Origin of the sequence: Photobacterium galatheae, assembly GCF_000695255.1 — a bacterium.
Classification (GTDB): Bacteria; Pseudomonadota; Gammaproteobacteria; order Enterobacterales; family Vibrionaceae; genus Photobacterium; species Photobacterium galatheae.
Genome location: NZ_JMIB01000006.1, coordinates 1 through 230,686, shown reverse-complemented (window position 1 = coordinate 230,686; position 230,686 = coordinate 1). Strand labels below are relative to the sequence as shown.

Annotated in this window: 207 protein-coding genes, 19 tRNA genes, 2 other RNA genes and 1 other annotated feature (1 of these 229 cut by a window edge); of the genes, 135 read left to right on the top strand and 93 right to left on the bottom strand. The window is 52.2% G+C overall.

What is annotated here, in order from left to right; all coding sequences use genetic code 11:
- Positions 1 to 83 carry the end of a carbon-nitrogen hydrolase family protein gene (locus EA58_RS05040; RefSeq protein WP_036749853.1) on the top strand. Its footprint begins 748 nt before the window's first position, so only the last 83 of its 831 coding nucleotides appear in the window; its start codon lies off the left edge, out of view; its stop codon occupies positions 81 to 83.
- Positions 84 to 88: 5 nt separating this feature from the next.
- Positions 89 to 1,534: a metalloprotease TldD gene (tldD, locus tag EA58_RS05035; protein ID WP_036749730.1), complete on the top strand. Its 1,446-nt coding sequence runs from the start codon at positions 89 to 91 to the stop codon at positions 1,532 to 1,534.
- 100 nt (positions 1,535 to 1,634) lie between these two features.
- On the opposite strand, the gene yjgA is transcribed toward tldD, so the two are convergent.
- A complete protein-coding gene (yjgA, locus tag EA58_RS05030) occupies positions 1,635 to 2,159 on the bottom strand; it encodes a ribosome biogenesis factor YjgA (protein WP_036749726.1) in 525 nt (174 codons plus the stop codon).
- A gap of 117 nt (positions 2,160 to 2,276) precedes the next feature.
- On the opposite strand from yjgA, the gene pmbA reads away from it, so the two are divergent.
- Complete coding sequence (gene pmbA / locus EA58_RS05025; protein ID WP_036749723.1) at positions 2,277 to 3,620, top strand: metalloprotease PmbA; 1,344 nt, start codon at positions 2,277 to 2,279, stop codon at positions 3,618 to 3,620.
- 67 nt (positions 3,621 to 3,687) lie between these two features.
- Here pmbA and mgtE read toward each other — a convergent pair whose 3' ends face one another.
- From mgtE to EA58_RS04965, 12 genes are all read right to left on the bottom strand, one after another.
- Positions 3,688 to 5,046: a magnesium transporter gene (mgtE, locus tag EA58_RS05020; RefSeq protein WP_036749721.1), complete on the bottom strand. Its 1,359-nt coding sequence runs from the start codon at positions 5,044 to 5,046 to the stop codon at positions 3,688 to 3,690.
- 264 nt (positions 5,047 to 5,310) lie between these two features.
- Positions 5,311 to 5,586 (bottom strand): HPr family phosphocarrier protein, encoded by a 276-nt coding sequence (locus tag EA58_RS05015; RefSeq protein ID WP_036749718.1) that lies wholly within the window; start codon positions 5,584 to 5,586, stop codon positions 5,311 to 5,313.
- Positions 5,587 to 5,588: 2 nt separating this feature from the next.
- Positions 5,589 to 6,452, bottom strand: coding sequence for an RNase adapter RapZ (gene rapZ, locus EA58_RS05010; RefSeq protein WP_036749715.1), 864 nt, complete (start codon positions 6,450 to 6,452; stop codon positions 5,589 to 5,591).
- Between the two features lie 21 nt (positions 6,453 to 6,473).
- Positions 6,474 to 6,926, bottom strand: a complete 453-nt coding sequence (ptsN, locus tag EA58_RS05005) for a PTS IIA-like nitrogen regulatory protein PtsN (protein ID WP_036749712.1) — start codon at positions 6,924 to 6,926, stop codon at positions 6,474 to 6,476.
- A gap of 1 nt (position 6,927) precedes the next feature.
- Entirely contained in the window at positions 6,928 to 7,215 is a 288-nt protein-coding gene (gene hpf, locus EA58_RS05000; RefSeq protein WP_036749710.1) for a ribosome hibernation promoting factor, read from the bottom strand.
- A 32-nt stretch (positions 7,216 to 7,247) separates the two neighbouring features.
- Positions 7,248 to 8,738 carry an RNA polymerase factor sigma-54 gene (locus EA58_RS04995; RefSeq protein WP_036749708.1) on the bottom strand — a complete coding sequence of 497 codons (1,491 nt, stop codon included), beginning with the start codon at positions 8,736 to 8,738 and terminating at the stop codon, positions 7,248 to 7,250.
- Between the two features lie 78 nt (positions 8,739 to 8,816).
- Positions 8,817 to 9,542: an LPS export ABC transporter ATP-binding protein gene (lptB, locus tag EA58_RS04990; protein WP_036749704.1), complete on the bottom strand. Its 726-nt coding sequence runs from the start codon at positions 9,540 to 9,542 to the stop codon at positions 8,817 to 8,819.
- A gap of 13 nt (positions 9,543 to 9,555) precedes the next feature.
- Positions 9,556 to 10,056: a lipopolysaccharide transport periplasmic protein LptA gene (gene lptA, locus EA58_RS04985; protein WP_036749701.1), complete on the bottom strand. Its 501-nt coding sequence runs from the start codon at positions 10,054 to 10,056 to the stop codon at positions 9,556 to 9,558.
- Positions 10,037 to 10,600, bottom strand: coding sequence for an LPS export ABC transporter periplasmic protein LptC (gene lptC / locus EA58_RS04980; protein ID WP_036749699.1), 564 nt, complete (start codon positions 10,598 to 10,600; stop codon positions 10,037 to 10,039). The genes lptA and lptC overlap by 20 nt, the downstream gene beginning before the upstream one ends.
- Positions 10,597 to 11,157 carry a 3-deoxy-manno-octulosonate-8-phosphatase KdsC gene (gene kdsC, locus EA58_RS04975; protein WP_036749697.1) on the bottom strand — a complete coding sequence of 187 codons (561 nt, stop codon included), beginning with the start codon at positions 11,155 to 11,157 and terminating at the stop codon, positions 10,597 to 10,599. Before kdsC ends, lptC begins: the two co-directional genes overlap by 4 nt.
- Positions 11,157 to 12,128, bottom strand: a complete 972-nt coding sequence (locus EA58_RS04970) for a KpsF/GutQ family sugar-phosphate isomerase (RefSeq protein ID WP_036749695.1) — start codon at positions 12,126 to 12,128, stop codon at positions 11,157 to 11,159. The genes kdsC and EA58_RS04970 overlap by 1 nt, the downstream gene beginning before the upstream one ends.
- 14 nt (positions 12,129 to 12,142) lie before the next feature.
- Complete coding sequence (locus EA58_RS04965) at positions 12,143 to 13,123, bottom strand: calcium/sodium antiporter (protein ID WP_036749692.1); 981 nt, start codon at positions 13,121 to 13,123, stop codon at positions 12,143 to 12,145.
- A 420-nt stretch (positions 13,124 to 13,543) separates the two neighbouring features.
- Here EA58_RS04965 and mlaF point away from each other — a divergent pair, with 420 nt between their 5' ends.
- From mlaF to murA, 7 genes are read left to right on the top strand one after another with little or no spacing between them, the layout of a single operon-like run.
- A complete protein-coding gene (gene mlaF, locus EA58_RS04960) occupies positions 13,544 to 14,356 on the top strand; it encodes a phospholipid ABC transporter ATP-binding protein MlaF (RefSeq protein ID WP_036749689.1) in 813 nt (270 codons plus the stop codon).
- A gap of 44 nt (positions 14,357 to 14,400) precedes the next feature.
- Positions 14,401 to 15,183: a lipid asymmetry maintenance ABC transporter permease subunit MlaE gene (gene mlaE / locus EA58_RS04955; RefSeq protein ID WP_036749686.1), complete on the top strand. Its 783-nt coding sequence runs from the start codon at positions 14,401 to 14,403 to the stop codon at positions 15,181 to 15,183.
- A gap of 2 nt (positions 15,184 to 15,185) precedes the next feature.
- Positions 15,186 to 15,665: an outer membrane lipid asymmetry maintenance protein MlaD gene (gene mlaD / locus EA58_RS04950; protein WP_036749683.1), complete on the top strand. Its 480-nt coding sequence runs from the start codon at positions 15,186 to 15,188 to the stop codon at positions 15,663 to 15,665.
- Between the two features lie 10 nt (positions 15,666 to 15,675).
- Entirely contained in the window at positions 15,676 to 16,314 is a 639-nt protein-coding gene (mlaC, locus tag EA58_RS04945) for a phospholipid-binding protein MlaC (protein ID WP_036749680.1), read from the top strand.
- Between the two features lie 2 nt (positions 16,315 to 16,316).
- Entirely contained in the window at positions 16,317 to 16,631 is a 315-nt protein-coding gene (locus EA58_RS04940; protein WP_036749677.1) for an STAS domain-containing protein, read from the top strand.
- A 13-nt stretch (positions 16,632 to 16,644) separates the two neighbouring features.
- Positions 16,645 to 16,899, top strand: a complete 255-nt coding sequence (gene ibaG, locus EA58_RS04935) for a BolA family iron metabolism protein IbaG (protein WP_036749674.1) — start codon at positions 16,645 to 16,647, stop codon at positions 16,897 to 16,899.
- A gap of 10 nt (positions 16,900 to 16,909) precedes the next feature.
- On the top strand, positions 16,910 to 18,166 hold the full coding sequence (murA, locus tag EA58_RS04930; RefSeq protein ID WP_036749672.1) for a UDP-N-acetylglucosamine 1-carboxyvinyltransferase: 1,257 nt from the start codon (positions 16,910 to 16,912) through the stop codon (positions 18,164 to 18,166).
- 136 nt (positions 18,167 to 18,302) lie between these two features.
- On the opposite strand, the gene degS is transcribed toward murA, so the two are convergent.
- From degS to zapG, 3 genes are all read right to left on the bottom strand, one after another.
- Positions 18,303 to 19,367: an outer membrane-stress sensor serine endopeptidase DegS gene (gene degS / locus EA58_RS04925; protein WP_036749669.1), complete on the bottom strand. Its 1,065-nt coding sequence runs from the start codon at positions 19,365 to 19,367 to the stop codon at positions 18,303 to 18,305.
- A gap of 196 nt (positions 19,368 to 19,563) precedes the next feature.
- A complete protein-coding gene (locus EA58_RS04920) occupies positions 19,564 to 20,931 on the bottom strand; it encodes a Do family serine endopeptidase (RefSeq protein WP_036749666.1) in 1,368 nt (455 codons plus the stop codon).
- Between the two features lie 153 nt (positions 20,932 to 21,084).
- Positions 21,085 to 21,525, bottom strand: coding sequence for a Z-ring associated protein ZapG (zapG, locus tag EA58_RS04915; protein ID WP_036749664.1), 441 nt, complete (start codon positions 21,523 to 21,525; stop codon positions 21,085 to 21,087).
- Between the two features lie 198 nt (positions 21,526 to 21,723).
- On the opposite strand from zapG, the gene zapE reads away from it, so the two are divergent.
- From zapE to sspB, 8 genes are all read left to right on the top strand, one after another.
- Positions 21,724 to 22,827, top strand: a complete 1,104-nt coding sequence (gene zapE, locus EA58_RS04910) for a cell division protein ZapE (protein ID WP_036749661.1) — start codon at positions 21,724 to 21,726, stop codon at positions 22,825 to 22,827.
- A gap of 233 nt (positions 22,828 to 23,060) precedes the next feature.
- Complete coding sequence (gene rplM, locus EA58_RS04905; protein ID WP_036749658.1) at positions 23,061 to 23,489, top strand: 50S ribosomal protein L13; 429 nt, start codon at positions 23,061 to 23,063, stop codon at positions 23,487 to 23,489.
- A gap of 15 nt (positions 23,490 to 23,504) precedes the next feature.
- Positions 23,505 to 23,897: a 30S ribosomal protein S9 gene (rpsI, locus tag EA58_RS04900; protein WP_036749656.1), complete on the top strand. Its 393-nt coding sequence runs from the start codon at positions 23,505 to 23,507 to the stop codon at positions 23,895 to 23,897.
- 337 nt (positions 23,898 to 24,234) lie between these two features.
- A complete protein-coding gene (gene petA / locus EA58_RS04895) occupies positions 24,235 to 24,825 on the top strand; it encodes a ubiquinol-cytochrome c reductase iron-sulfur subunit (protein WP_036749851.1) in 591 nt (196 codons plus the stop codon).
- Positions 24,825 to 26,090 (top strand): cytochrome b, encoded by a 1,266-nt coding sequence (locus EA58_RS04890; protein ID WP_036749653.1) that lies wholly within the window; start codon positions 24,825 to 24,827, stop codon positions 26,088 to 26,090. Before petA ends, EA58_RS04890 begins: the two co-directional genes overlap by 1 nt.
- On the top strand, positions 26,087 to 26,827 hold the full coding sequence (locus tag EA58_RS04885; protein WP_036749650.1) for a cytochrome c1: 741 nt from the start codon (positions 26,087 to 26,089) through the stop codon (positions 26,825 to 26,827). The genes EA58_RS04890 and EA58_RS04885 overlap by 4 nt, the downstream gene beginning before the upstream one ends.
- An 86-nt stretch (positions 26,828 to 26,913) precedes the next feature.
- Entirely contained in the window at positions 26,914 to 27,552 is a 639-nt protein-coding gene (sspA, locus tag EA58_RS04880) for a stringent starvation protein SspA (RefSeq protein WP_036749648.1), read from the top strand.
- A complete protein-coding gene (sspB, locus tag EA58_RS04875; RefSeq protein ID WP_036749644.1) occupies positions 27,552 to 28,031 on the top strand; it encodes a ClpXP protease specificity-enhancing factor in 480 nt (159 codons plus the stop codon). The genes sspA and sspB overlap by 1 nt, the downstream gene beginning before the upstream one ends.
- A 138-nt stretch (positions 28,032 to 28,169) precedes the next feature.
- On the opposite strand, the gene EA58_RS04870 is transcribed toward sspB, so the two are convergent.
- Genes EA58_RS04870 through EA58_RS04855 form a run of 4 tightly spaced genes read right to left on the bottom strand, consistent with a single transcriptional unit; the run spans position 28,170 to position 31,488 of the window.
- Entirely contained in the window at positions 28,170 to 28,706 is a 537-nt protein-coding gene (locus EA58_RS04870) for a BON domain-containing protein (RefSeq protein ID WP_036749641.1), read from the bottom strand.
- Positions 28,707 to 28,709: 3 nt separating this feature from the next.
- Complete coding sequence (locus tag EA58_RS04865; RefSeq protein WP_036749638.1) at positions 28,710 to 29,300, bottom strand: phosphoheptose isomerase; 591 nt, start codon at positions 29,298 to 29,300, stop codon at positions 28,710 to 28,712.
- A gap of 3 nt (positions 29,301 to 29,303) precedes the next feature.
- Entirely contained in the window at positions 29,304 to 29,678 is a 375-nt protein-coding gene (locus EA58_RS04860; RefSeq protein WP_036749635.1) for a YraN family protein, read from the bottom strand.
- Positions 29,656 to 31,488 carry a penicillin-binding protein activator gene (locus tag EA58_RS04855; protein ID WP_036749633.1) on the bottom strand — a complete coding sequence of 611 codons (1,833 nt, stop codon included), beginning with the start codon at positions 31,486 to 31,488 and terminating at the stop codon, positions 29,656 to 29,658. The genes EA58_RS04860 and EA58_RS04855 overlap by 23 nt, the downstream gene beginning before the upstream one ends.
- Before the next feature lie 61 nt (positions 31,489 to 31,549).
- Here EA58_RS04855 and rsmI point away from each other — a divergent pair, with 61 nt between their 5' ends.
- The 17 genes from rsmI to EA58_RS04775 all read left to right on the top strand — a co-directional run bounded on the left by rsmI (position 31,550) and on the right by EA58_RS04775 (position 50,909).
- Positions 31,550 to 32,410, top strand: coding sequence for a 16S rRNA (cytidine(1402)-2'-O)-methyltransferase (gene rsmI, locus EA58_RS04850; protein ID WP_036749631.1), 861 nt, complete (start codon positions 31,550 to 31,552; stop codon positions 32,408 to 32,410).
- 98 nt (positions 32,411 to 32,508) lie between these two features.
- Positions 32,509 to 32,890, top strand: an RNA gene (gene rnpB / locus EA58_RS20815) — RNase P RNA component class A.
- 457 nt (positions 32,891 to 33,347) lie between these two features.
- Complete coding sequence (rsmH, locus tag EA58_RS04845) at positions 33,348 to 34,295, top strand: 16S rRNA (cytosine(1402)-N(4))-methyltransferase RsmH (protein ID WP_036749630.1); 948 nt, start codon at positions 33,348 to 33,350, stop codon at positions 34,293 to 34,295.
- A complete protein-coding gene (gene ftsL / locus EA58_RS04840; protein WP_036749628.1) occupies positions 34,292 to 34,612 on the top strand; it encodes a cell division protein FtsL in 321 nt (106 codons plus the stop codon). The genes rsmH and ftsL overlap by 4 nt, the downstream gene beginning before the upstream one ends.
- Positions 34,612 to 36,384 carry a penicillin-binding transpeptidase domain-containing protein gene (locus EA58_RS04835; protein WP_051641900.1) on the top strand — a complete coding sequence of 591 codons (1,773 nt, stop codon included), beginning with the start codon at positions 34,612 to 34,614 and terminating at the stop codon, positions 36,382 to 36,384. The genes ftsL and EA58_RS04835 overlap by 1 nt, the downstream gene beginning before the upstream one ends.
- On the top strand, positions 36,371 to 37,888 hold the full coding sequence (gene murE, locus EA58_RS04830; RefSeq protein WP_036749625.1) for a UDP-N-acetylmuramoyl-L-alanyl-D-glutamate--2,6-diaminopimelate ligase: 1,518 nt from the start codon (positions 36,371 to 36,373) through the stop codon (positions 37,886 to 37,888). Before EA58_RS04835 ends, murE begins: the two co-directional genes overlap by 14 nt.
- The gene (murF, locus tag EA58_RS04825; protein WP_036749622.1) at positions 37,885 to 39,330 is read left to right on the top strand and encodes a UDP-N-acetylmuramoyl-tripeptide--D-alanyl-D-alanine ligase; all 1,446 of its coding nucleotides are present in this window, start codon (positions 37,885 to 37,887) and stop codon (positions 39,328 to 39,330) included. Before murE ends, murF begins: the two co-directional genes overlap by 4 nt.
- 2 nt (positions 39,331 to 39,332) lie before the next feature.
- The gene (gene mraY, locus EA58_RS04820; protein WP_036749620.1) at positions 39,333 to 40,415 is read left to right on the top strand and encodes a phospho-N-acetylmuramoyl-pentapeptide-transferase; all 1,083 of its coding nucleotides are present in this window, start codon (positions 39,333 to 39,335) and stop codon (positions 40,413 to 40,415) included.
- A gap of 1 nt (position 40,416) precedes the next feature.
- Positions 40,417 to 41,760, top strand: coding sequence for a UDP-N-acetylmuramoyl-L-alanine--D-glutamate ligase (gene murD / locus EA58_RS04815; protein ID WP_036749617.1), 1,344 nt, complete (start codon positions 40,417 to 40,419; stop codon positions 41,758 to 41,760).
- A complete protein-coding gene (ftsW, locus tag EA58_RS04810) occupies positions 41,754 to 42,962 on the top strand; it encodes a cell division protein FtsW (RefSeq protein ID WP_036749615.1) in 1,209 nt (402 codons plus the stop codon). Before murD ends, ftsW begins: the two co-directional genes overlap by 7 nt.
- A complete protein-coding gene (gene murG / locus EA58_RS04805) occupies positions 42,949 to 44,010 on the top strand; it encodes an undecaprenyldiphospho-muramoylpentapeptide beta-N-acetylglucosaminyltransferase (RefSeq protein ID WP_036749612.1) in 1,062 nt (353 codons plus the stop codon). The genes ftsW and murG overlap by 14 nt, the downstream gene beginning before the upstream one ends.
- Positions 44,011 to 44,029: 19 nt before the next feature.
- Positions 44,030 to 45,487, top strand: a complete 1,458-nt coding sequence (murC, locus tag EA58_RS04800; RefSeq protein WP_036749609.1) for a UDP-N-acetylmuramate--L-alanine ligase — start codon at positions 44,030 to 44,032, stop codon at positions 45,485 to 45,487.
- Positions 45,488 to 45,789: 302 nt separating this feature from the next.
- Positions 45,790 to 46,557 carry a cell division protein FtsQ/DivIB gene (locus EA58_RS04795; protein ID WP_036749606.1) on the top strand — a complete coding sequence of 256 codons (768 nt, stop codon included), beginning with the start codon at positions 45,790 to 45,792 and terminating at the stop codon, positions 46,555 to 46,557.
- 11 nt (positions 46,558 to 46,568) lie between these two features.
- A complete protein-coding gene (gene ftsA, locus EA58_RS04790) occupies positions 46,569 to 47,825 on the top strand; it encodes a cell division protein FtsA (RefSeq protein ID WP_036749603.1) in 1,257 nt (418 codons plus the stop codon).
- A gap of 33 nt (positions 47,826 to 47,858) precedes the next feature.
- Positions 47,859 to 49,043: a cell division protein FtsZ gene (gene ftsZ / locus EA58_RS04785; protein WP_036749600.1), complete on the top strand. Its 1,185-nt coding sequence runs from the start codon at positions 47,859 to 47,861 to the stop codon at positions 49,041 to 49,043.
- A 115-nt stretch (positions 49,044 to 49,158) separates the two neighbouring features.
- Positions 49,159 to 50,076, top strand: coding sequence for a UDP-3-O-acyl-N-acetylglucosamine deacetylase (gene lpxC / locus EA58_RS04780; RefSeq protein ID WP_036749598.1), 918 nt, complete (start codon positions 49,159 to 49,161; stop codon positions 50,074 to 50,076).
- Positions 50,077 to 50,183: 107 nt separating this feature from the next.
- A complete protein-coding gene (locus EA58_RS04775) occupies positions 50,184 to 50,909 on the top strand; it encodes a hypothetical protein (RefSeq protein WP_152547935.1) in 726 nt (241 codons plus the stop codon).
- A 72-nt stretch (positions 50,910 to 50,981) separates the two neighbouring features.
- Here EA58_RS04775 and EA58_RS04770 read toward each other — a convergent pair whose 3' ends face one another.
- Positions 50,982 to 51,437, bottom strand: a complete 456-nt coding sequence (locus EA58_RS04770) for a DUF721 domain-containing protein (protein ID WP_036749593.1) — start codon at positions 51,435 to 51,437, stop codon at positions 50,982 to 50,984.
- Positions 51,438 to 51,831: 394 nt separating this feature from the next.
- On the opposite strand from EA58_RS04770, the gene secA reads away from it, so the two are divergent.
- Together secA and mutT are read left to right on the top strand one after the other, a co-directional pair.
- Positions 51,832 to 54,552 carry a preprotein translocase subunit SecA gene (gene secA, locus EA58_RS04765; protein WP_036749591.1) on the top strand — a complete coding sequence of 907 codons (2,721 nt, stop codon included), beginning with the start codon at positions 51,832 to 51,834 and terminating at the stop codon, positions 54,550 to 54,552.
- 129 nt (positions 54,553 to 54,681) lie between these two features.
- Positions 54,682 to 55,083, top strand: a complete 402-nt coding sequence (gene mutT / locus EA58_RS04760) for an 8-oxo-dGTP diphosphatase MutT (RefSeq protein ID WP_036749589.1) — start codon at positions 54,682 to 54,684, stop codon at positions 55,081 to 55,083.
- Between the two features lie 53 nt (positions 55,084 to 55,136).
- Here mutT and yacG read toward each other — a convergent pair whose 3' ends face one another.
- The 7 genes from yacG to EA58_RS22155 form a co-directional block, all read right to left on the bottom strand.
- The gene (yacG, locus tag EA58_RS04755) at positions 55,137 to 55,337 is read right to left on the bottom strand and encodes a DNA gyrase inhibitor YacG (RefSeq protein ID WP_036749585.1); all 201 of its coding nucleotides are present in this window, start codon (positions 55,335 to 55,337) and stop codon (positions 55,137 to 55,139) included.
- A 7-nt stretch (positions 55,338 to 55,344) separates the two neighbouring features.
- A complete protein-coding gene (gene zapD / locus EA58_RS04750) occupies positions 55,345 to 56,097 on the bottom strand; it encodes a cell division protein ZapD (protein ID WP_036749581.1) in 753 nt (250 codons plus the stop codon).
- Positions 56,098 to 56,136: 39 nt separating this feature from the next.
- On the bottom strand, positions 56,137 to 56,748 hold the full coding sequence (gene coaE, locus EA58_RS04745) for a dephospho-CoA kinase (RefSeq protein WP_036749578.1): 612 nt from the start codon (positions 56,746 to 56,748) through the stop codon (positions 56,137 to 56,139).
- Positions 56,745 to 57,632: a prepilin peptidase gene (locus tag EA58_RS04740; RefSeq protein WP_036749575.1), complete on the bottom strand. Its 888-nt coding sequence runs from the start codon at positions 57,630 to 57,632 to the stop codon at positions 56,745 to 56,747. The genes coaE and EA58_RS04740 overlap by 4 nt, the downstream gene beginning before the upstream one ends.
- A gap of 72 nt (positions 57,633 to 57,704) precedes the next feature.
- Positions 57,705 to 58,925, bottom strand: coding sequence for a type II secretion system F family protein (locus EA58_RS04735; RefSeq protein ID WP_036749572.1), 1,221 nt, complete (start codon positions 58,923 to 58,925; stop codon positions 57,705 to 57,707).
- On the bottom strand, positions 58,922 to 60,619 hold the full coding sequence (locus tag EA58_RS04730; protein WP_051641899.1) for a GspE/PulE family protein: 1,698 nt from the start codon (positions 60,617 to 60,619) through the stop codon (positions 58,922 to 58,924). The genes EA58_RS04735 and EA58_RS04730 overlap by 4 nt, the downstream gene beginning before the upstream one ends.
- A gap of 3 nt (positions 60,620 to 60,622) precedes the next feature.
- Positions 60,623 to 61,114, bottom strand: coding sequence for a pilin (locus EA58_RS22155; protein ID WP_036749569.1), 492 nt, complete (start codon positions 61,112 to 61,114; stop codon positions 60,623 to 60,625).
- A gap of 784 nt (positions 61,115 to 61,898) precedes the next feature.
- Here EA58_RS22155 and glpQ point away from each other — a divergent pair.
- Positions 61,899 to 62,957, top strand: a complete 1,059-nt coding sequence (glpQ, locus tag EA58_RS04715; RefSeq protein WP_327078518.1) for a glycerophosphodiester phosphodiesterase — start codon at positions 61,899 to 61,901, stop codon at positions 62,955 to 62,957.
- Between the two features lie 122 nt (positions 62,958 to 63,079).
- Here glpQ and nadC read toward each other — a convergent pair whose 3' ends face one another.
- Complete coding sequence (gene nadC / locus EA58_RS04710) at positions 63,080 to 63,976, bottom strand: carboxylating nicotinate-nucleotide diphosphorylase (RefSeq protein ID WP_036749562.1); 897 nt, start codon at positions 63,974 to 63,976, stop codon at positions 63,080 to 63,082.
- A 151-nt stretch (positions 63,977 to 64,127) separates the two neighbouring features.
- Here nadC and ampD point away from each other — a divergent pair, with 151 nt between their 5' ends.
- From ampD to lpdA, 5 genes are all read left to right on the top strand, one after another.
- The gene (gene ampD / locus EA58_RS04705) at positions 64,128 to 64,682 is read left to right on the top strand and encodes a 1,6-anhydro-N-acetylmuramyl-L-alanine amidase AmpD (protein ID WP_036749559.1); all 555 of its coding nucleotides are present in this window, start codon (positions 64,128 to 64,130) and stop codon (positions 64,680 to 64,682) included.
- Positions 64,683 to 65,005: 323 nt separating this feature from the next.
- Entirely contained in the window at positions 65,006 to 65,779 is a 774-nt protein-coding gene (pdhR, locus tag EA58_RS04700) for a pyruvate dehydrogenase complex transcriptional repressor PdhR (protein WP_036749556.1), read from the top strand.
- A gap of 104 nt (positions 65,780 to 65,883) precedes the next feature.
- The gene (gene aceE / locus EA58_RS04695; RefSeq protein ID WP_036749553.1) at positions 65,884 to 68,547 is read left to right on the top strand and encodes a pyruvate dehydrogenase (acetyl-transferring), homodimeric type; all 2,664 of its coding nucleotides are present in this window, start codon (positions 65,884 to 65,886) and stop codon (positions 68,545 to 68,547) included.
- 13 nt (positions 68,548 to 68,560) lie between these two features.
- Positions 68,561 to 70,438, top strand: a complete 1,878-nt coding sequence (gene aceF / locus EA58_RS04690; RefSeq protein WP_036749549.1) for a pyruvate dehydrogenase complex dihydrolipoyllysine-residue acetyltransferase — start codon at positions 68,561 to 68,563, stop codon at positions 70,436 to 70,438.
- A gap of 187 nt (positions 70,439 to 70,625) precedes the next feature.
- A complete protein-coding gene (gene lpdA, locus EA58_RS04685) occupies positions 70,626 to 72,050 on the top strand; it encodes a dihydrolipoyl dehydrogenase (protein ID WP_036749545.1) in 1,425 nt (474 codons plus the stop codon).
- Between the two features lie 396 nt (positions 72,051 to 72,446).
- Here lpdA and EA58_RS04680 read toward each other — a convergent pair whose 3' ends face one another.
- Positions 72,447 to 74,360 carry a methyl-accepting chemotaxis protein gene (locus EA58_RS04680; protein WP_036749542.1) on the bottom strand — a complete coding sequence of 638 codons (1,914 nt, stop codon included), beginning with the start codon at positions 74,358 to 74,360 and terminating at the stop codon, positions 72,447 to 72,449.
- 154 nt (positions 74,361 to 74,514) lie between these two features.
- Between EA58_RS04680 and EA58_RS04675 the strand changes: the two genes are divergently transcribed.
- Together EA58_RS04675 and acnB are read left to right on the top strand one after the other, a co-directional pair.
- Positions 74,515 to 76,734, top strand: a complete 2,220-nt coding sequence (locus tag EA58_RS04675; RefSeq protein WP_081819558.1) for a patatin-like phospholipase family protein — start codon at positions 74,515 to 74,517, stop codon at positions 76,732 to 76,734.
- A 215-nt stretch (positions 76,735 to 76,949) separates the two neighbouring features.
- Positions 76,950 to 79,547 (top strand): bifunctional aconitate hydratase 2/2-methylisocitrate dehydratase, encoded by a 2,598-nt coding sequence (gene acnB, locus EA58_RS04670; protein WP_036749843.1) that lies wholly within the window; start codon positions 76,950 to 76,952, stop codon positions 79,545 to 79,547.
- Between the two features lie 88 nt (positions 79,548 to 79,635).
- Here acnB and EA58_RS04665 read toward each other — a convergent pair whose 3' ends face one another.
- A complete protein-coding gene (locus EA58_RS04665) occupies positions 79,636 to 80,796 on the bottom strand; it encodes a glycerate kinase (protein WP_036749535.1) in 1,161 nt (386 codons plus the stop codon).
- A 197-nt stretch (positions 80,797 to 80,993) separates the two neighbouring features.
- Here EA58_RS04665 and EA58_RS04660 point away from each other — a divergent pair, with 197 nt between their 5' ends.
- From EA58_RS04660 to EA58_RS04635, 6 genes are all read left to right on the top strand, one after another.
- Complete coding sequence (locus EA58_RS04660) at positions 80,994 to 81,362, top strand: YacL family protein (protein WP_036749533.1); 369 nt, start codon at positions 80,994 to 80,996, stop codon at positions 81,360 to 81,362.
- 195 nt (positions 81,363 to 81,557) lie between these two features.
- The gene (locus EA58_RS04655; RefSeq protein WP_036749531.1) at positions 81,558 to 81,896 is read left to right on the top strand and encodes a P-II family nitrogen regulator; all 339 of its coding nucleotides are present in this window, start codon (positions 81,558 to 81,560) and stop codon (positions 81,894 to 81,896) included.
- A 29-nt stretch (positions 81,897 to 81,925) separates the two neighbouring features.
- Entirely contained in the window at positions 81,926 to 83,155 is a 1,230-nt protein-coding gene (locus tag EA58_RS04650) for an ammonium transporter (protein WP_036749839.1), read from the top strand.
- Positions 83,156 to 83,320: 165 nt separating this feature from the next.
- Positions 83,321 to 84,334, top strand: a complete 1,014-nt coding sequence (locus EA58_RS04645) for a Fe(3+) ABC transporter substrate-binding protein (protein ID WP_036749528.1) — start codon at positions 83,321 to 83,323, stop codon at positions 84,332 to 84,334.
- Between the two features lie 150 nt (positions 84,335 to 84,484).
- Positions 84,485 to 86,113: an ABC transporter permease gene (locus tag EA58_RS04640; protein ID WP_036749525.1), complete on the top strand. Its 1,629-nt coding sequence runs from the start codon at positions 84,485 to 84,487 to the stop codon at positions 86,111 to 86,113.
- Positions 86,113 to 87,150, top strand: a complete 1,038-nt coding sequence (locus EA58_RS04635) for an ABC transporter ATP-binding protein (protein ID WP_036749522.1) — start codon at positions 86,113 to 86,115, stop codon at positions 87,148 to 87,150. Before EA58_RS04640 ends, EA58_RS04635 begins: the two co-directional genes overlap by 1 nt.
- Positions 87,151 to 87,165: 15 nt before the next feature.
- Here EA58_RS04635 and EA58_RS04630 read toward each other — a convergent pair whose 3' ends face one another.
- A complete protein-coding gene (locus tag EA58_RS04630) occupies positions 87,166 to 87,768 on the bottom strand; it encodes a TetR/AcrR family transcriptional regulator (protein ID WP_036749519.1) in 603 nt (200 codons plus the stop codon).
- A 209-nt stretch (positions 87,769 to 87,977) separates the two neighbouring features.
- Between EA58_RS04630 and hpt the strand changes: the two genes are divergently transcribed.
- Positions 87,978 to 88,511, top strand: coding sequence for a hypoxanthine phosphoribosyltransferase (gene hpt / locus EA58_RS04625; protein ID WP_036749515.1), 534 nt, complete (start codon positions 87,978 to 87,980; stop codon positions 88,509 to 88,511).
- 88 nt (positions 88,512 to 88,599) lie between these two features.
- Here the strand turns inward: hpt and can are convergent, their stop codons facing one another.
- A complete protein-coding gene (gene can, locus EA58_RS04620) occupies positions 88,600 to 89,256 on the bottom strand; it encodes a carbonate dehydratase (protein WP_036749512.1) in 657 nt (218 codons plus the stop codon).
- Positions 89,257 to 89,415: 159 nt separating this feature from the next.
- Here can and EA58_RS04615 point away from each other — a divergent pair, with 159 nt between their 5' ends.
- Together EA58_RS04615 and EA58_RS04610 are read left to right on the top strand one after the other, a co-directional pair.
- Positions 89,416 to 90,339, top strand: a complete 924-nt coding sequence (locus EA58_RS04615; RefSeq protein ID WP_036749510.1) for an ABC transporter ATP-binding protein — start codon at positions 89,416 to 89,418, stop codon at positions 90,337 to 90,339.
- The gene (locus EA58_RS04610) at positions 90,336 to 91,106 is read left to right on the top strand and encodes an ABC transporter permease (RefSeq protein WP_036749508.1); all 771 of its coding nucleotides are present in this window, start codon (positions 90,336 to 90,338) and stop codon (positions 91,104 to 91,106) included. Before EA58_RS04615 ends, EA58_RS04610 begins: the two co-directional genes overlap by 4 nt.
- An 82-nt stretch (positions 91,107 to 91,188) precedes the next feature.
- Here EA58_RS04610 and panC read toward each other — a convergent pair whose 3' ends face one another.
- From panC to thpR, 8 genes are all read right to left on the bottom strand, one after another.
- Complete coding sequence (gene panC / locus EA58_RS04605) at positions 91,189 to 92,067, bottom strand: pantoate--beta-alanine ligase (RefSeq protein ID WP_036749505.1); 879 nt, start codon at positions 92,065 to 92,067, stop codon at positions 91,189 to 91,191.
- A gap of 12 nt (positions 92,068 to 92,079) precedes the next feature.
- Positions 92,080 to 92,874, bottom strand: a complete 795-nt coding sequence (gene panB, locus EA58_RS04600) for a 3-methyl-2-oxobutanoate hydroxymethyltransferase (RefSeq protein ID WP_036749501.1) — start codon at positions 92,872 to 92,874, stop codon at positions 92,080 to 92,082.
- A 25-nt stretch (positions 92,875 to 92,899) separates the two neighbouring features.
- Complete coding sequence (gene folK / locus EA58_RS04595; RefSeq protein WP_036749497.1) at positions 92,900 to 93,385, bottom strand: 2-amino-4-hydroxy-6-hydroxymethyldihydropteridine diphosphokinase; 486 nt, start codon at positions 93,383 to 93,385, stop codon at positions 92,900 to 92,902.
- The gene (pcnB, locus tag EA58_RS04590; RefSeq protein ID WP_235199556.1) at positions 93,382 to 94,752 is read right to left on the bottom strand and encodes a polynucleotide adenylyltransferase PcnB; all 1,371 of its coding nucleotides are present in this window, start codon (positions 94,750 to 94,752) and stop codon (positions 93,382 to 93,384) included. Before pcnB ends, folK begins: the two co-directional genes overlap by 4 nt.
- 99 nt (positions 94,753 to 94,851) lie before the next feature.
- Positions 94,852 to 95,742 (bottom strand): tRNA glutamyl-Q(34) synthetase GluQRS, encoded by an 891-nt coding sequence (gluQRS, locus tag EA58_RS04585; RefSeq protein WP_036749490.1) that lies wholly within the window; start codon positions 95,740 to 95,742, stop codon positions 94,852 to 94,854.
- 78 nt (positions 95,743 to 95,820) lie between these two features.
- Positions 95,821 to 96,270, bottom strand: coding sequence for an RNA polymerase-binding protein DksA (gene dksA / locus EA58_RS04580; RefSeq protein WP_036749487.1), 450 nt, complete (start codon positions 96,268 to 96,270; stop codon positions 95,821 to 95,823).
- 137 nt (positions 96,271 to 96,407) lie between these two features.
- Complete coding sequence (gene sfsA / locus EA58_RS04575; RefSeq protein ID WP_036749484.1) at positions 96,408 to 97,115, bottom strand: DNA/RNA nuclease SfsA; 708 nt, start codon at positions 97,113 to 97,115, stop codon at positions 96,408 to 96,410.
- Complete coding sequence (gene thpR, locus EA58_RS04570; protein ID WP_051641898.1) at positions 97,112 to 97,717, bottom strand: RNA 2',3'-cyclic phosphodiesterase; 606 nt, start codon at positions 97,715 to 97,717, stop codon at positions 97,112 to 97,114. Before thpR ends, sfsA begins: the two co-directional genes overlap by 4 nt.
- Before the next feature lie 119 nt (positions 97,718 to 97,836).
- On the opposite strand from thpR, the gene hrpB reads away from it, so the two are divergent.
- Positions 97,837 to 100,326, top strand: coding sequence for an ATP-dependent helicase HrpB (hrpB, locus tag EA58_RS04565; protein ID WP_036749482.1), 2,490 nt, complete (start codon positions 97,837 to 97,839; stop codon positions 100,324 to 100,326).
- Positions 100,327 to 100,367: 41 nt separating this feature from the next.
- Positions 100,368 to 102,833: a penicillin-binding protein 1B gene (mrcB, locus tag EA58_RS04560; RefSeq protein WP_081819552.1), complete on the top strand. Its 2,466-nt coding sequence runs from the start codon at positions 100,368 to 100,370 to the stop codon at positions 102,831 to 102,833.
- 30 nt (positions 102,834 to 102,863) lie between these two features.
- On the opposite strand, the gene EA58_RS04555 is transcribed toward mrcB, so the two are convergent.
- From EA58_RS04555 to EA58_RS04540, 4 genes are all read right to left on the bottom strand, one after another.
- Entirely contained in the window at positions 102,864 to 104,129 is a 1,266-nt protein-coding gene (locus tag EA58_RS04555) for an HD-GYP domain-containing protein (protein ID WP_036749479.1), read from the bottom strand.
- A 243-nt stretch (positions 104,130 to 104,372) separates the two neighbouring features.
- Positions 104,373 to 104,448, bottom strand: a tRNA-Thr gene (locus EA58_RS04550).
- Positions 104,449 to 104,587: 139 nt separating this feature from the next.
- Positions 104,588 to 104,663 (bottom strand) — tRNA-Asn (locus EA58_RS04545).
- Positions 104,664 to 104,708: 45 nt separating this feature from the next.
- Positions 104,709 to 104,784 (bottom strand) — tRNA-Phe (locus EA58_RS04540).
- Between the two features lie 456 nt (positions 104,785 to 105,240).
- Between EA58_RS04540 and EA58_RS04535 the strand changes: the two genes are divergently transcribed.
- From EA58_RS04535 to EA58_RS04515, 5 genes are all read left to right on the top strand, one after another.
- The gene (locus tag EA58_RS04535; RefSeq protein ID WP_161781016.1) at positions 105,241 to 107,277 is read left to right on the top strand and encodes a prolyl oligopeptidase family serine peptidase; all 2,037 of its coding nucleotides are present in this window, start codon (positions 105,241 to 105,243) and stop codon (positions 107,275 to 107,277) included.
- 164 nt (positions 107,278 to 107,441) lie between these two features.
- Entirely contained in the window at positions 107,442 to 109,544 is a 2,103-nt protein-coding gene (locus EA58_RS04530; RefSeq protein ID WP_412177936.1) for a TonB-dependent hemoglobin/transferrin/lactoferrin family receptor, read from the top strand.
- Between the two features lie 12 nt (positions 109,545 to 109,556).
- On the top strand, positions 109,557 to 111,830 hold the full coding sequence (locus EA58_RS04525; protein WP_036749474.1) for a proprotein convertase P-domain-containing protein: 2,274 nt from the start codon (positions 109,557 to 109,559) through the stop codon (positions 111,828 to 111,830).
- Positions 111,831 to 111,851: 21 nt separating this feature from the next.
- A complete protein-coding gene (locus EA58_RS04520; RefSeq protein ID WP_036749473.1) occupies positions 111,852 to 113,291 on the top strand; it encodes an Lcl domain-containing protein in 1,440 nt (479 codons plus the stop codon).
- An 11-nt stretch (positions 113,292 to 113,302) separates the two neighbouring features.
- Complete coding sequence (locus EA58_RS04515; protein WP_051641896.1) at positions 113,303 to 113,869, top strand: Lcl C-terminal domain-containing protein; 567 nt, start codon at positions 113,303 to 113,305, stop codon at positions 113,867 to 113,869.
- 74 nt (positions 113,870 to 113,943) lie between these two features.
- Here EA58_RS04515 and EA58_RS04510 read toward each other — a convergent pair whose 3' ends face one another.
- From EA58_RS04510 to mutY, 12 genes are all read right to left on the bottom strand, one after another.
- Entirely contained in the window at positions 113,944 to 115,569 is a 1,626-nt protein-coding gene (locus EA58_RS04510; RefSeq protein WP_036749471.1) for a methyl-accepting chemotaxis protein, read from the bottom strand.
- Positions 115,570 to 115,828: 259 nt separating this feature from the next.
- Positions 115,829 to 116,995 (bottom strand): lytic polysaccharide monooxygenase, encoded by a 1,167-nt coding sequence (locus EA58_RS04505; protein WP_051641895.1) that lies wholly within the window; start codon positions 116,993 to 116,995, stop codon positions 115,829 to 115,831.
- A 268-nt stretch (positions 116,996 to 117,263) separates the two neighbouring features.
- Positions 117,264 to 117,339: transfer RNA gene (locus EA58_RS04500), tRNA-Asn, on the bottom strand.
- 6 nt (positions 117,340 to 117,345) lie between these two features.
- Positions 117,346 to 117,421, bottom strand: a tRNA-Phe gene (locus EA58_RS04495).
- 138 nt (positions 117,422 to 117,559) lie between these two features.
- Positions 117,560 to 117,635, bottom strand: a tRNA-Asn gene (locus tag EA58_RS04490).
- 43 nt (positions 117,636 to 117,678) lie between these two features.
- Positions 117,679 to 117,754 (bottom strand) — tRNA-Phe (locus EA58_RS04485).
- A 33-nt stretch (positions 117,755 to 117,787) separates the two neighbouring features.
- Positions 117,788 to 117,863 (bottom strand) — tRNA-Thr (locus EA58_RS04480).
- 9 nt (positions 117,864 to 117,872) lie between these two features.
- Positions 117,873 to 117,948, bottom strand: a tRNA-Asn gene (locus EA58_RS04475).
- A 45-nt stretch (positions 117,949 to 117,993) separates the two neighbouring features.
- Positions 117,994 to 118,069 (bottom strand) — tRNA-Phe (locus tag EA58_RS04470).
- A gap of 152 nt (positions 118,070 to 118,221) precedes the next feature.
- A complete protein-coding gene (gene mltC / locus EA58_RS04465; protein WP_036749822.1) occupies positions 118,222 to 119,358 on the bottom strand; it encodes a membrane-bound lytic murein transglycosylase MltC in 1,137 nt (378 codons plus the stop codon).
- A gap of 126 nt (positions 119,359 to 119,484) precedes the next feature.
- The gene (locus EA58_RS04460; RefSeq protein ID WP_036749819.1) at positions 119,485 to 119,757 is read right to left on the bottom strand and encodes an oxidative damage protection protein; all 273 of its coding nucleotides are present in this window, start codon (positions 119,755 to 119,757) and stop codon (positions 119,485 to 119,487) included.
- A gap of 167 nt (positions 119,758 to 119,924) precedes the next feature.
- Entirely contained in the window at positions 119,925 to 120,944 is a 1,020-nt protein-coding gene (mutY, locus tag EA58_RS04455) for an A/G-specific adenine glycosylase (RefSeq protein ID WP_036749469.1), read from the bottom strand.
- 347 nt (positions 120,945 to 121,291) lie between these two features.
- Here mutY and trmB point away from each other — a divergent pair, with 347 nt between their 5' ends.
- Together trmB and glsB are read left to right on the top strand one after the other, a co-directional pair.
- Complete coding sequence (gene trmB, locus EA58_RS04450) at positions 121,292 to 122,029, top strand: tRNA (guanosine(46)-N7)-methyltransferase TrmB (RefSeq protein ID WP_036749466.1); 738 nt, start codon at positions 121,292 to 121,294, stop codon at positions 122,027 to 122,029.
- Between the two features lie 117 nt (positions 122,030 to 122,146).
- A complete protein-coding gene (gene glsB / locus EA58_RS04445) occupies positions 122,147 to 123,067 on the top strand; it encodes a glutaminase B (protein ID WP_036749463.1) in 921 nt (306 codons plus the stop codon).
- Between the two features lie 57 nt (positions 123,068 to 123,124).
- On the opposite strand, the gene hemW is transcribed toward glsB, so the two are convergent.
- The 7 genes from hemW to EA58_RS04410 form a co-directional block, all read right to left on the bottom strand.
- Positions 123,125 to 124,297, bottom strand: coding sequence for a radical SAM family heme chaperone HemW (hemW, locus tag EA58_RS04440; RefSeq protein ID WP_036749459.1), 1,173 nt, complete (start codon positions 124,295 to 124,297; stop codon positions 123,125 to 123,127).
- Positions 124,297 to 124,890 carry an XTP/dITP diphosphatase gene (locus tag EA58_RS04435; protein ID WP_036749457.1) on the bottom strand — a complete coding sequence of 198 codons (594 nt, stop codon included), beginning with the start codon at positions 124,888 to 124,890 and terminating at the stop codon, positions 124,297 to 124,299. The genes hemW and EA58_RS04435 overlap by 1 nt, the downstream gene beginning before the upstream one ends.
- Positions 124,891 to 125,060: 170 nt before the next feature.
- Entirely contained in the window at positions 125,061 to 125,489 is a 429-nt protein-coding gene (locus EA58_RS04430) for a DUF4426 domain-containing protein (RefSeq protein WP_036749455.1), read from the bottom strand.
- Between the two features lie 124 nt (positions 125,490 to 125,613).
- The gene (gene yggU, locus EA58_RS04425) at positions 125,614 to 125,907 is read right to left on the bottom strand and encodes a DUF167 family protein YggU (RefSeq protein WP_036749453.1); all 294 of its coding nucleotides are present in this window, start codon (positions 125,905 to 125,907) and stop codon (positions 125,614 to 125,616) included.
- On the bottom strand, positions 125,904 to 126,458 hold the full coding sequence (locus tag EA58_RS04420; RefSeq protein WP_036749452.1) for a YggT family protein: 555 nt from the start codon (positions 126,456 to 126,458) through the stop codon (positions 125,904 to 125,906). The genes yggU and EA58_RS04420 overlap by 4 nt, the downstream gene beginning before the upstream one ends.
- A gap of 9 nt (positions 126,459 to 126,467) precedes the next feature.
- The gene (proC, locus tag EA58_RS04415) at positions 126,468 to 127,286 is read right to left on the bottom strand and encodes a pyrroline-5-carboxylate reductase (protein ID WP_036749450.1); all 819 of its coding nucleotides are present in this window, start codon (positions 127,284 to 127,286) and stop codon (positions 126,468 to 126,470) included.
- A 48-nt stretch (positions 127,287 to 127,334) separates the two neighbouring features.
- The gene (locus tag EA58_RS04410) at positions 127,335 to 128,042 is read right to left on the bottom strand and encodes a YggS family pyridoxal phosphate-dependent enzyme (protein WP_036749448.1); all 708 of its coding nucleotides are present in this window, start codon (positions 128,040 to 128,042) and stop codon (positions 127,335 to 127,337) included.
- A gap of 23 nt (positions 128,043 to 128,065) precedes the next feature.
- Between EA58_RS04410 and EA58_RS04405 the strand changes: the two genes are divergently transcribed.
- The 3 genes from EA58_RS04405 (at position 128,066) to EA58_RS04395 (ending at position 131,756) form a co-directional block, all read left to right on the top strand.
- A complete protein-coding gene (locus EA58_RS04405; protein WP_036749446.1) occupies positions 128,066 to 129,100 on the top strand; it encodes a type IV pilus twitching motility protein PilT in 1,035 nt (344 codons plus the stop codon).
- Positions 129,101 to 129,115: 15 nt separating this feature from the next.
- Positions 129,116 to 130,225: a PilT/PilU family type 4a pilus ATPase gene (locus tag EA58_RS04400; RefSeq protein ID WP_036749444.1), complete on the top strand. Its 1,110-nt coding sequence runs from the start codon at positions 129,116 to 129,118 to the stop codon at positions 130,223 to 130,225.
- A gap of 220 nt (positions 130,226 to 130,445) precedes the next feature.
- A complete protein-coding gene (locus tag EA58_RS04395; RefSeq protein ID WP_051641894.1) occupies positions 130,446 to 131,756 on the top strand; it encodes a YjiH family protein in 1,311 nt (436 codons plus the stop codon).
- A gap of 213 nt (positions 131,757 to 131,969) precedes the next feature.
- Here EA58_RS04395 and ruvX read toward each other — a convergent pair whose 3' ends face one another.
- From ruvX to rsmE, 4 genes are all read right to left on the bottom strand, one after another.
- Entirely contained in the window at positions 131,970 to 132,398 is a 429-nt protein-coding gene (ruvX, locus tag EA58_RS04390; protein WP_036749441.1) for a Holliday junction resolvase RuvX, read from the bottom strand.
- Positions 132,395 to 132,958, bottom strand: coding sequence for a YqgE/AlgH family protein (locus tag EA58_RS04385; RefSeq protein ID WP_036749438.1), 564 nt, complete (start codon positions 132,956 to 132,958; stop codon positions 132,395 to 132,397). Before EA58_RS04385 ends, ruvX begins: the two co-directional genes overlap by 4 nt.
- A 143-nt stretch (positions 132,959 to 133,101) precedes the next feature.
- Positions 133,102 to 134,052, bottom strand: coding sequence for a glutathione synthase (gene gshB / locus EA58_RS04380; protein WP_036749435.1), 951 nt, complete (start codon positions 134,050 to 134,052; stop codon positions 133,102 to 133,104).
- A gap of 15 nt (positions 134,053 to 134,067) precedes the next feature.
- Positions 134,068 to 134,799 carry a 16S rRNA (uracil(1498)-N(3))-methyltransferase gene (gene rsmE, locus EA58_RS04375; RefSeq protein WP_036749432.1) on the bottom strand — a complete coding sequence of 244 codons (732 nt, stop codon included), beginning with the start codon at positions 134,797 to 134,799 and terminating at the stop codon, positions 134,068 to 134,070.
- Between the two features lie 251 nt (positions 134,800 to 135,050).
- Between rsmE and EA58_RS04365 the strand changes: the two genes are divergently transcribed.
- Complete coding sequence (locus EA58_RS04365) at positions 135,051 to 136,367, top strand: hypothetical protein (protein WP_036749427.1); 1,317 nt, start codon at positions 135,051 to 135,053, stop codon at positions 136,365 to 136,367.
- A 59-nt stretch (positions 136,368 to 136,426) separates the two neighbouring features.
- Here the strand turns inward: EA58_RS04365 and EA58_RS04360 are convergent, their stop codons facing one another.
- From EA58_RS04360 to metK, 5 genes are all read right to left on the bottom strand, one after another.
- A complete protein-coding gene (locus tag EA58_RS04360) occupies positions 136,427 to 137,146 on the bottom strand; it encodes an endonuclease (RefSeq protein WP_051641893.1) in 720 nt (239 codons plus the stop codon).
- Between the two features lie 117 nt (positions 137,147 to 137,263).
- Positions 137,264 to 138,412 carry an FAD-dependent monooxygenase gene (locus tag EA58_RS04355; RefSeq protein ID WP_036749425.1) on the bottom strand — a complete coding sequence of 383 codons (1,149 nt, stop codon included), beginning with the start codon at positions 138,410 to 138,412 and terminating at the stop codon, positions 137,264 to 137,266.
- A gap of 54 nt (positions 138,413 to 138,466) precedes the next feature.
- Positions 138,467 to 141,613: a LodA/GoxA family CTQ-dependent oxidase gene (locus tag EA58_RS04350; protein WP_036749422.1), complete on the bottom strand. Its 3,147-nt coding sequence runs from the start codon at positions 141,611 to 141,613 to the stop codon at positions 138,467 to 138,469.
- Between the two features lie 248 nt (positions 141,614 to 141,861).
- A complete protein-coding gene (locus EA58_RS04345) occupies positions 141,862 to 142,344 on the bottom strand; it encodes a SprT family zinc-dependent metalloprotease (RefSeq protein ID WP_036749420.1) in 483 nt (160 codons plus the stop codon).
- A gap of 347 nt (positions 142,345 to 142,691) precedes the next feature.
- Positions 142,692 to 143,846, bottom strand: coding sequence for a methionine adenosyltransferase (metK, locus tag EA58_RS04340; RefSeq protein ID WP_036749417.1), 1,155 nt, complete (start codon positions 143,844 to 143,846; stop codon positions 142,692 to 142,694).
- Positions 143,847 to 144,467: 621 nt separating this feature from the next.
- On the opposite strand from metK, the gene epd reads away from it, so the two are divergent.
- From epd to mscS, 4 genes are all read left to right on the top strand, one after another.
- Entirely contained in the window at positions 144,468 to 145,544 is a 1,077-nt protein-coding gene (gene epd / locus EA58_RS04335) for an erythrose-4-phosphate dehydrogenase (protein ID WP_051641892.1), read from the top strand.
- A gap of 44 nt (positions 145,545 to 145,588) precedes the next feature.
- Entirely contained in the window at positions 145,589 to 146,752 is a 1,164-nt protein-coding gene (locus tag EA58_RS04330; protein ID WP_036749414.1) for a phosphoglycerate kinase, read from the top strand.
- Between the two features lie 138 nt (positions 146,753 to 146,890).
- Positions 146,891 to 147,967 (top strand): class II fructose-bisphosphate aldolase, encoded by a 1,077-nt coding sequence (fbaA, locus tag EA58_RS04325; protein WP_036749411.1) that lies wholly within the window; start codon positions 146,891 to 146,893, stop codon positions 147,965 to 147,967.
- 256 nt (positions 147,968 to 148,223) lie between these two features.
- Complete coding sequence (gene mscS / locus EA58_RS04320; protein WP_036749409.1) at positions 148,224 to 149,108, top strand: small-conductance mechanosensitive channel MscS; 885 nt, start codon at positions 148,224 to 148,226, stop codon at positions 149,106 to 149,108.
- Positions 149,109 to 149,168: 60 nt separating this feature from the next.
- Here the strand turns inward: mscS and EA58_RS04315 are convergent, their stop codons facing one another.
- A complete protein-coding gene (locus tag EA58_RS04315; protein WP_036749406.1) occupies positions 149,169 to 149,789 on the bottom strand; it encodes a LysE/ArgO family amino acid transporter in 621 nt (206 codons plus the stop codon).
- Between the two features lie 139 nt (positions 149,790 to 149,928).
- Between EA58_RS04315 and EA58_RS04310 the strand changes: the two genes are divergently transcribed.
- Both EA58_RS04310 and EA58_RS04305 read left to right on the top strand, forming a co-directional pair.
- Entirely contained in the window at positions 149,929 to 150,825 is an 897-nt protein-coding gene (locus EA58_RS04310; RefSeq protein ID WP_036749403.1) for a LysR family transcriptional regulator ArgP, read from the top strand.
- Between the two features lie 176 nt (positions 150,826 to 151,001).
- On the top strand, positions 151,002 to 151,697 hold the full coding sequence (locus tag EA58_RS04305; RefSeq protein ID WP_036749400.1) for an oxidative stress defense protein: 696 nt from the start codon (positions 151,002 to 151,004) through the stop codon (positions 151,695 to 151,697).
- A gap of 82 nt (positions 151,698 to 151,779) precedes the next feature.
- On the opposite strand, the gene serA is transcribed toward EA58_RS04305, so the two are convergent.
- The 5 genes from serA to zapA form a co-directional block, all read right to left on the bottom strand.
- Positions 151,780 to 153,009 (bottom strand): phosphoglycerate dehydrogenase, encoded by a 1,230-nt coding sequence (gene serA / locus EA58_RS04300; protein WP_036749397.1) that lies wholly within the window; start codon positions 153,007 to 153,009, stop codon positions 151,780 to 151,782.
- 251 nt (positions 153,010 to 153,260) lie between these two features.
- Positions 153,261 to 153,920, bottom strand: coding sequence for a ribose-5-phosphate isomerase RpiA (gene rpiA / locus EA58_RS04295; RefSeq protein ID WP_036749395.1), 660 nt, complete (start codon positions 153,918 to 153,920; stop codon positions 153,261 to 153,263).
- A gap of 118 nt (positions 153,921 to 154,038) precedes the next feature.
- Positions 154,039 to 154,662 carry a 5-formyltetrahydrofolate cyclo-ligase gene (locus tag EA58_RS04290; protein WP_036749393.1) on the bottom strand — a complete coding sequence of 208 codons (624 nt, stop codon included), beginning with the start codon at positions 154,660 to 154,662 and terminating at the stop codon, positions 154,039 to 154,041.
- A gap of 67 nt (positions 154,663 to 154,729) precedes the next feature.
- A non-coding RNA gene (gene ssrS, locus EA58_RS21275) (6S RNA) lies at positions 154,730 to 154,911 on the bottom strand.
- A 7-nt stretch (positions 154,912 to 154,918) separates the two neighbouring features.
- On the bottom strand, positions 154,919 to 155,221 hold the full coding sequence (gene zapA / locus EA58_RS04285; protein WP_036749389.1) for a cell division protein ZapA: 303 nt from the start codon (positions 155,219 to 155,221) through the stop codon (positions 154,919 to 154,921).
- A gap of 367 nt (positions 155,222 to 155,588) precedes the next feature.
- Here zapA and EA58_RS04280 point away from each other — a divergent pair, with 367 nt between their 5' ends.
- From EA58_RS04280 to gcvH, 4 genes are all read left to right on the top strand, one after another.
- The gene (locus EA58_RS04280; protein WP_036749387.1) at positions 155,589 to 156,164 is read left to right on the top strand and encodes a YecA/YgfB family protein; all 576 of its coding nucleotides are present in this window, start codon (positions 155,589 to 155,591) and stop codon (positions 156,162 to 156,164) included.
- Between the two features lie 29 nt (positions 156,165 to 156,193).
- Positions 156,194 to 157,381, top strand: a complete 1,188-nt coding sequence (gene ubiH, locus EA58_RS04275; protein WP_036749385.1) for a 2-octaprenyl-6-methoxyphenyl hydroxylase — start codon at positions 156,194 to 156,196, stop codon at positions 157,379 to 157,381.
- Positions 157,382 to 157,383: 2 nt separating this feature from the next.
- Positions 157,384 to 158,592: an FAD-dependent 2-octaprenylphenol hydroxylase gene (locus EA58_RS04270; protein WP_036749383.1), complete on the top strand. Its 1,209-nt coding sequence runs from the start codon at positions 157,384 to 157,386 to the stop codon at positions 158,590 to 158,592.
- 219 nt (positions 158,593 to 158,811) lie between these two features.
- On the top strand, positions 158,812 to 159,204 hold the full coding sequence (gcvH, locus tag EA58_RS04265) for a glycine cleavage system protein GcvH (protein WP_036749381.1): 393 nt from the start codon (positions 158,812 to 158,814) through the stop codon (positions 159,202 to 159,204).
- Positions 159,205 to 159,262: 58 nt separating this feature from the next.
- On the opposite strand, the gene EA58_RS04260 is transcribed toward gcvH, so the two are convergent.
- The 3 genes from EA58_RS04260 to ygfZ form a co-directional block, all read right to left on the bottom strand.
- A complete protein-coding gene (locus EA58_RS04260) occupies positions 159,263 to 159,466 on the bottom strand; it encodes a DUF1107 domain-containing protein (protein WP_036749379.1) in 204 nt (67 codons plus the stop codon).
- Positions 159,467 to 159,936: 470 nt separating this feature from the next.
- Positions 159,937 to 160,401 (bottom strand): aminoacyl-tRNA deacylase, encoded by a 465-nt coding sequence (locus EA58_RS04255; RefSeq protein WP_036749378.1) that lies wholly within the window; start codon positions 160,399 to 160,401, stop codon positions 159,937 to 159,939.
- On the bottom strand, positions 160,401 to 161,384 hold the full coding sequence (gene ygfZ / locus EA58_RS04250; RefSeq protein WP_036749376.1) for a tRNA-modifying protein YgfZ: 984 nt from the start codon (positions 161,382 to 161,384) through the stop codon (positions 160,401 to 160,403). The genes EA58_RS04255 and ygfZ overlap by 1 nt, the downstream gene beginning before the upstream one ends.
- Before the next feature lie 239 nt (positions 161,385 to 161,623).
- On the opposite strand from ygfZ, the gene EA58_RS04245 reads away from it, so the two are divergent.
- The 3 genes from EA58_RS04245 (at position 161,624) to EA58_RS04235 (ending at position 164,309) form a co-directional block, all read left to right on the top strand.
- Positions 161,624 to 161,884 (top strand): FAD assembly factor SdhE, encoded by a 261-nt coding sequence (locus tag EA58_RS04245; RefSeq protein ID WP_036749374.1) that lies wholly within the window; start codon positions 161,624 to 161,626, stop codon positions 161,882 to 161,884.
- Positions 161,853 to 162,266, top strand: a complete 414-nt coding sequence (locus EA58_RS04240) for a protein YgfX (protein ID WP_161781015.1) — start codon at positions 161,853 to 161,855, stop codon at positions 162,264 to 162,266. Before EA58_RS04245 ends, EA58_RS04240 begins: the two co-directional genes overlap by 32 nt.
- A 216-nt stretch (positions 162,267 to 162,482) precedes the next feature.
- The gene (locus tag EA58_RS04235) at positions 162,483 to 164,309 is read left to right on the top strand and encodes a methyl-accepting chemotaxis protein (RefSeq protein WP_036749370.1); all 1,827 of its coding nucleotides are present in this window, start codon (positions 162,483 to 162,485) and stop codon (positions 164,307 to 164,309) included.
- Positions 164,310 to 164,412: 103 nt separating this feature from the next.
- Here EA58_RS04235 and nadB read toward each other — a convergent pair whose 3' ends face one another.
- Positions 164,413 to 166,032, bottom strand: coding sequence for an L-aspartate oxidase (nadB, locus tag EA58_RS04230; protein ID WP_036749368.1), 1,620 nt, complete (start codon positions 166,030 to 166,032; stop codon positions 164,413 to 164,415).
- A 325-nt stretch (positions 166,033 to 166,357) separates the two neighbouring features.
- On the opposite strand from nadB, the gene rpoE reads away from it, so the two are divergent.
- From rpoE to acpS, 11 genes are all read left to right on the top strand, one after another.
- Complete coding sequence (rpoE, locus tag EA58_RS04225) at positions 166,358 to 166,936, top strand: RNA polymerase sigma factor RpoE (RefSeq protein ID WP_036749367.1); 579 nt, start codon at positions 166,358 to 166,360, stop codon at positions 166,934 to 166,936.
- Between the two features lie 24 nt (positions 166,937 to 166,960).
- Positions 166,961 to 167,605 (top strand): RseA family anti-sigma factor, encoded by a 645-nt coding sequence (locus tag EA58_RS04220; RefSeq protein ID WP_036749365.1) that lies wholly within the window; start codon positions 166,961 to 166,963, stop codon positions 167,603 to 167,605.
- Positions 167,606 to 167,619: 14 nt separating this feature from the next.
- A complete protein-coding gene (gene rseB / locus EA58_RS04215; RefSeq protein WP_036749362.1) occupies positions 167,620 to 168,591 on the top strand; it encodes a sigma-E factor regulatory protein RseB in 972 nt (323 codons plus the stop codon).
- On the top strand, positions 168,588 to 169,100 hold the full coding sequence (locus EA58_RS04210; protein WP_036749359.1) for a SoxR reducing system RseC family protein: 513 nt from the start codon (positions 168,588 to 168,590) through the stop codon (positions 169,098 to 169,100). Before rseB ends, EA58_RS04210 begins: the two co-directional genes overlap by 4 nt.
- 73 nt (positions 169,101 to 169,173) lie before the next feature.
- Positions 169,174 to 170,970 (top strand): translation elongation factor 4, encoded by a 1,797-nt coding sequence (lepA, locus tag EA58_RS04205; RefSeq protein WP_036749356.1) that lies wholly within the window; start codon positions 169,174 to 169,176, stop codon positions 170,968 to 170,970.
- Between the two features lie 83 nt (positions 170,971 to 171,053).
- Complete coding sequence (gene lepB, locus EA58_RS04200; RefSeq protein ID WP_036749353.1) at positions 171,054 to 171,959, top strand: signal peptidase I; 906 nt, start codon at positions 171,054 to 171,056, stop codon at positions 171,957 to 171,959.
- A 9-nt stretch (positions 171,960 to 171,968) separates the two neighbouring features.
- The gene (rnc, locus tag EA58_RS04195) at positions 171,969 to 172,643 is read left to right on the top strand and encodes a ribonuclease III (protein WP_036749350.1); all 675 of its coding nucleotides are present in this window, start codon (positions 171,969 to 171,971) and stop codon (positions 172,641 to 172,643) included.
- Positions 172,640 to 173,545 carry a GTPase Era gene (gene era, locus EA58_RS04190; protein WP_036749347.1) on the top strand — a complete coding sequence of 302 codons (906 nt, stop codon included), beginning with the start codon at positions 172,640 to 172,642 and terminating at the stop codon, positions 173,543 to 173,545. Before rnc ends, era begins: the two co-directional genes overlap by 4 nt.
- A gap of 8 nt (positions 173,546 to 173,553) precedes the next feature.
- The gene (recO, locus tag EA58_RS04185; RefSeq protein ID WP_036749344.1) at positions 173,554 to 174,264 is read left to right on the top strand and encodes a DNA repair protein RecO; all 711 of its coding nucleotides are present in this window, start codon (positions 173,554 to 173,556) and stop codon (positions 174,262 to 174,264) included.
- Positions 174,261 to 174,992, top strand: coding sequence for a pyridoxine 5'-phosphate synthase (gene pdxJ, locus EA58_RS04180; RefSeq protein ID WP_036749341.1), 732 nt, complete (start codon positions 174,261 to 174,263; stop codon positions 174,990 to 174,992). Before recO ends, pdxJ begins: the two co-directional genes overlap by 4 nt.
- Positions 174,992 to 175,375: a holo-ACP synthase gene (acpS, locus tag EA58_RS04175; RefSeq protein WP_036749338.1), complete on the top strand. Its 384-nt coding sequence runs from the start codon at positions 174,992 to 174,994 to the stop codon at positions 175,373 to 175,375. The genes pdxJ and acpS overlap by 1 nt, the downstream gene beginning before the upstream one ends.
- A gap of 87 nt (positions 175,376 to 175,462) precedes the next feature.
- On the opposite strand, the gene barA is transcribed toward acpS, so the two are convergent.
- Positions 175,463 to 178,225, bottom strand: a complete 2,763-nt coding sequence (gene barA / locus EA58_RS04170; RefSeq protein ID WP_036749336.1) for a two-component sensor histidine kinase BarA — start codon at positions 178,223 to 178,225, stop codon at positions 175,463 to 175,465.
- 156 nt (positions 178,226 to 178,381) lie between these two features.
- On the opposite strand from barA, the gene rlmD reads away from it, so the two are divergent.
- The 13 genes from rlmD to rpoS all read left to right on the top strand — a co-directional run bounded on the left by rlmD (position 178,382) and on the right by rpoS (position 192,394).
- A complete protein-coding gene (gene rlmD / locus EA58_RS04165; protein WP_036749334.1) occupies positions 178,382 to 179,719 on the top strand; it encodes a 23S rRNA (uracil(1939)-C(5))-methyltransferase RlmD in 1,338 nt (445 codons plus the stop codon).
- 64 nt (positions 179,720 to 179,783) lie between these two features.
- Positions 179,784 to 182,009, top strand: a complete 2,226-nt coding sequence (gene relA, locus EA58_RS04160) for a GTP diphosphokinase (RefSeq protein WP_036749331.1) — start codon at positions 179,784 to 179,786, stop codon at positions 182,007 to 182,009.
- 85 nt (positions 182,010 to 182,094) lie between these two features.
- Complete coding sequence (gene mazG, locus EA58_RS04155; protein ID WP_036749328.1) at positions 182,095 to 182,910, top strand: nucleoside triphosphate pyrophosphohydrolase; 816 nt, start codon at positions 182,095 to 182,097, stop codon at positions 182,908 to 182,910.
- Positions 182,911 to 183,080: 170 nt separating this feature from the next.
- On the top strand, positions 183,081 to 184,724 hold the full coding sequence (locus EA58_RS04150) for a CTP synthase (protein WP_036749326.1): 1,644 nt from the start codon (positions 183,081 to 183,083) through the stop codon (positions 184,722 to 184,724).
- Positions 184,725 to 184,804: 80 nt separating this feature from the next.
- Entirely contained in the window at positions 184,805 to 186,106 is a 1,302-nt protein-coding gene (eno, locus tag EA58_RS04145; RefSeq protein ID WP_036749323.1) for a phosphopyruvate hydratase, read from the top strand.
- A gap of 188 nt (positions 186,107 to 186,294) precedes the next feature.
- The gene (ftsB, locus tag EA58_RS04140; protein WP_036749320.1) at positions 186,295 to 186,576 is read left to right on the top strand and encodes a cell division protein FtsB; all 282 of its coding nucleotides are present in this window, start codon (positions 186,295 to 186,297) and stop codon (positions 186,574 to 186,576) included.
- 38 nt (positions 186,577 to 186,614) lie between these two features.
- The gene (ispD, locus tag EA58_RS04135) at positions 186,615 to 187,310 is read left to right on the top strand and encodes a 2-C-methyl-D-erythritol 4-phosphate cytidylyltransferase (protein WP_036749318.1); all 696 of its coding nucleotides are present in this window, start codon (positions 186,615 to 186,617) and stop codon (positions 187,308 to 187,310) included.
- Positions 187,310 to 187,783 (top strand): 2-C-methyl-D-erythritol 2,4-cyclodiphosphate synthase, encoded by a 474-nt coding sequence (ispF, locus tag EA58_RS04130; RefSeq protein ID WP_036749315.1) that lies wholly within the window; start codon positions 187,310 to 187,312, stop codon positions 187,781 to 187,783. Before ispD ends, ispF begins: the two co-directional genes overlap by 1 nt.
- Positions 187,784 to 187,813: 30 nt before the next feature.
- Positions 187,814 to 188,878 (top strand): tRNA pseudouridine(13) synthase TruD, encoded by a 1,065-nt coding sequence (gene truD, locus EA58_RS04125; protein ID WP_036749312.1) that lies wholly within the window; start codon positions 187,814 to 187,816, stop codon positions 188,876 to 188,878.
- Positions 188,859 to 189,611: a 5'/3'-nucleotidase SurE gene (gene surE / locus EA58_RS04120; RefSeq protein ID WP_036749309.1), complete on the top strand. Its 753-nt coding sequence runs from the start codon at positions 188,859 to 188,861 to the stop codon at positions 189,609 to 189,611. The genes truD and surE overlap by 20 nt, the downstream gene beginning before the upstream one ends.
- Positions 189,611 to 190,240, top strand: a complete 630-nt coding sequence (locus tag EA58_RS04115; protein ID WP_036749306.1) for a protein-L-isoaspartate(D-aspartate) O-methyltransferase — start codon at positions 189,611 to 189,613, stop codon at positions 190,238 to 190,240. Before surE ends, EA58_RS04115 begins: the two co-directional genes overlap by 1 nt.
- Before the next feature lie 12 nt (positions 190,241 to 190,252).
- A complete protein-coding gene (locus tag EA58_RS04110) occupies positions 190,253 to 191,338 on the top strand; it encodes a peptidoglycan DD-metalloendopeptidase family protein (RefSeq protein ID WP_412177934.1) in 1,086 nt (361 codons plus the stop codon).
- Between the two features lie 54 nt (positions 191,339 to 191,392).
- Entirely contained in the window at positions 191,393 to 192,394 is a 1,002-nt protein-coding gene (gene rpoS, locus EA58_RS04105) for an RNA polymerase sigma factor RpoS (RefSeq protein WP_036749300.1), read from the top strand.
- 106 nt (positions 192,395 to 192,500) lie between these two features.
- On the opposite strand, the gene mutS is transcribed toward rpoS, so the two are convergent.
- Positions 192,501 to 195,038 (bottom strand): DNA mismatch repair protein MutS, encoded by a 2,538-nt coding sequence (gene mutS / locus EA58_RS04100; RefSeq protein ID WP_284694932.1) that lies wholly within the window; start codon positions 195,036 to 195,038, stop codon positions 192,501 to 192,503.
- A gap of 186 nt (positions 195,039 to 195,224) precedes the next feature.
- Between mutS and pncC the strand changes: the two genes are divergently transcribed.
- The 20 genes from pncC to luxS all read left to right on the top strand — a co-directional run bounded on the left by pncC (position 195,225) and on the right by luxS (position 209,612).
- Positions 195,225 to 195,713 carry a nicotinamide-nucleotide amidase gene (gene pncC / locus EA58_RS04095; protein ID WP_036749294.1) on the top strand — a complete coding sequence of 163 codons (489 nt, stop codon included), beginning with the start codon at positions 195,225 to 195,227 and terminating at the stop codon, positions 195,711 to 195,713.
- Between the two features lie 129 nt (positions 195,714 to 195,842).
- Positions 195,843 to 196,910: a recombinase RecA gene (gene recA / locus EA58_RS04090; RefSeq protein ID WP_036749291.1), complete on the top strand. Its 1,068-nt coding sequence runs from the start codon at positions 195,843 to 195,845 to the stop codon at positions 196,908 to 196,910.
- Between the two features lie 155 nt (positions 196,911 to 197,065).
- A complete protein-coding gene (gene recX, locus EA58_RS04085; protein WP_036749289.1) occupies positions 197,066 to 197,527 on the top strand; it encodes a recombination regulator RecX in 462 nt (153 codons plus the stop codon).
- 186 nt (positions 197,528 to 197,713) lie between these two features.
- Positions 197,714 to 200,338, top strand: a complete 2,625-nt coding sequence (gene alaS / locus EA58_RS04080) for an alanine--tRNA ligase (protein WP_036749287.1) — start codon at positions 197,714 to 197,716, stop codon at positions 200,336 to 200,338.
- A gap of 321 nt (positions 200,339 to 200,659) precedes the next feature.
- Complete coding sequence (csrA, locus tag EA58_RS04075; protein ID WP_027253546.1) at positions 200,660 to 200,857, top strand: carbon storage regulator CsrA; 198 nt, start codon at positions 200,660 to 200,662, stop codon at positions 200,855 to 200,857.
- A gap of 214 nt (positions 200,858 to 201,071) precedes the next feature.
- A tRNA-Ser gene (locus EA58_RS04070) sits at positions 201,072 to 201,163 on the top strand.
- Between the two features lie 32 nt (positions 201,164 to 201,195).
- A tRNA-Arg gene (locus EA58_RS04065) sits at positions 201,196 to 201,272 on the top strand.
- A gap of 45 nt (positions 201,273 to 201,317) precedes the next feature.
- A tRNA-Arg gene (locus EA58_RS04060) sits at positions 201,318 to 201,394 on the top strand.
- A 10-nt stretch (positions 201,395 to 201,404) separates the two neighbouring features.
- Positions 201,405 to 201,496, top strand: a tRNA-Ser gene (locus EA58_RS04055).
- 48 nt (positions 201,497 to 201,544) lie between these two features.
- A tRNA-Arg gene (locus EA58_RS04050) sits at positions 201,545 to 201,621 on the top strand.
- 46 nt (positions 201,622 to 201,667) lie between these two features.
- Positions 201,668 to 201,744 (top strand) — tRNA-Arg (locus EA58_RS04045).
- 34 nt (positions 201,745 to 201,778) lie between these two features.
- A tRNA-Arg gene (locus EA58_RS04040) sits at positions 201,779 to 201,855 on the top strand.
- Positions 201,856 to 201,901: 46 nt separating this feature from the next.
- A tRNA-Arg gene (locus EA58_RS04035) sits at positions 201,902 to 201,978 on the top strand.
- A gap of 36 nt (positions 201,979 to 202,014) precedes the next feature.
- Positions 202,015 to 202,091 (top strand) — tRNA-Arg (locus EA58_RS04030).
- A 155-nt stretch (positions 202,092 to 202,246) separates the two neighbouring features.
- On the top strand, positions 202,247 to 203,197 hold the full coding sequence (locus EA58_RS04025) for an NADP-dependent oxidoreductase (RefSeq protein ID WP_036749280.1): 951 nt from the start codon (positions 202,247 to 202,249) through the stop codon (positions 203,195 to 203,197).
- Between the two features lie 3 nt (positions 203,198 to 203,200).
- A complete protein-coding gene (locus EA58_RS21520) occupies positions 203,201 to 203,623 on the top strand; it encodes a YqaA family protein (RefSeq protein WP_036749277.1) in 423 nt (140 codons plus the stop codon).
- Positions 203,624 to 203,653: 30 nt separating this feature from the next.
- Complete coding sequence (locus EA58_RS04015) at positions 203,654 to 206,506, top strand: M16 family metallopeptidase (RefSeq protein ID WP_036749274.1); 2,853 nt, start codon at positions 203,654 to 203,656, stop codon at positions 206,504 to 206,506.
- 190 nt (positions 206,507 to 206,696) lie between these two features.
- The gene (gshA, locus tag EA58_RS04010) at positions 206,697 to 208,286 is read left to right on the top strand and encodes a glutamate--cysteine ligase (protein WP_200872156.1); all 1,590 of its coding nucleotides are present in this window, start codon (positions 206,697 to 206,699) and stop codon (positions 208,284 to 208,286) included.
- 139 nt (positions 208,287 to 208,425) lie between these two features.
- Positions 208,426 to 209,040, top strand: coding sequence for a transglycosylase SLT domain-containing protein (locus tag EA58_RS04005; RefSeq protein WP_200872155.1), 615 nt, complete (start codon positions 208,426 to 208,428; stop codon positions 209,038 to 209,040).
- Positions 209,041 to 209,093: 53 nt separating this feature from the next.
- Entirely contained in the window at positions 209,094 to 209,612 is a 519-nt protein-coding gene (gene luxS, locus EA58_RS04000) for an S-ribosylhomocysteine lyase (RefSeq protein ID WP_036749268.1), read from the top strand.
- Positions 209,613 to 209,697: 85 nt separating this feature from the next.
- Here luxS and EA58_RS03995 read toward each other — a convergent pair whose 3' ends face one another.
- Both EA58_RS03995 and EA58_RS03990 read right to left on the bottom strand, forming a co-directional pair.
- Positions 209,698 to 210,975 (bottom strand): CNNM domain-containing protein, encoded by a 1,278-nt coding sequence (locus tag EA58_RS03995; RefSeq protein WP_036749265.1) that lies wholly within the window; start codon positions 210,973 to 210,975, stop codon positions 209,698 to 209,700.
- 139 nt (positions 210,976 to 211,114) lie between these two features.
- On the bottom strand, positions 211,115 to 211,909 hold the full coding sequence (locus tag EA58_RS03990) for a cytochrome C assembly family protein (RefSeq protein WP_036749261.1): 795 nt from the start codon (positions 211,907 to 211,909) through the stop codon (positions 211,115 to 211,117).
- Between the two features lie 272 nt (positions 211,910 to 212,181).
- Between EA58_RS03990 and ffh the strand changes: the two genes are divergently transcribed.
- The 6 genes from ffh (at position 212,182) to EA58_RS03960 (ending at position 216,282) form a co-directional block, all read left to right on the top strand.
- On the top strand, positions 212,182 to 213,549 hold the full coding sequence (gene ffh, locus EA58_RS03985) for a signal recognition particle protein (protein WP_036749259.1): 1,368 nt from the start codon (positions 212,182 to 212,184) through the stop codon (positions 213,547 to 213,549).
- Between the two features lie 170 nt (positions 213,550 to 213,719).
- A complete protein-coding gene (gene rpsP, locus EA58_RS03980) occupies positions 213,720 to 213,971 on the top strand; it encodes a 30S ribosomal protein S16 (RefSeq protein ID WP_036749257.1) in 252 nt (83 codons plus the stop codon).
- Positions 213,972 to 213,998: 27 nt separating this feature from the next.
- Positions 213,999 to 214,532, top strand: coding sequence for a ribosome maturation factor RimM (gene rimM / locus EA58_RS03975; protein ID WP_036749255.1), 534 nt, complete (start codon positions 213,999 to 214,001; stop codon positions 214,530 to 214,532).
- 26 nt (positions 214,533 to 214,558) lie between these two features.
- A complete protein-coding gene (gene trmD, locus EA58_RS03970; RefSeq protein WP_036749253.1) occupies positions 214,559 to 215,308 on the top strand; it encodes a tRNA (guanosine(37)-N1)-methyltransferase TrmD in 750 nt (249 codons plus the stop codon).
- 32 nt (positions 215,309 to 215,340) lie between these two features.
- A complete protein-coding gene (rplS, locus tag EA58_RS03965; protein WP_036749250.1) occupies positions 215,341 to 215,694 on the top strand; it encodes a 50S ribosomal protein L19 in 354 nt (117 codons plus the stop codon).
- 306 nt (positions 215,695 to 216,000) lie between these two features.
- On the top strand, positions 216,001 to 216,282 hold the full coding sequence (locus tag EA58_RS03960; protein ID WP_036749247.1) for a hypothetical protein: 282 nt from the start codon (positions 216,001 to 216,003) through the stop codon (positions 216,280 to 216,282).
- An 83-nt stretch (positions 216,283 to 216,365) separates the two neighbouring features.
- Here EA58_RS03960 and EA58_RS03955 read toward each other — a convergent pair whose 3' ends face one another.
- The 3 genes from EA58_RS03955 to EA58_RS03945 all read right to left on the bottom strand — a co-directional run bounded on the left by EA58_RS03955 (position 216,366) and on the right by EA58_RS03945 (position 220,513).
- The gene (locus EA58_RS03955) at positions 216,366 to 217,862 is read right to left on the bottom strand and encodes a carbon starvation CstA family protein (protein WP_036749245.1); all 1,497 of its coding nucleotides are present in this window, start codon (positions 217,860 to 217,862) and stop codon (positions 216,366 to 216,368) included.
- Positions 217,863 to 218,123: 261 nt separating this feature from the next.
- A complete protein-coding gene (gene btsR / locus EA58_RS03950; RefSeq protein ID WP_036749243.1) occupies positions 218,124 to 218,837 on the bottom strand; it encodes a two-component system response regulator BtsR in 714 nt (237 codons plus the stop codon).
- Positions 218,834 to 220,513: a sensor histidine kinase gene (locus tag EA58_RS03945; RefSeq protein ID WP_036749240.1), complete on the bottom strand. Its 1,680-nt coding sequence runs from the start codon at positions 220,511 to 220,513 to the stop codon at positions 218,834 to 218,836. Before EA58_RS03945 ends, btsR begins: the two co-directional genes overlap by 4 nt.
- A 217-nt stretch (positions 220,514 to 220,730) precedes the next feature.
- On the opposite strand from EA58_RS03945, the gene EA58_RS03940 reads away from it, so the two are divergent.
- Both EA58_RS03940 and tyrA read left to right on the top strand, forming a co-directional pair.
- Positions 220,731 to 221,801: a 3-deoxy-7-phosphoheptulonate synthase gene (locus tag EA58_RS03940; protein ID WP_036749236.1), complete on the top strand. Its 1,071-nt coding sequence runs from the start codon at positions 220,731 to 220,733 to the stop codon at positions 221,799 to 221,801.
- A 15-nt stretch (positions 221,802 to 221,816) separates the two neighbouring features.
- On the top strand, positions 221,817 to 222,944 hold the full coding sequence (tyrA, locus tag EA58_RS03935; RefSeq protein ID WP_036749233.1) for a bifunctional chorismate mutase/prephenate dehydrogenase: 1,128 nt from the start codon (positions 221,817 to 221,819) through the stop codon (positions 222,942 to 222,944).
- A gap of 72 nt (positions 222,945 to 223,016) precedes the next feature.
- Here tyrA and pheA read toward each other — a convergent pair whose 3' ends face one another.
- The 3 genes from pheA to bamD form a co-directional block, all read right to left on the bottom strand.
- Complete coding sequence (gene pheA / locus EA58_RS03930; RefSeq protein ID WP_036749230.1) at positions 223,017 to 224,195, bottom strand: prephenate dehydratase; 1,179 nt, start codon at positions 224,193 to 224,195, stop codon at positions 223,017 to 223,019.
- Positions 224,196 to 224,232: 37 nt separating this feature from the next.
- Positions 224,233 to 224,353, bottom strand: a sequence feature (Phe leader region).
- 124 nt (positions 224,354 to 224,477) lie between these two features.
- The gene (gene hpf, locus EA58_RS03925) at positions 224,478 to 224,837 is read right to left on the bottom strand and encodes a ribosome hibernation-promoting factor, HPF/YfiA family (RefSeq protein WP_036749227.1); all 360 of its coding nucleotides are present in this window, start codon (positions 224,835 to 224,837) and stop codon (positions 224,478 to 224,480) included.
- Positions 224,838 to 225,170: 333 nt separating this feature from the next.
- On the bottom strand, positions 225,171 to 225,896 hold the full coding sequence (gene bamD / locus EA58_RS03920) for an outer membrane protein assembly factor BamD (protein ID WP_036749806.1): 726 nt from the start codon (positions 225,894 to 225,896) through the stop codon (positions 225,171 to 225,173).
- Positions 225,897 to 226,036: 140 nt separating this feature from the next.
- On the opposite strand from bamD, the gene rluD reads away from it, so the two are divergent.
- The 3 genes from rluD (at position 226,037) to clpB (ending at position 230,448) form a co-directional block, all read left to right on the top strand.
- Positions 226,037 to 227,011, top strand: a complete 975-nt coding sequence (rluD, locus tag EA58_RS03915; protein ID WP_036749224.1) for a 23S rRNA pseudouridine(1911/1915/1917) synthase RluD — start codon at positions 226,037 to 226,039, stop codon at positions 227,009 to 227,011.
- A gap of 1 nt (position 227,012) precedes the next feature.
- On the top strand, positions 227,013 to 227,741 hold the full coding sequence (gene pgeF, locus EA58_RS03910) for a peptidoglycan editing factor PgeF (protein WP_036749221.1): 729 nt from the start codon (positions 227,013 to 227,015) through the stop codon (positions 227,739 to 227,741).
- Positions 227,742 to 227,874: 133 nt separating this feature from the next.
- Positions 227,875 to 230,448, top strand: a complete 2,574-nt coding sequence (gene clpB, locus EA58_RS03905; RefSeq protein WP_036749218.1) for an ATP-dependent chaperone ClpB — start codon at positions 227,875 to 227,877, stop codon at positions 230,446 to 230,448.
- Positions 230,449 to 230,686 lie beyond the last annotated feature (238 nt).

Sequence of the window (230,686 nt, the reverse complement as noted above, 5' to 3'; positions counted from 1 at the left end):
GCCTGAGTGAGCAGATTCGAACCAATATGCCATTGCTGCAACATACCCGATTTCGGGTGCAGCAGTGCAACACAGAAGAGTAAAGGCAATGATGCTGGAAACCGTAGAACAGACCATGCTGGCCCAGTCCGGACTTGAGTGTAAAGATCTCAGTCAGATCCTGGCCCTGATGACTACCCGTCATGTGGATTATGCCGACATCTATTTTCAGTCCAGCTGGCATGAGTCACTGGTCCTGGAAGACAGCATTATTAAGGATGGCTCATTCAACATCGACCGGGGTGTCGGGGTTCGTGCGGTGTCCGGTGAAAAAACCGGATTTGCCTATTCGGATCAAATCAGCAAACTGGCGCTGACGCAAAGTGCGAAAGCGGCTCGCGGGATTGCCCGCAGTGGCGGAGATGGCAAAGTGAAAGCCTTGTCAGCCTCTGAAGTGCATGCAGTTTATGCGCCGGTTAATCCACTGGAAAGTATGGAACGGCAAGATAAAATCGCCCTTCTGAAAGAAGTGGACGCTTACATTCGTGCGAAAGAACCGCTGGTCAAGGAAGTGTCTGTCAGCATCAATGGTGTCTATGAACAGGTGCTGGTCGCTGCGATTGATGGCACTTATGCCGCGGATATCCGCCCGTTGGTTCGTTTTTCAGTCAGTGTCCTGATCGAAAAAAATGGCAAACGGGAAAGCGGTAGCGCCGGTGGTGGCGGTCGTTTTGGCTATCAATACTTCAAAACGGAAACGGATGGTAAATCTGTGGCCTTAGAGTATGCCGATGAAGCCTTGCGTCAGGCATTGATTAACATTGATGCGGATCCGGCTCCGGCAGGAACCATGCCTGTGGTTCTGGGGTCTGGCTGGCCGGGCGTATTACTGCATGAAGCTGTGGGTCATGGTCTGGAAGGTGATTTCAACCGGAAAGGTTCTTCCATGTTCTCTGGTCAGATGGGACAGCAGGTGACATCCAGTTTGTGCACGATTGTGGATGACGGCACACTGGCCGATCGCCGCGGTTCGCTGAACATCGATGATGAGGGCATTCCGGGCCAATACAATGTATTGGTTGAAGGTGGCAAGCTCAAAGGTTACATGCAGGATAAACTGAATGCGCGCCTGATGGGCGTCGACCCGACGGGTAATGGCCGTCGTGAGTCTTATGCGCACCTGCCGATGCCACGGATGACCAATACCTATATGCTGCCCGGTGAGCACACGCCAGAGGAAATTATTGCCAGTGTCTCGAAAGGTATTTATGCGCCGAACTTTGGCGGTGGCCAGGTCGATATTACTTCGGGCAAGTTTGTCTTTTCGGCCTCTGAAGCGTATTTAATTGAAAACGGTAAAATTACTCGTCCGATTAAAGGCGCGACACTGATCGGCAGCGGTATTGAAGCCATGCAGAAAGTGTCGATGGTCGGGAATGATCTGGCAATCGACCGTGGGGTTGGTGTTTGCGGTAAAGCCGGTCAGAGTGTTCCGGTGGGAGTCGGCCAGCCGACACTGAAGCTGGAATCGATGACCGTGGGTGGCACACAGTAATTTTGTGTCGTCTAGCGACTGAAGTCCGATAAAAAATGCCAGCGAGATGCTGGCATTTTTATTTGTCGCGAAGCTTATTCAGGCAAGCACATCGGATACATCAGTCAGTGATGTACAGACCTTTCAGGATCTGGAAGATCTCGCGATAGGCTTTGGCTGGTTTATTCTGCGCTTTTTCTTTGTTTGCCATGCGAACGAGTTGACGCAGTTGCTGACGGTCGGCTTCTGGGTGCGCATCCATTACTTCATTGATTACACTGTCGCCGTCATCAATTAAGCGATCACGCAGGGTTTCCAGTTTGTGTAATTGTGCCGTGACCTGAGCGTGTTTGTTGTTCAGTTTATCCAGCGCAGTCTGAATCGGCTCGATGTCTTCATTTCGCATGAGTTTGCCAATGAACTGCAACTGGCGACGGTAAGCTTCCTGCTTGAATCGGTGCGCATCTTTAATCGCACGCAGCAGCTCCTCACTCACTGGCACTTTCGCCAGGGCATTGGGTTTGAGCTTGACCAGCTCTTCGCCCATTTTTTGCAGGGCTTCCATGTCACGTTTCATCTCGGATTTACTGACCCAGATGATTTCCTCTTCCTCTTCCCAAGGGGCTCTTTTATTTTTACGGCTCATAACAGGCTCATGACTGACTTCAATGTCTCTATTTTATCAGTTTCAGGTTGAATTTGGGCGCATTTTAATTCCCTTGAGTGTTATCCTTAGGAAAACAGTACAGATTAAATGATGGCTATGGATGTGAAACAACAAGTCGCTCAGCAACGCAGTGAGCTGGAACAGGCAGTCGCTCGTGCCCTGGAACTGGCCGGTCAACAGGCAGATGCCGCTGAGGTGGCGATTAATAAGTCGACAGGGATCAGTGTCTCGACGCACCTGTGTGAGGTTGAAAACGTCGAGTTCAACAGTGATGGTGCCATGGGGATTACCGTGTACCGGGGTCAGCGAAAAGGCAGTGCCTCGACGTCTGATCTCAGTGAAGCGGCCATTGCGCAGACCGTGGCTGCGGCGCTGGAAATCGCCCGTCATACCTCGGAAGATCCTTATGCTGGTCCGGGGCCTGCAGAAATGATGGCCCGGGATATCCCGGATTTGGATCTCTTCCATCCGGATGAACCTGAGCCGGATCATGCGGCATCTATCGCAATTGCAGCCGAACAGGCCGCCTTGGATGCGGACAGCCGGATCAAACAGAGTGACGGTGCCAGCTACGACAGTCACTATGGCGTTCGGGTTTACGGGAATAGTCATGGCATGCTGGCCAGTTATGCGAGCAGCCGTCACAGCATCAGTTGTAGCGTGATTGCAGAAGGCAAGAACGGGGATATGGAACGTGATTACAGCTACACGCTGGCGCGTCGTACCTCGGATTTGTGGACACCGGAGCGAGTTGGTCGCCATGCCGCCGAGCGTACCGTCAGTCGGATTGATCCACAGAAACTGACCACTCGTCAGGCACCGGTGATGTTTGCATCAGATATTGCGACCGGATTGTTTGGTCATCTGGTGATGGGGATCAGTGGTGCGAATCTGTATCGCAAGTCTACTTTCCTGCTGGACATGCTGGATGAACAGATCTTCCCATCCTGGTTAAATATCAGCGAGCGTCCGCATTTGCTGCGCGGACTGGCCAGTACGCCGTTCGACAGTGAAGGCTTGGCGACTCATGACCGGGAAATTATTCAGGATGGTGTATTGAAAACCTACCTGATGACCAGCTATGCAGCCCGTAAGCTGGGGCGTCAGCCAACAGGGCATGCTGGCGGGATCCATAATTGGATGGTCTCCAGTACCGGCGAAGATTTTCAGACCATGCTGCGCAAAATGGATACCGGTTTTCTGGTGACTGAGCTGATGGGGCAGGGCGTGAATATCGTGACCGGTGATTACTCTCGTGGGGCAGCAGGCTTCTGGGTTGAAAACGGGGAAATCCAGTTCCCGGTCAGTGAAGTAACGATCGCCGGTAACCTGAAAGACATGATGGAAAACATTGTGGCGATCGGCACGGATACCGAAACCCGTAGTCAGATCCAGACCGGATCGGTCTTGCTCGAATCGATGAAGATCGCGGGCGAATAATCGCGGTTCGATCCCATGAAAAAAGGTCTGGCTTTGCCAGACCTTTTTGACATTTACGGGATGTGTCTCAGATGATAAAGATGGTTGCGAGCCCGAGAAAGACCGATAGACCGACAATATCGGTAATCGTGGTCAGGGCCATCCCCCCTGCGAGTGCGGGGTCGATATTGAATTTTTTCAGAATAACCGGCACACCAACCCCGGCAATTCCGGCAATGAGTAAGTTGGTCATCATGGCCCCGGCAATAATGCCGCCCAGTACCAGATTCCCTTTCCAGAGCACGACCACGCCGCCAATGATACAGGCCCAGAGAATGCCGTTGATCAGGCCGACCCGGGCTTCTTTACTCAGCAGCCAGCGGGTGTTGGAATCACCGATGTGACCTACGGCAAGACCACGGATGACCAGCGCGACGGTCTGGTTCCCGGCCACACCGCCCATGGAAGGTACAATGGTCATCAGCACGGCAATGGCAGCCATTTTATCCAGGGTGTCTTCGAACATATTGGAAACCGAGGCCGCCGCCAGCGCCGCCAGCACATTCACGCCCAGCCAGATACTGCGCCGACGGGCTGATTTCATGACGGGGGCGAAGGTATCTTCATCGTCATCCATACCTGCCATACTCATCATGGAGTGTTCGGCATCTTCACGGATGATATCCACGACGTCATCAATGGTGATCCGGCCGACGAGCTGATTATTGGCATCGACGACAGGGGCAGACAGCCAGTTCCGGCGTTCGAACAGGTTGGCGACTTCACTGTCATCCATCTCGACATTGATGGCTTCATCCGGATCGTCCATGACGTCGATGATTTGGACATCGGGTTGGGTGGTGATCAGGGTGGCCAGGGACAGGTGACCAATCAGCACATTCTTCTCATCGACCACGTACAGGGCATCGGTCGCTTCCGGCAGTTCGCCTTTCATCCGCAGATAACGCAGCACGACATCTGCGGTCACATCACCGCGAATGGTGACGAAGTCGGTACTCATGATACCGCCGGCACTTTCCTCCGGATATGCCAGTGCCTGTTCGATCCGGTGCCGATCGGCGGCATCCATCTGCGCCAGGACTTCCTGAAAGCGTCGGTCCGGCAGGCTGCGCAGGACGTAAGCAACGTCATCGCTTTCCATGCCTTCAGCGACGGCTGCCAGTTTATCGGGGGCCATTCGGGCAACGATACCGTCTTTAACATCTTCAGACAGTTCGTCGAGGATCTCACCCTGTTCTTCCGGATCAGTCAGCTGCCAGAGGATCTGGCGTTCTTTGGGCGGACAGGCTTCGAGCAGATGAGCAATGTCTTCTGGCTCCATGTCCTGCAGCATTCGCCTGACGTGAACAAACATCCCTCGTTCCAGGGCCTGGTTGACTTGTTGCAGCGTCTGGTGGGTTTGATCTTGTTCGAAAACGTCCGCCATGAGAACTACCTTGCTTGTGAATATGTCCGGCGCTCCAATGAAGCGGACGGAAAATGGCGCAATAAGCTGAATATTAACGCAATAATGTGTCCTTTGTCTCATTGGATCTGAAATCTTACTGAGATTTCACTTGATAGAATGATGAACCTGGAAGCGGTTGAAAAACGATAGAGTATCGCTAGAAAGGATAATATTGCCGCCATTGAGGGTTATTTCGATACAATTGGCGGCAAATTGTTCGTTCATGATGAACAGCAACAGTGTTTAGTTATCCTCATCAAAGCCGTTTTCAATCAGCGATGTCACGGCCTCAAGTGCGGCACTTGCATCACTGCCTTCGGCGCTGACGGTGATCTTCTGACCCTGGGCGGATTCCAGCATCAGCAGCCCCATTACACTGTCGGCTGTCGCAGATTTCTCTGCATTGGAGACGGTGACGGTCGACTCAAAACTTTGGGCCAGTTCGACCAGTTTGATCGCCGCTCTGGCGTGCAGGCCGAGACGATTTTTGATGAAAAGTTCGCGGCTGACGGTACTCATGGTTAATACTTCTGCTTTGTTTGTTGTTCCAGGGTTCGGTGGCGGATCTGAACCTGTTGGCCCTGATGTCGGAAATACTCTGTCAGCTGCTGGGCGACGTAGACCGATCGGTGCTGACCACCGGTGCAGCCAATGGCAACCGTTACATAGCTGCGGTTGTTTTTTTCCAGCATGGGCAGCCAGTTCTCCAGGAAGTTGCGGATCTGATAAATCAGCTGGGCGACTTCATGGTGGCTGGCCAGATAGTCCTGAACGTCACTGTCGAGGCCCGTCTGTGGTTTCAGCTCCGGGACCCAGTGCGGGTTGGGAAGAAAACGGACATCAAAGACGAAATCGGCATCGGTCGGCAGGCCATGTTTGAAGCCGAAGGACTCAAATACCATCACCAGTTCGCGGGATTCGCGTCCCAGTACCCGGGAGCGGACGGTTTCACTCAGATCGTGAATGGATAGCTGCGTGGTATCGAGCACCAGATCAGCCTGCTCTTTGAGATTGGCAAGCCAGGTACTTTCGGCCTGAATCGCTTCTTCCAGGCTCATGTTCTGACGGGAAAGCGGGTGCAGACGTCGGGTCTCGCTATAGCGTTTCACCAGTGTTTTGTCGTCGGCATCAAGAAATAACAGATTCACGTCCGCCAGTTTTCTGACATCTTCCAGCAACGTGCTTGTTATGTCGTGATCTGCCGGCATATTGCGGACATCGACGCTGACTGCGACATTCTGGGTGTGCGGGTCCAGTGTTTTGATCAGATCAGAAAGCAGATGAACCGGCAGGTTATCGACACAATAGTATCCGAGGTCTTCCAGTACCCGCAGGGCGACTGACTTTCCTGAACCTGAACGGCCACTCACGATCATTAATTTCATGACAGGCTTTCCTTGTGCCGGTTAAGAGGGCTCTGTAGTCATGATCTGGTAAAGCTCTTCGTCGCTTTTGGCTGCCCGTAGCTGCTTCAGAATCACTTTATCACTGAGTTTTTCGGCCATACTGGACAGCGTTTTCAGGTGCTCTTTGCACTGTGCATCCGGAACCAGCAGGGCAAACAGCAGATCGACCGGTTGATTGTCAATCGCATCAAACTGAATGGGTTGCTGGCATTGGATCAGAACGGCAATGGCTTGCTCGCTGTCGTTGATCCGACCATGGGGAATCGCGATACCGTTACCAATCCCGGTGCTGCCCATTTTTTCCCGGTTCAGCATGCACTCAAATAGCGGCTGAGGGTTTTGGTTTAAATGTTGGCCGGCGATTTCGCTGATAATTTCCAGCGCGCGTTTTTTACTAGAGCAGTGGACTGCACTCTTGGTGCAGTCCAGGCTTAATACTCGACTCAGTTGCATGTTAATGACTATTGAGTTTGTCTTTGTGTTTGTTTAGTTGACGGACCAGTTTATCAGTTAATTGGTCAATTGCAGCATACATATTTTCAGAATCTGCTCTTGCATGGATTTCACCGGCATTTATGTGAAGTGTCGCTTCCGCGATCTGCTGCAATTTCTCCACATTCAGAACCACATGCACGTTGTTAATCTTATCGAAAAAGCGCTCCAGCTTATCGAATTTGGTTGTCACATATTCACGCAGCGAAGGGGTGATTTCAATGTGGTGACCAGTGAGATTAATTTGCATAGACATCTTCCTCCTTTATGCAGCCTCTCTCCTCAGAGCAGGCGCTTTCTTTGGCTTGAAGGCGGGATACCAAGCGACTCACGGTATTTGGCGATTGTGCGCCGAGCCACCATGATGCCTTGATCCGCCAGTAATGTCGCTATTTTGCTATCACTCAAAGGTTTGGCCTGATTTTCGGCCGCAACCAATTTCTTCACCAGTGCTCGGATCGCCGTGGAAGAACATTCACCACCGTTATCCGTACTGACATGGCTGGAAAAGAAGAATTTCAATTCAAAGATACCCCGGGGGGTATGCATGTATTTTTGCGTTGTGACCCGGGAAATGGTGGATTCGTGCATATCGACGGCCAGTGCGATGTCGTTGAGGACCATCGGTTTCATGGCTTCTTCGCCGTATTCGAAAAAGTCCTGCTGGTGCTCCACAATGCAGCGGGCAACTTTGAGCAGGGTTTCATTTCTGCTTTCCAGGCTTTTGATCAGCCACTTGGCATCCTGCAGGTGACTACGGATAAACTGGCTGTCTGCGCTGTTACGGGTGTGTTTGCTCATCGCTGCGTATTGTTCATTCACTCGCAGGCGAGGCACGCTGTCAGGGTTGATCGTGACAACCCATTTGCCTTTATCTTTAAAGACGGATACATCCGGGACGACATATTCGGTTTCAGAAGCGACAACCCGGTTCCCCGGACGGGGGTCCAGCGTATGGATCAGGGCCATCACATTTTTCAGGTCGTCTTCTTTGAGCTTGGTGTCGCGCATCAGTTGGCGATAATCGCGGTTCGCCAGTAAATCAAGATGCTGGGTCAGAATGGTTTTGGCTTCCGGCAACCACGGCGTGTCTTCCGGATAGGTCGCCAGCTGGAGAAGCAGGCATTCTTGCAGACTGCGCGAGGCGACACCCAGCGGGTCAAACTGCTGGACACGTTTCAGCACAGCTTCGACTTCATCAAGCTCGACGTTTTCATCGCCCATGCTTTCCAGAATGTCTTCACAACTACAGGTGAGGTAGCCTTTGTCGTCGATGGCATCAATGATGGCAAAGGCAATGGCGCGATCGGTATCGCTGAACGGGGTCAGCTCCAGCTGCCACATCAGATAATCTTGCAGGGTTTCTGTGGTTTCACCCTGATAGACGGGCATGTCATCATCCGGCGCAATGCCTGTACTGCCAGTGCCGGCGCTGTAGACATCATCCCACGTGGTATCTACGGGTAAATCGGAAGGCATTTCCCGCTGTTCAATGACTTCAGAAGTGTCGAAGGTGTCACTGCCGATTTCGTCATATTGATCGCCTGAATCATCCTTGCCGTTTGCACTTTCCGCACGGATGTCATCATTGTCTGAGGATGAGGTGTCATTGTCTTGGTTTTCGTCGAGTTCAAGCAAAGGGTTGGCATCTAAGGCTTCCTGGATTTCCTGTTGCAGATCCAGTGTAGACAGTTGCAACAAGCGAATGGCTTGTTGCAGTTGTGGCGTCATTGCCAATTGTTGACCTAGCTTAAGCTGGAGCGAAGTTTTCATGTGTGTACAGACACCTTGTGATTATTGTTTGAATCGCTTGTGGGTCAGCTTACCTCTGTTGTGCCCTTTTATCTATAACTATAGACGGAACTGGTCTCCCAGATAGACGCGTTTCACATGCTCGTCATTCAGGACTTCAGCAGGCGTCCCGTGGGCGATGAGCTGCCCTTGGCTCACAATATAAGCATGCTCACAGACGTCCAGCGTCTCTCTGACATTATGGTCGGTGATCAGGACTCCGAGGCCACGATCGCGCAGGTGTTCAATGATCTTTTTGATGTCGATCACTGAGATAGGATCGACCCCGGCGAAGGGTTCATCCAGCAGAATGAATTTCGGGTTTGCTGCCAGTGCACGGGCGATTTCCACCCGACGACGCTCACCACCCGACAGTGCCATGCCCTGACTGTTGCGGATGTGCTGAATGTTGAATTCATCCAGCAGTTCTTCCAGTTTATCCTGACGTTCGGCTTTCGAAAGCTCAGAACGGGTCTGCAACACGGCCATCAGATTGTCATGGACGGTCAGACGGCGGAAGATCGACGCTTCCTGCGGCAGATAACCGATTCCCATCCGGGCGCGGTTATGCATCGGCTGCAGGCTGATATCGTGATCGTCAATGGTGATTGAGCCGGCATCGCGGGCGACCAGGCCCACAATCATATAAAACGATGTGGTTTTGCCGGCCCCGTTCGGGCCGAGCAGGCCGACGATTTTGCCGGACTCCACTTCCAGGCTGACATCGGAGACGACTTTGCGCCCGTTGTAACTTTTTGCCAGATGGGTTGCGGTTAACTTTGACATTCGTTCTCTTTATTTATGGTTTTTGCTTGAGCTGGTTCGGCTGCAAAATCGTGATCACACGCTGTTGAACGCCACTGGTGGCGACCAGTTTCTGCTCATCAATCTTATAGCTGATGGTCTTGCCCTTGATTTCACTCCCTTCCTGAACCAGTACGGCTTTATCGGTCATTTTCAGGAACTCGGTGGCTGTCTCGTAGCGCATTTGCATCGCTGAGCCATTGATGGGCTTGCCATTATCCATCTTCTGGTAAAAGGTGGCAGGTGAGCCATAGGCATCAATGGTTTGCTGATCACCGTTCTGATTCTGGCGGGTGACGACAATCTTATCCGCGCGGATATCAATACTGCCCTGACGCAGCGAAACATTGCCGGTGAAGGTCACCACGTTTTTCTGAATGTCTAGCTCCTGACTATCCGAATGGATGTAAATGGGCTGTTCGGTATCGTTGCTTAATGCCCAGCCGGATGTGCTGACTGCCAGGCAAAGCAGGGCGCTAATTTTGCAAAGCTTCATATCTACCTTTTACATTGTTCATCAGGGTCGCCACACTGCGCTCCATATTACCTTTCATACCAATCCCTTCATTCTGAAAGGCGCTGCCGGTAATTGTGACCGGATCGGGCGTATCGAAATCTTTGCTGATTAAATCCAGCCGCAGTGTATCTGTTGTTATCGCTTCAATGGCGGAGTCGGGTAACAGGTTGAAGATTCTTACATTACCAGACATCTGCAGGATGTGTTCTTTATTTAGTGTGGCGTGGTTTGCACTGATACGCCATTCGGTTTCATCGCCATTTTTGTAAACCCAAATCACCGGTTGCCGGAAATCTGTGTTGCCGCTGAGATTGAAATATTCCAGGGTTTCCGATTCGATTCGATAGCTGCGAATGCCTGTTTCTGTATAAGAGGTATTTTTGACCCCTTTACCCGTGAAGATCGGTTTCTCGGTATCCGGTGCGATCTGGACTTCCTGCTGCCAGTGTTTCTGGAGCAGGTAATAACCGGTCCATGCGCACAGCACAATCAGCAGCGCATAAATCAGCCGGTTCAGCGTCATATGCTCAGTCCTTTATGCTGATCCAGCTCACCACGTGCTTCTAAAATCAGATCACAGACTTCACGCACGGCACCGTAGCCCCCTTTGATTCGGGTTGTGAGCTTGGCGCGTTGTGCCAGCAGCGGATGGCCATCGGCAACACAAACGGAAAGACCGACTTCGGCCATGACTGGCCAGTCAATCAGATCATCGCCAATATAGGCGGTGTGTTCTGGGGCGATGCCCAGTTTTTCCGTGAGATCTCTGTAGGCCGCCAGTTTGTTATCCTGCCCCTGATAGATATGGCGGATTCCCAGCGCTGACATCCGGTCTTCGACAATCTGTGAACGTCGGCCAGTCATAATGGCGACTTCAACACCGGCTGCCATCAGCGATTTGATGCCATAGCCGTCACGGGTATGGAAGGTTTTCAGTTCCTCACCCTGATTGCCCATGTAGATTCGACCATCAGAAAACACGCCGTCTACATCACAAATCAGCAGACGAATGTTTTTGGCGGTATTGAAAGTCGTGTGTGGAACGGGTCCGTACAGGGTTGTTTGCATGGCGTTTGTCATTACATTACTCCAGCTCTGAGCAGGTCATGCATGTTCAGAGCGCCCACCAGTTGTTGATCATCAACAACAAGCAGGCCGTTGATTTTTCTTTCTTCCATCAGTTTCAAACCTTCGGCAGCCAGAACCTGAGAGGAAATCGTGCTCGGATTCGGAGACATGACGTCACCAATCGGGGTCTGATGGATATCGATACGTTTATCGAGCAGCCGGCGCAGGTCACCATCGGTAAAAATACCGCGTAGCTGCCGGTTGTCATCGACGATGGCGGTCATGCCAAGTCCCTGACGGGAGACTTCCAGCAGGGCATCTTTGATGCTGGCGTCCAGATGAACAACGGGCAGACGCTCCCCGCTATGCATGACATCGCTGATTCGCAGCAGGAGTTTGCGTCCGAGTGCACCGCCCGGGTGGGAGAGGGCAAAATCATCGGCGGTAAAGCCACGGGCTTCCATCAGCGCGATGGCCAGTGCGTCTCCCATCGCCAGAGTTGCTGTGGTACTGGAGGTTGGGGCCAGATTCAGCGGGCAGGCTTCCTGAGAGACCGTAATCTGTAAATGCACCTGAGCCAGCCGGGCCAAGGTAGATTCCGGTTTGCCTGTCATTGCAATCAGTTGAATGCCCTGACGTTTCATTACCGGGAGCAGGGTCAGAATCTCACCTGCTTCCCCAGAGTTTGAGATGGCCAGCACGATGTCGCGTTTATCCAGCATTCCCAGATCACCATGACTGGCTTCTCCCGGGTGAACGAAAAAGGATGGGGTTCCGGTGCTGGCCAGTGTGGCGGCAATTTTATTGCCGATATGGCCGGATTTGCCCATGCCCATGACGATCACTTTGCCCTGACAACGGCGGATCAGTCGGCAGGCCTCGCTGAAGCTGCCGTTGATATACTGGGACAGCCCCTTGAGGGCTGTCGATTCGATTTCAATTACGCGTCGGCCAATCCGGCCGTAGTCAAAGGAATCAGGCATAGTGTCGCTCTCTGTTAGGCTGACAGATTATAAAGCAGATAACCCTGGTAAGCGATAAAGCATAAAATTAGCACCAGGCCCTCAAAACGATTGATCCGGCGACGCTTGCCCAGCGCCATCAGAACCAGCAGGACTGAAACGCCCAGCATAATATAGAAGTCGCGGCCCATCGCCAGCGGACTGAGTACGGAAGGGTTCAGGAGGCCCGGAATTCCCATCACGGCTAAGATGTTGAACACATTGGAGCCGATAATGTTCCCCACAGCCATGTCATCCTCGCCTTTGTAAATACTGGCGATGGATGCCGCAAGCTCAGGCAGGCTGGTGCCGACTGCAATGATGGTCAGTCCGATCACCAGATCGCTCATGCCGAAATGTTTGGCGATGGTGACTGCTGAGTCAACCAGCATGCCGGCAGCGTAAGGCAGCAGAACCAGGCCGATGATCACCCAGACAATCGCAGCCATATTGCTGACCCCGTCCGGGATTTCAGATTCCTGTTCTTCCAGCAGGATATCCTGTGCCTGATGATTGTTGTTTTTGCTGTTGTTCCTGCTGATTTTCAGCATGGCCAGGATAAAAATAACGAAGAGAACAACCAGCAGGAGGCCTTCGAAGAAGCCCAGGTAGCTGTCCCAAAGCAATGCACCGGCAATCAGTGTGACCACCATCATCAACGGGAGTTCACGGCGGATAATGCCTGAACTGATTGATAGCGGCTTTAAAATAGCAGTCAGGCCCAGAATGAACGCAATATTGGCGATATTCGAACCCAGAACGTTCCCGACGGCAGTGTCGGTTTTTCCTGCCAGTGCGGCAGTGGCAGAGACCATCATTTCCGGGGCAGAGGAGCCCATGGCCAGAATGGTCATCCCGATAATCAGTGGGGCGACCCCCAGATTTTTTGCCAAGGCTGCTGATCCAAATACAAGTCGATCTGCACTCCATACCAGCAATGCGAGTCCGATACAGAGCAACACGATGGCTTCAAGCATTCTTATCCCTTATTTCATTTTTATGTGAGCGATTTTTAAGAGAGCAATTTTGACGTTTCACTGACGAAAATGGAAGGAAAAGCCATGAGTATTTGCCGCGCTGGCTGTGATCTTCGTGGGGGAATGGTCGACTTTAGCCGAAATTTATAGAAGTAAAAAATGAAATCCGTCGGGTATTGGTTCTATACAGGTCATTTATGATATAAAAAACACGGTTCATAAAATGTACTGTTGAATGAACAATACAGTCAATCTGTCGGTGGTCTGAAAAATCACAACGTTCTGACAGCACTTGCCTTGAGTTGCTCGGGGATTCTACCTATGATCAACCCGGCTTTGATAACTATTTAATAATATTCATTTATGCCTGCCATGAGCCGGATCCCGGATGGATTCAATCAGCAGGTGATTAGGAAGGTTATGACCGCAACCGAAGCGCTAATTCGAATTCATCACCTGACGTTTTCCCGGGGTGAACGCAAAATCTTTGATGATGTGTCGATGACTGTCCCGAAGGGGAAGATTACCGCCATTATGGGACCGTCAGGGATTGGTAAAACAACATTGCTTCGTCTGATCGGTGGGCAATTGATGCCGGATCAGGGCGAAGTCTGGTTTGACGATCAGAATATCCCGGCTTTATCGCGCCGCGAGCTTTATCAGGCGCGTAAGCGGATGAGCATGCTGTTTCAATCGGGCGCTTTATTTACCGATATGACAGTCTTTGACAATGTGGCGTTTCCGCTGCGGGAACACACCGATTTACCGGAAGATCTGCTGCGAACACTGGTCTTACTTAAATTAGAAGCCGTTGGATTGCGTGGTGCAGCCAACCTGATGCCGAATGAGTTGTCCGGTGGGATGGCGCGGCGGGCCGCACTGGCCAGAGCGATCGCCCTGGATCCAGATCTCATCATGTATGACGAACCTTTTGTCGGACAGGACCCGATTACGATGGGAGTCTTGGTGAAGCTGATTCACAGTTTGAATCATGCCTTGGGCATCACTTCTGTGATTGTGTCGCATGATGTGCCGGAGGTGATGAGCATTGCGGATCATGTGTATCTGCTGTCAGGTGGAAAAATTATTGGCAGCGGTACACCGGATGAGCTGAATGCAAACCCTGATCCAAGGGTTCGGCAGTTTTTGGATGGCGATGCGGACGGCCCCGTTCCTTTCAAGTTTCCGGCTCAGTCGCTGGAGCAGGATTTGTTCATTCAGTCAGCCTCTTAACCGTCGGGTGAATGCGATATCGTGAATAAAGGTATTTTCATAATATGTTAACGGATTTTGTTGCACGGCTCGGGCATCGCTCACTGTCCCGCTGTCGGACCTTGGGGCGGGCGAGCCTGTTGCTGTTTGGTGCGCTGGTGAGTAAACCACAGCCGGCCAAAATGTTCCCGCTGCTGATGAAACAGCTTTACAGCGTGGGTGTGTTGTCTGTGGCGATCATTATGGTTTCCGGTTTGTTTATCGGCATGGTGCTCAGCCTTCAGGGATTTATTGTGCTGGTGGATTTTGGTGCTGAAACCAGCTTGGGGCAGATGGTGGCTTTGTCTTTGCTGCGTGAGCTGGGACCTGTCGTGACCGCGCTGTTGTTTGCCGGCCGTGCCGGTTCGGCACTGACCGCTGAAATCGGTTTGATGAAAGCGACAGAGCAGATCTCCAGCATGGAAATGATGGCTGTCGATCCGTTGCGTCGTGTTGTTGCGCCGCGTTTCTGGGCTGGGGTGATTTCGATGCCGCTGCTGGCAATGCTCTTTATTGCCATTGGTATCTGGGGTGGCCAGTTGGTCGGCGTTAACTGGAAAGGTATCGATCATGGCAGCTTCTGGTCTGTGATGCAGTCTTCGGTTGAATTGGGCTATGACATTGGGAACAGCCTGATCAAATCACTTTGTTTTGCGATCACCGTGACCTGGATTGCGGTGTTTAACGGGTTTGATGCCGTGCCGACATCTGAAGGGATCAGCCGGGCAACGACCCGGACCGTCGTGAATTCTTCACTGGCGGTATTAGGATTGGATTTTGTGCTGACAGCACTTATGTTTGGGAATTAATCATGCAACAGAACAGACAATTAGAATTATGGGTCGGCACTTTTGTCCTGGCAGGGATTGTTGCCTTGCTGGTGTTGATCTTTCAGGTCGCGGATGTCAGAAATCTGGGTGGCTCAGAGACTTATAATCTGAAAGCGCGTTTTGACAATATTGGCGGTCTGAAAGTGCGTTCCCCTGTGAAAGTGGGCGGTGTCACCATTGGTACCGTGAGTGATATTACGCTGGATACGACGACTTATGTTCCTGTCGTGACACTGGCGATTGATCAAAAGTTCGGTTACTTCCCAGAAACCAGTTCGGCTGCCATTCTTACATCAGGGCTGCTGGGAGAGCAGTATCTGGGGCTGACGCCAGGCTTTGTCGATGAAGGCATTGTGATGCTGGAAGATGGCGACATCATTGAAGATACCAAATCCGCACTGGTGCTGGAGGAGATGATTGGTCAGGTACTGTACAGTATTGGGAACGACGGCGATAACTAAGGAATAAACCATGAAAGTATTCAAAATCTTCTGGCTTGCGTTCGTTGCCAGTCTACCGCTGTTTGCTCATGCGGCACCGGTTGATAAAAGTGATCCTTATAAAATGATGGAGGCTGTATCACAGCAGACATTTGCCCGTTTAAAAGCAGAGCAGCCACAAATTCAGCGTAATCCTGAACACCTGCGGACTGTGGTTCGTCAGGAGTTGCTGCCTTACATCAACACCCGTTATGCCGCTTACAAAGTGCTTGGCCCGCAGTTGAAGCAGACCAGTAAAGAACAGCGTAATGAGTTTGTGAATGCATTTTCTGATTACCTGGTCGCTTCTTACGCTCAGGTGCTGACGCAGTATACGAATCAGGAGATTCGCATTGAGCCGGCCAGGAAAGTACCGGCGAATAGTTCGATTGTGTCGATTCGCGTGGATATTCTGGATCCTCAGCGCCCGCCCATCCGTCTGAATTTCAAATTGCGTAAAAATAAGCAAAGCAATGAGTGGCAGGGATATGACATGGTTGCTGAAGGCGTCAGCATGATCACAACGCAACAAAGTGAGTGGAGTGGCCGGCTGCGGACGGAAGGAATCGACAAGGTGACCCGGGATCTTCGTGCGATTTCGGCTAAGCCAATCAAGCCAGAGGGAAAATGACCATGAATCATGGCGCCATCCATTGGCAAGTGCTGGAAAATGGCCATTATCGCTTGTCAGGGGCGTTGGAACGTGACACAGTGCCAGCCTTTTGGCAGCAAAGACGTGAATGGATGCCACAAGATGCTAAGGTCACGATCGATCTGTCTGACCTGGCTCGGGTAGACTCTTCAGGTATGGTGATGTTACTGCATCTGCAAAGGGAACTCAGTCAGGCGGGACGTCATCTAGTGTTGCAAAGAGTGCCGGAACAATTGTTCACGCTGCTCCGCCTTAGTCATGTCGACACGGTGCTGGCTGCCTGTATGGAAGTGTAGTTGAGGATAGCTTGTGGAAACATCTGAAATTAAACAAATTCTAGAGAATGCATTGGCGCTGGACGAAGTCATTGTCAGTGGTGAGGGGAGTCACTATCAGGTGATTGCCGTTGGCGCGATGTTTGAAGGGATGAGCCGCGTGAAAAAACAGCAGGCGGTTTATGCGCCACTGATGTCGCACATCGCCAGTAATGCCATCCATGCCTTGTCCATTAAAGCCTACACTCCTGAAGAGTGGGCGCGCGACAAGAAGCTGATGTCTTTGTAAGAGAAAACCAATGCAGAAGTTTCGAATCCAGGGCAATGGCCCTTTACGCGGCGAAGTCGCGATCTCAGGTGCTAAGAATGCAGCCCTGCCTATTTTATTTGCTTCGCTTCTAGCGGAGGAGCCGGTTGAAGTCGGCAACGTACCGAAGCTGAAAGACATCGACACCACGATGGAGCTGCTAAGCCGTCTGGGTGCCAAAGTAGAGCGCAATGGCTCTGTTTATGTCGATGCCAGCAATATTACCGAACACTGTGCGCCTTATGATCTGGTGAAAACCATGCGTGCATCTATCTGGGCACTGGGTCCACTGGTCGCTCGCTTTGGTCGGGGTCAGGTGTCTTTGCCGGGTGGTTGTGCTATTGGTGCACGGCCGGTGGATCTGCACATTCATGGTCTGGAGCAACTGGGGGCTACAATCACCCTGGAAGAAGGCTATGTGAAAGCAGAAGTTGCTGGTCGCCTGAAAGGCGCGCATATCGTGATGGATAAAGTCAGTGTGGGCGCGACTGTCACGATTATGTCGGCGGCGACGCTGGCGACGGGTAAAACCGTGATCGAAAATGCGGCTCGTGAGCCGGAAATCGTGGATACGGCAAATTTCCTCAATACGCTGGGTGCAAAAATCACTGGTGCCGGAACCGACACTGTGGTGATCGAAGGCGTTGATCGTTTGGGTGGTGGTTACCATGAAGTGGTGCCGGATCGTATTGAAACCGGAACGTTTCTGGTTGCCGCGGCCATCTCTGGCGGGAAAGTTGTTTGCCGCAATACCCGTCCGTCTCTGCTGGAAGCAGCATTAGCGAAACTGGAAGAGGCGGGTGCACTGATTGAAACCGGTGAAGACTGGATCAGTCTGGATATGACAGATCGCGAGCTGAAAGCCGTGAATATTCGAACTGCGCCACACCCGGGTTTCCCGACGGACATGCAGGCTCAGTTCTCACTGCTGAATCTGGTTGCCAAAGGCACTGGGATTATCACGGAAACGATTTTTGAGAATCGCTTTATGCATATCCCGGAATTGATTCGGATGGGAGCGCATGCGGAGATCGAAGGCAATACCGTGATCTGTGGTGAGACGGAAGGCTTGAGTGGTGCGCAGGTGATGGCGACGGATCTGCGGGCTTCTGCCAGTCTGGTGATTGCCGGTAATATTGCGAAAGGCGAAACCATCGTTGATCGTATTTATCATATCGACCGTGGTTACGAGCGCATTGAAGAGAAATTGCGTGCTTTGGGCATGCAGATCGAGCGCTTCAGCGAATAAGTCTTTCTCACTGATTTTCCAGGCACGGCCTGCTGTGCCTGGGGTATTTCATGGCTTGATTGTTTTTTGTGATACTGTAGTTTTCTTCTTTTCTTCTTTTCTTCTTTTCTTCTTTTCTTCTTTTCTTCTTTTCTTGTTATCGGTCCGGTTCGTCACCAATCAGAACGTTGAGCTTTTTCGGTTGCCCGTTCCGCAGAACAGTCATTTCGACATAAGTTCCGGGGCGAAGCTCAGTGACAATATCCAGTACATTTCGCATGTCTGTGACCGGCTTATCGCCGATCTCTACCAGAATGTCCTGAACCTTAAATCCTGCTTTGTAAGCCGGCCCGTTGGGATCCATCCCCATGACGATAATGCCGCTGACCTGGTCGGCATCATAAAGTCGTGCCATCACCGGATTGATTTCCCGGCCATCAATGCCGAGATAACCGCGGATCACCCGGCCATCGGCAATCAGTTTGTTCATGATTTTTTGGGTGAGCTTGAACGGAATGGCAAAGGAGATGCCATAGGTTTCGATATCTGTTGCCTGCTGGAAAGAGGCGGTGTTGATCCCGACCAGCTCCCCACGTGTATTCACCAGCGCGCCACCAGAGTTACCGTCATTGATTGCAGCATCCGTTTGCAGGAAGTCCTGTCGGCCGTAGAAGCTCATCCCGGAGCGTCCGGTGGCTGAGATAATCCCGTAGGTTGTGGTTTGACCCAGATTGTACGGGTTCCCGATGGCCAGTACCACGTCGCCAACCGAGGGGGCATAATCTGGGTTGAGGGGGATGACGGGTAGGTTTTCCGACTGAATCTTCAGCACGGCGATGTCTGTTCGCTTGTCTTTACCAATCAGCTGAGCCGTAAAAATACGGCTGTCCTGAAGTGCGACAATCACTTGATCGGCTTCAGCAACGACATGGTAGTTCGTGACGATATAGCCTTTTTCACTCATGATGACGCCAGAGCCAAGCCCTTGGGTGCTGAGTTGAAGGCGATCCTCAGCGTTATAGCGACGATTGTAAATATTCACTACCGCTGGCGAGGCCCGGCGGACGGCATAGCTGAAAGAGATTTGCTGAGGAATAGAGGGCTGGCCGTTTAATGCGGCTGTCGGGGAAAACATTTGGCTGCGCAGGCCCGGGAAAGCAAGTAGCAGTAGTCCAGCCGTCAGAACGCCCAGTAAGGCGGATCGACCTAAAAATGCCAGCATTGATGCTCTCCCGATTGACCTACGTTTTGCGTTGATTGCAGAAAGTTAAAAAACCGCTTGAGAATAGCATTTACATCCAGTTTTCAACAAGTCGAAGCGGTGCGGAGTTGCGAGAAATGTAAAAATGTGAAAAGTCCGGGCAATGGCCCGGACTGATGAGAGGGTGAATGATTTATCGAACAATTTATCAAACGATTTATCGGATGATGAGGTAGAGCTCGTGCACGTCGCGTTTGATCTCCAGAGCCAGGACTGACGGCTGTTTATCCAGCGCCTTCCGCAGTTCTCCCAGATTTCGGATCGGCTGTCGGTTCAGTCCGATAATAATGTCGCCTTCTTTGAGGCCGTAGCGTGCAGCCATTGACTGCGGATCAATGCGGGTGACTTTGACCCCTTTGACCTTGTCCGCAGCCGTGGTGTTACTGAATTCAGCACCTTGCAGGCTCTGATGCAGATGGTCTGCTTTCAGATTGGCCATTTCGGCTTCTTGCAGGGTGACGCTAAAGTCCATTTCATCTCCGTCACGCAACACGCCAAGTTTAACTTTCTTGCCAGCACCTAAGGTCGCAATTTTGGCGCGCAGTTCCCCAAAAGTACGGATCGCTTTATCATTGACAGAAACAATAATATCTCCTGCTTTCAGGCCCGCTTTTTCAGCTGCGGAGCCTGGCATGACCTGATTGACGAAGGCACCGTGGTTTGTTTCGTAGCCAAAGGCTTCGGCCAGCTCAGAGGTGAGTTCTCCCCCCTGAACACCCAGGACGCCACGTTTGACTTCACCATATTCAAGGATCTGGCCGGTCAGGTTTTTCACCATGTTTGAAGGAATGGCAAAGCCAATCCCTACGTTCCCGCCGTTCGGGCCAAGAATCGCGGTATTGATACCCACCAGTTCGCCGTTCAGGTTCACCAGTGCACCACCGGAATTACCGCTGTTGATGGCAGCATCCGTCTGGATGAAATTCTCGAAGTTTTCGATATTGAGGCCACTGCGGCCCAGAGCGGAAATGATCCCTGACGTCACCGTCTGACCCAATCCGAATGGGTTACCGATTGCGACAGAAAAATCACCGACGCGCAGTTTATCCGAGTCTGCCATTTTGATGGCTTTCAGGTTTTTGGTGTTTTCCAGACGAAGCAGCGCAATATCTGACATTTCGTCGCTGCCAATGAGCTCCGCTTTCAGCTCCCGGCCATCATGGAGCTGAACCATGATTTTATCCGCACCGTCAATCACGTGATGGTTGGTGACGACATAACCTTTATTTGCATTAATAATGACGCCCGAACCCAAACCTCGGAATGGACGTTCCTGCAGTTGTTCGCTCGGGAAGTTTGGCCCGAAAAAGTAGCGGAAGGGCTCCGGGATCTGTTGTTTAGAAACATGCTTGCCTTCGACGGCGATACTTACTACGGCTGGGGTGACTTGCTCCAGCATTGGGGCCAGGCTGGGTAGCTGCTGCTCATTGACAGCCAGAGGTAGAGCGGCAGAGGCTGTGACAGGGGACATCACTGCGCTAATACTGAACGCCAGCGCACTCAATACAAGGAAAGGTTTTTTCATCGTGACTCAACTCCGGTTTAACAAGTGCTTATTACGACTGGCAAAATCGGGCAAAGTTCCGAACATGATTCAGTTTGAAACAAATTGTGAATTTCAGACCCTGACCGTGGCGCCTCAGAAAGGGGATGACACGGTCAGGCGGACAAGGTCGTATTAGCTCGCTTTTGCGGGTTCTTCCAACGGACGTTCTTCTGTTTTCAACAGGCCCGAGGCACCATTGGCGTAGTCGCGTGGTGGTTGGGTGGACTCTTCCTCGCTGTCAGATTCAGGCGCTTCTGCGACAGCAGTGAGCGTACTGATGCGCTGTGAGAACGGATTATCCTGTTCAGGCAGGTTGGGCATCAGCTCGGCAGAGGTTTTTGCCATGTGCTCATAGAGTTTGCTGTAATCTTTTGCCAGGTTGTCGAGCAGATCTGAACTGCGGGCAAAATGATCGATGAGTTCCTGACGATACTGCTCCAGCTGATACTTGGTTTTATCCAGTTCTTTTTGTAGCTCTTTTTGCTGCTTCAGATTTTTATTCCCCAAACGGGCGGCAAAAGCACCGACCAGCGCGCCTGCGACAAAAATCAAAATCGCGTAGATCCAAGCCATGAAAAACTCCTTGTGACTGTGAGTACAACAGGTTGACCTGTTTTTTATCTAATAAGCATATCGGCCTATTAGGGGGTTATTTAGTTACTATACATGCACATGAAGTGTCGTGGTACTATCTACGACTAAAGATGGAAATATTCAGAGGCATGGGTTGTGCTGACAACTGATGGCTCTCAGTGACTGAGCAGGATGAGGATGACTCCGGAACAACGCTATCAAAACGATCTGAAAAACCCCGGCTTTTTGCCTGATGCGGCTCAGGCAATGGCGGTTTCTCACCTGGATGATCTCTATCATCGGATGCTGGCGCCCAAGCCGGTACCCGAGAAGCCGACATTGCTCGGACGTTTGTTCAGGCGCCAAACGCAAGTGTCAGTCAAACCGGTGAAAGGTTTGTATTTCTGGGGTGGCGTCGGTCGCGGCAAAACATATTTGGTTGATACTTTCTTTGACTGTTTGCCGACGGAACGCAAAATGCGGATGCACTTTCACCGATTTATGCACCGTGTTCATAAGGAAATGCAGTCTTTAGGGCATCAGACTGATCCACTGGAAACGGTCGCGGATCGTTTTAAGCAAGAGACGGACATCATTTGTTTCGATGAGTTTTTTGTCTCAGATATCACCGATGCGATGATCCTGGGGACCCTGTTCCAGGCATTGTTCCGTCGCGGGATTACGTTGGTGGCAACGTCGAATATCCCGCCGGATGAGCTTTACCGCAATGGCTTGCAGCGAGCCCGTTTTCTGCCTGCGATTGACCTCATCAAAGAGCACTGTGAGGTCGTCAACGTCGATTCAGGTGTGGATTATCGTCTCCGGACACTGGAGCAGGCGGAGATTTATCACTGGCCGCTTGATGCCCGCGCGGCGGAGAATATGAAGCACTACTTTATGCAGTTGTCGGTGGAGCCCCGCCGTGAAGGTGGTGAGATCACGATCCATGACCGGCCGATTGCAACCTGTCATGAAGCCGATGGTGTGGTTCATTTTACTTTTGAGGCACTTTGCCGTGGCGCACGCAGCCAGAGCGATTACATGGAAATTGCTCAGATGTATCACAGTGTCTTGTTGTCCAATGTACCGGTGCTGACGGAAAAAGACGATGATGCAGCCCGCCGCTTTATTGCCATGGTGGATGAGTTTTACGAACGGCATGTCAAACTGATCATCTCTGCGGAAGCCAGTATGGCGCAATTGTACCAAAGTGGCCGACTGAGCTTTGAGTTCAAGCGCTGCTGTTCGCGATTGATTGAAATGCAGAGCCATGAGTATCTGGCCCGGCCGCATCTGGCATAGCTCTTGTTTAACAAAGACTGCCATTTGTCAGTAGGGGAAAAGTCAGAACTTTTTTTGAAAAAAAGGTGATTTTTTCCCCATGCTTCCGTATAATCCTGCGACCCACCGTACCTGTGACGGCGTTATGCCGGGAGTGCCAACCACTCGAAGGGGTGATGACTGGGCTCTATATACAGAGAGAGCGCTTTGCGTTCTTAGAAAGTGAAACTATTTAAATTTGGGTAAGAATTAGCATGAAAACTTTCGTTGCTAAACCAGAAACTGTAAAACGTGACTGGTATGTTGTAGACGCTGAAGGTAAAACACTGGGTCGTCTGTCAGCAGAAATCGCATCTCGTCTGCGCGGTAAGCACAAGCCTGAGTATACTCCTCACGTTGACACCGGTGACTACATCGTTGTTATCAACGCTGAGAAAGTTGCAGTAACTGGCGCGAAACGTACTGATAAGATGTACCACCGTCACACTGGTTACATCGGCGGTCTGAAAACTATCAGCTTTGACAAGCTGCTGGACAAAAAGCCAGAAGCTATCATTGAAATCGCTGTGAAAGGCATGCTTCCTAAAGGTCCTCTAGGCCGTGCTATGTTCCGTAAACTGAAAGTTTACGCAGGTAGCGAGCACAACCACGCTGCACAGCAGCCACAAGTTCTAGACATCTAATTGGGGAACATGACAATGGCAGAGAATCAATACTACGGCACTGGCCGCCGCAAAAGCTCAGCTGCTCGCGTTTTCATCAAACCGGGTACTGGCAACATCGTAATTAACAAGCGCAGCATCGACGTATACTTCGGTCGTGAAACTGCTCGCATGGTTGTTCGTCAGCCACTTGAGCTGGTTGAAATGACTGAGAAGCTGGATCTGTACATCACTGTGAAAGGTGGTGGTATCACAGGTCAGTCTGGTGCGATCCGTCACGGTATCACTCGCGCTCTGATGGAATACGATGAGACTCTACGTCCTGCTCTGCGTGCAGCTGGCTACGTGACTCGTGACGCTCGTCGCGTTGAACGTAAGAAAGTTGGTCTGCGTAAAGCACGTCGTCGTCCACAGTTCTCTAAGCGTTAATTCAACGCACCAGATTTTTTTCTGGTTACTGTGTACCGCAAAGCCCAGCCATTGGCTGGGCTTTTTGTATTTATTGTCAAAATTATTGAAAAACTGGCACGAATCTTTGCGTTTTTTACACTTGACGAAAACGTAAATTATGCACACAAATCTCTCACAATTGCGGTGTTTACCTTGTCTTAAAGTAGGGTTTTCTTTATCATTTGCCGCGATAAATAGCAGCATGAAAATTCTTAATCAATAAGCTGTTGAGTCTTTCCGTAGAAAGTTAGCCGTAAGCTCCAGGGACGCAGAAGGAAAATATAATCCTGAGCGGGAGCACATGGGAGAATGTTGGATGAGCAAAGCGCCAGTAAGTAACGGCCGACGCCGCTTCCTGACTGCGACGACCTCGGTTGTTGGAGGCTTAGGTGCAGTCGCTGTCGCCGTACCCTTTATCAAATCCTGGAATCCGAGCGCCAAAGCCAAGGCCGCCGGTGCACCAGTTGAAGTTGATATCAGTAAACTCGAAGAAGGCCAGATGATCCGCGTAGAGTGGCGAGGCAAGCCGGTGTGGGTAGTACGCCGTAGCCAAGCTATTCTGGATGAATTGCCGACTCACGACGACCGACTGCGTGACCCGCAGGCCGCTGAGCCTCAGCAGCCTGCTTATGCCACGAACGAATACCGTTCACGCAAACCTGAAATTTTTATTGCCGTTGGTATCTGTACCCACCTTGGCTGTTCGCCAACTTATCTGCCAGACACATTTAGTGAGCAGGTGAGTGGTGTTCCTGCCGGCTTCTTCTGCCCATGCCACGGCTCTAAATTCGACTTGGCTGGTCGTGTGTTCCAAGGCGTGCCTGCACCACTGAACCTGGTGGTTCCACCGCACATGTTCCTGAACGACAACACGATTTTAGTGGGTCAAGATGAGGAGACGGCATAATGGAAGCCTTTCTGGGTTGGATTGAAAAACGTCTGCCAGTGATGAATGCTTATAAAAAGCATATGTCTGAATACCCGATGCCGAAGAACTTTAACTTTTGGTATCTGTTTGGCTCACTGGCCATGCTTGTACTGGTGAACCAGATCCTGACGGGTATCTGGCTGACCATGAACTATGTACCATCGGGTGATGGTGCCTTTGCCTCCGTTGAATACATCATGCGTGATGTGGATTACGGTTGGTTGCTGCGTTATATGCACTCAACGGGTGCATCTGCATTCTTCATCGTGGTTTATCTGCACATGTTCCGTGGTCTGATCTACGGTTCATATAAGAAACCACGTGAATTGCTGTGGTTGTTCGGGATGCTGATCTTCCTGGCACTGATGGCGGAAGCCTTCATGGGTTACCTGCTGCCATGGGGCCAGATGTCTTACTGGGGTGCTCAGGTTATCATTTCTCTGTTCGGCGCAATCCCAGTGATTGGTGACGATCTGACCCTGTGGATCCGGGGCGACTACGTGATCTCAGGTGCGACACTGAACCGCTTCTTTGCGCTGCACGTCATTGCACTGCCAATCGTTCTGTTGTTACTGATTGTGCTGCACATTCTGGCGCTGCACGAAGTGGGCTCGAACAACCCGGACGGTATTGAAACCAAACTGCCAAAAGGCAGCAAAGGTGACAATTACGCTTCAAGCTTTAAGTTCCACGAGTACTACACCAAGAAATACGACATCATTGATTCTGTGCCTTTCCACCCTTACGGGACGGTGAAGGACATGGTTGGCGTGGCGATTTTCGCCTTCCTGTTCAGTTATGTGATTTTCTTTAACCCTGAAATGGGCGGCTATTTCCTTGAGCCACCTAACTTTGAAGCGGCGAACCCGCTGAAGACGCCTGAACACATTGCACCAGTATGGTACTTCACGCCTTTCTATGCGATTTTGCGTGCGGTTCCAGACAAGCTGCTGGGTGTAATCGCGATGGGCCTGTCGATTGCAATGCTGTTTGTCCTGCCGTGGTTGGATCGCTGTAAAGTGCGTTCTTACCGTTACCGCAGCAAGCTGCATCTGGCTAACATCGTTCAGTTCACTATCTGCTTCATTGCACTGGGTATTCTGGGTGCGCTGCCTGCGACGCCTGTCTATACCCTGATGGCGCAGATCTTCAGTTTCGGTTACTTCATGTTCTTTGTTCTGCTGTTCTTCTACAGCAAGAATGAAGCAACCAAACCGCTACCAGAGAGGGTCACATACAAATGAAAAAGCTGATGGTTATGCTGCTTGCCCTGTTGCCGTCTCTGGCGATGGCGGCTGGTGGCCACAATGTTCACCTTGATGCGGCAAATAATGATTTGTCGGACAAGGCTTCACTGCAACGTGGTGCGCGTACCTTTGTTAACTATTGCTTTGGTTGTCACGCCACTCAGTATCAGCGTTACCAGCGTGTTGCCGAGGATCTGGATATTCCGGCTGAACTGATGAAAGAAAACCTGATTTTCGATCAGGATGCAAAGATCGGTAGTCTGATGACGAACGCCATTTCCAAGGACTATGCAGCAGCTTCATTCGGTGCACCTGCACCGGATCTGACGCTGGTTGCCCGGGTTCGTGGTACGGATTGGCTGTACACGTATCTGCGCTCTTTCTATGCTGACCCAAGCCGTCCATTTGGCGTGAATAACCTGGTTTTCCCAAGCGTGGGTATGCCGCACGTTCTGGAAGAACTGCAGGGTACACCGCGTCAGGTTTTTGAAACCCGTACGATTGACGGACAGGACGTTCAGGAGTTTGTTGGCCTGGAGTCTGATGGTAATGGCGAGCTGAACCCTGAAGAGTATGATGCGGTTGTTCGCGATCTGGTGAACTTCCTGGAGTACTCTGCAGAACCAATGAAGCTGGAACGCCAGCGTCTGGGTCTGTGGGTGATGGGCTTTATCGTGATCTTCTTCGTTCTGACGCTACTGCTGAAGAAAGAATATTGGCGCGATGTCCATTGATCGGGTAATCTAGTGCGTTAAGAAACTCGCAATGGGGGCAAGTGCCCCCGTTGCTTTTTGTGTATATGAGTATACTGGAGGGGTTGATGGCTGTAGCTGCCAATAAACGCTCTGTGATGACGCTGTATTCTGATGCTTCGGATATGTATAGCCATCAGGTGCGTATTGTACTTGCAGAAAAAGGCGTAAGTGTTGAGATTGAGCTGGTTGAACCAGACAACTTGCCTGAGGATCTGCTTGACCTGAATCCATACAATTCTGTTCCAACTCTGGTGGACCGTGAACTGGCGCTGTATCAGGCCGGTATTATCATGGAATATCTGGATGAGCGTTTTCCTCACCCACCTCTGATGCCAGTATATCCGGTTGCTCGTGGTAACAGCCGCCTGATGATGTATCGCATTGAGCGTAACTGGTATTCACTGGCTGAGAAGATCGAAAAAGGCTCCGCTGATGAAGCCGAGAAAGCGCGTAAACAACTGCGTGAAGAGCTGCTGGCCCTGTCTCCTGTGTTCGCTGAATTCCCATATTTCATGAGTGAAGAGTTCAGCCTGGTTGACTGTTACCTGGCGCCGCTGTTGTGGCGTTTGCCGTCAATGGGTATTGATCTTATCGGTCCGGGCTCTAAAGAAGTGAAAGCCTATATGAGTCGTGTTTTTGAACGTGATTCATTCTTGGCGTCTCTGACTGAAGCTGAGCGCGAAATGCGACTGGCGGGTCAGTAATGGAAATGGCGGAGATGACCCCGCGCCGTCCTTATTTGGTGCGGGCTTTCTATGACTGGTTGGTGGACAATGATTTGACACCGCATCTGGTTGTTGATGCGACGCTGCCAGGGGTTCAGGTGCCGCAGGAGTTTGTCAGTAATGGGCAGATTGTTCTGAACCTGGCACCTCGTGCAGTGGGTAATCTCGAGTTGGGTGATGAAGCGATTCGTTTCAATGCCCGCTTTGGGGGGCGTCCTCAAGTTGTGGCTGTACCTCTGGCCGCAGTGATGGCGTTGTATGCACGCGAGAATGGTGCAGGCACAATGTTTGAGCCTGAACCGGCATACGAGTTGTCTTCAAGTGAGTCTGACATTGCTGAAGTGGTTGCTGAGGAAGAACCATTTTTGGCTGTGACCAGTGATGACAGTGGTCATGATGCGTCGGAAGATGACACACCACCTCCTCGTGGGCGCCCTAGCCTCAGAGTTGTGAAGTAGTTTTCACTCTTCCCGCCAAGAAAAAAGCAGTGCCTCTTGATGAAGCACTGCTTTTTTATTTTTTGTCCCTTTTTTACTTTTTGTCCATTGGAATCTTCACATCGAAATCACCTGAACATTGATTGCGACCTCATGCACTTAGTCCGTGTACTCAAAGGCTTTGATTACATGTTTCACACCATCAATATTCCGGGCGATATCTGCTGCAATCTGTCCTTGTTCCCGGGTGACAAAGCCCAACAGATAAACGCGCTGGTTTTCTGTCGCGACTTTCACAGCGCTGTTTCGTAACTTTTTACTGGCGATCAACTGAGCTTTGACTTTGGTCGTCAGCCAACTGTCCCGACCAACATCGGCCAGTGTTGGCAGTGGGCCAATTTGTAACTGGTTATAGACGGCTTTCACAGAACCCAGTTGTTTGACATCTGCGACCAATTGTTCGGCTGTTGTTTGATCGACGGCCTGACCAACCAGTAAAACTTTCCCTTCGGTCGAAATGGCATTGACTCGGGTTTTGTTCTGATAGGGTGGTTTATTGACGATACCGCCAATTTGCATTGCGACGTGTTGATCCTGCCAGTGCTGCTGGCCGCTGCGTGGGTCTGTTTGCAGCAATGTGCCACAGCCCTGAAGCAGGAACAGGAGCAATAAAGCGATTCGGGAAATGCACTTCATGGCTTACCCTTCGTGCTGAGGAAACAGAATCTGATCGATCAGATCGCACAGGCAGTGGACGGTCAGTAAATGACCTTCCTGGATCCGTGCCGTGCGCTGTGAAGGGATTCGAATTTCCACATCCTGCACACCGAGCAGGCCCGCCATTTCTCCGCCATCTTTGCCGGTCATGGCAATGATGTTCATGTCCCGGGTCAGCGCCGCTTCCATCGCTTTGATGATGTTTTTACTATTGCCGCTGGTAGAGAATACCAAGAGGATATCGCCCGCTTGACCCAGCGCGCGAATCTGTTTCGAAAACATTTCGTCCTGATGATAGTCGTTGGCCACTGCGGTCAGCGTGGTGGTGTCTGCAGTCAGCGACAGGGCTGGCAGGCTGGGACGCTCGGTTTCAAAACGGTTAATCAGACAGGAAGCAAAATGCTGGGCGTTAGCCGCTGAGCCGCCGTTTCCGCAGCATAGAATTTTATTGCCGTTCAGCAGACTCTGAACCATGAGCTGCGCGGAACGTGAGATGGCATCCGGCAGGGCTTCTGCTGCTGCGATCTGAGTTTGAATACTTTCGGTAAAGCTTTCTTTGATGCTCTCTAGCATATGTCACTCTTCGACTAAGGTATTGGTCAGCCACGTAATATGGCGGTCATCGCCTTGAATGGCGACAACATCAAACCGTAGCTGGCAGTGTTCGGCTGAGAGACCTTGTGAATGCAGCCAGTACAGCGCGGCACGTTTCACTCGTTGTTGCTTGCGCCAGTCGATGGCTTCAGCCGCTGAACCATAGCGATTGTGGGCACGGAATTTGACTTCAATGAATACCCAGCAGCCGCCGTCTTTCATGATGAGATCCAGTTCGCCGCCCCGGCAATGGATATTGCGGGCGACACTGGTCAATCCCTGGCGTTGCAGGTACTGCTCCGCCAGAGATTCATAATGGTACCCTTGCCGGCGCCTATTGAACAGGTTCAATACCATTGGCGGTAAACATGGCCCAGTCCAGCTGGCGTTGCACGACACAATGATCGTCGATACTGAGCTGGCCGGTTCGGCCCTGGGTACTGTAACTGTCGACGACTTTCATCTGAGGCAGTTCAGTGATCATTCGGTATGCGTCCATGCCAAAAGCATGCAGACGGATCATCCCGTTTTTCTGCCCTGGCCACAGCTGTTCAAATTTTTGCATAAACGGCTGATCCGGGGCGGCAAGCAGCGGGATATCACTGAATTCAATCCCAGACAGCTCGTTCATGCCGGCTTTGCTATCCGGATTTGCGCGCGAGCTGGCATAGAGTTTCGGTGGTGTAACATCCGGGTTAATGGCGACCTCAATGAAGGGCTTCAGCAACGTGACTTCATTACGGTTGGCGATGAGATAAACCGCATCCGTATCTCTGCGGCTACGGGCCTGAGTTTTCAGCGAAATGCCCAGTACCTGCTCCATTTGCTGGTTGCGGGCGCGGCTGTCAGTCAGACCGAAGACGGCTGCAATCTGATTTTGAATGTCACGGCTGGAGCCAAAGGTTTGCAGTTCAGCCTGTTTGCCCGTCAGCGTTTGCCATTTCTCTACAAAAGCCTGGCTGACCCGGCGGCCAAAGCCGTTGGCTGGTGCCATGACCATTGGATTGTGGTGACCCGCGGCATAGAGGTGCTGTGCAGCCTGCTCAGCTTCCTGTTCTGGCGAAAGTGAAAAATAGCAGGTGTTCGGCTGACTGAGATCTAAATTCTGTGGTTCATTCAGGGCCAGCTGTGTGATGTTGCCACCTTCAGTGGACTGAAATTCTGTGATGAATTCTTTCCGGAGCGGGCCAATCACGAGCTGAATACCATCTTGCTGAAGCTTGTTGACGATGCTGAACATGGGTTCAGATTCAGTATCGTAAATGGACAGTTCCGTGCTTGGGTCACGCTCGCCATCTTCAAGCATGGCATTGAGGAAACCGTCGCGAACGGCTTTGCCCTGGCTTTCAAATTTGCCAGAGAGTGGCAGCAGCAAGGCGACCTTTTCGAGTTCAATGACTTCCAGGCTCATGATGGCCTGAAGTTCGGCAGGCAGGGAAGTGTTGGCCGGGTGATCCGGATGGGTCGACAGCCAGTTCTCTACTTCAGATTTCAACCGGACCGGGCGCTGCGCATAAGCGTTCTTCAGCAGGCTCAGCTCGACCCAACCCTGCAGGACAGTTTCATTGGCAGCGATCTTCGCACTTTGGAGCTGATGGGTATTGTATTGCGATAAATCTTGCCACAGGTTCTGCCAGTTCACCTCTTTTTCACTGCTGTTGAGGTACTGAGCCAGGGAGGTACGCTCACGGGCAGCTTCGAAATATTGCTCGGTCTGGTTCAGTAACTCGGCCCGCAGGAGGTGGTAGCGGCGGTACTGATTTTCGGACAACGGCCACCACGGCAGGAAATTCAGGGTTTCCAGTGCGGCTTTGGGTTGCCCTTGCTGGTAACGTAATGTTGCACGAGCCAGCTGCCATTCTGCCATTTGCACCGGAGACATGTTCATGCCAGCCAGCTTACTGGCTTGCTGATCGGCCTGCGACCAACGGCCTTCTTTAATCAGGGCTTTCAGGGCCAGAATGTGCCAGTCGATACGGATGGCACCTTCAGAGGTTTCCGCTTTCAACAGGTAGTTGGTCGCCGAATCAGTGGCTGGGGCAGTGATATCCGCAGTATAGGATGTCGACTGTGTGCCCGGTGCTGAACAGCCTGCCAGGATCACGGCAAGGGCCACAGGGGCCAGAATACGTGATACACTTTTGCGCTTATGGGTAAAATTAAGCATTGAATTCATTCAACTGTGACAAATTACTCTCTATATTAATTGCAGATGAGATCATAGACAAATGAGTGAGACCAATTCGTGTTCGGTGGATGTCGCAACTTTGTACATCGTTCCGACCCCGATCGGCAATTTAGCGGATATCACCCATCGCGCGCTGGAAGTTCTTGCCAACGTGGACTTAATTGCTGCCGAGGACACACGCCATACCGCTCGCCTGTTGTCCCATTTTGCCATTTCTACCCGAACGTTCGCTTTGCATGATCACAATGAACAGCAGAAAGCGGATGTACTGATTGACAAATTACGTCAGGGCAGCAGCATTGCGCTGGTCTCTGATGCCGGTACGCCTCTCATCAGTGATCCAGGATATCATCTGGTGACACGTTGTCGTCAGGCGGGTGTTAAAGTTGTGCCTTTGCCAGGTGCCTGTGCGGTGGTAACGGCGTTAAGTGCCTCGGGGCTGCCATCGGATCGCTTCAGCTTTGAAGGCTTTCTGCCTGCGAAGAGCAAAGGACGACAGGATACATTTCGTGCTTTGATGGAAGACCCTCGTACCCTGATTTTTTATGAGTCGCCACACCGCATTCTGGATTCTCTGGCAGATATGCTGGCTGTTCTGGGCCCGGAACGGCAGGTGGTTCTGGCCCGGGAACTGACCAAAACATTCGAGACCATTCATGGTGCGCCGCTGGGCGAGCTGATCCCCTGGCTGAACGAAGACAGTAATCGGATCCGGGGCGAAATGGTGTTGCTGGTTGCCGGCCATCGTGCAGATAAAGAAGAACTGCCGGCGGAAGCGCTGCGGACGCTGAAGATCCTGGTGGCGGAATTGCCGCTGAAGAAAGCAGCGGCCATGGCCGCAGACATTCACGGTGTGAAAAAGAACGCACTGTATAAATGGGGACTGGAACACCTGGACTGAGCCGGAATCACAGAGTACTGTTTACTTTCTCATCAGTTTGCGTCTAAAGGTGATCTTTCTCTGGTATCCGGACGGGGAGTTTTATACAATCCGCGGTCTGAGTTGACCAGGTAACCGCTGCTTCGTTGATGTCCTTTGGGAGACTGACGAGGGGGAGGAAAGTCCGGGCTCCACAGGACAGGGTGCCAGATAACGTCTGGGGGGCGTAAGCCTACGACCAGTGCAGCAGAGAGCAAACCGCCGATGACTCGCTTGCGAGAACAGGTAAGGGTGAAAGGGTGCGGTAAGAGCGCACCGCGCGACTGGCAACAGTTCGTGGCATGGTAAACTCCACCCGGAGCAAGACCAAATAGGTCCCTAATGGCGTGGTCCGCGCTGGGGACGGGTAGGTTGCTTGAGCCTGCGAGCGATTTCAGGCCTAGAGGAATGGTTACCGCCGCGTAAGCGGAACAGAACCCGGCTTATCGGTTGACTCACTTCATTTTGGAAAGGTGATGTTTGCATTCGTGCGGGCATCACCTTTTATCGTTTCTGGGGGGCAACAAACATTTCTCCCCTGACATTGTCTGGGGAGTCGTGAAGAACTGTCGGCTCCGGGACAAAACAAGGCTGCTGCATCAAATGTTTGTCAGAAGCGTCGTCGCTGTCTTGACAACATTTTTGTCGCCTTCGTACACTTCGTGTTGGTTTTTTGCGGGAAAAATGCGGATTCTGTGGCAAGAATTTCATTTTTCCTGTTGCCTGCATCAAATGGGCAGGTATAAATAAAGTTGTGTGTACTGACTGGCGCATGCGCATGAAACAGCGCCCGGTTGGTGGCCTCTGACTGTTCTGAGCAGAACAGACAGCGCAGCAGACAACCAACGCCCAGTGATTTCTGGTGAAGGCATCCGGCCGGTGTCTTCAGTACGCTTTTTATTCAGCTGAATCAACAATTATGTCCGAACAATTTGCACATGTTTCTGTGCTGCTCCATGAGTCTGTTGATGGCCTGGCCATCAAACCAGACGGTATCTATATCGATGGCACTTTTGGTCGTGGTGGCCACAGTCGCCTGATCCTGTCTCAACTGGGTGAACATGGCCGTTTGTATGCCATTGACCGCGATCCGCAGGCGATTGCGGAAGCTGGCAAGATTGACGACCCGCGTTTTACCATTATCCATGGCCCCTTCTCCGGGATGGCCGGTTATATGGCTGAACTGGGTCTGACCGGAAAAATTGACGGGGTGTTGCTGGATTTGGGGGTTTCTTCTCCTCAGCTCGATGATGCCGAGCGTGGCTTCAGCTTTATGCGTGACGGCCCGCTGGATATGCGGATGGACCCAACATCCGGTGTGTCTGCGGCGGAATGGCTGGCGACGGCTGATGCCGACGACATTGCTTGGGTACTGAAAGAGTTTGGGGAAGAACGCTTTGCCAAGCGCATTGCTCGTGGCATCGTGGAATACCGCTCAAATCCGGATAACCTGCCGTTAGAAAGAACGACTCAGCTTGCCAAACTGATTGCGGATGTTTCGCCCTTTAAGGACAAACACAAGCACCCAGCCACGCGTAGCTTTCAGGCGATCCGTATCTATATCAACAGCGAACTGGAAGAAATTGATACCGCCCTGCATGGTGCCCTTGAGGTACTGGCCCCGGGTGGCCGCCTGTCGGTGATCAGCTTCCATTCACTGGAAGATCGCATGGTGAAGCGCTTTATCCGTAAGCAGAGTAAAGGGCCGGAAATTCCACCAGGTTTGCCGCTCACCGAAGATCAGATTAAAGCACTCGGCAGTGCTGATTTGAAAGCGGTCGGGAAGGCAATCAAGCCAACGGCTGCGGAAACTCAGCATAACCCGCGAGCGCGCAGCTCGGTATTACGGCTGGCTGAGCGCCTATGAGTATTCAGCCAACACCTGCAGAGAGTCTGATTCGTCAGATCGGTCGTGATCTGGCGACCGTCGGCCGTGTGCCGTTGATTCTGATGGTGTTGGTGCTGATATCGGCACTCGGGGTGGTGTATATCACCCACCAGTCCCGCCAGCTGGTGGCACAGCAGGAGCACTTGCTGATTGAGCGGGATGATCTTGACATAGAGTGGCGCAACCAGCTGCTGGAAGAAAATTCGCTGGCAGAACACAGCCGCATTGAAACTCAGGCGGAGAAAGCGCTTGAGATGAAGCGCCCGAATGCAAATAACGAAGTTGTTGTGCAGTGATGAAAAAAGACACTTCTGCGCCTGAACCGCAAACCCCACCCCCCGCATCGCCTTCGTCCGCTTTTATTCCGTGGCGCTTTGGTTTGATTTGCGGGGTGATTGGACTGGCCCTGCTCGCTTTGATTGGCCGGGCTGCCTATATCCAGGTTCTTGAACCGGGCAAACTGATCCAGGAAGGCGATTTGCGTTCGCTGCGCGTCAAAGCCATGCCTTCTGCCCGTGGCATTATCTCTGATCGCAACGATGAGCAACTGGCCGTCAGTGTCCCTGTACAGGCCGTCTGGGCCGATCCTGTTGATATCTATAAGCATGGCGGTATTACTGAGCCGGCTCGCTGGCATGCGCTGGCCGATGTCCTCGGGCTGGATCGCAAAGAGATGCTGTCCCGGCTGGAAGAGAACAAAACGCGCCGTTTTATCTACCTGCAACGTCAGGTCAGTCCGGCAATGGCGACCTACGTCAGCAAACTGAAGTTGCCTGGCATCGGGCTGAAAGATGAGTCCCGCCGTTTTTACCCGGCAGGTGAGGTCAGTGCGCACTTGATTGGGGTCACTGGCATTGACGGACGCGGCCTGGAAGGGGTGGAGCGTACCTATGATGGCTGGCTGACCGGTGAGCCGGGACGTCGGACTGTCCGAAAAGACCGCTATGGCCGGGTGGTTGAAAACATTTCTCTCAAACAGCGCGAGCCCGGGAAACCGCTGACGCTGAGTATCGATCAGCGTTTGCAGGCGGTTGCCTACCGGGCTGTGAAGCAGGCCGTCGTGGATTACAACGCAACGTCGGCATCGATTGTCATGGTGGATGTCCGGACCGGCGAAGTGCTGGCGATGGTCAATGCCCCGTCTTACAACCCGAACAATCGCGACCAGCTGCAAAGCTTCCGGATGCGTAACCGGGCGATTACCGATGCCATGGAGCCGGGATCAACCATCAAACCTTTTGTCGTTTTGACAGCACTGGAAAACGGTGTGGCCGATGAGCAAACCATCATTGATACCGGGAACGGTATTATGCAGGTGGGTGGCAGCCGGGTTCGGGACGTGTCCCGTGTCGGCAAGGCCGATCTGGCAAAAATCCTGAAAAAGTCCAGTAACATCGGGGTGAGTAAGCTGTCACTGGCCATGCCGGTGGATGCCGTGCTTGGGATGTACAGCGGAATGGGACTGGGTGAAGCCTCGGGGATTAATCTGATTGGTGAAGCTCAGGGACTCTTCCCGGATCGTCGCCGTTGGTCGGATTTTGAGCGCGCGACACTGGCATTTGGTTACGGTATTTCGGTCACGCCGATTCAGTTAGTACGTGCTTACGCGACACTGGGCGCAATGGGCGTGAACCGGCCGCTTTCTATCCTGAAAACTGAGGCTGTAGTGCCTGGTCGTCAGGTGGTTTCTGCGGTCAATACCCGGAAGGTGCTGAATATGCTGGAAGGGGTGACTCAAGCGGACGGCAGTGCCAAACGCGCTGCGGTGCCGGGATACCGGGTTGGCGCCAAAACGGGAACCGCGAAGAAAGCGGCGGCCGGAGGCTATAGTGATGAATATGTTGCGATGACCGCTGGGCTGGCTCCGATCAGTGAGCCGCGAATTGCGATGGTGGTCGTGGTGAATGAGCCGCAAGGCGATGCGTATTATGGGGGTCAGGTTGCTGCACCGATATTTTCAGAAGTGATGGGCAGTGCCCTGCAGATTCTGAATGTCAAACCTGATGCCGGAAAGGGTGATCAATTAAATATCGTACACAACAGAGGCAAATCTGATGCCGGAACCTGATGTTTCACTTTCTCTGGGGGAGCTGCTGGCTCCCTGGTTTGATCCAGCCATCCTGACACCATCGGTCGCGGCGTTGGCTGTGGATGCGCTGACGATGGACAGTCGTGCGGTGTCGCCAGGCTGTATTTTTGTGGCCATTAAGGGTCATGCGACGGATGGTCGCCAGTATATTGCTGCGGCTATCGCTGCAGGTGCGTCTGCGGTATTGGCACAGGCAGAAGCGAACCAGCCAGATGGATTGGTGGAATATCTGGATGATATCCCGGTAATCACGATTCAGGGGCTGCCAGAGAAGTTGTCCGATATGGCGGCTGTAGTTTATGGTCAGCCGGATCAGAAACTTCAGCTGGTGTCGGTGACCGGCACGAATGGTAAAACCACGGTCAGCCAGATACTGGCACAGTGGGCGGCACTGCTGGGTCGCACTTCTGGTGTGATGGGCACGACAGGCAACGGTTTACTGGGGAAACTGACACCGTCAATGAATACGACTGGCAACGCCATTGATGTTCAGCGGACGTTAGCGGAGTTAACACAACAGGGTGCAGACTTTGCTGCGATGGAAGTTTCCTCGCATGGTTTGGTGCAGGGGCGGGTGAAAGCGCTGCATTTTGCTGCCAGTATTTTTACCAACCTGAGCCGGGATCACCTTGATTATCATGGGGATATGGCCGCGTACGCTGATGCGAAACAGAGCCTGTTTACCCAGCATCATGCGGGTGTCGCTGTGATCAATGCGGATGATGCTGTTGGCCGGGTCTGGTTAACCACCTTACCGGATGCTGTGGCAGTTGCCACCGAATCACAGCTTCTGGCAGCACACCCCGGGCCGAAATTGTGGCTGACAGCCGTCAGTTATACCACTCAAGGGGTGACGGCATCGTTTGACTCCAGCTGGGGGGCGGGTGAATTGACTGCGCCTCTGGTCGGTGCCTTTAATGTATCGAACCTGCTGCTTGCACTGGCGACGTTATTATCGCTCGGATATCCGCTGGATGCGTTGCTGGCGGCTGCGCCCCGTTTGCAGGCAGTGACGGGGCGGATGGAAGTTTTTCAGACCGCTGACAAACCTATGATGGTGGTTGATTATGCTCACACACCGGATGCGCTTGAGAAAGCACTGGCTGCTCTGCGTCACCATTGTGAGGGGCAATTGTGGTGTCTGGTGGGCTGTGGTGGCGAGCGGGATCGTGGTAAGCGACCGATGATGGCGTCGGTGGCCGAGCAACTGGCCGACCATGTGATTCTTACCGACGACAATCCGCGCAGTGAATCACCGCAGCAGATCGTCAACGATATGCTGGCTGGCCTGACGCACCCGGAGCGGGTACAGGTCATTCACGACAGAGCCGAAGCCTGTAAACAGGCATTTATTCAGGCCGGTGCCGATGACATTGTCCTGGTGGCCGGGAAAGGGCACGAGGATTATCAGGTCCTGGCGGGGAAAACGATTCATTACTCCGATCGGGAAACCGTTCAGGCCTTGCTGGAGACACAAGCATGATTCAGGTGACGCTGAACGAACTGGCGAGGGCGCTGGACGCCCGTCTGATGGGTCAGGACGTCAGTATCGACAAGGTTTCTACCGATACCCGGACGATTGAGCCGGGTACATTGTTTATTGCGCTCAAAGGTGAGCGTTTTGATGCCCATGATTTTGCAGCACAGGCACAGGCGCAGGGCGCTGCCGCACTGCTGGTCAGCAGGCCGTTGGATGTCGCTTTGCCACAATTACTGGTCGCTGACACCCGACAGGCACTGGGACAGTTGGGTGCCTGGCTGAAAGCGAAAATGACTCGTGAGCATGGCCTCAAGACCGTGGCACTCACAGGAAGTTGCGGTAAAACCACGGTGAAGGAAATGGTGGCGGCGATTTTGGGTCAGTGCGGCAACGTGCTGGCAACCGCCGGCAACTTCAACAATGACATTGGCGTGCCGCTGACGCTGCTGCGACTGACGCCGGAACACGATTTCGCCGTCATTGAGCTGGGCGCGAACCACGAGAAAGAGATTGCCTATACCACGGCACTGGTTCAGCCTGAGGCGGCGCTGGTGAACAATCTGGCAGCATCCCATCTGGAAGGCTTTGGTTCGATGGATGGGGTGGCGAGAGCCAAAGGGGAGATCTTTGAAGGGCTGGTGCCGGGGGGCACAGCGGTGATCAATCTGGATTCCAATGCGCTCGCAATCTGGCAGCCGGTTCTGGCTGATAAGCAGGTTGTAAGCTTTGGCGGGCCGGATGCAACGCCTGAAACGGCTCAGAAATCTGTTCAGAAATCTGTTCAGAATTCTGTCGCAGGGTTCTCAGCCAGCGGGATTAGCATTAACCCTCAGGGCTGCCCTTGTTTTACAATGCGCACCCCCGTGGGTGATGTCACCCTGACGTTGCCGGTGGCGGGACGTCACAATGTGGCCAATACGTTGGCTGCTGCGGCACTGGCACTGGCGATGGGAGCGACACTGGCGCAGATCGTGGCGGGGCTGGAACAAATGACGGCGGTGAAAGGCCGTGCGCTGATCCTGAAACCCAGACCCGGACTGCGTCTGATTGACGATACTTATAATGCCAGTGTGGCATCTGTGAAAGCTGCCATTGATCTGCTGGCTGATTTTGAGGGACAACGCTGGCTGGTCTTTGGTGACATGGCAGAGATGGGACTGGAAAGTGAGCGAATGCATCGCGAGATTGCGGATTACGCCCGGCAGAAAGAGCTGGACCGCGTGATGACATTCGGCAAGGACAGTGCCATTGTCAGTGCGCTGAATCAGGGGCAGCATTTCAGTGATAAGCCAGCCCTGCTGGATGCACTGACAGCACTGGTACAGCAGCAAATTCATCAGGAATCCTTGAAGGATCCTCAACAACAACAAGAGATAACAGTGCTGGCAAAAGGGGCGCGTAGCGCTCAGATGGAAGATGTGATTGCCGCATTGCAGGACTTATAAGAATGATTTTTTGGTTAGCAGACTTACTTGAGTCGACTTTTCCTTTTTTCCGTTTATTTGAATACCTGACGTTTCGCGCCATTATCAGTGTGTTGACTGCGTTGATCCTTTCTCTGTGGATGGGGCCACGTCTGATTGCCCGTCTGCAGATGATGCAAATTGGTCAGGTGGTCCGCCATGACGGCCCGGAGTCGCATTTCAGCAAGCGCGGGACACCGACCATGGGTGGGATTATGATCCTGGCTGCGATCACTTTTACCGTGCTGTTATGGTCTGATCTGAGCAACCCTTATGTCTGGGCCGTCCTGACGGTGATGCTGGGCTATGGCGTTGTAGGTTTCATCGATGACTACCGTAAAGTGGTCCGTAAAAATACCGATGGTCTGATCGCCCGCTGGAAGTATTTCTGGCAGTCGGTGATTGCGCTGGTGGTGGCTTTTGCCCTGTATGCACACGGGAAAGACACGGCTGCGACGCAATTGGTCGTGCCGTTCTTCAAAGAAGTGATGCCGCAACTGGGTTTGCTTTATATTGCTCTGACCTATTTTGTGATTGTGGGAACCAGTAATGCGGTGAACCTGACCGATGGTCTGGACGGCCTGGCGATTATGCCAACTGTCATGGTTGCAGCAGGCATGGCGTTCATTGCCTGGGCAACCGGGAACGTGAATTTTGCCAGTTATCTGAATATTCCGTATATCAGCAACGCCAGTGAACTCGTGGTCGTCTGTGCCGCAATTGTCGGTGCCGGGCTGGGTTTCCTGTGGTTCAACACGTATCCCGCTCAGGTCTTTATGGGTGATGTAGGCTCACTGGCACTGGGCGGTGCGCTGGGAACCATTGCGGTGCTGGTCCGTCAGGAGCTGCTGTTGGTGATCATGGGCGGTGTGTTTGTTATGGAAACGGTGTCGGTGATCCTGCAGGTCGGTTCTTACAAACTGCGCGGTCAGCGTATCTTCCGAATGGCGCCAATTCATCATCACTATGAACTGAAAGGCTGGCCGGAGCCACGTGTGATCGTGCGTTTTTGGATCATCACACTGATGCTGGTGCTGTTTGCGCTGGCAACGCTGAAGGTGCGTTAACATGGATCGCTTGGCGCTGGCAAAAAAGGTCGTTGTCGTGGGATTGGGTGTCACCGGACTGTCTGTGGTGAACCACCTGAAAAGACAGCCTGAGGCACCGCAGATCCGGGTGATTGATACCCGTGTGAATCCGCCGGGCCACGAACAGTTGCCGGCAGATGTTGCGCTGAGTGCGGGTGAATGGCAAATGGACTGGTTGCTGGATGCCGATCTGATTGTCGCCAATCCGGGAGTAGCTTTGTCGACGCCGTCGTTGAAAACTGCGGCGGCTGCCGGGATCCCGATCGTTGGGGATATCGAACTCTTTGCCTGGGCGGCAGATAAACCTGTCGTTGCCATTACCGGTTCTAACGGTAAAAGCACGGTCACCAGTCTGGTGGGTGAAATGGCAAGGGAAGCTGGCATCAAGGTTGGTGTCGGGGGCAATATCGGTCTGGCGGCACTCAATATGCTGGGGCAGCAAAATGAGCTGTATGTTCTGGAACTGTCCAGCTTCCAGCTTGAAACGACTGCCTCACTGGATCTGGTTGCTGCGGCCTATCTGAATCTGTCTGAAGATCATATGGACAGGTACGACAGTTTGACGGATTACGGATTGGCAAAACAGCGAATTTACCGTCACGCTCAGTTGGCGATCAGCAATCGTGACGATACCGCGACGCTGCCAGTAGAGTTTGCTGGTAAGCAGAGCAGTTTTGGTTTTGATGAGCAGGATTACGGGCTGATCCAATATCAGCAGGAAGAATATCTTGCCGTGAATGGTGCGCCGATCCTGCCAAGTAAAGCACTTGCGCTCGTGGGCCGCCATAATGTTGCCAATAGTCTGGCGGCTCTGGCGCTGGCTGATGCCGCTGGCATTGATCGCGAAGCATCCTGTCGGGTGCTGCGTCGCTATACTGGTCTGCCGCATCGGTGCCAGCGTGTCGTGCAGGCGCATGGTGTGGATTGGGTAAACGATTCCAAAGCGACCAATCTCGCCAGTACCCTGGCGGCGCTGAATGGATTGTCGCTCCCGGGGCGTTTGCATCTGCTGGTTGGCGGCGACAGTAAAGGCGCTGATTTTGCGCCGCTGAAAGCTGTTCTGGAAACGCTGAATGTACAGTTGTACTGCTTTGGTCGTGATGGTCACCGGCTTGTGTCACTGACAGCGAACCCGGTTGTGGTGGAAACGCTGGATCAGGCGATGGCGATTGCTGCAGCAGAGGCCACCGCCGGAGATATGGTGCTGCTGTCACCGGCTTGTGCCAGCCTGGATCAGTACCCGAATTTTATGGCCCGCGGCGATGCCTTTGCTGAACTGGCGAACATCCTGAAAGATCAGGTGCAGGGAGCACAAGTATGCTGAAAGGGGTCAAAGATGCCCTGTTCGAAATCAGCCAGTGGTTCAGCCGGCCCGCACCGCCCTGTCAGTATGATCGGCAATTGGTTTGGATCAGCCTGTCTCTGATGGTGACCGGGCTGGTCGTGGTGAGCTCAGCTTCCATTCCGGTGGCGACCCGACTGACCGACATCCCTTTCTATTTTGCCCTGCGTCATGCATTTTTCCTGGTTTGTGCACTGGTGATCGCGGCACTGATGGTTCAGATCCCGCTGGCGCGCTGGCGTCAGTTGAGTGTTCCCATGCTGTTCGTGTCATTGGCGTTGCTGGTCATCGTGCTGGTTCTGGGGCGCTCGGTCAACGGAGCCGTGCGCTGGATCCCGCTGGGGATCTTTAATCTGCAGCCGGCCGAAGTGGCGAAGTTGTCGCTTTTTGTCTTTCTGTCCGGATATCTGGTCCGTCAGTATCAGCAGGTTCGGCAGAGTTTCTATGGCTTTATTAAGCCGCTGGTGGTGTTGGCTCTGATGGCAATCCTGCTGTTGCTGCAGCCGGATCTGGGTTCCTTCGTGGTGATGTTTGTCACAACACTCGGGATGTTGTTCATTGCCGGTGCCAGGCTGTGGCAGTTCCTTGCGATGCTGTCGATGGCGCTGGTTGGCATTGTGATGCTGATTGTTTTTGAGCCCTACCGGATGCGTCGGGTGACGGCCTTTCTTGATCCTTGGGAAGATCCGTTCGGCAGTGGCTATCAGCTGACTCAGTCGTTGATGGCGTTCGGCCGGGGAGACTGGCTGGGACAGGGCTTGGGCAACTCCATTCAGAAACTTGAGTATCTGCCGGAAGCTCATACGGACTTTGTCTTTGCCGTTTTGGCTGAAGAGCTGGGGCTGGTGGGGGTCACTGTGGTTTTGCTGCTGATCTTTGCTTTGGTCTTTAAGGCGCTGCTGATTGGCCGGAAAAGCCTGCAGTCGGGCCAGCTCTTTGGCGGCTTTCTGGCGTTCGGGATTGGTTTTTGGTTTGCATTCCAGACACTGGTCAATGTGGGGGCGGCGGCCGGTATGGTGCCGACGAAAGGCCTGACATTACCGCTGATCAGTTATGGTGGCTCCAGTTTATTCATTATGTCGACTGCCGTGGCGATTCTGTTGCGGATTGACCATGAGCAGCGCCATCAGGCGCGTTTCGGGCACGCTCAAATAAGTGATGAAAATGACAATGAAGAAAAATAAACGCCTGTTAATCATGGCTGGCGGAACCGGCGGTCACGTATTTCCGGCGCTGGCTGTAGCTCGCCAGCTCCAGCAGCAAGGCTGGGAAATTCGCTGGCTGGGTACAGCCGACCGGATGGAAGCCGAACTGGTGCCTAAACATGGTATTGAGATCGATTTTATTCAGGTGAAAGGCTTGCGTGGGCAGGGACTGAAGAAGTTACTGGCTGCGCCGTTTCAGATTCTGGGCGCGATTGCTCAGGCTCGTCGCTATATCAAGGCCTGGCAACCGGATGCCGTGCTGGGCATGGGCGGTTATGTGAGCGGGCCGGGCGGTGTTGCTGCCTGGCTCAGCGGCATTCCGGTGATTTTACATGAGCAGAATGCGGTTGCGGGGCTGACGAATCGTTGGTTGTCCCGGATTGCCTCGCAGGTGTTACAGGCGTTTCCCGGTGCATTCCCGGGAAAAAACGTGGTTGGGAATCCGGTTCGCCGGGATGTTACCGAACTGGCTTCGCCTGACAGACGGCTGGCTGAGCGGGATGGCCCGATCCGTATTTTGGTGATGGGTGGCAGCCAGGGGGCTCGGATTCTGAATCAAACCCTGCCACAGGCTGCGGCGACATTGGGCAAGGCTGTCGATGTCTGGCATCAGGCTGGCAAGGGGAATCAGGCCAGTACCGAGCTGGCCTATACCGAGGCCGGTGTGCCTCAGTATAAAGTGACTGAATTTATTGATGATGTGGCATCTGCGTACGACTGGGCTGATTTGGTGGTCTGCCGGTCTGGTGCGCTGACCGTTTCTGAGTTGTCGGCAGCCGGTGTGGGTGCGATTTTCGTTCCTTTTATGCATCAGGATCGCCAGCAGGCATTGAATGCCGACCATTTAGTGGCTTGTGGTGCCGCTTATATGATTGAACAGCCGGAATTAACCGCAGACAAACTGGCACAGCAGATTGCGACCCTGGATCGCCCGGCTTTGCTGAGTATGGCTGTGGCGGCGAGAAAAGCTGCGATTCTTGATGCGGATGTCCGGGTGGCAGACGTGATTAAGGCGCAGGCAAAGTAACAGATAAGAGAACAGAGTGATGAATAAACTGGATAACCAGCAAATAGCAAAAATCAGAACAATGGTGCCAGAAATGCGCCGGGTTGAGCGCATTCACTTTGTTGGAATCGGCGGTGCCGGCATGAGTGGGATCGCTGAGGTACTCCTGAATGAAGGGTATCGGATCAGCGGTTCAGATATTACACCGAACACTGTCACTGAACGTCTTTCAGCGCGAGGTGCGGCGCTGTTTTTTGGTCATGCCAGTAGCAATGTGGAAGGTGCCAGTGTTGTCGTGGTCTCGACCGCGATTGCAGCCGATAATCCTGAGCTGAAGGCAGCCCGTGAACTCCGTATTCCTGTTGTGCGTCGGGCTGAGATGCTGGCAGAGCTGATGCGTTATCGTCACGGCATTGCCATTGCCGGTACGCACGGGAAAACCACGACGACGGCACTGACCACTCAGATTTACTCAGAAGCAGGGTTAGATCCGACCTTTGTGAACGGCGGTCTGGTGAAAAGTGCCGGCACCAATGCGCGTCTGGGGTCCAGCCGCTATCTGATTGCGGAAGCCGATGAAAGTGATGCGTCATTTATTCACCTGCAGCCGATGGTGTCTGTGGTGACCAATATTGAAGCAGACCACATGGATACCTATGGCGGTGACTTCGAAAATTTGAAACAGACCTTCATCGATTTTCTGCATAACTTGCCGTTCTACGGGCTGGCTGTGATGTGTATTGATGATCCAGTCGTTCGTGAACTGCTGCCTCGTGTGGGTCGGCAGGTGATCACTTATGGGTTCTCGGAAGATGCGGATGTACGTCTGGTTGACTATCGTCAGCAGGGCCAGCAGGGACATTTCACGATTCAGCGTAAAGGGAAGCCTGCTTTGTCGGTCACGCTGAACATTCCGGGACGACATAATGCCCTGAATGCTGCTGCGGCTGTTGCGGTTGCGACGGAAGAAGGCGTTGAAGATGACGCGATCCTGCGCGCGCTGGCTGAGTTTGAAGGGACGGGGCGTCGTTTTGATCAGCTGGGTGAGTTTGACACCGGAAAAGGGAAAGTCATGCTGGTGGATGACTATGGTCACCATCCGAGTGAAGTTGATGTGACGATTCAGGCGGCCCGTGCAGGTTGGCCGGATAAACGCCTGGTGATGATCTTTCAGCCGCACCGTTATAGCCGGACCCGTGATCTCTATGATGATTTTGCCAATGTGCTGGAGCAGGTTGATGTCCTGTTGATGCTGGATGTTTACAGTGCCGGTGAAGCGCCGATTCCGGGCGCTGATGGCCGTTCGCTCTGCCGGACTATTCGCGGTCGGGGTAAAGTTGATCCGATTTTTGTTCCGAATGCTGCCGCTTTACCTGCTGCATTGGCGAATGTCATGCAAGAGAATGACCTGGTCCTGACGCAAGGTGCTGGTGATGTTGGTAAAATTGCACGTCAACTGGCTGCATTGGCGCTTGATGTGAAAAAAATGAAGAAATAATGTGCTCCAGAGCCAGCCTGTCACTAAAATCAGGGATATTTTGTGTCACTTTCTTGCACTTATTCGCTAAGCTTGTGGCAAAAGGCTGAAAAATCCTGTCAATGAATATGCAATGATGATTCCCGACAGGAAATTGCGGACAATAGTTGGAGAGCATCGTGTTGGTCGGTATAATCGGCCAACTTTTTTGCTGTCCTCGCCCGAATCTGATGAAATTTTATGACAGGTAAGTCTTCACTTCGCTTGTCTGGCGAACAAAATAACGGCAGACTGATATGGTTCAGGAAATGAAGTGTTAAATCATGACTGAGGCAGCCTTAAAGCAGAATCATTGGGTTTCTGGCCCATTATCCCAGTGGCGTGATCTGAGCTTTCTGGCTTTGGTGATTGCCGGGATGATCTGGCTGTTTGTATCCGTGATGCATTGGATGACGGATGCTAACCGTATGCCGCTCTCGCAGCTGGTGATCCAGGGGGATCTTGAACATCTGACGACGGAACAGGTCAGGCAGGGAATCCTGGAGATGGGCGAATTAAGCAGTTTTATGCTGCAAGATGTCGATGAAATCCAGCATGCGCTTGAAGCGCTTCCCTGGGTTGCTCGCGCATCGGTTCGTAAACAGTGGCCAGATACGGTGAAAGTTTATCTGGTTGAGCATCGGCCTGCGGCGGTCTGGAACGACAGATTTCTGGTGAATCAGCAGGGGTTGGTGTTCGAGGCACCTGCATCGGACGTTTCTGGTGAGTCTTTGGTGACACTGGAAGGTCCGGATGGTAGTAGCGAAGAAATGCTGAAAACGTGGCGCGAAATGCAACCTGAGTTGCAGCGCGGCGGATTGGAAATTGTTAGGCTGTCCTTGAATCAACGGCGGTCCTGGCGGATCTGGCTGAGTAACGGTATCCGACTGGAACTGGGCCGGGAAGCAAGACTGGAAAGAATTAAGCGCTTTTTATGGCTTTACCCCGAGCTGGAACAGCAGGGTAAAGCGATAGATTATGTCGATCTGCGTTACGATACGGGTGTCGCCGTAGGTTGGCAGCAGAATAATGAAGAAGTAGTTCAGGAATAGAGCGTACGCTAATGACGAAGGCAACAGATAAAAAACTCATTGTTGGCCTTGATATCGGTACTTCCAAAGTCTGTGCTTTGGTCGGTGAGGCATTGCCGGATGGCCTGGTCAATGTCATTGGTGTGGGCAGCAGCCCGTCGAAAGGCATGGATAAAGGCGGCGTGAACGATCTCGAATCTGTCGTTAAATCCGTGCAGCGAGCGGTTGACCAAGCAGAGCTCATGGCAGATTGTCAGATTACCTCTGTGTATCTGTCGTTGTCCGGAAAACATATTCGTTGCCAGACCGAGAAAGGGATGGTGCCGATTTCCGACAAAGAAGTGACTCAGGATGATGTGGATAACGTCATTCACACCGCAAAGTCGGTCAAAATCAGTGACGAACACCGAACCTTGCATGTCATCCCGCAAGAGTTTGCGATTGACTACCAGGAAGGGATTAAAAACCCGGTTGGTTTGTCTGGTGTGCGGATGGAAGCCAGCGTGCATATGATTACTTGTCACAATGATATGGCAAGGAACATCGTAAAAGCCGTTGAACGCTGCGGATTAAAAGTGGATCAGTTGATCTTCTCAGGGCTGGCGGCCAGCTATGCGGTGTTAACCGCGGACGAGCGTGAACTGGGTGTCTGTGTGGTGGATATCGGTGGGGGAACCATGGATATGGCTGTGTGGACCGGTGGTGCGCTTCGGCATGCGGAAGTCATCCCTTATGCGGGTAATGTGGTCACCAGCGACATTGCCTATGCCTTTGGTACCCCACCTGGGGATGCTGAGGAAATTAAAGTGAAGTATGGCTGCGCACTGAGCGAGTTGGTCAGTAAAGACGCCAAGGTCGACGTTCCCAGTGTGGGCGGACGGCCGTCGCGCAGCCTGCAAAGCCAGACGCTTGCGGAAGTGATTGAACCGCGTTACAGCGAATTGCTGGGTCTGGTGAATCAGAAGTTGGTGGAAATACAAGAACAACTGCGTAATACGGGTGTCAAACACCAGCTGGCAGCTGGAATCGTGTTAACCGGCGGTGCCTCACAAATGGAAGGGCTGATTGAATGTGCTGAACGGGTTTTCCGGAATCAGGTACGTTTGGGCCGACCGCTGGCATTAAGTGGCTTAACGGACTATGTCCAGGCCCCGCATTACGCAACGGCAGTAGGATTACTGCATTACGGAAAGGACAGTCAGACATTTGAAGATAGTGAGTTGGAGCCCAAGCGTTCAGTGGCAGGCTTGTTCACTAAAATTAGTGGTTGGCTAAGAAAAGAATTTTAAACCTGATGCGAACAGGAAAAACGGAGAGAACACATGTTTGAACCGATGATGGAATTGTCTGATGAAGCGGTAATTAAAGTCATTGGCGTTGGCGGTGGCGGTGGTAACGCTGTTGATCACATGGTCCGTGAGTCGATTGAAGGCGTACACTTCATCAGTGTGAATACTGATGCTCAGGCGCTGCGTAAAAGCAACGTTGGCACAGTGATCCAGATTGGCGGTGACATCACGAAAGGTTTGGGTGCAGGGGCGAACCCTCAGGTTGGCCGCGACTCAGCGCTGGAAGATCGTGAAGCAATACGTGAAGCACTGGACGGTTCAGATATGGTCTTTATCGCGGCAGGCATGGGTGGTGGTACCGGTACAGGTGCTGCGCCAATTATTGCTGAAGTTGCGAAAGAGCTGGGTATTCTGACCGTTGCTGTAGTGACTAAGCCTTTCAGCTTTGAAGGGAAAAAACGCATGGCGTTTGCGGAACAGGGCATTGAAGAGCTGTCAAAGCACGTTGATTCCCTGATCACGATTCCGAATGAAAAACTACTGAAAGTATTGGGTCGTGGTATTACCCTGCTGGACGCGTTTGCGAAAGCCAATGATGTCTTGAAGAATGCTGTACAGGGTATTGCCGAGCTGATCACCCGTCCAGGGATGATCAACGTCGACTTTGCAGACGTACGTACCGTGATGTCTGAAATGGGTCACGCCATGATGGGCAGTGGTGTTGCAACCGGTGAAGACCGTGCAGAAGAAGCGGCCGAGATGGCGATTTCCAGCCCGCTGCTGGAAGATATCGATCTGGCCGGCGCGCGTGGCGTTCTGGTGAATATCACGGCGGGTCTGGATATGCGTCTGGACGAATTCGAAACTGTGGGTAACACCGTGAAAGCGTTCGCATCGGATAATGCGACCGTGGTGATTGGTACATCACTGGATCCAGACATGAGCGATGAGCTGCGTGTGACGGTTGTGGCGACTGGCATTGGTAAAGAAGCGAAGCCGGATATCACCTTGGTGACAAGTTCAGCGAAGCCTGCGGTCCAGGAAAAGCCGGTTGTTCAGCCAGAACCGCAGGAAGAAACGATCAAGTCACAGACGGTTCAGCCAGCGGCAGAGAAAAATGTTCAGTCGGGTGCAGCTGCAACTGCGGCTAAGCCAAAACAGCAAGCTGATCATGACTACCTGGATATCCCTGCGTTTTTACGCAAGCAGGCAGACTAATTTTAAAAAGTTTGGGTTAGATCACGATTAGTGGTAAGATGACCGCCTGGCCGCATTAAAGTTTGCACCATGGCGGTCGATATATAGTCATCAGTCAGTTGAGACGAGTAAGCAGATGATCAGACAACGTACACTAAAAAGCATCGTGAAAACGATTGGGGTGGGTCTTCACTCAGGTCGTAAAGTGACGCTTATTCTGCGCCCGGCAGCCGCAAATACTGGTGTTATCTATCGTCGTACAGATCTGAATCCGCCAGTGGATTTTCCTGCGAATGCTGATTCTGTGCGAGATACCATGTTGTGCACCGCGCTGGTGAACGATCAGGGCGTACGCATCTCAACTGTTGAACACCTGAATGCCGCGCTTGCGGGTATGGGTATTGACAATGTAATTGTGGAAGTGGACGCACCGGAAATTCCAATTATGGACGGGAGCGCCAGCCCATTCATTTATCTGCTGCAATCCGCTGGGATTGAGACACTGAATGCGCCAAAGCGTTTTCTGCGTCTGAAAAAAACGGTTCGGGTTGAAGATGGCGATAAATGGGCAGAGCTGAGACCATACAACGGTTTCCGTCTGGATTTCGCGATTGAATTTAATCACCCGGCGATTGATGCTGATCAGCAGCGTCTGGTTCTGGACTTTTCCAGTCAGTCGTTTGTGAAAGATATCAGCCGTGCACGAACCTTCGGGTTCATGCGTGACATCGAATACCTGCAATCTCAGAATCTGTGTCTGGGTGGTAGCTTCGATAATGCGATTGTTCTTGATGATTACCGCATTCTGAACGACGAAGGCCTGCGCTTCGACAATGAACTGGTCACACACAAAGTTCTGGACGCCATTGGCGATCTTTACATGTGTGGTCACAATGTCATTGGTGAGATGGTGGCTTATAAGTCTGGTCATGCCCTGAATAATAAACTGTTGCGTGCAGTGCTGGCTGACCAGGAAGCTTATGAGTGGTCGACCTTCCAGGATGAAGCCGACGTGCCTGTCACTTTTGCTCAACCAGGTATGGTACTGGCCTAACACACTCCTCCTTCTGCTCGCGACCGACAAAAGCAACCGCATGGCAAAATTGCCACTATACTTGCGATAAATAAGTCGGTTTTGCGGGCAGGAAAATGAAAAAAAACGTGATTATACTGACTCACGGATGGACGGGGAGTTCAGCTTTTACAGCTTTGATTTCCCGAGCAGGTTATTGGCCGGGAGACAGCACTGTCGCAAAGGTGGATTACGATACCTTTGAAAATACTGAGCTGGTCGCGCTGAATAAACAGTTGATGAAAGATATTGGTTATCAAGGAGATAGTGAGCGAGAACTAATATCTGAAGCGCTGGTATCTGAACTTGCCAATCGTGCGGACCGTATAGACTTACAACCTTATCAATCCTTCATTCACCGCCTGAATCAACATCAACCTTGGATCTGGAAAGATCCGCGTCTGACCTTCACCATCAGGATCTGGGCTCAGCTTCTGGACTTGAATCAAATTGCTTTCATTATTTTGACAAGAGATGAAGAGCAGTCTTGGATCACATCCAATCAGCGTCGCCATATTCAAAGCCGAACATTCACCCGCCATTACAACCAGGGCGTGACAGAGACGCTGAAGCATTTTCTCCATGAAAACGAGCAGCCATATCTGGCGTTTCAGTTTGAAGATCTGCAACTGAAACCGGAGCAAACTCTTGAGGCCCTGAATCAATTTCTGGATGCTTCTTTAACGATGGACGATTTGAAAGCGGTCTACAGTAAGCCCTTGTATGAAAAATCAAAAGGTTTCAGGGACAAACTGGAAGCGCTGGCCATCTATCTCAAAAATTATCGACTCAGGGATGGCCGTCAGACGTCATAAGTGACGTTTTTCCGGTGTTGGGATTCGTATCATCGAACAAGAATGCTGGCGGTGTGAGGGAAGCGCAGCAGATTATTTATTTTTATTCGCCAGTGCAGCCAGCCTTTCCAGACGGGCTTTAATTTTTGCGGGTGCATCCTGAGCGGTTTCCATGAGCGACTGGGCTGCCCGGGCAGAAATTGGCTTGCGTTTCAGAACTGGCGTTGTGTCTGCTTTGATCGGTTCCGCTGCCAATGATGGATTGATCGTGATTTGAATATCCTGCAACTTGGGCAGGGTGTGTTCACGTAACCGTTTGATGAGCTGGTTCCGCTCATAATTGAGCCGCATCGACCAGGCGGCTGAAGCAACCTCAATCACCAGAACGCCCTGACGATAATTACTGACGCGACATGCCTGGGCGCAGCTGAGGTATTGCTGAACCTGAGTGTTGAGTTTGTGAAGTGCCATCGCGCGTTGCTGGATATTGCCCAAGGCGCTGTCATCATCAAGCAAACTGGCTGTCGTTTGTGGGCGGTGATCTCTCATAAAACTGCTGAAAACCTTATTTAAATGAATACGAAGAACCCATGGAACAGAGTGAGATCTAAGTTTTTGTATCTGGTTGCGAAGTAACTGTGATAAGTCTAGGCGTTCCTGTCATTATTTTTTTATCATAACAAATTCGAGAGCTGTCCGTGGGCGGGTTGGTGAATGGCTCCATTTCACAAAGCATGCTATTGTGCCCTGATTGCCCTTGAAATTCTGTTAGGGAAACACAATATCACCATCACTGACATTTGTTTTCATCCTGGCGGCAGTCTTGATTGCCTGTCTGGAGAGGGACGGAGCATGGAATCGCTTCGTCATGATGGCAATTTTTGAGTCCTCAGCCTGCGCCTGTGCTGGGATCTGATATCACAAAGAGTAAAACGGCACCGCCATGTTATCAAAACTACTGACTAAAGTTATCGGCAGCCGCAACGACCGTACCATTCGACGTTTGCGTAAAATTGTTGATGAGATCAACAAGCTAGAACCTGAATTTGAAAGCCTGCAGGATGAAGCGCTAAAGGCAAAAACAGCTGAGTTCCGTCAGCGACTGGATCAGGGTGAAACCCTGGATCAACTGTTACCAGAAGCTTTTGCGACTGTTCGTGAAGCTTCCAAGCGTGTCTTTGGCATGCGTCATTTCGATGTTCAGATGATTGGCGGTATGGTTCTGAACAATCGCCAGATTGCTGAAATGCGTACCGGTGAGGGTAAAACCTTGACGGCGACCCTACCTGCTTATCTGAATGCTCTGACCGGCAAAGGTGTTCACATTGTTACGGTCAACGACTACCTGGCCAGCCGTGATGCAGAGACAAACCGTCCGCTGTTTGAATTCCTGGGCATGACGGTGGGTGTGAACCTGTCTCAAATGCCACCACAGGTGAAGAAAGAAGCTTACGCCTGTGACATCCTGTACGGAACCAATAACGAATTTGGCTTTGACTATCTGCGCGATAACATGGCTTTCCGTCCGGAAGACCGAGTACAGCGTGAGCGCTTCTTCGCTGTTGTGGATGAAGTGGACTCCATTCTGATTGATGAAGCCCGTACCCCACTGATCATCTCCGGCCCGGCAGAAGACAGCTCTGAACTCTACACCAAGATCAATACCCTGATCCCTGAACTGGTGCGACAGGACAAAGAGGACAGCGAGGAATACCGTGGCGAAGGTCATTACACGGTTGATGAAAAATCCAAGCAGGTTCACCTGACTGAGAACGGCCAGGAGTTCGTGGAAGAGCTTCTGAAGCAGCACGGTCTGATGCAGGAAGATGACACCCTGTATTCACCGGCGAACATTTCTCTGCTGCACCATGTGAATGCCGCACTACGCGCACATGTGCTGTTTGAGCGTGATGTCGATTACATCGTGAAGGATAACGAGGTCATCATCGTTGACGAGCATACCGGCCGGACGATGCCGGGACGTCGCTGGTCTGAAGGTCTGCACCAGGCGGTTGAAGCCAAAGAAGGGGTGAAGATTCAGAATGAGAACCAGACGCTGGCCTCGATCACCTTCCAGAACTATTTCCGTCTGTATGAAAAACTGTCCGGTATGACGGGTACGGCAGATACAGAAGCTTTTGAATTCCAGTCTATTTATGGTCTGGAAACGGTGGTGGTTCCAACCAACAGACCGATGATCCGTGACGATATGGGTGATCTGGTTTACATGACGGAACGTGAGAAGTTTGAAGCGATTATTGAAGATATCAAGGCCCGTGTCGCTAATGGCCAGCCAGTACTGGTGGGTACGGTCTCGATTGAAAAATCTGAACTGCTGTCTCATGCACTGAAGAAATCTGGTATTGCGCACCAGGTGTTGAATGCCAAGTTCCACGAGAAAGAAGCTGAAATTATTGCTCAGGCAGGTAAGCCGGGGACAGTGACCATCGCGACCAACATGGCCGGCCGTGGTACAGATATCGTGCTGGGTGGTAGCTGGCAGACTGAAGTTGAAATGTTGGAGAACCCGACGGAAGCACAGATCGCGTCAATCAAAGCGGCATGGAAAGAGCGCCATGACGCCGTGCTGGCATCGGGTGGTTTGCATATTATCGGTACCGAGCGTCATGAATCTCGCCGTATCGATAACCAGTTACGTGGTCGTGCGGGTCGTCAGGGGGATGCCGGTTCTTCCCGTTTCTATCTGTCGATGGACGACGGTCTGATGCGAATTTTCGCCTCTGATCGTGTTTCTGCCATGATGAAGAAACTGGGTATGGAAGAAGGCGAAGCCATTGAACACCCATGGGTGACCAAGGCGATCGAGAACGCCCAACGCAAGGTTGAAGGCCGTAACTTTGATATCCGTAAGCAGTTGCTCGAGTTTGATGATGTGGCAAACGACCAGCGTAAAGTGGTCTACGAGCTGCGTGATGAGCTGATGTTTGCGGAAGATATCAGTGAGATGATCACTCACAACCGTGAAGATGTGCTGAACAGCATGATCGATACCTATATCCCGCCACAGTCTCTGGACGAAATGTGGGATATCCCGGGACTGGAAGAGCGCCTGAGAGTCGATTTTGATCTGGAGCTGCCAATTCAGGATTGGCTGGATAAAGAAGACAAGCTTTACGAAGAAGCGTTACGTGAGCGTATCGTTGCGGAAGCGGTCCGCGTTTACGAGGAAAAAGAAGCGACAGTCGGCGCTCCGGTCCTGCGTAATTTTGAAAAAACAGTCATGCTGCAGAATCTGGATACCTTGTGGAAAGAGCATCTGGCAGCCATGGATCATCTGCGTCAGGGAATTCATCTGCGTGGCTATGCGCAGAAGAACCCGAAACAGGAATATAAGCGTGAGTCTTTCGAGTTGTTCCAGGATATGCTGGAAAGCCTGAAATCTGATGTGATCGCGATTCTGAGCAAAGTGCGGGTGCAACAGCAGGAAGAAGTGGATCGGGTTGAAGCGGAACGTCAGCGGATGGCCGAAGAAATGGCTCGCCGTCAGCAGTTTAACCACCAGGAAGCAACCAGTGCTGTGGCTGAAACCAGTCAGGGCGGCGATGACAGCTTCTCGGGTGGTGAACGTAAAGTTGGCCGTAATGAGCCATGCCCTTGTGGTTCAGGGAAGAAATATAAACAGTGTCACGGTCGAATCAGTTGATCGAACCGCAGATGCTTCGCTCAAAGGCCGCTCATGCGGCCTTTGTTGTGTTCTGCCACTGGTGAAACACTGGGTCGTATTCCATCCTGAAGTTCAGGGTGAAACTTATGATTGAAACAGGTAAACAGCGTGGAAAAAAAACGAGTCTGGATATCGGCTGGCATTATTCTGAACAGCCAGCAGGATAAAGTATTTATTACCCGTCGCCCGGAAACGGTTCATAAAGGCGGGTTCTGGGAATTTGCAGGCGGTAAGGTTGAGCTGGGCGAAACGGCCGAACAGGCTGTGATTCGGGAGCTGAACGAAGAAGTGGGTATTGTGGCAACCGAGCTGGAACACTTTATTTCACTGGAGCACGACTACCCGGAGAAGGCGCTGAAATTCGACTTTTTTCTGATCAAAGCCTTTGATGGGGAAGCTTATGGCCGAGAGGGACAGCCAGGGCAGTGGGTTGCGCTGGAAGCTTTGCGGGAGTTTGCGTTTCCGGAGGCAAACTATCCTGTGATTGATAAGTTACTGGCGGCCCGGTAAACCGCCGAAAAGATTTGTGCGGGCCGCTGATCACAGTGATCCGCACAATGGCGTTACATTTCTTCAGACCAGCCGTCGGAATCTGACAGATCCGGTGCACCGGGAATCGCTTTTTCTTCAGCGGCCCATTCCCCTAAATCGATGAGCTGGCAGCGTTTGGAACAGAATGGCCGATACGGGCTTTCTTCTCCCCAGACGACGTCAGTTTGACAGGTCGGGCATTTGACGATTGTCGGTGTTTTTGATTGCGACACGTTAACCTCAGCAAATTGCTAGTGTGAATTCAATGCATTCGGCAACCGGGTTGCCTGCTGCTGTCTGCCCTTCATCAAAAGGCAGGAAACGGACAGCAAACCGGCTGCGGTGGCCGGATATCATAGGGTAAACCCCATAACTCGGGCAAACCTGAAGGCGAAGCAGGCTGGCATTCTCGGCATCATGCTGGAAAAATCCGTTGCGGGCAACCCGGGGTTTGAACTGACCAGACTCGCGGGTCACTTTCAGCCACAGCTGCAGTGCCCGAGCCATGGGCTGAAGTTGCGAAGACCAGGCTGTCATGTCGGCCTGTTTACGTTCAAAAGGCAGATGCAACCAGTGATGCAGGGTGGGCAAATCAAAGCAGCAACTGCCACCGGGTAGCGAAAAACGTTGTTTGATCCCGGCCAGAAAGCGATCTTCCCTCAGGTGTTGACCCAGACGGGGCGAACTGATCAGGCTGTGATGGACAGATCTTATCTGATCCAGTAAGGCAAGGACTGCGGTCTGATCCACACCATCAACATTCAGCCACTGCTTGATTTGCAGCTGCTGTTTATCAAGATCTTTGGCCAATTCACTTTTCACCTGCACCTGATCGAGAATATCGAGAATATCAAAAAGGGCACGAAAGAAGACCTGGTATTGCCAGGGATCATCGGAATCATGGGCATGATGGATCTGGAGTAGCAGGTACTCCAGTCGCAGGTAAATACGGACTTTTTCGTTTAACGGGTGTTCAAAACGGGTTGTCTGCATAGTTGCTGCCTGTCTGTTGATCTCTGGTTCGGTGTTGGTTCAGTTGCATTTGGGCTGTTCGCTCTGCAGCAGGTATTGCTGATGCAGTCGGGCAACTTCACCGCGCAGGTTGTGGCTGTCGCCATTGTTGTCGATCACGTCATCCGCGGCGGCAAGACGCTGTTCCCGGGTTGCCTGAGCTGACAGGATTTTACGGACCTGAGTTTCATCGACGTTATCCCGGGTCGTTGTACGGGCAATCTGAACCGCTTCGCTGACATCAACAACCAGGAGCCGGTCTGTCATTGTCTGGAGCTGGTTTTCGACCATTAAGGGGACAACTAACAGGCAATAAGGCGAGCTGGCCTGGCTGATCCCCTGCTGCATACGCTGACGAATCATTGGGTGAAGCAAACCATCCAGCCACGCTTTCAAGGCCGGTTCATTGAAGATGGCCTCTCTGAGTTTACTGCGGTTGAGCTGGCCATCTGTCAGCAGGATGTCAGTACCCAGGCGTGCCACAATCGCTTTGAGGCCATCTGAACCGGGAGCGACAACTTCCCGGGCAATCACATCAGCATCAATGATATCAATCCCATAGTTGGCAAACAGGTTTGCGACCGTTGTTTTTCCACTACCGATCCCCCCTGTCAGGCCGATGACCAGAGTCATAACGCATATCCTAAATAAGTACCCACATACCACGTCAGAACCGGGGTGCCCCACAACAGGGCTGCCCAGCCAGCGAGGGCGAGGTAAGGACCAAATGAAAAGGGTGTCTGTGCCGTACGATCTGACTCACTGCGTTGCATGCGTAATAAAACGATGCCACAAACGCTGCCGAGCAAGGAAGAGAGAAGCACGATGAAAGGCAGTAACTGCCAGCCCGCCCAAGCTCCCAGCGCAGCCAGAAGTTTGAAATCGCCATAGCCCATGCCTTCTTTGCCCGTCAGTAGTTTGAAGAGCCAGTACAGGCTCCAGAGTGACAAATAACCGACCATTGCACCGATGACCGCAGATTCCAGACTGACGGGACCAATGCCCAGTAATGCCAGCAGCAATCCGCCCCAGAGCAGAGGAAGGGTGAGCTGATCCGGCAGCAGCATTTTGTCGATGTCGATAAACGTCAGGGCAATCAGGACAAAACTGGCGGCGATCACTGCCAGACTCCAGCCCGATATGGGCAGTACCAGTGCGACGGTCAGGGCTGCGAGGGCAGACAGCAGCTCGATCGCCGGGTAGCGGAAGCTGATCTTGTGTTTACAGTGACTGCACCGGCCGTGAAGGATTAACCAGCTGATGACAGGAATATTTTCCCATGCCCGGATCCGGTGCTGGCAGTGCGGGCAGTGTGATGCCGGGACACTGAGATTGAAGGGCGGCTGAGATTCTACGGGGCCGTGTTCGGGAAAACAGGCCGCGCAGTCAGCACGCCACTGTCTTTCCATCATGATCGGCAAGCGGTGAATGACCACATTCAGAAAGCTGCCGATGATCAGGCCAAACAGGGCGGCAGCAAGCGGGTAAAGCCAGGGGTAGTCGATCAGCAATGCCATGAGAAGACTCAATTTCCGTCAAGTTATCGCAACAAAAGGCTATTTTAGCCTGAATATGCTGCTTGTCGCGAGTTATCCCACGACTTTCATTAAATCGAAGACCGGTAAGTACATGGCCAGGAGTAAAGTGCCGACCAGGACGCCGATGAAGAGAATCAGCACTGGCTCTGTGAGGGTGGTGAGTGTTTTGAGCTGATGAGACAGGGCGTTGTCATTCTGATCCGCCAGTCTGAGCAACAGGTTGTCGAGCTGGCCGGTTTCTTCTCCGACCATCACCATGTGGATCAGGCGTGCTGAGAGACAGGTGTGTTGCCGGAGCGCCTGATGCAGTGGTTGTCCGGAAGAAACGTGTCGGGAGGCCTCGTGATAAGCCTGCTCTAAGACTCGGTTCCCGCAGGTGGCGGCGGCCAGTTCCAGACCATTCAGGAGGGGCACACCGGCCTGAAAAGTGATCCCCAGTGTGCGGGTAAATTTGGCTTCCGCAGCCAGTTGCCAGAGTGGGCCGAGTATCGGACAACGCAATCCGAACCGATGGAGGCGGGTCTGCCATTTGTGATTGCGTCGGTAGAAATGACGGGTGCACATTATCAGCAAAATGGTGATCACGGCGATTGGCCAGCCGAATTCTCTGAAACGCTCGGAGAGCGTGAGCACCATTTGGGTCAGCCAGGGAAGTTGACTCCCCATGCTGGCAAACAAGCTGGCAAACTGGGGGATCACCCAGGTCAGCATCAGTGTGGTGACTGCCGCTGCAACCAGACAGACAACTGCGGGATAAACCAGAGCTTGCGTCATGTTGCGCTGTAAGGTCTGCGACTGCTCACGGTAGGTCGCGATTTGGGCCAGCATTTGTGGCAGTTGTCCGGCCTGTTCGCCGGCTGTGAGCAGACTGCTGACGGTGGTGTCCGGATAGGGTAAAGCATCGGATAGCGCATCGGATAGCGGATGCCCTGATGCGACCTGTGAGCTTAAACGGCGCAGGAGTGCCGCGGGCGCTTTTCGGGATTGTTCACGGGCCAGGAGTGTCAGGGCGCTGGCAAGCGGTAGTGAGGCATGAAGCAAAATCCCCAACTGACGCAGAAGCTGAGTCAGATCCTGTTGCCTGAGATCATGGCGTCGCCGGGTCAGCCAGCCCGGCCTTCGTCGATGGACTGACAGCAGGGTGATCCGGCTTGCTTTCAGCAATTGTGCGATCTCTTCCGGATGGTAGGCGACAGTCAGCCCCTGAATACGCTGACCGCTCTGTTGTTTTCCGCGCCAGAAGTAATAATTCAATTGTGCTGGTGGTTTCATGGTGCAGTGCCAGTGAACTGGGTGAGGGGATCGGTTGGCAGCACGCGGCGCAGCTCATTCAGGCTGGTGAGGCCCTGGCACAGAAGTCGGATCCCGGCGGCCTCCAGAGACAAGCCATCGACTCGGGTTTGAGTGATGGTGAACGTGTTTTCAGCCGTCGCTGCTAATGGATCGGTTGTGCAGAGTTCAAACAGGCCGGTCCGGCCCAGATACCCCTGATTGCAGTGCTCGCAGCCATTTGGGTGGGCTTCGTAAAAGGTCGCTGGGATGTCGGGTGGAATATCAGGAAAGTTTTGCATCTGAGGGGGGATCGGGGCAGGTTGCCGGCAATGTTGGCACAGACAGCGCACCAGACGTTGGGCAATGATCAGGCTCACTGAAGCGCCGAGTTCGTAAGGCGCAATCCCTAGATGGCCCAGTCGGGTCAGAGTGTCTGCTGCAGAATTGGTATGCAGGGTGGAAAGCACCAAGTGTCCGGTTTGTGCAGCTCTGACGGCCATCGATGCCGTTTCCTGATCGCGGATCTCGCCAATCATGAGGACATCTGGATCCTGGCGGAGAAAAGTGCGCAGGGCGGTTGAAAAGTTGAGTCCAATCGCCGGGTTGATCTGGAGCTGATTGATCCCCGGCAGTTGGATCTCCACGGGATCTTCCGCCGTGCAGATATTCCGGTGCTCCTGGTTCAGCCAGCTCAGTCCGGCATAAAGGGACAGTGTTTTCCCACTGCCGGTGGGACCAGTGACCAGAATCAGCCCTTGTGGGCGTTCGAGCGCCTGCTCAAATGCGTGGCGCTGGGCATCCGTGTAGCCGAGATGCGCCAGTGAAAGCGGGATGTGATTATTGTCGAGCAGCCTGAGCACAATTTTTTCTCCCCATTGTGCCGGAAGGGTGGATACACGCATGTCGACCGTCAGGCTCTGGTTCAGCGTGAGCCTGAACCGACCATCCTGTGGCAGACGGCGCTCGGCAATATTCAGCCGGGCGAGGATTTTGAGCCGGGCAGCCAACCGGACCGCTAAATCGGCGGGTGGGGAGGCATAGATCAGCAGCAGACCATCACAACGGAAACGGATCCGGCAGGATTGCTCGAAAGGTTCAAGATGGATGTCGGAAGCCTGTCGCCGTATCGCGTCCAGCAGGAGCTGATTCAGGTAGCGGCTGACCGGTGCATCATCGTCATCCGGGCTTGTATCAGTCCGTGCTGAAGGCTCAGCCAACTGCGCCAGTTCCTGTTCACTGACAGGGGCCATGTTGAGTGTGCTGGTAAGCGGTTGACCATACACTCGCCGAATCGCATTCTCCAGTTGCTGTAACGGCAACAGGAGGGGCTGAACGGTCAGGCCCGTTGCAAAACGGCATTCGTCCAGACTACTGGTTTCGGTGGGATCGGCAATTCCCAGTGTCAGAACATCGTTGTCGATTGCCAGCGGCAGAATACGATGCCTTTCAATCAGTGGCCGGATGGCCAGCTGTTGACACAGAGCCTGATAGTCAAACTGATGGACATCCGCCACCGGCAGGGAGAACAGGTTGGCAAGATGCCGCGCGAGATCCCTGTCGCTGAATACACCTGTCCGGATGAGCGCCTCGGGAATCCCGGTGCGATGTTGTCGGACTTCATACTGTACCCGGTCGATTTCGGATTGTGATATCAGGCTAGCCTGATGCAGAGCAGAAAGGAGCGAATGGGTCATGATTCAGTTCCCCGGACAGAAGTGAGCATGATCATCTCCGGCACATTGTGTCGTCCAGACGATGCCGTGCTGACTGTTATCCGGCAGGAGCCGGATTTCCGTATTGACGGGTAGGCTGCCTTTGTTGCGACCTTTCGGAATACTGGCGATCACGCCACTGCCATCACGAACGCTGAGCTGGCTTCCGGTTTGTGTTGCTGTGACCGTTGAGCGGATTTCGAAACTGTCCCCATTCCCCTTATTGAATTGCTGTGAATCGGGCACACCATTGCGGCCGCTTTGGCAGTCGAGGGTTCGGGATGCGCCCGAGACCTGTCGGGTCATCAGGCACAGGCTGACGGCTGTTTTCATCGCGGTGGCAGCATGCAGCATTTCAGTTGCATGGGCACGCTGGGTATAGCCTTGATAAGCCGGCATGGCAAAGGCGGTCAGGATGCTGATAATTGCCACGACAATCATCAGTTCAATTAAGGTGAATCCACTGTATTGGGTCATTGCTGTGTGCCTTTCATGGAAAAAACGCAGCAAGAATAGGGAGTGAGGGGCGTCAGAAAAGCGCTAACACAGGATTTTCCGGCCACCTTCAAACGGGCAGTTGAAAGGGAGAACAATTGCATGGGAGCGCTGGAGGTGTCTCCATCGCCTGAACATGGGTACGGGGAATCACGGCACAGAGAAAAGCGCAGGTTCAATCGCTTTCAGGCATACCGCCATTGAAGGAACCTTGTGTATATCTTTCGAAAGAGCAAGAAAACAGATTGAAAAAGGAAAGCAGACTTCCTATGTGTTCTTTTGAATATCAAGCTCAGATCACAGATGGGGGATGAGTTAAATCGAAAATATTTACTTTCGTCTTCTCAATCAATAGGCTCACTCGCTCAAAGAGATGAGGACCATCATGGAGCGCGACCGTCTGTCTGGCGTTATTTTCCTGAAAATGCTTCTGTTTCGGACAAAAGTGGACCGAGTCAGATCGGCAGACTCTGGGGAAACCCGCTTCAGGAATGAGTTCTGGTTCAAGCGGTTGCCGTTGATTGCAACAGCCAATGCCAAACTGACCCGCTGTGATCTATCAAAAACAAACAAAACCAAAAGATTGACCGCGGATAAGATATTTTGAGCTGCCTGTGTATGTCTGAACTGACGCGCGTTTAGATTCTCACCCAAAAGCGGATGTGAGGCGATTACCTGACTGATCGCTTTAATTTTTATATTATTCAGGCCGTTTCATATTTGTGACGGCCTTTTCGCGTCTGAGTATTAAAAGATGGATAACAACATGAAATTAAACGTTATTGGCTTATCACTAGCTGCATTGACTTTTTCTTCCGTATCACTGGCTGATCCACTGGTGATTGCACACCGCGGTGCTTCAGGTTACCTGCCGGAGCACACGCTGGAAGCCAAAGCCATGGCTTATGCGATGAAGCCGGACTACATCGAGCAGGATGTAGTGATGACCAAAGATGACCAGCTGGTGGTTCTGCACGACCATTTTCTGGATCGTGTGACTGATGTTGCGGAGCAGTATCCGGATCGTGCCCGTGCAGACGGCCGCTATTACGCGATCGACTTTACACTGGCAGAAATCAAAGGTCTGAAGCTGACTGAAGGTTTCAATATTGATAAAGAAGGCAAGAAAGTCGCGGGCTTCCCGCAGCGTTTCCCACTGTGGAAATCGTCTTTCACCGTTCCGACGCTGCAAGAAGAAATCGAGCTGATCCAAGGGTTGAACAAATCGCTGGGTTACAACATCGGTCTTTATCCGGAAATCAAAGCGCCTTGGTTCCATCGCCATGAAGGGAAGGACATTTCAAAAGCGGTCCTGAAAGTGCTGAAAGAATATGGCTACGACAGCAAAGATGACAAAGCTTTCGTTCAGTGTTTTGACCCAATCGAGCTGAAGCGCATCAATGATGAGCTGATGCCGGCGATGAAGATGGATCTGAATCTGGTTCAGCTGATGGCTTATACCGACTGGAACGAAACCATGGTGTATAAAGGTGACAAAGCCACACCATACAACTATGACTGGATGTATGAAAAAGGCGGCATGAAAAAAGTGGCTCAGTATGCTGACGGCATCGGTCCTTGGAAGCCAATGCTGGTTGATGACAAGTCAACCAAAGACAACCTGATCATCCTGCCGTTGATGAAAGATGCAAAAACGGCTGGTCTGGTCGTCCACCCATATACTTTCCGTGCAGATGAAGGCCGCATTGCGCCTTACGCTGAGAACTTCGATGACATGCTGGACGTGTTCTACAACAAAGTGAAAGTAGACGGCGTGTTTACCGACTTCCCGGACAAAGCGGTGTCTTTCCTGAATCGTGGTTAATTACAACGTGAAGTAAGACCGATTTAAAAGGGAGCGCTATGCGCTCCCTTTTATTTATTGTTTTTTGTTATTGTTTTTTGTTTTCTGCGACTCGATGAGCAAGCAATGCTTATTAGAATCGCTTACTTGAAGCGCATTGACAAATCCATTGCGCGCACATGTTTGGTCAGCGCGCCAACGGAAATATAGTCGACACCGGTTTCTGCAAACATTCGCAGCGTTTCATCGGTGACATTGCCGGACACTTCCAGCGCAACCCGTCCCTGATTCAGTGCCACAGCTTCACGCATCATGTCGGTGGTGAAATTGTCCAGCATCACGATGTCGGCACCGGCCTCAATGGCTTGCTTGAGTTCATCCAGACTTTCAGTTTCCACTTCAACCGGTTTGCCCGGGTTCAGCTGCTTGGCTGTTTCTACAGCTTGTCGGATCCCGCCACAGGCAATGATGTGGTTTTCTTTGATCAGATAAGCATCGAAGACACCGATCCGGTGATTGAAACCACCGCCACAGGCCACGGCATACTTGAGCGCATTACGCAGGCCGGGAATGGTTTTCCGGGTATCCAGCAGACGCGTCTTAGTGCCGTCGAGCAGGGCAGCATAGTGCGCGACCTGTGTTGCACAGCCGGACAGGGTCTGAATAAAGTTCATCGCGTTTCGTTCACCGGTCAGCAGAATACGGGACGGGCCACGCAGGATGCACAGTACCTGATTCGGTTCAACCGGATCACCATCGTTGACCTGCCAGTCAATTGTGACTTCATCACCCAGCTGGCGAAACACTTCATCAGCCCACAGGCGGCCACAAAATACCCCGTGCTCCCGGGTAATGATGGTGGCTTCACCCTGACTGTCTGCCGGGATCAGGCTGGCGGTGATATCGTGGTTGGCGTCCAGGTCACCCCCGAGATCTTCGCGCAGGGCATCGGCGACATTGCGGCGAATATCTTCAGGCAGTTGCTGACGCAGGTAGGCCAGTCGTGACTCAGAATCGTGTTTTTGTTCCGTTGGGCTCATCGTCGTTTTCCGTAATGGCTGAAGCTGGGATCGAAATGAGCCTGATCATACTGTGAGATGCTGGCAAGGGGAAGGCATTCTCAGGTTGAGTGAGAGGGGGGACTGGTTTTATGCTTGGCATCTGAATCACAAACCGATCACAGGCAATCTTATGGTTTTGACGATCAATTCAGAACACTGGCTGGCGCAGGGACGACATGTGCCTTCACCGTATTACGACGTACGGGAAGATGAGCAGGATATTTCGTTGCTGGTGATCCACAACATCAGCCTGCCGCCGGGTCAGTTTGGCGGCCCGTATATTGAGCAGCTGTTTACCGGTACTCTGGATCCGGCTGAGCATCCTTACTTTGCAGAGATTCATCAGTTACGTGTGTCTGCGCATTGTCTGATCCGCCGGGATGGGGAAGTGGTGCAGTTTGTGCCTTTTCATGCCAGAGCCTGGCATGCCGGTAGGTCTGAGTTTGATGGCCGGGAGAAGTGTAATGACTTCTCAATAGGGATCGAACTGGAAGGGACAGATACCTTGCCTTATACCTCAGCACAGTATGACACCCTGACAGCACTCACCCGGGCACTGCAAACGGCTTATCCGAAGATCTCCCGGACACGGATCACCGGCCATGAATTTATTGCACCCGGCCGAAAAACCGATCCAGGATTGGCTTTTGATTGGCGACGCTATAAAACTGCGCTCAATGATTAAAAAATTTTGGGAGTCTTTTACAAAAATTGACATATTTCCCATTGTGACAGAAATGTTAAATAATTGGTCTGACCATTAACCTTTTCCGTGAATCTTGTTCGCAACACACGGAAAACTAGTCTAAAGTTGCCATAATTTTTGGCTTTTCGTCCGCTGAAAGGGAATATTTGCTTTCAATTCGGCCATGACCTGTATCAAGTTGTCGGTAGACATCTTCAATTATTTCTGTAAAATTTCTGTATATAGTTAAATTGGTATGACCAATTAACCGGTCGCAGGGTCGAGTTGTAAGATAAAAAAATACAAGAAGCAGAACGATATAAATGACTTATAAGCGTATCCGCCAAGCCAAGCTCTCAGACGTCATTGAGCAGGAACTTGAGCGACTGATTCTGGAGGGGATCTGGTCCCCCGGACACCAACTGCCGCCTGAACGAGAGTTAGCGCGGCAGTTTGACGTTTCACGTCCATCGGTTCGTGAAGCGATTCAACGCTTAGAAGTCAAACATCTGCTGATCCGTCGTCAGGGCGGCGGCACCTTTGTCTCTGATCAGTTATGGCAAAGCTTTTCTGACCCGCTGCTGGATTTACTGGCGGCCCACCCTGAAACACAACTCGATTTACTGGAATCACGCCATGCTCTGGAAGGGCTGGCGGCTTACTATGCTGCCCTGCGCGGTAATGAAGAAGATTTTGACCGTATCCGTGACTGTCACAGCCGGATACAGGAAGCTCAGCAACAGGGCGATCTGAAGTCTGAAGCTGCCGCTGTCATGCAGTACCTGATTGCGGTGACCGAATCCGCACACAATCTGGTTCTGCTGCATATCATCCGCAGTCTCGCCCCATTGCTGGAGCAAAACGTATACCAAAACTTTGAACTCCTGAACCGTCGCCCTGAGGTGGTGGAGAAGGTGAGCAAGCACCGAGCCGACATTGTGCATGCGATCGTTTCCGGTCAGCCGGAAATGGCGCGAGAAGCATCGCATGCACATTTGGCTTATATCGAGGAAACATTGTTGGATTTAACTCTGGAAGACAGCAGACGTGAACGCTCTCTTCGCAGGATTCAACAACGCAAGGACGGGCTGGATTAATACCTCCCTCATATAAGCCGAGGTCGGTATCAAACAGTCGCGACATTGTTAGGGGCAAACCCAAGACCCTAGTTTTGTAGAATATCAACGAAAGGATAGATCGCATGTCTGAAGTCATGAAGAATGACGTGGACGCACTGGAGACCCAAGAGTGGCTAGCAGCCCTGGAGTCCGTCGTTCGTGAAGAAGGTGTAGAGCGCGCACAGTACCTGCTGGAGCAAGTGCTGGAAAAAGCTCGTCTGGATGGTGTCGACATGCCGACTGGCATTACCACCAACTACATCAATACCATTCCTTCGGCGCAAGAGCCGGCTTATCCGGGTGATACCACGCTGGAACGCCGTATTCGTGCAATTATCCGCTGGAACGCTGTGATGATCGTACTGCGTGCTTCTAAGAAAGATCTGGAGCTGGGTGGCCACATGGCTTCTTTCCAGTCTTCTGCTGCTTTCTACGAAGTGTGCTTTAACCACTTCTTCCGCGCATCAAACGAGACCGATGGTGGCGACCTGGTTTACTATCAAGGTCACATCTCTCCGGGTATCTACTCCCGTGCCTTCGTTGAAGGTCGTCTGACTGAAGACCAGCTGGACAACTTCCGTCAGGAAGTTGATGGCAAAGGTCTGTCTTCTTATCCGCACCCGAAACTGATGCCTGAATTCTGGCAGTTCCCGACTGTATCTATGGGTCTGGGTCCAATCGCTTCTATCTATCAGGCACGTTTCCTGAAGTATCTGAACGGCCGTGGTATGAAAGATACCTCTGCTCAGCGCGTTTACGCCTTCCTGGGCGACGGTGAGATGGATGAGCCAGAATCACGTGGTGCAATTTCTTTCGCTGCGCGTGAGAAACTGGACAACCTGTGCTTCCTGATCAACTGTAACCTGCAGCGTTTGGACGGCCCAGTGATGGGTAACGGCAAGATCATCCAGGAACTGGAAGGTCTGTTCAAAGGTGCTGGCTGGAACGTTGTGAAAGTGATCTGGGGTAACAACTGGGATTCACTGCTGGCGAAAGATACCTCGGGTAAACTGCTGCAGCTGATGAACGAAACCATCGACGGTGACTACCAGACGTTTAAAGCGAAAGACGGCGCTTACGTACGTGAACACTTCTTCGGTAAGTACCCAGAAACGGCTGCGCTGGTTGCAGACATGACTGACGACGAGATCTTCGCGCTGAAGCGTGGTGGTCACGAGTCTTCGAAACTGTACGCAGCGTTCAAGAACGCACAAGACACCAAAGGCAAGCCAACGGTAATCCTGGCCAAGACCGTGAAAGGTTATGGTATGGGTGAAGCTGCCGAAGGTAAGAACATTGCGCACCAGGTGAAGAAAATGGACATGACGCATGTTCAGCACCTGCGCGACCGTCTGGGTCTGCAAGACTTGGTCTCTGACGAAGACGTGAAGAGCCTGCCTTACCTGAAACTGGAAGAAGGTTCGAAAGAATTCGAATACCTGCACGCTCGCCGTCAGGCGCTGCACGGTTACACGCCGAAGCGTCTGCCAAACTTCACTGGCGAATTCGTTTCTCCTGAGCTGGAAGAGTTCAAACCGCTGCTGGAAGAGCAGAAGCGTGATATCTCAACCACCATGGGCTTCGTTCGTGCGCTGAACGTACTGCTGAAGAACAAGAACATTGGTAAGAACATCGTTCCTATCATTGCTGACGAAGCACGTACTTTCGGTATGGAAGGTCTGTTCCGTCAAATCGGTATCTACAACCCGCACGGCCAGAACTATACGCCGCAAGACCGCGATATCGTGTCTTACTATAAAGAAGACACTGCAGGTCAGGTTCTGCAGGAAGGTATCAATGAGCTGGGTGCGATGTCTTCGTGGGTTGCTGCTGCGACGTCATACAGCACCAACGACCTGCCAATGATTCCGTTCTACATCTACTACTCAATGTTCGGCTTCCAGCGTGTGGGCGACATGGCGTGGATGGCTGGTGACCAACAGGCACGTGGCTTCCTGCTGGGTGCGACTGCAGGTCGTACAACCCTGAACGGTGAAGGTCTGCAGCACGAAGATGGTCACAGCCACATCATGGCAAACACCATCCCGAACTGTATCTCTTACGATCCAACTTTCGCATACGAAGTTGCAGTGATCATGCAAGACGGTATCCGTCGCATGTACGGCGAGCAGGAGAACGTGTTCTACTACCTGACGCTGATGAACGAAAACTACGCGATGCCAGCAATGCCTGAAGGTGCTGAAGAAGGTATCCGTAAGGGTATCTACAAGCTGGAATCTTACGCGGGTGCGAAAGCGAAAGTTCAGCTGATGAGCTCCGGCACCATCATGAACGAAGTGCGTAAAGCGGCTCAAATCCTGAGCGACGAATACGGCGTTGCATCTGATGTGTTCTCTGTGACCTCATTCAACGAACTGGCCCGTGACGGTCAGGACGCAGAGCGTTACAACATGCTGCACCCAGAAGCTGAGCAGAAAGTATCTTACATCGCTGAAGTGATGGGTACTGAGCCTGCGATTGCAGCAACAGACTACATGAAGAACTACGCGGATCAGGTTCGTGCCTTCATCCCAGCTGAATCTTACAAGGTTCTGGGTACTGATGGCTTTGGCCGTTCTGACAGCCGTGAAAACCTGCGTCGTCACTTCGAAGTGAACGCTGGCTACGTGGTTGTTGCGGCTCTGACCGAGCTGGCGAAGCGTGGTGATGTTGAGAAATCTGCAGTTGCTGAAGCAATCAAGAAATTCGACATCGACGCTGACAAGATCAACCCGCTATTCGCGTAAGAGGCAATAAATAATGGCAATCGAAATTAATGTACCTGACATCGGTGCTGATGAGGTTGAAGTAACTGAGATCCTGGTCAGCGTTGGTGACAAGGTCGAAGAAGAACAGTCGCTGATCACCGTTGAAGGTGACAAAGCGTCTATGGAAGTACCGGCTTCTCAGGCGGGTATCGTGAAAGAAATCAAAGTAGCGGAAGGCGACAAAGTCTCAACCGGTTCTTTGATCATGATTTTCGAAGCGGAAGGTGCAGCAGCGGCTGCACCAGCACCTGCGGCTGAAGCAGCACCAGCGCCTGCAGCGGCTCCGGCAGCAGCGGAACTGAAAGAAGTTCACGTGCCGGATATCGGTGGCGATGAAGTTGAAGTCACTGAAATCATGGTTGCGATTGGCGACAGCATTACAGAAGAGCAGTCACTGATCACTGTGGAAGGCGACAAGGCTTCTATGGAAGTACCAGCACCATTCGCTGGCGTTCTGAAAGAAATCAAAGTTGCTGCGGGTGACAAAGTGTCGACCGGCTCTCTGATCATGGTCTTCGAAGTGGCGGGTTCAGGTGCTCCGGCAGCGGCTCCAGCTGCAGTTGAAGCGCCAGCAGCACCTGCGGCAGCGGCTGACAAAGAAGTGAACGTACCGGATATCGGTGGCGACGAAGTTGAAGTCACTGAAATCATGGTTGCAGTTGGCGACATGGTGACAGAAGAGCAATCTCTGATCACTGTGGAAGGCGACAAAGCTTCAATGGAAGTTCCTGCACCATTCGCGGGTAAAGTGAAAGAAATCAAGATCGCAACCGGCGACAAAGTGTCAACCGGCTCTCTGATCATGGTCTTCGAGGTCGCTGGTGCAGCACCGGCTGCGGCCCCTCAGGCAGCGGCTCCGGCGGCAGCCCCAGCAGCAGCTCAGGCTCCGGCAGCAAAAGCTGAAGCTCCTGCAGCGACCGGCGATTTCGTTGAAAACAACGAATACGCACACGCGTCTCCGGTTGTGCGTCGTCTGGCACGTGAATTCGGCGTGAACCTGGCGAAAGTGAAAGGGACTGGCCGTAAGAACCGCGTTCTGAAAGAAGACGTTCAGAACTACGTGAAAGAAGCGCTGAAGCGTCTGGAATCTGGTGCTGCGGCATCTGGCAAAGGCGATGGCGCTGCGCTGGGTCTGCTGCCTTGGCCGAAAGTTGATTTCAGCAAGTTCGGTGAAACCGAAGTGAAGCCTCTGTCTCGCATTAAGAAGATCTCTGGCGCGAACCTGCACCGTAACTGGGTGATGATTCCGCACGTGACTCAGTGGGATAACGCTGACATCACTGCACTGGAAGCATTCCGTAAAGAGCAGAACGCGATTGAAGCGAAGAAAGATTCAGGCATGAAGATCACCCCGCTGGTGTTCATCATGAAAGCTGTTGCGAAGACGCTGGAAGCCTTCCCTGCGTTCAACTCTTCTCTGTCTGAAGACGGTGAGAGCCTGATCCTGAAGAAATATGTCAACGTCGGTATCGCAGTTGACACGCCAAACGGCCTGGTTGTTCCTGTGTTCAAAGATGTGAACAAGAAAGGTATCTACGAGCTGTCTGAAGAACTGATGGCTGTCTCGAAGAAAGCGCGTGCGGGTAAACTGACTGCATCTGACATGCAGGGCGGCTGCTTCACCATCTCAAGCCTGGGTGGCCTGGGTGGTACGGCATTCACACCAATCGTGAATGCACCGGAAGTGGGCATCCTGGGTGTGTCTAAGTCTGAGATGAAACCAGTATGGAACGGCAAGGACTTTGAACCTCGCCTGATGCTGCCACTGTCACTGTCGTACGATCACCGCGTGATCGACGGTGCCGAGGGCGCACGCTTCATTACTTACCTGAACGGCATGCTGTCTGACATTCGTCGACTGGTGCTGTAAAAGGTGTGACCCGAGATTCCTTGCCCGTATAACGGGCAAGGAATTGTTGCCTGGCTCACAGGGAATGCCATTTTCCTTTTCAGGTTGATAACAGGTCTGTAAACTGTTGCGCGGTCTGAAAATAAAAATATAACGCATTCTGCCTTACAGCCAGTTTAGGGATAGATGACTTACAACGAGGTCAATAATGAGTAAAGAAATTAAAGCCCAGGTCGTAGTTCTAGGCTCAGGTCCTGCCGGTTACTCTGCCGCTTTCCGTTGCGCAGACTTAGGTCTGGAAACGGTTCTGATTGAAAAATACAGCACGCTGGGTGGCGTGTGCCTGAACGTGGGTTGTATCCCATCGAAAGCACTGCTGCACGTGGCGAAAGTCATCGAAGAAGCGAAAGCCATGGCCGAGCACGGCGTGGTCTTCGGTGAGCCACAAACCGATATCAACAAGATCCGCATCTGGAAAGAAAAAGTCATCAACCAGCTGACTGGCGGTCTGGGTGGTATGGCGAAAATGCGTAAAGTAACGGTTGTGAATGGTTACGGTAAATTTACCGGTCCGAACACCATCGTTGTTGAAGGCGAAGAAAACACCACGGTGAACTTCGATAACGCAATCATCGCTGCAGGTTCTCGTCCGATTGAACTGCCATTTATCCCGCATGAAGACCCACGTATCTGGGATTCTACAGACGCGCTGGAACTGAAAGAAGTTCCGGAAAAACTGTTGGTGATGGGCGGCGGTATCATCGGTCTGGAAATGGGTACCGTGTATGACGCACTGGGCTCTCAGATCGATGTGGTTGAAATGTTTGACCAGGTGATTCCTGCTGCGGACAAAGACATCGTCAAAGTCTTCACCAAGCGTATCAGCAAGAAGTTCAACCTGATGCTGGAAACCAAAGTGACTGCGGTTGAAGCGAAGGAAGACGGTATCTACGTGTCAATGGAAGGCAAGAAAGCACCTGCTGAGCCTGTTCGTTATGACGCGGTTCTGGTTGCGATCGGCCGTACACCAAACGGTAAGCTGATCGACGCTGAGAAAGCTGGCGTTGCCGTTGATGAGCGTGGCTTCATCAACACTGACAAGCAAATGCGTACCAACGTACCACACATCTTCGCGATCGGTGATGTTGTGGGTCAGCCAATGCTGGCGCACAAAGGTGTTCACGAAGGTCACGTGGCTGCAGAAGTCATTGCCGGTAAGAAACACTACTTCGACCCGAAAGTGATTCCTTCCATTGCTTACACTGAGCCAGAAGTGGCTTGGGTTGGTAAGACTGAGAAAGAAGCGAAAGCAGAAGGCATCAACTACGAAGTTGCGACCTTCCCATGGGCCGCTTCTGGCCGTGCGATTGCTTCTGACTGTGCCGACGGCATGACGAAGATGATCTTCGACAAAGACACTAACCGCGTGATCGGTGGTGCGATTGTGGGTACGAACGGCGGCGAGCTGCTGGGTGAAATCGGTCTGGCGATCGAGATGGGCTGTGATGCAGAAGACATCGCACTGACCATCCACGCGCACCCAACGCTGCACGAGTCTGTTGGTCTGGCTGCGGAAGTATTCGAAGGTTCGATCACTGACCTGCCAAACGCAAAAGCGAAGAAGAAAAAGTAAGTTCTTACCTTTTCTGAAAGCATGAAAAAAGCGCCTTAATCGGCGCTTTTTTGTTTTCAGTGATCCGCGCTAAACATCGTTTCTGTCAGACCAGATTTCACCGCCGTAGGGTGTACAAATATCATGATGGAAATTGAGTGAATTTTATTTAGAATCAATCTGATAGCGTCATTCCCGCGCAGGCGGGAATCCACAGAGCACGAGATGAAAGTAATCTGCCAGATTCATTTTTTCCCCTTATCTTCCGCACAATTTATCCTTGAAAGTCACTGGATCCCCGCCTGCGCGGGGATGACAGAAGGAAGCGGAGAGGACAAAAGAGAGTGGTTATCCACTCACCAAGTCACTCGATCTTTCCGTTGTGATCAGAGACAGGCCATAGCAGCGGGCTGCTTGTTACTGCTTGAAGCTGCTGACCATGCGTTCCAGGCGAACCGACAACGCATGCAGGTTCTGGCTGGAAGAAACCATCTGATTGGCGGTTTCTGAGGTACGCTGGGTATTCTCGTTGATTTCTTCAATATTCACGTTGATGTCACTGACCACAGTGGACTGTTCTTCTGTGGCGGTTGCAACCTGGGTATTGAGATCAGAGATTTGCAGGATTTGTTCATTGATCAATTGCAGCGCCTTGGTAGCATCATCCGCAGCCTGTGTGCCGGCTTCCGTCAGTTGCTGACTGTTCTGCATGGCGTTCACCGCATTCTGTGCTTCCTGCTGCAGACGGTCGATCATGGTCTGAATCTCATCGGTCGATTTCGCAGTCCGGCTGGCTAAGTTACGGACTTCTTCAGCAACCACGGCAAAGCCACGACCCTGTTCCCCGGCACGGGCTGCCTCAATGGCTGCATTGAGTGCCAGCAGGTTGGTTTGTTCAGACACGCCGCGGATCACTTCCAGAATACCGCCAATCGCCACCGTGTTATCGGCCAGATCGCTGATGACCCGAGCCATGTTGTTCATGTCACCTGCCAGTTGTTCGATGCTGTCCTGAGCGCTCAGAACCACCTGCTGACCATTGCTGGTCGCTGAGGTTGCCTGAGAGGCAGACTCAGCCGCATAGGCTGCATTGCCGGCGATTTCATTGACCGTTGCGCCCATTTCATTGATGGCAGTGGCCACTTGCAGGGTTCGGTCCCGCTGGTTCTGGCTGTGAGACAGGGTGGTTTTCGCGTGCGTGGAGACGTCCTCGGCTGCGACCCGCAGTTCAGTGCCGGTCGCTGCGACATCGGCTACCAGCGTATGGATCTTATTGGCAAAGGCATTGAAACCTTCGGCCAGTTGCGCCATTTCATCTTTGCCGGATACCGGGATACGGCGGCTCAGATCTCCGTCACCTTCACCCAGTTCGCGGAAGGTTTCTGCGGCCTGCTGAATTGGGCCTGTGATGGTATGACTCAGGTAGATCGCCAGTGCAATGAACGCCAGGGTGGTCAGCACAACCAGCAAGATGACGTGCTGGCTGGTTTCCGCCAACTGGGCGAAAACTTCTTTCTCTGGCACTTGGGCAATCAGGAACCAGTCGATGGACGGAATATAGCTGGAGGCCAGCAGCAGCTTCTCGCCCTGATACTCTGTGGTAAACAGGTTGAATGGGGATTTTTCCAGCAGGACCCGGCTGTCTGGGCCAAAGCGATCGACTAAACGGGATTTGTCCGGGTTGCGGGTTTTGGGATCTAACTGGATCACGCCTTGCGCATCGGTCAGAACAACAAAACCGCTTTGTTCCAGTTTGAATTGTGACAGCAGGCCGGCCATGTCATTAAAAGAACGGGAAAAACCCGCCATACCTTTGCCGTTGACCTGCTGGTAATTCACAAAGAGTTTCAGCTCACCGTTGGCTTCCCGGAAGACCTGAACCATTCTTGACTTATTGCTGTCACGGAAGCCAAAGAACCAGCTATCCTGAGCGGGGTTCAGGCGACGCAGAAAACCATTCTGGTTCCAGTAATCACCGGTTTGGCGGTTTGCAATGGACGCATCATTCAGGCCATATTGCGCTTTCAGACTGTTCAGTTGCTCAATCAGTTGTTGGTTATCCGCTGCACTGACGGGTTGTTCCAGCAACTTCAACGTGGCGATGTTAGAGGCTAACTGCTGACTGGCACTTTGCAATTGTTTTACTTCAGATTCGACCTTGTCGCGAAATTGTGTCAGCCGGGTGGGTAGCTCGGTTTTGAGCAGACGTGTCTGAATAATCTCCTGTGATTTGCTCAGGCTGAGGTAGCCGACCAGGGCACAGGACGCGATCACAGCGATGCTCATCGCGAGTGTGAGTTTTTGTCTGATGGAAAGGTGCTTGATATTCATGCATCAATTCTCTGTTGCTACCGGTGTATCTGCGGTATAAGTGTGCGGATTAGTTGTGTTTTCAGGTCAGCCTTTGGGAGGCAGACCAAGTGATCAAAATGGTGTTTCAAAAAGGATGTTACGGTTTTTTGCATTATTTCTTGTGATATCGGCAATGTTTTCTTCAACTTTAGTATTTGCGGAGCAAAAAAATGCTAAGCGGATCAAGGTTGGACTTGTGCTGGGTGGCGGTGGTGCGAAAGGGGCAGCCCATGTGGGGGTGCTGAAGGCACTGGAAGAAATGCAGATACCGGTCGACTATATTGTCGGAACCAGCATGGGTGCTTATGTCGGGGGGCTGTATGCTGCAGGCATGAGTGCGGATGAAATCGAAGCCATCCTGAATACTGTCGATTGGGCGTCGGGTTATGAAGACCGCGTCAAACGCAGTGAGCGCCGGGTCCGGGAGAAACAGCAGGAAGACCGGTTCCAGATCATCACAGATTTTGGATTCTCTTTTTGGGAAGTGAAGGTGCCCCGGGGCTTCGTGCAGGGGCAGACGATGGGGGAGATCCTGCGAACGACCTCTGGGAATCTACCCTGGATGGCCAGTTTTGATGAGCTGCCCATCCCTTACCGGGCGGTGGCGACGGATATTGAGCATCTCAAACCTGTCGTGTTATCCGGCGGGGACTTGGCCGAGTCGATGCAAGCCAGTATGTCAGTGCCGGGCTTACTGCCCCCGGTGATGCTGGATGGCAAGCTGTTGGTTGATGGCGGGATCACCAATAATCTGCCGATTTCTGTGGTGAAAGCAATGGGAGCGGATGTTGTCATTGCGGTGGATATCAGTAACGACTTTAAAACGGCGGATGAGTTGACCGACTATCTGGTGGTGATGGATCAGCTGACCGACTTTATGGTTCGGGACAACGCGGCCCGTCAGGAAGCCTTGCTGAAGGAGGCTGATTTTCTGCTGCGGCCCGATATTCAGGGCATTACCACCACAGACTTTGATCGGATGCCGGAAGCCTTTGACAGTGGCTATCACACGGTACAGGCGCAACGTTTTCAGCTTTCAGCGCTGGGCAGCGCGACTATCTATCAGAATTATATCGAGAAAAAGCAGGCTGCACGTCGCCGGCTGGAATTTCTGGAAGAAGGACGGATTGATGAAATCAAGCTGATCAACAACAGTGCTTATGCGGACGCGGTGTTACTGGATCGACTGCAACTGAAACCGGGCATGCGAGTGAATACTGAGCAGCTTGAGAAAAGTGTTCGTGACCTTTACGCGCTGGACAGGTTTGAACGGGTGGATTACCGAATCGTGCGCCGAAATAACCGTCATATCCTGATTTTGGAAGTGAAAGCGAAAAGCTGGGGGCCGAATTTTATAGACATGCGCTTTGCGCTCGAAGATGATTTTGCCAATAACACGGACTATTCAATTGGCTTGGCGCTGACGGCAACCGGATTGTCGGAGAAAGGAGCAGAGTGGCGCAATGAGTTGGAATATGGTTCTGACAAACGCATCGCGACCGAACTCTATGTACCTTTCACCAATGATCAGGAATGGTTCTCGGTGCTGGGCATGTCGTATGACGTGACCAATACGCATGTCACGGTTTCCGGCGAAGAACCGGATCTGAGAAAAATTGATGATTTTCTGGCTGCCCGATTCAGCGATGTGTCGATTGACAGCTCGATCGGCTGGCAGCCGACGCTGTGGCAGGAGTTCCGGCTGGGTTATCTGTTCGGTGACGGGGAAACAGAGTTTCCCGGGATTCTCCAATTGGGGCGTGAGAAGCGCAGTAGTCGTCGGATTTACCTCAGATACAATCTGGACACACTGGATGATTTTACCCTGCCTAAAGACGGGCACTATTTCCTGGCTGAAGTGGCCTCATCGGATGACAGTGTCCGATATCAGGGGGATAAATTTGCAGACTCCTCGTTACATTTTGATATCGGCTGGAAAGGGGCCTATACCTTTGGTCGCCATACAGTCATGGGTAAGGCGGAGTACGGTAAAGTCCGCTCCGATGCAGATTTGCGACTCGATCCGAAAGAGCTGGGTGGTTTTCTGAATTTATCCGGTATCCCGAAAAATAGCCTGTCTGGTAATAATAAGCTTTTTTCAGCATTGGTGTACCGTTACCACTTGATGGATAACGACTTTGGTCTGTTTAAGTCGTCAATCTATCTGGGCGGCTCTTTGGAGTGGGGGGGCGTGTATAACAACCCGGATCTCAAAGCTTCAGAAATACCCGGCTATTATGCCGGGAGTATTTTTACCGGAATTACCACGCCGTTTGGGCCGTTCATCCTGGCTTATGGTCAGACTGAAGAAGATCTGAGTTCATTTTATTTATTCTTTGGAGGAGAGTTGTAAGAAGCGGATTTTTCATGTTTTGTGAATGTTGTAAAAGTCCGTCCGATTTTAATTTTTAGTTAAAAATGGTATGCTCCGTAACCGGTTTTGGTCTCTCCTGCACGCCACAAAGGTCTGAATCAAATCAAGCATAATGCGTGCGAGAAAACCGGAGAGGGCAATCACTTCCAAGGATGTTTAACCGGTTGGTTAAACCGAAAAAAGAGGAATATGTCGTGCTTGAAGCCTACCGTAAACACGTCGAAGAGCGTGCTGCCGAAGGGGTTGTTCCCAAGCCTCTGGACGCCGAGCAAACTGCTGCTCTGGTTGAGCTGCTGAAAAATCCCCCTGCAGGCGAAGAAGCCGTCCTGATTGATCTGCTGGAAAACCGCATCCCACCGGGTGTGGATGAGGCAGCTTATGTGAAAGCAGGTTTCCTGGCAGCGATTACAAAAGGTGAAGCCTCTTCTCCTATCGTCAGTACAGAAAGAGCCGCTGAACTGCTGGGCACCATGCAAGGTGGTTATAACATTGAGCCACTGGTCAGCCTGCTGGATGACGCCGCGCTGGCTCCGATTGCCGTGAAGGCACTGTCTCACACCCTGCTGATGTTTGATGCTTTCTATGATGTCGAAGAGAAAGCAAAAGCCGGCAATGAATTTGCCAAGCAGGTCCTGCAATCCTGGGCTGATGCAGAATGGTTCCTGTCTAAGCCTGAACTGGCTGAAAAAATCACGCTGACTGTCTTTAAAGTCACAGGTGAAACGAATACCGATGATCTGTCTCCGGCACCGGATGCATGGTCACGTCCAGATATCCCGCTGCACGCACTGGCAATGCTGAAAAACGAGCGTGATGGCATTGAGCCGGATCAGGCGGGCAGTATTGGTCCGATGAAACAAATTGAGGCCCTGAAAGAAAAAGGTCATCAACTGGTTTACGTCGGTGATGTTGTGGGGACCGGTTCTTCCCGTAAATCTGCGACGAACTCTGTGCTGTGGTTCATGGGGGATGATATCCCGCATGTGCCGAACAAACGTGCCGGTGGTTACGTGCTGGGCGGTAAGATTGCGCCAATCTTCTTCAATACCATGGAAGATGCCGGTGCACTGCCAATCGAAGTAGACGTCACTGCGCTGAACATGGGTGATGTGATTGATGTTTACCCATTCAAAGGTGAAGTCCGTCGCCACGGTAGCGATGAAGTCGTGTCGACCTTCAAACTGAAAACAGACGTGCTGATCGACGAAGTTCGTGCCGGTGGCCGTATTCCGCTGATCATTGGTCGTGGCCTGACAGACCGTGCCCGTGAATCTCTGGGTCTGGAAGCATCAGCAGTCTTCCGTCGTCCTCAGCCGGTGGCAGATACAGGCAAAGGCTACACGCTGGCACAGAAAATGGTGGGTAAAGCATGTGGTGTTGATGGCATCCGTCCCGGCACCTACTGTGAGCCGAAAATGACCACTGTGGGTTCTCAGGATACCACGGGTCCGATGACACGTGATGAGCTGAAAGATCTGGCATGTCTGGGCTTCTCAGCCGATCTGACCATGCAGTCTTTCTGCCATACCTCGGCGTATCCGAAGCCGGTGGATGTGAACACGCACCACACCCTGCCTGATTTCATCATGAACCGTGGCGGTGTCTCGCTGCGTCCGGGTGACGGCGTGATCCACTCCTGGCTGAACCGTATGCTGCTGCCTGATACTGTCGGTACCGGTGGTGACTCGCATACACGCTTCCCGCTGGGTATTTCTTTCCCGGCTGGTTCTGGTCTGGTTGCTTTCGCTGCGGCGACAGGCGTGATGCCGCTGGATATGCCTGAATCAATTCTGGTTCGCTTCAAAGGCGAGATGCAGGAAGGTATTACCCTGCGTGATCTGGTTCATGCGATTCCTTACTACGCGATCAAGCAAGGTCTGCTGACGGTTGAGAAAGCCGGTAAAATCAACGAATTCTCGGGTCGTATCCTGGAAATCGAAGGTGTTGAGCACCTGACCGTTGAGCAGGCGTTCGAGCTGTCTGATGCATCTGCTGAGCGTAGTGCTGCGGGTTGTACCGTGAAACTGTCTCAGGCATCTGTGGCTGAGTACCTGGAATCAAACATCGTGATGCTGAAGTGGATGATCGCGGAAGGTTACGGTGATCGTCGTACCATTGAGCGTCGTATTACAGCGATGCAGGAATGGCTGGCGAACCCTTCTCTGATGGAAGCCGATAACGATGCAGATTACGCTCATGTGATCGAAATCGATCTGGCTGAGATCAAAGAGCCGATTCTGTGTGCGCCAAATGATCCGGATGATGCACGTCTGCTGTCTGATGTTCAGGGGACCGCGATTGATGAAGTCTTCATCGGTTCCTGTATGACCAACATCGGCCACTTCCGTGCTGCCGGCAAGCTGCTGGATAAATTCGGTGGTCAGCTGAACACCCGGATGTGGGTGGCTCCGCCAACGAAAATGGACCGCGACCAGCTGACTGAAGAAGGTTACTACGGTATCTTCGGACGTGCCGGAGTACGGATTGAGACGCCGGGATGTTCGCTGTGTATGGGTAACCAGGCGCGTGTTGCTGATAAAGCGACTGTGATGTCGACTTCGACCCGTAACTTCCCGAACCGTCTGGGTACAGGCGCGAATGTCTTCCTGTCTTCTGCGGAGCTGGCTGCTGTGGGTGCCATTCTGGGTCGTATTCCGACGCTGGATGAGTACCTGGAGTACGCGAAGCAAATCAATGCGACGGCAGCAGATACTTACCGTTATCTGAACTTCCACCGCATGGATCAGTACACCAAGCGTGCTGATGACGTGATTGTTCAGGCGGCCGTGTAATTCTGTCGGCTGACAATGTGTCAATTGAAAGGGAGCCGGTGGCTCCCTTTTTTTGTTCGTTTTTTTCTGGGTGTTGTTATCGGTGTTTTTATGTCGATGGATGTTGCGCTTTCAACTGACCGCCGATAGTGAGCAGGGCAGCAACATTACGGGCTGTCAGTTCAAGATTAGCTGCGCCTTGCGACAATGCTTCTTCCAGATCGCAGGCACGATTGACGACGCTGAATACGGCATCAATCCCATGGTCGTGAACCACACCGCAGTCTTCAGACAGGCTGCCTGTAATACCGATGACCGGCAGTCCGAAACGTTTGGCTGCCCGTGCCACTCCCACAGGGGTTTTCCCGTGAATGCTCTGACTGTCGATCCGGCCTTCACCGGTAATCACAAGGTCGGCATCGGCCATGGCATCATCCAGCCGGACGGCATCCATCACAATTTCAATCCCGGGGCGCAGTGTTGCATTGAGGACGCCAAGCAGTGCTGCCCCCATACCGCCTGCGGCACCAGCCCCCGGATGTTGCCGGATATCGCGGCCGAGCTGATGGCAGAGCACATCGGCAAAGTGAGACAGGTTATGGTCGAGTTGTGTGACCATGGCTGGGGTTGCGCCTTTCTGTGGGCCAAAGACGACGGAGGCACCCTGGGGACCGCAAAGCGGGTTATCGACGTCACAGGCGACTTCCAGCCTGATTTCTGCCAGTCGGGGATCCAGCCCGAATAAGTCGATGCTTGTCAGGTGTGAGAGTGCGCCGCCGCCATCCCCGATCGCCAGATTGTGTTGATCGAGGCATTGAACACCCAGCGCCTGAAGCATCCCGACGCCGCCGTCATTAGTTGCACTGCCGCCGATACCGATGATGAGATGATCGATGTCCTGATCCAGTGCAGCTTTGATCAGTTCGCCAGTGCCGTAGCTGGTGGTGAGCAGTGGATTCCTTGCTTGCATTGGCACCAGGTGCAGCCCTGAAGCGGCAGCCATCTCGATCACCGCCGTTTTGCCATCTCCCAGTAAACCATAAAAGGCATTGACCGGATGGCCCAATGGCCCGGTGACATGCTGGTGGATGATTTGTCCATCAGTCGCATCCACCAGTGAACGCACGGTGCCTTCACCGCCGTCGGCCATCGGCAGTTTTTGGTAATCGGCATCTGGCAGAACCTGACGAAAGCCGCGTTCAATGGCTTCGGCAACAGCCATTGCGGTCAGGCTTTCTTTGTAGGAATCCGGCGCAATAATGATTTTCATAAACGAGCCTTGTCCGTTCCTGCCGGAGCGCGGGAGGAAGCGGGTTGCAATTTGTGTGAGTTCCTGACATGGTGCGCGCCTGCTTTCAGCATGCACTGCGATGCCAGGCTTTGATGATGCCTTTTGCATTCAGTCTATCGAGCAAATGATCAATCGACAAACCGCCTGGTGGCGAAAAGAACAAGAGTAGGGCAGGTATGGATTACGAGTTTAAGAAAAATATGCTGGATGGCAGCTATCATGTTGTTTTTTCAATGGGACATGAAGCGCTGGGCCGCTGGCTGATCGAAGAAGTCAGCGATGACGAGGCGAAGATCACTCAGATTCTGACTCAACTTGGTGCACTCAAAGGCACCACAAAAGAATGGCAGTTATCCGGTGAAGAAATGTCGTTAATCCTTCAGGATAATGAAGCAATTGTTCAGGCCAACTACCTGTTTTTCAACACGGAAGAGGAGCTGGAAGAAGACATGAGCCATTATGATGACGAAGCTGTTTCCTGCTGTGGTTTTGAAGACCTTGAGCAGGTTTTGCATGCCTGGCGTGCATTTATCGCAGGTCGGTAGCTGAGGAAGGCGAGCACAGCCTGCCGCTTGCTTCTTTTCGGGGAATCAGCCGCACCATGATGGTGCGGCTTTTTTGTACAACCTGGTTTCCGGTTCGATAACTTATTGTTTTCTATTTGTTTTAAAAACTGGCACGAAGCTTGTTTATTTGACTGTGTACTGACTGAGGGATGCACAGGTTTAAGGAGCAGGTTAATGAAACTCATCAATGCAATTATCAAACCTTTTAAGCTGGATGATGTTCGTGAAGCACTGGCAGATGTCGGCGTCGAGGGGATGACGGTTTCTGAGGTCAAGGGATTTGGCCGCCAGAAGGGTCACACTGAGCTGTACCGCGGCGCTGAATATCAGGTTGACTTCCTGCCGAAAGTCAAACTGGAGATTGCCACGCAGGCTGAGAACCTTGAGATCATTCTTGAGGCAATCAGCAAGGCGGCCCATACCGGCAAAATCGGTGACGGTAAGATTTTTGTGTATGACCTGGACCACGCGGTGCGGATCCGTACCGGTGAGACAGATGCCGAAGCATTATAACAACAAGATGTGATAAGAGGACGATGACCATGGAATTATCAACCACAGTGACGGAGTTGCGTTACGCACTCGACACCTTTTTCTTTCTGATTTCTGGCGCACTGGTAATGTGGATGGCAGCTGGTTTTGCCATGCTTGAAGCGGGCTTAGTGCGTTCAAAAAATACCACTGAAATTCTGACGAAAAACTTTTGTCTGTACGCGATCGCCTGCACCATGTATCTGATTGTCGGTTACAACATTATGTATGTTGATAACGGTGAGGGAGGCTGGCTGCCATCATTTGGAGCAATGTTCGGCACGCAGGCTGATGGCGCGGATCATTCGCTGGAATCTGATTTCTTCTTCCAGGTGGTCTTCGTCGCGACGGCGATGTCTGTGGTTTCCGGTGCGGTGGCTGAGCGAATGAAGCTTTGGGTCTTCCTGATTTTCTCCGTCGTGCTGACGGCTGTGATTTACCCGATTGAAGGCTACTGGACCTGGGGGGGGGGCTTCTTGTCTGCGGCGGGCTTCAGTGACTTTGCTGGCTCAGGGATTGTGCATATGGCGGGTGCGTCTGCGGCATTAGCGGGTGTGTTGCTGCTGGGCGCCCGGAAAGGGAAATATGGCAAACATGGTGAAATCCTGCCAATTCCTGGGTCGAATATGCCATTGGCGACACTCGGGACATTCATTCTGTGGTTTGGCTGGTTCGGGTTTAACGGTGGTTCTCAGCTGATGGTGTCGGATTTCGAGAACGCGACTGCGGTCGGTAAAATTTTCCTGAACACCAATGCGGCAGCAGCGGCTGGTGCGCTGGCAGCACTGGCGGTGTGTAAAACCACCTGGGGTAAAGCGGATTTAACTATGATTCTGAACGGTGCGCTGGCGGGTCTGGTTGCGATTACGGCGGATCCTCTGTCGCCATCACCCATGGCGGCTGTGATTATCGGTGTGATTGCCGGTGCTGTGGTGGTCTTTAGCATCGTTGGTCTGGATAAGTTGAAAATTGATGACCCGGTGGGTGCGATTTCTGTGCACGGTGTGTGCGGTTTCTTCGGTCTGATGGTGGTGCCATTTAGCAACGGGGATGCCAGCTTTGGGGCGCAACTCTTGGGTGCCGCGGTCATCTTTGCCTGGGTATTCGGGGCGAGTCTGGCGGTGTGGGCGATTCTGAAATACACCATCGGGATCCGTGTGAGTGAAGAAGAAGAGATGGCAGGTATGGATTTACACGATTGTGGTATCGATGCTTATCCTGAGTTTGTCAGTGTTAAATAATTGCTCTAAATCTGAACTAATTCACAAAATTGTCAAAAACGCTGCCGAATGGCAGCGTTTTTTTGTGTTCATTTGTTTCAACGCATTGTTGGATGGGACTGCTACAGTATAATTGAGCGATACTGATAAACGTTATCATTCATTTTTGTATTAAGGAATTGCTCGATGAAAAAGCTGTTCGCCTCAGCCGTATTACTTGGTCTGTCTGCGCCACAAGCAGTGCTTGCTGCTGAAGAAGTCAATGTTTACTCTCTGCGCCAACCCTTTTTGATTGAGCCGATGCTGAAAGAGTTCACTGATGAAACGGGCATCAAAGTGAATGTGAAGTTTGCTAAAGACGGTATTGCTGAGAAGCTGGCTCAGGAAGGTGAATACAGCCCAGCAGACGTGGTTCTGACTGTAGATATCAGCCGTCTGGCGGAGCTGAGCAATAAAGGCCTGGTTCAGCCGGTTCAAAGCGACTTGATTGAGAAAAACATTCCGGCTCAGTATCGCGACTCTGATGATGAGTGGTTTGCCCTGACGCTGCGTACGCGCAGTGTGTATTCTTCCCGCGACCGTGTTGGCCATTTGCCAGAAAGTTTTGACTATCTGGATCTGGCGAAGCCAGAATGGAAAGGCAAAATCTGTACTCGTTCTGGCAAGCATCCTTACAATATCTCTTTGGTTTCTTCAATGATTGCTCACTATGGTGAAGCTGAAACCAAAACCTGGCTGGAAGGCGTGAAAGCAAACCTGGCGCGTAAACCACAAGGGAACGACCGGGGCCAGGTGAAAGCTGTGAAAGAAGGTCTGTGTGATCTGGCGATTGGTAACAGCTATTACCTGGGTAAGATGCTGAGCGATGACAGCCAGAAATCCTGGGCTGAGTCGGTTTACATTGACTTCCCGGGCCAGCAGGCGAACGGCACCCATGTCAACATCAGTGGTATGGCGATGGCGAAATATGCGCCAAATAAAGACAACGCGAAGAAGCTGATGGAGTTCCTGACTTCTGACAAGGCGCAGCACATGTATGCTGAAGTGAACTTCGAGTATCCGGTGAAAGCTGGTGTTTCTCGTTCAGAGCTGGTTGCATCCTGGGGTGACTTCCGAGCGGATAAACTGCCGCTGGAGGCGATTGCCGAGCATCACAGTGCAGCGACCAAGCTGCTGGATGAAGTGCAGTTTGACCTGTAAGTGAAAGAAAAATAGGGGCCGGTTGGCCCCTTTTGCACTTTTGTCTGGTATCTTTGGGGCGTTTTTTTCGCGAACTGCTTGGACGCAGGCGTTGCTTGACTGAAGCAACAGTTACTATCGTGTCCGGTCAAGGATACTAAGTTGTAGGCAATGAAAGACAAATATCCCCTTTGGCAAACCAGTGGCTGGACCTTCGGCGTACTGCTGGTCATCCCGATTCTGGCCATCTTCTATACCGCGATTGGCGCGTCCGATGAGCTTTTTTCACATCTGATGGACACCGTGATGGGCGCTTATACGCTCAACACACTGGGACTGGTTTTCGGAACATCTTTGCTTGCTGCGGTATTTGGCCTGCCATCTGCGTGGCTGATGGCTATGTGCCGTTTACCCGGGGAAAAATGGCTACAATGGGCGCTGGTGCTGCCGCTGGCAATGCCGGGTTACATTATTGGTTATATCTATACCGACTGGCTGGATTATGCCGGGCCGGTTCAGATTCTGCTTCGGGACTGGTTTGGCTGGCAGAGCTATCAGGATTACTGGTTCCCCGACATTCGCACCTTGGGTGGTGCCTGTCTTGTCCTGGCGCTGGTGTTGTACCCCTATATTTACCTGTTGGCGAGAACGGCATTCATGGAGCAGAGTGCCAGCCTGTTGCAGTCTGCCCGGTTACTGCGATGTTCGCCATTAGAGAGTTTTCGTCGTATCTCTTTGCCCCTGGCGCGGCCTTCGATTGCGGTCGGATTGTCACTGATCGCCATGGAAACGCTGGGTGACTTTGGGACCGTCAGTTACTTTGCCGTTCACTCACTGACGACAGCGGTGTATGACACCTGGCTGGGCTATTCCAACCTCAATGCTGCGGCGAAGATCTCCGCGTTGATGCTGCTGGCGATTTTTTTGCTGATCAGTGCGGAACGATTCAGTCGCAGACGGCAGAAACTCTTTCAGCAACACAATGGGCCGAATGAAGATGTTCGATACCTGTTGTCGGGCTGGAAAAAAGCACTGGCCTTAATTTGGTGTTGGGGACTGATTGGATTCGCTTTTGTCTTGCCATTTTTGCAGTTGGTCTACTACGCCTGGCACTACTTTGCACAAAGCTGGACGGCTGAGTTCAGAGAATACAGCATTAACAGTCTGATGGTCTCCGGAAGTGCAGCCCTACTGGCTGTTGTGGTCGCGCTGCTGGTGAACTTCTATCATCGGCTGGATGGCAGGCCGGTCAGTCTTGCGCCAATGCGGATGAGCGCGATGGGTTATGCTGTTCCGGGAACTGTGCTGGCCATTGGGGTGATGATCCCGCTGACCTCAGCGGATCATCTGATCAATGATTTCACTCGTGCCATGGACTGGGGACGTCCGGGATTGGTTCTTTCTGGCACCATGTTTGCCATGATCTTTGCTTTTGTTGTCCGCTTTGGTGCCGTGGCGGTCGGGAGCGTGGAAAGTAGTTTGGCGAAGATCTCGCCGTCACTTGATATGGCTGCGAAAACGATGGGTTGTGCGTCTGTGCCGATGTTGCGTCGGGTGCACCTCCCGCTGATCCGGCGAGGCTGTCTGATTGCGGGTCTGCTGGTGTTTATTGAGTCCATGAAAGAGCTGAATGCCGCTCTGCTGCTGCGCCCGTTTAATTTTGAGACCCTGGCAACCTATGTGTTCAATTACGCCTCTGATGAGCAGCTGGAGCTGGCGGCACTGCCTGCGATTTTGCTTGTCTTCGTCGGGTTAATTCCCCTGGTTGTTGTTAACCGTTCACTGGAGCAATCACATTGATGAGTCATGCGCTATCTGTCCAAAATCTGACGTGCCGTTATAACGGTCAGGCTATTCTGGAAAATTTGTCTCTGGTGGTTGAGGACAATGAGATTGTCTGTTTGCTGGGGGCGAGTGGTTGCGGCAAAACCACTTTACTGAAAGCGATTGCCGGCCTGCTGCCGCTGGAACAGGGGAGTATGGCTATCAATGACCGGACAATCGTGGATAGCCAGCGTTGGGTGCCGCCCGAAAACCGCAATATTGGAATGATCTTTCAGGATTATGCGCTTTTCCCGCATCTGACAGTGGCAGAGAATGTCGCCTTTGGTTTGCGTCACTGGGATAAAACCAAGGCCAAGACCAAGGTCGCTGAAATGTTGTCTCTGGTGCGCCTGGACGGATTGGGGCAGCGTTACCCGCATCAGCTGTCTGGTGGTCAGCAGCAGCGTGTTGCGATTGCCCGGGCATTGGCCTGCGAGCCAGATTTAATCTTGCTGGATGAACCTTTCTCGAATATCGATACCCAGGTCAGGCATGGTCTGATCCGGGAAATCCGCCGGATCTTTAAAGCACAGGGGGTGACTGCTATCTTCGTGACCCACAGTCGGGAAGAAGCTTTTGCTTTTGCAGATCGCCTTGCCGTCATGCATAACGGTGTGATTGAACAATTCGGCACAGCAGCAGAATTGTATTACCAGCCCTGCAGTCGATTTGTGGCGGATTTTCTTGGGGCTGGCTCATATCTGCCTGCAACAGTGCATCAGCATGAATTGCAGACACCGCTTGGCCCCATTGATTTGTCTCGTGCAGTCACTTTTGGGGAAGGAAAACACGTTGAGTGGCTGGTCAGGCCGCAAAATCTGAAACTCATTGAGGATGAAGAGGGAGAAGGCGTGATTTTGGAGCAGCAGTTTATGGGCGACAGCTGTCGCTATACGGTGGACTATAAGGGGCACCACCTGATTGTGAATACCCCTATGATCCTGCAAGCAGGTCAGCGCGTGTCTGTGGAACTGGATTTGTACCAGTCGGTAATGCTGGCAGCGGCCAGCTGACGCTGATGGGTCTGCTTACGGGAACATTAGGCTGATGTAAGCATCGGCCTGTGCCTGCATGCTGTCTTTGTTGGGTTCAATGTTGGCGCGAAGGTACAGTACGTAACAGAGACCATGCAGTAACCAGGTCAGATCGTAAGATGCGATATCTGTACTCAGCTGGCCGTTTTGTTTACCCAGTTCAAAAATATTAGTGACCTGTTTCAGGTTAGGTTGGTTTGCATCCAGGAACTGGGGCCATGTTTCTGTACGGACTGACGTGCTCCATTCGAACCACACTTTGAGCCAGTCTTGCTGCTCGATAACAGCATCAATCAGATAACCTGTAATACAGCTTAGGTGACCGTGGATGGTGTCGTGTTCTTCTCCCAGACATAGGTTTAATAATTCGTTGAACTTACGTTCAACCTGATAAAGAACTTGCTCAACGAGTGCTTCACGGGTTGGAAAGTAATTGAATACAGTCGCCACGGAAACATTAGCCATGTCAGCAATGTCGGCATGTCCGGCACGACCAATTCCCCTGCGGGCAAATACTTCCAGCGCACACTTGAGAAGTTGTTGTTTACGTTTCTCGGGTGAGAGACGTGTCCTCGTTTTCTTAACTATGGTGTCCATGCTACAAATTCCCTAGCCAATCATTTTAATATGCACTTTGCTTAATAACTCTACCTCAGCCTGTGAATTGGTTCAATCCTGATTTGTTCAGGGGTGCAGCATGGCTCGAAGAATGGATGGATAACTTTTCTTGATTAACGATGATAGAATAGTCTTTTAGTTATCACAGAGAACCCTGGCGCATGCCAAATGCGCATATGGAGAAGTAAATGAAGCATACCATTGAAGTCATGATTTCTGAGCAGGATGTTCAGGCAAGGATCAAAGAGCTGGGAGAGCAAATTACCGCCTACTACCAAGGCTCAGAAAACCTCGTCATGGTTGGGTTGCTGCGTGGTTCCTTTATCTTTATGGCCGATCTGGCCCGTGCGATTGAGCTTCCGCACGAAGTCGATTTTATGACCGCTTCCAGCTACGGCAATGCCATGGAAAGCAGCCGAGATGTCCGGATCCTGAAAGATTTGGATGACGAAATTGAAGGTAAAGATGTTCTGCTGGTCGAAGATATTATCGATACAGGTAATACGCTGAATAAAGTGCGTGAGATTCTGGCGCTGCGTAATCCAAATTCGATTCGCATCTGTACGCTGCTTGATAAGCCTGAGCGCCGTGAAGTTGCTGTTGATGCCGAGTGGATTGGTTTCGAAATTCCGGATGAATTTGTGGTCGGTGTCGGCATTGATTACGCTCAGAAGTACCGCCACCTGCCGTTTATCGGCAAAGTGGTACCCCAGGAAGACTAATCAGCCGCTCTTCAGTCTGGTGTGACCTCACAAAAAGCGACCCTTTATTATCGGGTCGCTTTTTGTTTCAGGGCGATATCAGTGTTCGTCATTTGAGTGTACCAGGCAGGATACTGGCCATTGCATCCTGAAAAGACACTTCCAGCGTCTCTCTACTGGTAGCCGTTACGCCCAGATCACTGAGTTTGCCGTCGCCGATACCGTAGACCCAGCCGTGAATCTTCACTTTCTGACCCCGTTCCCATGCTTGCTGCATGATGGTAGAGTTCCCCAGGTTGTACACCTGTGACGCCACGTTGATTTCACACAGCTTATCGGCCCATTCTTCACGAGGCAGCTGACCCAGATCGCTGCGGTGCTTCAGGTACAAATCCCGAATGTGCAGTAACCAGTTATTGATCAGACCCAGTTGCGGGTTGTCAATGGACGCGGCGACACCACCACAACCATAGTGGCCGCAAATAATGATGTGTTTCACCTTGAGTACATCCACGGCATACTGAACCACGGAGAGACAGTTGAGATCGGTATGAATCACCTGATTGGCGACATTTCGATGGACGAATAACTCACCTGAATCCAGACCGGTCAGCCGCTCGGCGGGGACTCGGCTGTCTGAGCAACCAATCCACAGGTACTCTGGGTGCTGTGCTTTAGCCAGATGTGAGAAAAATTCGGGATCTTCGGATTTGATTTTTTCCGACCAGGAAAAGTTATTGGCGAATAACTGTTTAATTTCTGCCATGACAACACCTTAGTTTGCTACATTGGGCTGTTTATCTTTGCTCTGTATACTTTTGACAGATTCAAAGATAAACAGGTCATTACTATACACTTGCAAGGCGACTTGCAAATCCGATTAGTTGATAATTTAACGATTGATAACAAATCTCAAGCGTATTGTATGAATGCATTAGAAATTACTCACTTAAATAAAGTTTATCCTGGGGTGCAGGCCCTAAAAGAAATGAGCCTGACGGTAGAAGAAGGAGACTTCTTTGCCTTGCTTGGCCCGAATGGTGCCGGGAAGTCCACCACGATTGGGGTGATCAGTTCGCTGGTCAATAAGACATCCGGGCAGGTCAAGGTGTTCGGATATGATATCGACACCCATCTGGTGGAAGCCAAGAACCAGTTGGGTCTGGTTCCGCAGGAATTTAACTTCAATCAGTTCGAGACCGTTGAACAGATTGTGCTGAATCAGGCCGGCTTTTACGGGGTCCCCCGTGCACTGGCGAAAGAACGGGCGGAAAAATATTTAACCAAGCTGGATCTGTGGGGAAAACGCAACGAGCGTGCCCGCAACCTCTCTGGCGGGATGAAACGGCGTCTGATGATTGCCCGGGCGCTGATGCATGAACCGAAGCTGTTGATCCTGGATGAGCCTACCGCCGGGGTCGATATTGAACTGCGTCGCTCCATGTGGACATTTCTGCGGGAAATTAACCGTCAGGGCGTCACCATCATCCTGACGACGCACTATCTGGAAGAAGCTGAGATGCTGTGCCGGAATATCGGGATTATCAATCATGGTGAGCTGATTGAGCACACCAGTATGAAATCGCTGCTGGCTAAGCTTGAGGTGGAAACCTTTATCCTGGATGTAGCCTTAAATGGCAGCAAACCGGAACTGGCCGGTATTTCCTGGAAAATGCCGGACAATCACACGCTGGAAATTGATATTCACAAGGGGACGGGCCTGAATGCAGTCTTCAGCCAGTTGTCTGCGCAGGGCATTGATGTGCTGTCAATGCGGAACAAAGCCAACCGACTTGAGGAGTTATTCGTGACCTTAGTGGCCCAAAGTAAAGGAGCGCCGTCTGCATGAGATATCAGTACTGGATTGCGTTTAAGAGCCTGATTAGTAAAGAGGTCAACCGGTTTGCCCGGATTTGGGTTCAGACACTGGTGCCACCGGCGATCACCATGACGCTCTATTTCATCATTTTCGGCAGTCTGATTGGGAGCCGGATTGGTGAGATGGGCGGTTTTACTTACATGGAATACATTGTCCCTGGACTGATCATGATGTCGGTGATCACCAATTCATATTCCAATGTGGCGTCTTCATTCTTCAGTGCCAAGTTTCAGCACAATATTGAGGAACTGCTGGTCGCACCGGTGCCCAATTTCGTCATTATTGCCGGATACATTGGTGGGGGTGTCCTGCGTGGGCTGGGAGTTGGCGTGATTGTGACGGCTGTCTCTCTGCTGTTTGTCGACCTGAAGATTGCGCATTTTGGCGTGATTGTGGCAACGGTCATCATGACGTCTGTGGTGTTTTCACTGGGGGGACTGATTAATGCGATTTATGCACGAACTTTTGACGACATCAGTATTATTCCGACCTTTGTTCTGACACCGCTGACTTATCTGGGCGGGGTGTTTTATTCCTTAAGTCTGCTGCCTGAGGTCTGGCAGTGGGTGTCTAAGCTGAACCCGATTGTCTATATGGTGAATGCGTTCCGTTATGGTTTTCTGGGCGTTTCGGATGTGGGGATCGGGATGGCATTCAGTGTGTTGATGGCGTTTGTGGTGGTGTTATACAGCATTGCACACTACCTGATTGCGAAAGGCATTGGTTTGCGGTCCTGAGAGCATTCCGTGTGCCGGGAACCATCAAAAAAGCCCTGACAATTTCAGTCAGGGCTTTTTTCTGTCAGGCAGAGCAGTCTGTTCAGGAAGATTCAGATTCTGAAGCCGGGGTGCCCAGTTCAATCACCTGATTATCGATCAGACGGGCTTTGCCCAGAAATGCAGACATCAGAATCACGGCCTGGCTGGTTTCGTCACCCACCACTTGTAAGGTGCGAGCGTCACGGATGTAAATTTCATCCGGTTCCAGACCGGCAGCACGCAGCTGATCGTTGGCATCCAGCACCACTTCATCAAAGTCACGGCGACCGCCACGGATCTGACTGCTGATCCAACGCATGGTTTTGGCCAGCACCGGTGCACGCTGGCGTTCATCCACGGTCAGATAACCATTCCGGGAACTCATCGCCAGACCATCCATTTCACGGACGGTCGGGACACCGATGATATCGATCGGCATCGCCAGATCGGCCACCATCTGGCGGATTAATGCCAGCTGCTGGAAGTCTTTCTCGCCGAAACAGGCCACATCCGGTTGCACAATATTGAACAGCTTGGTCACAATCGTAGAGACGCCACGGAAATGACTTGGACGCAGTGCGCCTTCCAGCATATGTGACAGACCCGGGACTTCGACGAAGGTCTGGCGATCCATCCCGTTGGGATAGATGATGTCCGGCGTTGGGGTGAACACCAGTTCCACGCCTTCGCTATTGAGCTTGGCCAGATCGTCGTCCAGTGTCCGTGGGTAGTTGTTCAGGTCATCGGATTTGTCAAACTGCATTGGATTGACAAAGATGCTGACCACCACAATGTCAGCTTGTTCGCGAGCCTTGCGAACCAGAGTCAGGTGCCCCTGATGCAGATTCCCCATGGTCGGAACGAAGGCAATCCGGCGGCCTTCACGGCGCCAGACCCGAATCTGTTCACGAACAGGAGTAATCTCAGCAAAAGTCTGCATGTTGGGTTTTCCTTACTCAAAGGTATGCTCAGAAGCCGGGAAGGTTCCCGCTTCCACTTCAGACAGGTATAGAGAAACCGCTTTGCGGATATCCCCGGTCTGAGCCAGATAATTTTTAGAAAAGCGTGGCATATAGTTGGCAGAGATGCCCAGCATATCATGCATCACCAGGATCTGGCCGTCGGTGACGTTCCCGGCACCAATACCAATCACTGGGATATCCAGCGCTTCTGTGATTCGTTTTGCCAGCGAAGCCGGCACACATTCCAGTACCACAATCTGGGCACCGGCATTTTGCAGAGCAAGGGCATCGGCCAGCATTTCATCGGCACGAGCCTGATCCCGCCCCTGGATTTTGTAGCCCCCGAAAATATTGACGGACTGAGGCGTCAGACCCAAATGGGCACAGACGGGTACGGCGCGTTCCGTCAGTGTGCGGACGGTTTCAGCCAGCCAGGCACCGCCTTCGAGTTTCACCATGTTGGCCCCGGCACGCATCAGCTTCGCGGCATTCTCGCAGGCTTGCTCCGGTGTACCATAAGTCATGAACGGCAGATCGGCCAGTAGCAGCGCATTCGGGCTGCCTGTACGTACACTGCGGGTGTGATAAGCCATGTCATCAATCGTAACCGGCAACGTGTCGGTTCGGCCTTGCAGGACCATTCCCAGAGAGTCACCAACCAGAAGCACCGGGACTTCCTGTTGCTCGAACAGTTGGGCAAAACTCGCATCATATGCGGTGAGTGAGGCAAACTTACGACCTTCCTGCTTCCATTTCATCAGGTCGTTAATTGTAATTTTCTTCATTATTTTCTCCCTTATCCCGGGTGTGTCAGGATTGCCACACGCACAGGCCATTACGGTCCACACCGGATAACAGTTCATTCAGAACAGTGCCATCAGGCAGGACGAGTTCAGGGGCAATCTCAGCCAGTGGATACAAAACGAATTCCCGGACTTTCATGCCATAGTGCGGAATTGTCAGACGCTCGCAGTGGTGTTGCAAGTCGCCATAGAGCAGGATATCCAAATCCAGAGTGCGCGGGCCCCAGCGCTCAGCTTTACGGACCCTGCCATGTTCCTGTTCAATCTGTTGGGTCAGATCGAGCAGGGCCAGTGGTGCCAGCGTTGTATTGATGGCAACCACGGCATTGATGTAATCCGGCTGATCCTGCGGTCCCATGGGGGAACTGCTGTACAGCGAGGATTCTGCGACAACCTGAATGTCCGGCGACTGGCGCAGAGCTGTCATCGCTTGACGGGCCTGGCTGACCGGATCATTCAGATTGCTGCCAATGGCGATATATGCGCGGATCATGACGCTGATTTCGCCTGAGGTTTCTTCCGGCGGGCTGGACGACGACGGCGTCGTTTTTGCCCGTTTCCACCGGCGAGTTCCTGAATCATTTGATTGCGTTCATTGCGCTCTGCAAACTGGAATTTGTACCACCAGGTTGCCAGTTCAGCGATGTTTTCCCCTTCGAACTGGCCACGCATTTCCAGAAAATCAAAGGCCGCACGGAATTTGGGATTTTCCAGCATGGCAAAGGCACGTTTGCCAAATCGGCGATCGAAACGGTGTTGCAGTTGCCAGATATCGCGCACTGTGGTTGTCAGACGACGCGGCACAGCAATCGTTTTGACTTGTTCATCCAGAATGTCATTTGCCGCAATCATGAAGGCGTCATAATCATTCAGGCCGCCGGTACTGGAGATTTCTTCAGCACGAGTGACCACCGGATACCACAGCATGGCCGCAAACATGAAGGCCGGGTTGACCCGTTTTCCTTCCGCGATGCGCTCATCCGTCGCGGCCAGAATGTGTTCGATCATCCGCTCAGTCTGGCTGCTGTGATCTTCAGTAAAGTGTTCGGTCAGAATCGGGAACAGCTGCTGGAACAGGTTGTATTCACGCAGCATCTTGTAAGTGTCCAGCCCCTGTCCGGATTGCAGTAGCTTCAGGCTTTCTTCAAACAGGCGTGCTGGCGGAATGTCCTGCAGCAGTGTTGATAATGCCTGAATTGGCGCTGCGGTTGCCGTTTCAATCTGCATGTCCAGTTTGACGGCAAAGCGCACGGCCCGCAGCATGCGAACCGGATCTTCACGGTAGCGGGTTTCCGGATCACCAATCAGTCGTACCAGGCGCTTTTGCAGGTCCTGTACACCGTTGGCATAATCCGTGACCGTGAAATCTTTAATGCTGTAATACAGGGCGTTAATCGAGAAATCCCGGCGCTCGGCATCTTCATCGATGGTGCCGTAGACATTATCACGCAGCAGCATGCCTTCATGGTTCCGGGATGAAACAACCTGTTTCCCGGTTGGGGCTTTGACTGAACCGGCATCATGGTGACCACGGAACGTGGCAACTTCAATGACGTCACGACCGAACAGGATATGGGCCAGACGGAAACGGCGGCCAATCAGGCGACAGTTTCGGAACAGCGCTTTAATTTCTTCCGGCGTTGCGTTGGTCGCAATATCAAAATCTTTGGGTTTTTGGTCCAGCAGCAGATCCCGCACACCACCGCCGACTAAATAAGCATCGAAACCGGCTTTATTGAGGCGATAGAGTACCTTCAGCGCATTTTCGCTGATGTCTTTGCGGGAAATACCATGCTCCTGGCGTTGATAAACTTGCAAGCTTGGCTCCTTGTTACCCGAAGCATTTTGCTCTCGGGTCAATACTTTACGGCAAAAGCTGGCGACTCGACTAAAGATAACACACCTCGTTATTTCACATTGGCCGGACTGAACAGCCGCATATCATATACCCAACCTGCCTCAAGATGCTAGGTTCAGCGTGATCGCTGTTGTTGGCGGCAGGTTCGTGACATCCCAGTGTGCGATCCCCCAACAGAGGATTTCCCGGGGGGTGGCAGACGTTAATTCTGGCGGAGGCGACATCCCCAGAAAGACCATAGCCTGACACAACAGCGGCCCGGGTCGGCGTTTATCGATGGCAGGCGCATGGTTCTGCTTTGACAGCTTATTGCCGTTCTCAGTCACGGCCAGCGGCAGATGCAGATAGCTGACTTCGGGCCTGCCTAGCTGACGGTACAGGCCAATCTGGCGCCCGGTTGGCTCAATCAGATCTGCCCCTCGGACGACTTCGGTGATCCCCTGCGCAATGTCATCTAAAACGACTGCCAGGTTATAGGCATACAGACCGTCACGACGGCGGATAATAAAGTCTTCCTGTGCCAGTTGCTCAGGAATGTCGATCCAGCCATGCAACAGATCGTGAAAACCGGTCACGGCTTCATTGACCTTCAGCCTGACGGCGCTGTCGGTGGCGGTATGGTCTGCTGTCCGGCAAGTGCCGGGGTAAAAACCACCTGCATCTTTAATCGCTTTTCGGCTGCAGCGGCAATAGTAGGCATCGCCCTGATCCAGCCACTGGTCGATTTGTGCCTGATACAGGGAATGGCGATGACTTTGATAAATCACATCGCCATCCCATTCCAGACCAAAGGCTTCCAGTGTGCGGAGAATATCGTCGGCCGCGCCCGGCATTTCTCGCGGCGGATCCAAATCTTCCATTCTGACCAGCCAGCGTCCCTGTCGGGCACGGGCCTGCAAGTAACTGCCAAGCGCTGCAACCAGCGAACCAAAGTGCAGCGGGCCGGACGGCGATGGTGCGAAGCGGCCAGTATAAGAAGACTGAGTTGTCATAGCGGTCGGTATCAGCAAATGAAAATAAAAAAGGGAGCGAGCGCTCCCTTTTGTCTGATTAGGGTTACAAAGGGCAGCTTAGCCAGCCATTTGTTTTTCTTTGATTTCTGCCAGTGTCTTACAGTCGATACAAAGGTCGGCAGTCGGACGGGCTTCCAGGCGGCGGATACCAATTTCCACACCGCATGAATCACAGAAACCAAAATCATCATCTTCGATACGTTGCAGCGTCTTTTCAATTTTTTTGATCAGTTTACGCTCACGATCGCGGTTACGCAGTTCCAGGCTGAATTCTTCTTCCTGTGCTGCGCGGTCAACTGGATCTGGGAAGTTAGCCGCTTCGTCCTGCATGTGGTTTACGGTACGGTCAACCTCTTCACGTAGTTGGTTGCGCCAGGCTTCCAGAATCTTACGGAAGTGCGCAAGCTGCGCCTCACCCATATATTCTTCGCCGGCTTTTTCCTGATATGGATCAACCCCAGCAATAGCCAGGATGCCTAGCGATTTTTTAACTTTGCTCTCTGGCATATAGCATCTCCTAACATATACCGAATAACCGTCACTGGTTAATTTTGGCGGGTATCTATAGCAGAAAGGATATAACGTGGCAATTGCTGCATCTCTTCAATTTTATACCATTGTGAAGAAAGCATCATTTTTCCTTTTTACTGTGCAAATTCTACCCGCTGGTTTAACGTCAGCGCCGTGGGGCTGATGTCTGCTCGGTAGCAGAAGACTTCAACACCCGCTTTTTCTGCTTGTTTTAGCAATGTCTCATAGACCGGGTCTATATGGTGCGCCGCAGCGACATTTTCAATCCCTGAATGCAGCACAGCAAAAAATAAAACTGCCCGTTGGCCGTTCGCCGCAACTTCCGCCAGTTCTCGTAAGTGCTTTTGTCCTCTGGTGGTGACAGCATCCGGGAAATAACCTCGGCCGTCGTTTTCCAGCAGGGTGACACTTTTCACTTCGATAAAGCAGGAAGGCAGAGAAGGATCATCCAGAACAATATCTACCCGGCTGTTTTCAGTACCATACTTCACTTCCGTGCGCAATGAAGCATAGCCCGATAATTCAGGAATGTGGTCATTTTTGAGCGCTTCTACCACAATCTGGTTGGCGCGAGCGGTATTAATACAAATCCAGTCGCCGGCCTGCGTCTCGGTCAGCTCCCAGCTATGGGCATATTTTCGCTTTGGATTGTCGGAGGTGGAATACCAGATGGTGGCCCCTGGTTCGGCACAGCCGGTCATGGCCCCGGTATTGGCACAATGCATCGTGGTTTCTGTGCCGTCTGGCAGCGTGACATCGGCCAGAAAGCGCTTATAGCGTCGAATCAGTGTCGCGGGCTGCAACGGTGAGGGATAAATCATGTCCTGTCCTGTGGGGCATTTTCTTCAGAGATGAGTGACCATTCTCGGGCCAGTCGATAGTTCACACCCGACCGGCTCGGATCAGAAATATACAGTCCGAAGCGTTGAAAGTGAAAATGAAACGTGTCCTGTGCCTCTTGCTGGGCAGGGCGATGCCACACATTTCGTCGCAATGTAATGTGCGGCCTGTAGGTTCTGTCTTCCTGCGGTAACCCGACCGCTTGGGCGCACTGGCTGAGCTGCTGTGTCAGCATCAGCAGTGCATCGGGTGTTTCTTCACTGCCCAGCCAGAGCACCTTGCTGCGCTTCCAGTATCCGAGGTGATTGAACAGGATGGCAAAAGCGGGGATCTCCAGCGGATCGACCAGAGCAAGCAACTGATCGCGTTGCTGCGTTGTGACTTGCCCCAGAAAAGCCAGGGTGAGGTGCAGGTTGGCGTCGGGAACGGTACGTCCTTTACCGGGAAAACTTTCTTTTAGCTGGCAGAGTCGCTGAAAGGGTGTCTGGTTGGCGGCAGGCGGTTCGTTGAGCGGCAGGGCAAAGAACATGCGCTGACTGACGTCGGTTGAGTTTTGGTCTGCTCGATCGGATAGCGTGGTCATCGTGAACTCCTGTCTCTCGGATAGCACCGTGATTCCTGGTTGAGTACAATCATCCCGAACGATAGGATCGTCCCATACAGAAAATGTTCCTCCTTAGAAGATGACACAAGGGTCCCACATTGTCACAGCTCCCGATTGAAGCCGTTCTGCCAGATTTGCATGCCGCGTTGCAGCGCCATGAGCAATTAATTCTTAAAGCGCCGCCCGGAGCGGGTAAATCGACCCGTTTACCGATCTTTTTGCTGGAGAACCGTGCCATTGCCGGCAAAATTGTGATGCTGGAACCTCGTCGGCTGGCGGCACGAAACATTGCGGCTTATCTGGCTGCTCAGTTGGGAGAGACCATCGGGCAAACCATTGGCCTGCGGATGCGCGGGGAAACCAAAGTCAGTGCTGCGACCCGGCTGGAGATTGTCACGGAAGGGGTGATGACCCGGATGTTACAGCAGGATCCAGAACTATCCGGTATCGATTTACTGATTTTCGACGAATTTCATGAACGAAGCCTACATGCTGATACGTCGCTGGCACTGGCGCTGGAAGTGCAGGAAGCACTGCGGGATGACTTAAAGCTGTTGGTGATGTCGGCGACTTTAGATCATGAAGCCTTGCAGACCCTGTTGCCGGATGCCGGCTTTCTGGCTTCAGAGGGACGCAGTTTTCCGGTGGATTATCGTTATCAGAGTCAGGGGACTGCGGCTCAGCAAAACCCTGGTGTTGCGACGGACTGGACCGGCAAGCAGATACTGAAGTTATTGTCAGAAGAGTCGGGGTCCATGCTGGTCTTTCTGCCCGGTGCCGGTGAAATCCGCCGTCTGGCTGAATGGCTTGAAGCGGCGGCGGGATCCGATGCCATCATGGCGCCATTATATGGACAACTGGATGCAAAGGCCCAGCAGCAGGCGATTCAGCCGGCCCCGAAAGGGAAACGCAAGGTGGTGCTGGCGACCAATATTGCCGAAACCAGTCTGACGATCGAAGGGATCCGGCTGGTGGTTGATACTGGCTGGGAACGGGTGTCACAGTGGGATCCGAAAACCGGGATCAGTCGTCTGGCGCTGGTGCGAATTGCCCGTTCGTCGGCCGAACAGCGAGCCGGGCGGGCCGGACGTCTGGAGCCCGGGATTTGCCTTCGCTTGTACAGTGAAGAGATGCTGACCCGTCAGCCCGCAGTCCCGCAACCTGAGATCCTGCGGGCTGATCTGAGTCGCCTGGCACTGGAACTGGCTCAGTGGGGATGCGCCAGTGCTGACGAATTACGCTGGCTGGATACGCCGGCCGAAGCTGCCCTACAGCAGGCCAAAGCATTATTGCAGGCATTGGGCGCACTGGACGAACGGGGACAACTGACCGCAAAAGGTCAACTGATTCAGCAATCAGGGACGGAACCCCGACTGGCTGCGATGCTGGCGCACGCCCGGACACTGCCGGCATCGGCACAGACGACGGCCGCGTTGCTGGTGGCACTGCTGGAAGAACCGGCACGTGGTATCCGTAATCCGGATCTGGCATATCAGCTGCATTTACTGGAATCGGATCAACTGCCCCGCAGTCAGTTATACCGACAGCGGGCCAGACAGCATCTGGCAACCCTCCGGAATGGACAGGATGCTGCACCGGGCTGGCGTACAGACCGACGCTGGCTGGCGACGCTGATGGCAGCCGGTTTTCCCGACCGGATTGCGCTGTCCCGCGGGCAGGAAGGCCGTTTTCAACTGGCGAATGGCCAGGGTGTCAGTGTGGATCATGAGCAACTGCTGGCGACGGAATCGGCGCTGGTGGTGGCGGATGTTGTTAAAACCCGTCAGGGCGATAGCCAGGTGTTCACGGCTGTGGCCGCAGATATCGAACAATTACGGGAAGATTTGCCACCCTTGTTCCACGAGCGGGAATGGCTGGACTGGGATGATAAAAAAGGGCGGCTGGTCGCAGAAAAGCAATGTTGTTGTGGCAAGCTGGTGATTCAGCGGACACCGATGGCGGAGCCTGATCCGGCCCGGGCCAGTGAAGCCCTGCTCAATGCGATCCGTCGTCAGGGGCTGAGTGTCCTGCCGTGGCAGGCCCGCAGTGAAAGCTTGCGAATCCGGGCCTGTTGTGCCGAAACATGGCTGCCTGAACTGGCGTTGCCTGCGATGGATGATGCCAGTCTGCTGGCATCTCTGGAAGACTGGCTGCTGCCCTTTATGACCGGCATCCGTACCATGAAAGCGCTTGTGAATCTGGATCTGTCGGCGGCACTGGAAGCGTATCTGGGCTGGGACAAGACGAAGATGCTGGACAGTGCATTGCCAACACATTATGAGGTGCCAACCGGCTCTCGCTATCCAATCCGATATCAGACGGGACAGGCACCAGTGCTGGCAGTCCGGATGCAGGAAATGTTTGGTGAGCAGGCTTCACCTGTGATTGCCAACGGCAAAATTGCAGTGGTGCTGGAGTTATTATCGCCAGCACAGCGACCGTTACAGATCACCTCGGATCTGGCCGCATTCTGGCAGGGTGCCTACAAAGACGTGCAGAAAGAAATGAAGGGGCGCTACCCGAAACATGTCTGGCCGGATGATCCTGCCAGCCATGCGCCAACCCGAAAAACCAAGAAGTATCTGTAAGCGCTGGACAGTGCCGAGATTCTGAACACAAAGATATCATGATGACCCAAGAGCCTAAGCGCCGTCAGGCAGCGCCGAAACAGCCCAGTGAGAAAAAACCGAGCCGCCGGAAACCCGCCGGCATAAAAAGTGCGCCGGCGAAACGCGGAACGAAAAAGTCTTCGGCGGGCAGTCAGTCAGCAAAGACATCAACGAAGACATCTGCGAAGCAATCGGGCAAGAAAAAAGCCTCCGGCAGACGCTGGTCCCGATTCGGGCGCTGGATGTTTTTCTCCGCACTGAAGCTGGGACTGGCGATTCTGGCGGTTGTGTTTGTGATGGGGATTTATCTCGATACCCTGGTGCGGGATAAATTTGACGGCCAGTTGTGGGACCTGCCAGCGGTGGTTTATGGCCGGGTGCTGGATCTGCAGCCGGGGCAGGCAATCACGCTGAGCGAAGTACGCCGGGAACTGGATGCGCTGCAATATCATAAAGTCCGCACGCCGCAGCGGGCGGGGGAGTATTCAGCATCTTCCACCCGGATTGAGCTGATCCGCCGTCCATTTGAATTTGAAGACGGTTATGAAAGCCAGCGCCATGTCATGCTCACCTTCGATGACAGTGGGCTGAGTAAGGTGTTCGATTTGGGTCGGGAGAAGTCGCTGGGCTATTTACGCATTGAACCCAAGATGCTGGGCATGCTGGGCACCAAAGAAGGCGAGCAGCGAATTTTCACGCCGCGAAAAGAGTTCCCGGAAGTGCTGATTGATGCCCTGCTGGCGACTGAAGACCGGGATTTTTACCATCACAGTGGTGTTTCGCCGCTGGCGATATTGCGTGCAGCCGTGGTCAACCTGAAAGCCGGACGAACCGTGCAGGGTGGCAGTACGCTGACGCAGCAGCTGGCGAAGAACATCTTTCTGACCCGTGAACGTTCTCTGTGGCGGAAAATTCAGGAAGCTTACATCGCCGTCATCATTGACTATCGCTACAGCAAGGATCGGATCCTCGAAGCTTATCTCAACGAAGTTTATCTTGGCCAGAGCAGTGGCCGTGAGATTCATGGTTTTGGTCTTGGCGCACGTCTGTATTTTGGCAGACCTCTGCAGGAGCTGCGGATTGATCAGTTGGCGATGCTGGTGGGGATGGTCAAAGGGCCGTCTTATTACAACCCCTGGCGTCATACTGAGCGTGCCCGGGAGCGACGGGATCTGGTGCTGCGGCTGATGCTGGATCAGGGCATTCTTACCGGTCCGGAATACGAACAGGCGGCGACCCGCAAACTGGATGTGCAGAAGCAGGCGGTGATTGCCAGTCGTCAGCCAGCTTATTTCCAGCTGCTACAACGTGAATTGACGGAAAAAGTGGGCAATCGCTTTACGCCGGGCGTGGGGCTGCGGATTTTCAGTACACTGGATCCGGTGTCGCAGCAGGAAGCAGAACGGGCGGTGGCGCAATGGATCCCTGCCTTAGAGAAAAAAGTGGGTGGGGAGATTGAAACGGCCATGGTGGCAGTGGATCGTCATACCGGCGAAATCCGGGCCATGATTGGCGGCAGCCGCCCGGGCTACGCCGGGTTTAACCGGGCGCTGGAAGGTCGTCGTCAGATTGGTTCGCTGGTCAAACCTGCGGTTTATCTGAGTGCGCTGCGTCAGCCTGAGAAATACACCCTGGCATCCACACTGGATGACAAGCCGATTTTGCTGAAAGGGAATCAGGGGAGTGAATGGCGGCCGCAGAACTATGATCGGCAGTTTCGCGGCAAGGTGCCGCTTTACTATGCGTTGTCGCGCTCGCTCAATGTGCCGACCGTGAATCTGGGTTTGCAGGTTGGCCTGGACAATGTGATCACCACGTTGACAGAGTTGGGCGTTGCGAAAGACAAAGTGCCGCGCTTGCCGTCGATTCTGCTCGGGTCTTTCACCCTGACACCGTTTGAAGTCAGCCAGATGTATCAGAGCCTGACCAGTGGCGGACGGCGTGCAGAGCAGACGGCATTGCGCTCCGTCGTCGACAGGCAAGGGAAGATGCTGTACCGCCATATTCCATCTGGCCGTCAGGTCGTGCCGGAACAGGCCGCCTGGCTGACAACTTATATGATGAAGCAGGTGGTCAGTCAGGGAACGGGGCGTTATTTGCAATCGCGTTATGGCTGGGCCACGCTGGCGGGGAAAACCGGTACCACAGATGATACCCGGGACAGCTGGTTTGTTGGTGCAGATGGCCGGGAAGTGGTCACGGTCTGGATGGGCCGGGATGACAACAAACCCGTCAAATTGACGGGTGCCAGCGGGGCGCTGCGTTTGTACAGTGGCTATCTGGAGCGGCGTCAGCCGGAGCGGTTACGGCTCAGCTGGCCACAGAAACTGAGTACGCTGAAATATCACCGGCTGTCAGACGGAACGCTGGGGCTGGACTGCCGGGGCGATCAATCCCTGCCGGTCTGGGACCCATCGGGGCAGCTGGCAACGCAGTGCCGCGAAAGCAAACCGGAAGGTTGGCTGAAAGAGATGTTCAGCTGGTAGGGGAGCCTGCCAGCTGTTTCGTGTTTTGAGCTACTTTTCTGGATCAAAGTAATAGGAAATCCGGGTCCGAGGGTTGAGATACTGACGAATTGGCTCGGGCAGTTTGTTTGGCAAAATGGCCCGTTCTATCGTTAGTTCACTCTCTTCTAAATCCAGAATGGGTGCTTCATTGGAAGGGACGCTGGGCTCGTACAACAGAATGTTGGGGTAGAGCAGGCGTTTGGCATTCACGGAAATGACCATGCCGACCTGCTGATTCGACAGGAGTACGACACTACCCGGCGGGTAGACACCCATCATCCGAACCAGCAGCGCGATATATTCTTCGCTGTACTGACCTTTTTTGTGCTTGAACAGGTAGGACAGCGCACTGTACGGAATTCTGGCTTTGCTGGGATCCAGCGGATGACACAGATTGTCGTATGCGTTGACGACTGCCACCAGCTGGGCAAAGCGGTTGATCTGGTTGCCTTTGAGTCCCATCGGATAACCGCTGCCATCAATCAGCTCATGATGCTGGCTGAGAATCGGTTTTGCAGCATCCGGAAAGTGCTCACTTAATTGTGCTAATTCCAGGCTGTATTTGGGGTGCAATTTGAGAAAATTTGCTTCTGGCTCAGTCAGGGGCGTAATTTTCCGAAGGATATGGGTAGGAATTTTCTGCTTGCCGATATCGTGGAATAAGGCACCCAAGGTGATGGTTTTGATATCGCTTGCCGGCATCCCGTTTGATTTGGCCAGCAGCATCGACAGAACGGCAACGTTCATGGAGTGATAGTAAATATCTTCAGATTCTTGCGCGTCACTCATGAGGTGCAGGGCCAGATTATCGTTATCCAGCAATGCATCGACCATATCATTCACCAGCTCTTTGGCGTCCTGAAAAGCAGTGACCGGGCGGCTTTTAATCTTCTGGGAAATGGAGCGTAATTTGGACAGGGAACGCTGAAAACTTTTCTCGCATTGCTGGAGGCTGCGTTTGTAGTTTTTCAGATGCTCAATCCGCCGTTGTTTTTCCCGCCATAACCTGTCGGTATGTTTATTGATAAACCGGGCTTCCTGTTCAGAGATTTCTGATGCTGCGCGGGTGACAGCTTCTGGTGACAAGGGTGGGTTATCACTCTTATCCGGATAGTGGAAAACAAATTTGAGGCCCAGGTTACGGATCAGACGGATTTGATGTTCATCCTTAATCTTAAAATGATTCAGCATGAAGGGATGCTCCGTCCATTGAAGCGGCAATTTGATATAAAGGCCTGGTGTTAAACACTCGGTGGGGAGTTTTACGTTTGTCATTACCTTTTTCTGTACATTCGCTTTTCAGGCCGGCGATAGACGGCATGCCCGGTTATTGTCATGCTGCGACAGTGGGGTTGGGCTGGTGAGAATTGCCGTATCAGAGACAAGATTATTTATCATAATACTGACCTGAAATCGATTAATAAGAATACCGTCAGTAAAAAATTGGGCTGAATATCGTGAAAAATTCGCCAAAGGAATATGGGTAAAAAAAACCTCGCGGACGCGAGGTTTAAAAGATGGTGCCGACTACCGGAATCGAACTGGTGACCTACTGATTACAAGTCAGTTGCTCTACCTACTGAGCTAAGTCGGCTTTTTTTGTTCTTAAGTTATTCTTAAAAACGAATTTGGCTCCCCCTGCTGGACTTAACGCGGCCGGCCAGGCCAGCGACATTGAGCACAACGTGCTCACCAGATTGGAGGCCATACACTGTCGTAACAATGTACTAAATTGGCTCCCCCTGCTGGACTTGAACCAGCGACATACGGATTAACAGTCCGCCGTTCTACCGACTGAACTAAGGGGGAATTGTTCTTTCTTATGACGTTACCAGAACACCATAAATCAAATCATGGTGCCTCGAGGCGGAATCGAACCACCGACACGAGGATTTTCAATCCTCTGCTCTACCGACTGAGCTATCGAGGCAACGAGGCGCATTAAAAAGGTTTTCCTCGTTATCGTCAACGGTTTTTTAGAAAAAAAAGTGCAACATTCCTTTTTTTGTTCTGATTGTCCGTATTTTGAACTTTATTGACCAAATTAACCGAAGTGGGGTGGGGAATGATTCGGTTGATTTGTTTCGTGAGCAGCGATTTCTCATGTTGTTTTATTTAATGAGGATCCGGATATGCTGTCTGAGTGTGATTTTCTGGTTGTTTTTTATGCTGCCTTGTTCGTCCCTACCTATATAACGTGATCTAGATCACCTTACATACTTATTTTGTAAATATAAATGAAACTGATAATTGATCTCATTACTGGTTGTCGGCATGATGTGCGCCCTGTTTAGTGTGCAGAAAAATGCTACTTCTGATTGAGTTGTAAATAGGTTGTCGTTTGGGAATGAATGGTTTCTCGATAGGTATGTTGATGCAGGGCGTGGTGAGTCTATTTTTGGCTCTGCCTGCATGTGCGGTTGATCTTACTGATTCTGTCACACCGACTTCAGCGCTGAGTCAGCAGACTTCGGATGAATGGCTGCGTGATGATTCGCGGCAATCAGCACGGGTGCTGGATTTTCTGCGTGCTGAAAATCAGCAAACAGCACACACGCTGGCACCACAGTTGCCGCTGGAGCAAGCCTTACTGACAGAATGGCAATCCCGACAGGCCGATATTGCCGAGCGGCCATGGCATCTTGCCGGGCAGTACAATTACCGGTTCAGTCACGGGCAGTTGTTACGGCAGGAAGCGCAGAGCGGTTTGGTCACGACAGTTGCTGATTTGAGCAAACGCAGCCAGGATTCAGATTACTACCACCTTGGAAGCTGGCAGGTTAGTCCGGATCATCGCACACTGGCGATCACTGAAGATCGTCGCGGGGACCGGAATTACAGTCTGACCGTGATTGATCTGAACAATGGTCAGGTCAAGGCGAGGCTGTCTGAAACGGTTTCCACGGATCTGGCCTGGAGTCAGGACAGTCAAAGTCTGTACTTTGTAGAGAATGAATCCGGGACTTACCGACCGTTTCAGGTGATACGCTGGTCTCAGACAACGGCGAAACAAGAAAAAGTCTTCAGTGAGGACAATCCGGCCTGGCTGGTTTCTGTGTACGCTGCAACAGCTGATCAATATCTGATCATTCAGTCAAATAATCACAACACCAGCGAGCAACTGCTGATAGACAGCAACAGTGGAAGACGGCTGACCCTGATCCGCCCGCGTGAGGCCGGCATTGAATATTATGCCGACGTTCGTCATGGCCGCTTATTCCTGTCCAGCAACCTGAACGGCGACTTTGCGCTGTACCAGACATCATTCGATCAGACAGATATGGCGCGTCAGATGGCATGGCAGCCGATCTGGAAACCGGATCAGATGCAGCACATCAAGAACTGGCTGTTGTTTCCGGAGCACATTGTACTGGAAGTGACCGCGCAGCATCTCAGCCGTCTGGTGGTGCTGAACTATCAGGGCACAGTGCTGAAGGATACCGTGATCACTCCTGCCGGCGGCGTCGCCTGGCTGTCGGGCAATACGAACCGTTATGGTCAGTCGGTGATGATCCGAAGGATGTCGATGACACAACCGCCACAGTGGCAAGCTTTCGATCTGAAGCAGCAGACCCTCAAGGTTGTGGCAGAAGACCGTTATCCGAATCTTGAACCAGCCAATTACCGGACGGAACAAATTCAGGTTCGCCACAATGGCGTTTCTGTCCCGGTCACACTGGCATACCGTGCAGACCGTCTTACCCAAACATCTCCGGTGATTCTTTATGGCTATGGCGCTTACGGCACCCCGGTTCGCCCTTATTTCATGCCGCAAATCATCAGTTTGCTGGATCGCGGGGCGATTTACGCGATTGCTCATGTCAGAGGCGGTGGCTACCTTGGACCGGACTGGTATGCACAGGGGAAAGGCGTTCAGAAACCCCATTCTTTCGATGATTTTCTGGCCGTTGCTGAAGTGATGAAAGCCTTCGGTCAGGGAAAAAATCGCCCGATCCTTGCCCTTGGCGGCAGTGCTGGCGGGACGCTGGTTGCCGGAGCGTTGAACCGACAGCCTGAACTGTTTGCCGGCGCTGTGCTTCAGGTGCCTTTTGTGGATGTGATCGCCACGATGTCTGATCCGAGCCTGCCGCTGACCCGCCAGGAATATGCGGAGTGGGGCGATCCCAGCGATCCGGCGCAACGCGCGGTGATGGCCAGTTACAGCCCGAATGACAATATTTCAGCTCAGGCTTATCCGCCAATGCTGGTGACCGCCGGGCTTTATGACACTCAGGTTCCCTACTGGGAGCCAGCCCGATGGGTGACGCGCGTGCGTGAGAACAGTCTGAATTCGGGGCCATATTTGCTTCAGACCGATCTGTCTGGTGGCCATCGTCAGGATGCCCGGCAGTCACAACAGCAACAAGCCCGGGAGTACGCCTTCCTGCTTCGTCTGGCACATTCCGAGACACCGTCTCCCTGATTTGAATTTGAATTTTTCCCGTCTAGCTTCGTTGGAAGCCGGAGGGGCTGCTTTTATCCGAAAAAAGCTTCCACCCGTTAATTTTGATGAGAACCGGAGTTTGCAACATGCAGTTAAAGCCTATCCCCCTGGCTTTGTATGCCTTGTCCAGTACCGCTGGCCTGATGAGTTTTCACGCTCTGGCTGCCCAGCAGTCAGACGCGAAAAAGATGGAGACCGTGGTTGTCACGGCAACCCGCATCGAGCAACCGCTGTCTGAAACCAACGGCTCTGTGGCCGTGATCACCAGTGAGGATATTGAGCGCGAGGGATCGACTGAACTGTATGACGTGCTGTCCCATGAACCGGGTGTGAGTGTCAGCGGTGGGGCCGGTCGCCCGCAGAATATTACGATCCGTGGCATGAGCGGTAACCGGATCGCGGTGATTAAAGATGGCGTGAAAGTTGCGGATGGTTATGGAGCCAGTGATATCAATGACGTGGCCGGCCATAACAGCTTTGATCTGGGCGATGTGAAGCAGATTGAAGTGGTGAAAGGGGCAGACTCGTCGCTCTATGGCTCTGGCGCGATTGGTGGTGTCGTGGTGCTGACGTCGAAAACGCCGAGTGACTATCTGGGCAGCGACGATCGTTATGTCGGCCTGGAAGGGGGATATTCAGGCATTAGTGACAAATATACCTCGACGCTGACCACGGCAGCGCGCTTGGGTGACACGGCGCATCTGGTGCGTGTCAGCTACTGGCAGGGCAGCGAGACCAAAAACCACGCTCAGTCACTGTATGTTCGTGATGTGGACGGGATCAATGCAGCGCTGACCAGTGAATGGTTCCTCAATGACAGCTGGCTGCTGAAAGGGAAGGTGGATTACTACAATCAGCAGTTACGCCGGGAGCAGGGAATTGCCCCGACTCAGATGGACGGCGGTGGCTGGGAAGCGACGTCGTTTCTGGAAGAAGGAGATACCACCACGTTGTCCGTGCGGGCAGGGGCTGAGTGGGAAGGCGAAAGGTTGCTGGCCGATCAGGCCGATATCAATCTGTATTACCGTCAGACCGACACTTCCAGCAATAAAGATGTCACCATGCAGCGCACACAGGAAGGGCTGGTGTTCAAACGTCGCCAGTCTGAAAACCGGGCATTCAATGATCACCTGATCGGACTGTCGGCCGATCTGCAAAAGCAGGCCACTCACGGCGATGTTGAACATCGATTTGCCTGGGGTGTTGCACTGGAAACCATGCTGCATGAGCGCCCGATCAATGTGCGCATCGTCGACTGGACCGGCGACATGCTGAAGGACTCGGAGCCTTTCGCGACTGCCAGAACACACACCCTTGGGGTGTATGTGCATGATGACATTCGCTGGGGCAAATGGAATCTGGCGCCGGGTCTGCGTTTCGACGTGCAGCAGATGTCGTCTGAGGTGGATGACAGCATTGGCGGATATCCACTTCATGAGCTGAACAGCAGCGAGCTTTCTCCGAGCCTGTCTCTGGCTTATCAATGGACGCCGGAACTGAATACTTACCTGAGTTATACCCATGGTTTTCTGGCACCGTCTTATGCCAAGGCGTACGGTTTTGTGCCACACCTGTCGAGCGATCTGGGGAATTTCGTGATTCGCCCGAATGCGGATCTGGATGCAGAAACCAGTGACAACCTGGAGCTGGGTGCTAAATATGACGACGGCCAGTTGGCTGTCTATGGTGCGCTGTTCTATTCCGTCTTCGATAACTTTATCAGCGAAAAAACCATCGGCTGGAATGAAGCCGGGAAATATGCCGAAGTGCAGTACCAGAATCTGGACGGGGTGAAAACCTATGGTGCTGAGCTGACCGTCAGCTATTGGCTCAGCGACCGTCTGAATCTGGCCAGCAAGTTGGGCATTGTTGACGGTGAAGACGAGCATGGTGAGTCAATTCGTACCCTGACGCCGCTGGAAGGCAATACCATGCTGATGTATCAGCAGGATAGCTGGGATGGCTTTATGCGTGTCAATTACGCCGGTGCCATGGATAAAGTGCCGAGCTGTCAGGATGACCTGGGGATGCGCCAAACCTGTGCCACTACCGCAGGCTGGATGACGGTTGATGCAGGGATGGGCTATGACTTGACGCCGGATTTCCGTGTTAACGCGGCGGTGCATAACCTGTTTGATCGCGAATACACCCGGTATCAGGACGTGGCCGGTGTGACGAAAGCACAAACGACCTTTTCAACAGAGCCGGGCCGCTATTTCAGTGTGAACGCGAAGTACCGTTTTTAAAGGGACATGGAGATGAAACGATACTTACTGACGGCAGCAGCCCTTTTCTGTACACAGACTCAGGCCCAGCACCTGATTTACCCGCTGGACACCACTGCGATTCCCGACAGCGATGCTGCACTGGCGTATGTACAGTCACGCTACCCGCAGACGGACACACTGGTGTTACGTGCGACCCGGCAAACCCTGCTGGGGACGCATTATCACTTTGTGCAGCAGAATGCTTCAGGCCAGCCTTGTGAAGGCGCAATGGTTGTGACGACAGATCAGCATGGTCAGCTTTACCGCCTGTTTAATACCTTGCTGGACGACACGGCAAACTGTGCACTGAATGTGCCATTGCAGCCTCGGAAGCACGCGTTGCTGACACCGCCGCAGGGAGAGATTGTTCAGACCCGCATGACGGTGTTTGACCCGGATCCACGTACAGCGACGGGCCGTGCGATCGAAGAAGAGCATACGGCCGTGGATGACATTGTCATTCCGGCAGCAGCTTATACCACAGTGTCCGGCGTTGAGGTGACGCGTCAAGACGGCAAGTTGTACCTGATGAATGATCGGGTGATGGCGGTGGACATTGTGACAATGGAAGCGCTGGACGTCGGTCCGAAACAGGGACTGGTTTCCGTCACAGAGGGGCAGCCGTTTGATTTCACTCGGCAGTTTGCAGCCTTTCGGGACGTGAATGCGTTTTATCATCTGGATCATTCGCTGCAATATCTGGCCAGCCTGGGATTCAGTGGTGAGCGGGCTCTGTTTACTGAGCCGCTGAAAATTGATGCGCAGGGCCAGAATACCAATAACTCGACCTATCTTGACGATGTCAGCATCCTGTCGATGGGCGTAGGTGGTGTGCCGGACAGTGAAGATGCAGACGTGGTACTGCATGAGTTTGGTCATGCGATCAACGCGATGCTGGTGCCGGACTGGAAAGGCGGAGACACCGGCGCGATAGGTGAAGGTTTCGGGGATTACTGGGCCGGAGCTTACAGCTTCTGGGTCCAGCGCAATCGTGATGAGCGCTTTGAACTGGATGTGTTTGCCAACTGGGATGGCGCAGCCGGCGCAGTGAAATCCCGTCGTTCTCTGCATGATGACGATGCTCGTTATGACCGTGAGATGGAATATCGTGCCCATATCTCTGTGGCCGGCACGCTGGGGGATGAGTTGTGGTCGACGCCACTGTTTCAGACCCTGAAGCAGGCGGAAGCGGTTTATGGTGAAGTGGCTTTTGATGAATTCAACCGGGTGGTGCTGGAAGGCATGGCCGGGATGGGCTTTGGCATGAAGATGGACGATCTGGCCCGTTCCACGGTTGATGCGGCCCAGCGTCTCTATCCGCAGAAATCCTATGCCGAGTGGCTGGAAAGCCGTTTTCAGCATCACAGTATTCTGAAAGAAGCGGTTGTTCTGGCCCAGACGACGTCAGCGCTGGCGGTGACGAAGCAAGATCTGACGGATTTATCTGTCGCGCTGGTTAATGACAGTGATCAGACACTGGCTGCTTTGAGCGCTCAGTTGTCCATGCCTGCGCTGAACTGGCATCAGCAGGTGCAGGCAACGCAGGTTGAGCCTGGTGCTGTGACTGAGGTCAATGAAGCCATTCAGGTCCCTTCTTCGCTGCAGTGCGGGGAAGCCATTCAACTGACCGCAGAGATCACAGTGACGCAGGATACGGCCCAGACATCCCGTTACAGTCAGCAGCAGCTGAATTTTACCTACGGCGTGCCGACGCTGTCGCAGCCATTGAAAGCGCTGAATGAAGCCTTGTCAGATGCCCGTCAGATTAATGAAGGCGGCAAGATCCTGTTGGGTGAATCCATGTATGCGCTGACGGTGCCAGCGGGTGCCGGACAGATATCCGATGACTTTGGCATCCAGCTGTCTGTGTCGCATCCGCGTTTCTCCGATCTGCTGGTGGTGGTTCGTACGCCGTCAGGCCGGAGTTTCCCGCTGATGACCTATCAGTCTTTCCCCCTGAAAGAAAAAACCTACACCTTTACTCCCCGGAATACACCGGCGCTGTCGGAACTGGTGGGGGAAGCGATGACGGGCAACTGGGTGCTGGAAGTGACCGACCGGGTGACAGGGCAGAGCGGCACGATCAAATCCTGGGGTGTCGGCACTGTGACCGGGTATGACTGCGGTAATGCAGATACCGTCCAACCGAATAAAGACAACACAGCAAAACCAGACAACCAAGGCACATCCGGCGGGGGTTCGCTCGGGGTGTTGAGCTTGCTGTTTTGCCTGACGATGGCGCTGGCAAGACGCCGCCCATTTTAATTCGAAAGAAGTGAGAATCAGATGAAATCAATCCAACTTGCGGTCTTGCCAGTTGCGCTGACCGTGGTTCTGAGCGGATGTAATGGCTCGGACAGCAACTCAAGTGATCAGAGTCAGCCAGTCTATGAGATCAGCGGCCGTGTTTCGTCGGCAACAGTTGATGTCCCCATGACGGTGTGTGCCGATATCAATCGCGACTGGACGTGTAGTGCCGATGAACCGTCGGTCAAAGCTACGCAATATAACTTTACCCTGACCAGTACAGACATTCGGGTGAAAACATCGCCTTTGCTGGTACAGGCTGCGCCTGTGGTTGCAGCCCGCTCAACAGCACCGGCTGCGCTGAATCTGGCTGCGCCGGCAGCACGTGAAAATGCGTTCACCCTCGTCAATGGTGTCACGACGCTGGTGGTGGGTGAAATGATGTCCGGTGCCAGCCTGAATACGGCGGTTGTCTCGGTGACCCAAAATCTGGAAGCACTGGGGATCACGCCACCGTCTAATCTGCTGGTCAATAGTGATGATGCCGCGTTGGCCGCGCTGGATAGCAAACTGCTGAGCCATTTCAGCCAACTGAGCGCCCGCAGCACGGATTATGGCGTTGTGGTGGCTGGTGTTGCCAAAGGTCTGAACGTGTATGGCGCTGATCTGCTGGCGGACTCACTGGCTGAAGAAAAACTGCAGAAAATCCTTTCACTGGGTCAGATGGCGGTCAGACAGCTCAATGATACCGGTATGGTTCAGCACCTGAACCTGTCGACGGGGGCTTTATCAAATCAGCCGGATCCCGGTGCACCGGATCAGGATGCCAGTTTCGGACTGGACGTGACTGATGGCGGTTTTCAGTTGACGAAGCTCGATGCCAAAGGTCAGGCGTTGCCTGAAAACAGCAAGACCTGGCAGTGTGTGAAAGATGAGCGTACCGGTCTGATTTGGGAAATCAAACTGGATGACCCAAGCGCATTCCGTGACAAACACCGCCTGTTTGCACTGGAAACGGACACCATCAAGCCGCATGCCGATGAAATTGCGCTGGCTTCATGTCGCTCAGATCATCTGGCAGCCTGCACCACACAGGAATACAGCCAGAAACTGAATGAATTGGCTTACTGCGGCAAAACCAACTGGCGGCTGCCGACTATGCACGAACAGTATGATCTGCTCGATTTCAGTGAAACAGCGACCGATGCGAAAGGCAATGTTTATGGCCTGACGGTGAAATTCTTCAATGATCTGTGGATCGGCAGTGATGACCTGCCTTATGGCTATTACTGGTCTTCGACGTTCCTGCGGACTGATCCGAATTATACCGAGGGCCGGGCGATTAGCCATCTGACACAGATGACACAAGCCGGAGGCGGTACGGGGCTGGGTGAACTCACCGCTTACTATGCGCCTTGTGTTGCGGGCGAAGAATGCCTTTCCCCGAATGTGATGGCTGTTCGAATGGTTGCGAAATAAGGAATAACACCATGTTGAAAAAGATAATTGGCACCATTTTCTGTGCGTTGGTTTGCTCAGCCAATGCGATGGCTGCAATGCAGTCGTGTGGCTTGGATCTGGAGGCAAGTGCGCCGGATATCCGTTTTCAGGACAATGGCAATGGTACGGTCACAGATTTGCAGACCAATCTGGTCTGGCGTCGTTGCCTGTTAGGGACACAGTGGAATTCACAGCAGCAGACCTGTGACGGAACACCGGAAGGGTACAGTTGGAAGAAGGCGCTGTTTCAGATCAACCTCAATGAGAAAAACGCGGTTGTTGATGGCGTGACGGGCTGGCGGATGCCGAATATCAAAGAACTGGTGAGTCTTCGGGAAGTGGCCTGTATTTCTCCGGCAGTGAACCTGAAGGCTTTTCCCGGTTTTATCAAAACGGAAGACGATAAGTACGCAACGACGAGTAATGTCTGGTCATCGACGCCTCACGCACAGAGTCAGAACATTCTGGTACTCGGTCTCAATGATGGCATGATCATCCATTATGGCGCTCAGGATGCTGATTTTGGTGTGCTGCTGGTGAGTGATAACGCGAGGTAATCATCGTCCGGCATCTTACTAAGACAAACCCCACAAAAGCGTGGGGTTTGTTGTATTCAGGGCAGGAATCAGGCTCAGGATTTCAGACTGAATTTTCCGGTCCAGGTCTCCAGCTCGTGATACAGACCCTGCAAAGATCGGGTGCTGTTGTGGCTCTGTCCCACGACTTCTGACAACTGACGGCCACTTTCTTCAATGGTGTTGATCCGGTTTGAGATATCGTCGCTGACCTGTGTCTGTTCCGCCGCTGCTGCGGCGATCTGGTGGCTCATTTCGGTGATACTCTCCAGTGCTGACACAATCTGTTGTAACGCTTGCGAAGCCTCTTGCGATTGCTGAACTGTGGTCTGGCTGGTTTCAGCACAGGTTTCCATCGTTTGAATCGCGTTGCGGGAGCCGCTCTGCAGACGGCTGATCATCTGCTGGATCTCTTTGGTGCTGTTTTGCGTTCTGCCAGCCAGATTCCGGACTTCATCGGCCACGACAGCGAAGCCTCGGCCCTGCTCGCCGGCACGAGCCGCTTCAATGGCTGCATTGAGGGCCAGTAAGTTGGTTTGTTCGGCAATATCACCGATCACATCCAGCACTCTGGCAATGCTGTTGACTTCAGTATCCAGGTGGGAGACGGCCTGACTGGCTGTGACCAGTTGATCGGCCAGTCCCTGAATGTTATCGACGGTCGACAGAATTAGTGTTTGCGTGACCTGGCTTTGCTGATCGGCTCGCTCGGTATTACTGGCTGTATCGCTGGCAGACTCCGCGACGTTGTTGGCTGATGAGGCCATTTCTGTCATCGCGGTGGCAATCATGGCGGTAGACTGTTGTTGATCGTCAGTCAGATTCGCAATGATTCCCGAGCGGGAGGATACGTGGTCAATCTCCTGACGCAGATCTATCATGGACTGTTTGAGGTGATTCACCAGCTCTGCCAGCGACAGGCTCATGGTCTGGACGGCATAGTAAATACTGCCGGGCGTCGCCCGGGTTTCAAAGTGGGTGGTGATCTTGCCGTCCGCGACTGCTTGCACGGCAGACTGGACCTCATCCGGCTCACCCCCCAGCAAATTGACAATACGTCTGCTGGCGATGAGTAGCACGGTCAGAATGGCCGCCGTAATGAAAAGACACAGGATCAACTGCCAGCCAGCAGTGGACCAGAAACGCTGGTTTACCTCGTTGAATCCAATGCCGGTGCCAACATACCATCCCCAGAGTGGCGTTCGCCGCGCAATCGAGAGTTTTTCCTCCACACTGCCGTCTGCCTGCTTCTGGGTCCAGGTATATTGCGCCAGCTTATCCCCACTGGCAGCCACTGCCTGTTTCAGGATATTGCCGACACTGTTGCCGTGGCCATCCTTGAAGTCGTGAAAGCTGGTTCCGTGTAGCTGGGGATCCAAGGGTGCTGCGATAAAGGTCAACTGGGCATCGGCGACATAAACATATTCGTTGTCTTTATAGACATTGTTTCGCAATAAACGGGTGGCCAGCGCTTTTGCCTGAGGCTCAGCCAGAATGCCTTCCTGCGCCATCTTTTCCAGTTCGATAATTGTGTTGTAGGTGCTGTTAAACAGCTGTGTGACCCTGGATTCATTATCCTGGTTGCTGGCCATACGCAGTGTCATCAGACCTGTGATCATGATGGCCAGCATGGCCGTCAGGATAACAGCGGATAACAAATAGGTTTGTGTCCTGAGTTTCATTCCCTGCTCTCTTGGTAATGCTGAAGAGACCCCCCGCGTGTACTTGCAGGGGGAGTTAATTTTCGACACGAAAATACTAGACTAGGTTAATAAACGTTCAGAGTGGAAATTTAACAAAATATGATCCCGGTTAAGAGGATTGAATCTGCCTGTTTACCAATGAAAAGAAATGTGAGTGGATAAAATGCGGAATATCATGCTGCCTGTTGCGTATTGAGCGGTACAGGTGGGTCACTTTCGACCCACCTGAAACTTGCGGTTAATTGAGCTGCCACACAGCGGATTGTCCGGGCTGCTCGCCTTTGGTCCACCATTTTGCAGTGTACAGCTTACCTTGATAGAGCACTTGATCACCGGCGACATAGACTTGATTTGGGTCCCAGTCTGGTGCCGCGGGTAAAAGTTTGATGTCTAACTGATAGCTATAATCTTTGTTCTTCAGGAAGACCTGATTGCCAAACAGATCCTGAGCATCGAATACGATACTGCCGTCTGCGGCTTGTTTACCGATCTGAACCTGCTGCGAATAGGTCAGATTGACGGTGTCAGCCAGACTGGAGGCCCAGACCGACTGCGCTTGGTTTGCAGCCGTGATGGCAATTTGTTCAGAAACCGTTTCGACACCATTCTGGTCAAAAATACGGAACCAGACGGTTTCGTCAGGCTGGGCGATATCCGTTGCTTTGACGAAAGCTCCCGCACTGGACCAGCCGCCGGGCTGGCCGTTATCCGAGCCTGCAAAACGAATGTCGATACAGTTGTAGAAACCTTCACCGGCTGGGTCATTGCGCTGCCAGCGGGCATACAGGATGGCATCACCGGTTCTCTCGGTCGGTAGGGTAATCGTCATCTGATAATACTTTTGCCCGTTGATGGTGGTGGTGGGAATGTTACCTACTTCGCCAACCAGCTCCAGATCCCCCCAGGCGAGCGACTGGGTCGCACTGTCAAATCCGGGCTTGGTCAGATAGAACTTCCAGAAACTTGGGTTGTGCGGTGTTTCAGCCCGATATAAAAGCGCTAACTGACCGTTGTTCGTCAGATCAATGGTTGTTTTCTGCCAGTAAGGCGAGGAGATATCCATGCCTGATTTTTTACTGTCTGCGGCTGAACACAGCGAACCATCAGGGATGGCCCGCTCGACAGCAGCCTGGTTGTGATAGTCCGACACTAATCTGGCAAATTCTGGTTTCTGAACAAAAGGGTACCAGCCAGACTGAACAAAGGCTGCCCGACATGCAGCATTGGGAATGGTTGAGCCATCCGTCGAATCCCAATAGCCGCCATCCAGATCACAAATTTGTTGTCTTGCCGGTGGATATTCCATATAGCCGTGTGCCAGAGCGGTTGTCGACAAGGAACTCAGTACTGAGCCAATCCCTAAGAACAAGAGTCCTTTCCTCCAAGAGGCATTTTGCAGCAACATTTTCTCTCCTTAATGATTTCAAATGCGCATGATTGCATTCAATGGTTTGGACGAGTTGCAGGCGACTGGCAATCGGAGGAATGTTAAGAAAGGAGGTGACTCAAAACCTTCCCTGTTTTTTTTCACTGCGTATTAAATACTTGAGATGAATCGCATGTTTTTTAAGCAGCGTAAAAAAGAACAGGGCAGATCAAACCTTTGAAGTGGATTGTGTTGCATCAGGTACAGATAAAGAAAAACCCCGGTCTTTCGACCAGGGCTTCTAAAGTGGCTCCCCCTGCTGGACTTGAACCAGCGACATACGGATTAACAGTCCGCCGTTCTACCGACTGAACTAAGGGGGAATTGTATGGTGCCTCGAGGCGGAATCGAACCACCGACACGAGGATTTTCAATCCTCTGCTCTACCGACTGAGCTATCGAGGCAGAGCAAAGATTAAAATCTTCGCTTTGCTGTTTGGCTCCCCCTGCTGGACTTAACGCGGCCGGCTAGGCCAGCGACATTGAGCACAACGTGCTCACCAGTTTGGAGGATATACACCGCATTATGGCAATGTATGAAATTGGCTCCCCCTGCTGGACTTGAACCAGCGACATACGGATTAACAGTCCGCCGTTCTACCGACTGAACTAAGGGGGAATTGTTCTTTATCGTGCTGTCATTGTGACACCACAATCAAATATGGTGCCTCGAGGCGGAATCGAACCACCGACACGAGGATTTTCAATCCTCTGCTCTACCGACTGAGCTATCGAGGCAGGGTAAAGCAATTGTGCTTTACGCTGTATAAATGGTGCCGACTACCGGAATCGAACTGGTGACCTACTGATTACAAGTCAGTTGCTCTACCTACTGAGCTAAGTCGGCACACGAATTTGGCTCCCCCTGCTGGACTTGAACCAGCGACATACGGATTAACAGTCCGCCGTTCTACCGACTGAACTAAGGGGGAATTGTTCTTTCTTATGACGTTACCAGAACACCATAAATCAAATCATGGTGCCTCGAGGCGGAATCGAACCACCGACACGAGGATTTTCAATCCTCTGCTCTACCGACTGAGCTATCGAGGCAACGGAGCGCTATTAAACGGGTTTTGGCCCTTATCGTCAATACCTTTTTCCAGAAAAAAGTGCGATTTCGAATTGCTTGCTCGCTTTTTGCCCGTTATGGGGCGGCGAGCAGCAATTTTCAGTCTTTCCGGCAGTAAAGCCATGACTTTGTCTCAGATTTTCCCATTGTTAAAATCTTTTTGGTAGCGCGTGACTTTCTCCAGATATCGTCTTGCTTCGCCTTTCGGATGCTTGTTGGTCAGTGCCCAGTAGACCTGATTTGGCTTCAGCTGATTCAAATCCTGCATGGCGCGCTTGCGGTTCCTGTCGAAGGTACTCAACACACCGCCAGTACCGCCGTTGTAGGCGGAGATCATACTGTAGTGCAGCGAAAGCGGATTCCGTATCTCTTTCAGGTAACGGTTTTGCAGCAGGTAGAAGTAAGCGGTGCCGGTATCAATGTTTTTAGCCGGATCAAAAAGATACTGTGGTGAAGGCTGCCCGGAACGTTTTTTGACCAGCTTAAACACATCCGCACCCGCAGTTTTCGGCACCACCTGCATCAGTCCATAGGCATTGGCCGGACTGACCGCATAGGGGTTGAAACTGCTTTCTGTTTTGATGATGGCGTAGATCAGGTCTTCTTTGATGCCGTAACGGCGGGAGGCTTCACGAACGATATCAGCATATTTATAGCTTCGCTTGCTGACATGATCGGCCACCATGGGGATATCCACGTAGTAAGCCTTCTGGAAACGGACATCTTTGGTTTTGAGTTTGTTGTTGACCAGATATTCAGCAAAACGCTTGGCCCGCCAGGACCATTCAATGGATTTGCCATCCTGATCCAGGATCTGACCAAGCAGGAACGGACTGCCACTGAGGGCGAAGTCCTGGGCTGAGTACAGATCGACCTCTGCGGGATCGGCCGGCGTGAGCAGGGTGGTTGCAATGGCATCAATCAGGTGCTGTTTCGGGTTTGTGGTTGCCACGGTTTCTATGGTAACCACCCCTTTGTCGAAGTCGACATGGGCCCGGCTCTGGTAGCCATCGGTGTATTTGACGTAATGACGTTTGCTGGCCATGAGGACATTGTCATTCCCCCAGCGCTGTTTGACCTGACCACTGAAGCTCTGGATCAGGCGATCCAGCGCAGCGGTATCTTTTGTAAACTGGCCCGGTAAAGGGGCCAGATTTTTGGCAAAGCGGTTGGTCGGGGCGTAATTGACCGGATAGACTTTTTCGACCAGTTCTCGCGTGCAGCCACTGAGCAGCAGCGTGAATGTGGCCAGGAGGAGTGCTTTTTTCATGTTCTGCATATAAAAAATGACATCACTTGGATAAATGATGTCATTTTCTGTCTGCTCACGGTACGCTTTTTGGCCACTGCGACCTGAGAACGTGATGTTCATGCACACGTCTGGTGCACAAAGGCATTACTCGCTTGGCGGGGTGTAGCCGTCGATGATGACGTCCTGACCATCAAACAGGAATTTCACCATTTCTGTTTCCAGCAGCTTACGGTGCTCCGGATCCATCATGTTCAGTTTTTTCTCATTGATTAGCATGGTCTGCTTGCTTTGCCACTCAGCCCAGGCTTCTTTGGAAATGTTATCGAAAATACGCTTACCCAGCTCGCCCGGATACAGCTGGAAATCCAGACCTTCAGCTTCTTTCTTCAGTCGTGCACAAAATACAGTACGGCTCATGGGATCCTCAATCATGATTGGGTGGCGGTCTGAGATGACAGCCTGAATCAAATGTCTGGCACTAGTTTCCTGCTTCTGCCTGCGGGATTCAAGTTTGTTGAATGAAGTGTGCCCGTGTGATCGAATGCTTTTTCCCATCCGTTGCCGAATGGGAAAGCGCTGAAGCGTTAATTCGATATCCGCTTTTCAATAAACTTGCGGATTGGCGTGGGGAGTCCTAATTCACTGAGTGCATTGAGCGGGAACCATTGCTGATTCTCTGTTTGATCGCCCAGACGATCCACGCGCCAGACACTGGCATTGAGCTTGTAGTGGGTAAAGGTATGCTTGAATGTGCCTTTGAGCTGGACATGATCGCCAAGTTGCTCCGGCTCCAGATAGATTTGCGGCAGGCACCAGAGCGCGCCCCAGATGCCATTATCTTCCCGTTTTTCCAGCAGAATCTGGCCGTCGGACTCAATCCACAGGAATTGTCCGGGACGGGTCGGGACCACTTTTTTAGGTTTCGGTGTCGGCAGTTCTGCGACGCGGTCTGTGGTGAAAGCAACACACTGGTCCTGAAATGCGCAATCGCCACAGACCGGATTTTTCGGTTTACAGACGGTTGCCCCCATATCCAGCAAACCCTGTGCAAAGGCGCGGTTATGCTGTTGTGGGGTGAATTGCTCGGCATGATGCCAGAGCTGCTTGTCGACTTGCGTCGTGCCCGGGACGCCTTCAATGCCGAAAAAACGGCAGAAAAGACGTTTGACGTTGCCATCTACAATCGGGCCGTAAGTGTTGTAAGCAAAAGAAGCGATTGCGCCGGCAGTGTAGCGGCCGACCCCCGGGATCTTCAGAAGCGTATCGACTTGATCCGGAAACTGACCGCCGCATTCATGGACGATGTATTGCGCTGCTTTTCTCAGGTTCCGTGCCCGGGAGTAATAACCGAGTCCTTGCCAGTGACTCATCACGTCATCTTCAGAAGCTGCGGCGAGCCTTTCAACGGTTGGAAAGCTGTTCATCCAGCGTTCGAAGTAGGGGATAACCGTCGCAACTTGGGTTTGCTGTAGCATGATTTCAGAAACCAGCACCCGGTAAGGGGTTGGATTTTGCTGCCAGGGTAAATCGTGGCGACCATGGGTCTGCTGCCATTGGATCAGGCGGTCCTGGAATGTTTTGGGGGGCAGGGGTGATTGCTTCATAAATTTTTTCTTCACAGCAGTACTGACCAGACAGCCATCTTGTACGGAATCTTTTCCTGAGATGCTGTAGCGCTTTGAAATGATTCATGTTGCACCCAGGTGCGGCGAAATTGATCTGGCTGCACGGGTGTCCATTTTATTCTACGGGTCCGAAGGGACGACATTGCGGTGACGATTGCACCACAATCCGGGGTTGTCTTCAATGCGAATACGGTACTTGCACTTGGGCGTGAACTTTGGATAATGCCGGATCCGTTTATACCAAACTGAAGAGGATATCGGTTGGCAAACAGCCTTCTCTTCAGTTTGGTATCTGAATATCACTCTCCAAATTTAGGTAAGGACCCATGAGCCAAGAATCCAGAACGAATGCTGACGTCACCCTGACGGAATACACAGAAGACGGAAAGCTGGTACGCAAAATCCGTAGCTTTGTCCGCCGTGAAGGCCGTTTAACCAAGGGCCAGCAACATGCTTTGGATAACAACTGGCCAAGTATGGGCATTGATTTCGAACAAAAGCCTTTGAACTGGACGGAAGTGTTCGGTCGTGAAGGCCATGTGGTGCTGGAAATCGGCTTTGGCATGGGTGCCTCACTGGTGGAAATGGCGAAAAACGCGCCGGAAAAGAACTTCATCGGGATTGAAGTGCATAGCCCGGGTGTGGGTGCCTGTCTGATGGCGGCAGAAGAAGCTGGCCTGACCAATCTGCGTGTGATGTGCCACGATGCCGTCGAAGTGTTTGATTATATGATTCCGGATGGCAGCCTGGATACCGTGCAGCTGTTTTTCCCGGACCCGTGGCATAAAGCCCGTCACCATAAGCGTCGTATTGTTCAGCCTGCATTCGTTGAAATGGTACGTAAGAAGCTGAAAATCGGCGGTATTTTCCATATGGCGACCGACTGGGAAAATTATGCGGAGCATATGGTGGAAGTCATGAACGCGGCGCCTGGGTATGAGAATACCGCGACAGACGGTGATTATGTCCCGCGTCCGGACGATCGCCCGCTGACCAAATTCGAAGCACGCGGACATCGCCTGGGTCACGGCGTATGGGATATGAAGTTCGCCCGTACAGAATAATGTGCTATGGTTCATAGCCATTCAGGTTCAATATCGAATAAGATATGGGCCCTTTGAATACGATTAGCTTGAAAAGCCAGCCTTTGAGTTGGCTTTTTTGTCCTTTGGAGACAATGAATGAAGCCAAGTGAGCAGTTGCTGAATGACATTCTGGATGAAGTCCGGCCGTTGATTGGTCAGGGCAAGGTTGCCGATTATATTCCGGCCCTGGCTGAGGTACCGGCAGACCGGCTGGGGATTGCCGTCTGTTATAACGATGGTGAGGTGATTCAGGCTGGCGACAGTGAAGTTGGCTTTTCCATTCAGTCGATCTCCAAAGTGCTGAGCCTGACACTGGCCATGACGCTCTATGAAGCGGACGAGATCTGGTCCCGTGTCGGTAAAGAGCCATCCGGTCATGCGTTTAACTCCATGATTCAGCTGGAGATGGAACATGGCATTCCCCGCAATCCCTTCATTAATGCCGGGGCTCTGGTGGTTTCTGATCTGCTGCACAGTCGCTTGTCTGCGCCGCAGTACCGGATGCTGGAACTGGTCAGAACATTGTCCTGCAACGCGAATGTGGTGTATGACAAAAACGTGGCCGCTTCTGAGATGCAGCACAGCGATCGCAACGCCGCAATTGCGTATCTGATGCGCTCATTTGGCAATTTCGAAAATGAAGTGGTGCCGGTACTGGGGAATTATTTCGGTTACTGCGCCCTGAAGATGAGCTGCGTGGATCTGGCGCGCACTTTCAGTTATCTGGCCAATAAAGGGCAGCCGTTGTGTGCGGGCAAGCCTTTGATTTCACCAACCCAGAGCAAACAGATCAATGCCTTGCTGGCGACCTGTGGCCTGTACGACGGGGCGGGTGAATTTGCTTACCGGGTTGGAATGCCGGGTAAATCTGGTGTCGGCGGTGGGATTATCGCGATCGTACCGGGCGAGATGTCGATTGCGGTCTGGTCGCCTGAGCTGGATGCCTCCGGGAACTCTCTCGCCGGTACGGCAGCACTGGAGCTGCTGGCTGAACGTATTGGTCGTTCGATTTTCTAGTCGGAATTCAGTGCTAGCGTTTGTCGCTGACAGATGTCTGTCAGCGACAAACGGGTTTTAGTGGCGGTCTTCTTCGTCTTCATCGACAAAGGCAGCCAGCAGGTCATTGAGGAAGAGTTTGCCCTGCTCAGTAATCTGCCAGTTGTCTCCCTGATCCATCAGATACTGCTTGCCCAGTGCCCATTCTATCGGTGTCCGGATGCTGTCCAGCGGCAGGCCGGTACGCTCAACGTAGTCCTGTTTCGGACAGGCTTCCAGCAAACGGAAACGGTTCATGAAGAACTCGAATGGCCGTTCGGTGTCTGCCACCTGCGTTTCCTGATCCAGATAAGGCTTTTGCGGATTGAGATAACCACGCGGGTGTTTTACTTTCACGGTCCGGGTGATCGTACCGTCAGCAAAGCTGATCTTTCCGTGTGCCCCACAGCCGATGCCAAGGTAGTCCCCAAAGCGCCAGTAGTTCAGGTTGTGCTGACACTGCTTGCCCGGTTTGCTGTAGCCGGAAATTTCATACTGTTCATAACCGGCGGCAGCCAGCAGGGCATGGCCCTGTTCAAAGATATCCCAAAGGTCGTCGTCATCCGGCAGCGTTGGTGGTTTCGAATAAAACAGGGTGTTCGGCTCAATGGTCAGCTGATACCAGGACAGATGCGGCGGATCTAAGGCAATCGCCTGCTTCAGATCGGACAGGGCATCTGACACGCTCTGATCCGGCAAGCCATGCATCAGATCCAGATTGAAGCTGTTCAGACCTGCTTCTTTCGCCAGTCCCGCGGCCCGAATCGCTTCTTCACAACCGTGAATCCGACCCAGACGTTTCAGTTTGTCGTCCTGAAAACTCTGAACACCGATGGAAATCCGGTTTACGCCTGCTTCCCGGTAGGCTTGAAAACGGCCTGCTTCAACAGTACCCGGATTCGCCTCCATCGTGATTTCAATGTCATCACTGAAAGGAATACGGGCCTGAATACCCGACAGCAACCGCCCGATTTCCGGGGCGGAGATCAGGCTGGGGGTGCCGCCACCAATGAAGATGGAGTGCAGGGGTCTGCGGCTGTCTGTGAGCTGATAGCGGGCCAGATCCGTATCCAGATCTTCCAGCAGTGCATCAATGTAATCCAGCTCCGGAATATCATTTTTCAGTGCATGGGAATTGAAGTCGCAGTAAGGGCACTTCTGGACACACCAGGGAATATGCACATACAGGCTCAGCGGTGGCGGTACTAACATCAGGCGTCCTTCAGGGCAGCAAAGAGTTGTTGCAGGGCTTTGCCGCGGTGTGACAGTTGTTTCTTGCGCTCAGGGGCCAGTTCGGCCGAAGCGCAGTTTTCTTCCGGTACCCAGAAGACCGGGTCATAGCCGAAGCCGTTTTCACCGACGGCTTCCGTCAGAATACGCCCTTCCCAGGTGCCATGGCAAACCAGTGGGGTCGGATCGTCGGCATGGCGCATCATCACCAGCACACAGTGGAAACGTGCAGTCCGCTCAGACTCTGGCACATCTTTCATGGCTTCCAGCAGTTTCTCCAGATTCTGAAGGTCAGTGGCGCCTTCGCCGGCATAGCGGGCCGAATAAATTCCGGGCGCGCCTTTCAGGGCATCGACTTCCAGACCTGAGTCGTCAGCAATGGCTGGCAAGCCGGTTTCTTTGGCGGCATGGCGGGCCTTGATGATGGCGTTTTCAATAAAGGTGGTGCCGGTTTCGGCGACGTCAGAAACGTTCAGATCGCTCTGGGCGATCACTTCAAAGCCAAAGTCGGCCAGCAGGTTTGCCATTTCACGGACTTTGCCCTGATTGCCGGTTGCGAGAACGAGTTTGCTCATGGAGACTCCTGGTCAGTAGGACTGGGGAAAGCTGGGGCGCTATCATACCCACAGGTGACGCAAAAGCCAAAAACAGAAAAGAAGGGCCGGGCCCTTCTTTTTTCAGATGCAGAAGCTGAGAAAACTTCAGATGCTGAGTATTCAGATATCTCGCATCGCTTTTCTTTTATTTATTCAGCGAAGTAGGTCTGTTCGAACTGAATATTCCCACGGGTGGATTGGCGCGACACATCAATATTGAACCGGAAGCGTTCTTCATTGGCGTGCGACAGCTCAGCGATATAGTAAATGGCATCGCCTTCGCGGATTTCACGGAAGGTCAGATTTTTCTCTGTACCAACCAGATTTCGCGCCGTCCCTTTCACCACAGCAGCGACTGCGGGTTTACCTTCCACACTGCTGTCGAGCACAGTCACGTTGATTAGTGCGGAATAACGACTGCGCTGAATTCGGTAGGTTTTCGCCACTTCCGGAGTCAGAAAGGTTGAAGGAAAGGTGGAATAGTGAACCTCCAGTTCACCGATATTTTTCAGTTGCTCGGCATGCACGGGAAGAGAGAGACCGAGTAGAGCAATAAAAGCAACAAGTAACTGTTTCATAGGGCTGTCCTTTGATCCTGTTGAGATGTGTCTCATGATAGAAGACCTTACACACCAAGGGGATATTGCTGCATTCTTTATAGTATAGAGTGACTTGCTTTGGCTAGCTGTACGCGCCTGAGACTCACAACATCTGGCTGAAGAGGTCTGGAATCACCTGAGGAGACTGAATACGGATTTGCTTATGCCGTCCGGTTTCGCCTTTTTCGATGATCACCTGGCCTTTGGCCACTTTGAATTGTTTGGCCAGGTATTTCACCAGATGGCTGTTTGCTTTGCCGTCGACAGGCGGTGCCGTAATCGCCACCTTGATTTCATCGCCATGCAGACCCACCAGTTGATCCCGGCTGGCTTTGGGCTGAACGTAAAAGCGGATCACCAGATCCGCTTTATCCTGACTGACAGCTTGTTGCGTCATAGCTGGAACCAAATCGGACCGACCAGATCACCAATCAGGAAGTTAGCAAACTGCAGACCAATAAAAAGAACCAGGACACTGAGATCCAGACCACCCATGACCGGGACAAAGCGGCGAATTGGTGCCGTCATTGGCTCGGTGAGCTGGTGCATCACATATTCAATCGGACTGCGGCCCTGGCTGACCCAGCTCAGAATGGCACGGATTAGCAGCACCCAGAACACCAGTCCACCTGCGGCTTTCAACAAAGATAGCGCGCCGTAAAAAAAGAGGGATGGATTCAAAACTAAAGTGCCAGTGATGACCCAGTTCAGGCTGACGAATTTGACGACCGTCAGGATATAAGCCAACAGCAGGGTTGCCAGATCCAGTGAACCGAGCGACGGGATAACACGGCGAAGCGGGCCAACAATGGGTTGTGTCGCTTTGACGATAAATTGTGAGAACGGGTTATAGAAATCTGCCCGTGCCCATTGCAGCCACAGTCGTAACAGAACAACCATGATGTAAAGCGAAAAGGCAGTACTGATTAAAAAAACTAACGAATTCATATCTAGACCTTAAAACAATTGTTCCATTTCCTGTGCGCGGCTGACAGCGGCCTGCATTGCTTTCGCTACGATATCACTAAGTTGCGCTTCGTTAAATGTACGGATCGCTTCTGCGGTGGTTCCGCCTTTGGAGGTGACCTGTTCACGCAGGGCCGACAGCTCTGTGTCCGGGCTGGCGAGTACCATGCCTGCGGCCCCTGCCGCTGCTTGCTGAACCAGTTCTCGGGCCGTTTGTTTATCAAATCCCTGGCGAATCGCTTCGGTTTGCATCGCTTCCATAAACAGGAAGAAATAGGCCGGTGCACTGCCTGCGGCGGCGATGACCCCGTTGATACCCGATTCTTCAGAAACCCAGCAGGTTTTCCCGACCGCGCTCATCAGGTTGTCGGAGAAGGTGCGATCCGGTTCGGTGACCTCTGTACCGGCATACATGCCGCTCATGCCTTTGCCAATCAGCGATGGGGTGTTCGGCATGACGCGCACCAGACTGACTTTTGCCGCCAGCATTTCCTGTAATCGGGCGACCGAGATACCGGCTGCAATGGAGATGACCAGTTTGTTTTTGAAAACAATCGATTGCAGGGGCTGGCACACGGTTTCCATCAGTTGGGGTTTTACCGCCAGAACAATCACATCAGCCTGTTGGGCTGCGCGGAGGTTATCGCTGTCGGTATGGATGCCGTACTCGCGGGCCAGCGGTTCACGGCGCTCGGCACTGGGTGCGGTGGCGGTGATCTTTTCAGCCGGATAGCCACTGGCAACCAGACCGGCAATGATAGAGCGGGCCATGTTGCCGGCACCGATAAATGCGATTGAACGATGTTCCATGAAAAAATCCTTCTAAAATTGAGAAAACGTCTGCTTTTTCAGGCGGCGTTAGCTGTAATTCCGGGCGCCAAAAATGGCGGTGCCGATTCGCACAATGGTACTGCCGGCTGCGACCGCAGCTTCCATATCACCGCTCATACCCATCGACAGGGTATCCAGCGTGATGTCTGGCAGCTGTTGCTGTAATGCGTCTTTGGCCTGAGCGAGTGCGGTAAAGGCGCTGAGCTGACTGTTGTAGTCATCGGCTTTCTCCGGAATCGACATCAGGCCCCGTAACTCAAGGTTAGGCAGCGAAGCGATTTCGGTCGCCAGCGCGGACAGCTCGTCAAAATCCACACCGGATTTCGAGGCTTCACCGCTGGTGTTGACTTGCAGCAGGATGTTCAGCGGCGGCAGATTGTCCGGACGCTGCTCACTGAGACGACGGGCAATTTTAGCCCGGTCGACGGAGTGGACCCAGTCGAAGTGTTCCGCAATTGGCCGGGTTTTGTTGGACTGAATCGGGCCGATAAAGTGCCAGCTCAGAGCCAGATCCGGTTCAGTTGCAACAAAGTGCTGAATTTTATCCACGCCTTCCTGCACATAGTTTTCACCGAATGCCCGCTGTCCGGCAGCGATGGCATCAGTAATCGCGCTGACTGGCTTCGTCTTACTCACCGCCAGCAGTTGCACAGAATCCGTATCACGCCCGCATTTCTCACAGGCCTCGCGGATCTCCTGGGTGACCTTTGCAATATTTTGTCTGATACTACTCATAATTGATTCTTAAGGGGAAATGTATGGATATCACCGAGCTACTGGACTTTAGTGTAAAGCATAATGCCTCCGATCTGCACCTCTCTGCGGGTGTATCGCCGATGATCCGGGTCGACGGCGATGTCCGGGCGCTCAGTATCCCGCCATTCTCCCACGAAGTGGTGCACCGACTCATCACAGATATTATGGATGATGCGCAGCGCCGGGAATATGAAGAGCACCTCGAAGTCGACTTTTCTTTTGATCTGCCGGATGTCGGTCGTTTTCGGGTGAATGCTTTTCAGCAGTCTCGGGGCTTCGCAGCGGTCTTTCGTTCGATACCGGTCACTGTTCCGTCACTGGAATCGCTGGGCGTTCCGGAGGTGTTCTATCAGATAGCCAGAAGCCAGCGGGGTCTGGTTCTCGTGACCGGTGCTACCGGATCAGGCAAGTCCACCACCATTGCTGCGCTGGTGGATCATATCAACGCCCATACCCATCGCCATATTCTGACGATTGAGGATCCGATTGAATTTATCCATGAGAGCAAACGCTGTCTGATCAATCAGCGTGAAGTCCACCGGGATACCCATAGCTTTCAGAACGCCCTGCGTTCAGCATTACGGGAAGATCCGGATGTCATCATGGTTGGCGAGCTGCGGGATCAGGAGACCATCCGCCTTGCCTTGACGGCTGCGGAAACCGGCCATCTGGTGCTGGGCACGTTGCATACCAGCTCGGCAGCGAAAGCGGTCGACCGGATCATCGATGTATTCCCCGGCAACGATAAGGCGATGGTGCGGTCAATGTTGTCGGAATCTCTGCGGGCGGTGATCGCTCAGTCGCTGTTGAAATGCCCGGGCGGCGGCCGGGTTGCGGCGCATGAAATCATGATGGCGACGCCTGCGATCCGCAACCTGATCCGGGAAGACAAAGTCGCGCAGATGTATTCGATGATCCAGACTGGTGCCAGTATCGGAATGCAGACCATGGAGCAGGCCGTGAATCGCCTGCTGGCACAAGGGGTGGTCGAACCGGATGAGGTTGCCAGAGTGACAGAACGGACTCAGGGGATGTAGCACAGGAAGCCAATCATGGAACTTGCAAGTATGCTGACGCAGATGGTCGCAGCGCAGGCATCGGATCTTTATCTCACAGTTTCAGCACCCAGCCAGCTGAAAATTGACGGCCAGCTTCAGGCCAGCGGGCAGGCTCTGACAGCGGAGGCGGTTGAACATCTTTGCCGGCAGGCGATGTCTCCCGAGCAGTGGCAGACGTTTGTCGCATCGAAAGAAGCGAATTTTGCGCTGGTCAGAGACGGACATCGTTTTCGTCTCAGTGCGTTCTGGCAGCGGGAGCAGCCGGGCATGGTGATCCGGCGAATTGAAAGCATCATTCCGGATGTTGATGCCCTGACGTTACCGGAACCGATGAAAGCCTTGGCACTGGCGAAGCGCGGGCTGGTGCTGGTCGTGGGTGCAACGGGGTCAGGCAAATCAACCTCAATGGCGGCACTGACCGGTTATCGAAACCGAAACCGCAGCGGTCATATCCTGACGGTGGAAGATCCGATTGAGTTTATCCATCAGCATGGCTGCTGTATCGTGACCCAGCGTGAAGTCGGACTGGATACCGAAAGCTACGAAGTTGCCTTAAAAAACTCGCTGCGACAGGCACCGGATATGATTCTGATTGGCGAGATCCGCAATCAGGAGACCATGGAATATGCACTGAACTTTGCGGAAACCGGGCACCTTTGCATGGCCACCCTGCACGCTAACAATGCGAATCAGGCGCTGGAGCGGATCCTGCATCTGGTGCCCAGCGAGCGACGGGAGCAACTGCTGTTCGATCTATCCCTGAATCTGAAAGGGATCCTGGCGCAGCAATTGATCCCGGATGCGAATGGGACGGGCCGCCATGCTGCGTTTGAACTGCTGATCAATACCCCCAGAATCTCGGATCTGATCCGAAGAAATGCCCTGCACGAGCTGAAAGAAACGATGGCGAAAGGAAAGGAGCAGGGCATGCTGACCTTTGATCAGTCCTTGTTTGCTTTATATCAGGCTGGAAAGATCAGCGAAGCAGATGCGCTGGCACATGCAGATTCAGCCAATGATGTCCGGTTGATGATCAAACTGGGCCAGTCCGGGCAAACGGAACCCGGGCACAGTCTGGCCGGAGTCTCGATTCGCTTTGACTGAGCTGTTTGTTCACCCGCTTTCCCTTATCCTTTGGTGTACAGGTTTTTCAGCTTTTGGGTTGTAATGATCCAAAAGCTGATCAGGTTGCCCGTGATTGTGCCTGATAATACATTTGTTAATTATTTGTGATCCCGTCGTTGATTTCAAAATAACCATCTTGAGCGCTATGGATTCACTCTCTATATGTATATACAAATGTAATGAAGAGGGAGCGAATGATATGGAACAATCACAGACCCGTACCAGTGCATCAGATGCACTGGCACGTTTTCGGCTGCTGGTACTCAGTGCTGTCGGAATCTTTTTCTTTTTTATTCCCATTACAATTGGCGGGAAGTCGACCATTCCGCTGGATCATTTGGTTGGTCACATCAAAAGTTGGTTGGGCAGCGGTGTAGCCTGGTACGCACTGGGCATGATTGTCGTGGGGGCGGCGTATCCGTTTGTGTCTGGCCAATGGTCGAAGAGTCTGACGGATAAGACGTTTTCAGTGCTGAAGTTGCTGGGGGCTGTGGCGGCTGTGATGGCGGTGACCGGGACTGGCCCTGAATTTCTGCACAGTAAAGATATGCTGCCGTTTTTGTTTGAAAAACTGGTGATTTCAGTCGGACTGATTGTGCCGGTCGGGGCTGTATTTTTGTCTTTTCTGGTCAGCTACGGGTTGCTGGAGCTGATTGGCATTCTGGTGCAGCCGGTGATGCGGCCGATCTGGCGGACACCGGGCCGTTCAGCGATTGATGCGGTAGCTTCCTTCGTCGGCAGCTATTCACTGGGATTACTGATCACGAATCGTGTATACAAATCGGGTCAGTATTCTGCGAAAGAAGCGGCGATTATCGCAACAGGATTTTCAACGGTCTCAGCCACTTTCATGATCATTGTGGCGAAGACGCTGGATCTGATGGCAGTCTGGAATTTGTATTTCTGGGGGACGCTGGTGATCACTTTCCTCGTTACGGCGATTACGGTGCGTTTACCGCCACTGCGGGGAATGGATGAGTCGGTTCGGGATCCGGAACCGGATGCCGGTCGTGAGGGACGATTCCAGACGGCGTATCAAACCGGGATGGATGTAGCACGTCAGGCGCCATCGCTGGGAAGCGGAATCCGATCGACGATCAAAGATGGTTTGCTGATGACGATTGCCATTCTGCCGTCCATCATGTCGGTCGGGCTGATTGGTCTGCTGGTTGCCAAGTACACCCCAGTCTTTGAGTGGCTGGGTTACCTGTTTTATCCGTTTACCGCGATTTGGGGCATAGAGGGGGCGAAAGCACTGGCGCAGGCGTCGGCATCAGGACTGGCAGAAATGTTCCTGCCCGCACTTTTATTGCGTGAGGCAGATGTTGTGGTTCGCATGGCTTCGGCTGTGGTTTGCGTGTCCAGCGTTCTGTTCTTTTCGGCATCAATACCGTGCATTCTGTCGACCTCGATTCCGCTCAGTGTCGGCCGTCTGGTGGTGGTCTGGTTTATCCGCACCGCGCTCAGTTTGTTGCTGGCGATCCCGTTTGCGCTTTTAGTGGTTGGGTAAATCGTGGTCGGGCCGATGTAGCGCCTCATGTTTCCCCTGAGGTCAAAAGAGAAAGCCCCGGTACAAGCGTGTCCGGGGCTTTTTTCGTTCGGGGGTGTACAGCTTTCCGCGCTTTGGGTCACCCATGATCCAAAAGCCTGCTGGGCTGTATAAGGCGGGTGTATAAAGCAGCTGTACGCAGCAGGCTGTATTGCGCGGTTCGGTACAGGCAAATTAACCGTATTGCTGTTCAAACCAGCTTTCTAAGATGACAACCGCAGACTGAGAATCCACATTGCCTTTACTCAGTGAGCGGTAGCCACCCCGGGCAAACAGATCGGAACGGGCTTCGACCGTGCTCAGTCGTTCATCGTGCATCTCAACCTGGCAGCCGAAGCGGCCATGCAGTCGGTTGGCAAACTTGCGCGCGCGTGGAGTAATACTGGCCAGTTCTTCACCATAAACATCCAGTGGCAAACCCACGATGACCAGATCCGGTTGCCATTCCTTGAGCAGCTTTTCAATGGCTTCCCAGCTCGGGATACCGTCATTGGCTTTCAGAGCAGAAAGCGGGTTGGCAGTGCCTGTCAGTTCCTGGCCGATTGCGGCGCCAATGCTTTTCACGCCATAGTCAAAGGCGAGTACTGTACGGGATGTGCTCATGAATGTCCTACTTCTGTTGACAGGTTCGCCGAATGAATGCCCAGTTTGGCAACGGCTTTTTCCCAGCGCTCACTGATGGGGGTTTCGAAGACCACTTCCGGATCCGCCTCCATGGTCAGCCAGCTGTTCTCTGCCAGTTCCTGCTCAAGTTGTCCGGCAGTCCAGCCGGCATAGCCAAGGGCCACGATAAACTGACTGGGTTCATCTTTGGTACCCAGCAGTGGCAGAATATCTTTGGACGTGGTCATCTTGATCTCGTCGGTCAGATCCAGGCTGGAGCTGTAATTTGTTTTGCTGTTATGCAGCACAAAGCCGCGGTCGCCGGCCACAGGGCCACCGAGCATGACGGGTTTCTTCAGGCTGTCTGGATGATCCAGCGGCAGCTCACGCTCCACTTCTATTTGTTCCAGCATACTGCCGACTGATACATCAATCGGCAGGTTGATGACAATACCCATGGCACCTTCGTCGTTGTGCTCGCACACATAGACCACACTGCGTTTGAAGTGTGGATCCTGCAGACTGGGCATGGCCACCAGAAAATGATTGGTGAGGTTCATCATTCAGTCCTTACAACAAGCGCTCATAGATACAGTATGAGAACTCTTTGGCTTAAATGGTATGTCTGGCTGAGGTATTGTCTGAGATCTATCGCGGATCTCTGATGATCGGTTAGACAATACACTCAGTCACAGTGTTCCGGTTAAGCGTCTTTCAGACGACGTTCAATGGCATCCATCAGTTTTCCGGTGATGGAAATATCGAAGGCAGCTTCAATTTCACGGATACAGGTCGGGCTGGTGACATTAATTTCTGTCAGTTTGTCGCCAATCACGTCCAGGCCGACAAAAATTAGACCTTTTTCTTTCAGGGTCGGCGCTACGGCCTCGGCAATTTGACGGTCTGTCTCGCTCAGTGGACGGGGTTCGCCCCGGCCTCCGGCAGCCAGGTTACCACGAGTTTCACCTTCTGCCGGAATACGTGCCAGACAGTAAGGCATTGGCTCGCCGTCAACGACCAGAATACGTTTGTCCCCGTTACTGATGTCCGGTACGAAAGACTGAGCCATACAGTAGAACTGACCGTTGTTGGTCAGGGCTTCGATGATCACCGACAGGTTCGGATCGCCTTGTTTGACACGGAAAATCGAGGAACCGCCCATGCCATCCAGCGGTTTGAGGATCATGTCGCCATGGGTTTCATAGAAAGCACGGATCTTGTCATCACGTCGGGTCACAAGTGTGGTTGGCGTCAGCTCCGGGAACCAGGCGGTGAAGAGTTTTTCGTTACAGTCGCGCAGGCTTTGCGGCTTGTTGACGATCAGGGTGCCTTCTTCTTCCGCGCGTTCCAGAATATAGGTCGCGTAGATGTATTCTGTGTCGAACGGCGGATCTTTACGCATCAGCACAGCATCCAGATCGCTCAGGGCAATTTCCTGCTCGCCATCGAAACTGAACCAGTCGTTCGGATCTTCTTTCAGGGTCACGATACGGGTGCGAGCCAGTGCTTTGCCCTGCTCCAGAGACAGATCGGCCATTTCCATGTAGTGGATTTCCCAGCCCCGACGCTGCGCTTCCAGCATCATTGCAAAACTGGAATCTTTCTTGATGTTAATGGACTGGATGGGATCCATCACAATACCCAATTTGATCATGTCTTTTCTCCTTGGTTAGCCGAGATCGCCAAAGCGAACCTGTAGCGCAGTCATTGCCGTCATGGCGGCAGTTTCGGTTCTGAGGACCCGCGGGCCCAGCAGCACTTCACTGAACTGGTAGTCTTCGGTCATCCCGATTTCCTGCTCCGACAGGCCGCCTTCCGGGCCAATCAACAGGCGAACACGGGAAACCGGGGCGGGCAGGGTATTAATGGAATATTGGGCTCTTGGGTGCAAATTCAACTTCAGGCCGTCAAATTCTTCTGCACACCAGTCTTCCAGCTTCATGATCGGACGGATCTCAGGCACCACGTTGCGGCCGCATTGTTCACAGGCACTGATGGCGATTTTCTGCCACTGGGCGAGTTTTTTATCGAATCTGTCCTGGCTCAGTTTGACGCCACAACGTTCTGAAATCAGCGGGGTGATGCTGCTCACACCCAGTTCTACGGATTTCTGAATGGTGAATTCCATCTTTTCCCCGCGGGAAACCACCTGACCCAGATGCAGCTCCAGCGGGGATTCCACATTGTTTTCACGGCGTTCGCTGATCTCAACATCCACCCGCTTTTTGCCGGCTTCGGTGATGACGGCCGGAAACTCAGCATTGCTGCCATCAAACAGCAGAACTTCCTGACCGGGTTGCATGCGCATGACGCGGCCCACATGATTGGCGGCGTCGTCACTTAAGGTCACTTTTCCGCTTGCAGGCAGCGGCTCAGGATGGAAAATACGTGGCACTCTCATATTCGATTCATTGGCTGTGAAGATAAAATCTGGGGCCAGTATATCAAGCTTGAAGACAATGTATCGAACATTGCTTGTGGTGGATTGAAAAACGACGATATGACCGCGTTGTTCGATAAAGGACGGGGTGTGCTGAAATCAGATATCCCTGACGCCATTTCAGCTAAAAATAAGGGATAGAATAAGCAACATGTTGTGCTTTTTTGGGATGGCAGAATCCGCTTGATGATATTAGGGACAGACAAAGAACAATGCTGAAAATAAAAAACAGACAACGACTGAGCATGATAGCGGCAGCGCTGTTGATGATTTCGGGCTGTGGCGGTGGCAAATCCGGGGACAGAAGCCTCAATCTGAATGGCGAGCCGCGACTGCAGGATTTGCAGCCTTATCAGGCCAGCAGCCCCTTTGCTCAATCTGCGATGGATTGCGCGGTGATTTATCAACAGGGGCAGTCCTGTCAGATACGGGATATTGCGCCGCTGGGATATCAGAAATCCGGCGATCTGACTCCGGATGATATTGCTCAGCGGTTGCTGGTGTCCCATTCATGGATGGGAGACAGTTTCATGGATGTGGTCAGGGGTTTGCCGCAGGAGATGCTGAATCTGTTCAAGCCGCTGAATGTGATTGTGCTGAGCTTTGAAGTGCGCCCGTCCTTTTATCACAGCGCGACAGCCAGCATTTATATCGACCCGCGTTATCTGTGGCGGGATGTGGTGGAATGGAGTGATATTTACCAACAGGACGATTACCGCTCTGGTTTTGCCAGCAGGCAGCGATTTATCGCTTTGCAGCGTTATGTCGATCCGGCCAGCGGCAACTACGTGACTTACAGTAATACTTTCAACGAGTTCACGAATTACTGGCGATCCGAGGCTGAAATCCGGCCTGGCCTGTTTCGTTTACTTGCCCATGAGCTGGCCCACGCCAATGATTTTCTGCCACCGGATTTGCTCGACAGACTGGATGCATCGACCAGTATTCAGACCAATATTGACCGGAATAAATCCAGTCAGATCAATCAGCAACTCTATCAGGATCACGCGCTGAAATCCGGTGATCTGGCGCAGGCTGCAAAGAGTTATTTCGGTGGGTCATCAGTGAAAAAAGTACTGGCGCCAGAGCAGGCCGGCGCAACGTTCGAACCTGATGGCGCAGCCGATTTCTACGGCTATTATACGGCTGAAGAAGATGTTGCCATGCTGTTTGAAGCCTACATGATGTGGCGTGAATATGGCGTGGTGTCTGATGTCGGTTTCACAACAGTCCCGACAACCGTTGATTACAGCTGTGATGATTTGATTCTTGGCTGGGGGCAGCGGAACCGGCTGGCTCAGAAGGAAGTGGCACCGCGTGCGAAACTGGTGTCTGAATCGATCTTACAGCAGAACCTGACCGCTGAGTTTGTACCGATCAATAACGCGACACCGGTTGATCTGCCTTATGGTGCGGGCTGGTGCCAGTCGCGGACGGCTGTGATGTCAGCACGATTTGAACGACTGTTCGGGCCAGCGCCAGTGATGGAGAGCAACAGGCGCTATCGTGAAGAGATGTCGCGTGACTGATTGTCGCCCTGAACAACATCAAGTCACGGCTGAGCGACCTGTCTCAGCCGTGCACAAGGTTACAGTCCGGCCTGTTGACAGGCTTTCAGCACAAAATCGTTGTGCTGTTTTTGAATCTTCTCGATACGGCGGTCTCGCTCGCATTCCCAGGCGCTGACCGGATAGGTCTTGTGCCAGGCTTGCATGAGCTGTCGCTGGCTTTTGGCCAGCCGGAAGCTGTATTTCTGTTCCATGTAAAGATAAGTCCTTGCAATAGCCCCCCGTGCCCGCTGCGGCGGATCGACCCGGCGGTTTTTGAAATCGACCTTGATATCACACTGACCGTAGTTGGCTCCTTCATTTTCTTTCCATGGGGTAAAGCGGAAGTTTGAACGGTCACCGTTCACTTCGCCGATGGCTGGAGTCAGGTTGTGCATGTCAGCTTCCATACGTCTGAAGATCGGATCTTTCCGGCAGTTTTTCCGGCCGCCATCCTGCCAGCATTGCAACTGATGACCAAATTGCCAGGCGGGGACGACATGTTCCCATTCAATTCGGCTGGCCCGCTTTGCTTGTTTACGCACCTGATAGCCGCAGCTGTTTAAATCGGGGACGCCTTTCTTGCCTTGCCAGTTAATCTGGCAACCACAGTAAAAACTTTCGTTGTGATCCTGATAAATCTTAACCAGTAATTTTTTGGCCTTGGAAAATGACTCAGGCGGGTTGGCGTTGGCAATTTGTGGCAGGAGGCTGAGACTCAGCAGTGCGCTGGTCAGAATCCATTTGCATTGGGTGAACATGATACATCCGGTGACTGATATTAGGGATGATGATGTTATCAGCACCGGATTTATTTAGAAGTGTTTCACGTTATGTCTGTGTAAAACATCAATATATTGAGTTAAATGCGGCAGGCATCAAGTTTCAAGAGATAAGGACTGGTGTCTTCGTTGCCAGTAGGGTTTGTCGGGCCAGCGCTGCTCCTGAAGGTAATAGTGTTGGTGGTGATCCAGATAATGTTGCCAGACTGAGGTGATTTGTTCGCTGTGTGTGTGACTGAGTGCAGCCAGCGCTTGTGGATCATCGAGTGCGGTGTGTGTGAGCTGATCCGCCAGTTGCATGGCTGTGGCCATGGCATTGAACATGCCCTGCGAGGACAGCGGGTTAAAACTGCAGGCGGCATCCCCGATGGCTGCCCAGCGAAAGCCGGCGTATTGCTTGAGGCGTGTGGTATTGGCGGAGGTTTTGCCGTGCAGTTGCCAGTGCTGCTGAGCTACGGAACTGCTGGTGATCAGGCTGGCGATTTCTTTTTGTGCCATGGCCATCTGAAAAAAACGTTCTGCATTGAGGTGTAAGCCATGTTCAGGTAAATCCGCATCGGTTTGCAGTGCCAGCACCCGACGCTGACCCGGTAAGCGGGCACTGTACCACCAGCCGTATTCGCAGGCACTCAGGGTTGCCAGTAAATCATGATGCAGGTCATCACGCTGGCCGTCCCGACTGGCCCAGAGGGCAACCTGTTTGTCGAATGCCTGACGTCTGATGCCCAGCATGGCGGCAAAGGCGCTCCGGCGGCCGCTTGCATCAATCACAAAGTGGCAGGGAAGGGCATACCGTTGTTGTGTGCCTGTCCCCTGAAGCTGCAACAGCCAGCCGTCACGCCCTTGCTGAACGGCCACAGGTCTGGCTGGCCACAGACAACGGACATTGCGGGCAACAACCTGCTGACGCAGCCAGTTTTCAAATCCGGCGCGGTCGAGCTGCCAGCCCAGTCCGTCTGGGTTGTTGAGGTTATCATTGATGAAACAGGTTTTGCTACCCCAGCGGCTGCGGATCCCGTGACAGGGGAGATGGATTGTCTGATGTTGCTGGAATGCGTCGAGCAGCCCAAGTTCGCGCAGAATGCGACCGGCAGCCGGCGGCAGACATTCCCCGACTTTTGGCGGGCATTCAGGATGCTGGTCGATCAGCACCACATCGAAGTGTCGGCTCAGAGCCAGCGCAGCGATACAACCGCCGACGCCTGCGCCGATCACTGCGATTTGCGTCTGGATGATTTGTGTCAAAGCGAGTTTCCTCGGTGAGGTGGGCGTGGTGTGCTGCCACGCCCGGTACAGGATTTAATTTGATTTAAATTTCTGTGGGAAATTCACGCCAAAGCGGCTGACTTTTTCGATCACTCCGAGATCAATGCGCGAACGGACACTCGGTGTCGTTGGCTGGATGTTGTCCCGGCCGTGGCGATCCGGCACCAGATTCCGTGCCAGTTCAGCGACCGTCTGTAACCGACCGGTATCCGTGATTTCTGCACTGTCGGCCAGTTCGCTCACCGCGTGATCTTTCGCCGTGATCCCGACCTGCATCATCGCCGGGAAGTTCGGATCCCCCGGCACCCCCGGGCGGCTCTGTACCACGGCCAACTGATTGAAGTTGAAGATCATGCTGTTAATCTGCGCTGTGTATGTGGGGGGCTGACCGTGCAGGGGCAGGGCATCAAGCCAGTCGGTTCGGTAGTTGAAGGCCTGAATCCGGGTTTGCTCATCCAGATTATTGTCCAGCGTTTCCTGATAGCGGGTAGCATCCAGAATATTGTTCGGTACCCGGGCCGGCCAGAAGGTCGGCAGGTAAGGATCATACTTGGATGTGTAACCGTCGCGGCAACTGGCGGTATCGGTCTGCCAGGGAATCGCCATCCAGCGGGTGATCCCGCCCGGAACCTGGCCGCCGAGCAGTGGCCCCTGGGCCAGCGTGATGATATCGCTGTTCATCAGGGGGCCGTAGTAGGTGGTGTCTTTGCGGATCCCTTCGCTGGCATGTTTGAGGCGGAACGGTGCCATATACATGCCAGCCGTACGCATCGGCCAGGTCATTTCACAGCCGGGGTGGAAGGCATCTGCAAGACAGAATTCCAGCGCGCCCCGGGTCAGCATCTCTGGTTGCTCCGCGACCGGGACTTTGTCGATGTCATCCGGCTCTGTGGCGTGCGGGCAGATTTTCGGGTCGACATAATCAGGGATGAAGTCGCCCACCACCCATTGCTCCAGAAATGCCAGTTGCAGTTCAGACAGAGTCGCATGCTGACGTTCAGAGCCTGACGGCGGGATGGTAATCGCATCGCCATAGAGCCAGGGCCAGAGCTGTGCGGCCTGCGCGCCAGGCTGACCATAGCGGCGGAAATTATTGGAGATGGTCCGCCGCAGTTCGGTATAGGCCGGAGACGGGTCGCTGAGTTTGGCGATCCACGCCGGTGTGGTGTAGTCGAACTGGCCGCCGTGACCGAAAGCGGCGGCAAACCCGGCGTTGACCCACTGCAGGTTGGTCATGCGCGCAAAGATGGGCAGGATGTCTTTCCGGAACGACGGACGCGGCGGGCGGGTGAGCATTCCGGCGTTGACGGCGACTGAACGCATCAGATCCCACATGGTTCGTACCGATTTCTGCATCGGCGCGTAATCTGGTGGTGCACAGACCACCCAGGCCGGGTCGACCTGAAGGGCGACGCCCTGATATTCGACTTCGGCTGTCACCGGGCCATCAGAAATATCGTCGTACCAGCCTTCATTATTGGCGAAGGTAATGGCGATATCGCCGTTGATATTGCGTGAGATCCCTTGACCACCCAGCACAATCAGCCGGCCTTTTTTATCGGTTTTCAGCTCGCCCAGATAGACCGATTCGTCCATAAATTTTCCGGTGAACTCAGGGCCTTTCTTCACCCCGGCTTTATCCAGGTGCTGGGCGCCACCGTCGATCAGCAGACGGCGGCGATCGGCCACATTATTGTTGCGCAGCAGTGAAGGCGGCGCGTGCTCGGCTTCCGGAATATCCAGTGCGAGCTGGAATTCGTACCAGGAAGATTTCTGATTGGCCAGATGGACATGCCACTTGAGTGTTGCATTGTCCATCGTCAGTTCTTTCACCGCTTTCCCCGCAGCATTCAGGCCATAGACCCGGAACTGAGCCGCCTGACGTTTCAGCAGACCCCGGGTATCCCGGTAGGCGTCTTCTTCCAGCCGGGGCTTGGGATTGGGCACCAGCGGGCCGATAAAATACTCATCACTGCCACCGACCCGCATGATGCCGATGGGCGGATAAATTGCGGCCCGGACAATGCAGTCGCTGTCTTCATCGGTGTTACCGGTGAACTTTGGGTCGATGCGATCCGGTTCATTCATGTGCTGGCCGTTGGCCTGATGGCGTGTGTCGGCACTGGCCTGATAAACCACCTTACGGACCTGAGCGATAGAACCCAGTGGCTCATGTTCAGGCAGGGTACGCCAGATATTAAAGGCCAGATTCCGGCCAAACTCGGCCTGACCGATGACCGTAATATCCTGTTTCGGCAGCGTGAGGGTGGCGACCGGAATGTAAGGGCTTTCTGATTCCGGCCAGACGACCTGCGCGTCGTCCAGCGGCATAGTTGCCGGATCGGTGCGCAACTGCACCTCAAACAAGAACCGGCTTTCATCCTGACGCAGGCGATTTTGCAGATCCTGTGCCAGATAATCGCGGCTGTTACTGGGGGCGCCGTGATAGGTGTCCAGTGGTGTGAGACGGTATTTGACCACCTGGCTGTCGCCGAGTTTGAAAGGCAAAATGGCCCAGTAGCCGGCACTCAGGCAACTGGCCTCGACCTTGGACATGGCATTGAGGATCTCATGGACCTTCGGGTGCTTTTCGAGATAGGCCGGGTAGTCGTCATCAATGACACCAGCGGTCGTAAAGGCACACATCTGGGCTGCATCGCGGGCAAAGAAACGGTCGATATTCTGCATAATGAAATCAGCATTATCACTGTCACCGAGCAGCTTGGGACCGGGGACACCGAACAGTTTGATCCCCACGCCCAGCGTGGTGTGCAGATCCGGCGCACTGGGTGAGGTATCACTGGAAAAACGCAGCACACATTCATAACGGCTGCCGCTGAAGATACCAATTTTCAGCGTGTCAGGAATGTCCTGAAGTATCTCAAAATGTCCGTAGGCGATGCCGTGTTGTTTGCGAAAAACGGCTCGCTCGGCGGGTTGCTGACCACGTTCGATCCGGGTTTTTTGCCCCATTTCGACGAACATTTCCTTGAGTCTTTGAGTGGCCAGTGTGATGTCCGCGTAGTGGTCGCCGCCTGTCCAGCACTCGACGTCATTGGCATCGGGTGCTTTATCGATGTTCTTCAGGACATATTTCGGATTGACCAGTTCACCCTGTTGTTTGCTGTGCTTTTGCTGCTCTTTTTCTTTCTTTTTCTTGTGTGTCTTCTTGTGTGTCATGGCGGTTTCCATTGAGTTGACATGCCGTGTCAGGTAACCGCAACAAAGCCAGCATATTTTCTGGAGTGAGTCCCATGTCAGGGAGGGTCGGTCCGCTCAAGACTGAGCCAATGTTTACCTGTGATTTTGATTGAGCCTGAGATGGGTATGCCACTTGTGGCATTCAGGTCGTTGAAAAGTATAGTCAGGGAAGTGGGGAAGACCAATTGTGGCTGTTGGTTGTGTGACGGACGCGCAGGCGTGAGCCATCAGCTCGCTGGCGTCAGGGGCTGGCGGCATTGGGTGCAATGATAAATGGCCTGTTGGCGCTTCACTTTGTTGTGCCGTCTGAGAGTTAGCTGATGTTCCCGGCACTGACAGCGATAGCGGAAGGTCTGTCCGGTGACGGAAGTGATATCAAAGCTGTGGGTGGTTCGGGCCGGAACATGAAAAACCTCTGTCATCATCCGTTGCCACTCCGCCCCGTGGGGTTTCACCCGGCCATGACAGGCAAAAGTCAGCAGATGGGCCAGCTCATGGGGCACCACCTCTTCCAGAAATGCCTGCGGGTTTTCTGCCATCAATACCGGGTTATAGCGGATTTCCCAGCTGTGCAGCCGGGCGCTGCCAGCACTTTTACCGCGTTGGGTAAAGCGAATGGCCGGATCCGGAAATTGTCTGCCCAGTTTTTGCTCTGCCTGGCGCAGGCAGGTGAGGGTACGTTCAATGATAGCTTGCTGGAGTGGATTCATGGGGCTGATCGGTCATAAAACAAGACGGACAGTATGAAAGGTCTGCTCCGTTTTTTCCAGCCTGTACAGTATGAGCAGCTTGAGGGACATGAGTGGTCAAAACCTTCAGAAGCTGTACGCCGGTGTGTGGTTCAGCTTTTAGGGGCATTGGAATATGGGTGCTCAAAAGCCTGAAAGTAATTTAGAAACAGTGCTTTATATAACTTGCGTGAGGGGCTGAGCAGGTTTGGGTGCTTTTGGACCATGGGTGTCCCAAAGCTGGGGAAGCTGTACAACGCCGTCAGCAGAAATGAAAAAGGAAGCCGAAGCTTCCTTTTTCACGAGTAAGAATCACAGCCGGACTGCGATTACTTAATGTTCGCGTAATCGCGCAGCAGATCGGCTTTGTCGGTTTTTTCCCAAGGGAACTCTTCGCGCCCAAAGTGACCGTAAGCGGCAGTCTTCTTGTAGATAGGTTGCAGCAGATCCAGCATTTCGATCAGGCCGTACGGGCGCAGGTCGAAGTGGTGGCGAACGGCTTCGACAATCAGGTCGTGAGAGACTTTCTCAGTCCCGAAGGTTTCCACCATGATAGACGTTGGATCCGCAATACCAATCGCATAAGACAGTTGGATCTCACAACGGTCAGCCAGACCGGCAGCCACGATGTTTTTCGCGACATAACGTGCTGCGTAAGCGGCACTACGGTCAACTTTTGATGGATCTTTACCAGAGAATGCACCGCCACCATGACGCGCTGCGCCGCCGTAAGTATCGACGATGATTTTACGACCCGTCAGACCACAGTCACCCATTGGGCCACCAATCACAAAGCGACCGGTTGGGTTGATGAAGTACTTGGTGTCTTTGTTCAGCCACTCTGATGGCAGGACCGGCTTGATGATTTCTTCCATCACGGCTTCTTGCAGCACAGGCAGTTCAATACTGTCACAATGCTGAGTGGACAGAACCACGGCATCAACACCGATAATCTTGCCATTGTCATAGGCAAAAGTGACCTGGCTTTTCGCGTCTGGGCGCAACCAAGGCAGGGTGCCGTTCTTACGAACTTTCGCCTGACGCTCAACCAGACGGTGTGCGTAAGTGATTGGTGCTGGCATCAGCACTTCAGTTTCGTTGGTTGCGTAACCAAACATAATGCCCTGGTCGCCGGCACCCAGCTCTTTCGGGTCTTCACGGTCAACACCCTGGTTGATATCCGGAGATTGCTTACCGATTGCGCTCAGTACGGCACAAGAGTTGGCATCAAAACCCATGTCTGAATGGGTATAGCCGATGTCGCGTACGGTCTGACGGGTCAGTTCTTCAATATCAACCCAAGCTGTCGTGGTGATTTCACCGCCGACCATGACCATACCGGTCTTGACGTAAGTCTCACACGCAACACGTGCTTTCGGGTCTTGTTCTAAGATCGCATCCAAGACTGCATCTGAGATCTGGTCTGCAATTTTATCTGGATGGCCTTCCGATACCGACTCAGAAGTAAACAGGTGTTTCGCCATGAGTGTTCTCACTATCTGAAAAAACTTTAAGGGGATTGGAGGCGTAAAACGCAACAGGCTGGTTGAATATTCGACAGTCTGTATGTATGGAGCTACCTCCGTCTAGACGGCTATAATAACTTGTATGGGATCAAAATCAACAATAAGTAGAAATTAGATGTAGATTGACCAAACACTTCAGTTTATTGCGTTGATTGTCAGTCGGACGGATGATTATCTCACAATCAAGAAATTTTCTGGTTCAACATGCTGCGCTTTGGGTTACTTCACGTCAAGTGTTTGCGAATGCGACTCGTCTCTCAATCGGGTCACAGCATGCGCATCTGTGTGAACAACGCATGACTGGTGGATGCACTGTTCTGACCAATTGTTATGGTCAGGTTGCAGAAAAATTATTTCGAAGGATGAAAAAAAGACGCTGGAACGGCGCATTTTTTATGCCGTGAAAGTGTAAATCAGATATTTGATATAAGGAACAATAGTGCTGGAGTGGGCGTATTTACTGGATTTGTGACTTTGTCACAGAGAATCATGCTGGGGGGTGAGGTGGGTCACAATTAGGGTGATTCTCGTTAACGCTTGGTATACACTAGGGCGGCTTTTCACTTTTGTAGCACGGATATGACAGTACGAGTCGCAATTAATGGATTTGGCCGTATTGGCCGCAGTGTTCTGCGGGCCTTATATGAAAGCGGCAAACATCGCCAGATTAAGGTCGTGGCGGTCAATGAACTGGCCCAGCCGGAATCAATGGCGCATTTGCTCCAGTACGATTCCAGCCATGGTCGCTTTGGCCGTAAAGTCACGCATGATCAAGAGCATCTCTTCGTGGCCGGAGAGGACGGCGAAGACGCGATTCGGATTCTGCATCTGAGTGATATCGAACTGTTGCCCTGGCACGATTTAGATGTGGATATTGTCTTGGACTGTACCGGCATTTTTGGCTCCAGAGCGGATGGCGAAGCCCATCTGAAAGCGGGCGCCCGGCAAGTTTTGTTCTCTCATCCTGCTGCAAATGATATCGATAACACGATTATCTTCGGTGTGAACCACCAATCGCTGTCGCCTCAAGACCGCATTGTTTCCAACGGCTCCTGTACGACCAACTGTATTGTCCCTGTGATCAAAGTGCTTGATGATGCTTTCGGCATTGAGTCTGGCACCATTACCACCATCCACTCTGCGATGAATGATCAGCAGGTGATTGATGCCTACCATACGGATTTACGACGGACACGCGCTGCCAGCCAGTCGATTATCCCAGTCGATACCAAACTACATTTGGGGATTGGTCGTATTTTTCCCAAATTTGCCGACAAATTTGAGGCGATTTCAGTCAGGGTTCCTACAATTAACGTCACCGCGATGGATTTAAGCGTCACCGTGAAGACTAATGTCTCGGTTGATGATGTAAATCAAGCTCTGTCTGAGGCTGCTCGGTGTAAATTGTCAGATATCGTCGATTACACCACTGCACCGCTTGTTTCTGTTGATTTCAATCATGATCCCCACAGCGCCATTGTTGATGGCACCCAAACCCGGGTCAGTAACCAGCATCTGCTGAAGCTGCTGGTCTGGTGTGATAATGAATGGGGATTTGCCAACCGTATGCTGGATACGGTACTGGTGATGTATCAGGCAAGCCAAAAACGAAACGACGTCACAGAATTTCCCAGTCAGGCGAATGCGCAGGGCTGAAAGTATTTATCATTTAAACAGTAAGACTATTGAGAGGACAAACCATGTCTGTAATCAAGATGACTGATCTGGATCTGGCCGGTAAACGCGTACTGATCCGTGCTGATCTGAACGTGCCAGTCAAAGAAGGCAAAGTAACTTCTGATGCACGTATCCTGGCATCTCTGCCAACGATTCAGCACTGCCTGGCGGCAGGTGCGAAAGTAATGGTTACCTCTCACCTGGGTCGTCCGACCGAAGGTGAATACGCGGAAGAATTCTCGCTGCAGCCTGTGGTGAACTATCTGCAGGGCGCGCTGGATTGTGATGTGAAACTGGCGAAAGACTACCTGGATGGTCTGGCACTGAACACTGGCGAGCTGGTGGTTCTGGAAAACGTTCGTTTTAATGCGGGCGAGAAAAAGAACGATGAAGCGTTGTCGAAGAAATATGCTGCCCTGTGTGACATCTTTGTGATGGACGCATTCGGTACGGCACACCGTGCGCAGGCGTCTACACATGGTGTTGGCATGTTTGCCCCGGTTGCCTGTGCAGGTCCGCTGCTGGCAGCTGAGCTGGAAGCGCTGGGTAAAGCACTGGATAACCCGGCTCGCCCAATGGTTGCCATTGTCGGTGGTTCGAAAGTTTCAACCAAGCTGACTGTCCTGGAGTCTCTGGCGAAGATTGCTGACCAGGTGGTTGTTGGTGGTGGTATCGCAAACACCTTCATCGCAGCAGAAGGCCACAATGTGGGTAAGTCTCTGTATGAAGCGGATCTGGTTGATACAGCAAAAGCACTGATGGCACAGACTGACGTGCCGGTTGCGAGTGATGTTGTGTGTGCTAAAGAATTCTCTGAGTCGGCTGAAGCGACCATTAAAGCTGCGAGCGACATCGCAGATGACGACATGGTTCTGGATATCGGTCCGGATTCTGCGGCTGAGCTGGCTCGTATCATCAAAGATGCAAAGACCATCCTATGGAATGGCCCTGTGGGTGTCTTCGAAATTGAACAATTCGGTAAAGGCACGGAAGTGGTTTCGAAAGCCATTGCTGAATCTGCTGGTTTCTCAATTGCAGGTGGCGGTGACACACTGGCAGCAATTGATAAGTACGGCATCAAAGATAAAGTCTCTTACATTTCAACCGGTGGCGGTGCATTCCTGGAGTTTGTGGAAGGTAAAAAACTGCCAGCCGTTGCTATGCTGGAAGAACGAGCGAAAGCCTGATAACAGCTGCGCAGGGCTGGTCCCTGCGCCCTGAACACGCGGTGTGTGGCTGACAGCCAAGACAGATGTGCTCAGCCGCACCAATTTGCAACGAGTTTATCTTTAAACCCAGACAACAAAGCTAATAGGACTATTGTTATGTCTAAGATCTTCGACTTCGTAAAACCTGGTGTGATTTCTGGCGATGACGTACAGAAAGTATTTGAAGTGGCAAAAGAAAACAAATTTGCCCTGCCAGCGGTTAACGTAGTGAACACTGACTCCATCAACGCTGTACTGGAAGCGGCTGCTAAAGTGAAAGCGCCGGTTGTTGTTCAGTTTTCTAACGGCGGTGCTGGGTTCTTCGCGGGTAAAGGCCTGAAACTGGAAGGTCAGCAATGCCAGGTTCTGGGCGCAATCGCGGGTGCGAAATACGTTCATGCTGTTGCTGAAACTTACGGTGTGCCTGTCATTCTGCACACTGACCACGCAGCGAAGAAACTGCTGCCATGGATCGACGGTCTGCTGGATGCCGGTGAGAAGCACTTTGCTGAAACGGGTAAACCACTGTTCTCTTCTCACATGATCGATCTGTCTGAAGAGTCTCTGGAAGAAAACATTGAGATCAGCGGCAAGTACCTGGCGCGCATGAGCAAGATGGGCATGACGTTGGAAATCGAACTGGGCTGTACTGGCGGTGAAGAAGATGGTGTTGATAACTCTCACCTGGATCAGTCTTCTCTGTACACACAACCAGAAGATGTTGCTTACGCTTATGAGAAACTGAGCGCTATCAGCCCTCGTTTCACCATCGCGGCATCTTTCGGTAACGTTCATGGTGTTTACAAGCCTGGTAACGTTGTTCTGACCCCAACCATCCTGCGTGATTCTCAGGCGTACTGTTCTGAGAAGTTTGGTATTGCACCAAACGCATTGAACTTCGTATTCCACGGTGGTTCTGGTTCGACGCTGGAAGAAATCCGTGAGTCGATTGGCTACGGTGTGATCAAAATGAACATCGATACCGATACTCAGTGGGCAACCTGGAACGGTATCCGTGAATATTACCTGGAAAACGAAGCTTACCTGCAGGGCCAGATTGGTAACCCAACCGGTGAAGATGCGCCAAACAAGAAATTCTATGACCCACGCGTATGGCTGCGTAAAGGTCAGGATTCTATGGTGAAGCGTCTGGAGCAGGCATTCTCTGATTTGAATGCGATCGACGTACTGTAACCTTCAGTATTTTGAGAAAAAAGCCCGCAAAAGCGGGCTTTTTTATTGTGTTTTATCAGGCTTCACAATAATTTGTTCATGATTGCATAAACTGATCCTTGTTCAGGGGCGGGCTGAGTGCTGCGCTTGAGCAAAGGGCTCATGCGGTAAGGCAAAGCTGTTCAATGTTGATCGATTTGAGATCAATTCGGTTTGTTTCATTATCAGAGGCGTGCATGATCGCGTCATTCGAATCATCAAGAATAGAGAGAGTGCTATGACTGAAAGCGTGACAGATAAAGTGGTGGATACCATAGCAAACAATGAACTGGCGGATGGCGTGAAGCAAGCCGGTAGCTGGATTGTGGATAATCAGGATTTGCTGATCCAGTACGGGGTAAACATGATCTCGGCACTGCTGATCCTGTTTATCGGTAATTTGGTTGCCAAAGGTGTGTCCAGTGGTTTTGGCAAGATGCTGCGCCGTAAGCAGATGGATGAAGCGGTTGTAAAGTTCCTGCAATCTCTGGTGCGTTATCTGCTGTTTGTCATTGTGCTGATTGCGGCACTGAGCCGTGTCGGTGTTCAAACGGCTTCGGTTGTGGCGGTGATCGGTGCCGCCGGCCTGGCGATTGGCCTGGCCTTGCAAGGTTCCCTGTCTAATTTCGCTGCCGGTGTTCTGATTGTTGCGTTCCGTCCGTTCAAATCCGGCGATTATGTGGAAGTGTCCGGTGTGGCTGGTTCTGTTGAGTCGATTCAGGTGTTTCAGACCGTGTTGAAAACACCAGATAATAAAATGGTCGTTGTTCCGAACTCAGCGGTGATTGGCGGTCCGATTACCAACTACTCCCGACACGAGACTCGTCGGATTGACTTTGTGATCGGTGTTTCTTACAAATCTGATCTGAAGAAAACCAAGGAAGTGCTCAAGCGAGTGGTGGATGCGGAGTCCCGCGTGCTGAAAGATCCGGCACCGACGATTGGCGTGGTTGCACTGGCTGATTCTTCCGTAAATTTTGTCGTTCGCCCTTGGGTGAAGACCTCTGAATATTGGGCCGTATATTTTGATTTGCTGCAGGCAATCAAAGAAGCGCTGGATAATGAAGGAATCGAGATTCCATTCCCACAAATGGATGTGCATCTCAACAAAGTCGAAGATTAATTTTTTCGAAACTGACCATGAACAATGGAGCCGTTTGGCTCCATTGTTGTTTGGCGAGGCTTAAGCCAGCAATCCTTTGGCTAAATGGGCTGCAATCACAAACATCATCGCGGCGACGGCGATATCAATGCCTCGTTTTACATGAGGCTGAGATAAGGTCGGTGCCATCTTTGCAGCCGCAATCGAAAGGGTAAAGAACCAGACAAAAGAAGCCAGCATCGTGCCGATTGCAAACGCAATGCGGTCGTGGCCTTCGAACTGCCCGCCGATTGAACCCAGAATCACCACGGTATCCAGATACAGGTGAGGGTTCAGCACGGTCACTGCCAGTGCGCCGGCAATCACAGCACGACGCCCGCGGGCCAGCATTTGTGCCTGAGCCTCTTCTGCGGAAGCATGACTGAAGGCACTTTTCAGGGACAGGCTGCCATAAAACACGAGAAACGCGATACCGCCCAGGGTGACAACTGTTAAAACAGTTTCATTACTTGAGAGCAGCGCGCCGCCGCCAAAGACGCCTAAGCTGATGAACAGCATGTCCAGCAGACTGCAGACCGTCGCTGTGGTCAGGTGGTGATTGCGCTTGATGCCCTGATTCAGCACATAAGCATTTTGCGCGCCGATCGGAATAATCATACTGGCGCCAAGACCAAAGCCTTGGAGTAATGGCCATAGACTCATGAGTGGTGTGATCCTTATTCGAAATTGTGAAAATGGGCTAAAACTTTCAACTGGCTAAAGCTTAAATGGCTCGCTATGATTTAGTAAAACTAATAATTTTTATGATTTATTAGAACGGCTAATAACCAAGAGAGGGGACATGGAAGGACTCGATTACCGCTGGGTACAGGCGTTGGATGCCGTCGTGTCTCAGCGAGGCTTTGAGCGGGCCGCGGAAGTGTTGTGTATTACCCAGTCTGCGGTATCGCAGCGTATCAAACAGCTGGAAAAACATATGGCCCAGCCCTTACTGGTGCGTGAACAGCCGCCGCGTCCGACCCCGGCAGGACAGAAGTTGCTGGGGCTGTATCGCCGTGTACGCCTACTGGAACAGGAACTGTTGCCGGATATCCGCCCTGGCGAGCAGAGCCAGCCGCTGCAAATGTCGATTGCTTCCAATGCCGACAGTCTGGCAACCTGGCTCCTCCCGGCACTCAGTCCGTTGCTGAAGCAACGGCGCATCGAAATCAATCTGATGCTGGAGGATGAAAGCCGCACCCTCGACCGGTTACGCAGTGGGGAAGTTGTTGGCGCGATCAGTATGGAAGCTACGCCAATGCCAGGCTGTGTAGCCGATTATCTTGGCCGGATGGATTATCTCTGTGTCGCCAGCCCCGACTTTCAGGCGACTTATTTTTCCGATGGTGTGAACCGCGATACCTTGATGGGCGCGCCAGCAGTCGCCTTCGATCAGTACGACGATATGCATGAAGTCTTTATTCAGCAGCATTTCAACCTGCCGCGGGGCAGTGTTCTGACGCACCGGGTGCGTTCCTCGGAAGCATTCGTCAAGCTGGCGTTGCATGGCGTGGCTTATTGCCTGATCCCGAAGGTGCAAATTGAAGAAGAGCTGGCGAGTGGCGCACTGGTTAATCTGACGCCAGGCATTATGCTGACCCGGCGAATTTACTGGCATCACTGGGCGCTGGAAAGTGGTGTGTTCAGCGAAGTGACCGCTCAGTTGCTGGATCATGCCCGGCATAAACTGCCGCAGTAAAACCGTTTCTGAAATGGTTTTGTTCGGCCTGTTTCATAAGAAAATTGTGTAAATTGATGTAAAGCAGGGATAAATTTCTCCATCGGCGTGTCCAACCCTGCACAAGATTAAACAACCGATGCCCGTGCGATTTCTGAAAGGCTGGGTGTCATTTATCAATTGATTGGGATGGTGTTATGAAGAAAACCTTGCTTGCAGTTTGTTTCGGTGGTGCCACACTGCTTAGCCCTCTGGCGATGGCAGAGGACAGCTTTCCGCGACTGGAAACCATTGGTGTGGGCGAAGTCACCGCTCAGCCTGATATGGCGATGTTCACAGTTGCGGTTGAAGAAACCCGTAAATCTGCACAGGAAGCCAAGCAGGCTGTCGATAAAGCAGTCACTGCATTCATGGACCGTCTGCAAAAGAGTGGGGTGAAGCGTGCGGATATCGAAAGCGCTAATATTTATCTGCACCCGCAATACCACCGAAGCAACGATAATCCGCCTGAACTGGTGGGTTATCAGGCGACGCGTCAGGTGACCGTCATGGTCCGTGAGCTGGATAAACTTAACACTTATCTGGACAATGCGCTGGGGGATGGGATCAACCATATCCAGAATATTGAGCTGAAAGTCAGTGATGCTGAAAAGTATCAGGAGCAGGCACGTCAGGCTGCGATTAAAGATGCACAGAGCAAGGCGAAGTCACTGGCGAAAGGTTTTGATACTGATATTGAAGGCGTTTGGAATATTCGTTACTTCGATTCAATGCCTCGTCCAGTGATGGCACGCATGGCCATGGATGCATCGATTGAAACTAAAGCAACCTATCAGGATGCTGAAATCACCTTCCGTGATCGTGTGGAAGTGGTTTTCCGTCTGGAAAAGTAATTCTCAGCTTGTCTTGCATCGAAAGAAAGAAGCTCGCCATATGGCGAGCTTCTTGTTGTTGACAAGGAAGAAAACGGAACGATTAATGCAGGATACGGGCACGAATGGTGCCGTCGATTGCCTTGAGTTTATTGAGCGCTTCTTCTGCACGTTCGGTTTCGACATCAATCACGACGTAACCCAGTTCAGGGCTGGTTTGCAGGTATTGCGCCGCGATATTGATGCCTTCTGACGCGAAAATCGTGGTGATTTGGTTCAAAATGCCCGGGCGGTTTTCGTGAATGTGCAGCAGACGAGAACAACCGCGGTGCTCCGGCAACGAAACTTCCGGGAAGCCAACTGCCGAGACAGTGGAACCATTGTCAGAGTACTTCACAATCTTACCGGCAACTTCAATACCGATATTCTGTTGTGCTTCCTGTGTTGAACCACCAATATGCGGTGTCAGGATTACATTGTCGAATCGTGTCAGAGGAGACTCAAACCGATCGCTATTGGTTTTGGGTTCTACAGGGAAGACATCAATGGCGGCACCGGCCAGATGTTTGCTTTCCAGTGCGCTGCACAGTGCGTCAATGTCAACCACAGTCCCGCGGGCAGCATTAATAAAGATTGCGCCTGGCTTCATGCGAGCAAATTCTTCTGCGCCCATCATATTCTGGGTATCCAGCGTTTCCGGGACATGCAGTGTGATGACATCGGCTTTGTTCAGCAACTCGCTCAGGGTATCGACCTGAGTGGCGTTCCCCAGGGTCAGTTTGTTTTCAATGTCATAGAAATACACATCCATGCCCAGATTTTCAGCCAGAATGCTGAGCTGTGTACCGATGTGGCCGTAGCCGATGATCCCCAGCTTCTTCCCGCGGGCTTCGAAAGAAGTGTCGGCACTTTTCAGCCATTCACCACGGTGGGCTTTGGCGTTTTTCTCTGGAATACCACGCAGCAGTAAAAGAATTTCACCCAGCACCAGTTCAGCGACGCTGCGGGTATTTGAGAACGGGGCGTTGAAGACAGGGATACCACGGCGGCTGGCTTCAGCCAGATCAACCTGGTTGGTGCCGATACAGAAACAACCGACAGCGATCAGTTTCTTAGCAGCATCAAAGACTTCTGAGGTCAGCTGAGTGCGGGAACGGATGCCCACGAAGTGTGCGTCTTTGATTGCTTCCAGAAGCTCTTCACCGGCGAGGGAGCCTTTGTGATATTCAATGTTCTCGTAACCAGCTTGATTGAGGACTTCCAGTGCAGAGGGATGAACGCCTTCCAGGAGCAGGATTTTAATTTTGTCTTTATCCAGAGAAACTTTAGCCATAGGTTCTTTTCCTTAAAAACAACGGGTATTCCATTCAGCGAGCAGGATATGCTCCCGCCCCATTCCAGAGTGATGGGGGGATGGTGACAGGCGTACACCCTGTATTGCCGTCTGGTGAGCTTAAACGATTGCGTTCTCACTAAAGTACCAAAAAATTCGGTGGCCTGGCGAGAATATTACGAAATGGATAAGAAAAAACGGCATATATTATGCCGTTTTGTCATCAAGCCGTAGGAAAAGCGTCAAAACCGTTATTTAGTGACAGTTTTGACGCCCTCTGGTGTGCCAACCAGCAGGACATCTGCGCCACGATGCGCAAACAGGCCAACGGTGACGACGCCCGGCAGAGCATTGATTTGATCTTCCAGTGCTTTCGGGTTGGTGATTTTCAGACTGTGGACATCCAAAATGATGTTGCCGTTGTCTGTGACCACACCTTCACGGTAGACCGGGTCACCGCCCAGTTTGACCAGTTCACGGCCAATGAAAGAACGGGCCATTGGAATCACTTCAACAGGCAGTGGAAATTGGCCCAGTACGTCGACTTCTTTGGTGTTATCGACAATACAGATAAATTTCTTGGCAATTGCAGCCACGATTTTTTCACGCGTCAGGGCGGCACCGCCACCTTTGATCATGTCAAATTCAGCATTGATTTCATCGGCACCATCAACATAAATATCCAGTGCAGATACTTCGTTGGCATCAAAGACTGGGATGCCCAGCTCTTCCAGACGCTTGGTGGAAGCAACGGAACTGGAAACCGCCCCTTTGATTTCTTCTTTGCGGGTGGCCAGGGCATCGATGAAGTGATTGACGGTCGAGCCGGTGCCAACGCCGACAATGCTGCCTTTGGTCACATAGTCCAGGGCTGCCCAGCCCGCCGCTTTTTTCATTTCATCTTGTGTCATGCCTTTCTCCTCGTGATGGCCAACAGTATGCGAGCGCTGATTATAGCCGACCCTGCGATTGCTGACATTGGAAAAACATGACTGAGATCCCTGTTTAGATATCCTGTGATTCAGATGTTTACCAATGATGGTAAGCCGAAGGGGTGATGATGGCGGGCAAGGGAACATCCCAGGCTTCGCATGGCAAGTGACGGACCTGCTGGCAGTCATGTGCCAGCCCCAGCGGTCGGGGGCCTGTGCCATGATGATGCCACTGGCTCAGCGTGCGGTCATAATAGCCACCGCCCATCCCCAGTCGCTGACCTTGTTCATCAAAAGCAACCATGGGCGTGCACATTAAATCCAGTTCATGTACCGGTTTTACATGGCGAACATCCAGTACAGGCTCTGCAATGCCATAGCGGTTACAGTGCATGCGGCTGTCTGGATGGTAGTGTAAAAACAGCAGGTGGCCTTTGCTGAAGGGATGTAACACGGGCAGGTAAACCGTTTTACCATGGTGCCATAACCATTCAATCAGTGGTCCGGTATCCAGTTCGCCGTCATTACTGAGATAAATCGCAATATGTTGGGCGTGATGGACATCCTGAAGCTGGTTAAATCGTGCCAGAACGGCTTTGCTCGCCTGTTCCTGTTGATGCAGTGTGAGTGCCTGACGTTTCAGGCGCACTTGCTGACGAAGTTGCTGTCGGGTGGATTGTGTTATTTGGCCAGCCTGGCCGTGGCGGTGGAAGGCATCCATATCATGCTGTACCCGTCGTCGCCTGCTCTGGAAAATACTGCTGGCTGTGAGCAGGATCAATAAGAAGGAGTACCCCAGGGTGCCGTTGCGAATTGTTGCCCTTGAACCAGACGTTCAAGGTGGATTGGCAGCATCAGCCGTAGGCTTCTCAGTCATGCTGAGCATGCTCAATAGCGGATAAAAGCCGATCCTGGTTTTTTGCTTATCGGCTCGGGGACGTCGATTCGCTGACGTACACCCCAGGGTCAATTCATTATCAACGTTGCGGTTGATTTTGCAATGCCTGATCTAAGCTTTCTGCTAATTGTCCGATTCGGTCGGACACAGATTGGGCATTACTGTTAAATTCTCTGCGTTCTTTGTGCAGCTCGCTGCAAATATTCAGCCCGGTAAACATCAGTAGCTGTTCTGGGTTAGAGATTTTGGTTCGCTGAGACAGTTCTTGCAGACGGTTATCAAAATCCGCTGCCGCTGCACGCAATGCCGCCTCCTGGCCTTCAGGACAATTCACCTTAAGGGTACGGCCTAAAATTTCAATTTCAACTGCCTGCGAGCTCATAGCTGTCTTGGTTCCGTGTCAGTCACTGTGAATTGATTGAGCCATTCTCCCCAAGTGACCTCAAGCGACATAGACCGTGAACGGTATCAAGCTTGTGAACCAGACTTCTGAGGGGATTTGGATACAACTGCGGCTAATATAGAAAAAGCCTATTTAACTTGCAAGCGCACGACCGGGTCTGATGGAAGGGAGACCCCCAGGGAGACAGTTCTTCATCAGTTCGGTGTTTTTTCTGTCATTTGGCTGGAGGGAGGCAGCAAAAATGATGGATGCATCCATCCTCTTCTGCTTTACGTTAGCCTGCAACCGGCCTTAGTGGTAGCATATCCCTAACCCATTGACACCAACTGATTAAGGTGAAAAGCCCATGAGCGAAGTAAAGTTGCCGGCATATGAAGCGGTTGAAACCGCCTTGAAAATTCAGTCTCTGGCCGTGACGCCAGCTGAACTGCACGGACTGCTGACCGGTATGCTGTGTGGTGGTTTACCCGCAGATGGAGAACAGTGGATTGGTCCGATCGCAGATTATGCCAATAACGGTGAATCGCTGGGTGGTGAAGCCAGAACATTGACGCAAAGTCTGGTGGAAATGACCGCCAAAGCCTTGGCGAGCACTGGCTTTGAGGTGACTTTACTGCTGCCGAATGATGAATCGGACTTGATGGATCGCGCAGAAGCCTTGAGCGAGTGGGTGAACTGTTTCTTGTCCGGGCTGGGCTTGATGGGATTGAATCATGAGAAATTACCGGCCACCGTCCAGGAAGCGCTGGGTGATTTGCAGGATATTGCACAGCTGGGCATTGATGAAGACGATGACATGGAAGAGCAGGCTGCCTTGTTTGAACAAGTCATTGAACATGTCCGTATGTGTGCGTTGACCTGTTATTTTGAACTGGTTGCCCGGCACCAGAGTGAGCAGGCTGAAAAGCCGACCCTGCACTGATCATCGTGGGGTTCTGAGGTAAAACAAACGTGAAGCAGTATGATGTTGTGATTGCCGGTGGCGCGATGACGGGAGCCAGTCTGGCGCTGGCGCTGGACCGGCTGAGTGAAGGCGCACTGCGCATCGCTGTCGTTGAGGCTGTTTTGCCGGATCAGTCCGGTCATCCCGGCTATGATGCCCGCAGTATTGCCTTGTCTCTGGGATCGATGCAGTTGATGACGCAGCTTGGTCTGTGGCCTGCATTAAAGCGCGAAGCGACCGCGATTTCCCGGATTCATGTCTCTGATCGCGGCCATGCGGGTCTGGTTCGGATCGCGGCTGAAGAATACGGCGCTGAAGCCCTGGGCTATGTGATCGAATTGGCTCAGGCGGGCGCGGTTTTTCATGAACAATTATCGCAAAGTGCTGGGATTGATTTGATCTGCCCGGAGAAAATCACGGCGATTGAACGGAAGACAGAACACATCACCCTGCAGCTGTCTTCTGGTGAATCCTGCCAGGCGAATTTACTGGTTGCAGCAGATGGCGGGCAGTCGGAATGTTGCGCTCAGTTAGGCATCGCTCAGACGTCACTGAATTTTGAACAGGTGGCGGTGATTGCGAATGTATCAACCGCAATACCGCATCAGGGCGAAGCCTTTGAACGTTTTACGCCTTTCGGTCCGCTCGCCTTGTTGCCGATGAGCCAGGGACGCAGCTCGCTGGTGTGGTGTGTTCCCCCTGAACAGCAGCAGACGGTGATGGGCTGGGATGATGACCTGTTTTTACAGCAGTTACAGGCCGCGTTTGGCTGGCGGCTGGGACAACTGGTGAAAACCGGTCAGCGGTATGCTTATCCGCTGAGCCTGAGACAGGCCGAGCGCCGGATATCTCACCGGTTTGCTGTTGTTGGCAATGCCGCACAAACTTTGCACCCGATTGCGGGGCAAGGCTTCAATCTGGGGCTGCGTGATGTGATGACGCTGGCTGAAGAAATTGTTGCCGGTGTTCAGCGCGGTGACGAGGCAGGCAGCATGGCGGTACTCAGTCGGTTCCGTCAGCGTCGTGAAGGCGATCAGGCAGCCACCATTGCCATGACAACCGGGCTGGTGACTCTGTTTGCCAATGAACACTGGCCGATGGTCGCTGGCCGGAATGCTGCTTTGATGGCAATGAATGCAATGGATGTATTGAAAGCGCCGCTGGTCAAGCGAGCGATGGGACAGGTGGACAGATAAGCATGATGCAAAGCGTAGATGTAGCGATTATCGGCGGCGGTATGGTGGGCCTGACTCTGGCTGCGGCACTGGCTGACACGGAGCTTCGGATTGCCGTCATCGAAGGCCACTTACCGGAACCTGAGTTGTCGCCACTGCCTGATGTTCGGGTGTCGGCACTGAGTCGGGCCAGTGAAAGGATTTTACGCCGTGTTGGTGCCTGGCAGGGCATGGCTGACCGTCGGATCAGTCCTTATCAGCAAATGGATGTGTGGGAACAGGACAGCTTTGCCCATATCTGTTTTGATGCACAGGCGTTATCCCAGCCAGATTTGGGACACATCGTTGAAAACCGTGTGATTCAGTTATCCTTGCTGGATCAGATCCAAAAGCAGCACAATGTCAGCCTGATGGCCCCAGTTCGCTGCCAACAGCTGGCGTTTGGTGAGCACGAAGCCTGGCTGACGCTGGATAACGGACAGCACCTGACGGCCAAACTGGTGGTGGGTGCAGACGGTGCGAACTCCTGGGTTCGCAACCAGCTCAGTATTCCTCTGACCCATTGGGATTACGGCCACCATGCACTGGTGGCGAACATCCGTTGCGCGGAGCCTCATCAACAGACGGCCCGGCAAATATTCACGCCAGATGGCCCGCTTGCATTTTTGCCGCTGGCAGAGCCGGATTTGTGCTCTATCGTGTGGTCGGTTTCCCCGGAGAAGGCGGAAGCGTTGATGGCCATGACTTCGGATGCGTTCAATCATGAACTGACGGCTGCATTTGATTGTCGTTTGGGCTTGTGCAGTCTGGCGGGGGAACGGCAGGTTGTCCCGCTGAGAATGCGTTATGCACGTGACTTTGTCCGGGATCGTGTGGCTCTGATCGGAGATGCCGCTCATACCATTCATCCGCTGGCAGGGCAGGGGGTGAATCTGGGATTGCTGGATGCAGCCAGTCTGGCTGAGACGCTGAGTCAGCTCTGGCGGCAGGACAAGGATATCGGTGCCCGGCAGCACCTGCGTTACTTTGAGCGCTGGCGCAAAGCAGAAGCGGCGAAGATGATTGCGACCATGCAGGCATTCCGGGAGTTATTTGAAGGCAGCCATCCGGCGAAAAAATTACTGCGTGATGTCGGCCTGCTGCTGGCAAACCATGCCCCCGGCGTCAAAGATCAATTTATGCGGCGGGCGCTGGGGTTGAGTGGTGACTTGCCGGCACTTGCGAAAGCGTAATCAGAGAATCGGTGTTTCACCTGACTGGTGATTGAGTCGTTGTCACAGAAGCCGTCTCGAAAGAGGCGGTTTTTTTGTGCGTGTAATTGCTTTCAATCTGATTTTTTTCTCCTAAAGTAATCATAGGCAGGGCTGACGAAGCCCTCTTTTCGGGAAACCTCTATTGTCGAGAACGTGTCGGCTGTCACGAAACAGGCCGCTTTGGGTAAGGAACTATTTATGAGTCACATTCCTTCTGAACTGAAATATACGAATACTCACGAATGGGTACGTCCCGATGGGGATGGCGTTTATACCGTCGGGATCAGCGATCATGCTCAGGAACTGTTGGGTGACATGGTTTTTGTGGATTTGCCGGATGTGGACAGTACCACGGAAGCTGGCGATGAATGTGCGGTTGCGGAGTCGGTGAAAGCCGCTTCTGATGTTTATGCGCCTTTATCTGGCGTAATCATTGCGATCAATGAAGATCTGGAGCTGGCTCCGGAACTGGTCAACAACGATCCATATGGTGATGGCTGGCTGTTTCAGATCAAAGCGGATGATGAAAGTGAACTTGATGAATTGTTGGATGCCGCGACCTATCAGGAGCTGACACAAGAGGAAGAATAAGCCTCCTGTCTGGTGGCGATTGCCTGCAGGCCGGCAGTGACCGGCCTGATCATGTCGATTACGCGGCCTCTTTCAGGCGGCGGATCTCCTGATTGACTTCTTTGACGGTGTCAAAATGACGCCGTTCTGCTCGCGTTGGGATTTTCAATAATCCATTATCAAATTCATATCCCCCCCGGCCGTCGATATAAAGTCGTCCGCTGAATAGCCTGCTGACGTGCTTTGCAACCATCTTGGGGATGTACTGTTTAAACATGCGCATAATGATGAGCAACCTTGCCTTAAATTTTTATGTGTTCTTCGTGTCTTCGTGTTCGGACCGGGGGCATTATAGGGAATCAAGTGTGAAATAATTGTGATATTCACAGCATAATGTTTATGTAAAATGAGATCTTGATTTAAATAATTTTGTCAAAATAAGAACAATACAGGATAAAACTCTGAAGTCTTGTATGGATAGCCATGATAGGAAGAGGTTCGGGGAAAGCCTGAAATGGTCTTTATTTTAGCTGTTTCTTATGTTTATCAGTGCTTTAACTCATGAGTGCGCTTGGGGATCAAACTTTTTTACTATTTCTCTGAGGAATGAATGTGGTTATTGATGATGTGAAAAAAGGGCTAAACGCAGATAAAAAAGTATGATCTGCTAGTTGTAACGACTGCTCCGATCTCTGCGTTTTATGAGGGAAAAGATGCATGCTTACGCAAATGAGCCGCTAACGTTGTTGACGGTTACCGGCAAATGTCACCGTACATTGGGGCACACAACTGGACTAAATCCTGCATTGCGAGTTCAATACCGGCCATGCGATCGCCGCTGCTGATATTGACGCGCTGGTAATGAACCAGAGAATGGTCGAATACCACGGGCAATCTTTGTTTGAGCCCGATAGGGGCGACGGTGCCGATGACCAGACCTGTGACGCTTTCGACGTCTCTGGCATCTGCGCAGGTCATACGGCGGCATGCAAACAGGGCCCGGACTTTTTTGGGATCGACCTGTCTGGTGCCTGGCACGCAGGCCAGGACATGAAAACCACCCATATCCCGCAGCAAAATCGATTTAACCATTTTTTCAGGCTCGACCCCGCGCGCTTCCGCAGCCTCTTCGATGGTACGGGCGGGTTTGCTGTGAGTCAGCAGCAGGAAGTCAATGCCTTCCTGCTGCAGGTAGCGAGTGACCGGCGTATCGAACATTACGCCTCTTCATCCAGGGAGTAGGGCAGCGGCTGTTGCAACCACTGGCCTTCAGGCTCGGCCGCCAGACGGAAAGTGGTTCCTTCCTCCAGATCATTCGGCAGAACCACCAGCGCAATGGCTTCACCATCGCTGAACGCATAGCCGGCAATCACGGTGCCGCCTTTGCGCCAGTTCTCACCGACACTGCGTTCCAGCACGTCACCAGTTTTTGGACAATGGGTTGCGGGTCCGGTGAGCAAATACATCGCGCGTTTATTGATACCACGCCATTTGGCACGAGCAACGGTTTCCTGACCGGTATAACAGCCTTTTTTGAAACTGATCGCGTCCAGCGCCTGTAGATTCAGTGACTGAGGGATGAATTCAAGCTCAGTTCCGGATTCGATTCGGGGAATACCCAAGCGGATATCATAGAGATCCCACAGTGAATCATCAGACAGAATTGCGGAGCCGGCAACTTTAGCTGCAATCGCGTTCGCCGTTTCAGTATCGACGGCCAGCAGCCAGCGCTGATCATCTATCTTGACGGCAGTACCGTTTGGCAGCGGGCGTACATCGCCTTCTCCGCCAGCAAGCTGATCGATCATCGCGCTTGCCTGCTCACCTGCCAGTCCCAGCAGAATGTCCTGACTGGCCTCGATGGTGGTTTTCGAGAAAATGGCGTACTTTTTCAATTCCGGTAATTGAGTGTCCATCACGCTCTGACGCTGAAACCAGCCGAGTCCATCCTGATGGTGGAACAGACGAAAAATTGTCCGCATTTTCCCTTTGGCATCACAATGGGCACCCAGCGTTGACTGATTGGGTGCCAGCGAGACGACGTCACAGGTCACTTGTCCCTGCAGGTATGAAATGCTGTCTGGGCCAACCAGCGTCACCAGTCCCCAGCTGCTGAGATCGATCAGGGCAAGGGAAGGCATTGGGGTATTCGCGGTCAGCGGGATTTTGTCGAATTGCAAAGTTTCAGACCAGGTACTCATCATCGTATCCATTGTTGAATGAGGGGACGGGTTACCCTCAGAAAGGCACCGAATAGCGCTATGTTATCGCTCTGGCTGGATTTTGTCAGCCAGCAGTCTTCAATACTTGCCCTGAGAGGTCAGGGATTATTTCGACCAGCTCTCATTTTACTGTGCCGCCTGCTTGTGCTGATAGGCGGCGGCCGGTCAGGCTGGTAGTATTGCCGCAGTATATACACCAACAGGAGTTGAGGTTGGAAATGATAGGTGCCAACGATAAAGCACGAATTAGGTGGGCCTGCCGCCGGGGCATGCTGGAGCTGGATGTGATCCTCTTGCCGTTCTTTGAAGAGTGCTTTGATGATCTGAGCCCTCAGGAATGCCAGGATTTTGTGTCTCTGCTGACTTGTGATGATCCTGATTTGTTTAATTGGCTGATGGAACACGGGAACAGCAGTAACCCAGTCCATGCAGCAATGGTGGACAAAATTGTTGCCCACAACAAGAGTAAGCTTCGCTAATCTGAATATCTTTCCTTCTGATGCTTTGCTTGTCGCCTTAACCGGGGCTTACCTGATGGCGGCAGGCTTGCTGATCACTTTGGTCGTGGTTGATGTGTTGCCACTGCCCTGGGTATGGCTGATGTTTCTCTGGCTCTGGCCAGAATATGTGAAAGTCGGTAACCAGACTGCGCAACTCAAAGGTCGCCTCGTTCTCTTTTCGGATCAGCAACTGGCTTGGCAAAACCGAAAGTGGCGATTATCTCATGTCCTTTTGTTCACACCTTACTTGCTGGTGATGGAATTGGAAGACGCTCAACAAGTCCGTCGCCTGGTGATCTGTCGGGATGCCTGTACAGATTCCGACTTCCGCCGACTGAGCCTGTTCTGCCGATTGGCCTAGTCATAGACTTTGGCTGTGAGGTTTGGCAGGTGAAAACTTGGAATGCATTTCAAGTTTTGACATAAGTCCTGCGCATCTGTTGCGCAAATTCCTCAGGATAGCGTACGTGTCTGACGTTCTTATTGTGTAATTACATTATTAGAAATTTATAATATCAACCTTGGAATTCACGCAGATGGAATTTCGCAAAGATATCTTTTGAGGGAATACAATGTCATGAAAATCAGACATAAGTTACTGGGGTTGGCAGGGTTAACGGTTGCCGCGATTTTTTTACTGATCGGTATCAATAGTTACAGTAATCAGCAATTCGCAAAGATTGAAACCGCAAAAGGGCAAATTGATAAGCTGGAAGTAACTTTGCTGAACCTCAGGCGCAATGAAAAAGATTTTCTGGCGCGTATGGACGTGAAATATCTTCAGACATTCAATGGGAATATTGAGAAATTTTCGCGTCAGCTTGAATCCCTGAAAAATGACTTGGTTTTTCTGTCGATTTCGCTGCCGCAGGTTAATACGTTGCCTGAGCAGATGGCAAGCTACCATCATGGCATGCAAGATCTGGTGGCCGGTTATCAGTCACTGGGACTGAAACTGTCTGAAGGAATGTATCAGGACCTTTATGAGAAAGGTGATCATTTAATTACGCTGGCGTCGGACGGTACGCTGTCGCTGGAAGCGTATCAGATTGTGCTGACGGCCAAGCTTTTTGCGACCACAGATGATAAAGCTCTGCTTGCGGAATATCAGCGCTATCAGGAAGCCTATCAAGATCAGTTAACGGCCGGTATGGGTTCGGTATATCGCGACTTTCAACAGTCGTTCGATCAGTTTGTCGCTCAGAAAACAGTCATTGGCCTCAGTCATAAAGAGGGTCTGAGAGGTCAGATTCGTGCGCAGTCTCATCAGGTTGAAGCTGAGTTTTCTCAGATGCAGCAGAAGCTGGATAAAGAAGCGGTTGCTGTGAATGCCACGATCTCCCGATTTACCTGGCTGGTGGTCATCGCGATTATTGCCACAGTGATCGTGCTGTCCTGGCGAATCAGTGTTTCCATTCTGCGTCCGGTTGAACGGCTGAGCGGTCTGATGAACCGGATTGCTACCCGTCATGACCTGACTTTGCATGCCGACACCTCTGGTCATGATGAGCTGGCGGAAATGGGGACACATTTTAACTATCTGCTGAACAGCCTGCGTCAGCTAGTGAGTGAGGTACAGTCAGCCGTGTCTGAGCTTGGTGCAGCTTCTTCCCAGCTACAAGGGCGGAGCCAGGATGCGGAACATGCTCTGGCCGCTCAGTTGGCAGACAGTGATTCTGTGGCCACGGCCAGTACGGAAATGCGTGCCTCGATTTGTGAAGTGGCGAGCAGTACTCAGCAGGCTGCTTCGCATACGGCTCGCAGTCATGATGAGGCATCACAGGGTCTGGCTGAAGTTGTGGAAACGCGTTCGCGTATTTACCAGCTTTCATCCGGTCTGGCACAAAGCAGCGAGGAAGTTTCAAGCCTTTCTGGGTTGTCGGAGAGTATCGGTTCTGTGGTCGATGTGATTAAAAATATCGCTGAGCAAACCAACCTGCTGGCTCTGAATGCAGCAATTGAAGCGGCCCGTGCCGGTGAACAGGGGCGGGGGTTTGCAGTGGTTGCCGATGAAGTACGCTCACTGGCGATGCGTACACAGCAATCGACACAGGAAATCACCTCGATCATCAGTTCACTGCAACAGCAGACCGAACAGGTGGTTGGCCATATTGAGCATTGTCGTTCGCTGGGCGAGCAGAGCGTTGCTCAGGCTGACAGCGCGGAAGCAAAAATTAATACGATTATCGCGGATATGCAGCAAATCCTGGAAAGCAGCACTCAGATTGCCGCCGCTGTCGAGCAGCAAAGCTATGTGTCTGAGGATATTGGTGAGCGTGTGGTTTCTATCCGGGATGTGACAAACAGCAATGTCACCATTGTGCAGGAAAATGTGCAGGCGGCACAGTCGGTCTCGCAACAGGCCGGTACACTGGCTGCGGCCATTAAAGTGTTTAAAGTTTAAGTCTGACGGATGTTGTAAACGGAAACGGGAGCCACGAAGGCTCCCGTTTTTTTATGGCTGACCCGTCCTGAATATGTGTCAATCGATGTCAGGACGAAACAGGTTATTTTGTTTGATGCGGATCCAGAATGGTCGGCGACAGGGTTTCCAGCATCTCTGGGTAATCCAGTGTGTAGTGCAGGCCCCGGCTTTCTTTCCGCGCCAGTGCACAATGAACTATCAGCTCTGCGACCTGCACCAGATTCCGTAGTTCCAGCAGGTTATTTGAAACCCGGAAGTTGCTGTAGTACTCGTCGATTTCCTGCTTCAGCAACTGAATACGACGCATGGCACGTTCCAGACGTTTGGTGGTCCGAACGATGCCAACGTAGTCCCACATAAAGAGGCGTAACTCATGCCAGTTGTGCTGAATGACAACTTCTTCATCGGAGTTGGTGACTTTACTTTCATCCCACAGCGGCAGTGATGCCGGGAGTTTGACGTCACTCATGTGCTCGCTGATATGGTTTGCGGCCGACCAGGCATAGACGACACATTCCAGCAGTGAGTTCGAGGCCATCCGGTTTGCGCCATGCAGGCCGGTGTAGCTGACTTCACCAATCGCATACAAACCGGTCAGATCTGTCTGGCCTTGTTTGTTCACCATCACACCGCCACAGGTGTAGTGGGCTGCTGGCACAACCGGGATCGGATCTGTCGTGATGTCGATGCCGTAGGTCAGCAGTTTCTCATAAATGGTCGGAAAGTGTTTGGTGACGAAATCTGCCGGTTTGTGACTGATATCCAGGTACATACAGTCTACACCTAGCCGCTTCATCTCATAGTCGATGGCACGAGCGACCACATCCCGGGGAGCCAGTTCGGCACGCTCGTCAAAATCAGGCATAAAACGAGAACCGTCCGGACGACGTAAGTAAGCGCCTTCACCGCGCAGTGCCTCGGTTAACAGGAAGTTGCGGGCCTCTGGGTGGAACAGACAGGTTGGGTGAAACTGGTTGAATTCCAGGTTTGCGACCCGGCATCCGGCCCGCCAGGCCATGGCGATTCCGTCGCCGGAAGAAACGTCTGGATTGGAGGTGTACTGGTACACTTTGGAGGCACCGCCAGTGGCCAGCACGACAAATTTTGCACGTACGGTCTCGACGGATTCGCGCTGGCGGTTCCAGATGTAGGCTCCGAGAACGCGGTTTGGCTGTTCAGTCTGACCCAGCTTGTGACTGGTGATTAAATCCAGCGCGTTATGGCGTTCCAGCACCTGAATGTTCGGGTGATTATGGACGTTGTCCTGCAGTGACATCTGCATGGCCATGCCGGTGGCATCGGCTGCATGTAGGATTCTGCGGTGGCTGTGTCCGCCTTCGCGGGTCAGATGGTAACGTGGTTGAGCATCCGTACTGTTATCTTCCTGATCAAACGGTACCCCGGCATCAATCAGCCATTGCACGCAGTCGCGGGCATTTTCCGCAATAAAACGAACCACGTCTTCATCGCATAAATGGGCACCGGCAATCTGAGTATCTTCAACATGAGAGTCCACACTGTCCGTTTCATCAAAGACCGCGGCGATACCGCCTTGGGCATAGTAGGTCGAACCTTCACTCCGTGGGCCTTTACTCAGGACAAGCACTTGACACATCGGAGCAAGACGCAGTGCCAGAGACAGGCCTGCAGCGCCACTACCGATGACCAGGACGTCGCAACTGTGTTCTCGGTTCTCTTTCATATTGATCTCATATCCCTGTGGTAAGCTCGCTATATTATCAAAAAACCGTTTTGGTGGGACTTTTTTGATGGTGCGAGCACTGAGTTTGCATTTTTGCCATTCACTGCCGCATGGTTCAACTGTCAAAATTTAGGCAGTTGCGCGCAAACGGCTGAGTCAGTATGGTGTGCATGGAACTTTGCGCTTTTTTTGGGGTCTCTAGTTCTTTAGGCTTCTATGTCCATAGAATATAAACGGTTCTGAAGTGAGGGTGATTTATTTGAAGCCATCTTTATGCCATTCAGAACAGGATGACCTTGTCACAGACAGAGGAGTACACGCTCGAATGAGCGAGCCGTTAACTGACCAGGTACTGATAGAGCGAGTACAACGAGGGGACAAACAAGCCTTTAATTTGCTGGTTGTGAAATACCAGAATAAGGTTTGTAACCTGATTGCCCGTTATGTCGGCAACGCCGGTGATGTGCCGGATGTGGCGCAGGAAGCTTTTATTAAGGCTTACCGGGCGCTGCCGTCTTTTCGTGGGGAAAGCGCATTTTATACCTGGCTGTATCGTATTGCTGTCAATACAGCAAAAAACCATTTAGTTGCTCAGGGGCGACGGCCGCCGGCCACCGATGTGGATGCGGAGGAGGCCGAATATTATGAAAATGGCGGTGCCCTGAAAGAAATTTCGAACCCTGAGAACCAAATGTTGTCAGATGAATTGAAGCGGGTGGTATTCAGTACCATAGAAAGCCTCCCGGATGATTTGAAGACTGCAATTACGCTTCGTGAACTTGAGGGATTGAGTTACGAAGAAATTGCTGAAGTCATGGGCTGTCCGGTTGGTACGGTACGTTCTCGTATTTTCCGGGCGCGGGAGGCGGTCGAAAAACGGATCACTCCCCTGATGCAGCGCTAATATTTGGGCCAAACGGTGACAAAGATGGCTGATAAAGAAAAAATCTCGGCTTTGCTTGATGGCGAAGATGTTGATCAGAGTGTGATTAATCAACTGCTGGTCGATGACGCCGCAAAGCAAAGCTGGCAGGCTTATCATTTGATGAGTGATGTTTTGCATGGTGAAGCGCCGGGGCAACCACGATGGGATATTGCTGGTCAGGTGGCGATGGCACTGGAAGACGAACCAGCGCACAGCCTGTCAGGCAATAATGATAACGGCCAAAACGATAATGTGGTCAGCATGCCACAGACCGAGCAGCCCCGCCCTCAGCAGGCACGGCGTTCAATGCCGGCCTGGTTGACTCAATTTGGTCAGGTTGCGGTGGCAGCCAGTGTTTCATTGGCAGTGATTATCGGCGTACAACAGTATAACGGTGGTGAAGAGGCAACATTTGCGAGTGATGCAAAGCGTGATGTGCCTGTGCTTCAGACCATTCCTTTTGCCGGAACTGCTGAACCTGTGAGCCTGACGCGTGATTCTGTGCGTTCACACGCTGAATCGCCAAGCGAAGCGCAACTGATGGAGCAACGCCGCCGTATTAATGCGATGTTGCAGGATTATGAGTTGCAGTTACGCCTGAATGCGGAAGACGGCAGCCTGGATAGAACTCTGTTGGAATCACACTGATTCGTGGCGGTGATATGAAGAATATTCTGGTCGGTGTAGTGGCACTGGTCAGCCTGGTAATGCCTTGGCAAGCCTCTGCGGAAGAAGAGACATCAACTTCTGCAGAGGCTTTGTTGCATCAAATGGATAAGGCCAGCCGGCAATTGAATTATGAGGTGTCTTACATCCTCATCAAGAAAAACAGCATTGAGCCATTACGCTACCGCCATGCGATAGAAGATGGGCAGACTTATGCGCATCTGGTTTATCTCAGTGGCCCGCCGCGAGAGGTGATTCAGCGAGGGCAGGAAGTCAGTTATTTCGAGCCTGGACTGGAACCGTTTACGATCGATAGTAACCGGATGGTGGCCCCGTTACCGCCAATGATGCGGAGTAATGTGGTTGAGCTGTCGCGATATTATGATTTTATCCCGATGGGGCGCTCGCGTGAGGCCGGAACAGCCTGTGATGTGGTGCGTATTGCGCCGAAAGACGGGGCCCGCTATTCCTATCTGTTGTGGGTGGATACCCACACGCATCTGGTTTTGCGGGCAGACCTGCTGGATCGGGATGGTGAGCCACTGGAGCAGTATCGTGCGGTCTCTTATATCGTTAATGATAAAGTGGCTGAAGTGCTGGAAAACCTGAAATCGGTGAAGTTACCGGAAGTTGTTCAGTTACCGCCTCAGCCTCAGGTTCAGTTATCCTGGCAGGTCACTTGGTTGCCGCAGGGCTTTGAAAGTATTGCCCATAACCGGCATCGGTTAATGCTGACAGAGCGACCGGTGGAGAGTCAGATGTACACCGATGGGTTGTTCAGTTTCTCGATTTATGTCTCCGCAGCAGATGGTTTCAGTGTGCGGGAACAACTGGTCCGTCAGGGGCGTCGTACCCTGCACAGCCAGCTGTTAAAAGATAGAGAGGTGACTGTGGTCGGGGATATTCCGCCCGCGACTGCCCGGCGCGTTGCTGAGTCGGTGACCTTTGATGGAGTCGGAAAGCCATGATGCATTCTCTGGCGACTGTTGTTGCCGTTGAAAGGAACCAGATTACGGTGAGTTGTCAGCAACAAACCAGTTGTGGTTCCTGTGCTTCGCAGAATAGCTGCGGCACTGGCGTGATCAGCAAGGTGCTGCCAGGGCGGCAGCATCAGCTGACGTTATCGACAAAACATGTTCATGAACCGATTGAAGTCGGGCAATTGGTTGAAATCGGTCTGTCTGAGCGCAGTGTGCTGCAGTCGGCGCTCTTGGTGTATGTGCTGCCGCTGGTCTGTATGTTGCTGGGAACGCTGCTGGGGCAGTGGTGGTTTGTCGAACTGGCCGGTGGTGGTGAAGGCGGTGTCATCGCTGGTGCACTGGCGGGAGGCGCTCTGGGCCTGTTGCTGGCTCGTCGCCGGGCATCCGGCCTGTCTGAGCAGGGCGACTATCAGCCGAGCCTGATCCGGGTTCTTGGTCAGCCCGTTGCGGATAGCCTGTCAACAAATGCGTTATCGAAAGATAGCAGCAGCCGTTGAAATTCGGTAGAATCTGCCAACTTGATCTTAAGATCCCATTCATTTTTTAATCACGAGTTAGTCACGCCAATTCATGAAGCACATTCGTAACTTTTCGATTATTGCACATATCGACCATGGTAAGTCGACGTTATCTGACCGCCTGATTCAAGTCTGCGGTGGCCTTTCCGATCGTGAAATGGCTGCGCAAGTGCTTGATTCAATGGATCTGGAACGTGAGCGTGGTATCACCATCAAGGCCCAGAGCGTGACGCTCAATTACACGGCAAAAGATGGCGAAACCTATCAATTAAACTTTATCGACACCCCGGGACACGTGGACTTTTCATATGAAGTGTCCCGTTCGCTGGCGGCCTGTGAAGGTGCGCTGCTGGTGGTCGATGCCGGTCAGGGGGTTGAAGCCCAGACACTGGCCAACTGCTATACAGCGATTGAGATGGATCTGGAAGTTGTGCCGATCCTGAATAAAATCGATCTGCCTGCGGCTGATCCAGAGCGTGTTGCAGAAGAAATTGAAGAAATCGTCGGTATCGATGCGATGGAAGCCACCCGCTGCTCAGCCAAAACCGGTCTGGGTGTTGACGATGTGCTGGAAAATATCGTGCGTTCGATCCCTGCTCCTGAAGGTGACCCGGATGCGCCGCCACAGGCACTGATCATCGACTCCTGGTTTGATAACTATCTAGGCGTTGTTTCCCTGGTCCGCATTAAAAACGGTTCCCTGAAGAAAAACGACAAGATTAAGGTCATGAGCACCGGCCAAAGCTGGAATATTGATCGTATCGGAATCTTTACCCCGAAACAGGTCGACACAGACATCCTGAGAACCGGTGAAGTGGGCTGGGTGGTTTGCGGGATTAAAGACATCCTTGGTGCACCTGTGGGCGATACCCTGACGCTGGCGAAAAACGGCTGTGAAAAAGCACTGCCGGGCTTTCAGAAAGTGAAGCCTCAGGTTTATGCGGGTTTGTTCCCTGTTTCGTCTGATGAATATGAAAACTTCCGTGATGCGTTGGGCAAACTGAGCCTGAACGATGCATCGCTGTTTTACGAGCCGGAAAATTCAGCCGCACTGGGCTTTGGTTTCCGCTGTGGTTTCCTTGGCATGTTGCATATGGAAATCATTCAGGAACGTCTGGAGCGTGAGTACGATCTGGATCTGATCACAACTGCACCAACCGTGGTGTATGAAGTGAAGAAGAGTAACGGTGAATCACTCTATGTTGACAGCCCGGCGAAACTGCCACCAATCAATGAAGTTGAAGTGATTGGTGAGCCAATTGCCCGTTGTAACATTTTGGTGCCAAGCGAATATCTGGGGAACGTGATCACCCTGTGCGTGGAAAAACGCGGTACACAGGTTGACATGGTTTACCACGGCAATCAGGTGGCCCTGACTTACGATATTCCGATGTCTGAAGTGGTTCTGGATTTCTTCGACCGTCTGAAGTCGACGTCTCGCGGCTATGCGTCGCTGGACTATAACTTCCAGCGTTACGAAGAATCGGACATGGTTCGCGTAGATATCTTGCTGAATGGCGATCGCGTGGATGCCTTGGCTATTATTACCCATAAAGACCATGCGCAGTCTCGTGGCCGTGATCTGGTTGAGAAGATGAAGGAGTTCATTCCTCGCCAGATGTTTGATATCGCCATTCAGGCGGCTATTGGTAACCACATCATTGCCCGCTCGACTGTGAAACAGTTGCGGAAGAACGTGATTGCCAAGTGTTACGGCGGTGACGTGAGCCGTAAGAAAAAGCTGCTGCAGAAGCAGAAAGAAGGTAAGAAACGAATGAAGCAGATCGGCAACGTCGAACTGCCACAGGAAGCCTTCCTTGCCATTTTGCATGTCGGCAAAGACAAATAAATCGAGTTCGCCTTCCGCCGCAATTTTGCGGCGGAATGGCCAGAAAAACATGAAAAAATCATCATAGGGACATAGGAACAGCAATGGCAAATCTGTTTTCGTTAATCCTCGTGCTGGCGACCCTGTTTACCGGGATCATCTGGGCACTGGACCGGTTTATCTGGGCACCGAAGCGTCAGCTTAAAATTGATGCTGCAGCCGCAAGTGCGGGTGGTCAGGTCGACGCCAAAACACTGGAGGCGGTTGCGCCACAGCCGAGTTGGGTTGAATCAACCAGCTCTATGTTCCCTGTGATTGCGATTATCATGGTTTTTCGCTCTTTTATTTATGAGCCGTTCCAGATCCCATCCGGATCGATGATGCCAACCCTGCTGGTGGGTGATTTCATTCTGGTTGAAAAGTTTGCTTATGGCCTGCGCGATCCTGTGTTCCGCCACAAAATGGTTGAAACCGGTGAACCGGAGCGTGGTGATATTGTGGTCTTCAAGTATCCACCACAACCGAGTGTGGATTACATTAAGCGCGTTGTGGGTATGCCTGGTGATACCGTGCGGTACAGTTATAACAAGCAGATTTGTATCGTGCCTCAGGGCGGCACAGCGTGTAAGCCAATCCTGATGACCCATATGCAAGATAGTGATTTTGTTCAGGGCAGAACGCGACTGGTTCAGTTTACGGAACAGTTGGGTGCCGTGCAGCATAACATTCTTGTTCATCCGCTGGAGCCGAATCAGACGCTGAAATACCAATATCATTCCTCGTCTGACATGGCGGAGTGGGTTGTCCCGGAAGGTCAATATTTTGTGATGGGTGATAACCGTGATAACAGCGCTGACAGCCGTTACTGGGGCTTCGTGCCAGAAGCGAACTTGGTGGGCAAGGCGGTCGGGATCTGGATCAGCTTTGAATTTGAACGAAGTGCCAACAGCGTACTTCCATCTTGGATTCCTACCGGTGTGCGATTCAGTCGCATCGGTGGCATAAACTGATCGGAAAAAATGACATCTCCTGTAGAAAGACTCCAGCGAAAGCTGGGACACGAATTTAATAACAGCGAATTGCTGACCCTGGCGCTGACGCACCGCAGCGCCAACGGAACACACAACGAACGTCTGGAATTTCTGGGCGATTCTATTTTGAGTTTTGTGATTGCTGACGATCTCTATCACCGTTTCCCGAAAGTGGATGAAGGGGATATGAGCCGGATGCGTGCGACTTTGGTGCGTGGCAAAACCCTGGCAGAGCTGGGTCGGGAGTTTGAGCTGGGTGATTACCTGTTACTGGGACCGGGCGAACTGAAAAGTGGCGGCTACCGCCGTGATTCGATTCTGGCTGACTGTGTGGAAGCCATCATCGGTGCCATTTATCTCGACAGCGATATTGAGCATGTTCGCCGTATCGTGCTGAGCTGGTATCAGAGCCGTCTCGAAACCATTCAGCCTGGGATTAATCAGAAAGACCCGAAAACCCGTTTACAGGAGTGTTTGCAGGGGCGTCGTTTGCCGCTGCCTGCGTATACTGTAACTAAGGTGCAGGGTGAAGCACATAATCAGGAATTCACTGTGCAGTGCGAGGTGACAGGCCTGGATAAGCCTGTCATTGGAAAGGGCGGTAGTCGGCGCAAGGCTGAGCAGGCTGCGGCAGAACTGGCATTGAAGCAGTTAGAATCATGACAGACAAAACTCATTGTGGCTTTATTGCCATTGTAGGCCGTCCGAATGTCGGCAAATCCACGCTGCTGAACCGCCTGGTCGGGCAGAAGTTGTCCATTACCTCGCGTAAGCCACAAACCACGCGCCACCGGATCATGGGGGTTGATACCCGTGACGGTTACCAAGCGGTTTATGTTGATACACCGGGACTCCATATTGAGGAAAAACGGACCATCAACCGTCTGATGAACCGTGCTGCAAGCAGTTCTCTGACCGATGTCGAGCTGGTCTTGTTTCTGGTCGATGGGACGCAATGGACACCAGATGACGAGATGGTACTGAATAAGCTGGCGAAAACAGGTCTGCCTGTGGTGCTGCTGGTGAATAAAATCGATAACGTCAAAATGAAGTATGACCTTTTCCCGCATATTCAGGAATTGTCGGAAAAGATGGACTTCAAAGCAATTGTGCCGGTTTCAGCCAAACACGGCGGAGGCGTTGACGTCGTCGAGCAGATCGTTCGTGAGAGCCTGCCTGAAGGCGAGTATTACTTCCCGGAAGAATACGTGACAGACCGTTCTCAGCGTTTTATGGCCTCTGAAATTATCCGTGAAAAGCTGATGCGCTTTACCGGTGAAGAGCTGCCTTATTCTGTGACGGTAGAGATTGAGCGGTTTGACTATAATCCGGAAACGGATGGCTTTGATATCAATGGCTTGATCCTTGTGGAACGTAAGGGCCAGAAGAAGATGGTGATTGGTAAAGGTGGCGAGAAGATCAAAACCATTGGTCGTGAAGCCCGTCTGGATATGGAAGATCTGTTTGAGCGTAAGGTTTACCTGGAACTCTGGGTGAAAGTGAAATCCGGTTGGGCGGATGACGAGCGCGCGCTGCGCAGCCTCGGATATATCGACGATCTCTAAGGGCTGCAATGGAAGGGTTGCAGCGCTGTTTTGTCCTGCACGCTCGTCCTTACAGCGAGACGAGTCTGATCCTGGACGTCTTCAGTGAAGAATCCGGTCGGCTCAGTCTGCTGGCGAAAGGCGCACGCCGTAAGCGCTCCAATCTCAAAGGAGCGCTTCAGCCATTTACCCCGCTATTTCTGAAATGGTCAGGCCGTGGCAGTATGCCCGTTCTGACGCATGCCGAACCGATCAGCATCGGGCTGCCCATGCGCAGCTACATTCTTTATTCCGCCCTGTATGTGAATGAAATTCTCGCTCGGGTGCTGGAAGCACAGACACCTTATCCTGCGTTGTTTCTTGATTATCTCAATGTCTTGCGTGAGCTGGCTCAGGCTGAGAATCCGGAACCAGCACTGCGGCGGTTTGAACTGGCGCTGCTGGATCATCTGGGATACGGCGTGGATTTTTTGCATTGTGCGGGGAGTGGTCTGCCTGTGGATGATGTGATGACCTATAACTACCGGGAACAAAGGGGCTTTATTGCTTCTGTCGTCGCCGGGCAGCTGACGTTTACCGGGCGGCAGCTGAAAGCCATTGCCGCCCGTCATTTTGAAACACCGGATCAGCTCAGGGCAGCAAAGCGCTTTACACGCATGGCCCTGAAACCGTATCTTGGCAGCAAACCATTAAAAAGCAGGGAATTGTTTATCCCTAGAGGAAGGAGTACCGCTTCATGAAGAATATACTGCTCGGCGTCAATATCGACCACGTCGCCACTTTACGTAATGCTCGTGGCACCCGTTATCCGGATCCCGTCCACGCTGCTGAAGTGGCTGAACGCGCTGGCGCTGATGGTATTACCATTCACTTACGTGAAGACCGCCGTCACATTACCGATCGTGATGTCCGCATTCTGCGTGAAACGATTCAGACCCGGATGAATCTGGAAATGGCAGTGACGGATGAAATGGTACAGATTGCTCTGGAGACCAAACCTGAGTTTGTGTGTCTGGTTCCAGAGAAACGCGAAGAACTGACCACTGAAGGCGGCCTGGATGTCGTTGGACAGCTGGACAAAGTGAAAGCGGCCACCGAGAAACTCTCTGCTGCGGGGATTCTGGTATCCCTGTTCATTGATGCTGACCGTGCGCAGATTGATGCTGCTGTTGCCTGTGGTGCGCCTTACATTGAGCTGCACACCGGCCACTATGCGGATGCAACATCGGATACCGAGCAACAGGCTGAGTTGAAGAAAATTGCAGCGGCGGCCAGTTATGCCAGCGATCAGGGGATCAAGGTCAATGCCGGACACGGCCTGACATACCATAACGTGAAGCCAATTGCTGCGCTGCCGGAAATTTATGAGCTGAATATCGGCCACTCAATTGTGGGCCGCGCGCTGTTTGACGGTTTGCACAAAGCGGTTGCAGACATGAAAGCCGTTATGCTGGAAGCGCGCTGGTAATGGCCATTGTCGGTCTGGGCACAGATATTGCGGAAATTGCCCGCGTTGAGCAAGTGCTTGAGCGTGTTGGAGAAGCCTTTGCGTGCCGGGTACTGACACCGCAGGAGTTGACGATTTTCAGCCAGCACAAACAGGCGGGCCGTTATCTGGCTAAGCGCTTTGCCGCCAAAGAAGCGGCGGCAAAGGCACTGGGTACCGGTATTGCCGGTGGTGTCTCTTTTCAGGATTTTACGGTCACAAATAATGCCCGTGGGAAACCTGAGCTGACGCTGAGTGGGAAAGCGGCTGAATTGGCTGCGCAGATGGCCGTTCGCCATGTCCACCTGACCATTGCCGATGAAAAACACTATGCCGTTGCCACGGTGATTTTGGAAACGGACTGACTTCTTTGTATTTCGTTACAAATCAAAAAGCGATCAATAAAAAGGCCAGACAGTCAGTGTCTGGCCTTTGCATATCCAGCGCAGCATTTATTGCCGGTATGCCTGTGACGCTTTGACGACATTGTTCATCTCATCAATTAGCTCAAACAGTTCCGGTTCCAGATCGGTCACTGCGGCACCGGCTTTCAGCTGAGTTTCCAGCGTATAGCAGAGATTCTTCAGTCTCGGAACGCCGCTGTAGGCGCAACTGCCGTGAAGTTTGTGAATTGAGGGCCACAGCTCAATATCCTTGCCGTCCAGCACTTCGTTCACCAGCATTTCAACCTCAGGCATGAAATCGAGCAGCATTTGTAACATGTCTCTGGCCAGATCTTCTTTTCCGGCCGCTTGTTTCAGGGCCAGATCCCAGTCCCAGCTGACATTTTGATTCACCGTAGCCGCCGCAGGGGCGGCCGGGTGAGACAGTGTGGCCGATCCATTGATCTGAGGCTGAGGGATCCATTTCGCCAGCATTTGCTGAAGAATCTGTTCTTCAATCGGCTTGGTCAGATAGTCGTCCATCCCAGCCCGCAGCAGGCGTTCACGTTCCCCTGCCATGGCATGGGCCGTGACGGCAATGACCGGCGTATTGTGGTTGAGATCGGTTTCGTGGATGGCCTGACAGGCGCTGACCCCGTCCATTTCTGGCATCTGGATGTCCATGAAAATGAGGTCAAAAGCCTTCTGATGCGCATATTCCACCGCTTTGCGGCCACCGGTTGCGGTGATGACGGTTTCGACCCGCTCACTGAGCAGAGCGGCGATCAGTTTGAGGTTCGCCGGGTTATCATCAACGGCCATCACGGTCAGCGGCAACAGGGCATCTGTCGGGGAGGCCAGCGGTAAAGGTTCAGGCTCTTCCAGCAGATCAGTCTGGCCGATCAGCGCATCGAAGAGTTTACGTTGTGCCAGTGGCTTGCCCAGACAGGCCGTTACACCGGCGGTCAGCAGGCGCTCCGACAGGGCCAGTTCGGTTGTTGGCAGACAGACCAGCACCTTATCGGCCAGTTGCTCGGCTTTGAATACCATATCCAGAATGTTTGCCAGCGGCGGTTGTTCACCCGGTGACAGACAGAGTAGGGCAAAATCGTGGTGTTCAACATCATCTTCGGGCATGTCAGCGCGGTAAGTGACTTCCAGCCCGGCCTGAAGCAGACGTTGCTGCAGAACATTGGCTGCCTGCAGGTTGGATTCAATCAGCAGCAGGTGGCGGCCCTGGAGGTCGCTGGTATCAATTGGCTGGGAAACCGGCAGGTCGGTTTTATTCAGGCGCAAGGTAAACCAGAAGGTGGAACCCTGGTGCAGCCGACTGGTCAGGCTGATTTCCCCGCCCATCTGGGTGACCAGTTTTTGGGTAATGACCAGTCCCAGCCCGGTTCCGCCATACCGGCGTGAGATGCTGGCATCGGCCTGGCTGAATGCCTGGAACAGCTGGGCTTGCTGACGCTCTGATATCCCGATCCCGGTATCCCGCACCATGAACTGAAGTTCAAGGTTTTCATCGCGGTCAGCTTTCAGCTCGACGGCAATATCAATGTTACCGCGTTCGGTAAATTTGACGGCATTTCCAATCAGGTTCGTCAGTACTTGCTGGATGCGGAGCGGGTCACCAATCAGGCCGGTTGGAATACGCGGGTCAACACGCAGCGTCAGTTCCAGCCCTTTTTCGTGTGCGCTGGGTGCCAGCAGCCGCATGACTTCATCGAGAGAATCGGTAAAGTCGAATGGAATGTTTTCCAGCAGCAGTTTTCCGGCTTCCAGTTTCGAGAAGTCGAGGATGTCGTTGATGATGGTCAGCAGGTTGTTGGCCGATTTTTCAATGGTCAGCAGGTAATCATGCTGGCTGGCACTGAGCCGGGTTTTCAGCATCTGACGGGTAAAGCCAATCACGCCATTGAGCGGCGTACGCAGTTCGTGAGACATGTTGGCCAGGAATTCCGATTTCACACGGGCAGCTTCCTGCGCTCGCTTCTTGGCAATATCCAGCTCGACGTTCTGAATTTCCAATTGTTCAAGGGTTTCACGCAGATCGGAAGTGGCCTGATCGATGCTTTGCTGCATCTCAATGTGGTAATCCGACAGGGAAATCGCCATGGCGTTGATCCCGTTCTTCAGGTTATCCAGTTCACCCATCAGCTCCCCTTCAATCCGAACGTCCAGATGCCCGCGTCGAATGCGGTCGACGACACTGATCATGTGCGAAATCGGCCGGGTGACATCCCGCATCAGGCGGTAGGCAAAGAGGCCGGACAGGATCAGGCCCAGTAGCAGTACCATCAGGGCAGTGAACACTTCCTGGTACTGTTGCAGGCGCAGCGGACTCATGTCCATTTCAATCGAAATGTAGCCCAGCGCCTTGGCCTGAAACCCCGGTGCTGAGAGGTTGCTCTGCTGTGATTCTGTCAGGATCGGCGCCCGCATGATCATGGTGGTGTCATTGACGACAATATCTGGCAGAAAAGGGATCGGTTTGTCATCCGGGAACATCAGGGTTTCAAAATTCCGGTGGAAGTTTGAAGTGACAAAAAGCTCATTATTGCTGTCGAAGACGGCGATACTGCGTACAATGTCGGAATGCTTGCGGTGTGCGTAGCTGATGATGCGTCGGACCGCTTCACGATTGTGATCAGCCATCCCGTATTCGGTCGAGATTGCCAGCGGCTCAATGATGCTGGTTCCGGTCGCTACCAGCTGATGTTCCAGATCCCGGTAGCGGCTCAGGGTAAAAAAGGCGCTCAATAGCAGGCCAATGATCAGGGTTGGTGCTAATGTCAGGGTGAAAACCCGGGCGCGAAGTCCGTATTTGGTCATGGTTACAAGAATTCGATTCTGTGGGAGAATTGTGACCTATGCTGGCCACGCAAGCATGTTCCAGCCCTTAGCTTAATGAATCTTTACCGTAGCGACAATTGAAGTCTCTGCGGCATCGCCCTGAAAAGGCGACAAAACACCGTGAGTTACAACATTATGGCACGCTTTTTTAAGCCGACGAAACGTACTGTCAGCGACACCAAGCACAAAGAAGTTACAGTGACCCGCCTGGACCATCTGGGCGCGGGGATTGCCCACCTTGACCGCAAACCGGTTTTTATTCCGGGTTTGCTGCCCGACGAACGCGCGTTGATTCAGCTCACGGAAAACAAAAAGCAGTATGCCAGAGCCAAAGTGATCAAACGCCTGACCAACAGTCCTGAACGCATTACACCGCAGTGTCCGGTGTATGACCAGTGTGGTGGCTGTAACTTGCAACACCTCTCTCATTCTGCTCAGGTGGATGCGAAGCGTCAGTCATTGGGAGAGCTGATTGCAAAATTTGCTCTCGCTGACGGGCCGGAAAAAACGACGCCCTTGATGCAGGATAACGCGGTGACCGGGCAGGAATGGCAGTATCGCCGCAGCGCGCGTTTCAGTTTACGGGTCGAACCAGGTCAGGCGCTGTGTCTGGGCTTTCGCAAGGAACAGAGCAAAGACATCGTCGACATCGCGCATTGTCCGGTACTGGCGGCATCGCTGAATGATTTGCTGCCGCCGCTTCGGGCATTGCTGAACACGCTGCAGGGGCGGCGGAACCTTGGACATGTTGAACTGGTCGAAGCAGACAACGGTCCTGTGGTTTTGATTCGGCATCTGAAGCCATTTTCTGACCCAGATATGACGCAAATTCAGCAATTTGCTGACAATCAACGTGTTATGCTATTCCTTTCACCGGCCCCCGACGAAGTGAACCAGCTGACCGGTGATGCACCCTATTACGAAGTTGAAGATCTCAAACTGGCGTTTTCACCGAAGGACTTTATTCAGGTCAACCGCTCGGTGAACGAACAGATGATTGCGCAGGCGATGTCCTGGCTGGATGTGCAGCCGGAAGATCGGGTGCTGGATTTGTTCTGTGGGCTAGGAAACTTCAGCTTGCCGCTGGCCAAAAGAGCCCGGGAAGTGGTGGGTGTTGAAGGCGTGGATGCCATGGTGCAGCGTGCCAGTGAAAATGCTGCGTTGAATGGGTTGAAAAATACTGCTTTTTATCAGGGCAATCTGGAAGATGGGATTGCGTCGTTCAGCTGGGCGCATGAAGGTTTTGATAAAGTGCTGCTGGACCCGGCTCGTGCCGGAGCGGCAGGTGTGATGACACAGGTGGCAGCCTTGTCACCGAGCCATATTTTATATGTGTCCTGCAATCCGGCCACGCTGGCGCGGGACAGTCAGGTGCTGTTGCAGCAAGGCTATCAGTTGCAACGCCTGGGGATGCTGGATATGTTTCCCCATACCGGACATTTGGAATCGATGGCCCTGTTTACCCGTGCCTGAGCTCAGGCACTGATTTGAAAGGTGGCAGGCATCCATCCGTAACTACGAAATACAGGACAGAATCATGGTCGCAGTTCGCGGTGCGCATTTAAAGGAAAACGTTCAATTTGAGTTGGTGCCCTGGGCGGAAAGCCTGTTGCAGGACACCACAACCTCGAACCGTCTGATCCAAACTTATCAGCGCTGCGAAGCGCACCTGGACAATCAGGCCGTTGCCAGCCAGATGCTGTGGCGTGGCCGGGAGATGGTCGAAATCCTGGTAATGCTCAGCATGGATGCCGACACCCTGATTGCCGCTTTGCTGTTCCCGCTGGTCGAAGCCGGGCTCTACAAGAGCGATGAGGTGAAGGAAGAATACGGCCAGTCGATCCTGTACATGGTGAAAGGGGTCAAACAGATGGCGGCCATCAGCCAGCTGAATGCCATCAAAGAAGGCGCGGCACAATCGGCACAGGTCGATAATATCCGTCGGATGTTGCTGTCGATGGTGGATGACTTCCGTTGTGTCGTTATCAAGCTGGCTGAGCGGATCTGTCATTTGCGCGAAGTGAAAGACGAGCCGGATGCAGTTCGTCGTGCTGCTGCACGGGAATGTGCCAATATCTACGCGCCGCTGGCGAACCGCCTGGGGATCGGTCAGCTCAAATGGGAAATCGAAGACTACGCCTTCCGCTACAACCATCCGGATACTTACAAGCAGATTGCCAAGCAACTGGCTGAACGCCGGATTGATCGTGAACAGTATATCGAACGCTTCGTAGCAGATTTAGATGAATCGATGAAAGCATCGCACATCAGAGCTGAAGTGCATGGCCGACCAAAGCATATCTACAGCATCTGGCGCAAGATGCAAAAGAAGAGTCTGGCGTTTGACGAGCTGTTTGACGTGCGTGCGGTGCGGATCATTGCCGACCAGCTTCAGGACTGCTATGCCGCGCTGGGGGTGGTGCATACCAAGTACCGCCATCTGCCGAAAGAATTCGACGACTATGTTGCGAACCCGAAACCGAACGGCTATCAGTCGATCCATACCGTGGTGATTGGTCCGGAAGGCAAAACCATCGAAATCCAGATCCGAACCAAGCAAATGCATGAAGAGTCGGAACTGGGCGTCGCTGCGCACTGGAAATACAAAGAGTCCGGCACATCGTCCGGTGCTCATTCTGCCTATGATGAGAAAATCAACTGGCTGCGGAAGCTGCTGGCCTGGCAGGAAGAGATGTCCGATTCGGGCGAAATGCTTGAAGAGCTGCGCAGTCAGGTGTTCGACGATCGGGTTTATGCCTTTACGCCGAAAGGGGATGTGGTTGACCTGCCGCAGAATGCGACTCCGCTGGATTTTGCTTACCACATTCACTCAGAAGTGGGACACCGGTGTATCGGTGCCAAGGTCGAAGGACGTATCGTACCTTTCACTTATCACCTGCAAATGGGTGATCAGGTCGAAATTATCACCCAGAAAGAACCGAATCCGTCCCGTGACTGGCTGAACCCGAACCTGGGCTTTGTGAATTCCAGCCGTGCCCGGGCCAAAGTGCATGCCTGGTTCCGTAAACAGGACAGAGACAAGAACATTGCAGCCGGCCGGGAGATCCTGGAACACGAGCTGCAAAAAATCGGCGCGACGATGAAGGACGCCGAAGCCTACGCCCTCAAACGTTTCAATGTGAACTCGGCTGATGAACTTTTCGCAGGCGTGGGGAGCGGCGATCTGCGTATCAATCAGGTCATCAATCATATCAATGCACTGGTGAACAAGCCGACCGCGGAAGAAGAAGATCAGCAACTGCTGGAGCGCCTGACGGAAGCGAGCAACAAAGCCAGTCAGAAAAAGCCGCAGCGAGATGCTGTCGTGGTGGAAGGTGTCGATAACCTGATGACGCATCTGGCGCGTTGCTGTCAGCCGATCCCGGGCGATGACATTGCAGGTTTTGTGACTCAGGGCCGGGGGATCTCGGTGCACCGCAGTGACTGTGAACAGCTGGAAGAACTGCGTCATGTGGCACCACAGCGGATCATCAACACGGTCTGGGGTGGCAGCTTTGCGGGGCGTTACGCGCTGACCGTGCGGGTGACCGCGTCTGAACGCAATGGTCTGATCAAAGATCTGACGAATACGTTACATAACGAGAAGGTCAAAGTTGCCGGCGTGAAGAGTCGGATCGACTTCAGACAACAAATGTCGATTATGGATTTTGATGTTGAACTGACAGACCTGGACACACTGGGTCGGGTCCTGAAGCGTCTGGAGCAGGTGAAGGATGTGGTCGAAGCCAGACGGTTACACTAAATCCGGCAGATTCACGCGATTTACGATTGAGCAAAAGCGGGCACAGGCCCGCTTCGCTTTATAAACAGAACAGGATACGGTCATCATGAGTGAGAAAGCCCCCATCAATACATTGTTGCGCATCATGGCAAAACTGCGGGATCCGAACGGTGGTTGCCCTTGGGATCTTCAGCAGGATTTTGCCTCTATCGTGCCACATACGCTTGAGGAAGCTTACGAGGTTGCTGATGCCATTGCTGAGGAAAATTGGGCAGAAGTGAAGGAAGAGCTGGGGGACTTGCTGTTTCAGGTCATTTTCTACAGCCAGTTGGGCAAAGAACAGGGGCTGTTTGAGTTTGATGATATCGTCAGTGGGATCAACAACAAATTGATCCGTCGTCATCCCCATGTATTTGCCGACCAGCATTTTGAAGATGAAGCTGCGATTCATGCCAACTGGGAAGCAGAAAAAGCTAAAGAGCGGGCGGAAAAAGGGCAGGATGACAGTATTCTGGCGAATATCCCCAAAGCCATGCCCGCATTGAATCGGGCTGATAAAATTCAGAAACGTTGTGCACGATACGGTTTTGACTGGCCGACACTGGGGCCAGTGGTGGAAAAAGTGCAGGAAGAAATTGATGAGGTGATGGCTGAAGCCCATCAGATCGCCCCTGATCAGGACAGGATTGAGGAAGAAGTCGGGGACCTGCTGTTTGCGGTGGTGAACCTGAGCCGCCATCTGAAAGTGAAGCCTGAGATGGCTCTGCACCGGGCTAACCGGAAGTTTGAGCGACGCTTTCGCGAAGTTGAGCAAAGTGTGCTAGAACAAGGAAAACGCGTCGATGCCTGTTCATTGGATGAACTGGATGCGGCGTGGGAAAAAGTAAAACAGAAAGAAAACCTGAGTAAAACGAAGGAGTAAGCACTAACAAGCTGGTATTTTCTCCGTCAAGGCTTTTGGGCTTGATTTGGGACAAAAACCTGTCGTCTTTACTGTGATAGTTTTCACGTTGTGGCAATAAAATGTGTCTGGTATACTAATTTCCCGTCCAGATACTTTTTATCCTCTACACCAAATCTTCCAGGTTTAACATGACAACGAATTACATTTTTGTGACGGGCGGTGTTGTATCCTCCCTCGGTAAAGGTATTGCTGCAGCATCACTTGCGGCCATTTTAGAGGCCCGTGGTCTGAAAGTGACCATGATGAAGCTTGACCCTTACATCAACGTTGACCCGGGCACGATGAGCCCGATCCAACACGGTGAAGTATTCGTTACGGAAGACGGTGCAGAGACCGACCTCGACCTCGGTCACTACGAGCGTTTCATTCGTACCAAGATGACCAAGCGCAACAACTTTACTGCTGGCCGTGTGTATGAAGACGTACTGCGTAAAGAGCGTCGTGGTGACTACCTGGGTGCGACCATTCAGGTCATCCCACATATCACGAACGCGATTAAAGAGCGTGTGATTGCCGGTGCCGAAGGCCACGACATTGCGATTGTCGAAGTGGGCGGTACTGTCGGTGATATCGAATCTCTGCCGTTCATGGAAGCGATTCGCCAGCTGGCTGTTGAGCTGGGCCGTGAGCGCGCTATCTTCACTCACCTGACGCTGGTGCCATATCTGGCAGCTGCGGGTGAAGTGAAAACCAAACCAACTCAGCACTCTGTGAAAGAGCTGCTGTCCATCGGAATTCAGCCAGACGTGCTGATCTGCCGTTCTGACCGCATGATCCCGGCCAACGAGCGTGCCAAGATTGCGCTGTTCTGTAACGTGCCTGAGAAAGCCGTTATTTCGATGAAAGACGTCGACTCCATCTACAAGATCCCTCAACTGATCAAGTCTCAGGGTCTGGATGAGCTGGTTTGTCAGCGTTTTGGCATCACTGCGCCAGAAGCCGATCTGAGCGAGTGGGAACGCGTGATTTATGAAGAAGCGAACCCAACCAGCGAAGTGACCATCGGTATGGTTGGTAAATACACTGAACTGCCAGATGCATACAAGTCTGTCAACGAAGCCCTGAAACATGCCGGTCTGAAAAACCGACTGTCTGTGACTATCAAGTATGTTGATTCACAGGACGTGGAGTCGAAAGGCGTTGAAATGCTGGAAGGTCTGGACGCAATTCTGGTACCGGGCGGCTTCGGTGGTCGTGGTGTTGAAGGCAAGATCATGACAGCGCAATATGCGCGTGAAAACAAAATTCCATACCTGGGCATCTGTCTGGGCATGCAGGTGGCGCTGATCGAGTACGCTCGTAACGTAGCTGGTCTGACTGGCGCACACTCGACTGAGTTCGATGCGAAATCTCCTTATCCGGTTGTTGGCCTGATTACTGAGTGGGTTGACAGCGAAGGGAACGTTGAAGAGCGTACAGAAGCTTCTGATCTGGGCGGCACCATGCGTCTGGGTTCTCAGCTGTGTCACCTGGAAGAAGGGAGCAAGGCACGTGAACTGTACGGTAGCGCGACCATTCATGAACGTCATCGCCACCGTTACGAAGTGAACAACAATCTGCTGCCTCAGCTGAAAGAAGCGGGCCTGAAGATTTCTGGCCTGTCAGCAGACAAGAAACTGGTCGAAATTATTGAAGTGCCAAATCACCCATGGTTTGTTGCGGCTCAGTTCCACCCTGAGTTCACCTCAACCCCACGTGACGGGCATCCACTGTTTGAAGGCTTCGTGAAGGCGGCTGGTCAGCACCAGCGCGGCGAGCTTGAAAACAGCTAAGGTTACAAATAGCTGTTGCACAGGAGTGCAGCAGCTTTTTTTTCGCTTTTTTAAATCAAAATAAAGCAAGAGGAAACACAATGTCTAAGATCGTTAAAGTTCTGGGTCGTGAAATCATCGACTCACGCGGTAACCCAACAGTTGAAGCGGAAGTTCACCTGGAAGGCGGTTTCGTAGGTATGGCTGCGGCGCCATCTGGTGCATCGACCGGTTCTCGTGAAGCACTGGAACTGCGTGACGGAGACAAATCTCGTTTCCTTGGCAAAGGTGTACTGAAAGCCGTTGAAGCGGTGAATGGTCCTATTGCTCAGGCACTGGTTGGTAAAGATGCAAAAGCACAAGCTGACATCGACCAAATCATGATCGACCTGGACGGCACTGAAAACAAATCTAAGTTCGGTGCAAACGCAATTCTGGCGGTATCTCTGGCGAACGCAAAAGCAGCAGCTGCTGCGAAAGGCATGCCTCTGTATGAGCACATCGCTGAACTGAACGGCACGCCAGGTCAGTTCTCTATGCCTCTGCCAATGATGAACATCATCAACGGTGGTGAGCACGCAGACAACAACGTCGACATCCAAGAATTCATGATTCAGCCAGTTGGCGCAAAAACGCTGAAAGAAGCGCTGCGTATCGGTGCTGAAGTTTTCCACAACCTGGCGAAAGTTCTGAAGGCGAAAGGCCTGAACACCGCTGTGGGTGACGAAGGTGGTTTCGCACCAAACCTGGAATCAAACGCTGCTGCACTGGCTGCAATCAAAGAAGCCGTTGAACTGGCAGGTTACGTTCTGGGTAAAGACGTGACACTGGCGATGGACTGTGCGGCTTCTGAGTTCTATGACAAAGAAGCGGGCAACTACAACATGAAAGGCGAAGGTAAAATCTTCACTTCTGAAGAGTTTAACTTCTACCTGCAGGATCTGGCGAACCAGTACCCAATCGTTTCGATTGAAGACGGTCTGGACGAGTCTGACTGGGATGGCTTCAAGCACCAGACAGAACTGCTGGGTGACAAACTGCAACTGGTTGGCGACGACCTGTTCGTAACTAACACGAAGATCCTGAAAGAAGGGATTGAAAAAGGTATCGCGAACTCTATCCTGATCAAATTCAACCAGATCGGTTCTCTGACTGAAACACTGGCTGCGATCAAGATGGCGAAAGATGCAGGCTACACTGCCGTTATCTCTCACCGTTCAGGTGAAACTGAAGATGCAACCATCGCTGATCTGGCGGTAGGTACTGCAGCTGGCCAAATCAAAACCGGTTCTATGAGCCGTTCTGACCGTGTTGCGAAGTACAACCAGCTGATTCGTATCGAAGAAGCGCTGGGTGAGAAAGCACCATTCAACGGTCTGAAAGAAGTGAAAGGCCAGGCATAAGCCTGATCGTTACCTTTCGTCGGCGCTGCTGACACAGAATGATAAGCCGCTCAAACTGAGCGGCTTTTTTATGTCCGAATGGCTGTGCCGGAACTGGTCACACCGGGCGCTTTATGGGATTATTACCTTTCCCGGGGCTGAAAATCTGGCCCGCCGGTTTGAATGAATCAACCTAGAATGAGGCTTACATGCGTGTATTCTGTGTAATGCTGCTGTTGGTCTTCGCTTGGCTGCAGTATGAATTCTGGCTTGGCAAGAATGGCATGTCTGATTACATGGCGCTGACAGAAAACGTGGCGTTACAGCAAAAAGCCAATGCGGAGCTGGCACAAAGAAACCAGCAGATGTATGCAGAAATCAATGATTTACATCAAGGACTGGAAGCCGTGGAAGAACGCGCACGGCATGAATTGGGCATGATCAAGCCCGGAGAAACTTTTTTCCGCATCGTGGGTGACAATACGCCCTAGGGGCTCACTCTGACGTTATTTTTGCAGTAAGACCAATCATGACTCAAACCTTAACTGCCGTCGTTCCTGCCGCCGGTGTCGGTAGCCGTATGAAAGCTGACCGCCCTAAGCAGTATCTGACAATCGCAGGCAAAACGATTTTAGAACATACGGTGGACTGCCTGTTGCAGCATCCCGCGATTGGCCGGGTTGTGATCGCTATCAGTGACAGCGATCCCTATTTTAACCAACTGCCACTGTCAGGTCGCCCGGAAGTGGTGGTCGTACAAGGCGGTGCTGAGCGTGCAGACTCTGTGTTTGCTGGTCTGGCTGCACTGGCTGATGAAGACTGGGTGTTAGTGCATGATGCCGCACGCCCCTGTCTGCATCAGGATGATATTACCCGATTGATTGATCAGGCCAAACAAAGCCGCGATGGTGCGATTCTGGCGGCACCAGTGCGCGATACGATGAAACGGGGCAATGGGCAACAGGCGATAGCCTCGACGGTTGATCGGACCGATCTCTGGCACGCACTGACACCGCAGATGTTTCTGGTGGGTGTTTTGCGTGATGCGATGACGAAATCTCTTGCTGAGGGAGCCGTGATCACGGATGAAGCCTCGGCATTGGAATATTGTGGTTATGCGCCGACGCTGGTTCCGGGCCGGGCTGATAACCTGAAAGTCACACAGCCAGAAGATCTGGCGCTGGCCGAATTTTACCTGCAGCAAAGACGAAAGGAGCAGGCGTAATGCGAATTGGACACGGTTTTGACGTACATAAATTTGGCGGCGAAGGCCCAGTGATCATAGGTGGGGTCGCAGTGCCTTATGAATATGGCCTGATTGCCCACTCTGATGGCGATGTTGCCCTGCATGCTGTGTGTGATGCGTTGTTGGGAGCGATTGGTGCTGGTGATATCGGCCGCCACTTTCCGGATACCGATGCGGAGTGGGCTGGCGCGGACAGCCGGATGCTGCTTCGCGATGTGTATTCCAAAGTGAAGGCGAAAGGCTACTGTCTTGGGAATCTGGATGTCACCATTATTGCCCAGGCACCGAAAATGGCACCTTATATTGATGAGATGTGCCAGCGTATTGCCGACGATCTGGAAACAACAGTCGATAATATTAATGTAAAGGCCACGACTTCTGAGCGTTTGGGCTTTACAGGTCGCAAAGAAGGCATTGCCTGCGAAGCGGTCGTTCTGCTGCGTTCTCTGTAACGCAGTGACTTTCTGTTGAACGGTAACATTATGACAATTGATATGGACAGCCTGAGCTGGCTGCATGGCAAGCCTGTCTGTCAGGGACGGAGCAAAGTCCGCCCGGAAGATTTTATTGTAAAAGAGCAACTGGGTTTTGACTTTATCGGGAGTGGTGAACACTTCATGGTGAAGATCCGAAAAACCGGAGAAAACACCAAGTATGTGGTCAATGAGCTGGCAAAAGCCTGTGGCGTGAAATCCAGAGATGTCAGCTGGGCAGGTCTGAAAGACCGTCATGCCGTGACCGAACAGTGGCTGAGTGTGCATCTTCCGGGTAAACCGGATCCGGATTTGGCTCAGTTTGTTGTGGAACATCCGGGTGTCGAGGTACTCGCGACCGACCGTCATGATAAGAAACTGCGTCCGGGTGATTTGGCTGGAAACCATTTTGAGCTGCGTCTGACTGAGTTAACGCAACCTCAGGATCTGGTATCGCGCCTGGAGAACATTCAGCAACAGGGTGTCCCGAATTATTTTGGTGCTCAGCGCTTTGGCCATGACGGGAACAATGTGGTGAAAGCCCGTGCCTGGGGCAATGACGAATTTCGTGTCCGAGACAAGAGCAAGCGCAGTTTTTATCTTTCAGCGGCCCGTTCCTGGCTGTTCAATCAGGTGCTGTCCCAGCGGATTGCCCAAGGCCAATCCAGCCAGCTTCAGGTGGGTGACTGTGTTCAGGCAGCGAATCAAGATGGTTGGGATGTGGTTACAGAGGTGACCACAGAATTGCAGGCACAGGTTGATACCGGTAGCTTGTTGATTACCGCGCCGATGATGGGTGACAACGCATTGCCGAGCCTGGGAGAAGTGGCGGCGTTTGAAATACAAGTCATTGAACAGGAGCCGCTGCTGCTGAAGCTGATCCGGGATAACCGGATGCGACACGAACGTCGTCCGCTGATGTTGCGCCCGTCAGAAATGCATTGGCAACTGGAAGAAAATTCGCTCGTGGTTCAGTTTTCTTTGCCGGCAGGTTGTTTTGCAACAGCCGTATTGCGGGAGCTGATCGATGAGCCAGAGCAGAAGGATGGCAGAGATGCGAATTTTGATCAGTAACGATGATGGTATCTTTGCTGAAGGAATCAATATACTGGCCGATACCCTGAAAGAGCTGGGTGAGGTCTATGTGGTAGCGCCTGATCGGAACCGCAGTGGGGCATCGAACTCACTGACACTGGAAACACCTTTACGCGTCCGTGAAGAAGGCATTCGAAGAGTCTCTGTCGAAGGCACGCCGACCGACTGTGTGCATTTCGCGCTGAATGAATGGTTGAGCGAAAAGCCGGATATCGTGGTGGCGGGGATTAATCATGGTGCAAACCTGGGAGATGATGTCCTCTACTCAGGTACGGTCGCCGCTGCTACAGAAGGTCATTTTCTGGGGGTTCCTGCGATTGCTGTCTCCCTTGTTGGTCGTGAACATTTTGCGACGGCTGCGCAGGTGGTCAAGGAAATGATCGGGCGGCTCAAAATGCAGCCATTGCCCAGTAATAAAATTTTGAATATTAACGTGCCTGACGTCCCATTGTCTGAGCTGGGTGAGTGGCAAGTGACCCGTTTAGGTGCGCGACACCGCTCGGAAAAAATGGTGAAAGATACCGATCCTCGGGGCAAAACCATCTACTGGCTCGGCCCGCCGGGAAGTTGTCAGGATGCTGGCCCGGGGACAGATTTTTACGCCATTGAGCGTAAGCAAGTGTCAATTACACCGCTTCAGGTCGATCTGACCGCGCATGATGTGCTGGATGATCTGGCACAATGGATGAAACAAGTGGAGAACAACGGATAATGCGCTATGCGGAACAACGCCATAGCCTGATGGAATATTTGCGTCAGCAGGGAATTGCTGACCGAAAAGTGCTGCAAGTCATGGATAGGGTTCCCCGAGAGCATTTTATTGACGAGGCCCTGTCGCACAAAGCTTATGAAAATAATGCTCTGCCGATTGGCAGTGGGCAGACTATTTCACAGCCTTATATCGTCGCCAGAATGACGGAACTGCTGGAGCTGGCACCTGGTTCCCGAGTGCTGGAGATCGGGACTGGTTCAGGTTACCAGACGGCCATTTTGTCGCACATGGTCGAACGTGTTTATTCGGTCGAGCGGATTAAAACGCTGCAATGGCAGGCAAAACGCCGTTTCAAGCAGTTGGACTTGCATAACATCTCGACCAAGCATGGTGACGGCTGGCTCGGCTGGGCCAGCAAAGGACCTTTTGACGCGATTATCGTCACAGCGGCAGCCGAAACGGTGCCGACAGCATTGCTCGGACAGTTGGCTGAAGGCGGCCGTCTGGTCATTCCTGTGGGCGATGATTATCAGGTGTTGAAACGTATTCGCTTTATGCATGGCCAGTTTGTCACGGATGATATTATTCCTGTTCGTTTTGTTCCCTTGGTTGCAGGGGAGCTGGCATAGCAGATGAGTGGCATGAGCAGAAAGAAGCGCAGACTCTCAGTTGTGTTGACAGCGGGCTTGCTGCTGTCTGCTTGTGCAACTTATCCGCCGCCTGGTGCCAATTATAACAACACGGAAGCTGGCAGCTATCGCGGCAGTTTCTACGAAGTACAGCGTGGGGACACACTGTACTTCATTGCTTATCTGTCGGGGCGTGATGTGAACGAGCTGATTGCGATTAATCAGTTGGCGCCGCCCTATACGATTTATCCTGGCCAGAAATTGTTCTTATGGAAGCCCAAGTATGTGCCGCCTCAGTTTGGTCAGAAGGTTGCGGTTCAGCCATCCCAGCCAATCGTCAAGAAACCATCTTCACCACCGAAACCGCCTAAGCGCGAGGCTGTGCCCTATCAGCCCACCGTTGTGGTCGGTCCAGTAGTTGCAGCAACCGCTGTACCTGCAACCGCGGCGACCTCGGTTCCGGCGCCGGTGATCAAACCGCCTGTAAAATCAACACCAGCCAGAAAGCCTGTGGCTAAGCCAGTCCTTAAGCCAGCGGCCAAACCGACGACAGCACCATCAAAATCGGCGACATCTACGACTAAAATCGCACAAAAAAGCGTCAAGAAAGATGTTGATCGTCCTTCCACAAAAGAGTACTCTCAAGATTCAAAAAGTAACAAAGTTGTTACAACCCAGGCCCGTTCTAAGGACAATTCGGGCCAGACGTCAAAGTCTGGTGCTGACAAGGTTGACAGTTGGGTATGGCCGACGAAAGGAAGAGTGATTGCTCGTTTCTCTGACAAGGAAAACGGCAATAAAGGCATTGATATCGCTGGCCACAGGGGCCAGGATGTGAAAGCCACCGCTGCCGGAAAAGTCGTCTATGCCGGGAATGCATTACGGGGCTATGGCAACCTTGTCATTATCAAACACAACGACGATTACCTCAGCGCTTATGCGCACAATGACCGGGTACTCGTCAGGGAGCAAGATACGGTGACCGCGGGGCAAAAAATTGCCGCGATGGGCAGCTCGGGAACGAACAGTGTCCGGCTGCACTTTGAGATCCGTTACAAAGGCAAGTCAGTGAATCCGCTCAGGTACCTGCCAGACTGACAGACTGCTCGAGCGTGATGCACCGGATTTGTGAGATGCTATCTGGGAGGCGCTATGAGCAGAAGTAATGCAGCTACTGATATCGAAAACTATGATGAGTTTGATGATGACATGGAGATCGATGTCGAAGAGCAGGAAGCTAATATCTCCGCTAAATCAGAGATTGAAGACGCTGACGATGAGCTGGATATCACGTCGTATACGGTCACTCAGAAAGCACTGGATGCGACTCAGCTTTATCTTGGCGAAATCGGTTTTTCCCCACTTTTAACCGCCGAGGAAGAAGTCCTTTACGCCCGCCGTGCCTTGCGTGGTGACGAGGTGGCCCGCAAGCGCATGATTGAAAGTAACCTCCGTTTGGTGGTGAAGATTTCTCGTCGTTACAGTAACCGTGGTCTGGCATTACTGGATCTGGTTGAAGAGGGGAATCTTGGCCTGATTCGGGCGGTCGAAAAATTCGATCCGGAGCGGGGATTCCGCTTTTCAACGTACGCAACCTGGTGGATCCGTCAGACGATAGAGCGGGCCATCATGAACCAAACCCGTACGATTCGCCTGCCGATTCATGTCGTGAAAGAGCTGAACGTCTACTTGCGGACTGCTCGTGAGCTGGCCCAAAAGCTGGATCATGAACCAACTGCCGAAGATATCGCTTTGCAGCTTGATAAGTCTGTTGATGATGTGAACCGGATGCTGCGTCTGAATGAACGTGTCGGTTCGGTAGATAACCCAATTGGTGGTGATTCAGAAAAAGCACTGCTGGATATTATTCCGGATGAACGCTGTGGCGGGCCAGAAACCTCAACCCAGGACGATGATATGAAAACATCGATTGTCACCTGGTTACAGGAACTGAATCCGAAACAACGTGAAGTGCTGGCCCGCCGTTTTGGTCTGCTGGGCTATGAAGCTTCAACGCTGGAAGATGTTGGTCGCGAAATTGGTCTAACCCGTGAACGAGTGCGTCAGATTCAGGTGGAAGGGCTGCGTCGTCTGCGCGACATGCTGACCCATCAGGGGCTGAATATTGAGTCGCTGTTCAATCAGGAAATGTAATTAAGCGCGCTCGCTTTGCTGAGCGCATTGCCTTGATATTCAGTCGGGTTACAAAGAAAACAAAAAGGACGCAGATGCGTCCTTTTTTGATCTGAAAGGAGCTGAATTACAGCAGTGCTTTCAGGCGATATAACTCATCCAGCGCCTGACGTGGCGTCAGTTCGTCCGGATTCAGACGTGTCAGCGCTTCTTCGACTTCACTCGGCTCCGGAATCAGTGACAGCTGCTGATTATCTGAGCTTTGCTGGCTTGGTTGCTCAATTGCCTGCTGGTGGCCACTGGCTTCCAGTTGTTGCAGCTTTTGTTTGGCGCGTTTAATCACGGATTTCGGAACTCCGGCCAGGCTGGCGACGGCTAAACCGAAAGACTTGCTGGCCGCCCCTTCCTGCACCGCGTGCATGAAAGCGATTTCATCGCCATGCTCAATGGCATCCAGATGAACATTTGCCAGTCCCGGGAGCAACGAAGGCAGTTCTGTCAGTTCGAAATAGTGCGTTGCGAACAGCGTCATGGCGGCAATCTTTTCGGCCAGCCATTCAGCGCTGGCCCAGGCCAGTGATAAACCATCGTAAGTACTGGTGCCACGGCCGATTTCATCCATCAGGACCAGGCTGTTTTCTGTTGCATTGTGCAGGATATTCGCAGTCTCGGTCATTTCCACCATGAAGGTCGAACGACCGGAGGCCAGATCATCAGAGGCCCCAATTCGGGTGAAAATTCGATCCAGTGGGCCAATCGTCGCAGCATCTGCCGGGACGTAAGAACCGACGTGTGCCAGCAGTGCAATGAGTGCGGTCTGGCGCATGTAGGTGGATTTACCGCCCATGTTCGGACCGGTAATGATTAGCATCCGTCGATCCTGATGCAGCGAAATTGGGTTGGCAATGAATGGATCATCCAGTACCTGCTCGACGACAGGGTGACGGCCGGCATTGATTTCCACGCCTGCTTGGTCTGTTAAATGCGGGCGGCAGTAGTTCAGCGTGTCGGCACGCTCCGCAAGATTGGCCAGGACGTCCAGTTCAGATAGTGCTGCTGCGGTCTGCTGTAACTGTGCCAGATTCGGCAGCAACAGATCGAACAGTTCCTCCCACAGCTTTTTCTCCAGCGCCAGCGCTTTGGATTTGGAATTCAGGACCTTGTCTTCGTGCGCTTTCAGCTCCGGGATGATGTAACGTTCGGCGTTTTTCAGGGTCTGGCGGCGTACATAATGGCTTGGCACTTTATGGCTCTGGCCGCGGCTGATCTGAATATAGAAGCCATGAACCTGATTGAACCCGACTTTCAGACTGTCGATATCATGTCGTTCGCGTTCGCTGGCTTCCAGTTCCTCGAGGAATTTCGTCGCACCATCAGCCAGATCCCGCCATTCATCCAGTTCGGCATTGTAGCCGGGGGCCAGCACGCCGCCATCGCGGATCACCACAGGCGGATTTTCAATAATCGCCCTTTCAAGCAGCGAGCACAGTTCATCCATTGGCTGACTGTATTCGGCCAGCTGGCGTATGTGGGCACTGTTGAGTTCGGTCAGCAGATCAGCCAGTTGCGGCAGGTGCTGAAGTGCTGTTCGCATCCGGGCCAGATCTCTTGGGCGAGCTGAGCGGAGGGCTAACCGGGCCAGAATACGTTCCAGATCGCCCATATGACGCAGGACATCTGCCAGATCGGCAAACATGCCACTGTCTTTCAGATTGCCGATGGCGTCTAACCTGTGGTTCAGTTGCTGGCGATTGCGAACCGGCTGATGCAGCCAGCGTTTGAGCAGGCGGCTGCCCATGGGTGTGGCGGTATGATCCAGGACTGAGGCCAGCGTGTTGTCGGTGCCGCCGGCCAGATTTTGGGTCAGTTCCAGATTCCGGCGGGTCGCGGCATCCAGGACGACGGATTCATCCTGACTGTCCCGGGTAATGGCACGGATATGCGGCAAAGCCGTGCGCTGGGTGTCTTTGACATACTGGAGCAGACAGCCTGCGGCACACAGACCGAACTCAGCCTGTTCGACTCCGAAACCCACCAGATCACGGGTACCGAATTGCAGAGTTAGCTGCTGGCGGGCCGTTTCCAGCTCAAATTCCCAGACCGGACGGCGGCGTGTGCCTTTCAGATGGCTGAAGAGGCCGGGCAGCGGGAAATCTTCCGGATACAGTAATTCGACCGGGCTGGTGCGTTGCAGCTCAGCCTGCATCGCTTCTTCAGTTTCCGGTTCTGTCAGCATGAAACGGCCGGAGGTGATATCCAGTGTGGCATAGCCGAAGCGACCGTTCTGACAGAAAATCGCGGCAATCAGGTTATCGCGGCGTTCATGCAGTAGCGCTTCGTCACTGACAGTACCGGGCGTGACAATACGGACCACCTGCCGTTCCACCGGGCCTTTGCTGGTGGCCGGATCACCGATCTGCTCGCAGATTGCGACCGACACGCCTAACTGGACCAGCTTGGCCAGATAGGTTTCTACAGCGTGGTAAGGCACGCCGGCCATTGGAATCGGCTGGCCATTGCTGGCGCCGCGTTTCGTCAGCGAAATATCGAGCAGTTGAGAGGCTTGCTTGGCATCGTCAAAGAAGAGCTCGTAGAAATCTCCCATCCGGTAAAACAGCAATACATCAGGGTTTTCTGCCTTGATCCGTAAGTATTGCTGCATCATGGGGGTGTGTTTTTCTAAACCTTGTACTGTCACGCTGTTGCCCGCTTCAAACCGAGAAAAATCAGGCTGCCTAGGATACGTGAAAGGCGCTTTTGGGCAAAGGGGGATCCGGCGAATTTCTATGGCTTGATGCCCATGGGACAACCGAGTAAGGTGGCGGGATTGACTGCGCACGGAGGAAAGCAGATGACAGCGATATCTTTAGCAAGACAGGTTGGGCAGGCTCTGAAAGCCCGGCAATGGCGAGCGGTGACTGCGGAATCCTGCACCGGTGGCGGTGTCTCTGCAGCCATCACTGAGATTGCGGGAAGTTCAGGCTGGTTCGATTGTGCTTTCGTCACCTACAGCAATGAAGCCAAGCAAGATATGTTGGGCGTGCGGGCAGAGACGCTGACCGAATATGGCGCTGTGAGTGAGCCAGTCGTGAAAGAAATGGCGCAAGGTGCCTTAATTCATTCGCGCGGGCAGATCAGTGTTGCTATCAGTGGGATTGCTGGTCCGGATGGCGGCACGCCGGACAAACCGGTTGGGACGGTCTGTTTTGCTTGGGCGGATACAACGGGGTGGCTGTTACTGGAAACCTGTTGTTTTCGCGGTGACCGACAGAGCGTGCGTGAGCAGGCTGTCGCGCGGGCGCTGCAAGGAATTTTGGATCGTCTGAACCAGATGCAGTGAAGATCACAATCTGGTTCGGCCGATAACCGGGCGCGGAAAAAAATGCCATCCAGTGCTAGACACTGTATGAATAGACAGTATACTAAACACAACTTTGATTGAATGAATTAGCATCCGTTGGAGAGTCGAATGGACGATAACAAACAGAAGGCTCTTGCCGCTGCCCTGGGTCAGATTGAAAAGCAGTTCGGTAAAGGTTCCATCATGAAGCTGGGTGACAACCGTACGATGGATATTGAAACCATCTCAACCGGTTCTTTGTCACTGGATATCGCACTGGGCGCTGGCGGCCTGCCAATGGGTCGTATTGTTGAAATTTACGGGCCGGAATCTTCAGGTAAAACAACGCTGACACTGGAAACGATTGCTGCGGCACAGCGTAAAGGAAAAACCTGTGCTTTCATTGATGCCGAGCACGCGCTGGATCCGATTTATGCGAAGAAACTGGGCGTAAACATTGACGAGCTGCTGGTGTCTCAGCCGGATACCGGTGAGCAGGCACTGGAAATCTGTGATGCGCTGGCCCGTTCCGGTGCCGTTGATCTGATTGTTGTCGACTCCGTGGCTGCACTGACGCCGAAAGCTGAAATCGAAGGCGAAATGGGTGACTCTCACATGGGTCTGCAAGCGCGGATGCTGTCTCAGGCGATGCGTAAGCTGACCGGTAACCTGAAGCAGTCGAACTGTATGTGTATCTTCATCAACCAGATCCGGATGAAGATCGGTGTGATGTTCGGGAACCCGGAAACCACCACAGGTGGTAACGCTCTGAAATTCTACGCCTCTGTGCGTCTGGATATTCGCCGGACCGGTGCCATTAAAGAAGGCGACGAAGTGGTGGGGAACGAAACCCGCATCAAAGTCGTGAAGAACAAAGTGGCTGCGCCATTCAAGCAAGCGGAGACACAGATTCTGTACGGACAGGGCTTCAACCGCAATGGTGAGCTGATTGACCTGGGTGTGAAACAGAAACTGATCGAAAAAGCCGGTGCTTGGTACAGCTATCAGGGTGACAAGATTGGTCAGGGTAAAGCGAATGCTTGTAAATATCTGGCTGAGAATTCGGAAGTTGCTCAGACCATTGAAAAGCAATTGCGTGAGCAGCTGTTGAGCCCGGCGAATCTTTCTGATGAAGAAGGTGAGCTGACCGGTGCTGAGGCCGAAAAGTTTGAAGCACAGCAGGACGATGCTTTTTAATCTGAGTATGAGATAACTGCGAACATTTGTGTTCCGGAATCAGAGCACAAATAAGCTTGAAGCAACGGGCGCTGTACGGCGGTGGGCACACCAAAGTCAGTGCCCGTTGTTTTTGGAGCAAATATGCGGAACCAAGAAGTGAGTTGAGGGTACCCGTGAGGAGACAGGCTCCCAAAATATCAGCGAAAGAAGCGGCGGTTGGTTATCTGTCGCGTCGGGATCATGCTGAACGAGAGTTGCAGCGAAAGCTGAAACAGCGAGGCTACAGTGACCCGGAAGTCAGTGAGGCCATTGCCTACTGCCAGGATTATAACTGGCTCGATGATGCGCGTTATGCCGCCATGGCGATACGGTCTGGGCTGGCTAAAGGCTGGGGCAAGCTGCGGATTCAGCAGGAAATGAAAATGAAGGGCGTCCATGAGCTGTGTATCCGACAAGCATTAGATGAAGCAGACGTCGACTGGTACGAACAGGCCAAAAGTGTTGCTCAGCGAAAATTTGGTGATGCTCCGATGGAAACACCGAAAGAGAAAGCACGCCGTTTACGTTTTATGCAGTCCCGTGGTTTCGACTTTGATCAAATCCGTTATGCATTGTCGGTTGACGATGAATATTAAGACCGATTTTTCTAATGTGTTAACAGAACATTTCCTGTCAAACCCGCGTTGTTTTATAATAGTCGGCAAACCTTTTATCTTAGTCTGATTAAACCTGCTTGCGGACTGGCTTCACAGCCTCGCCGCAGACAACTGAATCACAGTTGCAGGCAGAGTGATTAACACAGCATTATTCAGGATTTTCAAATGTACATGAGCACTGATGAGATTCGCCGTGCGTTTCTTACGTTTTTTGAAAGCAAAGGCCACCAGATCGTCGAGAGTTCGTCACTGGTTCCAGCCAATGACCCGACCCTGCTGTTCACGAATGCGGGGATGAACCAGTTTAAAGATACTTTTCTGGGTCTGGAAAAGCGTAGCTACACCCGAGCGACCACGGCACAGCGCTGTGTACGTGCTGGCGGTAAACACAACGACCTGGAAAATGTCGGTTTTACAGCCCGTCACCACACGTTCTTTGAAATGCTGGGTAACTTCAGTTTTGGTGATTATTTCAAGGAAGATGCGATTCAGTTTGGCTGGGCGTTCCTGACCGATGTGCTGAAACTGCCGAAAGAGCGTCTGCTGGTGACTGTTTACCAGACGGATGATGAAGCATTCGATATCTGGCATAAAGTGATTGGTCTGCCTGAAGACCGAATTATCCGTATCGGTGATAAACAAGGTGGCAAAGCCTTTGAATCGGATAACTTCTGGCAAATGGGTGACACCGGTCCTTGTGGTCCGTGTACTGAGATTTTTTACGATCATGGTGATCACATCTGGGGTGGTCCTCCAGGTTCTCCGGAAGAAGATGGCGATCGTTTCATTGAGATCTGGAACATCGTGTTCATGCAGTTCAACCGTCATGCCGATGGCAACATGGAGCCGCTGCCGAAGCCATCTGTCGATACCGGTATGGGGATTGAGCGTCTGGCTGCCATCATGCAGAACGTCCACTCGAACTACGAAATTGATATCTTCCAGACACTGATCAAAGAGGCGGCATCTGTGATTGGTTATGACGACTTGTCGAACCAGTCACTGCGCGTGGTTGCAGACCATATCCGTTCCTGTGCGTATCTGATTGTTGATGGTGTGATGCCGTCCAACGAAGGCCGAGGCTATGTGCTGCGCCGGATTATTCGCCGGGCGGTACGTCATGGGAACAAACTGGGTGCGAAAGGTGCTTTCTTCTATAAATTGGTTGGTCCGCTGGCTGAAGTGATGGGCAGTGCGGGCGAAGCACTGAAACAACAGCAGGCCATGGTTGAGAAAGTTCTGAAGATTGAAGAAGAGAACTTCGGCCGTACCCTGGATCGTGGTATGGCGATTCTGAACGAAGCCCTGGAAACACTGGATGGCAAAGTGCTGGACGGTGAGACTGTATTCAAACTGTATGATACTTACGGTTTCCCGGCTGATTTGACGAACGACGTTGCTCGTGAGCGCGGTTTCAGCATTGATGAAGAAGGGTTCAACAATGCGATGGAAGCACAGCGTCAGCGTGCGCGCGAAGCCGGTCAGTTCGGTGTGGATTATAACGACAGCGTCAAAGTTGATGCGGAAACAGAGTTCTGTGGCTATGAAGGCACACAGGGTGAAGGCAAGGTGGTTGCGCTGTTCCGCGATGGTGAAGCGGTTGATGCGATTACTGCCGGGGAGAAAGCACTGGTCATTCTGGATCATACGCCTTTCTATGCGGAATCAGGCGGTCAGTGTGGCGATACCGGTGTCCTGTCTGGCAACGGTGTGATGTTTAAGGTTGAAGATACTCAGAAGTTCGGTGATGCCATTGGTCATCAGGGAACCCTGAATGAAGGCAGCCTGTCTGTCGGTGACAGCCTGAATGCTGTGGTTGATGTAGCGCGTCGCGCCGCGATTAGCCTGAACCACTCCGCAACTCACCTGCTGCATGCGGCATTGCGTCAGGAACTGGGTGAGCATGTGGCTCAGAAAGGTTCACTGGTGAAACCAGACGGCCTGCGTTTTGACTTTTCACACCTGGAGTCGGTGAAACCGGAGCAACTGCGCAAGATCGAGCGTATTGTCAACGAGCAGATCCGCCTGAACCATGTGATTGAAACCAACATCATGGATATCGAAGCGGCGAAATCCAAAGGCGCAATGGCGCTGTTTGGTGAGAAGTATGACGATGAAGTCCGTGTTCTGAGCATGGGCGATTTTTCAACTGAGCTGTGCGGCGGTATTCACGCACGTCAGACGGGTGACATTGGTCTGTTCAAGATTGTCTCTGAAGGGGGCATTGCTGCCGGAATTCGCCGTATTGAAGCGGTGACTGGTGAAGGTGCCATTGCTGCACTGCATGCACAGGACAACCAACTGGCAGAAACTGCCAGCCTGTTGAAGGCTGACTCAGCGTCTGTGACCAGTAAAGTCAGCGCGTTGGTTGCGCAGAACAGACAGCTGGAAAAAGAAATTCAGCAACTGAAAGACAAACTGGCGGCTCAGGAAAGTGCTGGTCTGATCAATCAGGTACAAGATATCAATGGGACTAAGGTCTTGATTGCGAAGCTTGACGGTGCAGATAACAAAGCACTCCGTGGTATGGTTGACGAGCTGAAAAACAAGCTGGGAAGCGGTGTCGTCGTACTGGGGAATGTCAGCGATGGTAAAGTTGGCCTGATTGCTGGTGTGACCAAAGATATGACAGCCAAAGTGAAAGCCGGCGAGCTGATCAATATGGTGGCTCAGCAGGTTGGCGGAAAGGGCGGCGGTCGTCCTGATATGGCTCAGGCTGGCGGTACAGATGCTGGCGCATTACCAGCCGCTCTGGATAGTGTGTCTCCTTGGTTGAGTGAACGTCTCTGATTCCGGTTGCTCGCACTGAAGTGTTTGATGTCGGCTGTGCTCCAGTCGACATCAATGATGAAGAAAGTGCTACAATTACAGGCAATTGAGTCGTTGAACCTGACAGTGGATGCTCGGGCAGGTGGTCATATACAGTGATTCAAGATGGATCTGAGCTGTATGCCTGATGCAGAAAATGTTTGTGGTTGATTGTCAAAGTCTGGATAATCGCCCACTTCTCGCTGTTTCTTGAGCAGTGACCATGAACCCGAAGGACATTGTTGAATGAATAATGGCCTTGTTTAAACTAATTAAAAGTAAGATTACTCAAGGAGCAATCGAATGCTAATTTTGACTCGTCGTGTAGGTGAGACGCTGATGATCGGTGACGAAGTAACTGTAACCGTACTTGGTGTGAAAGGAAATCAGGTTCGCATCGGTGTTAATGCGCCGAAAGAAGTGTCTGTTCACCGTGAAGAAATTTACATGCGTATACAGGCAGAGAAAGATACCGGAACACAAGGCTCGGGTAACTACTAATTCCTGTTTTATAAAGAGGTCGGCATAAATGCTGGCCTTTTTTGTTTTCGTCGACCAGCTGAGTTTGGTCAGAAAATAGAGGCGGTTGTACCGCTTAGGTTGTTTTTGTTAGCGGTTTGGCGATTAAGTGTCCAGCCAAGGGCGGAAAGGTACTTTTTCTCAATAAAGTGTTTGACTTATTTTTGCCTGACAGTAATATGAGCGACCGCAAGACGGTGAGGTGGCCGAGAGGCTGAAGGCGCTCCCCTGCTAAGGGAGTATACGGTTTATCCCGTATCGAGGGTTCGAATCCCTCCTTCACCGCCATTTCTTTTCGAAGAAGTGAAACTTGCAATTGCGCGTCCGTAGCTCAGCTGGATAGAGTACCTGGCTACGAACCAGGCGGTCGGAGGTTCGAATCCTCCCGGACGCGCCATAATTTGACAACAATGCAACGCATTGTAGAAACACAAGATTCTGCGCGCTCGTAGCTCAGCTGGATAGAGTACCTGGCTACGAACCAGGCGGTCGGAGGTTCGAATCCTCCCGAGCGCGCCATTATTTGTGTGGTGAGGTGGCCGAGAGGCTGAAGGCGCTCCCCTGCTAAGGGAGTATACGGTTTATCCCGTATCGAGGGTTCGAATCCCTCCTTCACCGCCATTCATCCCAATAGCTAGAGTCCCTTTAGATATTGTGTGAAATGCCTGCGCGTCCGTAGCTCAGCTGGATAGAGTACCTGGCTACGAACCAGGCGGTCGGAGGTTCGAATCCTCCCGGACGCGCCATATTGACCAAGTATCAATGGACTGCTACTTCAAAAACTGATTCTGCGCGCTCGTAGCTCAGCTGGATAGAGTACCTGGCTACGAACCAGGCGGTCGGAGGTTCGAATCCTCCCGAGCGCGCCATCATTCTGTACCGTGATCCCATCACGAAGCCTGCGCGTCCGTAGCTCAGCTGGATAGAGTACCTGGCTACGAACCAGGCGGTCGGAGGTTCGAATCCTCCCGGACGCGCCATTATTTCCAAGTATCAATGGATTGCTACTTCAAAAACTGATTCTGCGCGCTCGTAGCTCAGCTGGATAGAGTACCTGGCTACGAACCAGGCGGTCGGAGGTTCGAATCCTCCCGAGCGCGCCATCATTTCGTACCGTGATCCCATCACGAACAATCTGCGCGTCCGTAGCTCAGCTGGATAGAGTACCTGGCTACGAACCAGGCGGTCGGAGGTTCGAATCCTCCCGGACGCGCCACCTTTCAAAACCCGGTCCTGTACCGGGTTTTTTTATATGCTGTATTTTCCTTCCCCCTCTGATTGACCTAGGCTGTGAGGCTGGTATTTCCGAACAGAAAGCGGTAGTTTTGGCTGGCGTTAAGGAATTCCAACAGATCAGAAGGAAAATCACACATGACATGTCAACAGCTTGCCATCTCGGCATTCGGTGATGCCAACTGCCTTCAATTGCAGTCTGCCACAAGTTCTGCCCCGCAAGGCAGCCAGGTGCTCGTGGCGGTTGCGTATGCCGGGGTCAATCCGATTGATGCGAAGACCCGTGCCGGTCTGGGCTGGGCAGCACAACAGAACAAAGACAAACTGCCTTGGGTTCCCGGCTATGATATTGCTGGGACGGTTCTGGCGGTTGGCGAGGATGTGACCCAGTGGACTGTCGGGCAACGGGTGTGCGGATTTATCGGTTTTCCGCTGGACGGTGGTGCTTACAGTGAGCAGATTGTCGTTGACGCTCACTGCCTGAGTGAAGTGCCGGACGTCGTGACTCTTGAGCAGGCTGCGGCCTTGCCTTTAGCCGGACAAACGGCCTGGCAAGCGCTGGAGAAAGCTTCGGTGAGGCCGAAAGATCGGGTGCTCATTCTGGCCGGGGCCGGTGGTGTGGGCCATCTGGCCGTGCAGCTGGCGCATGCGAAAGGAGCGAATGTGCTGGCAACCTGCTCGGCGGAAAATCTGGCGTTTGTTGCTTCTCTGGGGGCAGAGGCGGTGGATTATCAGGCCGGCGATTTGAAGACGCAGATCCAGCCTGTTGATGTTTTGATCGATCTGGTCGGTGGTGAGGTGGGGATTGCAGCGCTCGCCTGTGTGAAACCCGGTGGACGTGTTGTCACAGTACCCACGATTACAGCAGAAGCGGTCAATGCTTCTGCAAAAGTCGCTGGTCTGCATGCGCAGGGGATGCTGGTGTCACCATCGGTGGCGCAGAACGAACAGATGCTGGCGATGTTGGCAAACGGGGAGCTGAAGATTCATATTGCAGCACAATTCCCATTGTCCAGAGGGGCGGATGCTCATCGGCAGATTGAAACAGGGCGGACGCGAGGTAAGGTTGTCCTGATGATGCAAGGTTAAAATATGGTATTCAGCTGGTCCGGAGAAGCCTTACTGTGGGGGCTGTTTTTCACCGGGCTTTTCAGTGCGACTTTATTGCCGGGTGGCTCGGAAGCGGGTCTGTTGGCTGCACTCACACAGTCGTCATATCCGGTCTGGTTACTGGTTGCTGTCGTGACCGCAGGCAATACCGTTGGTGGGATGGTGAGTTTTTATTTGGGACGTTGCTTTCCTGATAAAACTTCTGAAGAAAATCAGAGTCATAATAAGGCTATCCGTTGGATAAAAAAGTACGGGTACTGGCCTCTGTTGCTGAGCTGGGTGCCGATTGTTGGCGATCCCCTTTGTCTGGCTGCGGGCTGGCTGCGGATGCGTGCCGGGCTTTGTGCTTTGTATATTCTGGTGGGTAAAGCTGCACGGTATGCGTTTTTAGCGCTGCTGTTTTGATTGATAACTCTAAATAAAAGGAAGGCGAACGTGCAAAAGCGGATTCTGAGCCTTGTGTTGCTGGTCCTGACCGGATGCAGTAGTCAGACGCCCCCCGAGCAGGCGCAATCGTTGCCGGATGGGGTGCACTTTGTGGAAAGTGTACCGAATGCCGGTAACGATGTGGTGATCCCTTATAGTAAGTACGTGCTGGATAATGGTTTGACCGTGATCCTCCACGAGGATGATTCTGACCCACTGGTTCATGTGGATGTCACCTACCATGTTGGCTCAGCGCGAGAGCAGCTGGGTAAGTCTGGCTTTGCCCATTTCTTTGAGCATATGATGTTTCAGGGCTCCAAGCATGTCGGTGATCAGGAGCATTTCCGCCTGATCACGGAAGCGGGAGGCTCGATGAACGGGACGACGAACCGTGACCGGACCAATTATTTTGAAACCGTGCCTTCGAATCAGCTGGAAAAAGTATTGTGGCTGGAATCGGACCGGATGGGATTTCTGCTGAGTGCTGTGTCTCAGCATAAGTTTGAGATCCAGCGTTCGACGGTGAAAAACGAGCGGGCGCAGCGCTATGAAAACTCTCCTTATGGTCTGGTGCATGAACGTCTTGGCGAAGCACTTTTCCCACGAACACATCCGTATTCATGGCAGCCCATTGGCTATGTTGAAGATCTGGATCGGGTTGATGTAAACGATCTGAAAGCATTTTTCCTGCGCTGGTACGGGCCGAATAATGCAACACTCACGATTGGCGGCAAGCTTGATAAAGCAGAGACATTAGCCTGGGTTCAGAAATATTTCGGGGGTATCCCACGGGGTCCGAAGGTTGATAACCCGGCGAAACAACCTGTGACACTGGCTGCGGATCGTTTTCTGACTCTGGAAGATAACATTCGTCAGCCGATGCTGATGATGGCCTGGCCGACGTCCTACAAAGGCGCCAAAGATGATGCCTCACTGGATATGCTGGCAAAAGTGATTGGTGGCGGCCAGAACAGCATGCTTTATCAGTCATTGGTGAAAACCGGCAAAGTTGTTGACGCCGGTGCCTATCATGACTGTGGCGAGCTGGCCTGTACGCTGTATGTCTATGCGATTGGACAAAGTGGCGAGCAGGGCAAGCTGAATCAAATCTATGATGATGTCAGCACGGTACTGAGTAGTCTGGCACAGCGGGGCGTTAACCAGAAAGATTTGGATGAAATGAAGGGCATGGCGGAAGCTTCAGCCATCTTCGGCCTGCAAAGTGTCCACGGTAAGGTGGCGCAATTGGCAGCCTACCAGACATTTTACGGGAACCCGAACCGCCTGGGGACTGAGCTGAAAAATCTGCGTGATGTTCAGCCATCGGATGTCGAAGCTGCTTATCAGCGATATGTTGAGAACAAACCGAAGGTGGTGCTCAGCACGGTGCCGAATGGACGCACAGATATGGCGGCCACGAAAGCGAACTATCAGCCAGCAGAGCGGATTATTTCCAAGCATCAGCATCTGGCAGACAATGAACTTCATTTGCGTGAACCTCAGCATGAGAGCTTCGATCGCTCTGTCATGCCACAGCCTTCAGCGCCTGTGACAGCGAAGGTGCCTGAATTGTACCGCCTGAATCTGGCCAATGGTATTGAAGTGCTGGGGACCGATTACGATGAAACGCCGACAATCGAGCTTCAGCTGGTGCTGCCTGCGGGCCGTCGCTATGAGCCATCCGGAAAAAACGGGTTGGCAGAGCTGACAGCCGCGATGATGGCGGAAGACAGTTTGCGTCGTTCTTCTGAAGAGCTGGTCTCCCGACTCGATACGCTGGGCAGTATGATCACCTTTGATCCGGGGATGTATGACACCGTGGTATCTGTGACTGCGCTGAAGAAACATCTTCCAGAAACGCTGGCAATTTTGCAGGAACGCCTGCTGGAGCCGGCTTTCAAGGCGGATGACTTTGCCCGAATCAAGCAACAGGCGCTGGAAGGTCTGGTTTATGATCACCAGCGCCCGAGCTGGCTGGCCAGCCAGGCGACCCGGGAAGTGTTGTATGGTAAGACGGTTTTTGGTCGTCCGGCTGAAGGGACGATGGCATCCATTCAGGGAATTACCCTCAATGATGTAAAAGCGTTTTATCAGCGTTATTACACGCCAAACGGTGCGCAATTGGCTGTGGTTGGAGATATCCCGCCGTCTGAGTTGAAAGCCGATCTGGCATTTCTGTCTCAGTGGCAAGGGGCACCTGCACCTACGTATGTGACGCCAGTACTTCAGTCGCAACCGCAAGCGGCGGTTTGGTTGATTGATAAACCGGATGCCCCACAAAGTACGGTGCGCTTTGTCCGCCGTGGTTTGCCGTATGATGCCACTGGTGAGCAGTTTGAGATTCAATTAGCGAACTTTAATCTGGCGGGTAACTTCAACAGCCGGATCAATCTGAATTTGCGTGAGGACAAGGGATATACCTATGGTGCTGGCGGTTATCAGGTTGGGAACAAAGAAGTGGGCTCCTCCGTGTTCTATGCTGAGGTGCGTGCTGACGCCACATTGCCATCGATTCAGGAAATGCTTAAAGAGCTGGAGAAATACAGTCAGGACGGTCTGACCAAGGATGAATTGGCCTTTATGCGTCTGGCTGTCGGGCAGCAGGAAGCTTTGAGCTATGAAACGCCCAGTGATAAAGCAGACTTACTGCGTCAGATTATGACCTATGATCTGGCCGATGACTTTGTCTCTCAGCGGAACACAATGACGGCCACGATCAGCAAGCAACGCCTGAATGAGTTGGCGGGCAAGTGGTTTAACCCGGCTGATTATCAGATTATCGTCGTTGGTGATGCTGCGTCATTATCGTCACAATTGAAAACTTTGGGGCGTCCTGTTCACCAGCTGACTCCCGAGCAATAAAGGCAGCATGATGATCTGATGATTCAGGTGATATTCAGTTGTTCATTCAAGCCGGCGCCTGATGCGCCGGCTTTTCTTTTGGTTGCAATCCTGATGCAGGAAACCCTTTGCTGGATCAACAATAATCATGGTAATCAACAGGAATAATGATTACCCTAGCTCCCCTGTAATCGAAAGAATTGAGAAGAGCCTGATGGATTTTTCGCAAAGGTTAGAGAGAGTATCAGCGAACCCGCAAGCGCTGACACAAATCGGGCGCGGCCTGGAACGGGAAGCGTTAAGAATCACCCCGCAAGGCAAGTTATCCCCCCAACCCCATCCAGCAGGCCTGGGTTCGGCGCTCACCAATCAGTGGATCACGACCGACTTTGCAGAATCTTTGCTGGAGTTTATTACCCCGGTATCGAGAAATGTCGACGAGCTTCTGTCTCAATTGTCTGATATTCATAAGTTCAGCTATAGCCAGATGGGCGAAGAGATGCTGTGGCCGATGTCAATGCCTTGTTACGTCGGTGACGAGTCGGACATTCAGCTGGCGCAATATGGCAGCTCGAATATCGGCCGCATGAAAACCCTGTATCGGGAAGGGCTGAAACGCCGATATGGCAGTGTCATGCAAATTATTTCCGGCGTTCATTTTAATTTCTCCTTTCCAGACAGCTTCTGGGAGCAACTGTTTGGTGCGCAGAGTGGTTTTGAACGTCAGGCGGCGGTGTCCGATACCTATTTTGCGCTGATTCGAAACTATTACCGGTTTGGTTGGCTGATCCCTTATTTGTTCGGCGCTTCTCCTGCGCTCTGTGGCTCTTTCCTGAAGCGCGATACGGATCACCTTCAGTTCAGTAAGACAGGGGCGGGTACCTATTTTCTGCCGCAGTCGACTGCATTGCGCCTGAGCGATCTGGGTTATACCAACCATGCACAGAGTGCGCTCAAAATTGGTTTTAATAGCCTGGAGCAGTATTTAGAGGGGTTGCAACAAGCCATCCATACCCCTTCAGAAGAGTTTGCCGAAATCGGCGTGAAGGTGGATGGCGAACTTCGTCAGCTCAATACCAATGTCCTGCAAATTGAAAATGAACTCTATGCGCCAATTCGTCCGAAACGGGTGACGCAAAGTGGTGAAAAGCCTTCAGAGGCACTGGGCCGCGGCGGTGTTGAATATATTGAAGTTCGTTCGCTGGATGTGAATCCGTTTAGTCCGATAGGCATTACCGCTGATCAGGTCCGTTTCCTGGATCTCTTCCTGATCTGGGCGGCCCTGTCGCCATCAGATGAGATGAACGATGCTGAACTGGCATGCTGGCGGGATAACTGGAAAAAAGTTGTGCTTGGCGGCCGCGATCCTGAGTTGCAGCTTCAGATTGGCTGTGATGGGGAACGCTTAACTCTGCCTGAGTGGGCGAGGCATGTGTTTGCTGAACTCAAACAGGTCGCGATCGTGATGGATCAGGCTTACGGTAGTGATGTTTATCAGCAGACGCTGACGAAACTGGCCGGATGGATCGAGAACCCCGATCTGACTCTGTCTGCACAGGTGCTGCGCCAGATTGAAGCACACGAGGGAATTGGTCGTTTCGGTCTGGAGCTGGCAGCAAGTCATGCTGAATGGCTGAATGCACAGGGCTACAGTCGGTATTCTCAGGCTGAGTTTGAGCAGGAAGCGGCATCATCTGTCGCGAAACAGCAGCAGATTGAACAGACGGATGCGTTGTCTTTCGAGTCGTTTCTGGCGGATTACTTTGCGGATTTGGAAGCCAATGCATTCCGCGAAGCGTGAATGGCGAACAAAAAAACGGGCAGCGACCTTGCTGCCCAATCAATAATTACAATTTCGCAGGGATGACGACAGTTTGCACTGCCAGTCATAGTATCAGACCTGGCATTTTCACTTTGGTTCCACTTTAGGGAATGAAAAAATGCTTCTGGCGCAAAAAAAATGGCTGACGCTGATACTGTTAGCTTTGATAACAACAGGTTGTGCGACATCGCCACCGAAAAATCAGGCCAATTTATGTGACATATTTCGGGAGTATCCCGATTGGTATGATGATGCCGTGGCCATGGAAAAACGCTGGGGCACGCCGATTCAGGTTGCGATGGCATTTGTGCGTCAGGAAAGTGCTTTTCGTCATGATGCCAGACCTCCCCGCCCTTACGTTTTGGGCTTTATCCCCTGGTTTCGCAGTAGTAGCGCTTATGGATATGCGCAGGCACAGGATCCGGCCTGGGAAGATTATCAGCGTGCGACGGGGAGCTGGAGCTCTCGTACCAGCTTTGATGATTCGCTGATGTTTATCGGTTGGTATACGACAGAAACGCAGCGTCAGCTGGGAATTTCCAAGTGGGATGCGTATCACCAGTATCTGGCCTATCATGAAGGACGGGGCGGATACAGCCGGGGGACTTACCGGAATAAACCGAGTTTGTTACAGGTATCCCGCAAGGTTGATCAACAGGCAAAATCTTATGGCTGGCAGCTCAAGCAGTGCCGGCAGGAACTGGAAGAGAATCGCAGCTGGTGGCCGTTCTGAATGACGGCGGCTGGTTGAGCAAGAGGAAAGATGGGCAAAGGAGGAAGGATACAATGCCATTACTTGACAGTTTTACGGTTGACCATACCAAGATGCACGCACCGGCTGTGCGTGTTGCCAAAACCATGCAGACACCGAAAGGTGATACGATCACCGTCTTTGATCTGCGTTTCTGCCGACCGAATCATGAGATCCTGTCTGAACGCGGGATCCATACTCTTGAGCATCTCTTTGCTGGTTTTATGCGCGCCCATCTGAATTCTGATCAGGTGGAGATTATTGACCTGTCCCCGATGGGGTGCCGGACCGGATTCTATATGAGTTTGATTGGTGCCCCGGATGAGCAAGCGGTGGCCGAAAGCTGGCGGGCCGCGATGGAAGATGTTCTGAAAGTAGCGACTCAGTCGCAGATCCCAGAGTTGAATGAGTATCAGTGTGGTACATACAGCATGCACTCGCTAGAAGAAGCCAAACAGATTGCACAGGACATTCTGGACCGTGGGATCGACGTGAATAAAAATGAAGCGCTTGCACTACCGGAGAGCATGTTGCAGGAACTGAAAGTGAAATAGTTTTTCAGTGTCGAGATCATGCAAAAGAAAAAGCCAGCACTGAAATGCTGGCTTTTTTAATGCTTAACAGACGCTATGCGGGCGATTAGCCGGTTTTGCGAAGCTGAGTCGGCAGAATTTTGACCTGTTTGATCATGTTGTCGGAGATTTCCACGATTTCCATCTGGTAGCCCGACACAGACACGCTTAGAATGCTGTCCGGAATATCTTCCAGGTGTTCCAGTAGCAGGCCGTTCAGGGTTCGTGGGCCGTCAGTTGGTAGATCCCAGTTCAGGCTCTTGTTGAGTTCACGAATGTTCGCTGTACCTTCAATTAACAGGCTGCCGTCACTCTGAGGCGTAATCTCTTCGGCCAGAGTGGGGGAGATCGAGGTGGTAAATTCACCGACAATTTCTTCTAGAATATCTTCCAGCGTAATCAGACCCTGAATATCACCGTATTCATCCACAATCAGGCCAATTCGTTCTTTCCGGCGCTGGAATTTCAGCAACTGAATATTCAGAGGCGTGCCTTCTGGGATGAAGTACACTTTATCTGCAGCACGAAGCAGGTTTTCTTTACTGAAATCGTTTTTGTCCATCATCAGACGGTAAGCTTCACGCACCCGAAGCATCCCAACGACTTCATCGATACTGTCGCGGTACAGGACAATCCGGCCATGGGCAGAGTGGCTGAGCTGGCGCACAATGGATTTCCAGTCGTCGTTGATGTTGATACCGACGATTTCGTTCCGGGGCACCATCAAATCTTCAACTTTGACGTTTTCCAGATCCAGAATCGACAGCAACATGTCCTGGTGACGACGCGGGATCAGGCTGCCGGCTTCATTGACCACAGTGCGCAGCTCTTCAGAGCTGAGTGGGGAGTCGTTCATGTTATCGACACGAAGACCCAGCAGACGTAAGAATCCATTGGTGATCCCATTGACGAACCAGACCAGCGGATACATAAACTTCATCAACAGTTGGAGCAAAATACTGCTGGAATAGGCAACTTTCTCAGGATACAACGCGGCCAGTGTTTTCGGAGTCACTTCTGCAAAGACCAGTACCGCCATGGTGAGCGCACCGGTGGCAATGGCGACACCCACATCGCCGTACAGGCGCATGCCCAGAATAGTTGCGATAGCAGAAGCCAGAATGTTGACCAGGTTGTTGCCGATCAGGATCAGGCCAATCAGACGGTCCGGGCGATTGAGCAGTTTTTCAACTCGCTTGGCTCCGCGGTGGCCCTGGCTGGCCAGGTGGCGGAGCTTATAGCGGTTGAGCGCCATCATGCCGGTTTCAGAGCCGGAAAAATATCCGGAGATCAGGAGTAGTAATACCAGAATGGAGAATAAGACTCCCGTGGATATATCGTCCAAAAAGCTAGTTCCTTGTATCGCGGTGAATTTGTACTCTGTACTGAATCTGAGTATGGGTGTCAAGTGTTCGCTGGCAATCATACCAGCTATGGTCAACGTTCTTCATGCTTAAGCATGGATCCGGTTATCTGGATTGTCATTAATGACCGATAATGATTTCTTTTACAAAACGGCTGCCAAAGTAGGCCAGAGTTAGCAGGAAAGCCCCAATCAGGCTGAACCAGATCACTTTTTTACCCCGCCATCCCTGACGATAGTGTCCCCAAAGCATCACACCATAGACACACCAGGCCAGAATGGATAACACGGCCTTGTGTGTCTTGCCCTGCGCAAACATATCTTGCAAGTAAATAAATCCGGTGATGAGGGTCACCGTCAGCAGGACGTAGCCAACCAGAATAATTTTAAACAGTTGCCGCTCAACCAGCATAAGGGGGGGCAAGTTTGGGTTGAAGGCCAGTTTTTTGTGCTTGAGTTTATAATCCAGCCATGCCAGTTGAATCGCATAGAGTGTTGCGATCATGAGGGTCGAATAGGCAAAGAGCGCCAAAGAAATGTGTAACAGAACCTGCGGATGAGACTCCAGGTGTGTGATAAAGGCACCGGGCAGCATGGCGGCAGCCGCCAGATTAATGGCCGCAAAACTATAAATCACGGGCAAAAGGAACCAGAGCCGCATCCGGAGCATGGCCATCGTGGTGATCACTGAAATAATCAGGCTGATCAGGGAAGCAACATTGAGAATACTCAGGTTCTGGCCGACGCCACCCAGGATCAGATCTTTCAGAAACACGACATGCAGCACAATGGCCGCCGTAGCGCTGATCAGCACGGGCCGGGATTGAATGCCATTATGATGGCTCAGGCCGGGCACGATAAAAGCGAGCGCCAGCAGATATAAACCAGCTGCAGAAAAGGCTATCAATATATCCATAACACCTGAAAAGTTCGTAACATCTGAAAAGATCGTAAATTAGGACTAGTGAGTATACCTTGTGAACGGATAGCACGACAATGATACAGGGGGATCAATCCTGTGGGACAGTGCGCACTTTCTGGCCTGGCTGCCTGTTTGTCTGGACATCACACGTTGCTTTTGTATGGCAAAAGGTAAGAATTCTGACACAGGCTGCAGGTATGGCATGAAACACGTTCACGGATTGCGGTATACTGGCACAAAATGAGTGCGTAACGAGCGAGTCACACATGTTTGACAATTTAACCGAGCGTTTATCGTCAACGCTGAAAAATATCAGCGGCCGTGGCCGTCTGACAGAGGACAACATTAAAGAAACCTTGCGCGAAGTGCGCATGGCATTGCTGGAGGCCGACGTTGCCTTGCCGGTTGTCCGGGATTTCGTCAAGCGCGTTAAAGAACGTGCTGTCGGCACCGAAGTTTCTAAGAGCCTGACACCAGGCCAGGAATTTATCAAGATCGTTCAGGCGGAACTAGAAGCCGTCATGGGCGATTCGAACGAAGCGTTGGACTTGGCCAGCCAGCCACCAGCTGTGATTCTGATGGCGGGCCTGCAGGGTGCCGGTAAAACCACCAGTGTCGGTAAGCTGGGTAAGCTGCTGAAAGAGCGCCATAAGAAAAAGGTGCTGGTGGTGTCTGCCGACGTGTATCGTCCGGCGGCGATTAAACAGCTGGAAACGCTGGCGACGGATATCGGGATCGATTTTTTCCCGTCTACTCCAGATCAAAAACCGGTTGCGATTGCCGAATCGGCAATTGAGCACGGTAAGCGTAAATTCTACGATGTGGTGATTGTCGATACCGCGGGTCGTCTGCATGTCGACAGCGAGATGATGGACGAAATCATCGCAGTGCATCAGACGGCAAATCCGGTCGAAACGCTGTTTGTCGTTGACGCGATGACAGGTCAGGATGCCGCGAATACAGCAAAAGCCTTCAACGACGCATTACCACTGACTGGTGTGATTCTGACCAAAGTTGATGGTGATGCCCGGGGCGGTGCGGCGTTGTCGGTTCGTCACATTACCGGCAAACCGATTAAATTCCTGGGTGTCGGTGAGAAAACTGACGCGCTGGAGCCTTTCTATCCGGACCGTGTCGCTTCCCGTATTCTGGGCATGGGCGATGTGCTGTCGCTGATCGAAGATCTGGAACGGAACGTCGACAAAGAAAAAGCTGAAAAGCTGGCGAAGAAGTTCAAAGAGAAGAAAGGTTTTGATCTGGAAGACTTCCGTGGCCAACTGCAGCAAATGAAGAACATGGGCGGCATGATGGGCATGCTGGACAAATTACCGGGTATGTCACAGTTGCCCGGGAATGTGAAAGACCAGGTCGACGACAAAATCTTTGTGCAGATGGAAGCGATTATCAATTCCATGACGGTAAAAGAGCGTGAACGTCCTGAGCTCATCAAGGGTTCACGCAAGAAGCGAATCGCTGCTGGTTCCGGCACTCAGGTGCAGGATGTGAATCGCCTGCTGAAGCAATTCACCCAGATGCAGAAGATGATGAAGAAAATGCAGAAGGGTGGCATGAAGAATATGATGCGCCAGATGAAAGGCATGATGCCGGGTGGCGGCATGTTCCCTGGACGCTAATTGCTTCAATTGATTGTTTTTTAGTCTCGGAAGGTAATTTTACTGGTGAAAAAGTAGCTAAAGCAGTTGCATTCGCGAGTTGAAAGAGTAAAATTCCGAGGCTTTATTTGGCACGGGCCCCGTTTTTATCGCGGGGCCGATTTTATTTACAGTAATGCAAAGAGGACGATATGGTAACCATTCGTTTGGCACGTCACGGCGCGAAAAAGCGTCCATTTTATCACATCGTTGTTGCTGACAGCCGCGCTGCGCGCGACGGTCGTAGCATCGAGCGTGTAGGTTTCTTCAACCCACTGGCAACTGGTCAGGAAGAGCGTCTGCGTCTGGACCTGGACCGTGTAAATCACTGGGTTGGTCAAGGCGCAACTGTGTCTGACCGCGCAGCGAAACTGATCAAAGATGCTGCAAAAGCAGCTGCTTAAGATTAGTAAATGGGTAGCAGAGAAGCAATGAGTTCACACAACCAAGACCACGTCGTTGTCGGTAAAATCGGTGCCACTTATGGTATCAAAGGGTGGCTCAAAGTTTTTTCCTACACAGAACAAGCCGAAAGCATTTTCGCTTATCAGCCATGGCTGATAAAGATGAAAGGTGAATGGCAGACCTTCCATGTGGAAGCATGGAAACGTCATGGTCAGGGGTTAGTTGCCAAGTTGGAAGGCCTGGATGTTCGTGAGGACGCTCAGGTAATGACGAACGCGGAAATTAGTGTCCCTGCCGATCAATTACCGGCGCTGTCAGATGAAGAATTCTACTGGCGCGAATTGATGGGAATGACTGTTGTGACAACTCAAGGTTACGACCTGGGTAAAGTGACGGACATCCTTGAAACCGGTTCGAACGACGTCTTAGTGGTCAAAGCCAACCTGAAAGATGCTTTTGGACAGAAGGAACGTTTAATTCCGTTCCTCGATGAGCAGGTCATCAAGTCGATTGATCGCACTGCTCAACGGATCGAAGTTGACTGGGATCCTGGGTTTTAACCTTTTCAGTAAGAGCGAAAAGAACCATGCGGATAGGAATAATTAGCCTATTCCCTGAAATGTTCCGAGCTATTACTGAGTTTGGGGTAACAGGTCAGGCGGTAAAAAAAGGCCTCGTGTCTGTAGAAACGTGGAATCCCCGCGATTTTACGCACGATAAACACCGTACGGTCGATGATCGACCTTACGGCGGCGGACCCGGTATGCTGATGATGGTGCAGCCTTTGCGCGATGCCATTCATACTGCCAGAGAGTCTGCTCAAGGCCGGGCGAAAGTGATTTACCTCTCTCCTCAGGGCCGTAAGCTGGATCAGGCGGGTGTTGAGGAACTGGCGCAGAATGAAGATTTAATCTTGATCTGCGGCCGTTATGAAGGGGTCGATGAGCGCATTATCCAACAAGAGGTAGACGAAGAATGGTCTATCGGAGATTTTGTGCTGACGGGTGGTGAACTGCCAGCCATGACCTTAGTTGATGCAGTCGTACGGTTTGTGCCGGGCGTACTGGGAGACTTTGCGTCAGCAGAAGAAGATTCTTTTGCAAATGGTTTGCTGGATTGCCCGCATTACACGCGTCCTGAAGTGTTAGATGGGCAAGCAGTACCTCCGGTACTTTTGTCTGGAAACCACAAGGACATTCGCCAGTGGCGATTGAAACAATCGCTGGGCCGCACCTGGCTAAGAAGACCAGAGCTCCTGGAAAACCTAGCTCTGACTGACGATCAGGAGCGCTTGCTGGCGGAATTTATCCGCGAACATCGGCAAGCCATGAGTTAATTTAGTATCAGTTTATTCTAGGGTATATACCAATGAGTAATATCATCAAAGCTCTTGAGCAAGAGCAAATGAAAAAAGACCTGCCTGATTTTGCACCAGGTGACACTGTTGTTGTTCAGGTTAAGGTAAAAGAAGGTGAGCGTGAGCGTCTGCAGGCGTTCGAAGGCGTAGTTATCGCTAAGCGTAACCGTGGTCTGCACTCTGCTTTCACTGTTCGTAAGATCTCTAACGGTGAAGGTGTTGAGCGTGCATTCCAAGCTCACTCTCCAATCGTAGACAGCATTACTGTTAAGCGTCGTGGTGCAGTACGTCGTGCCAAGTTGTACTACCTGCGTGAGCGTTCTGGTAAAGCGGCTCGTATCAAAGAGAAGCTGGCCAAAAAATAATATCGCGACACGAAAGACGCGTATTGAGAAGCCCGCCAATTTGGCGGGCTTTTTTTATGTTTCAGAAAAACCATCCTACAAATTCATTGACGCTTCTGATAGTGACTATTTTCAGCACTTTACCTCTCAATGCTGCGTAGATTTTTTCATCACGCCTCATCTAAAAGGGGGGTACTGCTTGGTTTTAGAATCGAAGTCGTGAAGAAGGGAAGTATTATTCTCTGGTCGGTCTAACCTTGTGATGACGTGAGATCACCGTGTTTTAGTATCACGTAATTTCAGTTGAAACTTACGAAGGATAAAATAATGAGTGAAACATTGAGTGTTGTTGGCGCGTTCAGCCCATTTAAAGATCAATTGTCATCCGAAGCTAAGCTTGCTTTTGATGAAGCGTTTCAAGGCTTTGTTGGTGTGAAGTATCAGCCGGTCGCGTTCGCACAGCAGGTTGTAAATGGCGTGAACTTTAAGTTTTTCTGCAATGCTGAGGTGGTGATTCCGGGTTCAGTAACGTATCCGGCGATGGTGACCATTTATAAACCTCGTGAAGGCAGAGCATCTATTACTCATATTGCAAAAGTATTAGATTAATTCCCCTAAGCGCCCTTTCGAGAGGACAATAAAAAAGCCAGCAAGAGATTGCTGGCTTTTCTGCACTCAGGCTGCAACCGCGTTTAAGCCGTGGTTGCCTTGGGGTTTGATTTTACAGACTTCACTTCAGTCTCATCTTCAGTCAGGTCACCTTTCCCTTTGGAAATCATGATGACATAAACGGTAATCGCCAGGGAGGCAGCAATACCGATGATGGTTGAGGCTGTCATGGGCTGACCAAAACCCAGCGTGCTGTTATTCAGGATGAAGGTGATCACAACCGTTGTCATGAAGATTGCCGGAATCGTGGTTACCCAATGCAGCTTGTTATGGCGCAGCAGATAAGCCGATGCCGTCCAGAGCATCATGACCGCAGTGGCTTGGTTGGCAAAACCGAAGTAGCGCCAGATGATTCCGAAATCGACCTGAGTCAGGATGCCGCCAATGACGAACAGTGGGACGGCCATGAGCAGACGGTTGCGCAGGCTCTTTTGCTCCATATTGAAGTACTCAGCCAGAATCAGGCGGCTGGACCGGAATGCTGTATCACCTGAAGTGATTGGCAGAATGACGACGCCCAGGAAAGCAATCACACCACCGGCAACACCCAGCAGACCGAAAGAGGCACTGTAAACGACGTTGCCCGGCCCACCGTTTGCAACCGCGTCTGACAGGTTTTCAACTGAACCGAAGAAAGACAGCGCCAGCGCACACCAAATGAGAGCAATCACGCCTTCGCCGATCATTGCACCGTAGAAAACAAAGCGGCCGTTTTTCTCATTCTCCATGCAGCGTGCCATCAGCGGAGACTGTGTGGCGTGGAAACCGGAAATTGCACCACAGGCAATGGTGATAAACAGGGCAGGCCACAGTGGCATGTCTTTCGGGTTCATATTGGTCAGCATCTGGCTGATTTCATAGTCACCCAGTAGTGTGTAATCGCTGGAGAAAGCAACGGCTGTAATCAAACCAACCGACATGAAGATCAGCAGAAAGCCAAAGAGCGGGTAAAAACGGCCAATGATTTTATCGACCGGTACAATCGTCGCAATGATGTAATAGGCAAAGATGATACCGACCATGGTGGTCATGGAGACGGTTAAGTCAGTTTGTTCATTGACCAGGTTGGTGATCATGCCCGCAGGTGCTGATACGAAGACCACGCCGACCAGCAACAGCAGGACAATGGCAAAGATGTTCATAAAGTGCTTGGCGCCATTGCCCAGGTAACGGCCAGAGAGGCTGGGGACGGAGGCGCCGCCGTTACGAACAGACAGCATCCCGGAAAAATAATCGTGTACTGCACCGGCAAAGATACATCCCAGAACAATCCACAGCATAGCTGCTGGACCATACAGGGCACCCATGATTGGGCCGAAGATTGGGCCGACACCCGCAATGTTCAGTAGCTGTACCAGGTAAACTTTTTTCTTTGACATCGGTACATAGTCAACGCCGTCCTGCTTGGTGAAAGCCGGCGTCTGGCGCTTTTCATTAATGCCGAAGACTTTTTCAATAAAAGCACCGTAGATAAAGTAACCGCCGATCAATGCAGCGACACAAGTCAAAAACCAGGCCATATCTGTGCCTCACTCTTGTAGGGAATTAAGTAAGTGAACTATCAAGGCTGGCATCTTAGCGACTCTCAAAACAGACGCACGGCCTAAATCCCTGAGTGGTGTTATGGCGAGACTGAGTGGTCGATAAACAGATTAAGCGGCGGCAGAGAGCAGCGAACGGTGGCATGAAAGTCTGAGCGGTCGGCTGGAAGCGCCAGTGGAGGCGGGTGGAGATGAACGGAGAAAAGTCGGAACAGCAGAACCGTTCCGACTGGTACGGACTTAACTTAAACCATAGCGGTCTTTGATTTCTTTGAGATAGCGACGGCTGATCGGTACCTGCTGGCCGTGCAGGGTGGTAATTTCGGCCAGCCCGTTTTCCAGCAGTTTAATTTCTCGAATCGCCTGCGGGTGAACCAGATATTGCCGGTGACACCGAATTAACGGAGTCTTCTCTTCCAGTATCTTCAGGGTCAACTGCGTGGTCGCGCGGGTCTCTTGGGTCACCACGTGAACGCCGGATAAATCGGAATACGCCAGTTCAATGTCTGCCGGACTGAGCAACAGGATACGGTGATGGCCGGTGCAGGGGATCAGCTCCAGCATTTCACTGAGCAGGGGCGAATAGTCTGGCTGGCGCAGTTCCCGCTTGAGTTTGATCAGGGTCTTTTCCAGCCGGGCTGGTTCGACGGGTTTGAGCAGATAATCAAATGCATTGTCTTCAAAGGCTTTAATGGCGTAATCGTCATAGGCGGTGACAAAAACGACTTTGGGCATCGTATCCGGGTCCAGCATGCTAAGCAGCTCAATCCCGGTGATTTGCGGCATCTGGATATCCAGAAAGACCACCTCAGGCTTGAGGGTGTTGATCATCTTCAACCCTTCAATGGCGTTGCCGCCACTGCCGATGATTTCAACGTCACCACAGTCCAGTAGCAGGTCGATCAGTTCTTCACGTGCATAAGGTTCATCATCAATGACGAGTGCCTTGATCATAGCTGTCCGTTCTCCTTCGGCAGGCTGATGGTCGCCAGTGTCCACTGGTTCGGCTCCCAGGTCATTTGCAGGCCATACTCTTTGCCGTATTGATTCTTCAGTCGTTTGTCGACAATTTTCATACCCAGTCCGCTTTCTTCACCAACGGGCTGATATAAGCCAGCATTATCCCGAACCTCCAGAATAATGCGATCCTGTGCCTGATAAGCATTGATGGTGAGCTGACCGCTCTCCAGCAGGTTCGAAGTACCGTGTTTGATGGCATTCTCCACCAGCGGTTGCAGGGTAAACGTCGGAATTCTGATATTGAGTAGATTGTCGTCTACCTTTACTTCTATTTGCAACCGGTCGGCAAAGCGGGCGCGTTCGATTTCCAGATAAGCCTGTACGTGCTGCAATTCTTCTTCCAGCGTGACGGTTTCGATATTTTGCTTCAGGTTCCGACGGAAAAACTGTGACAGATGCTGGATCAACTGTCTGGCTTTATCCGGATCGCGACGAATCACAGCATTGATGGTGTTGAGGGCGTTGAATAAAAAATGGGGGTTCACCTGAGCTTGCAATAGCCGGAGTTCGGCCTGGGTCAGCAGAGTTTGCTGGCGGTTGTAGCGGCCGGTCAGGATTTGATTGGATAGCAGCTTGGCAATGCCTTCTCCCAGCGTCAGGTTGATCGTGGAAAACAACTTACGTTTGGGCTCATAAAGTTTAATCGTGCCAATCACTTCATGATTGCCGCCAATGAGTGGGATCACCAGTGCTGAACCGAGTTTGCACTTGTCATACAGTGAACAGCAGTAAGGTACTTCGTAGCCATCGGCATAAACCAGTTCACAGTTTTCGATGGCCTGTTTCGTCTGGACAGAGGAAATTGGGGTGCCCGGTAAATGGTGATCATCGCCAATGCCGATGAAGGCCAGAATTTTTTCCCGGTCGGTAATGGAGACCGCACCTACGCCGGTTTCCTCGTAAACGATACGAGCGATCTGCTTGGAGTTTTCCTGATTGAACCCCTGACTGAGGATGCCCACCGAACGTTGGGCAATTTTCAGTGCCAGGCTGGAAAAAGCCGCAGAATATTTTTCGTAGATGGTTTTTTTGTCGCGAATAATGCTCATAAACAGTGCTGCACCTACTGAATTGGCGATGACCATGGGCAGAGCGATGGCACTGACCAGGCTATAGGCTTTATCGAAGGGTTCAGCAACCATGAGAATAATGATCATCTGAAAAATTTCTGCGACCAGGGTGATGGCAAAAACAGTTAATGGGCGGAAGATTGCGTCAAAATTACTGCGGCGGACAAAATAGCTGTGCATGATCCCACCGATCAGGCCTTCCGCCGTGGTCGAGATTGCACAGGCAACATCTGTAAACCCACCCATACTATAGCGATGCAGGCCGCCGGTCAGGCCAACCGCGAATCCCACGACGGGTCCACCGAGCAGTCCACCCATGACCGCACCAATCGCCCGGGTGTTGGCTATCGCATCTTCGATATGAAGACCAAAATAAGTGCCTAAAATACAGAACAGGGAAAACAGAATATAGCAGGCAAATCGCTGGGATAGCCGGCCAGACACCGTTGTAATTGGCATGAAGAGTGGGGTTTTACTGAGCAGGTAAGCCAGTACCAGATAAACACTCAGCTGCTGTAATAAGGAGAGGATCAGTTCCATCGTGGCGTCGTTTTCGCGAATGTGGCGGCTATGGTAGCGCTCTTTTGTCGAAAGGCAATGATTGGTGTTGTCTGTAAATTTTTGTTTACGATTGGTATTTTTTCTTTACACGTTCTTGCCCCATGAAAAATCAGTTGTTATTGTCTTTAACAGACAGGGGAAATCCTGTTGTAACTAAAATTTTACACCTAAGGTATAGCAGAATCAGGATGGCCCCATGCAGAAAGATGTGTTGAATAATGTCCATATTCAGGATGAGCAAGTCCTGATCACGCCACAGCAGTTAAAGGAAAAGTTGCCGGTCAGCGAATCCGCGCTGAAGTTTATTGAACAATCGCGTAAAACGGTTGCCGACATTATTCATAAGCGTGATCACCGTCTGCTGGTCGTTTGTGGTCCTTGTTCGATTCATGATGTGGAAGCCGCGAAAGATTATGCCCGACGGTTTAAAGAACTGGCTGCTGAACTGGACGATCAGCTATACCTGGTGATGCGTGTCTACTTTGAAAAACCCCGGACAACCGTGGGCTGGAAGGGGCTGATCAATGACCCGCACCTGGATGGTTCTTTTGAGATCGAAGAAGGTTTGCATATTGCCCGTCAACTGCTGATTGATCTGGTTGAAATGGGGATCCCGCTGGCGACCGAAGCGTTAGATCCGATCAGCCCGCAGTACATTGGTGATCTCTTCAGCTGGGCGGCGATTGGTGCCCGGACCACCGAGTCTCAGACCCATCGTGAAATGGCCAGTGGTCTGTCGATGCCGGTTGGTTTCAAAAACGGTACGGATGGCAGCCTGGGTACAGCGATCAATGCGATGCAGGCCGCGGCTTCGGGCCACCGTTTTATGGGGATTAATCGTGAAGGTCAGGTTGCTTTGCTCAGCACACAGGGAAACCCGGATGGCCATGTGATCCTGCGTGGCGGTAAACAAACGAACTATGATTCAGTCTCTGTCACGGAGTGTGAAAATGAGATGAAAGCGGCGGGCCTCATGCCAGCTCTGATGGTAGACTGTTCGCATGCGAATTCTCGCAAAGATTACCGTCGTCAGCCGCTGGTGGCTGAAGATGTCATTCATCAGATCCGTGAAGGAAACCGTTCTGTGATTGGCCTGATGCTGGAAAGTCACCTCAATGAAGGCAATCAGAGTGCGGATCTGGATCGCAGTGAAATGGCTTATGGCGTATCCATTACCGACGCCTGTATTCACTGGGAAGACACAGAAAGCCTGTTGCGCCAGGCCCGTCTGGAATTGATTCCCTTCCTGCAAGATCGTATTCAATAATGGAATAACAGACGAATGGTAGCTGAACTGAGCACGCTCCGAGATCAAATCGATGAAGTGGATAAGCAGATGGTCGCGCTGCTGGCGCGCCGTCTGGCACTGGTAGAAGAAGTTGGCCATGTGAAAAGTCAGCATGGCCTGCCCATTTATGCGCCGGACCGGGAAGCGGCGATGCTGGCATCCCGTCGTCAGGAAGCTTCTGAACAGGGCGTTCCGCCGGATCTGATTGAGGATATCCTGCGTCGTACCATGCGGGAGTCTTATGCCAGTGAAAATGATTCTGGCTTCAAATGCCTGAAACCAGAGCTGCGCCCGATAGTGGTGGTAGGCGGTTATGGTCAACTGGGCAGCTTGTTCTGCCGCTTGTTTACATTGTCGGGCTATCAGGTTCGCAAGCTGGGCAGTCAGGATTGGGATCAAGCGGAAGCGTTACTGGCAGATGCCGGTATGGTCGTTGTGACGGTGCCAATTCATCTGACAGAGCAAGTGATCCGCCGATTGCCGAAGTTGCCTGAAGACTGCATTCTGGCGGATCTGACTTCTATCAAGAGTGGCCCTTTGCAGACCATGCTGGAAGTGCATGACGGCCCTGTGGTGGGTCTTCACCCGATGTTTGGTCCGGACATCAGCAGTCTGGCGAAGCAGGTTGTTGTTTATTGTGATGGCCGTCTTCCGGAGCATTATCAGTGGCTGCTGGAGCAAATTCAGATTTGGGGCGCCAGCCTGAACCGGATCAGTGCGATCGAACACGATCAGGGCATGACACTCATTCAGGCACTGCGCCACTTTACTTCTTTTGTTTATGGTGTCCATCTGGCGGAAGAAGATCCACGGCTGGAGCAATTGCTGTCACTCAGCTCGCCAATTTACCGGCTTGAACTGGCGATGGTCGGCCGCTTGTTTGCACAGGATGGACAATTGTATGCGGATATCATTATGTCGTCTCCGCAGAATCTGGCGATGATTAAGCGGTTCCATCAGCGTTTCGGTGAAGCCATTCAGATCCTGGAAAATCAGGATAAAGCGGCCTTCAGGCAGGCGTTTGCACAGGTCGAAAGCTGGTTTGGCGATTATGCCGGACGTTTCATGAAGGAAAGTCAGTCTCTGTTGCGTCAGGCTAATGACGCTGCTCACCGCTCCTGATACCGAAAGTCAGGATCAACTGGATAAAAAAGAGGCCAGCAGTCGCTGGCCTTATTTGTTTTTCTATTCTGCTTAATCTTCCAGATAATCCACTTCGGCTGGTTTGACGTTTTCGCTTGGATAACATCCCAGTACTTTGATGAATCGGGTCAGCCCGGTCAGTTCTTCCAGCGCCTGTTGCATCACATCCGCTTTCAGGTTCGCTTCAACATCCATATAGAACATTTCTTCCCACGGGTTACCAATGACAGGACGGGATTCCAGTTTGGCCATATTGATATTGAGGTTACGCAGAACCAGCAGGCACTCCACCAGTGAGCCAGGCTTCTGGCCGGTAGACATGATTAAGGTGGTTTTGGCCGGGATCAGCGGTGTCACATCAACGGCCTTGCGCGCGACCACAATAAAGCGGGTGTAGTTTTCATGCTGGTTTGCTATCCCGGTTTTCAGGGGCGTCAGGCCATAGAGTTCGCCGCTGGAGGCATTACCGATTGCCGCAACATTTGGCAGCTTTAACTCAGCAACCTGCTGCATGGCCTCAGCCGTGCTCGAGGTATATTCCTGCTTAATGTCCCCCATGTTATGGAGAAATTCACTGCATTGCTGGTGGGGCTGCGGGTGAGAATACAGGGTGTCGATTTGTTCCAGTGTGGAAGGGACAGCCGTCAGCAGGCTGTGCTCAATCGGCTGGGTGATCTCACCGACAATGGACAGGCTGGTGTGCTGAAGCAGATCGTAAACTTCATTGATAGAACCCGAGCTGGTGTTTTCAATGGGCAGAACACCATAATCGGCCTGACCGGTTTCGACGACATTCACCACTTCACGAAAACTGGAACAACTCATCTCTACCAGTTGCGTTTGTTTCCGGCTGAAGTATTGCCGACTGGCAAGATTTGAATAGGAGCCTTTAGCGCCAAGGAAAGAGACTCGTGCGACCGGCTGCAGGCTGTCAGGGTTCGTGAGTTTCTGTAAGTAGGCTTGCTGGAACAGCACAGAATCTTCGATGATGGTATGGAAGATTTGGGTCACGTAGCTGGCATCCAGCTGATGTGTTTTGCCTTGTTCTATCAGTCTGATCAGAAGCGCTTGCTCTCTTTCCAGATCCCGGACCGGTTTCGCGGTTTTAATTTTACTTTTGGCGACTTCTAGGCTGAGCTGACGCCGCTCGCCCAATAGTGCCAGAATTTCATTATCAATCCGGGTGACTTCACTTCGGATCTCATCCAGTGAGTGATAGCTTTTGGTCATGCGGCTTTCCTGTCTGTGCTGTTTTATTGTTTTACTTATGAAAAAGCCTCCCGATTGGGAGGCTTACTGTTCGTCTTTCGCTTGTTTCTTGCGTAACGAGAGCCCCCATCTATGGTGAGCGAAAAAAGAAGTGAAAGAAAAACAGGGCGGTATTCGGCATCGGTCGATTGAACTCTTTTCTTGGTTGAACAGTCATTGTGCAGGAATCAACCTAGGGTGATTCATTGTGCTTGTCAAGAATAAATCGGCCCCGCTTGAGCGCAGGGCCGTGTTGATTGGGGGTTAGGCTTCGAAATCCTCAGGCTCGAATTCCTCTGGCTGTGATGCGACCGGTTTTTGGCTGTGGGTTGCGCGACGCGATTCCGGTTTATGCGCTTGCTTGCTTAGCTGGCGCTCCAGTTTGTGGTACATGTCTTTAATCGCAGCGTACATGTTTTCCTGTTCAGAGGATGCAACAATGTTCCCCCCAGGAATGCCGGCTGTTGCTTCCACCTTGAAGTGCCGGTTGGGTTCTTTACTGATGACTGCGTGCTTGCCAATCAGTGGGACCTGAAAGCGCTCTAACTTACTGAATTTCTCTTCAATGCGCTCACGGATAGCAGGGGTGACATCAATGTTTTTGCCTGTGACTTCTACTTGCATAGTCTCTCTCCTGTTTTGCTACCCCTTGGTGGGTTAACTTCAGATTACTCTTCTCCATCCGTAATAAAGTGATCTGGATCAACTTTGAAAAGTAAAATAATCCACCAATTTATTTATGTGACTTGCTCTGCTTTGTGACAAGAAAATGACTAAAAATCGCTTGTCGAGCCTCTGCTGATTACGGCAGTATGAAGTTATCTCATGACTGGCGGCCAGTGCTGCTCAGGGGCTTTTTTCGGCCTTGAGACCGTTCAGAGAAGGACAATGTATTCTTTGTTACGCAACAGATCAGAAACGGCAGCCAGTGGCTGCCGTTTGTCGTTTAGGGATTCTCTAAACCGGATTCAAATCAATGAGACGTTGCGTATGTTGTGCCGGTGTATCCAACCCAAGTTTCTCATAGGCCGTCAGCATCAACGGCAGCGATTTCTTCGCGGCTTCTGTATCCGGATACAGATGCTGGATTTGCTGGCAGCGATTGATCGCGGCAACCCAGGCTTCACGCCGGATATAGAAATCCGCCGCAGCGAGTTCATAATTGGCAAGGCGGTTTTTGAGGTAAACCAGCCGGGCTTTTGCATCGGCAGCATACGGACTGCCCGGATAGCGTTCCAGTAAGCGTTTGAAATCGCGAAATGCCTGTCGGGCTGGTTCTGGATCTCTGTCGTGACGATCGATATTGAAAACATCGTGCATGAAGGAGCGATCCTGACCCATATGTGTGAGGCCACGCATGTACAGAACCCAGTCAGCTTTTTCATGAGTTGGATTGAGGCGGGTAAAACGGTCAATCGTTGCTTCGCCCAGGGCCAGATCATCGTTTTTGTAGTATGCATAAATCAGATCAAGCTGAACCTGCTCCGAATAAGCGCCAAATGGATAGCGTGAATCCAGGGTTTCCAATCTTTCGATGGCTGTGACCCAGCTGCCGCTTTGCAGGGATTCCTGTGCACTGGCATAGAGCTCGGAAGGCGGGATATCCGGGACTACTTCCTCTGTACTTGAACATCCAGAGACAATAGCAGCGGCAAGAAATGTCGGGAGTATCAGGCGTTTCATTGCGGCGTCAGTTTCCTTGGTCATAATTTATTTTTGTGATCCATTACGGTTTGGAGCGTTAACGGATACAATGACGGCTATTCATTGTCATTTTACGCAGCGTTTGAGCTTTAGTCTCAGGTATTTTAAAAAAGTTCTTTATGGCACAGCAAATAGAGTTAAGCAACACAGTAAACGATAGCCAATTAGGTCAGCGTCTGGATCAGGCTCTGGCTGAGCTATACCCGGATTATTCACGTTCCCGCATCAAAGACTGGATCCTCAACGGTCATGTCAGCATGAACGGTGAGGTGGTGACCAAGCCGCGTACCAAGGTAATGGGGGGCGAATTGCTGACCGTTGTCGCTGAAATTGAAGATGAAGAGCGCTGGATTGCGCAGGACATCCCGCTGAACATCGTCTATGAAGATGAGCACCTGCTGGTGATTAATAAACCGCGTGATTTTGTGGTTCACCCAGGAGCGGGAACGCCGGATGGCACTGTGCTAAACGCGTTGCTGCATTATTGCCCGTCACTGGCAGAAGTACCGCGTGCCGGCATTGTCCATCGTCTCGATAAAGACACGACGGGTCTGATGGTCGTCGCGAAAACTATTCAGTGCCAGACGCGTCTGGTTCGCGCACTGCAAAAACGTAAAATTACCCGTGAGTACGAAGCTGTTGCGATGGGCAAGATGACAGGTGGCGGTGTGGTTGAAAAGCCGATTGGCCGCCATTCGACCAAACGTACTTCCATGGCTGTCCATGAGCTGGGTAAACCGGCCATTACACATTATCGTGTTGCGGAACACTTCCGCGAGCACACCAGTATCGTGCTTCGTCTGGAGACGGGTCGGACGCACCAGATTCGTGTGCACATGGCTTACCTGTCCCACCCGCTGGTAGGAGACACTTTATATGGTGGTCGCCCGCGTCCGCCGCGCAATGCGTCTCAGGAAGTGATTCAGGCATTGCGAGCTTTTGATCGTCAGGCACTGCATGCTCGTATGCTGCGACTGGAGCACCCAATCACAGGCGAGTTGATGGAATGGCACGCCGACACACCAGATGATATGGTGGCACTGGTTGAGATTTTGCGTCAGGACAAGATCGACCATCCAGAGGATGATTATTGATATGTGGATTACCCCAGACTGGCCCGCGCCTGCCAATGTAAAGGCGATCAGTACGACACGTTCCGGCGGCATGAGCCAGGGGCCGTATGAAGGGCTGAATCTGGGGGATCATGTTGGCGATGAGCCGACTGTGGTATTGCATAACCGGCAATGGCTGCAACAACAACTGGGCCTTACTCGGGCACCGGCCTGGCTCTCACAAACCCACAGTACGATCGTGTTGGATTTTCAGGCACCGCTGAAAGATGTGCCGAATGCCGATGCCAGTGTGACACGCCAGTCCGGCATTGCCTGCACGGTCATGACAGCCGATTGCCTGCCTGTCTTACTATGCGATCGTTCAGGGACGCAAGTGGGCGCGGTCCATGCCGGCTGGCGTGGGCTGGCCGATGGCATTCTTGAAGAAACCGTCGCAACCTTTGATGCTGAGCCGGAACAAATTCTGGCCTGGCTGGGTCCGGCTATCGGACCTGGGGCGTTCGAAGTTGGTGGGGAAGTCCGTGAGCAGTTTATTGCGAAACAGCCTGAAGCCGTCACTGCGTTTCAGCCACAGGGTGAAAAATGGCTGGCGGATTTATATCAGCTGGCAACGCTCAGACTGAATCGTCTGGGGGTTACGCAAGTCTTTGGCGGAACAGAGTGTACCTTTGCCGATCCGGCTCGTTTCTATTCCTATCGCAGAGATGGTGTGACCGGACGTCAGGCCAGCTTAATCTGGCTGGATGAGTAAACAAAATTTTCCATTTTTCTTAAAGCGGCGTCAGGCCGCTTTTTTTATATCCCCCACAAATTATGCTTGAAAAGCACACAGCGCGTAACCATATCAAAGGGAATGACAAGGTCATATCAAGAGTGGAGGACTTATGCGTCTTGACCGGTTTACAAGCAAATTTCAATTAGCGATTTCTGATGCGCAGTCGCTGGCTTTAGGTCGCGACCATCAGTATATCGAGCCTGTCCATCTGATGATGGCACTGATGAATCAGGACAGCAGCACCACGAGGCCACTGCTGACTCTGCTCAATGTCGACATTACTCAATTACGTTCCAGCTTGTCTGAGCAATTAGATCGTTTGCCTAAAGTCAGTGGCATTGGCGGTGATGTACAGCTCTCTCATCAGATGGGGGTGCTGTTTAACCTGTGCGATAAGCTGGCCCAGAAGCGCAAAGACAAATACATTTCTTCTGAACTTTTTATTCTGGCGGCGGTGGACGACAAAGGTCCGCTGGGTGAGATGCTGCGCAAGTTTGGTTTGAATGCCCAGAAAGTGGAAGCCGCGATTGAAAAGATCCGCGGTGGCCAGAAAGTCGATGATCCGAATGCGGAAGAAAACCGTCAGGCGCTTGAAAAATTCACCATTGATCTGACTGAGCGTGCAGAGCAGGGCAAGCTGGATCCTGTGATTGGTCGGGATGAAGAAATCCGCCGTACCATTCAGGTCTTACAGCGCAGGACTAAAAACAACCCAGTCCTGATAGGCGAACCGGGCGTTGGTAAGACCGCGATTGTTGAAGGTCTGGCTCAGCGCATTGTGAACGGTGAAGTACCGGAAGGGCTGCGTCACAAGCGTGTTTTGTCCCTGGATATGGGCGCATTGATTGCCGGTGCTAAATATCGCGGTGAGTTTGAAGAACGCCTGAAAGCTGTGCTCAATGAACTGGCGCAGGAAGAGGGCAGTGTCATTCTCTTTATTGATGAGCTTCATACCATGGTTGGTGCCGGTAAAGGTGAAGGTGCCATGGATGCCGGAAACATGCTGAAACCAGCATTGGCTCGTGGCGAGCTTCACTGCGTTGGTGCCACAACACTGGATGAATATCGTCAGTTTATCGAAAAAGATGCCGCCCTGGAGCGTCGTTTCCAGAAAGTGCTGGTGGAAGAGCCGAGTGTCGAAGATACCGTGGCAATTTTACGTGGCCTGAAAGAGCGCTATGCGTTACACCATCATGTTGAAATTACCGATCCGGCAATTGTGGCTGCGGCGAGCTTGTCGCACCGTTACGTCTCTGATCGTCAACTGCCGGATAAAGCGATCGATTTGATTGATGAGGCGGCATCCAGTATCCGGATGCAAATTGACTCCAAGCCAGAAGCGCTGGACCGTCTCGAACGTCGTATCATTCAATTGAAAATTGAGCAGCAGGCGTTGTCGAAAGAAAGTGACGATGCCAGCCAGAAACGTCTGGCAGTACTCAGTGAAGAACTGGACACGAAAGAGAAAGAATACGCGGAGTTGGAAGAAGTCTGGAAAGCGGAAAAAGCGGCTTTGTCAGGAACTCAGCATATTAAAGCTGAACTGGAGCAGGCGCGTACCGATATGGAAATCGCCCGGCGGGCTGGTGACCTGAATCGGATGTCAGAATTGCAGTACGGCAAAATTCCTGAGCTGGAAAGACAGCTGGATTTAGCGGCTCAGGCTGAAATGCAGGAAATGACCCTACTGAAAAACCGCGTCACTGACGCAGAAATTGCCGAAGTACTTTCACGCCAGACGGGAATCCCGGTCTCGCGGATGCTGGAAGGTGAGCGGGATAAATTGCTGCGCATGGAAGAAGCGCTTCACGCCCGGGTTATTGGTCAGGATGAAGCCGTGAACTCCGTTGCGAACGCAATTCGTCGTAGCCGTGCGGGGTTGTCTGATCCAAATCGTCCGATTGGTTCCTTCTTATTCCTCGGACCGACGGGGGTGGGCAAAACCGAACTTTGTAAGGCGCTGGCCAACTTCATGTTCGACAGTGATGATGCCATGGTGCGGATTGATATGTCTGAGTTCATGGAGAAACACTCTGTTGCGAGACTGGTTGGTGCGCCTCCGGGTTACGTGGGATATGAAGAAGGGGGTTACCTGACGGAAGCCGTGCGTCGCCGTCCTTATTCTGTGATTCTGCTGGATGAAGTGGAAAAGGCGCATCCGGATGTGTTTAACATCCTGCTTCAGGTTCTGGATGACGGCCGTCTGACGGATGGGCAAGGCAGAACGGTGGATTTTCGCAATAGTGTCATCATTATGACCTCGAACCTGGGATCGGATCGGATTCAGGAACACTTCGGTGAACTGGATTATGACGGGATCAAAGCGACTGTGATGGAAGTGGTTGGTCATCATTTCCGCCCGGAGTTTATTAACCGTGTCGATGAGACCGTAGTGTTCCACCCACTGGGTGACACGCATATTAAAGATATTGCCCGGATTCAGATTCAGCGTCTGAGCAAACGACTGGAAGAAAAAGGTTTTGAACTGAAGGTCGAGGATTCAGCTTTGGATCTGATTGCCAGTGCCGGTTTTGATCCGGTTTATGGTGCGCGTCCATTGAAACGTGCGATTCAGCAATATATTGAGAATCCGTTAGCGCAGGATATCCTGTCAGGTAAACTCAAGGTTGGAAAGCCTATTGTCCTAGCCGCGACGGCTGACCAAATTGCTGCCAGCCAATAAACCTGTCGCGTGTGTTGATAGAAAACCTGCTGTATTCAGCAGGTTTTTTTATGAATCTTTATTGGGTTCGCTACGAAATTCGACGGAAAGCCTGTCTTTTGTTTGTTTTCTGTTCGGTTGGTTTTTTTTTATGATTTAGTGCTTGCTAAGGCGATCGAACTCTCTATAATGCCGCATCACCGACACGGAGAACGGCGATTCAGCCAAGACCGTATCGGAAAGTTCTTTAACAATTTGA

Excerpts from the sequence above, each read along its gene's own strand:
- zapG (WP_036749664.1), bottom strand. The coding sequence starts at position 21,525 with ATGGCTTGGATCTACGCGATTTTGATTTTTGTCGCAGGCGCGCTGGTC.
- aceF (WP_036749549.1), top strand. The coding sequence starts at position 68,561 with ATGGCAATCGAAATTAATGTACCTGACATCGGTGCTGATGAGGTTGAA.
- EA58_RS05015 (WP_036749718.1), bottom strand. The coding sequence starts at position 5,586 with ATGAGTACCGTCAGCCGCGAACTTTTCATCAAAAATCGTCTCGGCCTG.
- EA58_RS04280 (WP_036749387.1), top strand. The coding sequence starts at position 155,589 with ATGAGCGAAGTAAAGTTGCCGGCATATGAAGCGGTTGAAACCGCCTTG.
- lepB (WP_036749353.1), top strand. The coding sequence starts at position 171,054 with ATGGCAAATCTGTTTTCGTTAATCCTCGTGCTGGCGACCCTGTTTACC.
- surE (WP_036749309.1), top strand. The coding sequence starts at position 188,859 with ATGCGAATTTTGATCAGTAACGATGATGGTATCTTTGCTGAAGGAATC.
- ftsL (WP_036749628.1), top strand. The coding sequence starts at position 34,292 with ATGAGTATTCAGCCAACACCTGCAGAGAGTCTGATTCGTCAGATCGGT.
- degS (WP_036749669.1), bottom strand. The coding sequence starts at position 19,367 with ATGCTGGCATTTTTAGGTCGATCCGCCTTACTGGGCGTTCTGACGGCT.
- glsB (WP_036749463.1), top strand. The coding sequence starts at position 122,147 with ATGAAGCCAAGTGAGCAGTTGCTGAATGACATTCTGGATGAAGTCCGG.
- EA58_RS04770 (WP_036749593.1), bottom strand. The coding sequence starts at position 51,437 with ATGAGAGATCACCGCCCACAAACGACAGCCAGTTTGCTTGATGATGAC.
- lepA (WP_036749356.1), top strand. The coding sequence starts at position 169,174 with ATGAAGCACATTCGTAACTTTTCGATTATTGCACATATCGACCATGGT.
- ruvX (WP_036749441.1), bottom strand. The coding sequence starts at position 132,398 with ATGAGCACATCCCGTACAGTACTCGCCTTTGACTATGGCGTGAAAAGC.
- EA58_RS04400 (WP_036749444.1), top strand. The coding sequence starts at position 129,116 with ATGGAACTTGCAAGTATGCTGACGCAGATGGTCGCAGCGCAGGCATCG.
- EA58_RS04005 (WP_200872155.1), top strand. The coding sequence starts at position 208,426 with ATGCTTCTGGCGCAAAAAAAATGGCTGACGCTGATACTGTTAGCTTTG.
- ftsB (WP_036749320.1), top strand. The coding sequence starts at position 186,295 with ATGCGTGTATTCTGTGTAATGCTGCTGTTGGTCTTCGCTTGGCTGCAG.
- yjgA (WP_036749726.1), bottom strand. The coding sequence starts at position 2,159 with ATGAGCCGTAAAAATAAAAGAGCCCCTTGGGAAGAGGAAGAGGAAATC.
- hpt (WP_036749515.1), top strand. The coding sequence starts at position 87,978 with ATGAAGCATACCATTGAAGTCATGATTTCTGAGCAGGATGTTCAGGCA.
- EA58_RS22155 (WP_036749569.1), bottom strand. The coding sequence starts at position 61,114 with ATGACCCAATACAGTGGATTCACCTTAATTGAACTGATGATTGTCGTG.
- lpdA (WP_036749545.1), top strand. The coding sequence starts at position 70,626 with ATGAGTAAAGAAATTAAAGCCCAGGTCGTAGTTCTAGGCTCAGGTCCT.
- csrA (WP_027253546.1), top strand. The coding sequence starts at position 200,660 with ATGCTAATTTTGACTCGTCGTGTAGGTGAGACGCTGATGATCGGTGAC.
- panB (WP_036749501.1), bottom strand. The coding sequence starts at position 92,874 with ATGAAGAAAATTACAATTAACGACCTGATGAAATGGAAGCAGGAAGGT.
- pmbA (WP_036749723.1), top strand. The coding sequence starts at position 2,277 with ATGGATGTGAAACAACAAGTCGCTCAGCAACGCAGTGAGCTGGAACAG.
- EA58_RS04210 (WP_036749359.1), top strand. The coding sequence starts at position 168,588 with ATGATGCATTCTCTGGCGACTGTTGTTGCCGTTGAAAGGAACCAGATT.
- lpxC (WP_036749598.1), top strand. The coding sequence starts at position 49,159 with ATGATCAGACAACGTACACTAAAAAGCATCGTGAAAACGATTGGGGTG.
- EA58_RS03990 (WP_036749261.1), bottom strand. The coding sequence starts at position 211,909 with ATGGATATATTGATAGCCTTTTCTGCAGCTGGTTTATATCTGCTGGCG.
- EA58_RS04405 (WP_036749446.1), top strand. The coding sequence starts at position 128,066 with ATGGATATCACCGAGCTACTGGACTTTAGTGTAAAGCATAATGCCTCC.
- rsmE (WP_036749432.1), bottom strand. The coding sequence starts at position 134,799 with ATGAGAGTGCCACGTATTTTCCATCCTGAGCCGCTGCCTGCAAGCGGA.
- sspB (WP_036749644.1), top strand. The coding sequence starts at position 27,552 with ATGGAAATGGCGGAGATGACCCCGCGCCGTCCTTATTTGGTGCGGGCT.
- EA58_RS04345 (WP_036749420.1), bottom strand. The coding sequence starts at position 142,344 with ATGAATCCACTCCAGCAAGCTATCATTGAACGTACCCTCACCTGCCTG.
- zapE (WP_036749661.1), top strand. The coding sequence starts at position 21,724 with ATGACTCCGGAACAACGCTATCAAAACGATCTGAAAAACCCCGGCTTT.
- EA58_RS04655 (WP_036749531.1), top strand. The coding sequence starts at position 81,558 with ATGAAACTCATCAATGCAATTATCAAACCTTTTAAGCTGGATGATGTT.
- EA58_RS04290 (WP_036749393.1), bottom strand. The coding sequence starts at position 154,662 with ATGGATGCCTTCCACCGCCACGGCCAGGCTGGCCAAATAACACAATCC.
- EA58_RS04430 (WP_036749455.1), bottom strand. The coding sequence starts at position 125,489 with ATGAAACAGTTACTTGTTGCTTTTATTGCTCTACTCGGTCTCTCTCTT.
- zapD (WP_036749581.1), bottom strand. The coding sequence starts at position 56,097 with ATGCAGACAACCCGTTTTGAACACCCGTTAAACGAAAAAGTCCGTATT.
- eno (WP_036749323.1), top strand. The coding sequence starts at position 184,805 with ATGTCTAAGATCGTTAAAGTTCTGGGTCGTGAAATCATCGACTCACGC.
- EA58_RS04330 (WP_036749414.1), top strand. The coding sequence starts at position 145,589 with ATGTCTGTAATCAAGATGACTGATCTGGATCTGGCCGGTAAACGCGTA.
- mlaE (WP_036749686.1), top strand. The coding sequence starts at position 14,401 with ATGTTAACGGATTTTGTTGCACGGCTCGGGCATCGCTCACTGTCCCGC.
- EA58_RS04235 (WP_036749370.1), top strand. The coding sequence starts at position 162,483 with ATGAAAATCAGACATAAGTTACTGGGGTTGGCAGGGTTAACGGTTGCC.
- EA58_RS04505 (WP_051641895.1), bottom strand. The coding sequence starts at position 116,995 with ATGTTGCTGCAAAATGCCTCTTGGAGGAAAGGACTCTTGTTCTTAGGG.
- acpS (WP_036749338.1), top strand. The coding sequence starts at position 174,992 with ATGGCCATTGTCGGTCTGGGCACAGATATTGCGGAAATTGCCCGCGTT.
- EA58_RS03955 (WP_036749245.1), bottom strand. The coding sequence starts at position 217,862 with ATGGCCTGGTTTTTGACTTGTGTCGCTGCATTGATCGGCGGTTACTTT.
- murC (WP_036749609.1), top strand. The coding sequence starts at position 44,030 with ATGAATAAACTGGATAACCAGCAAATAGCAAAAATCAGAACAATGGTG.
- secA (WP_036749591.1), top strand. The coding sequence starts at position 51,832 with ATGTTATCAAAACTACTGACTAAAGTTATCGGCAGCCGCAACGACCGT.
- EA58_RS04970 (WP_036749695.1), bottom strand. The coding sequence starts at position 12,128 with ATGCCTGATTCCTTTGACTACGGCCGGATTGGCCGACGCGTAATTGAA.
- EA58_RS04305 (WP_036749400.1), top strand. The coding sequence starts at position 151,002 with ATGAAGAAAACCTTGCTTGCAGTTTGTTTCGGTGGTGCCACACTGCTT.
- EA58_RS04515 (WP_051641896.1), top strand. The coding sequence starts at position 113,303 with ATGTTGAAAAAGATAATTGGCACCATTTTCTGTGCGTTGGTTTGCTCA.
- rimM (WP_036749255.1), top strand. The coding sequence starts at position 213,999 with ATGAGTTCACACAACCAAGACCACGTCGTTGTCGGTAAAATCGGTGCC.
- hpf (WP_036749227.1), bottom strand. The coding sequence starts at position 224,837 with ATGCAAGTAGAAGTCACAGGCAAAAACATTGATGTCACCCCTGCTATC.
- EA58_RS04635 (WP_036749522.1), top strand. The coding sequence starts at position 86,113 with ATGAGTCATGCGCTATCTGTCCAAAATCTGACGTGCCGTTATAACGGT.
- lptB (WP_036749704.1), bottom strand. The coding sequence starts at position 9,542 with ATGTCAAAGTTAACCGCAACCCATCTGGCAAAAAGTTACAACGGGCGC.
- EA58_RS04310 (WP_036749403.1), top strand. The coding sequence starts at position 149,929 with ATGGAAGGACTCGATTACCGCTGGGTACAGGCGTTGGATGCCGTCGTG.
- ftsW (WP_036749615.1), top strand. The coding sequence starts at position 41,754 with ATGCTGAAAGGGGTCAAAGATGCCCTGTTCGAAATCAGCCAGTGGTTC.
- EA58_RS04260 (WP_036749379.1), bottom strand. The coding sequence starts at position 159,466 with ATGCGCATGTTTAAACAGTACATCCCCAAGATGGTTGCAAAGCACGTC.
- EA58_RS04520 (WP_036749473.1), top strand. The coding sequence starts at position 111,852 with ATGAAATCAATCCAACTTGCGGTCTTGCCAGTTGCGCTGACCGTGGTT.
- EA58_RS04650 (WP_036749839.1), top strand. The coding sequence starts at position 81,926 with ATGGAATTATCAACCACAGTGACGGAGTTGCGTTACGCACTCGACACC.
- rsmI (WP_036749631.1), top strand. The coding sequence starts at position 31,550 with ATGAGTGAGACCAATTCGTGTTCGGTGGATGTCGCAACTTTGTACATC.
- EA58_RS04315 (WP_036749406.1), bottom strand. The coding sequence starts at position 149,789 with ATGAGTCTATGGCCATTACTCCAAGGCTTTGGTCTTGGCGCCAGTATG.
- EA58_RS04555 (WP_036749479.1), bottom strand. The coding sequence starts at position 104,129 with ATGACAAACGTAAAACTCCCCACCGAGTGTTTAACACCAGGCCTTTAT.
- fbaA (WP_036749411.1), top strand. The coding sequence starts at position 146,891 with ATGTCTAAGATCTTCGACTTCGTAAAACCTGGTGTGATTTCTGGCGAT.
- murE (WP_036749625.1), top strand. The coding sequence starts at position 36,371 with ATGCCGGAACCTGATGTTTCACTTTCTCTGGGGGAGCTGCTGGCTCCC.
- EA58_RS04735 (WP_036749572.1), bottom strand. The coding sequence starts at position 58,925 with ATGAAACCACCAGCACAATTGAATTATTACTTCTGGCGCGGAAAACAA.
- EA58_RS04890 (WP_036749653.1), top strand. The coding sequence starts at position 24,825 with ATGGAAGCCTTTCTGGGTTGGATTGAAAAACGTCTGCCAGTGATGAAT.
- proC (WP_036749450.1), bottom strand. The coding sequence starts at position 127,286 with ATGGAACATCGTTCAATCGCATTTATCGGTGCCGGCAACATGGCCCGC.
- barA (WP_036749336.1), bottom strand. The coding sequence starts at position 178,225 with ATGACCAAATACGGACTTCGCGCCCGGGTTTTCACCCTGACATTAGCA.
- EA58_RS04855 (WP_036749633.1), bottom strand. The coding sequence starts at position 31,488 with ATGCTTAATTTTACCCATAAGCGCAAAAGTGTATCACGTATTCTGGCC.
- rplM (WP_036749658.1), top strand. The coding sequence starts at position 23,061 with ATGAAAACTTTCGTTGCTAAACCAGAAACTGTAAAACGTGACTGGTAT.
- ispF (WP_036749315.1), top strand. The coding sequence starts at position 187,310 with ATGCGAATTGGACACGGTTTTGACGTACATAAATTTGGCGGCGAAGGC.
- EA58_RS04965 (WP_036749692.1), bottom strand. The coding sequence starts at position 13,123 with ATGCTTGAAGCCATCGTGTTGCTCTGTATCGGACTCGCATTGCTGGTA.
- rpiA (WP_036749395.1), bottom strand. The coding sequence starts at position 153,920 with ATGACACAAGATGAAATGAAAAAAGCGGCGGGCTGGGCAGCCCTGGAC.
- metK (WP_036749417.1), bottom strand. The coding sequence starts at position 143,846 with ATGGCGAAACACCTGTTTACTTCTGAGTCGGTATCGGAAGGCCATCCA.
- ftsA (WP_036749603.1), top strand. The coding sequence starts at position 46,569 with ATGACGAAGGCAACAGATAAAAAACTCATTGTTGGCCTTGATATCGGT.
- aceE (WP_036749553.1), top strand. The coding sequence starts at position 65,884 with ATGTCTGAAGTCATGAAGAATGACGTGGACGCACTGGAGACCCAAGAG.
- EA58_RS04795 (WP_036749606.1), top strand. The coding sequence starts at position 45,790 with ATGACTGAGGCAGCCTTAAAGCAGAATCATTGGGTTTCTGGCCCATTA.
- pheA (WP_036749230.1), bottom strand. The coding sequence starts at position 224,195 with ATGACCAAAAGCTATCACTCACTGGATGAGATCCGAAGTGAAGTCACC.
- yggU (WP_036749453.1), bottom strand. The coding sequence starts at position 125,907 with ATGACGCAACAAGCTGTCAGTCAGGATAAAGCGGATCTGGTGATCCGC.
- clpB (WP_036749218.1), top strand. The coding sequence starts at position 227,875 with ATGCGTCTTGACCGGTTTACAAGCAAATTTCAATTAGCGATTTCTGAT.
- murA (WP_036749672.1), top strand. The coding sequence starts at position 16,910 with ATGCAGAAGTTTCGAATCCAGGGCAATGGCCCTTTACGCGGCGAAGTC.
- rplS (WP_036749250.1), top strand. The coding sequence starts at position 215,341 with ATGAGTAATATCATCAAAGCTCTTGAGCAAGAGCAAATGAAAAAAGAC.
- lptA (WP_036749701.1), bottom strand. The coding sequence starts at position 10,056 with ATGAAGCTTTGCAAAATTAGCGCCCTGCTTTGCCTGGCAGTCAGCACA.
- rpsI (WP_036749656.1), top strand. The coding sequence starts at position 23,505 with ATGGCAGAGAATCAATACTACGGCACTGGCCGCCGCAAAAGCTCAGCT.
- EA58_RS04630 (WP_036749519.1), bottom strand. The coding sequence starts at position 87,768 with ATGGACACCATAGTTAAGAAAACGAGGACACGTCTCTCACCCGAGAAA.
- era (WP_036749347.1), top strand. The coding sequence starts at position 172,640 with ATGACAGACAAAACTCATTGTGGCTTTATTGCCATTGTAGGCCGTCCG.
- epd (WP_051641892.1), top strand. The coding sequence starts at position 144,468 with ATGACAGTACGAGTCGCAATTAATGGATTTGGCCGTATTGGCCGCAGT.
- tldD (WP_036749730.1), top strand. The coding sequence starts at position 89 with ATGATGCTGGAAACCGTAGAACAGACCATGCTGGCCCAGTCCGGACTT.
- EA58_RS04995 (WP_036749708.1), bottom strand. The coding sequence starts at position 8,738 with ATGAAAACTTCGCTCCAGCTTAAGCTAGGTCAACAATTGGCAATGACG.
- EA58_RS04360 (WP_051641893.1), bottom strand. The coding sequence starts at position 137,146 with ATGTTCACCCAATGCAAATGGATTCTGACCAGCGCACTGCTGAGTCTC.
- ygfZ (WP_036749376.1), bottom strand. The coding sequence starts at position 161,384 with ATGAGTACCTGGTCTGAAACTTTGCAATTCGACAAAATCCCGCTGACC.
- lptC (WP_036749699.1), bottom strand. The coding sequence starts at position 10,600 with ATGACGCTGAACCGGCTGATTTATGCGCTGCTGATTGTGCTGTGCGCA.
- murD (WP_036749617.1), top strand. The coding sequence starts at position 40,417 with ATGGATCGCTTGGCGCTGGCAAAAAAGGTCGTTGTCGTGGGATTGGGT.
- mscS (WP_036749409.1), top strand. The coding sequence starts at position 148,224 with ATGACTGAAAGCGTGACAGATAAAGTGGTGGATACCATAGCAAACAAT.
- petA (WP_036749851.1), top strand. The coding sequence starts at position 24,235 with ATGAGCAAAGCGCCAGTAAGTAACGGCCGACGCCGCTTCCTGACTGCG.
- EA58_RS04870 (WP_036749641.1), bottom strand. The coding sequence starts at position 28,706 with ATGAAGTGCATTTCCCGAATCGCTTTATTGCTCCTGTTCCTGCTTCAG.
- EA58_RS21520 (WP_036749277.1), top strand. The coding sequence starts at position 203,201 with ATGGTATTCAGCTGGTCCGGAGAAGCCTTACTGTGGGGGCTGTTTTTC.
- rapZ (WP_036749715.1), bottom strand. The coding sequence starts at position 6,452 with ATGAAATTAATGATCGTGAGTGGCCGTTCAGGTTCAGGAAAGTCAGTC.
- EA58_RS04680 (WP_036749542.1), bottom strand. The coding sequence starts at position 74,360 with ATGAATATCAAGCACCTTTCCATCAGACAAAAACTCACACTCGCGATG.
- EA58_RS04410 (WP_036749448.1), bottom strand. The coding sequence starts at position 128,042 with ATGAGTAGTATCAGACAAAATATTGCAAAGGTCACCCAGGAGATCCGC.
- EA58_RS04940 (WP_036749677.1), top strand. The coding sequence starts at position 16,317 with ATGAATCATGGCGCCATCCATTGGCAAGTGCTGGAAAATGGCCATTAT.
- EA58_RS04615 (WP_036749510.1), top strand. The coding sequence starts at position 89,416 with ATGAATGCATTAGAAATTACTCACTTAAATAAAGTTTATCCTGGGGTG.
- EA58_RS04395 (WP_051641894.1), top strand. The coding sequence starts at position 130,446 with ATGGAACAATCACAGACCCGTACCAGTGCATCAGATGCACTGGCACGT.
- EA58_RS04245 (WP_036749374.1), top strand. The coding sequence starts at position 161,624 with ATGATAGGTGCCAACGATAAAGCACGAATTAGGTGGGCCTGCCGCCGG.
- mlaC (WP_036749680.1), top strand. The coding sequence starts at position 15,676 with ATGAAAGTATTCAAAATCTTCTGGCTTGCGTTCGTTGCCAGTCTACCG.
- rsmH (WP_036749630.1), top strand. The coding sequence starts at position 33,348 with ATGTCCGAACAATTTGCACATGTTTCTGTGCTGCTCCATGAGTCTGTT.
- pgeF (WP_036749221.1), top strand. The coding sequence starts at position 227,013 with ATGTGGATTACCCCAGACTGGCCCGCGCCTGCCAATGTAAAGGCGATC.
- EA58_RS04920 (WP_036749666.1), bottom strand. The coding sequence starts at position 20,931 with ATGAAAAAACCTTTCCTTGTATTGAGTGCGCTGGCGTTCAGTATTAGC.
- EA58_RS04115 (WP_036749306.1), top strand. The coding sequence starts at position 189,611 with ATGCGCTATGCGGAACAACGCCATAGCCTGATGGAATATTTGCGTCAG.
- murF (WP_036749622.1), top strand. The coding sequence starts at position 37,885 with ATGATTCAGGTGACGCTGAACGAACTGGCGAGGGCGCTGGACGCCCGT.
- EA58_RS04640 (WP_036749525.1), top strand. The coding sequence starts at position 84,485 with ATGAAAGACAAATATCCCCTTTGGCAAACCAGTGGCTGGACCTTCGGC.
- EA58_RS04150 (WP_036749326.1), top strand. The coding sequence starts at position 183,081 with ATGACAACGAATTACATTTTTGTGACGGGCGGTGTTGTATCCTCCCTC.
- panC (WP_036749505.1), bottom strand. The coding sequence starts at position 92,067 with ATGCAGACTTTTGCTGAGATTACTCCTGTTCGTGAACAGATTCGGGTC.
- EA58_RS04610 (WP_036749508.1), top strand. The coding sequence starts at position 90,336 with ATGAGATATCAGTACTGGATTGCGTTTAAGAGCCTGATTAGTAAAGAG.
- nadC (WP_036749562.1), bottom strand. The coding sequence starts at position 63,976 with ATGAGCCCAACGGAACAAAAACACGATTCTGAGTCACGACTGGCCTAC.
- btsR (WP_036749243.1), bottom strand. The coding sequence starts at position 218,837 with ATGATCAAGGCACTCGTCATTGATGATGAACCTTATGCACGTGAAGAA.
- EA58_RS03945 (WP_036749240.1), bottom strand. The coding sequence starts at position 220,513 with ATGGAACTGATCCTCTCCTTATTACAGCAGCTGAGTGTTTATCTGGTA.
- EA58_RS04740 (WP_036749575.1), bottom strand. The coding sequence starts at position 57,632 with ATGGCATTGCTGATCGACTACCCCTGGCTTTACCCGCTTGCTGCCGCC.
- recA (WP_036749291.1), top strand. The coding sequence starts at position 195,843 with ATGGACGATAACAAACAGAAGGCTCTTGCCGCTGCCCTGGGTCAGATT.
- rluD (WP_036749224.1), top strand. The coding sequence starts at position 226,037 with ATGGCACAGCAAATAGAGTTAAGCAACACAGTAAACGATAGCCAATTA.
- truD (WP_036749312.1), top strand. The coding sequence starts at position 187,814 with ATGACAATTGATATGGACAGCCTGAGCTGGCTGCATGGCAAGCCTGTC.
- murG (WP_036749612.1), top strand. The coding sequence starts at position 42,949 with ATGAAGAAAAATAAACGCCTGTTAATCATGGCTGGCGGAACCGGCGGT.
- ffh (WP_036749259.1), top strand. The coding sequence starts at position 212,182 with ATGTTTGACAATTTAACCGAGCGTTTATCGTCAACGCTGAAAAATATC.
- EA58_RS04420 (WP_036749452.1), bottom strand. The coding sequence starts at position 126,458 with ATGAATTCGTTAGTTTTTTTAATCAGTACTGCCTTTTCGCTTTACATC.
- EA58_RS04270 (WP_036749383.1), top strand. The coding sequence starts at position 157,384 with ATGATGCAAAGCGTAGATGTAGCGATTATCGGCGGCGGTATGGTGGGC.
- EA58_RS04645 (WP_036749528.1), top strand. The coding sequence starts at position 83,321 with ATGAAAAAGCTGTTCGCCTCAGCCGTATTACTTGGTCTGTCTGCGCCA.
- trmB (WP_036749466.1), top strand. The coding sequence starts at position 121,292 with ATGAGCCAAGAATCCAGAACGAATGCTGACGTCACCCTGACGGAATAC.
- EA58_RS04385 (WP_036749438.1), bottom strand. The coding sequence starts at position 132,958 with ATGAACCTCACCAATCATTTTCTGGTGGCCATGCCCAGTCTGCAGGAT.
- tyrA (WP_036749233.1), top strand. The coding sequence starts at position 221,817 with ATGGTAGCTGAACTGAGCACGCTCCGAGATCAAATCGATGAAGTGGAT.
- mltC (WP_036749822.1), bottom strand. The coding sequence starts at position 119,358 with ATGAAAAAAGCACTCCTCCTGGCCACATTCACGCTGCTGCTCAGTGGC.
- recO (WP_036749344.1), top strand. The coding sequence starts at position 173,554 with ATGGAAGGGTTGCAGCGCTGTTTTGTCCTGCACGCTCGTCCTTACAGC.
- EA58_RS04675 (WP_081819558.1), top strand. The coding sequence starts at position 74,515 with ATGTTTTCTTCAACTTTAGTATTTGCGGAGCAAAAAAATGCTAAGCGG.
- thpR (WP_051641898.1), bottom strand. The coding sequence starts at position 97,717 with ATGACCACGCTATCCGATCGAGCAGACCAAAACTCAACCGACGTCAGT.
- relA (WP_036749331.1), top strand. The coding sequence starts at position 179,784 with ATGGTCGCAGTTCGCGGTGCGCATTTAAAGGAAAACGTTCAATTTGAG.
- ptsN (WP_036749712.1), bottom strand. The coding sequence starts at position 6,926 with ATGCAACTGAGTCGAGTATTAAGCCTGGACTGCACCAAGAGTGCAGTC.
- glpQ (WP_327078518.1), top strand. The coding sequence starts at position 61,899 with ATGAAATTAAACGTTATTGGCTTATCACTAGCTGCATTGACTTTTTCT.
- folK (WP_036749497.1), bottom strand. The coding sequence starts at position 93,385 with ATGATCCGCGCATATATCGCCATTGGCAGCAATCTGAATGATCCGGTC.
- EA58_RS04860 (WP_036749635.1), bottom strand. The coding sequence starts at position 29,678 with ATGGTATTGAACCTGTTCAATAGGCGCCGGCAAGGGTACCATTATGAA.
- serA (WP_036749397.1), bottom strand. The coding sequence starts at position 153,009 with ATGGCTAAAGTTTCTCTGGATAAAGACAAAATTAAAATCCTGCTCCTG.
- luxS (WP_036749268.1), top strand. The coding sequence starts at position 209,094 with ATGCCATTACTTGACAGTTTTACGGTTGACCATACCAAGATGCACGCA.
- rpoE (WP_036749367.1), top strand. The coding sequence starts at position 166,358 with ATGAGCGAGCCGTTAACTGACCAGGTACTGATAGAGCGAGTACAACGA.
- EA58_RS04730 (WP_051641899.1), bottom strand. The coding sequence starts at position 60,619 with ATGACCCATTCGCTCCTTTCTGCTCTGCATCAGGCTAGCCTGATATCA.
- mutY (WP_036749469.1), bottom strand. The coding sequence starts at position 120,944 with ATGAAGCAATCACCCCTGCCCCCCAAAACATTCCAGGACCGCCTGATC.
- gshB (WP_036749435.1), bottom strand. The coding sequence starts at position 134,052 with ATGATCAAATTGGGTATTGTGATGGATCCCATCCAGTCCATTAACATC.
- EA58_RS04255 (WP_036749378.1), bottom strand. The coding sequence starts at position 160,401 with ATGTTCGATACGCCGGTCACTCGCTACCTGCAGCAGGAAGGCATTGAC.
- pdxJ (WP_036749341.1), top strand. The coding sequence starts at position 174,261 with ATGAAGAATATACTGCTCGGCGTCAATATCGACCACGTCGCCACTTTA.
- gluQRS (WP_036749490.1), bottom strand. The coding sequence starts at position 95,742 with ATGACAACTCAGTCTTCTTATACTGGCCGCTTCGCACCATCGCCGTCC.
- EA58_RS04460 (WP_036749819.1), bottom strand. The coding sequence starts at position 119,757 with ATGAGCCGTACTGTATTTTGTGCACGACTGAAGAAAGAAGCTGAAGGT.
- mrcB (WP_081819552.1), top strand. The coding sequence starts at position 100,368 with ATGACCCAAGAGCCTAAGCGCCGTCAGGCAGCGCCGAAACAGCCCAGT.
- EA58_RS04660 (WP_036749533.1), top strand. The coding sequence starts at position 80,994 with ATGGATTACGAGTTTAAGAAAAATATGCTGGATGGCAGCTATCATGTT.
- hemW (WP_036749459.1), bottom strand. The coding sequence starts at position 124,297 with ATGTTAGTACCGCCACCGCTGAGCCTGTATGTGCATATTCCCTGGTGT.
- mazG (WP_036749328.1), top strand. The coding sequence starts at position 182,095 with ATGAGTGAGAAAGCCCCCATCAATACATTGTTGCGCATCATGGCAAAA.
- EA58_RS04365 (WP_036749427.1), top strand. The coding sequence starts at position 135,051 with ATGCTGAAAATAAAAAACAGACAACGACTGAGCATGATAGCGGCAGCG.
- ispD (WP_036749318.1), top strand. The coding sequence starts at position 186,615 with ATGACTCAAACCTTAACTGCCGTCGTTCCTGCCGCCGGTGTCGGTAGC.
- kdsC (WP_036749697.1), bottom strand. The coding sequence starts at position 11,157 with ATGACAAACGCCATGCAAACAACCCTGTACGGACCCGTTCCACACACG.
- EA58_RS04665 (WP_036749535.1), bottom strand. The coding sequence starts at position 80,796 with ATGAAAATCATTATTGCGCCGGATTCCTACAAAGAAAGCCTGACCGCA.
- sspA (WP_036749648.1), top strand. The coding sequence starts at position 26,914 with ATGGCTGTAGCTGCCAATAAACGCTCTGTGATGACGCTGTATTCTGAT.
- mraY (WP_036749620.1), top strand. The coding sequence starts at position 39,333 with ATGATTTTTTGGTTAGCAGACTTACTTGAGTCGACTTTTCCTTTTTTC.
- ampD (WP_036749559.1), top strand. The coding sequence starts at position 64,128 with ATGGTTTTGACGATCAATTCAGAACACTGGCTGGCGCAGGGACGACAT.
- can (WP_036749512.1), bottom strand. The coding sequence starts at position 89,256 with ATGGCAGAAATTAAACAGTTATTCGCCAATAACTTTTCCTGGTCGGAA.
- EA58_RS03960 (WP_036749247.1), top strand. The coding sequence starts at position 216,001 with ATGAGTGAAACATTGAGTGTTGTTGGCGCGTTCAGCCCATTTAAAGAT.
- pncC (WP_036749294.1), top strand. The coding sequence starts at position 195,225 with ATGACAGCGATATCTTTAGCAAGACAGGTTGGGCAGGCTCTGAAAGCC.
- rseB (WP_036749362.1), top strand. The coding sequence starts at position 167,620 with ATGAAGAATATTCTGGTCGGTGTAGTGGCACTGGTCAGCCTGGTAATG.
- sfsA (WP_036749484.1), bottom strand. The coding sequence starts at position 97,115 with ATGATTTATCCCTCACCGTTGCAGCCCGCGACACTGATTCGACGCTAT.
- hpf (WP_036749710.1), bottom strand. The coding sequence starts at position 7,215 with ATGCAAATTAATCTCACTGGTCACCACATTGAAATCACCCCTTCGCTG.
- EA58_RS04025 (WP_036749280.1), top strand. The coding sequence starts at position 202,247 with ATGACATGTCAACAGCTTGCCATCTCGGCATTCGGTGATGCCAACTGC.
- gcvH (WP_036749381.1), top strand. The coding sequence starts at position 158,812 with ATGAGTCACATTCCTTCTGAACTGAAATATACGAATACTCACGAATGG.
- alaS (WP_036749287.1), top strand. The coding sequence starts at position 197,714 with ATGTACATGAGCACTGATGAGATTCGCCGTGCGTTTCTTACGTTTTTT.
- EA58_RS04510 (WP_036749471.1), bottom strand. The coding sequence starts at position 115,569 with ATGAAACTCAGGACACAAACCTATTTGTTATCCGCTGTTATCCTGACG.
- rnc (WP_036749350.1), top strand. The coding sequence starts at position 171,969 with ATGACATCTCCTGTAGAAAGACTCCAGCGAAAGCTGGGACACGAATTT.
- mgtE (WP_036749721.1), bottom strand. The coding sequence starts at position 5,046 with ATGGCGGACGTTTTCGAACAAGATCAAACCCACCAGACGCTGCAACAA.
- mlaF (WP_036749689.1), top strand. The coding sequence starts at position 13,544 with ATGACCGCAACCGAAGCGCTAATTCGAATTCATCACCTGACGTTTTCC.
- ftsZ (WP_036749600.1), top strand. The coding sequence starts at position 47,859 with ATGTTTGAACCGATGATGGAATTGTCTGATGAAGCGGTAATTAAAGTC.
- pdhR (WP_036749556.1), top strand. The coding sequence starts at position 65,006 with ATGACTTATAAGCGTATCCGCCAAGCCAAGCTCTCAGACGTCATTGAG.
- EA58_RS04220 (WP_036749365.1), top strand. The coding sequence starts at position 166,961 with ATGGCTGATAAAGAAAAAATCTCGGCTTTGCTTGATGGCGAAGATGTT.
- zapA (WP_036749389.1), bottom strand. The coding sequence starts at position 155,221 with ATGAGCTCGCAGGCAGTTGAAATTGAAATTTTAGGCCGTACCCTTAAG.
- EA58_RS04835 (WP_051641900.1), top strand. The coding sequence starts at position 34,612 with ATGAAAAAAGACACTTCTGCGCCTGAACCGCAAACCCCACCCCCCGCA.
- bamD (WP_036749806.1), bottom strand. The coding sequence starts at position 225,896 with ATGAAACGCCTGATACTCCCGACATTTCTTGCCGCTGCTATTGTCTCT.
- EA58_RS04865 (WP_036749638.1), bottom strand. The coding sequence starts at position 29,300 with ATGCTAGAGAGCATCAAAGAAAGCTTTACCGAAAGTATTCAAACTCAG.
- EA58_RS03940 (WP_036749236.1), top strand. The coding sequence starts at position 220,731 with ATGCAGAAAGATGTGTTGAATAATGTCCATATTCAGGATGAGCAAGTC.
- mutS (WP_284694932.1), bottom strand. The coding sequence starts at position 195,038 with ATGATGCAGCAATACTTACGGATCAAGGCAGAAAACCCTGATGTATTG.
- EA58_RS04350 (WP_036749422.1), bottom strand. The coding sequence starts at position 141,613 with ATGACACACAAGAAGACACACAAGAAAAAGAAAGAAAAAGAGCAGCAA.
- coaE (WP_036749578.1), bottom strand. The coding sequence starts at position 56,748 with ATGACTCTGGTCATCGGCCTGACAGGGGGGATCGGTAGTGGAAAAACA.
- EA58_RS04525 (WP_036749474.1), top strand. The coding sequence starts at position 109,557 with ATGAAACGATACTTACTGACGGCAGCAGCCCTTTTCTGTACACAGACT.
- dksA (WP_036749487.1), bottom strand. The coding sequence starts at position 96,270 with ATGCCAGAGAGCAAAGTTAAAAAATCGCTAGGCATCCTGGCTATTGCT.
- EA58_RS04110 (WP_412177934.1), top strand. The coding sequence starts at position 190,253 with ATGAGCAGAAAGAAGCGCAGACTCTCAGTTGTGTTGACAGCGGGCTTG.
- EA58_RS04435 (WP_036749457.1), bottom strand. The coding sequence starts at position 124,890 with ATGAGCAAACTCGTTCTCGCAACCGGCAATCAGGGCAAAGTCCGTGAA.
- rlmD (WP_036749334.1), top strand. The coding sequence starts at position 178,382 with ATGGCACGCTTTTTTAAGCCGACGAAACGTACTGTCAGCGACACCAAG.
- mlaD (WP_036749683.1), top strand. The coding sequence starts at position 15,186 with ATGCAACAGAACAGACAATTAGAATTATGGGTCGGCACTTTTGTCCTG.
- nadB (WP_036749368.1), bottom strand. The coding sequence starts at position 166,032 with ATGAAAGAGAACCGAGAACACAGTTGCGACGTCCTGGTCATCGGTAGT.
- rpsP (WP_036749257.1), top strand. The coding sequence starts at position 213,720 with ATGGTAACCATTCGTTTGGCACGTCACGGCGCGAAAAAGCGTCCATTT.
- rpoS (WP_036749300.1), top strand. The coding sequence starts at position 191,393 with ATGAGCAGAAGTAATGCAGCTACTGATATCGAAAACTATGATGAGTTT.
- EA58_RS04885 (WP_036749650.1), top strand. The coding sequence starts at position 26,087 with ATGAAAAAGCTGATGGTTATGCTGCTTGCCCTGTTGCCGTCTCTGGCG.
- EA58_RS04530 (WP_412177936.1), top strand. The coding sequence starts at position 107,442 with ATGAGTTTTCACGCTCTGGCTGCCCAGCAGTCAGACGCGAAAAAGATG.
- trmD (WP_036749253.1), top strand. The coding sequence starts at position 214,559 with ATGCGGATAGGAATAATTAGCCTATTCCCTGAAATGTTCCGAGCTATT.